This window comes from Bacteroides sp. Phil13, assembly GCF_001940965.1.
Classification (GTDB): Bacteria; Bacteroidota; Bacteroidia; order Bacteroidales; family Bacteroidaceae; genus Bacteroides; species Bacteroides intestinalis.
Window position 1 is genome coordinate 1 of sequence record NZ_MSHA01000072.1, and the last position, 199,693, is coordinate 199,693.

Here is a 199,693-nt window from a genome sequence, read left to right on the forward strand (position 1 = left end):
CATCAGACAAAACGGGAGTTAAAATGAAAACGGTTTCGTATTGATTCATACTTGTTTAATTAATGAATTAATAATTCGTTTAAAAATTTGCGGTGCAAAGGTAGGGATTTTATTTTGATCTACAAACATTTAATGTTTTTTTGTGCCGCGAGGATAGGATTTATCATGGAAGTGACTTACCTTTGCAAAGTTGTTTAAACAATAATTTCATGATCGAGCAATTTAACTTTGACATCCGGCTTATCTTTGCCATACTGAATGGTAAAGTTTCCGCCGCAATCAACCGAAAACTGTCCCGTAACTTCCGCCAGAACGGTTTGGAGATTACTCCGGAGCAGTGGACCGTCCTTATCTTTTTGTGGGAAAAAGATGGAGTGACGCAACAAGAGTTGTGTAATGCAACTTTTAAGGACAAACCCAGTATGACGCGCCTGATAGATAATATGGAACGCCAACATTTAGTGGTTCGTATCTCTGACAAGAAAGATCGCCGCACCAATCTGATCCACCTCACCAAAGATGGAAAGGAACTGGAAGAACAAGCACGAGTGATTGCCAACCAAACTCTGAAAGAGGCATTGCATAGTATCACTGTGGAAGAACTGCGCGTAAGTCAGGAAGTATTAAGAAAAATATTTTTTAATACGAAAGATTAGTGCAAAATACAGCGAAAGAATTAGTATAAACGGCTTATGGAAAGCCTGCAAAACCAACTATTTACCCTCAATAATAGTTTTTTTGCAAAAATAATTTCGCTTGTTAAAGAATTATGCTTTTCTTTGTGACAAGAATATAATAATCTATTAAAATACACACACATGAAAGGTTTATTAAAAAATCTGGGCTTGATATTAGTCTTGGTAGGAGCTGTAATTTTAGTTTCATGCTCTTTTACCGGTAATGTTAACAACAATACCCTTTTAGGTACTTCAGCAGTTTTGATGGTACTGGGTTTGATTTCATACATTATTATCAATAAGAAATTGGCAGACTAATCATCGGAAAAGAATAAAAAAGGCGGTTACTTTTTTAAAGTAACCGCCTTTTTTGTTTCGTGAAGAGCAGAAGTTTATTAAGCTTCCGGCTCCGGTGTAATCAGTTTGTATCCTTTTCCGTGGATATTGATGATTTCAATAGAAGGATCTTCTTTCAGATGTTTACGCAACTTCGTGATGTACACGTCCATACTACGGGCATTGAAATAGTTGTCATCAATCCAGATCGTCTTCAAAGCAAAGTCACGCTGCAGGATTTCATTAGCATGAGCGCAAAGCAAGCCCAAGAGTTCAGACTCTTTAGTAGTCAGCTTCGTTTGCTTTTCAGGTGTCGACAAAATCTGTTTCTGTGTATCGAAAGTGAACATACCAATCTTGTAGATATTGCTCTCTTTGTTCTTCTTTCCACGTACACGTCTCAGGATAGCTTCAATTCTGAATGTCAACTCTTCCATACTGAATGGCTTGGTGATATAATCATCCGCACCGATCTTAAAGCCTTCCAGAATATCTTCTTTCAGTGTCTTTGCAGTCAGGAAGATGATAGGAATTTCGGCATTTGCAGCACGTACTTCCTGAGCCAGTGTGAAACCATCTTTCTTTGGCATCATTACGTCAAACACACACAAGTCATATTTATTCTTCAGAAAAGCTTTGTATCCAGCTTCGCCGTCGGGATATAACTCGGCAGAATAACCTTTCGCCTGTAAATATTCTCTTAAAAGCATGCCAAGATTTTCATCATCTTCGCACAATAAAATACGCAGTTTCTCGTCCATATCATTAATTTTTAAGTAAAGGTAATGCAATAATAAATTTAGTTCCAACGTTTAGTTCACTCTCTGCCCGGATGGTTCCCTTGTGATCTGTTATGATCTTCTTCACATAAGAAAGTCCTAATCCGAAGCCCTTCACATCGTGCAGATTACCTGTATGCACGCGGTAGAACTTTTCAAATATCTTTTTCAAATTCTCTTTTTTAATACCTATACCGTTATCCTGGATAGAAATCATCAGCTTACCCGGTTCATTCCAGGTCTTCACTTTCAATTCCAAATCCGCATCCGGTCTCTTATACTTCACCGCATTATCCATCAGATTGAAAATCACATTCGTAAGATGCATTTCATCTGCAAATATATCCGGGTCTGTTGCGTTCAGTTCCGACTCTATATTACCGTTATAACGCTCCACCTTTAAGGTGAATGTGTTGATAACACCTGTAATCAACTCATTGGCATCCAGTTCCTTCATTTTCAAGGTAGCCTTCTGCTTGTCGAACATCGACATTTGAAGAACCTTTTCTACCTGGAACCTCAATCGTTTCGTCTCATCATTGATGACCGTCGATATATGCTGGAACATAGCAGGTGATTTCCCCACTGCGGGGTCTTTCAACATCTGTGCTGCCAGTGATATCGTTGATATCGGTGTTTTGAATTCATGCGTCATATTGTTGATAAAGTCATTCTTCATCTCCGTCAGTTTCTTTTGGCGGAACACGATATAAATCGTGAAGATGAATGTTATCAGCAGTACAAAGGTGAATATCATCGACGGTATCATAAAGTTGACTGAGTCGAAAATATAATCCCTTTTACCCGGGAAATGTATCTTTACGATGCTCATACGGGCAGGTGGATCGTTCAGGAACAAAGGTTGGGAATAAGAATACTCATTACCTTCATCCACATAGTCCGAACAGCGATATACTTCCCGCCCATCCCGATCAATCACCTTAAAGTGATAAGCCAGATCAATTCCGTTATCTACCAAACCCGACTTTAAGTACTGATCCAGATTCTTAAAGTTGATGCGCTCCTCTATTGGTTTGTCACTTGCCGTATACACCATCTGCCAAGCCACTTCATCCAACAGGTTACGCTGGTATACATAACGATTCTTCACGAAATCGACATACGAGCGAGCTGTTTTAGGTATCGTTTTAGCGCCATGTTTACGCGAAATCATCGCTCTCGGCAACTCCGACGGATTATTCGTTATCGTCTGCAGTTCTATAGCTGAATACTGAGAACCATCCGGCGATGTAGCCGTAAACCGCTGTGTCTGCACCACTGATTTACCCTGCGCAGTCAATTCCCACGCTCTCTTTTCCGCCTCGGTGATGTCCTCCCGCAACCAGCGGGCAACCTCATCGGACTCCACTTCTTTGGAAGCAGCCATCAGTCCACGCTTCACCGATTCATCAAATTGCTCGTTACGCATCTTTACCATCTTCTCTATGTAGCTGATTTGCAGGTACAAGAGACTGAGGAAAGACAACCCCATAACGACGCCTAATATCCATATTGTTGACTTCTTCATAGTCACAAAATTAACACTCCCTAATTAACACTCCTAACACATTAACCTGATTTAACCGCAAGTTCTCGTAAATTAACCGAAAAGTGTTTTTTAAGTTGCATTACGAGCATTATAACAAATAGGAGTCTCTTTGGTTTGCAAATTTAATAAAAAATTAATTATTCACATTCACATTTGCACATGTTCTTAATCAGTGTTAATAAAAAAGCCATTACCCCTCGTTCTGAGGGAGTAACGGCTTTAACAAATTATAAAAACAGACGAAGTGAAGTCTTTTATTCTTCAGCTTGCTTAGCTTCGAACTCCTTAACCAACTTATCTTGTACATCACTTGGAACAAGTTCGTAGCTGGCAAATTTCATGATAAATGAAGCACGTCCTCCTGTCAAAGAACTCAAAGCTGTAGAGTAAGATGACATTTCTTTCAAAGGTACTTTAGCACTCAGCTTTTCATAACCAGCCTCACTACTCATACCCATAATCATGGCACGGCGTCCCTGTAAGTCACCCATTACATCACCCATTCTATCCGACGGAACAAATACTTCCACATCATAGATAGGTTCAAGAATCTTCGGACCTGCATTCTTGAATGCTTCACTAAATGCATTACGACCAGCCAGCATGAAGGAAATTTCATTGGAATCTACCGGATGCATCTTACCATCATACACGATTACACGCACATCACGAGCATATGAGCCTGTCAACGGTCCTTGTTCCATGCGAGCCATGATACCTTTCAGGATAGCCGGCAAGAAACGTGCATCGATAGAACCACCCACGATACTATTAACAAATACCAGTTTACCACCCCATTCCAATGGAACTTCTTCAGTACCTTTCACATTGATCTTGAATTCCTGTCCACCGAACTTATAAGTATCGGGCACCGGCATACCTTCGTAGTAAGGCTCTACAATCAAATGTACTTCACCAAACTGGCCTGCACCACCCGATTGTTTTTTATGGCGATAGTCTGCACGAGCCGCCTTCGTAATAGTTTCACGATACGGGATTCTCGGCTCTTCATACTTGATTTGCAATTTTTCGTTATTTTCCAAACGCCACTTCAACGTACGCAAGTGGAACTCACCTTGTCCGTGAACAATAGTCTGGCGCAACTCTTTGGACTGCTCTATCACCCAAGTCGGATCTTCCTCGCGCATACGGTTCAAGATAGCCATCATTTTCTCCGTATCGGATTCATTCAGAGGTTTGATAGCACGGGAGTATTTAGAATTCGGATACTTAACAAAATTGAAACGATTTTCAGAGCCTTTACCATTCAATGTATTTCCGGTATGCACGTCCTTCAATTTCACAGTACAACCGATATCACCAGCCACCATTTCTTCCACCTTAATACGGTTGGCACCTGCACAAGCATAAATCTGGGCGATACGTTCTTTTGAACCACGGTCAGCATTCGTAAAGTCTTCACCTTCGTGCACTTTACCGCTCATAACCTTGAAATACTGAACATCACCGATATGAGGTTCAACAGCGGTCTTAAAGAAATAAAGGGATGTAGGTCCATTCGGATCCGGTTTCACAACTTCACCGCGTGTATTATGTACAGGAGGCATTTCGTCTACAAACGGAACCACATTACCCAGGAATTCCATCAAACGACGCACACCCATATCTTTACCTGCACAAACACAGAATACGGGGAACATGCCACGTGAAGCCAGTCCCTTACGGATACCTTCACGCATTTCATCTTCCGTCAGAGACTCTTGTTCAAAGAATTTCTCCATCAGGCTTTCATCGTGTTCTGCAGCTGCTTCCACCAATGCTTTATGCAATTCGGTTGCTTTTTCCATTTCCTCTGCAGGAACATCTTCAATAGTAGGTGCACCACCTTCGGGACCCCACGAATATTTTTTCATCAAAAGTACATCAATCAACGAATTGAAGTTCGGTCCGGTAGCCAACGGATATTGTACGGGAACTACCTTCGAACCATAAGCAGACCTCAACTGCTCAAGTACCATATCATAATCACACTTCTCATGGTCAAGCTGGTTCACCAGGAAAATCACCGGTTTACCTAACTTTTCTGTATATCGGAAATGATTTTGGGTACCTACTTCAGGACCATATTGGCCATTCAGAAGCAATATTGCAGTATCGGTAACATTGAGTGCTGTCATGGCAGCTCCAACAAAGTCATCACTTCCCGGACAATCTATAATATTAAGTTTTTTACCGTTCCACTCCACATGGAAAACGGTGGAAAACACTGAATAGCCATATTCTTGCTCCACCGGGAAGTAATCGCTGACTGTATTCTTGGCAGTAATTCTGCCGCGACGTTTTATAATACCACTCTCAAAGAGCAGCGCTTCTGTGAGAGTGGTTTTACCCGAGCCATCATTGCCAAGCAGGGCAATGTTCTTAATTTCATTCGTCTGATATACTTTCATGATATATAAGATTTAAAATGAATAACTCAGTATGCCTTCGCATACCCTTAACTTTTAGTGAGGCGCAAATTATGAATTTATCAAAAGAAAAGCAATAAATCGATAGTGTTACTAAACTATGTTATGTAACACATCACTACTAACAGAAAGATTTTCTTAACTTTACAGCAAAATCATTAACCCCCAAACTTACAATGAAAGAACTACTATCATCTATTGTACTGCTCATCCTCCTAGCATTTACCGGATGTCAATCCGGAAATTCATCCCACAAACAACGACCTCTTATCGGCCTATCTTGTTCACATCCCAGCGACTATTCGTCTGCACGAACGACTTATACCGAATCAGTCATACAAGCCGGAGGCACTCCAATGCTTATACCCGTCACAACAGACAGTATAGTTCTGGCAGACATCATCAGTCGGCTGGACGGGATTATTTTAATTGGAGGAGCGGATATACATCCTTCTTATTATAATGAAGAACCTATCGAACAACTGGGAGAGGTAGATTCACTGCGTGATGTTTATGATATTTCCCTTATCCGCCTTGCAGCGCAACGTGGTGTACCCATGTTGGGAATCTGCCGGGGCGAACAATTAATCAATGTAGCATTCGGTGGCACACTCTATCAGGATATTCCAGCCCAACATCCGGATACTACCGTGCGACATAATCAGGAAGAACCGAGTAGTGTACCCACTCATGCAGTCAACTTGCTTCCCGATTCTGAAATGGCACGGATAACAGGAGAGACACAACTATTTACCAACACCCACCATCATCAGGCCGTCAAGCAAGTGGCACCCGGTTTCCGGATTACGGCATGGGCTACGGACAGTATTCCCGAAGCCATTGAAAACATTGAAGGAAAAACTATCTGGGGAGTGCAATTCCACCCGGAAGCATTAACGGTAGCTGGTGATAGCATATCTGCCAGATTCTTCTATTTTCTGGTTGATCAAGCAATCGCATTCCGGCAAAGCAAATAATAGTCTTATCCATTATCGGACATATTCAATTCCCTACCAAGTCCGTACCAACTCCGTATCTATACGCTTGGACTTGGTACGGAGTTGGTACGGACTTGACAGGGAGTTGGTAGGGAGCAGGTCATACTCCGGTAATTCTTTAGTGATTTCTTATATACCATATATATAGGTACGCGCGTATATCACATATAATCCAACTTAATCACGATCACCCTTATATCCTGATCTTCCTTATCCGTAGCTATCTTTGCAATATGCCAGTCGGACGGGAAGAACAAGAAAAACTCACCGGGAACAGAGTCGATAAAGGTAGTTTTTTCCGGATCAAAATCATAGTGAATAACATCTTTTTTCTCACTATATTCGCAATTAGCCTTTGAAGATTCATGGTCCAGCAATGCAAAACGTTCCGTTCCTTTCACCACATACTGCAAATCTATATGTTTCCGGTGTGATTCGGATGTCCGCTTCTCTAACGGTTCATTCTTACTATCTTCAACAGAAACCACAAGTGATGTTCCTTCTATCGGATGTTTTCCCTTCTCGATAGTAGTCAGGTCGTGCGACGCCAACCAGCGAAAAGCCGCCTTCCATTGTTCCGGATTCGCTTCGTACTGCGCTTTGAATTCCGCTAAATTCGTAGAAGAATGGGGCTTCGCCTTCAAACCTTCACTCCAGACTTTCGATTTTACCCATTTTTCAGGCGAGATACTTTTTACTTTCTTGCCACTTTGAGCAGAGACAGACAGACAAACCGCAAGCATACAGGCAGTTGCCAATAACCATTGTAAGTGTTTCATGTTAATGTTTTCTATAATTTCGTTTACTGACTACAAAGATATAAATTATAAATCGTATTAAATTGAAACATCTGTCTACCTATATTGAATTATTTGTGGAACATTAAATGAGAAGTCGTTCTTATCTTTGCAACAGAAATTAATTCGTAAACTAACAATAAACCATTCAAATCATGAGAAACATTTTCTGGAGTATGACATTAGTTGTTGCCTGTTTATTTGGAGCCGCTACAGCGCAAGCCCAAAAACAAGTAACCGCCAACAATGCCATCGTGCCGGGTGAAGTATGGAACGACACCGACGGTAACCCCATCAATGCACATGGTGGCGGTATCCTCTACCATGAAGGAACGTACTACTGGTACGGTGAGTACAAAAAAGGTAAAACCATCCTGCCCGAATGGGCCACATGGGAGTGTTACCGCACAGATGTAACCGGTGTGAGCTGCTATTCATCCAAAGACCTGCTGAACTGGAAGTTCGAAGGCATCGTGCTTCCCGCAGTGAAGGATGACCAAGGCCACGACCTGCACACCAGCAAGGTACTGGAACGTCCGAAGGTGATTTATAACCCAAAAACCAAGAAATTCGTGATGTGGGCACACGTGGAAAGTGCCGACTACAGCAAGGCATGCGCCGGAGTAGCCATCAGTGACTCCCCTATCGGAGAATTCACCTATCTGGGCAGTTTCCGTCCCAACGGTGCCATGAGCCGCGACCAAACCGTATTCGTAGACGATGATGGCCGTGCCTACCACTTTTATTCATCAGAAAACAATGCAACGCTGTACATCAGCGAATTGACTGACGATTATCAAAGACCGAGCGGACGCTATACCCGTAACTTCGTCAAGGAAAGCCGCGAAGCTCCCGCCGTCTTCAAACGTAACGGAAAATACTACATGCTCTCTTCCGGCTGTACCGGTTGGGATCCCAATCAGGCAGAACTGGCAGTAGCAGACTCCATCATGGGTGAATGGAAAACAATCGGCAACCCTTGTACCGGAACAGATGCCGACAAGACTTTCTATGCTCAAAGCACTTACGTGCAGAAAGTAATGGGTAAGAAAGATATGTATATCGCCTTGTTCGACCGCTGGAACAAGAAAGATTTGGAAAATTCACGTTATGTATGGCTTCCTTTCTCCTTCGAAGGTGATAAAATCACCATCCCCTGGCGTGATAAATGGAACTTCGACAATTTCGAAAATCAAGGCCGTTTTGAAGCCGGCAAAGGAACTTTCCTGTTAAACGGCAAACCGTTTGTGGTAAAAGCTGCTGAACTGCACTACCCGCGTATCCCGAAACCTTATTGGGATCAGCGCATCAAATTGTGCAAAGCACTGGGTATGAACACTGTCTGCCTCTATGTATTCTGGAACTCTCACGAACCGCAACCCGGTGTATACGACTTTACGGAGCAAAACGACCTGGCTGAGTTCTGCCGTCTGTGCCAGCAAAATGATATGTATGTCATCCTCCGCCCCGGACCGTATGTTTGTGCCGAGTGGGAAATGGGTGGTCTGCCGTGGTGGCTGCTTAAGAAAAAGGATGTGCGTCTGCGCGAATCCGATCCTTACTTCATTGAACGTGTAGCTCTGTTCGAAGAAGCCGTTGCCAAGCAAGTGAAAGACCTGACGATTGCCAATGGCGGCCCCATCATCATGGTACAGGTAGAAAACGAATATGGATCTTACGGAGAAGATAAAGGGTATGTATCCCAAATCAGAGACATCGTACGTGCCAACTTCGGAAATGACATCGCTCTGTTCCAATGCGACTGGGCTTCTAACTTCACCCTGAACGGACTCGATGACCTGATCTGGACCATGAACTTCGGTACAGGCGCCAACGTCGACCAGCAATTTGCCAAACTGAAACAGCTTCGTCCCAACAGTCCGCTGATGTGTTCTGAATTCTGGAGCGGTTGGTTCGACAAATGGGGTGCCAACCACGAAACGCGTCCTGCTGCTGATATGATCAAAGGTATCGACGATATGTTATCAAGAGGTATTTCATTCAGCCTGTATATGACACATGGAGGTACGAACTGGGGACACTGGGCAGGCGCCAACTCTCCCGGCTTTGCACCCGATGTGACGTCTTACGATTACGATGCGCCTATCAGTGAATCCGGTCAGACAACTCCTAAGTATTGGGCGTTGAGAGAAGCCATGGCGAAATATATGGATGGTGAGAAACAGGCGAAAGTACCTGCACTGATCAAACCTATCAGCATCCCTGCTTTCAGATTCACAGAAATGGCACCACTGTTCGAGAACCTGCCCGCAGCAAAGAAGGATGAAAACATCCGCACCATGGAAGAATATAACCAAGGCTTCGGAAGCATCCTCTACCGCACTACCCTGCCTGAATTGAAATCACCCGCTACCCTCACAGTAAACGATGCGCACGACTATGCTCAAGTATTCGTAGACGGGAAATACATCGGCAAGCTCGACAGAAGAAACGGTGAAAAGCAATTGGTACTCCCCGCCTGCGTCAAAGGCTCCAGACTTGATATTCTGGTAGAAGCCATGGGCCGCATTAACTTCGGTCGTGCCATCAAAGACTTCAAAGGAATCACGAAAAACGTAGAACTTTCTATGGACATCAACGGATATCCTTTCGTTTGTGACCTGAAGAACTGGGAAGTTTTCAACATTGAAGATACTTATGAATTCTATCAGGGCATGAAGTTCCAGCCGATAGAGTCATTGACAGACCGCCTCGGACAACGTATTCCGGGTGTTTACCGTGCTAAATTCCAGGTGAAGAAACCGAGCGACACTTTCCTGAACTTCGAAACATGGGGCAAAGGACTGGTTTATGTGAACGGTTATGCATTAGGCCGTATCTGGGAGATCGGTCCTCAGCAGACTCTTTATGTACCGGGATGCTGGTTGAAGAAAGGTGAGAATGAAATCGTAGTTTTCGACATCGTAGGCCCTAAAGAAGCTAAGTCCGAAGGTTTAAGTGAACCGCTCCTTGACCAGCTGCTTGTACAGAAACCCTTGACACATCGCAATGAAGGCGAAAACCTGAACTTGTCAGGTGAAAAGCCTGTATTCACGGGAAGTTTCAAACCGGGTAACGGCTGGCAGGAAGTTAAATTCAACAAACCGGTTACCGGACGCTATGTTTGCATTGAAGCATTAAACTCACAGGATGGAAAAGACCTGGCTTGTATTGCCGAAATGTATTTCTTGGACAAGGATGGTAGCCGTTTGTCCCGCGAGCCTTGGATTGTGAAGTATGCCGACAGCGAAGACGTGGCTCACGTCAACCGCTCTGCCGACAAGACTTTCGACCTTCAGGAATCCACCTATTGGAGCACAGAGAAAGGTAGTCCTTATCCGCATACGATTGTAATCGATCTGGGCGCCAGTCATGCCGTGACTGGTTTCCAATGCTTACCCCGAATGGAAAGCGAAGTACCGGGAAGCATTAAGGATTTCAAGATTTATGTGAAGGGGGAAAACTTCAAATACTAATCTGATTTATACAGGCAATAAAAAGCGGCTGTCGTTATGAAATGACAGCCGCTCTTCTTTATATAGAAGTCTGACTCATTATCGTACGATTGTAGTTTCAGGGCCAAGATAAGAGCGCTTCATTCCTCCCATATCTATCACCACCTTTTGAATAATCATACCCGGGTCAGAGCATATCAATTTCAAAGTATGCTTGCCCGGCTTATCAATGTTTAGGGTTACAGCATTTATCGTACTATTGCGGTATACATTTTCCCTCCATTCACCAGAATATTCTTTTGCATTATTCGAGGCATATTTCAACAAGCCATCATCTATCATTATGCCGAAGCAAGTGCCACGTTCCGAATTCACCGGAAAAACAGGTAATGCATACGTATAAACCGTTACTGAACCGGCATTAAAAGTATAAAAATCATATTCCACTTTGGCAGCCTGTCTGGAACGACGTGGATTTTGAACAGATTTTGTAGCCTCTCCTAATTGTATACACTGGTTCTCATATCCCAATCCCTCTATTACTTTCATTTTTATATCTTCATTCTCCACTTTTCTATGAAATTTTCCCGGATTGATAGATACACAACCATTATCCTCCACATACCATCCTTTCAACTCGCCGACTGTAGGATAAGCAGGATTGAAAACAGGCAAGTAAATCTTTTCCTGATTGCTGCCGGATATAATATCAATTTCACCCGTTACCCTTTCTCCTACCGGAACTTTCGACCAGTCAACAGATACAATAATCCGTTCTTGCAGAAGAGTGGTTCCGCTCTGCCTGCTGAGTTTGATCCACGAATCCGAAACTTTAGCATTCCACGTAAATGCTTGTTCTCCCATATTATACAATTCAATAAAAGATTCTTTCCGGGTATAAGGATTTACGCAAGGAAGTACATTCAATGTAATCTTTCCCAAAGGAGAGTCCTGTCCCGGAAGAAAAACACGCATTTCTGCTTTCTGCGGTACATCGATGGTCGTTACCGGCGGCATCTTCTGATAAGTAGCAGTCCATCCGGGTGCCAGAGCCATCATATGGTTCCATTTACCATTAAGCAGGGAGTTATACTTACCGGTATAATAATCGATACTATCATGATAAGCCTTTGTTCTATCAGCCAAATAGTTGGTTGCTGCACGTCCTTGACGCGCGTACCATCTGTTTTGCTGCGCAGTCAGCATTTTCTTATTCATAAGCGCTGCTCCCTTCACAGGATAGAAAACCAGCTCATAAAAAGCAGCCTTATAAGATTCCGGCAACGTGTTCCATATCTTTTCGCTCTTATCAGAAATACGGTCGTACTCTTGCATTCTGCCTTCTGCTTCATTATAATTTACGAAAGAAAAGTCTGTATCCGTCATTCTCTCCTGAGCATGTTCGTTATTCCATTCATATCCCCATCCCATTGCCTCCGGTTTGTGCTGGAAACCTAAATGATAATAACTGTTCATTATATCGTCAATATCTTCCCTATACTTTTCACCAAATATGGAAGCCAGAAAGTCCACCTGATGATTGTTTATATTATCAAAATTGAATTTATCAATGTCCCAGGCCATATCCAGAAATGTTTTCATACCCAATTCACCCGGTTTGATGTCTCCCACATTCAATAACCAATAGCGTTTTGCTCCGGTATCATAAGCCTTGCGCATTTCTTCGAACATCAATGCCGGAGGAGTTGTATTCAACCACAAATAGTCATGCGGCTCGCCTAAATATGAAATATGATAATATACGCCCGATCCGCCTTTACGGTTTCTTTCCTCCTTATTATTCAATCGTTTGATATAACCGAAATTATCATCCGGCCAAACCAACATAATGTCTTCCGGAAGCCTCAACCCTCTTTCATAGATATCAAGCACTTCTTTATAGGGAACAAAAATCTGAGGGATAGAGTCAAGAGGAGAATCTACATGTTGCTTCAAAATACCTCTTTGGTCAGCAATGACCTCCTCTACCAAGCTGACTTCTTTATCTTTGGGAACACCTACGAGTCCGGCGTCATGAATACCACGCATAGCAATCGTATAAATGTTTTCATACGGGGCATTCTCGGAAACCCGTCGGTCGAGTATCTTATTGATTCCTCCTTTGTTAGTTATATAATTCCATTCTCCCATTGTTTTTTTATCCCACTCCGTTACATTATTAAAGAGTAACGGTTCGCAATGAGAAGAACTCATTATAATTCCATAACTATCAGCAACTAATTTGTTTTCAGGATACTTATTAAAAGCACCCGAAGAAGGATGCATCGCAGGTGCCAGCATATTACCTTTCATCCGGAGAATCAGTTCACACACCTTAGCATAAGTTTTCGGTCCGATGTCGCCCAGTTCTTTATCAAACGTTTTTCCGGCCCACGGAGTTATTCCCCAACCTTCATCATTAATAAAGATACCCCTGTACTGAACAGACGGGGCCTGAGAAACATAGTTTATGTTCTCAATATATAATTGAGACTTTCTTTTTGTTGGCACATCGGCCCACCAGTACAAAGGAGACACTCCTATAGCCTCTGACAGTGTGAATACGCCATAGGCTGTACCACGCCTGTCGCATCCGGCAATGACAAGCACTTTTTTCACTCCTTTGGCAGGATCATCTATCGTTTTAACAACAAACTGTTCCCAACCACCACGAATAGCCGACACATCTAATTGTCCCTCTGCCACCAATCGGTCAATAAAAGTATTATGTCCCACTGTTCCCACAACAACAGCATACTCCGAAGAAACCTTTTTCGAAGAAACAGACACCTTCTTATCAGTCACCCGCTTTATATCTTCAGCCAGAAGACAAGCTGTTTTTTCTACTACACCATAATCTCCGGCATCATAATAAATCACTGTCTTATGGGAAGACACTAACGGAAAGGCCGTCATGCCTCCGGTTTCTTTAATAATAATCTGTCCCCAGCATATTACCGGAAGAAACATAGACATGAATACAAACCAAAATCTCATCATAACATAAACTATATTTTAATTACTACTTATCATCTTTATTCATATCCGGGGTTCTGTTCTAACACAGCTCCTCTGTTAGCTTCAATTTCCTTATAAGGTATTGGCCATAATTCATAATGTTTTTCCATCTCCTTAGCATAATAGGGATTGCATTTCATCACGCGGTCGTAAAGCTTTCCCATTCTCATCAACGTTATTCTACGTCTTTCTTCTACGCCTAACTCTCTCATTCTCTCATCCAGAATATAATCCACTGTTACCTGAGATGCTAATACAGGTTTAGCATGAGCTCTATTGCGAATCACATTGATATCAGCCGCTGCCTTATCCTTATCATTTAAAGCCAGATAAGCCTCAGCACGCAACAAATAAGTTTCGGCAAGCCTGAACATATATTGATCCGTATATGTAGCACCGGCTCCACTGTTAAGCGCAAAAGTTTTGGAATTGGAATACAAACCATCCGGATGATTGTACGGAGTAGTACACTTTGATTGATAAGCATAGAGCGGACGGGATGGAACCGTAACCCCTGCTGGCGGATTCTGAGTGTCAATACTGTCCCCATAAAGTCTGGCATACTCTTTATTATGAACTGCAAACTTTCTCACAAAATTATGATTTGCGTTTCTCATGTCTCCATAGAAATCATCTTTCCATATCTCATCACTGAAATATCGGGTCGAAATGGCCCAACCAATGCCACGACCTCCGGTATAGTCACCAATCGGCCAACTAAAAGGATTCATGCCATGTGCTTTCACGTCACGAACCATCGGAGCGTGATGCCTTTCCAAAGTGTATGTCTGGTCTTTGGCTGTCAAGGAACCACTGCCGCCGGGAATGTCAGTTTCAATCTGAATTACCCAGATTCCTTCTGTGTTTCCGGAACCTCTGTTCTGATTGTTTTTTCGGAATAAATCCCAATATACATCTCCCGGAACTTCATTAGCTCTGGAACCAAAGCGATTGTACATCAGTCCGGTAGCCGGATCATCGATGACTGTTGTGGCAGCATCCACCGCTTTCTGATATTGAGCTGTTGCCAGGTAAAGTTCTGAAAGCAAATGATATGCAGCCGCATTAGAAACTTCTCCATCCTGCACACTGGACAAACTGGGTAAATGAGCAGCCGCAAACTCTACATCCGTAAGTGCCTGCTTCAACACCTCTTCTTTTGATGCCCTGACATAATCAAACTTGGGTTCAACGACTTCCGTCAATAAAAGAGGTACCCCACCGTAAAGATAAGCCAAGGTCCTATATGCAAATCCTCTAAAAAAACGGGCTTTGGCTTCAGCAATCGTCTTTTGTTCTTCTGATACTTCAGAAACAGGCAGACGGTCGATAATAGTATTAGCAGTTGAAATGGTATGATAAAGCAATGACCAGTGTACCGATGCAATATTACCGGTTGAATGATAAGCTGAAATCATATTGGAATGTCGCTCCGTACCATTCGGTTCACCATCATAAACAATATCCGTACCATAAAGGTAATCCATCGGACGATTTTCGTCCCTGCTATAGAATTCTCTTCTTATCAGGTAATAGAGATTATTTACAGAACAATCAATGTCCTCTTGGGTAAGAAAGGAATTGGTTGCACTCATAAAATCCAAAGGCTTCTCATCTAAAAAAGAACTGCTGCACGAACCCAGCACTGCTGAAAGTAACAAGCTAATAGTATATATTTTTATTTTCATAATAAATCAGATTAATAAGTAAGACTAACACCAAAAGAAAAACTTCTCATTACCGGTCTGCCTGAATAAGTACTTCCGGCTTCCGGGTCCCAACCATGCCATTTTGTAAAAGTCAGCAAGTTTTTCCCACTGAAAAACAGATCAATTTCACTCAAACCGACCTTATTCGTAACAGACTTCGGAAAAGCATAAGACAATGAAACATCCTGCAAACGTACAAAGCTCCGGTCTTCATATACCGTAGGAGTTATTTTCGGGGTACTAATGGAACGTGCATAGACTGCATCCGGATTACGCGGTGACCAGTAATCCCATGCACTTATACGATTCCAGCGCAGATTATTCTGATCTCTAACTAACGAAGAAGAGTTGGCTGCCAGATATCCATCCTTTCCTCCTTGAACAGAATTGATAAAGAAACTAAGCGTGAAGTTCTTATACTCCAACGTATTCATAATACCAAACCGGTAAGCCGGATCTCCTTTACCTAAAATGACACGGTCTTCAGGAGTTATTTCTCCCTCTCCGGTCATATCTACAATACGATAATTGCCCGGATGGAAACCGGCAGGTATATCATCACCCAACTGATAAATGCCATCCACTACATACCCATATACCGCAGAAATGGGCTGGCCTATAAACAGATTACTGGATATGTTATCATCCTCTATGCCATCTCCGTCATTATCTTCTCCTGTCAAAGTTACGATCTTATTGGAGTTTGTCGAGAAATTGAGTGAAGTAGTCCATTTAAAATCAGAAGTCTGTATATTCTTCGAAGTGAGAATAAATTCGAAACCCTTGTTTTTGATTTTTCCAAGATTAGAAGCAATCTTTGAAAATCCCGTAATATCGGGCAAAGCCACATCATACAATAAGTCTTTCGTAGTTGTCGAATAATATTCAACGGAACCAGTGAGTCTCTGACCCAGAATTGTGAAATCAAGCCCCAAGTTTATCCCTGCTGTTTTTTCCCATTTCAGATTATTATTTCCCAAAGCCGAAATCTCCTGTCCTATTACAGGCTTTCCACCATCACCAAAAATATATCTGATCTCAGAAGCCACTGTAGACAAAGATTTATATCTGCTGGTCTGATTTCCGCTGATACCATATCCCCCACGCAGTTTCAGATAATCAATCCAGGGTATTTTAAAGAAAGACTCTTCTGAGATAATCCATCCCAAAGCTATGGAAGGGAAAGTGGCATATTTATTATTCGCCGCAAATCCCGAAAAACCATCTCTACGCACTGTACCCGTTATCAAGTACCGGTCCATCAAACGATAACTGACCCTGGCCATCTGATAACAAAGAGCCTCTCTCCAAGCATCCGAATATACATAGCGCGTTGTTGCCTGTTCCAGACTATTATAGCCCAAAGTCATACGTGTAAATCCCTGTCCCAAAGCCTTTGTATAATCGTATTTACGCTCTGAAGCCCCATATAATAATGTGGCATCAATATGATGTTCGCCAAATGTAGCATTGTAAGCCAGAATATTGTCTATAGTATAATCATAGTAGCCGGTATGCTCTTTATAAGCCTCTCCTTGCAGATTGTACCCATACTGGCTGGCCTGAAAATGATTGTCTATCCTATAGTTATTACCAAAATTCAACCGATACACTAACCCTTTAAGAGGCAATTTTATTTCGGACGATATATTACCGAAAAAGTAATTATGACGCTCGTAATCATCAATATCCGATCCCATAAAAGGATTGGTATCCAATGTATTAAAAGGATATGGCTTTATCTTACCATCTGCGTCATAAGGTTCAATCAATGGAGATTGGGTTATCAGATTCCACAAACCAGGCTCCGCACCATCCTGATTCACAAATGCACCAAAAGTCTGAATTCCTATCTTCCACCAGGGAGCTACTTCCGCATTCAGATTCAGACGAACACTGTTTCTTTTAAAATCATCATTCACTATAAATCCACGTTGATCCGTATTGGAGTACGAAAGCATATAATTGATGGATTTACTGCCACCGGATATATTAAAACGGTTTTCAAACAGATGTCCGCTTTGTGTTCCTTCGTCCCACCAGTTATAATTATAAGGACTGACATTTCCATTTTCATCCCTCAACGGAGCATCCGGCAATTTAGACGCGAGATCAAAATCTGGATTAGGGGTAGTATAATCAGGTCCAAGGAAAGCCTCCGTATAATAGAAGTCTCTGACATTATCCAGATACTCTTCACGATTCATCGGACGATAATTGTGGGTCGGGTTAGAAAATGTATAACTGCTGGAGAAAGTGATTTTCGGTTTCCCTTCCACACCTTTCTTAGTGGTAATCATAACTACTCCATTGGCTGCCTGTGCACCATATACAGCAGTAGAACTTGCATCTTTCAGGATATCAATAGATTCAATGTCATCAGGATTTATAGAAGATAACGAACTTGTATAAATGATTCCGTCCAGAATGACCAAAACATCCTTGTTTCCTCCCAAAGTATTCGTACCGCGGATAGACATCGACGGAGTACCTCCCGAATTAGTCACCTGCCCAATATTAAGTCCCGGAACATTTCCTTGCAAAGATTGTAATACATTTGAATTGGGAGACCTTTTCAACGTTTTAATATCTGCACGTATAACGGCACCCGTCAAGTCAGCCTTACGTTGTGTTCCATATCCCACTACTACCACTTCATCCAATGCTTTCACATCTTCTATCAAACGTATATCAACAACCGTTCTATTTTTCACAGGCACTTCCTGAGTAATAAAACCGATATAAGAGACAACCAAAATATCATTCGGAGCAGCCTGAAGGTGATAGTTTCCGTCTATATCCGTTATAGTCCCGGTATCCTTACCTTTCACCTTTACATTCACACCAATAATCGATTCACCGGATGTATCCGTAATTTGCCCTTTGATATTCAAATTTTGCGCAAGACCGGACATAGCGAAAAAAAACAAGAAAATCCAAATAAGAAAATGTTTCATAAAATAATAGTGATTTAAAATTAACTACTTAAACTCATTCATTATGTTTTTCAGCTAATGAAATAAAAAAGAACTGTAACTCTTATGTGCTTCTCATAGGCAATCATTTTAAGGTTTCACATAGCATGGAGAATTAGCTCTCCAAAAGATTTCACCGGACAAAGGTAAATTCGAGCCAAGACTTCAGGCATCTGTATCATTCAGAATACCGCCGCTATTTTTTCAATGACAGAATTGTGGGTGATTTTTGGAAGGATTGCGACCATCATTGTGCTTATTAATGCTGATTTTTGTATTTGTTTGAGATTAAGCAGTAATTTTGAAGATGAAAATAGTAGAAAGATGAAACAGAGCGGCCCATTTAAGTTAATCTTATTACTCTCGTTAGTAGTTTACTCCATAGAAGGTTTCTGCCAGCAGATTCCGACTATTAATTTAGTCATGAAAGATGGACTATCCAGTAACTATGTAACAGATATTGCCCAAGACAAATATGGCTTCACATGGTTTGCAACCAAATATGGACTTAATAGATTCGACGGAGACAAATTTACTGTCTATCTAAAAGAACCCAATAAAGAATTGCTTAATAGCAATGATATTAATAAAATTGCTACAGACACTATTAATAATAAGGTATGGATTGCCAACAGATGGATGGGCGTGAACGTATTTGATTGTGCAACACAGCAATTCTCATCTTTTTTGCATGATAAAAATAGCCCGGAGACACTGATATCCAATGAAATTAAAGATATTCTGGTCACTTCCAACGGGAATGTATGGATTGCAACGAATCAAGGATTAGATTTATATAATCCCGACAATTCACAGTTCATACATTATAATACATCGACAGTTCCTGATTTTCCCTCAAATGATATCATGACACTGGCTGAAAGCAGTAATGGTGATTTATACCTCGGACATACCTATAGCGGATTCACTATTTTCTCTCCGGATAACAACAGTTTTAAGAATTTCACTCATTCACCTCAAAACAAAAATTCACTTCCGGATAATACTATCCATTCTATATTTGTTGATACCAATTCTAAAATCTGGATTGCAACCAACTGCGGACTATCGCTTTTTGATCCCTTCAGAGAAACATTCCGCAATTTCAAAGATGTCAGTGGAATTCACTATACGATGCAAGGAGCTGTCTATAATGTCTATAGTACCAGTGATGGCCGAATATGGGTAGGTACAGTCTCTGATCTTTGTTATTTTGACTCCAAAGACACAGACCTGATTTTATCCGGGAAAAAGAATGTTAATCATATGTTTATTCAAGATATTTATTGGGGAATATCAAATCCAACCGTTTATTGTGTCTTTGAAGACTCCTTCAAAAACGTTTGGATAGGTTCAAACGGCGGAGGAGCTAGCTTTATCAGCAGCACTTCATCCTTCTTTCATAGTTGGAGAATTAATAAGATACCGGGAGTCACTAACGGGCTCAATGACAAAGAAGTATTAACAATATGTGTTGCTGACAATGGCAATGTATGGATGGGAACCGACGGGGGAGGTATCAATGTCAACATTGATGGTAAGAATTGTATGTTTTATTCCCATGATACAGGAGATATCTCATCAAATGCTTATCATTCTTCTCTAAAAGATTCTAACGGAGATTTATGGTTTGGAAATATGTATAATGAAATGGGGATCGATGTTTTTATAAGCAAAGAAGACAGATTCATCCATTACACTCCGCAGGGAAACGGTTCGGTTATCTATTGTCTCTTTGAAGACAACCAGAGAAATGTATGGATTGGCAGCAGCAACGGGTTGGAAATTTACAACCTGATAACTAAGAAAAAAGATTTTCTAAATAAAGAGAACAGCCAACTATTAACTAATGAAATCAGAGCTATTTCACAAGATAAAAACGGGAATATATGGATCGGCACTCTCAATAAAGGAATTAGTATATATAATCCGGAGAGTAAGACCATGAAACATATAAATGAGCACACTATATTCGAAAATTGTGTAATCAACCAGATATTCAGGGATTCTAAAAACAGAATTTGGATTGCAACAACAGAAGGATTAGTCTTATTCCCCAATGAGCAGTCAGATACTTACCAATTGTTTAATACCCAAAACGGATTAGCCTGTAATTTGGTATGTTCCATTGAAGAAGATTCGGAAGGTAATATCTGGCTGAGCACCCATTCAGGTATCAGTTGTTTCATCGAGTCAGAGCAAAGATTCCTAAATTATGACCATAAGGACGGTACCCTATTTGGTACATATATGAACAACTCAGTTGGTAAGGCACAAGACGGAACTATTTATTTCGGCAGTATCAATGGCGTGTGCTACTTTAATCCCAAAGACAAACCTTCAAATATAATTCTTCCTCCGGTAATATTTACCGATTTCAAAGTCTATGGCAGAAACCCTCACGAAGATGCAATTGACACATCCATACCTATGACAGACGGAAAAATCATGCTTAACCATAATCAAAATATATTCAGCATAACGTTCAACGTCATGAACAAATCCCTGCAAGGTAAAGTTGAATATGCCTATAAACTGGAAGGATTGGAGGAAAATTGGATTAATATAGGAGGAGATAATCAAGTCACATTTCGCAATATTCCTTATCGTAACTATAAATTGCATATTAAGGCGCGTTATAAAAATCAGGAATGGCAAACTAACTACTCAACACTGTTCATCAGCATCAATCCTCCGTTTTGGCTCAGTTGGTGGGCTAAATTGATATATATAGTAAGTATAGCCACCATTGTATTCTTCATTATCAGATCTTATAAAAAACGTTTGCAGTTACATAGTTCTTTATCACTCGAAAAAGAAAAAGCCCAGAAACAGCAGGAATTAAATGAGGAACGATTGAGATTTTATACCAATATCACTCACGAACTGAAAACTCCATTAACATTAATACTCGGCCCACTTGAGGATTTACAATGCGATTCAAGAATACAAAAAGAACACATGAAAAAGATTTCTCTTATTCATAAAAGCACAATCCGCTTGCTAAATCTGGTCACTCAAATATTGGAGTTCCGTAAAACAGAAACTCAAAATAAGAAGTTATGTGTAATTGAAGGAAACATTGCCGAAAAGATTCAGGAAATCGGTTTCAAATATAAAGAACTGAACAGAAATACCGATATCACATTTGATATAATTACTGATGCAGACAAGACACAGCTCTATTTTGATCAGGAAGTAATATCCATGATTGTTGATAATCTTTTATCCAACGCATTCAAATATACCTATAAAGGAAATATCACGCTTGCTTTGCGGTCAGTAATAGCTAATGATATAGAATACACCGAAATTGAGATAGCTGACACAGGAATCGGAATCCCCCAAGAAGATATCTCACGTATATTCGAACGGTATTATCAAACTAATATAAGAAAAAACATACCCGGATTCGGTATAGGACTCGCTTTAGTGAAAAACCTGGTAGATTTGCATGAGGGCACTATCCTGGTGGATAGTGAACCCAATGTAGGTTCTTCCTTCCGTGTCCGGTTAATAACCAATAATTCCTATCCCGATGCCATACATATCAATACTAATCTCAAAGAATCCATAGATGAAGAGAAATCAAGCAAACCCATCGTTTTAGTAGTAGAAGACGAGGGCGACATCCGTGATTATATTGCTGAAGCACTGATGGGTGCTTACGATGTTATTGTTGCAGAGAATGGAGAACAAGGATGCCAGGTTGCCTTCACAAGTATTCCCGATATAGTTATCAGTGATATCATGATGCCCGTGAAGGATGGGATCGAGTTATGCAAGGAAATTAAAAATAACATTGCAACCAGCCATATTCCTGTAATACTACTGACAGCGAAAGACACATTACAAGATAAAACAGAAGGATATGATGCCGGTGCCGATTCCTACGTCACCAAACCTTTCAGCGCATCTTTACTTAAAAGCAGAGTGGCCAATCTATTAGAAGGAAGGAGAAAAATAGCTTCCTTAATATCTTCAAGCACCCATCTTAAGCAATCTATCATCAAAGAATCATTAAACAAAATAGATAATGAATTCATTGAGAGAATAACAAGGATCATAGAAGAAAACTTGATGGATGAAAAAATAGATGTACCCACAATAGCCCAGGAGTTATCAATGAGTTATTCTTCTCTTTACAGAAAAATAAAAGCCCTGACTGGGATGTCAACAGGAGAATTTATCCGTAAACTGAGGCTCAGGAAGGCAGAGCAACTATTGCTCTCAGGAAAGTATAATATTTCAGAAATAGCCCATCAGGTTGGGCTGAACTCCGTATCTTATTTCAGAGAATGTTTCAAAGAGGAATACGGGATGTCTCCATCAGAGTATATAAAACAGTTGAAGTAAACGAGAATCTCCCCTAAGTCCATTCCTTCTTAAGGGAGATTCTACTTAAACTATTTTGTAACAATTGGAATTATCTATAAAGCATGATCTGATCCAAAACAACACCCTCGTCCAATGCCTTAATCACCAGTTTATGCGATTTTCGTTTGCCGACAGGCAATTTCACTTTTCGTATCGCTTGATTGCGCAACACATTTTCTTTCCATTCTTCGCTACGCCCTTTGATTTCATAAGAAACGGTTTGCGGAGCCGATTTATCAACTGACAGTGTGAAACGCAGTTGTTTTTCATCCATAGGATGATTGGGTAACAAGCGTATTTCAACTTCCACAGAATCGGTCTTCCAGTCATCAAAAGCAAAAGTAAGAGAAGTGTTTTTGCCAATACCTGCCGCTTTGCCCTCATATCCCAACCCTTCGCACTGTAAAGGATTTCCGGCTGTACAATCCATAGCATTCCATTTATAGGCAGGAGTTTTCTCATTTACCATAGGCGTAACGGCAGTTTCATGTGCCACACGTTTAAAGACAGGGAGTTTGCGGGGTTGAAAATCCATCATGTGAATCCACTTTCCGTTTTGCAAAGCGTTATACCGACGCGTCAGTGAAGCAATGCTATCGAAAGCTGCATAACTTTGTTCCCAATCGACCTTTCCGTGACGGGCAAGTTGCGCATTCAGGAACTTCCGGTTCATTTGGTCGGCGGCTTGTACGGGATATTTTACCAATTGCATATAGGCATCCTTCCGGTGGGCAGGAAGCTTGGCCTCAACTTCTTCGACTACGGAAGACAAAGCGGCATAATCTTTCAAGCGTCCACGAATGGTCTGTTCACTCCAAGGCAGGTCTTTTACTTTCTTATAAATAGGGTCACGTTCTTCTTCACGCGTATTTCCCATGAACTCGGGCTTGCGGATATAGGCCAAGCGGTAATGTTCTTGCATAACCGGAAGCAGAGTCTTTGCGTATTCCGTACCAAACTCTCTGCCCAACCAGTTCTTCAAATGGGTTGTAACACCTTCTTCAGCCACCTGTTCTATATTCCACGCCATATCGAGGAATAGCTCAATCTGATATTCGGAAGGTTTGATATCACCCACATTCAGTACCCACATTTTCTGGATGCCGCGGTCATAAGCCAGTTTCATCTGCTGATAGAGCAGATACGGGCTAAAAGTACCCAGCCAGAGATAATCGTGCGGACGTCCCCAATAGGATACGTGATAATAGATGCCGTTTCCACCTTTGCGGGCTTGTTCTTCCGGCGTAGGGAAGTGACGAATATAGCCATAGTTATCATCACACCAGATCAGCGTTACATCATCGGGCACCTTCAATCCGGCATTATAAATGTCGAGTACTTCCTTGTAAGGTATGAAAGCCTGCGGAATGGCGGTGACATCTTTATTCACATACTTCTCCAGCAAACCACGCTGGTCTTTAAGCACGCGTTCCAACACAGCTTTCTGTTCTTCAACTGTTTTAGCTCCTTGCATTTGTCCGTCGTGCACGCCACGCATACCCAAAGTATAGATATTTTCTTGTCCTGCCACTTCTTTCACGCGGTCTTTCCAGAACTTGTAAACGGAGGCACTGTTATTCACATAGTCATAATCGCCCTCTCCCCTTCTTCTCCATTCGCCGGCAGCATTGCACACCATTGGTTCACAATGGGAAGAGCCGATAAAGATACCGAATTCGGCTGCCACTTCCCGATTACCTTTTGTCAGGAAAAAGGGCAAGGTACACTCGTGCATGGCAGGCCAATAAGTGTTAGCCCGCAGGCGGAGCAATAACTCAAAGATGCGACGGTTCGTCTTAGGACCGATTTGTTGCTGATCGGCAGGCTCGTAATTCTTACTGCTCCAAGGCATCAATCCCCAGTCTTCATCATTGATGAAGATGCCACGGTATTCTACGGAAGGAGAATGTGTCGTTTGGTAATCTGCGGGTAAAGTAAAAGATGTCTTTTTTTCCGGCACCACATCCGCCCACCATTCCCACGGCGATACTCCTATCAGGCGGGAAAGCTCCATAATACCATAAGCTGTACCATGTGCATCGCTTCCGGCTACCAGTAGTTTTCCATCCGGTAAAACAGTCAGTAGAAAGGCTTGCTTTTTATCTTTCAGACAAGAAAGATACACACCAGTTGCCTCTACCAATGAAGTTTTTCCTACAGTTCCCACTATGATATCCCCTTTCCGGACATTCATAACGGCAGGAGCTGAAAATACTGATTGATAGTCACGCATAAACAATTTCAAAGCAGTTTGCACCACTTGTGCTTCTGTTTTATCACAGGCCAATGTAACCGATTGCCCGGAACGTAAATTAAACTGTGCCCAGCCAAGCTGCGCAATAAAAAGCAAAATTAAACTGATAACCCCTTTTTTCATATATTCCAAGTTATTTTTCAAAGATACATTCTATCATTCGGTTAGAAAGCTTATTTTTATAGCTCCCCCATACGGACTGAAATCAAAGACCAGCTTATCATCCCGCTCTTTTAGCAACAGACTCTTTCCATTTTGAGACACCTTCACTTTTTCCCTTCCTTTCTTATCCAACACCATTGTCAAAGGTTCGTCGAATAATTCTTTGTCCAGCGACAAACAAGGTGTAACCACCCACTGCGATTTCTTTTTCACAATATCCAGTAGTACATTCTTCCGTTCTTTCACATAAGCCGCTACTTCACGGAAAGTACCTACCCAAATATTGTCTTCCTGATTCTTTACTCTACGAAAATGTTCCCATAATATATTCGGGGAAGTGAAAGCATCATAACCGGTAGAGATACCATGTATCATAGCCACTCCCCAATCACCGGCAATCATAAGCTCCTTCACCCATTTATCCAGTGATTCAACTGTAGATTTCGATTTATCACCACCCACCCCATATTGCCTTGTACGGGTAGCCACTCTACCTTCCGAAGCTTTCCGCAATATCACTTCATCAAAGGCATTGAACGGATAACAGAATGTTAGAGGTTTCTTACCTATCATTGCTCTAATAATGCTATCATTCTTCTCTATTTCCATTTTCACTCCATCTGAGTTAAGATGCTTCAAATTCGCGTGCGACCAGCTATGATTGGAGATTTCATGTCCTTTGTCAGACATTTCTTTCATCTGCGGCCAAGTCATACGTGACTTACCTTGCCGGGCAGCCTCATTCTCTATAATGTTCCCGCATACCCAGAAAGTACCTTTGAATCCAACCTTCTCCATTTCGGGGAAAACAAGCGTATAGTGCTCCTGTAGACCATCATCAAAAGTATAACTGACAGCACATTCCTTATTGTCCTTATAGTCGGCTACATATACTTCCGGATCACGGTAGCGAATATATGGCACCAGTTCCGGCACTACTTTGGCTACAGCCTCAATAGCAATCCCTGCCACCACTTTTCCACCATATATATTCAGGTGGGTATTATCTACCTTTCCTTTCGGACAGAAGTCATACTTACCCGCGGGCACCCACATAAAGAGTTCCTTTGATTTTTCCACTCCCATCCTGACTACCAGATCGTAGGTTAATCCGTTCAAATCGACAAAAGGTACCCCCATTTCTTCAGCTACCTTGCGGGGAGAAATCAAATATTCGCCATGTGTATCTACCAGTACATTTCCTTCTTTCTCATAACTACCTTTATTTTCCGTTGCCCCTTCCGGTGGGAAATTCCTGCGCACAATTGAATTAAACAACACCGGATAAGCTCCTTTCTCACGTGTCTCCGTTACAAAACGGCGCAGATTATTATCAAAAGTACTTCCCGGGTCAGTGTGCAGCTTCTCCGATGGTTTCTCGTCATTATGACCAAACTGGATAAATACATAATCACCTTTCTTCAGCCTTGAAACAACCGTATCCCAACGTCCTTCATTGATAAAACTAAGCGAACTCCTTCCATTCCGAGCATGGTTATCAACCACAACATCATCAGTCAAGAAGTTAGGAAGCATTTGCCCCCAACCACGCTCAATATTACCATTCCTCAGACTTTTGTTGGCCATGGTGGAGTCACCAATCATAAAGATGGTAATAACGTCTTTCTTTTCCGTTATAAAGGCTGAAAAGAGTAATATCGCACAGAGCGCAAACAGTAGTTTTATTTTCAGATTTTTCATACTAAGAAATTTTCAGTAAAAATAAGTAAGTTCATAGATACGGCGTATGGAGCTACGTACAATTAGATGTATTATCGTACATAAAGAAGTACAATTTTTCTATAATCCCTTATTGACCAACAGATAATAGACTAACGCCCAATCTTGATCATTCGCATAAGAATCGTAAAATTCCGCCTTCACACCGTCAATCTTATAGGGGTACATATAGGCACAAGAAGCCCTTCCATCTTCGAAGAAAAGACAGAGATTATTCCTCACTACATTTTCCGCACGCTTCTGATAAGAGCTATCACCGGTACATAACGCATAGTAATAATACACCGCACCGGTTATCGTACTCCAATAATGAGGAAAAGTATCGCCAAACAGTTCACGTTTACCAAACCAATGACCATCCCAATGACGAATCGCAACTTCATTCAGATGGTAGCTGGGTTGGAAACCATTGAATGCTTCCAGTACAGGCATTTGCCGTTTCACTTCATCCAGATATTTCTGACTGCCTGTCTCCAGATAGAGTTGTGCAAGGAATTGAATGGCAGGAGCCACAATGCTTTGCTCATAATTTACCTCATGCGCAGGGTAATTCAAACCATTTTTTACAAACACATCACCTGTCTTTATAAAATCGTTCCGCAAATCCGTATATTCTTTCTTCATTCCGGCTTCTTTCAAGCTTTGTAGCCCCAACCGAACAGGAATGCCTATTGCATAAAAGCCATAACCAAACTGCTGGAACATAGATTTCAGAGTCTTATAGCCATCAGTCACAAATTGTTTATCGCCAGTTACTTTATACATCTGAAAATAGAGTTCTGCCACCCACATATAATTATACCCACGGTTGCGATTCTTCTGGTCTACACTCGAATAGGTTATGTAGCTATCCGTTTGTAGTTTCCGGCGTACAAAATTAGCATACCTCAAAAGAGATTGCTTTAACTCCGGGTCTTTAGTCAGCAAATACTGTTTTGCCAGTAATACCCCCATGCCCAAACGTTCCGCTCCTTCATCGCGATCCACCGGATTACAGTTTGGCGTATCATTCAGATAAATGCTATCACCTTCATTATCATAAACCATATAAGCACCATCACGCAAGTCAGACGAATTGTTCATCTGTTGACGGATACGAATAAAATCAACACGCTTTCGGATTAAATCAGCCGTATTGCTGATGACCAGACAGTCTGCATGAGTTTGCTTATTTCCATTGTAATAGAAATCAAAACGTACCTCTCCAGCCTGTTCCATCGGTACTTCTACAAAACAAAGACTCCCTTCCTGCTTTATGGGGACAGGTACTCCATTCATTTTAGCAGTACACGCTTCTAAAGGTTCCATACTCCGGCATTCCACACGGGCTTTCTCTCCTTTCTCAAACACATATTTATTGCAAGATACAAGTACACTCCCTTTTTCCAGAAGCTTATGGCGGAAATCATCATTCCCGTTGTGAGCAAAGATATGCCATTCCAGTGAATAACTTTCTCCCGGCTTCAACAATAAATCCGGTAGATCCAATGCAATGACCCCTCTTGTCTGTGAGTTTGCCTTTTTACGTCCACGTTCCCAGATTTCATAGTTTCTGATAGCTCCGTTCGTCACCACCAGTCCCAGATGGGGAGTAAAAGCTCCCATACGGATAGCATTGACATAGGCAGCACTTCCACCTTTCCAAATATGCGTATGAGCACGGGAATTCATGCATTGTTGTGCATCCGGATAATTATCATTGAAAGGAGTATAAATAGCCACATCATATAAAGACACGGGGTCTTTCCCTTCATTGGTAAAAGAATATTCTTCTACCAAATCACCCTGTTTTATTTCTCTTTTTACCAGAATACGTATATCACTTTCACGATATAAAACCTTCATTCCGTCAGGACTGATTTCCACAGGCATTCTCCATTCCCGCTTTACAGTTTCTCTTCCTTTAGCCATCGTAAAGTATCCCAATCCCCAACCATAGTTATCCTTAACCCAAGGATATTGAGTCCCATCAGTTTTCACTACCCAGTTCATACTACGATTATCCCCCTTCAAGGTCAGTTCACTAATGGCACCGGTAGAGGGATTAATACGTATCTCCACAGGAAAATTCCCGGCAGATAAACAATTGACTGCAATCAACAGACAAACAAAAATCCCGATTCTTTTTATCAGTTTGTTCTTCATGACATAGCTCTGGTTTTTAATAACTTCGATCTTTGTTTTTTAACTCCTCAAAAATAATAAATACTATCAATAGTCACAAAACTATTATCACTTCCATAAATAGTTTTCGTCTTATCCGTCCATATTGGCATTATACCTGTCACTTCTATCAATAAAGTATAACTATCTTCCGGCATCTCTGGAGTCATAATGCGAATCGCTTTTTCCGGATATTTGCTATAAAAATCTACTAAAGAAACATACACCGTATCCTTCTTGGCATCCAGCAAACTCACTCTTGCGTATCCGCTATGAGGATTCGATTCCCCAATCACCGCAGCATGAGTCCCTTTAAAAGGAATACTCAGAACACTGCCCCGAACATTCGAAGATACCCCCTCGTTATCTTGCTTCCAATCCGGCGTAAATTCCATCTTTGAAACAGGAACCAACTTTCCTTCACGCAATACATCTACTGGTTTCAGTTGGTCAATATCCCAGCATTGCCAATACTCTGGAATGGAAATATGCGTTCCATTTACTTGCAAAGGCATCCACACATAAGTAGCGGCCGAGGCCTGATGAGGATATGACCAGCGATCACCCATAAACATCGGAATTGTGTCATTGCCCCGTTTCAACGGAAAGACAAATGTACTTTGTGAATTATAAGTTAACTTTCCTTCCGGACAAAACAACCCTTGTTTTGTCCAAGGACCTTCAATTTTCGGTGCCGTAAAATAGAAATTATCATTTTTCTCCCAACTGGTCAAATTGGAGTAGAGCATATAATATATACCGTTTTTCTTAAACATGGCAGGCGATTCTCCTGAGCCTTTCACATGAGCTACTTCTGCCTCTATGGAACGGTAATCATCGCTCAGCCGATAAATAGGCCCGTGATGGATAAGCAAGTAACCTTTACCATCCGTATCCTGAAAGGTTCCCATATCCCAACGTTTAACAGGTTTTCCATCGTGAAGTAAAGGGCCTTGTAATTTATATTCTCCATTTATTGTGCTACATGTAGCATAACCTATATAAGGATCCTTATATCCCATATCATCCGCATGCATATACATGACGTATTCTCCTGTAGAGGGACATTTCATCACCTTTACCCGCTCACCTACACGATTTGGGCCCAATATACCGTCAAGTTGTACCGGCAGCACTATCCTTTCAAATTTCCAGTTCACCAAATCATCTGAGGAATAGCAACTAAAACCCGGAAAAGCATTGCTTTTATCCGATTTATATTCACCGAAAAGATAATATCTACCGTTATCCTCTACTATGCAGGCACCGTGTGCATTTACTATATTTCCTTGATTGTCAAACCAAGGGATTCCATTATAAACAATCTTTCCGGAGCCCTCATTTGAGATTCCTGCACACCCTACACAAAAAAAAGCTACTAATAAAAGCAATTTAATCATATCTATTATCTATTAGAAAACAAATTTATTTATCACCTGTACGGTTCAATACGGAATAGGAAACATTCTTTTCTACCACATTTTCAGTGTAATTTACCTTCTTAACAAAATCTTTTACCTCACCCACATATACATCTTCAATCACTATATTCCTGGCAGGAAATCTGGCATCTCCTTTCAGTTCGTAAATGGCATCAGCCGAAGTACATGTCACATTTTTCATATAAATGCCATCAATACGCGTAATGCGTTCCTCATACGTAGGAACAATATCTTTCCATTGATAAAGCACATCTGTATCTATTTCAAGTACCCGTTGTACATGCCCAGCTTTGATATTCTCCATGTGAATGTTCTCCACAAATGCTCCACGCCGATGATTGGTCTTGACAAAAAATAGCCTTCTGACGGATTGCGGCACCTTACAATCATGCATATACACATTACGGATACCCCCTGAAATTTCACTGCCAATGCCCAATAAAGTATGCCCCTCTACAATGTCGCAATTACGGATTACAATATTCTCCGTTGGTGTATTCAGACGCCATGCATCGCGATTACGTCCCGCCTTGATTACCACCGCATCATCTCCCTGATCGAAAGTACAATCTTCCACCAAAAAGTTACGGGTCATCTCAAGGTCAATCCCATCGTTATTGTGTCCATGAGCTTTTACATCCAGATTACGGACAATGCCGCCATCACACATATACATATGCACAGTCCAGAATGGGCTTTCCCTGATTTTGAATCCATCAAGTAAGATATTCCTACAACGGTTGAATTGTATCAGATGCGGACGCAAATGGTTCTCGTCTACAGCCATCTCCCGTTTTTCTACAGGAACATCTGTAGATGCCATTGTATAAAGTTCTTTCAATGCATTCATGTGAGCCTCGGGACGGGCAAACCAGACTTTCCAAGTATCCATTTTAGGCTTCAGCATTCCTTTGCCTGTTATAGCAATATTCTCACATTCAAAAGCATAAATTAATGGAGAATAATTATAACACTCCATACCTTCCCATGAAGTCATTACAGATGGTAAATAATCAGACGGATTATCAGTAAAGCGTAACACTGCATTCTCTGCCAGATAAAGATTTACGTTACTTTTCAAATGTATTGGTCCTGTAAGCCATTCCCCTTCAGGCACTAACACTCTACCACCTCCTGCTTTACTGCAAGCATTTATCGCTTGGGCAATGGCATCCGTATTATCCACCTGTCCTCCCTTTATAGCACCATACTCCTCTATAGAAAAACTCCTTGAAGGATAAATAAATTCTTTAATTACCTCCATACGGAAAGGAGCATCTACCTTTATTTCTCGATATTGTCCCCACAAAGGCAGCAATGAAAATGTAGAAATACAGAATACCAGTAACCATCTCATTAATAAAGTATTTTTCATAACGTTTTCACCTATTTTATTTTTAATAATCCTACAGTTCTTCCTCATTTTTTCCGCAGGGTAATCATTGTATAAGAATATTTAGGAAATGTATAAGTTACAATATCATCCATACTTAATTCTGAAAATTGAGGAACCACATTATCTTGTTTATCTATAGTATTGTATTCTGTGAGTTCACAATTTCCCATAGATATGACTTTTGCCTTGCTTCTCACCTTTCCAAAGCCCTTCACATTTATCACGCTCTCTTGGGGTTGATCAGTCATGTTTACAATATAAAGTGTCAGTTCATTACCTTTATCATCTATCTTTGCTGTAAGATCAATCTTCTGCTCATCACTGCTAACTGTCTTCACCACATTCGGTTTCCACGACTTCATCATTAATTCATCTATATAAGCCGACGGCTGAAACCATACTTTATCTGATGTATAGTGAATTCGTCCCTGATCCCACATATAATGCAATCCGTGTGGTTGAAACGTATTAGCTGTCCCCATCATCTTGAAACAATCACCATAACGTTGCAACACAATCCAATTATGGGCATGAGCCAAACCACGATCCCAATCACAACGAGACCCATTTTCTTCCATAGGGCATAAATTCAATTTAAAACCGGGATAATCTTTAGCCAACTCACGCTGCAAGTCTATTCCCATCTCACTCTCAAGCCACTCTTTATCACCAGCAAAGCTACGACTGCCACTATAATGTGAATCCCATGCAAACTTATCGCCTTTACCTTGAGCTATAAACCATCCCACCAATTCCGAAGCTAACGCATAATTCTGATTTCCACGTATATATCTGTTTCTACTAATATTCAATGAAACCATAATAGACATATCAGGATCCACCGACCAAGCTGCTTTAGCAAACTTCTTTACACATTCCACATATCCGCGGGAAATACGCCGTTCATTATCCACTTGAATATACTTTAAATTATATGGTATCGGATGGCCATCTGCTGCACGACGTGCTCCCCACTCTGAAGTAACCTCTCCATTAACATATTCTACAAAATCCCGGATATCCTCAGCTGTTTCATCCATACTCATACCGATAATTGCTACAGCATTAATGCACTCAGCGGCTTGAAGCATTTCGATGATACCAAAACTGTGAGTAGCATAAACGTTAAAACCTGAGCGAAACAATACTCGACGTTCATCAACAGGTCCAAGCATTTTTTTCCAACGATAAAGGAATTTATCGGCTCCTACGTCCACCATGGAACCATTATAACGGAAAGCAGTGATACCCTGCTTTTTCAATGCATCTATGAAAGATTTGCGTAAAGGATATCCGTTCGAACGCCCCCAATCGCCCGGCTGCAAAAAAGCAAAGCCCAAATTAAGTGTACCCGGTTGCTTTAAAGTTATGCAAAAATTGCCATTAGCCGTATAAGCAGAAGGAGTCAGATTGAACTGTACTTTTTCATAATTACCATTACCTTCCAATATATAAGATTTCTCATCCAGTATCTGTCCATTTTCATCTCTTAGGGAAATATAAACATTGGTAGGTTTTTCAGCCATTATACGCAGTACACCGTCATAAGGCTTTCCTTTCTCATAACAAATCCCCATACGATAAAGACCAAAATTGCTGATACCCACTTCGCCTGTACCACTGATAAAATTTATCTGCTGTGTTTGCCTACCTATATAAGCCTTACCATCACGTATCAGTTTATAACTGTATTCGGGTTGTCCGCTTACTATTTTACTCCAATATTTAGTTATCTGTTCATTACCGTTAATCCGTTCCAACATTATCTGTTGAATATTAGCCGGAAGTGAATCAAAAGGTAAGAAACGTCCAGTGAATTTCAGTCCTGAAATGATTTTGGGCTTCTCGAACGGAGTAGCATCATAAATATCTTTGGAATAAAAATCATATTTCTCTGACAAGTTATTCCAATTAACCCGATGATAAATATCACTTTGAGTAATAAGATGCGGAATACGTCTTTCATCAAGCACTACATAGAGTTTTGAGTAATCAGCACGTTTCACGTTCAGAAAATCAATATCGATATTCTCTTCAAAGGCCTCACCATGTAACAGCTGGCTAAAAACACCTCCATTGGTTTGGTTGTTCAAGTCTTCAATATTGGTTCCATTGAACAATTTACTTACAGTAGCGATTTTCTTACTTGCATCCACCTCTAATCGTACCTGCGCATACCCAGTTGTCACCATTAGTGGCAAACAGATACTTAATAACAAAATATATCCGATTTTCATTTTGATTTTCTTCCTTTCTTATTTTTAGGATTATTCATATCATTATCCGTTCAAAATAGTTGTAACTCATCAATATTTCCTGCAGATAATGGATAGACCACACGATTCACCCGTTTATAATTTCCTGTGGATTCTAATTTTATCAGATTGTCCATAGCAGCATTAAGAGTTACCATAGTTTCTACTGTACGATAATTAGTCCAAGAACCGGTATCTTCCAATTGAATCATCTGCATCTTTCCATTCACAAAAAGCAGGCATTTGACCGTTTTTCCACTCCCATTAGAATATCTTATTTTTAAAGTTTTCTTACCACCAATTTTTCCATCAACTCTCTTCCAAATGATACACGCACCTTCAGAAGAAGGTAGTTGTGCATATCCATTCCCGGCAAAGCCAACGCCTTCAATTGCAGCATCTGATTTCGCCCCAGCACAAAGGATAGCATTCTCTGCTTGATAAATGACATAAGGAATAGTAAGTCCTAAGTCTTTACAAATAAGCAGTACCGTTGTACCAGCTTCCACAGACAAAGACCTGCTAGTGGAAGGAGATGCATCGAAGAGTACTGATGAAGACAAAAGAACTTCCCCCTCATTTACCCAACAATTATTATCATCAAAATAACCTTTGCTGGCAGAAAGTATATCAATACCGTCTGGAAGTGTAAAACGCCCTCCTTTGGAACTCATTAACACAAGTTCGGTATTACTCCTCAAAATACTTATGCCTTGAGATGTCGGATAATTAGGCTCAAACACAATTCCTGCATTACTGACACTTGGAGTAGAATTTCCTCCTTCCCAATTGTGTACAAACAGACCATAACCGTGGGCATTTATAGCAAGATCAACCCTGTCACTGCTCAATATCTTATTAACCAAACGGATATCCTCAAGATAGGCAACTAAGGGCTTTACTAGCTCTCCATCCCTTCCATACAAACTTTCAATACTATAAAAGTCAAAAGCAGCATTTCCAGACAAAGCTGCCAAATGCATCTGCGCAGCATAAGGCACATTCGTATTAGTCTCCATTATCATACGAAAATTCTTACCCACATAAGGCATATTGCACCTCATACTCGCCACAAACGAGGTGTCTGATGAGAAATGATGCCGATAAGTATCGATACCCATAAAATCAAGGTTTGTACCTTCTTTCGAAATACGACGTTCCTCATTCCCATACACACGAGCCATGACATTCCAATACACGCAATTGGCCCGTGTCCACACAACATAGTCAGATTGCTTCACAGCACTTGCCACTTTACTTAAATAAGAAATGACTTCGGAGTTTGCGAATAGTCCCTTCTGTCCAATTGCTTCATTGTTTATCTGCACGCCGATAATCGGATGTTTGTTCCCATTAGCTTTATCCCATTCACTTATATGCTTCATCACCACTCCTAACACATATGTTTCTCTTGCACATAAACGTTCATCTGTCATATCCATGCTATAATCCGACATATCACGACGGATGCGGTAATCACTTGTCGTTTCTTTTGAATCTGGCGCAGGAGAGTAAAGTACATAGTCAGGAGTACGCAGATGGTTCGGCATCTCTTTCGAACGACTCAGCCATTGCACATGACCTCCACTATTGGCACCAAACCACAGTATTTCCATCTTCAGCCCATATTTATTCACCAATGTCAGGTATTCATCCAAAATCTTCCAATCAAAGTTATCTTTTTCCGGTTCTACTTCATACCAATGTACGGGAATGGAAACTGTATTAAATCCATCGGCCGCAGCCTGTGCAACCAAGGCTTCACAAGCGGCATCACTCCATTTCTCGGAATAACGCAACAAATCAAGCCGTATCTGGATATTAATCATATAATAAGGAGTTCCACCTACCCGCAATACGTATTTCTGTGCTCCTTCCAAACTCGTATCAACCCATGATACCACATTCACGTTCTTCTTACTTTCAGAAATACGATTTTTAGCATCCAGTAATAAAGAGACATTTAACAGCAAGACACAAACTAAAATCCATCTATATTTTGGCTTCACAATCATCCTTTTATAGTTAAAGATTATCCGCATATTTGAGCAAAGTATGCGGATAACCTGTTTTTATTCTAATATTTATTTCTCAGCAGGCATATCGGCTGTAACAGGCCAATATGGATTTTGATAAATAGGAGAAGTTTCAACCGAACGTCCATCAGTCGATGTTATGAGGAATTGATCTATTCGGATAGGTTCCAAATAATGAGCCATTTTCCAGACAAAACCATCATGACAAATCTGATTACTTCTTTTTCTATAAGGACGGAGATATTCACTGTCATCCGGTGAAGAAACATTGGCTTTGCTATCATTTCCATATATCAACATAGTATTTCCTGCATTATCATTATACCAGTTTTGCATAGGTGTATTCCATAAATGAAAACCTTCGGGGATATAAGGTTCAGTAAGCATCTGATCCATAGCTCTCCAACGACATAAATCCATCCAACGGAAACCTTCGGAAAGAAGTTCACAACGACGTTCCCGACGAATGTTATATAGTGTTTTGTCAGTCAATATCTGTCCCGCAGAATAGGCTCCCCAGTCGTTTTCAGCCTCTTTATTCATATCAGTTGCCACTATAGTAGCATCAATATCTGTACTAACTAAAGCCCTGCTACGAAGTTTTTGCCAATATTCACGCGCCAAAGCATCAAGGGTTCCCTTTCTCTCATAACTGGCTTCCATATAGTTCAACAACGCCTCTACCGACCGATATATGACAAGTCCTAAATAACCCTTATTCTGAACCAGATACTTACTATCCCAAGCACCTCCCTTACGTAATGCATATCCTGTTGTATAGGCATATTGCAAAGAACCTGTCGTTATATCAGGATAGGGTTCATTCAACCAAATATTAGTAAGCCCGGTTACACTCTCCACTAAAACATTCTTTTGCCCCGGTTCTTTCAGAAAAAGACTCAGACGACTGTCCCGATTCTGACGTACATCATTAATCGTTTTGTCTCCTTTATAATAACCGTCACCATCAGCATAAGTACCATGAGCATAAACAGGAAGTCCATCAGCCATCAAGAAGTTTTGTACATATCCACGCGTCATACCAACTCCCCAGTTTCCCTCATCTGCCGCCAAAGCTACATCTTGTCCACTGCCTAAACCCGATACATATTGGCGCCACATCAAAACTTCGTCTACACCAGACAAATCCTCTGAACCAAACATTGCAAAGAAAGGATTCTCCGGAGTATTCACATCTTGTTTCAATATACCCGTATTCTCAGTTAACCGATCTTTATATTTCTCCGCTACTTCTTTTGAAGCAGCCATAGCCTCATCCAGGAACCAATTAATTTCATTGTCTATACTTCCGCTGGGGTATTGATAATTAGCATTGTATTCTTTGCTCTTTCCCGGCCATCCTTCGTCGTTAGGTACAAAAGCCGTACCTTTAAAATACTTCAACCATGTACCTTCATAGAGAGCCACACGCGATTTAAGTAATAAAACTACATCCCTATTAATACGGGTTTTCTGCATATCTTTTCCAGCCAGCAATACAGCTGCCTTATCCAAGTCTGACAGAATGAACCTTGCTACTTCATTACGTGGAGAACGCTTGGCCGCTTCAGTCAAAACCAACATATCATCAGCCAAAGGCTCGGTTATAATAGGAAAATCCCCAAATTGCTGATAACGGTTGAAGTATTCGAGTGCACGTAAAAAATACATTTCTCCGATATAGTGTCTCACATTCTGTAAATCACCGGCAATGGTATTTTGGCTTCCCGATAAATCTTCGCCAAACTTAGGCAATACATAGGAAAAAAAGAAGTTCAGATTATAAATCGTTTTAAAGCTCCAATTTCCACTACTATTAGGTACTTTCCATTCACCCGGAAAAAAATAAGAAGGAGCACTTTCTGCAATCTGATTATCCGTACCCTGATCGTTGGCATAAATGCCATAAGAGTTACCAGGACAAGAAGGAAGAACACTTGTATACCATTTATCGGCATAAGCCTGCAATTGTGAGGCATCCGTAAAGTAAGTCTCGGGAGCAAGGTCGGACCTGGGCTCCATATCAAGGAAATCATCGCATGCTGTAAACATGCCGCCCAGCATGAGGGCTGTTAATGCTATATATTTAGTCGTTTTCATTTTTCATGTAGATTAAAAAGTTAAACTTAAACCGAAAGACCATGTAGAAGAAAGTGGATAAGCATTACCACCCCAACCACCTGTACAAGTTTCAGGATCAAACAAAGAATTCAAAGATGTAAAAGTCAATAAATTTTCACCGGAAACAAAAATACGGCAATTGGATACGCCTACCTTTTGTAATAGAGATGCAGGTAAAGAATAGCCCAATTGCAAATTTTTCAAGCGCATATAACCCGCATTTTGCATATAACGGCTTTGTACCTTTTGATTCTTTGCCCCGAAACTCGTACCATCAGACGATTGAGAGAAAATAGGTCTCGGATAATAAGAATCCAAATTAACAGATAATTCATGTCCTTCCAATCCGAGAGGTTCATCACGGAAGTAATCACCATGCTCCTTTAAACCAATGGTATACCATTTACTATATCCTCCACGAACTCCCCAGAAATAAGATGAACTACCTGGCCAAAAGTCATGTTTGACAACTCCTTGCAAAAAACAACGGAAATCAAATCCTTTCCAACTGGCGGTAAGGTCAATACCATAAAAATAATGCGGATTAGCGTCGCCCAACAATTTCAAATCACCATGATCATCCAATGTAGACGCTCCGGAACTGATTTTTCCATCATTATTCAAATCTTTATACATCATATCTCCGGCAGCCCATTGAGAGCCAACAGCACTCTGTCCGCCATTAGGTAAAGAAGCTATATGAGCATCCATCTCTTCCTGAGATTTTGCTATACCAATAGTTTCATATCCCCATATTTCATTGATTTTATGTCCCGATATATAACTTGAAAGAGACCCGGTCTTATTACCCGGATAGTTGTCTATATAGGTTATTTGATCGGACAACGATACGCTGATTCCATAATTCAGACCGTTATTCAGTCGATCTTTCCACGAAAGTGAAATCTCCCATCCCTTGGTTTTCAAATCACAATTATTTTTTTTCGGAACTTCTATTCCCAATGTATTAGGAAGCTGTTCAGCCTGTCCTACCATATTCTTGGTATAACGGATAAAATAATCAAATGAACCGGACAAACGATTATTGAACAAACCATAATCCAAACCTATATCCCATGTGCGCACCTTTTCCCAAGTCAATGATGTACTGATCAAACTTCCCACTCCGGCAGTATTAGGACGCGCGCCATTCTGAATCCAGTCACCATTCAATGCTCCCAAATCCATCACACGATAAGTAGGATACCATGAGTTTGTATTCTGATTACCTAATTCTCCATACGAAAATCTCAGTTTCAATTGATCAATAATAGGATTGACAGGAGCAAAAAATTCCTCTTGGGCAATATTCCATCCCGCAGAGAAAGAAGGAGACAATTGCCAACGACTACCACGACGAAAACGAGAAGTTCCATCATAACGCATATTCACCTCAAACAAATAGCGTCCTAAATAATCATAGTTCAATCGGCCAAAGAAACCAGCGGTTGCCCATTCATTAGTATAACCGGTCACTCCCGTATCCTTTGGACTGCCTTTACCATCCAGACCATTAGTCAGATCAAACTCCCAAAAGTCCTCTGATTCCGTTATTAAACCATATTTAGTAACAGAGAAATAATGTTGTTTCATCTTCTCTGCCTGGAATCCAGCCATGACCTTAAAATTATGTTTATCTGCAAAACTATGGGAATAGGAGCTATATACATTCAGATTCAAATAATTCTCCTTAAGTTGTGACTCAAACAAACTGGTACTTTGACTACCATTATTAATTTCATTGCCTTGCGGATCATAATTATAATAAGTAAGTGTAGCTTCCTTCACATGATCATTTTTGATACGATAATTGAACTCAACATTAGTAATCCAATTCTTGACAGGTTCCAGAATAAAAGCACCCTGATAATATTGACGGTCAATTTGCTGATTTCTCTGACCGCCTTCGGCCAACTGGCGAGGACCATCCTGATTGATATGTCCGTTACGATCGTAGACAGGCAAATTGGGCCAGTTCCCTCTTCCCAAACCATCATAATAACTATCTGTAAATGCTCTTGGTCTCCAACCGTCAGTACGTGTAAAACGAGTGCTCCAATTAAATTTCAACCAGTCCGTAAGAGTAGCATTAATTTTACCGGTGGCATTGTAGCGTTTCTGTCCTTCTTCACCAAACCGTATCAAACCATCCTGATCCAAATAATTGAAAGAAGCATAATAGGACATCTTCTCACTACCTCCCGTCACACTCATATTATGTTCGTGCGAGAATACGGAACTTTTATAAGTTTCCTTCCAAATATCAGTATTGGCATATCCTTTCGTCCAACGGTCTTCCCATGCTGAACTATTCTTTTCATCAAGTCCATACTGTAGTTTTCCAGCTTGGAAATCAAGCATTTTTTGCAACACATCATTAGTATAGTCTTGCCCTACTCCCTGGTTGACACCTGCATAATTCATCATGACTGCAAACGAATAAGAATCCATCGCTTCAGGCATATTGATTGGGCTGGAAACCCGGAAACTATTGTTATAATTGACAGATATTTTACCTTCCTTACCTTTTTTTGTAGTTACAAGAATCACGCCAAAAGGAGCACGTGAACCATAAATAGAAGAAGCGGCAGCATCTTTCAAGACTGATATATTCTCAATATCCTGGGGATTCACCGTATTAATATCTCCTTCCATTCCATCAATCAGAATAAGGGGTGCACCACTCGATCCATCACCAATCGTACCCGTGCCACGCACTGATATATCCATATTTTTCCCCAACTGCCCTGTATTTGTCGTAATTTTCAGACCCGGAACCAAGCCTTGCAAAGCCTGTGTTGCCGATGATACCGGACGTGATTCCAACTCTTTCGCTGTAGCAATTCCCACCGAACCGGTCAGGTTCACCTTCTTCTGAGTACCAAAACCTACCACCACAACTTCATCAAGCATTTCAGTATCTTCTTTCAAAGTCACATCAATAACTCTGCCTGCCACTGCCTGTACTTCCTGCGCTTTATATCCTATATAGGAAATGAGAAGCGTTGCACCGGAAGGTACTGAAAGAGAAAAGTTACCGTTGACATCAGTAATAGTGCCATTAGATGTATTCCCTTTTTCTACAACACTGGCACCGATAACCGGCCCCATCGCGTCACTTACAGTTCCGGAAACTTTGATTTGTTGTTGAACCGTTTGCACACTTTGTTCATTGCCCGTAGCCCTCACCGTGAGGGGTTGTCCGGCAATGAAACCAGTGCAAAGCAATAAGGCCGCAAGCGCCTTCCGATTGTTTCTAAAAGAATCTGATTTCATTGTTTTCCTTTTAAATTAGATAATAATAATAAGGTTAATAGAATCTCAAAAACTGGTCCCGTTATGGGATATGCAAAGATATCGAAGTAATAAAGAAAGCATAGGGGACAAATTCACTTTCAAGAAAGGACAAATTCGTCATGACTGTTTTCTCCCACTCTTTGACCAATCTCTCCGGGGAGCTTTACTGAACCGATATGGATTATCTTACATTACTCCAAATGATAACTTGGTTCACCCCACACGGTAACTCCATTTACATGCCGAGGTAAAGGTCGTTACATACCGAGGTAAAGACCGTTACAATAAGGGGTAAAGGTCGTTACATACGGCGGTAAATGCTTTTACATTATGGCGTAAATAGAATGTAAATGTGATTCATTGATTATCAACAAACTAACTAAGAGTGTCAGCCTACTTTTATTTATTTCTGCACAACAAGCCAACGAAATGAGAAAAAGGACAAGAGTGCTCATTACAGCAATACAAAGGCAAGGCAAATTCGTCAAATCACAAGGGCAAATTGGGCAAAACCAAAGCAACAAGTACATCAAATACAGATTTATCGTATATTTGTTGCAAAGACAACCCTAAAATAGGAACAATCATGCGAAGCTACAAACTTCTTCTATTCTTGCTGTGCCGGCTGCTATTCTGTATCGATGGCATGGCACAACCTTATACCTTGCGACATCTGGGCGTAGAAGACGGATTGTCGAACAATTATGTCCGCGACATTGCACAAGATAAACAAGGTTGCATCTGGGTGGCAACAGAACTTGGACTGAACCGGTTTGACGGATGCAACTTCACCACCTATAAAAGTAACAACTCACAATTAATCAATGATGCACTAAATGTACTACTATATGACGAAACAGAAAATGTGGTATGGATAGGTGGAAAATTCGACGGTATAAGCGCATTGGACTGTTCCACTTATCAATTCTACTCTTACACATCCAGAGACGAGGTAAGGGCGGATAATATCGTGCACTTGTCTCATGCCTCCGATGGGGGAATCTGGCTGACTCCACATTACGGGAACATTGTTCATTACGATAAACATAGCCACACATTCACATCGCTCGCTGATATGGGTATAGAGAACCTGAATAAATCCAACTGGTGTTGTTTCGATGATGGAGAAGGGCATCTTTACATCGGACACGCCCAAAGCGGAATGAGTATTATAAACCTGAAAAACAAAACAGTACGTAAACTCAGTCATACAAACAATAATCCGCAAAGTTTGCCCGGAAACAGTATTTATTCCATTTATAAAGATCATTTGCAAAACATTTGGGTAGGTACCAACAGGGGATTGGGTTTATTTAACCCGAAAACAGAAGAGTTTACCGTATTCAGGCATGAATCCGATAACCCTCATTCTCTGATTGCCGACCATATTTACGATATCAAAGAAATGAATGACGGCACGCTATGGATTGCCAGTGATATCGGCGGAATCAGTATACTCGATTTACACAGTATAACTTTTAAGAGTCCTGAAAAGGTGCAGTTCTATAATATCACCGCCGACAATAGCAAGCACGGGGTTACATCAGGAAATATACGCACCTTGTTACAGGATTCTTTCGGAAATATCTGGATAGGCAATTACAGTAGCGGTATAGATTTTATCAGCCACAGCCAACCGGAATTCCACATATTGCCCTATATGACCGAAAAAGGGAATATCACCAAGCACAAGCCTGTATGGGGACTCTGCAAGGATGAGAACAATCAAATCTGGCTGGGCGGTGAGAATGAAATAACATTATTCAAAGACAATAAACTCCTGAAAAGTATAGATATAACCAAACAACTTTCAAGACCATACGGACAAGTGTTTTCCATCATTAGCACCCAACAAGGCGCATTATTACTTGGAGTATACGACGACGGTCTTCTAAAATTCAATATCCGTAACGAACGTATCGAACGTATTCCATTGGATATGGCGGATGTAGATATCATCACCTTTTTCAAAGAAAATGATGAAAAAATATGGATAGGCGCCGAATATGGAATATACAGCTACAGCAACGGTACTCTCCGCAAAGAAGACGAAATCAACCGGTTATTGCCAGACCGATCAGTATATGGCATTCTCCGCGACAGGCAAGGTAAGTTGTGGATAGGTACTTATGGCGGAGGAATAGCTGTCCTTGACAAAAAAAACAAGCTGGTAGCCAAACTGAACAAAGGCACTCGCTTCTGCTCTAATGCCATCAATAGTCTTTACATGGATTCTCAGGGGGGCGTATGGGCTGCCACACGCAACGGAATAGGATACATTAAAGATACAGCCCGTCCGGAAGAGTTTGAAGCATACGGTTATGAGCAAGGACTTGAAGACACCTTCGTACGTGCCATTCAGGAAGATGCATCCGGAAATATCTGGCTCAGTACCAACGATGGAATATCCTTTTGGAATAAGCAAAAGAAGAAATTCGACAGTTACGACTATCGTGACGGCATACCTATGGGAAACTTTATTGAAGGTTCGGCCTGCCGGGCAGAAGATGGCACACTCTATTTCGGTTCGCTAAACGGTGTCTGCTATTTCAATCCGGAAAATCTGATCGCAGAACGCCAAGTGGCTCCTGTACAGATTATCGAATGCAGAAGTCTGAACAACCAGATAGAAAGTCGTAATGAAGGAACTATCATTCCGACCTCTGAGGGAAGCATCAACCTGCCCTATAACCGGAATTCTTTCCGCATCTCATTCACCGTACCGGACTATTCGCAAAGCGGACAGGTGGAATATGCATATATGATTGACGGACTGGAAAATACATGGACCAATACTTTAGGAGAAAACATGATTACTTTCCGCAATATTTCCCCGGGAGAATATACATTCAAAGTAAAAGCAAGGTTAAGAAATCAGGAGTGGGACGATAGTCATATAGCCACATTACAAGTACACATCCATCCGCCTTTATGGCTGACATGGTATGCGAAAGTATTGTATATTCTGCTGGTATTATTATGTGTGTATATCTGGTTCCGTTTTTACAAACGTAAACTCATGCTGGAAAACTCCCTTGAACTGGAAAAAAAGAAAAGCCAAAACGAACAGGAACTTAACAACGAACGTCTGCGCTTCTACACCAATATTACACACGAACTGCGCACACCATTAACGTTGATACTCGGTCCACTGGAAGATTTAGTCAATGATTCTAACGTACCTGCTTTTTATAGTAATAAAATCAAGATGATTCACAGCAGTGCTATCCGGTTATTGAACCTTATCAACCAAATACTGGAATTCCGCAAAACGGAAACACAAAACCGAAAACTAACAGTAACCAAAGGAGATTTAAGTAGTCTGATTACAGAAATAGGTTTGCGTTACAAAGAATTGAACCGGAATGATAAAGTAAAATTCCACATCCGTGTTCAGCCCTCAAAGACTAAACTTTATTTTGATACTGATATCATCTCTACCATACTGGATAATTTGTTATCAAATGCCATAAAATACACCCCGGAAGGAGAAATCAACCTGATTATGCATCCGATAAATCAGGAAGGCAAACAATATACAGAAATAGTGGTCAGCGATACCGGATACGGAATAGATGCTGACGCACTGCCACATATCTTCGACCGTTATTATCAGGCGAAAGGAAAACATCAGGCGTCAGGCACAGGCATCGGCCTTGCATTAGTCAAATCACTGGCCGACCTTCACAAAGGCAGTCTGCATGTAGAAAGTGAAACGGGTAAAGGAACGACTTTCACTTTCCGGATTCTTACTGAGAATACTTATCCCGATGCCTTGCATAAAGAAGACAGAACGGAAAGTATTCCAGAAAAAACGGAAAGCTTAAAAGAGGAAGACAATGATACTTGTCCGGTAATACTGGTTGTAGAAGATAATGATGATATTCGCGAATACATCGCTACTTCTTTCAGCAACAACTACCACATAATGACTGCAACTAACGGAAAAGAAGGAGTAGAACAAGCACTGAAATATATCCCTGACATCATTATCAGCGACATTATGATGCCTGTAATGGATGGTATTGAATTATGCAAACTGATAAAAGAAGATGTTCGCACCAGCCATATCCCCGTCATTCTATTGACGGCCAAAGACTCCATTCAAGACAAGGAGGAGGGTTATGAAAGCGGTGCCGACTCATATCTTACGAAACCATTCAGCGCCAAGTTGCTGCACAGCCGTGTTCACAATTTGCTGGAATCACGAAAGAAGTTAGCCCTGCTGATAACCAACCGTACCAAAGAGTTGAAACCGGAACAAGTTCAGGAAACAATGCAACTAAGCCGGTTGGACGAAGAATTCCTGAACAGGTTTACTGCAATAGTGGAAGAAAATATCGACACACCCCAATTGGACATGCCTTTCATGATAGGCAAGATGAACATGAGCCACTCCACCCTTTACCGGAAGATAAAGGGGCTAACAGGCATATCAGGAAATGAGTTCATCCGGAAAATAAGACTGAAAAACAGCTTGCGCTTATTGATGGAAGAAGGACTCAATGTTTCGGAAGCGGCTTATGCAAGCGGTTTCAATGACTTGGGATATTTCCGGAATTGCTTCAAGGAAGAATATGGAATGGCACCGTCGGAGTATATAAAACAGAAGAAATAGAAAATGGACGTGTCTTCCACTAAAGAGAAACACGTCCATCCCTCCTATAGCTATCAACGTATTTCTATGTCTAAAGTACTACCTTCGACATCAATACGGAGTTCCTGCTTTTCAGCATTATACTTCCAAGAGGCAACATTCTTCACTTTCTTCACAGACGGCATATTCTTTAAAATAAAAGTATATTTCTGAGATGTACCACTGCTAACTTTCAGTTTACCCGTCTTCTCATCATAAGTCACCAGACAATCTTCATACTCAATGCCATCTCCACACGGAAGATGCAGCTGACGAGTAGCGGTCCCATTAGGATATATCATGATAGTTTTGCGTCCCACCATCGAAGCATCACCCAGTCCGGTTAGCCCACTAGTTACATTCAGCGGCAGAATGGCTCCTGCCTTCACAAATAAGGGAAAACGCTCTAACGCATACACTTCCTCTATCAAACTGCCGGGAGCATACTTAGTCCCATCATAGAAATTAATCCATTCTCCTTCGGAAGGAAGATGAAACGATACACGGTTATCAGCCGACGTGATAGCTTTGGTAAATAAATAATCTCCCACCTGATGGCTTTCTTCCTCATAAGATGCATTTTTTATCAAAGACCCACCATGCAAATGTGCATCCACAACTGTTGAAAATAAATAGGGAATCAGTTCATCATGCAAAACAACACAATAACGATAGATATTCTCTACGTCTGTGCCATGCCACCAAGGCAGATGATTACTGAAAGCGCCATTCTCACCGCCATTAATCATACAGGCGGTCATACATCCAAATTGTGCATAGCGCACAAACTGCTCTTTATTGGAACGCTTCATGAAAAAACCAGCAACTTCGCATCCCGGTGAACCATAGCCACGCTTTGCCGACTGATAAATATTCTGAATTTGCAGTTTCAAACCCTTCCAGTCACCGGAAAAGTCTCCACACCATCCCATATTCATCTTTTCCACACTGGCTGCATAACCTCCCTGATGTGAATAGGGACGAGCGATAATGATGCCTTGCGGGTTCTTTTTTACCGTATAATCGTACATAGCATCGTAGTAATAAGGGCGGAACTGCTCATTACTCATCTGACCAATAGACGTATCGAGAATATCTCCAAACCAGAATTCTCCCTGATCGACCTTCCAGCCATAGACACCATCGATAAAGACTTTATCCAGTTGCTTATACCACCAAGCTACTGCTTCTTTATTTGTAAAGTCGATATGTACCCCTTCTCCTTTCCACCAGACATGCGGCTTACCCTGATTTATGCCATACCCTTTAGAAACGACCTCATCATACGTATCGCTTTTTTGAAAACGGGTATCCTTACACTTTATATTGACTGCTCCTGTAAGCCATAGAAGCACCTTCACATCTTTACTCTTAAAATAATTAATCATATCCTTCGGGTCCGAATAGCGTTGCGTGTCCCAGTTAAAGTCATTATAGGTCGTACTCCAAGGACTATCAATGATAACAGCACCTACCGGAATATTACGTTCTAAATACCCGTCGACGAGTGCTTTTGCCCCATCCGCCGTATTAATACTATCTTCCCACGCTACATGTTCAAAAGCCCACGCCGGAGTAATCGGTGGATTTTGGGCACTCATGGACACACATATCAGAATTGAAATTGTAAGTAATAAAAGCTTCTTCATATTGTTTTGTTTTCTAATTATTGTGCATAACCTTCGTTTTGCTTAAACTCTATATTCAGAACCTTGTAACTATTAATAGTGGACAAGGGTACCGGACGATTAATGTGGTAGGGTTTAATCCCTATTCCATTTACTCCATTTTCCGGATTTGTATCGGGATTTTTCTCTTTAATCCATTGGCAGAATGCATCTTTGTCCAGCGCACGTTTCAGCATTTGCCATCTGAAGAGTTCCCCTCCCAGTTCACGGGCTCCTTCATCCAGAATAAATGAAATATCAATATCTTCCGGATTTACAGTCAATGCTTCTTCGTGTCCTGGCATCAAAGCCCGTTGACGGAGTTCCATTATCACCTGTGCCGCTTCATCTTTCCTGCCTAGACGGGTATACGCTTCTGCCAACGTCACATAGACTTCTCCCAACCGAATCAAGATTGCATCCTTATAGGCATATTCCTGTTTTGCAGTTGACCGACTGCTATCCAGCCATTTAGTCACATTATTGGCACAACTACGAACATTGGAATTATTAAGGACTGCTCCCGTTTCTATATCGTAAATATCGGCTACATCATCACAGATAATACCTCTATCCTCATAAGCCGACTTAACTTCTTGAGGAAGAACATCGAGTGCACGGATCAATAAAGTGTCCGAAAAATCTGGTAGTTCATTCCAATCGTCAGTACGGCAGTAACCTGATATAAAAGTTGCATCACGACGCTTATCATACTTATTAAATACATGAATAAAATAATAAGTAGGCATCACAGCACGATATTCACGACCATAGAAGACACTATGCGCTTGCAGACCATTGATTGTCTTAGAATAAGAACGCACCGAACGGTTTACCTGTGAAACCCAATAACGATGGATGAAATTATTCTGAGCATCAAATGTCGTGTTGCCATATTGTATGGACCAGATAATCTCACTATTTTCAGTATTATCCGGTGAAAAGATGCGACTGAAATCACTTTCTAATTTATATCCATAGTCATTCTTTAATTCGGTAGCCACTCTCACCGCTTCTTCATAACAGTGCTTTTTGTTCTGCATCCCAACCTCACCGATCAATGTTTCATCATAAGCTGCCAGAGACATCAAGACACGCATCCGAATGGCCTTGGCAATACCCTGATCCATACGCCCGAAATTTGATGAACGTACTTCGGAAGGTGCTTTCAGACTTTGGTCTGCAATCTCCAGGTCTGCAAGAATACGCTTATAAAAAGCAGCAATCCCCGGTTGAGTTCCTCCTATCTCTTCCGGACTGGTAATAGGCATCTCAGCATAATATGCGGCAGGTCCATAGATTTCAACAATCTGATGTAAATAAAAGGCACGCAAAGCGTGAGCTTCCGAAAGAAGTTCACTGCGCTTACTTTCCGAATGAAAATCTGCGGCATTAATCGAGTTGATACTTGTATTGATGGTGGAAAGTGCTACATACAACCATTTCCAGAGGCCTTCGTTGCTACTATTATCAATCATGTATGTATCGGTATAGGTAATCAGTCCTTTCCAGTAGTCACGTACATTACCTCCATAAGCCATCAGGTCATTTCCTAATTCCCCTACCATAAACCACTGTTCCAGAAGTTCGGTATTGATCTGATACAATGACAGCAACTCAGCTTCAGCACCTTTTTCCGTCTGTGCATACGTATCGTTAATAGACCCTTTCGGAGTTTCTTCCAGAAAACTGTCACAACCACAGAATGTCATTAATAAAAACAGACAAACTGAATATAATTTATAATTGAGTTTCATATCGTTCTATTTTAAAAAGTTAGATTTACACCAAAATTAATACTCTTCGGTACTGTCAGTTCTATAGAAGGAGATTCGGGAATCACATCTTCTTTAGCTGCCCTATACAAATAGAAGGCATTGCGCAACTGCACATAAAAACGTGCTTTGCTCACCGGAATATATCGTTTAAGTAATGAATGAAAATCATATCCCAATGTCATATCCTGCATTTTGATATAATCGCCTTTCATATATCCGCACAACTCACGATGATCGGCCCAAGTTGCATCCGCTCTCGGATAATCGTTTGAAGGATTATCCGGTGTCCAGTAATTAACATCGGGCACCCATCGGGTACCGGTCAGAATCACGTGCCAGCCGTAAGCATCATCATAGAAAACATAATCCCATCTACTTGAAATATTAAAGGAGAAATCCAAATTCTTCCACTTGAACGAGCTGCCTAATGAAACAATATACTTCGGATCGGTAGAACCAAGGATCTTTTTATCATCAGCCGTAATCTGTCCATCCGATTTCAAGTCTCTGATTTTCACATCTCCCGGTTTGCAACCATATTTAGCTGCTTCTGCTGCTTCACTAGTCTGCCAGATACCGATTTTTTCATAATCATAAATCACATTGATAGGCTTACCAATAAACCATTTATTTGAAATATCATCCTGATCGTTTGTCAGGCTTATGATTTTATTTTCATTGACTGACATATTCAGGTTCATATCCCACTGTATATCTTTTGTATCTACTAATATACCGCTTAAAGAAAACTCGATACCTCTATTCTGTGTTTTACCGATATTTTGCCAAATACGCGAAAAACCGGTAGTTAGAGGTATGCTACGCTGCATCAGCAGGTCTTTTGTTCGGGTATCATAGAATTCAATATAACCGGAAAGACGGTTATTGAACAATCCAAAGTCCAAACCTATATTATTGGTGTGAGTTATTTCCCAACTCAACTTTTTGTTTACCAATTTATCGGGTCGGTAAGCATAAATGCCTTTTCCGCCTTCTCCAAACTGATAACCATAACTTCCCAAACCTGCCAAAGTAGAATACGGATCGATAGCCTGATTACCTACTGTTCCATAAGCATAACGCAACTTCAGATTAGAAATCCACCTTATATCTTTCATGAACGGTTCTTCTGAAATTCTCCATGCCAAACCTCCTGAGAAGAATGTAGCCCACTGGTTACCTTTGGCCAAACGAGATGAACCGTCCGAACGTACCGAGATATTGGCCAGATACTTTCCCTGATAGTCGTAGCGCACACGTCCCATAAATGAAGCTAATGCCCAGTTGCTGTAACCGCTTCCTATTTTCTGATTCTCAGTATTAGTACCCAGATTATGATAAAGTAACTGCTCTACATCCAGATTCTTGCCTTCGGCCGACATATCGTCATACTGGTAATTTTGTATTTCGGTGATAGCATCCAACGTGATATGATGCTCATTAAAAGTATTATCATAGGTCAACGTGTTATTCCAGGTCATCATATATGAATTCTGGCCGCTCTTACCTGAACGATTTAACCCGCCGTTTGCCTGAAAAGACTCACTTCCATAAAAGAACCCTTTTTTCGTATCACTATATGTATAGCCGAAATTACTATGTAAAGACAAATTACGTAACGGATGTACATTTGCAGAGAAAACCATATTCACACTTGTATTCTCCGTATCATTGGCATACTGCCCGTCCACATAGTCTGCAAGGATACTTACGCTGGACTCCTGCGGATTAGGATACATGATCAGATCTCCACTCTCATCATAGGGCTTTGATAAAGGTGTTCCATAAAACAGTGCTTGTCCATAAGTAGCAAATCCACTGCTGTTCCGCTTACGCAAACGCATTGTTGCCCCCAAATCAAGCCAAGAAGTAAGTTTATGATCAACAGTAGATGTGAAATAGAACTTCTTTGCTTCACTGTTCTGATTGTAACCTTTATCCTTTTCGTATGCAAAACTCAAACTGAATTTTGTTTTCTCGTTACCTGAAGATACAGACAGGTTATGCTTTTGTGTGGAACCATCACGGAATACCAAATCCTGCCAATCATAGTATTCTCCATTACGAATCATCTGAAGTTCCTCATTCGAAAATATTTTTTCATCACTCACTTCCTGTCCCCATAAATCATTAGCAATTTTGTATGAATCCCTGCGCATTTGCACGAACTTCTCTCCCTGCATCATATCCATAAAATGCGGTTTGCTGATTCCATAGAAAGCGTCATAGCTAACGGTTGTTTTACCCGTCTTTCCACGTTTAGTTGTAATTATAATCACGCCGTTGGCACCACGGGAACCGTAAATCGCTGCACTTGACGCATCCTTTAAGATCTCGATAGATGCAACTTCATTCATGTTCACCACATCCAATGAGGCCGGTACTCCGTCCACTATTATCAACGGAGTGTTGCTGGCATTCAATGAACGTGAACCACGGATGCGGATACCGCGATCATCACCTTCATAACGTGATGCCTGAATATCCATGCCCGGCACCTTACCTTGCAAAGCATCGGTAATGCTGGTAGATGCCGAAGCGGCAATTACATCTCCTTTTACAGAAGCTACGGAAGCTGTCAGGTCACTTTTCTTTGTCGTACCATAACCTATCACCACCACATCATCAAGCGTTGTGGCATCTTCTACTAATATAATATTTATATGTTTGTTTCCACCTATTGAAACTTCTTGTTTTACATAACCGATAAAAGAAACTTCCAAGACTCCTCTGGTCGGTGCTTCCAAAGAAAAATTGCCATCTATATCAGTAATCGTACCATTATTAGTGGTGCCTTTCACCAATATATTGGCACCTATAACCGGTTCACCAGCTACATCCTTTACCGTACCTGTGACAACATGCTGGGCATGTACGCAGAAAATGGTAATACATAACATCATACAAGTTACCCAAAGCCTTCTGAGTAAACATAACATTTGACTGTGTCGTTTCATAAATATTAATTTAAATTGTACCTAAAAAAGAGGAGCTGATATGCCGGCTTATATCAACTACCGACAACAAAATTAAGCATGAAAAGACTTAGAACCATATAAAATACGGGTTCTTATATTCCTTTTATTCGTATGAAACACAATTAAATTTAAAGTTCTATATTACAATGAATTGGCAATTAATTCCCACGATTGCAAATAATCGTATGCAATACAAATACGATATTGCAAAGCCCCAAAAGAGAATACATCACAATTATTTTCCAGCAGATTCAACCTGCTGCATATATTCATTGGGAGTAATACCGGTAGTATCTTTAAATGCGCGGAAAAAAGTAGTATACGAACTAAAACCACACAGCCCCGCCAATGCTTTCAGAGTATAACGATCTTTTTCATTAGAATTGACTAATCGCTTAAACTCATCAATACGATACTCATTGATAAAATCATAATAGCGTATCTTAAGGTTTACATTGAAAATTTGCGAAAGTGTTTGAGCAGAAGTGCCTACTGCTTCCGCTACATGGGCTAGTTTTAGGTCCGGATTCAGGAAAGCTCGTTCTTGTTCCATATAATTTTTCAACTTACTAATTAAGGCTTGAGCTTCTTCTTCACTTATCTTTTTATTATAACGGTATTTTTCTTCCTCATTATGGAGTGGTTTCATCAGAACAGTACTTTTCCCGGAATGCTTTTTCCAAATAACATAAATGACACCAGCTGCCACAACCACACCGAAAACAACTCCCAGCCACAACCATGCAGATAAAGAAGAACGGATTCTTATCCGAAAACTCTGCATACTGTTCTCATCCATTTGCTTACGCACTTTAAAGGTATACTCTCCGGAAGGTAAATTAGAGAATTTGATCGAGTTTATACCTCTCAATATTTTCCACTCTTTATCATATCCCTCTAATTGATATTCATATATCATCAGATCCGGAGCATCATAAGTAAGTGTAGCAAAAGTGATGTCCAAAGTATTTTGATCGTCAGGCAAAACTATAACACCTCTTTCTTCTATCAGTTCCTCATATTTACCCAGCATAGACACACCATTTACCAAAAAGTCAGAAATAACAGTAGGAGCAGACTGGGGAATAGAATGAATATCAGCAAATACAATACCTTTAGCAGTAGCCAGCCAAATTGTATCTCCACATAACTGACCATCATTAGAAAAAGGTTCCGGTAGCCCTTCAGTAGAAGAAAACAGAGTAAAATGACTGAAAGTGCTATCTCCCCTTACGACGCCACGTGATCCGACAAACCAATAGTTATCAGTCTTATCTTGCAAAACCTCCCGTATAGAATACCCCAAATAACCAGCATCTTCGGGAGTACACACATAACGTAAATGACTAAAAATACTATCACAGATAAATGCCCTGTTTTTATTAAAACAGAATAAGAAGTTACCTTGACGATCTTCCGTCATATAAGTCACCGGTGGCAATTCATGAAGTCCGGCTGGCAAGCTCTCGCTTGAAAAAGAATCATCTTTAATATTCAGAAATTGCAATCCCTTATCAGTAGCTACCCAATATCTCTTCTTAGCATCTATATACAAGTAATTAACTTTATCATCGACCAACGTTGAATTCAGGCTTGTATATACTTTTTCAACCTTCAACTGTTCATTATAACAATGAAGTCCATCTAATGTCGTCATCCATAAACGTCCTTGATTGTCTATTGTAAAAGAATTCACAGTCAAATTAATATCAGTGAACCTCGAAATCTGCAAGGTTTGTCTATTCAGTTTATAAGCTCCTCCTCCTCTTGTTCCAATCAAAATATCATCATTAAACTTAATGAAAGTCGAAATCGCTCCGAAACTAAATCTTTCCGGAGAAGAAGGGAAGTACTCAATCTGCGACTTTGAATCGCAAATATAATAGAAGCCATTGGGAGTTCCTAAAAGTTTTACATCATCAACCAAATACAGGCAATCAAATGTTATATTACGTAGTTCCTGGTTCCTAATCCTATAAGAATGAAAAGCTTTATTACGAAATTGCAGATAATCTATTCCCGTATAGCGAGTACCTCCTATCCACAATACATTCAAATCATCCAACAACAGGCAAGATACCATATCTGAAGTCAGATATTCATCATTATCATTAGGCATGGTAGATATAGAATGAACAATTTCCTGTTCGGGAAGAGAAATAAAAGAAACGCCACTGCCTAAAGTTCCGCAGCATAATATTCCATCATGCAAAGAAAGAGCTGAAATACGATTATTCCCTACCATAGGGAGAAAAGATGAATATTTTCCCGAAAGCATATCAAACGCTACTACTCCGTGAGTAGTGGTACCTATATAAAGTAGTTTTTCGTCGCCAACTATGCATGAGAATTTTGATGTGAGCTTAGCTTCCTTACCATAAACACGAATACTTCCGGTAGATAATGTGTAAGCAATAACTCCCTCAGGGGAAAGAAACCAAATATCTTTAGCAGTAGCATACGCACCTATAATTTGATTATACGCCGAAACTTCATCGGTGACCCGAAGATGTTCCATCTTTTGTTTTTCATTAATAATGTATATGCCGTTGGAAGTTCCCACATAAACCTTACCATTTATATAACACAAAGAACGAACCGGAAAATTAATTTCAGCATATATGCGAAGAAAAGTTCCTGATCTAACTTCGTACTTCCATAGTCCTTTATTCGTTCCTACCCAAAAATCATTATTCTCTATTTCTTTTATTACAAAGACTTTTTCTACCCATTCCGGAAAGTTAAAACATTTAAATCGCACACCATCAAAACGTTGAATTGTATTTAGAGTACCAAACCAGATAAATCCTTTTGAATCCTTCGTAATACAATTTACTTGCGGGTCCTGCAACCCACTTCCATTATCCAGATTCCGCACAACTGCTACATTTGCCTGTAAAGGAAAAACATGACATACCAAAAGTATCACAAAAACTATAAATTCTGCGATTTGCATTTCTCCTCTTTTATGTATCTTCATATTTTCAGGTCACTTAGATTCTTCATGGCAAAATTAAGAATAAATCTGCTATTTCCACGATTTCATGAATCCTTTTAAAAGAAAAAGCGAAGCAATAAAAAAATAAAGCGGACATCTTTTCTACCTGAAAGAATGTCCGCCTCTTATAACAACTACCTACTGAAAACTGTGACTTAAAAACTACCCTTTGTTTATTAATACCAATCTTATGTTAATCTATAACCTATTGTTGATGTTGCAAAGATAGAGTGAAATTTTTATTCAGTAGTAGCACAATTGTTTCATAAAAGGTGATAAATCAGTCAATTTTCAGTTTATCCCCCGATAAATCGACTTTAAACAGGTGCGGAATACGAATATACCGCCCGTTCACATCTTTATGACTATGAACAGACATCATCCACTCACCATCCAAAGTACGGAACAACATTCCATGTCCGAAGTTAGGCGGAGTGATCGGTTCTTTCTCTTGTATCCAGGGTCCATCCAGAGTTCCGCTTTCGGAATAGGCAACTCCTTGTGTATAGTCCTGGAATACCCAGCTTGTCCATATCATACCTAACCGACCCGTACCTGTACGAAAAAGCCATGGCCCATCAGTTACACGGTTGGGCAATACTTTGTCTCCCATCTTCTCGCGGCTCCAAGGAGAGTCACTGGCACGGAAAAGAATCTTTCCTTTGCCGATGGAACCGCTTAAATCGGGCTTTAATTCAATCTTTTCCATCGTACCGTTCCAGTTTTGCAGCCATTCGTGGCAATAAACCATATAAGGTTTCCCATCACTGTCCACCCAGAATGTGCCATCAAGGGTAGGCATATTCTCAGGCAGGTAAGTGGGGTCTTTCATAGGTTTATAAGGACCCTCCGGCTTATCACTGACCAGGATGTGGCTGGCACGACGGGGGATGACGTTTCCTTTTACGGTATCAATCTTGATGGCGTTGTTCGTAAAAGTGGCGAAATAGTAATATTTTCCGTTGTATTCGTGCAGTTCGGCTGCCCAAATTTCGGGTTTAGAGCCCATCCAGGAGTCAGGATCAGTTTCTGCTACACGATAAGGACCTTCCCAACGGGCAAGGTCTTTGCTTTTCCAAAGGAGGCCGCCGGTACCGGTCATATAATAAGTAGAAGTTTTCTTATCAGCCAGTATGCAGGGGTCACTCAGGTGGATAGAATCGAGAGGGATGTTGGTACGAAAACGGTTCGGAACCTTCTGCTGGGCAGATGCAAGGACAGAACACAAGGTAAATATAAACACCAATAATTCTTTTCTCATATTAGTTCTTTTAATATAATGAGAATAGTACGCGGACGATGCGGATGAAGCGGACAAACACGGAATAATCACAAATCCGCGTTTGCCCGCTTCATCCGCGTCGTCCGCGTATCTATAACTTATTCAATTTCTATACCGTGTTGTACCGGAGTAAGAATGAACGTAAATTCATAGTCACCATAAGGCAACTGATATTGTGGCAACGGCCATGCACCCCAACTGTTCACACATCCTAAGCCCATCTGAGCCTTGTCGATGCAGAGATTTGTCAGATTAGCTTCTTTCACTTCGGGAGAGTGGCTCTGACCTTTGTCCCAACCATCATCCAGAGACTCGATAGTATAGTGCAGGGCTGATGCGGAGAACGGAACGTCAGCTACAATTTGCAAACCGCGTCCGGCATCGTTCAGTTGCTTCCACCAGCGGATATCGGTCTTCGTACCTGTTTCCTGCGGACGGATATAAGAATAGAATTGTTCATCTACACTTTGGCGATACAATCCCAGATCTGTACAATGATTACGGTCACTGTAGTTCTCTACCGGGCCACGGCCATAGTATTCTACAGTTTCAAAAGTCTTGGGCATCTGCATCTGCATACCGAAACGGAACATATGAGATATTTTAGCCTGCGGATCGGCAGTCATCTTCTGAGTCACCTTTACAGCACCCTTGTTGTTGATTACATAAGTAAGATCCAGTTTGGCAGAAACATTCTTCATTTCGTATTCTGCACGTACCACTGTCTGATTGTCTACTGTCTCCCATTTGAAGGAAGTCAGCTTCAGACCCGGGTTCTTCCAGGCAGCGAATTTCTGTTGCAAACCTGCACCGAAATCATTGTCCGTAGGTGCACGCCAGAAGTTAGGTGCCAGTTCGGCATCTTCGTTCATCAATTCCGTGCCTGCTACGTTGTAGCGATTCAGGTAACCGGTATGTTTGTTGAATTCCAGACGGAAGTTATCACCGTTGATGATCAGATAACGCCAGTCGTTTTCCTGGATTTGAGGAGCAACGGTAGGAGTATTCACAACTTCTACATTCTTCAGGTCCATAGCAGGAGCCTTGTAGGGGTTCAGTACAAGCTGGTCTTTGGCTACGGCATATCCGGCGGGAAGCAGACCTTCGCGGTTCTTCAGGCGATAAGTTACATTCAACAACCATTCTTTACATTCGCAGGTTTTGCCGATGTTCAGTTTCACTTTGGCAGTCTGCTGCGGAGCTACGTTGAGGTCTTCTACACGACCGGTACGAATTACTTTACCGTTAGCAAGCAATTGCCAATCCAGATAGTAAGCGGAAAGGTCACGGAAGAAGTTTTCGTTGTACACGTTCACTTCGCCGTTCTTCAGGTCAGCAGGAGTTGTCCAGATGTTCTGATAATAGTAACCCACTTCGTACATGTGCGGATTGGGAACACGGTCGGGACTGATCAGGCCATTATCACAGAAGTTCTTGTCGGAACCGTCGTAACGGTTGAAGTCACCGCCATAAGCGTAGATAGTCACACCGTCTTTACCTTTCCAACGAACGGACTGGTCTACGAAGTCCCAGATGAAACCGCCCTGCAGGTTGGGGTATTTACGGATCAGATCCCAATATTCTTTGAAACCGCCCTGTGAGTTACCCATAGCGTGGGCATATTCACACTGGATAAGAGGCTTCTTGGCATCTGTACGCTGGCCATATCTTTCCATGTGCTTGTAATCGGCATACATGGGGCAGTCGATGTCGGTAAACTCGTTTCCATGTGCCTGTTCGTATTGTACGGCACGGCTGGAATCTTCATTCTTGATCCAACGGTAACAGGCTTCAAAGTTAGGTCCGAAGCCGGCTTCGTTACCCAATGACCAGAAAATAATGCTGGGATGATTGAAGCCGCGTTGTACGTTGCGCTGGTTACGTTCCATGTGAGCCTTGGCATAGTCGGTGCGTTTAGCCAGTGTCTTTTCACGATAACCCATACCGTGTGATTCGATATTAGCCTCAGCCACTACATACAGACCATATTGATCGCAAAGGTCGTACCACAGGTTGTCATCAGGATAGTGACAGGTGCGCACAGCGTTGATATTGAATTTCTTCATGATCTGGATATCCTGAATCATACGTTCGGGAGATACGACATAACCACCATCCGGATCAATTTCATGACGGTCGGCACCTTTGAAGAGAACGGCCTGGCCGTTTACTAAGATCTGGTCACCTTTCAATTCGATCTTACGGAAGCCTACCTTTACGGGGATCACTTCGTTACTGCCTTGCAAAGTGGCACGCAGTGTATAGAGGTAAGGAGTTTCGGCGGTCCATTTATGCGGATTTTCCACATTCATCAGAATGGTACCGCTGCCTTTGGCTGTTTCCGTAGCTACTGCCTTGCCGGCAGCATCAAGTAATTCCAGATTTACGTTACCGCTGCCTTTCAGGTCGAGCGTCACACGCAGAGAACCATTTTTGTATGTCTCGTCCAGATCGGGAGTAATACGGATGTCCTGGATACGTTTCTTGTTGCGGGCATAGAGGTAGCAATCACGTCCCACACCACTGTAACGGAAAAAGTCCTGGTCTTCCAAGTAGGTTCCATCACACCAACGGAATACCTGGAAAGCGATGAGATTCGTTTGTCCGGGCTTCAAATAAGGAGTCAGGTCGAATTCGGCTTCGAGCTTACTGTCTTCGCTATAACCTACATAACGGCCATTCACCCAGAGATACATGTTGGAGGTTACAGAACCGAAATGAGCGATAATGTCTTTTCCTTTCCAGTCGGCAGGAACAATGATCTCACGACGGTAAGAACCTACATGATTGTTCTCTGTAGGAACTTCAGGAGGATTGTTCTGGAACTGGTTACGCCAAGCATAGCCGGTGTTTACGTAAATAGGATCGCCATAACCGTTCAATTCCCACACAGCGGGAACTTGCAGATTATTCCAGCCTTTGTCATTGAAACCTACTTTCCAGAAGTCGGTGGGACGCTGGTCGGCATTGCGTACCCAAGAGAATTTCCAGGTACCGTTCAAAGTCATGTAATTAGTAGATTGGGTTTTCTTGCCTTGCATGGCGGCATCTGCCGATTCGTATGCAAAGTAATTAGTGTGCATGGGAGCACGGTTCACGGCATTGATTTCCGGATCAAGCCACTCTTTAAAGGACTGTGCATTTGCAGTCAGAGCCAGGGCTGCAAAGAGTCCGGTAATAAGATGTTTCTTCATGGATATAAAATTAGTATGTTTATAGCGGTATGAAGAATATTTTCTGCATACCGCTACAAAGATAGGGTGAATGAACTTTTTTTAGGGTGAATAATAGTTCAAAAAAGGGGGAATAGAGTTCAAAGAGCTACTGTATCCGGTACACTCCAAACGAACGTGGTTCAAGTTTCAGCTTCAGAGATTGTCCTTCTACCTGTACCGGACGTACACGAGGAACAATCGCTTCCTGGTCCAGCGTATTTACCGCGCGCCAATTGTCGTTCTGTAAGTAAGTGCAGGAACCGGCCACCAACTGACGTTTCTTCAAACCATTGAAATCGATCTGAACATCGGCAGGCTTACTGCTTGCATTCACCAGTTTCAGGATGATTTCTCCGGTAGGCGCATTCAGTGCAGCTGTTGCATAGAGGCTGTCCTGCCCCGCTACTGCTTTGCCATCCATCTTCAGGCTGAGTACATCGGTACCGGCATTCATACCGTACATCTGCTGAACGTAATAATTCGGTGTACGCATCATGCGCAAGTTATCGAACCAGATCAGGTCCGGATTCCACTGCCAAGCGTCTACGTGAGCAAACAACGGCGCATAAGTAGCCAGATGAACGACATCCGCATTCCGTTCCAGTCCCGTCATAAAGGCAGCTTCGGAAAGGGCAGCGAGGAAGTTGTTATCCTTCTTCGTGGAATGATCGTGTGAAGCATATTCTCCGGCGAAAACCTTCGGACCTTTGCGGTCGTAATTGTCATAGCGTGACGCATTGCCAAAGAACCAATCAGGATTCATGTAGTAGTGTTCGTCCACCAGGTCTACACCGATACGCTTCATTTCGGGCCAGAGATAATCAAATTTATCACCGCTGGCACTCGGACCGGAACTACCTACAACCTTCACATCAGGATATTTCGCACGGATAGCTTTTGTGAAAGCTTCCAAACGTTCTACATAAACCTTGTCCCACTGTTCATTACCGATACCGATCATCTTCAGATTGAAGGGTTCGGGATGTCCCATATCGGCACGCACTTTTCCCCACTTGGAAGTAACAGGACCGTTGGCAAATTCAATCAGGTCGAGTGCATCCTGTATGTACGGATCGAGTGCATCCATCGGAACCACTTCGTTACTTTCGTACTGGCAGGAGAGCCCGCAGCTGATTACCGGAAGAGGTTCTGCACCGAGGTCCTCGCTCAACAGGAAGTATTCGAAGTAACCAAGTCCCAAAGTCTGGAAATAATCAGGGAAGGCTTTATGTTTGAAGGTGTAGTTCCAGCGGTTTTCATTCAGAGGGCGGTTTTCAACAGGGCCTACGGAATTCTTCCACTGGTAACGGGTTTCAAGACTGTTACCCTCGATGATACAACCACCGGGGAAACGGAATACGCCCGGGTTAAGGTCATAAAGGGCTTGTGCGAGGTCGGCACGCAGACCATTCTCACGTCCTTTCCAAGTATTCACAGGGAACAGGGAGATATGATCCATATCCACCGTACCACGTGTTTCGAGGACGATACGCAGGCGGGCATGAGCATCTGTGAAAGGAGATTTCAGCACCGCCGTCAGCTTTTGCCAGTTATTGCCGCTGACTTCGATTTCTTTCTTCAACAGATTCTGTGCATTGGAGTTGACAAGCTCGATGGAGAGCTTCATCGGCTTCGCATCCGGCGTGCGGGCATAAACGGAGAAACGATATTCTTCACCTTGCTTCACACCGATGCCGCGGTAACCTTCATTATCCAGTCCGGCGCGCAGCAGGCGGCCGTCATTCACTACGCGTACATAGTGAGGATTGCGGTCAAAACAAGGATTTGCATCCTGAACGGTTACATTACCGAAAGGCACCCAACCCACGAAAGGTTGTGGGAATTCAAACGAACGGTTCTTTACCAGTTCGGCATACAGACCGCCATCGGCACCGAAGTTGATATCTTCGAAAAAGATGCCATACATTTCAGGTTGTATCTTTGCCGTCGGTTTAGAAACGTCGACGGTCATTACATGTTGTTGTGCCTGCATGCTCAAAGCAAGAGACAAAGCAAAAAGGGCAGTTAACTTTCTCATTATTATATCTTATTTTTTCTTTTCAATATTCTGATGGATACGTATCACTGTAAACGAATAAGCAGGCATAGAGTAAGAAAAGTCATTTCCTTCTACCTTGAAATCAGAAGAAGCGGGTTTAGCTCCTCTGTCTTTCGGATCACCTGTCAATATCGTTTTTGTAGCCGAAGGATTTACCAAAGTAACCCCGTCCAACTTCACCTGGGAAGAAACTTCTACCGGAAGCATATTCACTAACTTCACGATATAATCTCCGGTATTAGCGTCTTTCACAACTGATACTCCGACACGTTTCTTCACGGCATCCCAGCCATTATTCAGTTTTACCGTAGAAGACAGGTATTCGGTACCGGCGTTCTGACCATACATCTGTTGGGTATAGTAGCCTACTGTGGGTTTTACTTCCGCATTATTAAAGTAGATTAAATCCGGATTCCATTGTGTATGGCCTTCTTTAGCCAATAGAGGAGCATAAGAAGTCATTTCTACTACATCACCGTTACGTTCTACGGCCGTCAGGTAAAGAGCTTCGGCAAGCGCAGTTTCTACATTATTGGGGCGTCCCGGCAGGTGAGCGGCGTATTCGCCCAAATAAACTTTCGCTTTGCTACGGTCGTAATGGTCGTAATATTCCTGATTGTGAATCATCCAGCCCGGTTCTACATAGTAGTGTTCATCTACCATCGGTACACCCAGTTCGGTAGCAAGATCCCAACCTACTTCATAATCCGTACCTTCGTAGAACGGACCGGTAGTACCAATCACGGTAACTTCAGGATACTTTGCTTTTACGGCTTCAAATATCATCTTAAAACGTTCCACGAAGACAGGTGTAATCATGTCCTCATTACCAATACCGATGAACTTCAGGTTGAATGGTTTCGGATGTCCGGCTTCCGCACGCTTCTTACCCCACACGGTTTTGCGGGCATCTCCGTTGGCATATTCTATCAGGTCGAGAACATCTTGGATGTACTGATCCATTTCTTCCATCGGAATACCACCCTGCTGTCCCATGCAAGTCAGTTCATCCTTGGAATGGTGGGCACAGGTACCGGAGTTCTGACAAGGTACACCGGCTGCAAGCACAGGTACGGGCTCCGCACCCATATCTTCACAGAACAAGAAGTATTCGTGGTATCCCAGACCGCGTGTCTGATGGTATCCCCAAAGATTGCGGAGCGGCTTACGGGCTTCCAACGGACCTATAGAGCCTTTCCAATCATAAATATTATCTATTCCATCGCCATGAGCCACACAACCACCGGGGAAACGTACGAAACGGGGATGCAAGTCGGCAAGCGTTTGTGCCAGATCTGCACGAAGTCCGTTCTTACGACCTTTGAAGGTCTTTTGCGGAAAGAGGGAAATCATATCCAGCGCATACTTACTGACAGCCTGGGGAACAATGGACAGAGATGCAGCAGCCGCATCACTTGTGGCTGTCAGGACTGCTTTCTGTTGTTTCCACTCTTTAGATGTTACGTTTACGGCAGTTTGTGCTATAATTGTTCCATCTTTATCAACCAAGTTCACAAGTACCTTGCCTCCTTTACCCTCAAGTACTTTACCAAAGAGTGAGAAGTCATATTTCTCGCCTTTCTTCAAGGCTATGCCGTCGAAACCGGCATTCACCAATGCTGTTTGTTCAGCTGCATTCACATCGAAAACAGCATAATGGGAGTTATTAGGATGAATAGGATTTTCCGTTGCAATGCTCAATGTAGCATCACTGCCCTGAACACTCCAGGAGTGAGTACTATTCCAGTTCTGATCGTTACCACGATCGGTCGGGGTATACTCAAAGTCGCGGTTCTGAACCAGTTCGGCATACAAGCCGCCGTCCGCTCCATAGTTGATATCCTCAAAAAAGATACCAATCAGATGCTTGCTGATCTCTTTCGCCTGATCTGCATTCACCTGGATAGTAGCCTCTACAGGCTTGAGGTTGGCAAAACGTACAGGGTCTTGCTCGGTACGTTCAGCGTTCAGGGACTGGCGGTATTTCTTATGTTCGGCATAGCGGATGATCTGCTGCACGGTAGTATAAGGAACTTCCTGCACCCAGCCTTCTTCTTCCGAACCATTCACCAATACCTTCTTCTGAGTGGTGGGATACACATCTTTGGGTTCATACTTGCTACGTTCTTCGGGAGAGAAATAACTCTGTGCTTCCCACTTCTGCAAGTCGGGAGAGGTTACATAGGCAAGTGCCTTACCGGTATTCGTAGCTTCCCAGATGCAATGCCATTTGCCATCGGCACGGGTTTGCATCAAATGGGGCTTGAACATAGTCTTCGCCCGTCCCCACGGACCGAAGTCGGAATTCACATAGGCAAATCCATCGGCCACGCTAAACCACTTCTCTCCGTCGGGACTCCAGGCAAACTTCAGGCCGCTGCGTCCGTCACGGTTCGAATAGGAAAAGAGGTACACCTGATTCGGTTCATTCGTCACGTCCTCCACCTTTGCCTGCACAGGGAAGACAAAAGACAGAAGTAAACATACACTTAAAAATCTAATCAATCTGTTCATGGTATTATTTATCGGGTTATTTGTTTTTCCAATACTTTCTCAGCTTCTCAGCCTCTTTCTTTGTGATGTGGATTACTGCTCCATGTTTCGGTGAAGAAAAGTTAGTCGCCTTCATCACACCCTCGTTGAAGTGTCCCAGATCTTTGAAGTTCACAAAGTCAGTGGTTTCACTGAAACCGAAATTATGAGGATTGATACCATAGATGTCATACATTACCACCCATTTGTCTTCGCCAATGCGCTTCCACATGTTAGGAGCTTCGCAGGCTTTCGGTTCCGGGTCTACCCATTCCGGCAGATAAGTATATCCACGGTTGATATATTTCGATACAGCTTGTTTGATACCCGGTGTTCCGTCGTGAGCTACGTAGAACATGTGATACTTATCACCTACTTTCGTGATATCGGCATCGATAGCTGATTTGGTAGCATCAGGATATTGGAACAATAAGCGGGGTTCTGTTTCCAGACCGTCGAAGTCTTCGTTTACATAAGCATAGTACAGCATATTCCGTGCATTGCCCATACGCATGGTGAAGTAGATCATTATTCTGCCTGCATGTTCATCGTAGACCAGTTCAGGTGCCCAGGCACAACCGATCTCATCATATCCGGGGAAAGTCTTGTCAATACGAACCACATGGTGTGTCCAGTTTACAAGGTCTTTTGATTTCATCAGGACAAAACCACGGTTGTTGCCCCAGCCATATTTTGCTCCATCACGCTCCCACTCGGTGTTGCGCAGACCTTTCTGTTGGGCAAAGATATGCAGGTCGGTCATGGCAATGTAGAAAGTACCATCCGGTGCACGATAGATATGCGGGTCACGGATACCTTTCTGTTCGGCAATCGTATCACCGGCGATAATGGGCTGACCGTTATTTACATCCGTAAATGTATATCCGTCATCACTGACTGCGAAATATAAACTATGTGTATCATCTTTGAAATAGGTAAACAGATAGGCTCCCATTTCCTTTTCATTCGTTTTCCAATCCTGAACCAGTATGGCACCACCTTGCGGTTGGAGGGTCAGTTGGAATTTGCCGTCAGCTTTCAGTTTCAGAGTTTGCAACTGAGGTTGCAGTTCTTTATCATCATTATAGAATGAAAGAGTCTGTCCTGCCAGCATAGGCAATTCGAGTTTCAGTTTCAGCACTTCTTTTGTACCGTTAACAGCCGCTACATACCATTGCTTACCGTGACGACGTGCAACGACTGCATATTTTCCAGGATAACCATCAATAAAGCGTGTTTCATCCCATGTAGTAGGCACCTGTTTCATAAAGTCCAGGCAAACTTGCGGGGCATCTGTCAGATTGTTGGGTGCCAAAGCATAATTCTGAACAGGGTTCTGGAACAATACAGCTGTTGCTAACTGGAATACATCCGTCGTGCGACGGGTAGTTCCGCCATTGTTTCCCCGGTTCAAACGCTTGTTCAGGAAAGTACCGCCAAATTCCATGCAGCCTACCGCATTACGGATAAAGGGATGCAGGCAGGCATTGAAAGCTTCTTCATCACAGAAATGTTGATTGAAAATCAGATTCTCGGAAGCCAGTACCGCTTCGCTGCCTACATAGTTGGGATACATCCGCTCCCATCCGCGAGGCACTGTACAGCCGTGGAAGATTACCATCAGACCATGATCGTCAGCATCACTCAGAATACCTTCGTACAAACGCATGGTTTCCTGTTTGTCTCCACCGAAGAAATCGACTTTGATACCTTTCACACCCTGCTCCTGAAGCCATTTCATTTCACGCTTACGGATAATCGGATCATCCATCATATTCACAGGACCTTGCTCGATATCATTCCAATAACCGCTTGAACTGTACCACAGGAATACATCTACTCCCTTGCCTTGTGCATAGTCGATGAGGGATTCCATACGCTTATGGCCGATTTTCGTATCCCACCAGTTGTCAATCAACACGTATTCATACCCCATTGCAGCAGCCAGATCAACATAACGCACCTGGTCATCATAATTAATACTGCCGTCCTGCCAGAGTATCCAGCTCCAGGTACCACGCCCCATCTGATAATCATGTTCCGTCTCATACAGCGGTTCCACTACATCCCAGATAACAGTGGTTTCTACAATAGGCTTCAATGTCTCACCTACCGTAATCGTACGCCAAGGGGTAGAACCCGGTAAAGCGAAAGCGGGGGCAACTGTTCCGTTACCATTATTCTCTTCAGCCATCGGAAAAGCTACCGTATACAGATTTCCTTCTGTTACATCGCTCAGGCGCGAACCGCAATAGCGACTGTCTACTCCTGTCTCACTGACAAGCACCCAGCCATTATCTCCTACGCGGAACAGGCAGGGGAAAGTATATCCGTGTCCGTATTGCGAACGGACATCCATCGGGGCATCCGCCTTATATTCTTCTTCATAACTCGGTTTTGTCCGCTTCCAGCCTATCATGGCGTCACTTTGCGGACACATGAAGGTAGTAGTCTGTTCAGGAAAACGGAAACCGGTTGCTTCGCTGTTCACAACAAGGCTTCCCCGTTCGCCCTGGCGGGACAACGTATAGCGGAAAGCAACGTCATTATTGCTCACACGGAAGATTACGTCCATCTTCTGCCCTTTTGCATTGACAAAGGCACATACCAGTTCATTGGCCTGATAATGTATCTTGGAAGCTTTGATACGCGATTGCGTGTAAACGGTATCAATTTTCCTTTCTTCATGCCCGGTCAGTTTCATTGCTTTCGCGAAATCTCCCACATTGGTCTCCAGACCCAACGGAGATGATTCCAACATCTGTTTTCCGTTATAGGTGAGAGAATACGATGCTTCCTTCCCTTCCGGGCACGAAACTGTTAGTTGTAATTTACCGTCAGGTCCGCTGACGGTTACATTCTGTGCTGTCAACGGCAAGGCTACCGCCATACATAAAAAAGCTAATCCCTTCAGTTTGTTTCTCATGATCAAATAATTATTTCAATTGTCAACTGTCAATTGTTTGTTATTACCCGTTTAATCGTTCCGTCTTCATTGAATTCCATACGGTCAATGCATACTTCCCGATGCGTACCCGGACCATCTTTCAGGAAGTTCTTATTAATACGATGGTAAACGATATACCACTCATCCGTACCCGGAATTTGTAACACCGCATTGTGTGCAGGACCGTAGATTTGTTTCTCCGGATTCTGAATCAGTACAATCGGATCTTTAGCTACCTCGATAGGTCCCAGCGGCGATTTAGATGTACCGTAAGCCACATGATAGTTGGGTGAACCGGTGTCATCTACCGACCACATAAAATAATAAAGTCCGTTACGGTAAAATACATAAGGAGCTTCACGGAATGCATAATCCTGCAAGGTTCCTCCTTCGGGAGTCATTACCGTAAGTGTTTTCTTCTTGATGGAAATCATGTCTTTGTTCAGTTCGGCGCCGGCCATGTAGCCATTTCCCCAATACAGATAAGATTTACCGGATACGGGGTCGGTGAATACATCCACGTCTATCTGCTGTCCGTGTCCTACGGGAGAGTCTGTAATGATGGGCTGTCCCAGATCGGTAAACGGCCCGGTAGGTGAGTCGGCCATTGCTACGCCGATTTGCTTTCCTCCGCCTTTGGCGGGATTGCCGCTATAATAAAAGAAGTACTTGTATTCTCCCTTGATGAGTTTTTCCTCAATACACGGTGCCCAGGCATTTCCATTTGCCCAAGGTACCTGTTCGGATTTCAAATCCAGCATAACGCCTTCATAGTTCCAGTTCTTCAGGTCGGTTGAAGAAAAAACAGTGAAGTACCATCCACCCCAACCTGGTTGTCCGTCAGTTGTGGAATAGATATAATATTTCTTTGTCTTGTTTGAGTATAAGATTTCAGGGTCAGCATGAAATCCGGGCAATACAGGGTTATTCGGTATTGCACCCAATTCGGCAGGCTTGCCCCATTTATCTGTGATACGGGTCAATTCATCGCGCGTGATAGGAATAATCGTTCCGTGGCGGGGATGGAAGTTCATCTTCACTTCACTGTCTATCACTTTGAAGTTCTTCAGGTCGGTAGTTTCCGTAAACTGATATTTGCCTTTCATGTATACATCATACATTAATATATACTTATCCTGATTTATCAGTTTAAATGTGCCGGCACCTTCCACAGCATCCTTTGTTTGCTGCTTGTAATCCGGTTCTTCTTTCCACTGGCCGGAAGTCAGTGAACGGGTGGTTGCCACTTTAATGCCGTTTCCATGTCCTTCTGTCTTATAGAACAGGTGGAAAACACCGTCTTTATAGACAATATCCCCGTCGATACATGATTTCTTATTCTCCGGAATGAAGAGTGGCTTCGGTTCACCAATCAGATCTGTAAAGTCGTCATTGGCATACGCATAGTAGATGATATCGGCTCCACCGGCATACTGCATAGACCAGTACACCATATATTTTCCGGCTTCAGGGTCGAAAACCGTCTGCGGTGCCCAAACACGTTTCAGCTTTTCCTGTCCTTTATAGCGTTTCTGCATGTTGATGATGGAATGCGTCCAGTTTACAAGGTCATTGGACTTCAGCAGCACCATCGCACGGTTTGAATCCCAACCATTGTCAGATACCATATCTGTCACCACCATATAAAAGGTATGACCATCCTGACTTCTCAGAATATGCGGGTCGCGCACACCACCGGTCGAACTGATCACTTTCGAATCAAGAACGGGCTTGCCGTCATTCAGTGCCCAATATGTATATCCATCCATACTTACGGCATAACATACAGCTTCTTCACTGATGTGGTTACCTGTAAAGTAGGTGAACAAATAAGCCACATAATCTTTTTCAACGATAGGATGTTGTTGGGAAAAAGAAGGCAATGTCATTGCCAACATTAAACTAATAGCAACTGCAAAATGTCTCATAGTATTCCTCATAAAATTCACGTTAGTTATTGGGTGTCAAAAATACACATAAAAAAGGAAATATACTACTACGATTCATGCAAAAAGGGAGTAATTTTGTGTCATTTCATTAAAAAACAAAGATTTACCCACTTATCTATAAAAAAATGGAGTTTGCCGGTAAAACAAACTCCATTTCGTATTTCAATTAAAAACGAATGTTCAATCCAAAAAACGTACCATTTCACAAGCAGCCAATAAGAATGCTCCCACTCCAAAGTTAGCTGTTGAATTGGCATCTACCACCTGCCCCGGAATTGCCTTTTCTCCGATAGGCTGCACATAACCGATACGTCCATCCGGCTGTAAAGCAACAGTCGTTAGATATTTCCAGGCTTTTTCTACTACAGGCTGATAAGTAGCCTTATCCAAAAGGCCGTTATTCATACCCCACAGCAGACCATAGGTAAAGAAAGCAGTGCCACTGGTTTCCGGTCCGGGTGCATGTTCCGGATCAAGCAAACTCCGTGTCCAGTATCCTTCCGGTTGTTGACAGGCAGCCACAGCTTTTGCCATTGTCTGAAAACGATCTATATATTCCTGACGGTATTTATCTGTTTCAGGTAAATCCTTTAATACTTTAGCCAGTGCTGCAAGCACCCAGCCGTCTCCGCGTGCCCAAAAGTCTTTCTTGCCGTTCGCACTCTTATGTTTGGGATAGATATATTTCCCGTCACGGTAATATAGAGCATCTTCGGGATCATACATCAAGCTATCGGCAAATACCCAATATTCATGCAGTTTTTCCAGATAAAGCGGATTACCGGTTATCTTATATAGTTTAGTCATAACGGGCATCACCATATAGAGTCCATCGGCCCACCACCAATAATCGTTCTTATCCGTACTCATCTGATATTCCATCACTTCGCGGGCACGAGCTATTTTCTGCGAATCCGGCTTCAGGTTATATAAGTCGGCATAGGTCTGAAAGCAAGTCTGATAGTCACCAAAAAGTACGTAATCATCACTTTCACCGTAACTATACTTCCACTCAGCCTTATTGTCCGATTTGGCTCCTTTCCATTCATTATGTTCGGCCCATGCTTTGGAATAGTCCATGAACTTCGAATCACCGGTAAGGAAGAACGCCTCCATATTACCTGTATGATAGGCGGCATTGTCCCAGAATGAACGTCCATGCTTCGGATTCTGTTCCTGCCAATAGTTATTCACTTTATAAATGATATCCACAACTTCTTTAGCCTCATCTTTCGGAGCGGCACAAGCAGACAGTCCACTCAAACAGAAAGTTAAAAGTATCACATTTCCCAAAAACGTTTTCATATATTTTTCTTTTTTTACTTAATTACTATACCATTCGTTATTATTCATAAAGGAGGACAAATTCATATCTACTGAGTACCTCCTTGGAATTGTGTCCCGGAGTGAACCCTATTCAGTCTTATACTCATTATCCCCCTCCCAGAAGGTATTCTGAGCGAGGATTAAAGGGAGTCTGTCACTATAGTAAATTATATGTATACAAAATCAATTATTCATCTCCAGCACATATACCGGTTGAGGAGCAAATTCAACCATACGTTCACCATCACCTTGTTTAGTATGCTGCACAAAAAGATGGAGCCGACGTTTCCGCTTCCAGAGTTCCGTATCATGAGACGGCTCCCAGGCGTCTACCGCAAAGTCTGTCAGATCCGTAAAGGTCCACTTACCGGTTCCCACAGCCGAAGTATGCGCCATCGACACTCTACTTCCCCGTTCTTCATCACGGAAGATGTAGAATATCTCGCCACCATCCACCACGATACGCGGGCGGGCAATTGGAATCATCTTTGTACCACCACCTTTCAGAGAGAAAGGAGTATGACGATCGGAAACCTGGCGGTTCTGCCACATTTGTCCATCGTACCACACAATACGGTATTGCGGAACATCACTATCAGGATCGCGCCAGTACGTGGCAATATAAGGATTACCACTTGCATCCGCACTCATACTGGTCTGGTTGATGAGTTCTGAGTTTTGTGGAATGCGGCAGGCATACTCTGCATTGTTGTAACGAATAGGCAAATCATATTTCTTGCCATTCGCTTTATACCACGTCACACCGTTATCATAGGAGCGGGCATAACAAAGATCATGATTAGTCTCCACATGCCATGTTTCGCGCCATACCCACGACAGGTGTATGGTTCCCTGCTCATCTACATAAAGTTGCCAGTAGGCATTCCGCTGGTCTTCACCATCTATCAGGACATCTTGTACACGATACCACTTTTTCTCTTTCACAGAATAGCGGTTCATCACCAGATTTCCCCTGCCGGAAGAACCGGAACGATAAACAAACAACAGATCGCCTCCATTCAACGGATAAAACTCCGGATAAGTCACATTTCCCTCATCCACTCCGGTCATAGGCTCTTTATCACCCAGTTCCAGAGTATACGGAGCAGTGCTGCGACAATAATTCAGTTTATGTCCGTGATGGTCAAATGACAGATGCAAATAACCATCTCCGTCCAGCATCATGCTGATTATATTATGGGCATCCTTTACATTTCCCTTGTATTGTGTCCGTTGTAACGTCCATTGGTCAGAATTCAACTTCCGTTTGCCGAGCACCAGATAACCGTCCCCGTCATAATAACTTATATACTGTTCATCTCCTTGCGTCACAAGCGAGTTGTTCCTGAATACAGTCGTATTGACCGACGTTTGGCTATATCCGTTCCCCACTTCCACAAGACGGGACTGTTGTGCCCGGAGAGTGGAAAATATCAGGAGAATCAGAAAGAAAAAAAGAATGCGTTTATTCATAATTATTATTCGTAATATGCGTGATCTTTCGGGAAATCTTCTCCTCCCCATGCTTTCTTTGATGTCCAGGGCTGTGGTACATCTGTCCAGAAAGGATCATCAGCAGCCAAACCTAATGGCAAGAAAGCAAGCGAAGCCAAATAAAGACTACCATTATTGGTATACCAGTCTGAAATATTGGGTTGAGAACCATTAAAGCCTAATGTCAGATAACCTTCCGCATTGAAATTGCGGTTATCACCGAACATGCGTTGAATAACAGCCGTCATTGCCGCACGTACCTGTCCGGCAGGCAACTCTTTCGGTAGCCAGCCACGTAATGACAACAAGGCAAGCGGCTGTAGTACGCCGGTACGATAAGTAATTGAACGACCAAATACAGGGAAAGCACCTTCGGGAGAAACAAAACGTTCCAATATCATACCGAAACGCTGCATACGCTTCAAAGCTTTCGGGAAGTTTCCGCCTTTCACATTCCAGATGTTTCTTTTTCCTCCATCCGTCATCACGTCAAGGCATTCCACATACATGGGGTGAAGCACAAAACTGTTATAATAGTCAAATGCAAAATCTTCTCCGTCACTGTACCAACCATCGCCCACATACCACTCGTCTACTTTACGTAAAGCAGAAGTTATACGATAGTAATCGGTTTGGGCACCTGCCTTTTTCAGGAAGCATTCAACAGTTGAAGAGAATAACAACCAATTCGTATAAGGGGGATCTACCCGGCGCAATTGTTGGAATTCAGCAATATATCGCTGTTTCGTCAAATCATCCAATGGAACCCATAAGGCATCATATCCACGCAAAAAGCTTTCAGCTATATAGGCAGCATCTACGAGAGGCTGTCCTTCCTTGCGCCATAGCAGGTAATCTTTACTTTCCGGGTCCACTGATTGGGCATAACTCTTCAATGCCCACTCACGCAATTGTTTGCGCTGCTGACCTTCTGCCGTGTCATCATCAGGCAATGACAACCACGGAGCCAGTCCGGCCATCAACCTGCCGAAGCATTCCATATAAGTCACTCGTTTATCACGGCCATCCCATGTAGGACTTAACTCTACCAGCATATTTTCCTGCAATTTACCTTCGCTCATATTGCTCAGTACAGGTGCAGCCATCTGATAGAGAATGCCTGTCCATAATTCACGATCAGTCTTTACTTTTTCAGGTTTCTTTTTGGCCGATACATTAAGAGGTATCAGCAATGCTACGGTCAATAGTAGCCAAAGATATTTTCTTGTTTTCATGATATTCTATATAAGTTGTTTTTCATTGTTGCAAATATATCCGTTTCATAAGAAAACGAACTACTACAAATATTGCAAAAGAGGATATTTATCGGTCATTTCCGTTATAAAATCCATAGTTTTCAGGGAAATCAGGTCTTTTTCACCTTTTCTATTGCTTCTGATATACCCGTACATAGTCTATTTCATAGCGCATGGGAATTCCTTTATCATCAATCTCTCCACCGTTTATGCCACCAAGAGCCAAGTTCAACAAAAGATATTGAGGCTTGCGGAAAGGATTCGTCCCCAGCCCAATCGTTCCGTTTATAGTTTCGCTCAAAGGAATTTCATTCAGCAACTCATCATCCAGATAGAGTTTAATAGCAGTTTCATCCCAATCCATACGCCAAACATGAAATTTATCTGCCCATTGGGGATCTTTATCCGTAAAATGAGTAAAAGGGATTGCTTTACTTTTCCATTTTGCACTCCATTGCCGGTCAGTTCCCCAGGCAGCATTTGCCAGAATATGCGGTTCACCTTTAATACGATAATATTCCATGATGTCGATTTCGCCACACGAAGGCCACTCCATACCGCTGCCCAATGTCCAGATAGCAGGCCATGCCCCTCCACTTACAGGAATCTTGGCACGAACTTCAAATCTGCCATAAAGAAATTCTTTCTTACCGGACGTAGTGATGCACGAGGAAGTGTACTCAACGAACTCCCGCTTCTTCCGCCAGTCGTTGCTTCCGGCCTCATACCAGGGATTTTTACGTCCTTTTTCTTTTCGCGCTTCAATAATCAGCTTTCCACCCTTGCAGTAAGCGTTGCCTTCCTGATACCACTGGGCTTCTTCATTGCGTGCAAAACCATTATCATAACTCCACACAGCCGTATCCGGAAGACCGTCTGCGTTGAACTCATCACTCCACACTAATTGCCACTCCGTTTGGCCGGACAGCCCTACCGGAATAAGCAAAAATAGCAGGAACAGACTTCTTGTTACTATTTTCATTCAAGTTCACATTTTACAGATTTATACTACCGATTCTTTTAGAAGATACGAATATAAGAAATTTACCACTTATCCAACCATTCAATAAACGGAATTCCTTTTTCATCAAATCGGATAGGTAACCAGATGTAACGTGAATCTTCCAGACTGCTTGGGCACCACATGTCTGCCATAAACATGTATCCACCATCTTTTAATGGCAATATATAAGTACTTTGTCCACCAAAAGTAATTTTCGCATTTTTCCCTACACAAGGATTGGGCAACTGAGACCACTCTCCTAAAATGGAAGAAGCAGTCATAAGTCTGGCTTCGTTAGGCTTCCAACCAGTACATCCTGACGCTACCATCCAGTAAATCCCATCTTTCTTGAATATAGCCGGCGCTTCATTGTGTCCACCCGGAAATATACGGATATATTTTCCTGTATGGCTAAGATAGTCATCGGACAATTCTGCAATTTGAAGCGTTAGATTCTCCTCAGAAGAATAAATATGATAAGCTTTACCGTCCTCATCAACAAACAAAGTCATATCACGAGACATCTGCCCACTTTCCAAATCACGTTTCACAAACATTCCTTTGTTTATTGCTTCACGCCACTCCGGAGTCCACCATTCATACTCATTCGGGTTCCAGGTGAGCTTCTGTTCCTCCGGCGTCATGTTCATCGGATAAATTCCCGGATTTATACGTCCGGAACGGATAAACGTGTAAGGCCCTACTGGGGTATCACTTATGGCAACTCCTGCACGTGCAGGTCCATATCCCTTTCCTTTCAGTTCCAGATGAAACCACATGACGAATTTTCCGGTCTTTTGATTATAGATTACTTTGGGCCGCTCAATGATACATCCTTTTTCTATATCACTTCCAACCTCATCAGATACAGCTAAAGCCACACCTTCATACTTCCAGTTACGTAAATCCGCAGATGAGTAACATGTTACCCCTACTTGAGTTGTAAAACCAGAGGAAGGCCGATGTTCTCCATACCAGTAATATTTTCCCTTATAGAAAATAATACCACCACCATGGGCATTAATTACATTTCCATCCGTATCTTTCCACAGTTCACCGGAAACAATATCTTTGTTACCTATTGAACTTATCTGTCCCCAAAGAACTGCCTGGAAAAACAAGCAAAGAAATAAATAAAGCCCTATTACTTTTATTTTCTTACTCATACTTTTTACCTTTAAAGAAAAGACGAGGCTAACCTTTCACGAGGAAAGGTTGCCTCGCCTAACTAAGAACAAAACCTATTGAAAAGAGTGATAAAATAAAACCTTTATCATTCTATTTTGAATACTAAATAATTAATATGCATCTCCCCAGCCACTTTTACATTGGTACGTTCTCGTTGCACAATATTCATTCACAACACCATTTATAGTAATATCAGCATGATATGTAAATTGCATAAAAACATCCATTCGTTCATGAGGATCAAGTTCTCTAATAACGTAGGGAATTTTAGTACCTGCCAATTCAAAAGAATAAGGAAGATTCTCGCTTGTTGGACAATCAATTACGCAGATACGAACACGTAAGCAAGGATCTGGAAGTTCTATTACACTAGGTCCAGAAAGACCTTCCTTATATAATATTTTCTGTCCGGATTTTGAACGGATCGCACTACTACCATATTTCATTTCCCCTTCAATTTTATATGAGTAGTTCAAATATCTCACAAATTTTGTAGTTAAAGAGGAATAATACATAGTCAATTTAGGGTTACCCTTTATATTATATACGGTACCCATCAATAAAGCACTACCCGGAGTTTCATAAAAATATTGTCTATCTGTAACATTTTTATTCGCTTCAAAGTCATTGCATACAGTTGTACACCAAGTTAAGTAGGGCTCCTGCGTAAGATTCCATGCACCGAGCTTCCCATCGATCAAACCAAGATTTACATTGACTGCTGCTATAGGTGCAGCAGTTGGAGTAATGGCAGTACCGCGAACTCTTACAGAACCCTTTGTCGTAAGATTCACATCCATGATTTCTGTTGTCTTTTTATCAAACAATCCCGAGAAAGAACCAAAAATAGAAGAAATACCACCTTTTACTAGTGATAATAAGCCACTACCTACAATTGGTATATTGCTTACACCAGGCAACAGTGTTTTCACATAGCTTTCAGCTCCTTCTCCTGCAACTTTACCAACACCGGATATAAGGTCTGAAACAACAGTTGAAGACGATGAATTATTAACAATAGAGCCAACAATCATTGAACTATTTTCGCCCTCCATACTAATTTCAGTTGTATTCACATTCATAGGTTCAAATTTCATGATGCCAGAAGCTTCCGGATCATAAGATAGTTCCAATTGAAAACCATTCCATCCCAAAGCAAACCCTTTCCCATCTTGAGTTGTAGTATTGGAAACTACAATCTCTTTTCTATACCTTTCATCTATCGGCGAAGTTATAGTTCCAAAGTTCAATAATGCAGTTGGCTCTGAAAAAGTAATTTTCCAAAATCCATTATTATTGGTAGCAAATGTGCTCATATAACAGAAAACACGCAATGTTCCTGTAATATAATTATGAAATATGAGATAAGACCTATCACTTTGAGTATCCGGTGCCATGGTATGTGCCACGAGTTCCCAACCATTATCCGGGCTTAATTTCTTTTGCATGAAAAATGGCAAACTTCCTCCATCTACCCATGGAAGATCTACTTCTTCTCCATTCGGTAATGTTACTTTAGTACCATTCACCCAATCGACACTACCATTATAACTAATGCGAGTCATAGCATCCATATTCGTCGAAGGATAAACTACTCCATCTTCTTCTACATTATAGGATGTTTCTACTGTTTCACTATTATCAAAAGAAAGTTCCTTTTGAGTACATGAAAACATAAACAATAAGATAATAATATATAGGATGTTTTTCATAACATAGAATGTTTATTTCGACCAATTCCCAATCGAGTGATAAGGAATTGGTCGAATAGATTTATCTAACTAATTTGTTTTCTCTTCATCAGCTACTGCTTCCTCCCAATTAGTAAACATTGGAACAGAATCATCATAACCGTCATATCCATAGTTCTGACGAAGTTGAGCACCAATATTGGCTGTGATTGCTGAGTTAGGCACAGGCCAGAACATATTATGCTTAGCGACCTGATAGTTCAACATTACTTTTGAAAAAACCGGACCACGATTATAGAGGCTATAACGCGTACAACGCTTATACCAATAACTTCCACCATTCAAATCGGTACCTGTCTGTTTATCCCAAGTTGCCAAGTCATAAGTATCCTCCCATTCATCGGGTTGACCACTACGAGCTAAACACCACGAAATACGAGTCAATTCGGGTTGACGCCATTCTTCCAAATAGAGTTCACGAGCACGTTCGTCAGCGATATCTCCAATGGTTACCGTAGTAAACATCTTCTTGGCATTAGCGCGACGACGAACTGCATTTACATCCTCGGCTGCACCGCTTGTATTACCTTGATAAAATTTAGCTTCCGCACGAAGCAAATAAGTCTCAGCAAGACGGAACAAATAGAGATCGCCATTAGAACATTTCGTACCTTTTGTAGCACCATTGAACTGATTAGCGCCCATGTTTTCTGACGCAGCCTCATCTACAATATAAACTTTATACAAAGGAATAGGGAACCAACTACGAATTGTATCCTTGCAAAGCAAAGTTCCTGCCAAAACCGTATCATTTCCCGCTATATAATCTTCTGTTGCATACAATTGCATATTCTTTCCATAATAATCAGAATTGGGACGATTATACTTAATATCCGTCATCTCTACCCAGTTACCCACATTACGGTTATGGCGCAAATCCTGTGTATCCTCTTCACCATCATAATTCCAGATAGTCTTATTGTAGTGATGAGAAGTGCGGAAACAGCCAATACCACGTCCCAAAGCACGTACCCAGTCCAACTCTTTGCTATATGATCCATCGTTGCGTGACCAGTTATAAGCTGGAGAAGCTAGATTATGAGGATCTGAAATATCACCGTTAGACCAATGCACACACATAGCACGCATTAATGGATAACTAATAAAGCTCTGACTGTCAAAGTTCAGAATAGGCATAATGGTTTCCTTATTAGCAACAGCAGCAACATTATCACCACGATGCAAATCCCAAATCACATTACGTTCCACGTTCCATGTCTCAGGACTTCCGGAAGGTACAAAGGTACCAAAAGGTTGCTCCATCAAAGCTAATCCATGATTATTAATCAAATCAGTAGCCATCTCTTCAGCCTTCTTATATTCACCTATCACCAAGTAGCATTTGATAAGCAATTGCATACAAGCTTCCTGATTCACAGTACCCATATAAGGCATATCTTTCTGAGCCGGTACATTTTGAACAGCAAACTCCAAATCATGCACCAACATCTGGAAAATAGCTTCCTTGCTTGTAGACTTATAGTTCTGTTTAGGCACTTCGATAATTTTCGTCACCAAAGGAATATCACCGAATAACAGTGCCTGATGATAGTAAGCATAAGCACGATGGAAGTAGGCACGTCCCTTATATTCGTTACGCGTCTTCTCATCCAAACTCTCCACTTTGTCTACATACGAAAGCACTGTATTGGCAAATTTGATACTGACCCATCCACGATCCCAAAAGCGGCTCATAGCGTTTTCATCACCACCACCCTTCATTCCGCTGGTAGGTGTAATCTTGTTGGCAAAATCATCCTGACGATTGCCAGCATCTGTTTTTGCATACAAACCTATATCGCTCATAAAATAAACTGAAGCAATAGGAAGCAGATTTCCATTGCCGTCCATCAACATTTCCTTGAGTCCCAAGTCGCACATGGCCATTGCCGAGCGCAAACCCGATTCTGTAGTATACGTATTTGCCGGATTATAGAATGATAAGGGATCTTGCTCCAAGAAGCTGTCCGTACAGCTTGCCAACATGGCTACTGAAACCAGCACCATACATCCCTTTGCTAATTTATTTATCTTTTTCATACTGTTCTTCTGTTATTAGAGTGTTATATTCAAACCAAAATTAAAGCTACGGGTAGATAAGCCTCCTGTTTCAGGGTCACCATATTCCCAACCGGAGATGGTGCAAACATTTTTGACGGTTGCAGTTACACGAATCTTGTCAATCATATATTTCTTCGTCCATCTCTGAGGCAGCGTATAGCCAACGGAAATGTCGTCTAAGCGAACAAAATTGCGGTTGTAGAGTTTGTCTACACCACCGGCCAACCCCGTATTAGGACCTGCAGCATTCAGGCGACAATAATCATTGGTCGGATTGTCAGGTGTCCAATATTCTTTCTCCGCCATATTGAAGGCGTTAGCAACCTGTGAGCCTCCATTGTCTTGATTTAACCAATAACCATTTGTGCTCTTATGTCCCATATATGAATAGAGCGAGAATGAGAAAGTCAGATCTTTCCACAAAGTGAACTCATTGCGCAAATTCCAATAAATGGGAGGGGCTGTGGTTCCAAGGTAAGTTTTATCGTTATCGTTGTAAACCGGCACACGAGTGCCATCTTCTAAAATTTTATCGTCTTCCGTATAGCGATTCACCACTCTCGGATCACCTGGTTTCTGGCCTACCAAAGTAGCAGCAGCAATATCCTCAGGTGTGTTCTGCCAAACGCCATCAGTTTCGTAATACCAAATGGTACCCATAGGTTGTCCGATGAACCAACCGTTAGAAGTATCGTCACGCTCTACACCGTTTTCGTCATAGTCGTAATAGATGTGGTTAATACGGTTTTTATTGATAGAGAAACCGGCGGAAGTATTCCATGTAAAGTCTCTAGTCTCGATATTAGTAGAATTCAAAGCTATTTCAAAGCCCTTATTCTGCACTTCACCCAAGTTGGCAGTAATACTACCGAAACCGGAGAAACTCGGCAGACGCTGCGACATAATCATATCGGTAGTCTTCTTGAAATAGTAATCCACCGTACCGCTCAAGCGGCCATCCAATACAGAAAAATCTACTCCAACATTCCAGGATTTCGTCTTTTCCCATTGCAGGTTAGGAGCTGCCAAACGATCCATATACAAGGGATTAACCACTGTTGATGTGCCGTTGTTGACATAAACCATGCCGGTGCCCCCCAAGTTCAGGTTAGCTAATGTTTTGTACACATCACCAAATTCACGGTTACCGTTGGTACCCCAAGACGCACGTAGCTTAAGCATATCCAACCAGTTCTGAGTGCTCTCCATGAATTTCTCGTTCGAAACAGTCCAACCTAAACCTACAGAACCAAAGTTACCCCAAGGATTCTTGGCTCCGAAACCTGCATAGCCGTCTCGACGGAACGTACCGGTAAACATATAACGGTCGCCGTAGCTATAGAACAAACGTCCCAGATAAGAAGCGGCAGTGTAGTGCGTATCGTTGGTAGAGAAAGAACTCTGCTCCTTGTTGGCACCATTGGTATAGTGGAGACCAAGCGCATCACTCGGTGTAATGTTACGGGCCTGGATATTATCGCTCCAATAACGATGTTCTTCAGCTTCTTGCACCAATGTCACTGTAAAGTGATGGGTATCAGCAAAAGTGCGATCCCAAGTAATGGTATTATTCAGGTTCCAGTCAAAGTTCTTGGACCATCCGCGATTCACACCACGGTCAGCTGCCGAAGAGTTGGGCAGGTCGGCCGACATGAAATAGCGGTCGTAGAACCATTGCAAACGCGGAGCAGCGTTGAACTGATAAGTGAAGCCCAAAGGCAACGTGAGCTTGGCATTGAAAATGGTATTCAATACGGTATATCCTTTTTCCAAATCGTAGTATTGACGGTCGAAGTAGTAATTGTAACCACCGTTCGTAGGCGTACCCGACATAGGGTATTGCTCGTATCCGCCATCTTCACTATACATGGAAGCGTAAGGAGAGTTACGCAACATATTGTTATCCCAATAGTTGCTGCCCAATGATACCTGAATATCACCGTCAGAACGATCCTGGAAGTTCACATTTGCACCCACCTCCAGCCAGTCGGTAATCTTGGCGTTAATCTTCATGTTCGAACGGAATGCATGATATTCATTACCTTGTACGGCACCTTCATTATCCATGTATCCCGCAGACAAATAGTAGTTGATTTTATCGGTAGCGCCTGAAATGCTGGCGTTGTAATCTTGATTTATGCCGGTACGGAAAGTAGAATCGTACCAATCAAAGGTATTACCTGCCAGAAAATTATTAAATACCAACGGAGAGTTGTTCATTTCCAAACGACGAGCAAACAAACTTAACATAGACTCACCCTCGGCAGCACCCAAGCCACTTGCCCCTAAGTTAGAAGCCCAAGCGTCCTGTTCCTGTTGATTCATATTTCTCGGATCATCATAATACCCCTCTGGATAAGCCAACTTTCCTTTATCATTAGTTGCCCTATAATAGCCATATAATCCATCATCTCCTTGAGCATACGTATAATACATCTTATACCAATCCTGACGGTAACGTATATAACCGGAAGCATTGTAATAGTCGCGATAAGCTGCTTTCTGGTTGATAGCCAAGTTAGCACTTACGTTGATGACAGGCTTTCCTTGTTTACCTTTCTTTGTGGTGATGATGATAACACCAGCAGCAGCCTTGGCACCATAGATAGCAGCAGAAGAAGCGTCTTTCAATACGTCAATCTGGCCGATATCGTCCGGATTGATTTCTGAGAGTTCACCGTAGAAAGCCATACCGTCCAATACGATCAACGGACTGGCATCAGTACCCAACGAGTTCTTACCACGCAACTGTATGGAAGCACCGCTACCTTTGGCAGAAGCATCGTAACCAATCTGCAAGCCCGGAGTACCACGCAACACATCTTGTACAGAGGTCGGGTTGGAGTCAGCGATCTTACCGGGATTAATCTGTACGACTGCTCCTGTAAGATCTTTCTTACGCATCGTACCGTAACCAACTACCACTACCTCATCCAGCATCTCAGTGTCCTCTTGCAACGTCACTTTCACTGTTCTCTGTCCCTTCAAAGGAATTTCTACTGTTTTGTAGCCCACAAAACTTATTACCAGCGTAGCATTCTGTTTTACTTTCAAAGAGAAATTACCGTCAATATCGGTAATACATCCATTGGAAGGTACGCCTTTTTCAACCACACTGGCACCAATTACAGGACCCATTACGTCCTCCACTGTACCGGTTACCGTAACATTAGGATTTTGAGCGCTCAGATACGAGACGTTCATCATAAGAGCCATACAGATTATTAAGGTAGAGAGTACCTTATTCAACCTTGCCCCAGAGGAAATCTTTAGTTTTTCCATCGTATGAATTTTAAGATTAAAAAATAACTTAACACACTATGTGATAATAGAGCTGCATGCTTAGCTCCAGAATCACATTGCAAATCTATGGACATTCACAGAGCAAAGCCCTTACAAATGTTCCATTCATGTTTAGTTTTGGTGCATGAAACAAAATCCTACATAAGTTGGAACATTCTTCAACATATTATGTAGGATATAAAAAACATTAACAGGATAATTTTTATTCTCCCTCAATAGTTCCACCCGAAGTGAAACGTTCCATATACTCGGAGGGCTGCATACCGATTTCTTTTTTGAAACTACTACTGAAGTAACGCGGGTCATTATATCCCACCGCATACGCCAATTCTGAAATGCGGATGTGTTTCTTTTCTTCCATGATCCGGCAAGCTGCTTTCATACGTATATTACGAATGAATGAAACATAAGTCAATCCGGTTAGCGACTTCAACTTGCGGAAGAAAGTGGATTTGGTGGTATGCATCTCTTCCAAAAAACGGGTCTGATCAAAGTTCGGATCATCCAGATGACGATTCACACAGTCAATGGCACGTTGCAGGAAATCTTCGTCAATGCTGGTATAATTCAATTCCTTGGCTTCGAACACCAGCTGCTTCTTGAAGTCTTTCATCACACGCTCACGAGATTTGAGTAAGTTACCAATACGTGCATGGAGTATGCTCAGGTTAAACGGCTTTGCAATAAATGCGTCTGCACCCGATTCATAGGCTTCTACACGATCTTCTTCTTTACTTTTCGCAGTGAGTAAAATTAGAGGTATATGGGAAGTATCAAAATTACCTTTTACTGCCTTACAAAACTCAATGCCGTCCATTACCGGCATCATTACATCCGAAACTATCAAGTCAATATCAGCAGATTCTACCACTTCAAGAGCTTCTTTGCCATCAGTTGCGGTACATATATCATATTCAGCACCGAGCAATTTCACCATCAATGCCAATAGATCTTCATTATCTTCTACTAATAATAAAGTATGCTTTTTCTCCGACATATTATCCTTGCCTGATACATTTTCTTCTGATGCAGTATCCAAAATTAGAGCTTCTTCCTGAGTAGATATAACTTCATCCAACGTCGAAACAGTAACACTCGTTTCATCTATTTCTTCTTCAGAATAAGCCGAACGCTGAATAGGAAACTCTACTTTGAAAGCTGTCCCTTTACCTTCTTCACTTTCTACAGTAATCGTACCATGATGGAGAGCAATCAAGTCGCGTACCAGTGACAAACCTATTCCTGTCCCTATCGTATTGAATTTCCGGTAATCTCCTTCATAAAAACGCTTGAATAAGTTTTTCTGTGATTCTTCCGGAATGCCGGGCCCATTATCTTTAACCACCAGACAAGCCAACCCGTTCGTTCCATCATGACTCAATTTAATCGCCACTTTACCACCGGGCTTATTGTATTTAGAAGCATTAGAAAACAAATTATACAGAATCTTATCCAGTTTATCCGAATCGAAGAAAGCCAGATACCGTTCCGAATCATTCTGAATCGTAAAATGAATGTCTTTTTTCTTCATTAAAGGGCGGAAACTGTCAAGGCTCCGGCGTACAAACTGTACCAGATCTCCCTGAGATACTTTCAACTTCAGGTTACCTGTCTCCGCTTTCCTGAATTCCAGAATTTGCTGCAGCAAGCGTATCAAACGATTTATATTATGCGTCATCACAGTATACTGTTCCTTATAAACCGGAGCTGTTTGCTTCAATTCATCAACAGAAGCAGAAATAATAGTTAACGGAGTCAGAAGTTCATGTGTAATATTCGTAAAGAACTGCAATTTAGCATGATTAATTTCCTCAGCCTTCGCTTGTTCCATCTCACGCAAATGAAGTGCATTACGTAAACGGATACGGTTGCGAACAATCCGGAAAATATAACAGGAAATACCAATAAATACTAATATATATAAGGTATAAGCCCACCAGGTTTTCCAAGGTGGAGGAAGAATGGTAACTTTCACTGTTTGTACATTCTCGTCCCAGATACCATTGGAATTTGAAGACTTTACATGGAAAGTGTAAGTACCGGGCATCAGGTTATTATAATAAGCAAAACGTTTGGAAGCATCCGTGTACTGCCATCCCACATCGAATCCGTCCAGTCTATAGGCATACTGGTTTCTTTCCGGATTGGCATACTCCATGGCAGAGAACTCAAAGCTAAAGTTATTTTGTTTGTAATCCAAAACAATCTCATCTGTAAACCCGGGCGATAAATCAGAGATTTCCGCACGCTCTTCATCAGACAAGGAAGTCCACGACTGATTAAACACTTTAATATTAGTAATCACGACCGGAGAAGAAAAGACCTGTTCATCCTGTTCATCCGGATAAAAGCTATTGTATCCCCGATGTCCGCCAAAAAATAATTCACCATCCGGGGCTTCACATGACGCCCCTCTATTAAACAGATTATCCTGCAAACCATCTGAAGTGGTATAAAGACGGTATGTTACATTCTGCAAATCCTTTGGCACAGTAAGCTTCAATAATCCTGCATTTGTTCCCAACCAAAGATCCCCTTTCTTATCACTCTGAATACTGGTTACTGCATCTCCCGGCAGATTCCACAACTTATGTACTGGTAAGAATCGATCTTCTACGGCGTCATACAAACTTAAGCCACTTCCCCCGGTTCCAACCCAGATACGCCCCTCAATATCCTTATATATGCAATCTGCATAATTACTGTTCAGTTTCCCATTAACTACAGAATAAGCCGAAAGCGTATATCCATTTAACGAGTGTCCACTACCCTGAATACGAACCACTCCATGCGTATTAGACGCCATCCACATTTCACCATTACCCCCCTCGGTTAGTTGCATAGCAACCATATCCTGTATGGCAACTCCTCCTACTTTCAAAGAATCAATCCGTACCGGGGTACCATCCGCTGCACGCATCGACACTCCTCCCCTCGTAGCAAACCAAAGGTTTTGCTTAGAGTCTTCATAAATATCATAAATACAAGAATTACACATCCACGGAGCATTTCCCGAATTATGTGCCTTCACACGCTTGCCGACAGGGGCTTGCTTATCAAGTTCGTAGGCTCCTCCATTGTACACACCAATCCAAATATGACCGGTAGTAGGAGATTGCATAATAGACATTACCGTTGAAATTCCCTCATATGACATAAAATCAGGCATCTGATTATAGTGAATAAATTTTCCAGTCTGGCGGTCCTTCACCCCAAAACCGTAAGTACTGATCCCCATCCAAAGCTGTCCATCATCATCCAACAAAAGACTACGTACTGAATTGCTTTTCAACATCCGTCTGGTTTCAGTTAGACGGTCCAGACTAAATTTTGCTCTACGAGTATTCACCATATTCACCCCACCTCCAATCATGCCAATCCACATGATACCTTGTCGATCACGCAACAACGAAGCAACTTCACTGCTGGTTATCGTATTTTCCGATTCACCGGAATAACAATTCTCAAATCCCGAAAAAACAATCGGCCCATTCTGTAGAGGAAGAATACTCAAACCACTACGCGTTCCTACCCATAAAGAATGGGTATTCACATCTTCTGAAATGGCATAGATAAGATTATCTGAAATTGTATAAGGCTGCTTTTCATTATGGGTAAATGTAGTCCAAGTAGTTCTCTCCGGATCATAAGCATTGTGTAGTAAATGCAAACCCGATCCCCATGTACCGACCCATATATTCTTGTAACTATCCTGAAACACTACATGAGCGGAATTTCCAGAGTTCATCTTCGGATACTTCCAATATTTACCGGTTTTCTTCTCATAACGATACAGACCACTATTCCAGGTGCCAATCCAAATATCTCCTCTATCATCCTCAAATAAAGACTTTATAGTGGCTCTTGGGAATCCCCCTCCGGTATTACTTGTGTCATAAGCTAAAAAGCTGTTATCAATTTCCTTATACTCATAAAGTCCTATTTCCGTGGCAAACAGAATACGTTGATCACTCGTTACCAATATTTGTGATATACCTGTACTTGACAATTCTGCATTTTCTATCTTACGAACTTCTCCAGTGCGTTTATCCAATACATTCAATCCACTATAAGTTCCAATCCATAATCTATGGCAAGAATCCTCCGCTACACAAAATATGTTGTTACTGGACAACAGATCCGGGCAATAAAGATTCGATTTATAAGTAGTGATAGAATAACCATCATACTGAAAAAGTCCGTTACGGGTAGATATCCAGATATAGCCGTCCCGGTCTTGATAGACCGATTGCACATCTTTACTGGACAAGGTATTCAATATAGATGAAGACCTAAATGCCAAAGAATTATGTTGGGGCATTATCACTGCCTGACACATCAAAGGGAAAAATATTCCAAAGCAAAAAATGAAACTCCAGATTTTATCTTTCATAGTTAGCATTAGATTCCAATATAATTAATAACCGCAGACAAATATACGTAAATATATATAAAAATATCTTATCCATTGGTAATTTTTTATTTCAATCATTCTATAATGAGCCATACCTAAGATATACTTGCTCCGCACCAACCCCGTACTTTCTCCGTCCAGAGGTACTTCTGAGTGGAGAATGTACGGAGCAAGTACGCTTTGGATAAGGCTCAAGTAAGGAGTGGATAGGAACAAAAGAAATAGGTTTGGTCTAAAATTCACCCTTTTTGAGCTCAAAATGGTCATTAAAATAGCATGGAAAGTATTTTCTTTGCAGAGAGAAATAAATAAGAATATTCTTACCATATAATACACACGCTATGATGAAAATTGCCTTTTCTAAAATGACCAAGGGATTATTACTGTTTGTTTTTTTAGTATCTCTAAACGCAAACGCATCCTTATCACAAGCCAAAAATGATTCCGTATTTCATTTAGTTAAACCGGATTATCAGCTGAGTCCACTGACGGGCATGACTCGCCAACATTGGATGGATGCAGCAACCTATTTATTGGACGGAGCATTCAGCTACATCCACACATTGGATGATCCGATGCGTTTCCCCAAACAACCGGGAAAGAGCTATCCAACGGATGGAAAGTTCAACAAGACAGAAAATCTGGAAGGACTTTGCCGCACTATGTTTATAGCAATTCCTCTATTAAAAGAAAATCCGGATTTGGTATTGAATGGAATCAAGGTCGGAGATTATTACCGGCAACAGTTGCGCAATATGAGTGATCCGTCGAAATCCGGATACATTCAACATCTCAAAGGTGGGCCAAGCCAGACACTTGTAGAATTCGGAGCACTTGCCCTGTCGCTTACCGTAATGCCTGAGATTATCTGGGAACCACTGACTCAAAAGGAGAAAGATGATCTTGCCGCATTAATGCTTAGTTATGGCAACGGACCGACAATCGGTTCTAACTGGCGCTTCTTCAATATATTCGTCATGTCTTTCTTCAAAGATCAGGGTTATGAAGTAAAAGACGGGTATATGGATGAATTGCTGCAAAAATCACTGGCACAATATCGTGGGTACGGATGGTATAATGACAGCCCGGCCTATGACTATTATAGTATGTGGGCTTTCCAGATGTATGGTATGATTTGGGCACATTATTACGGTGAGAAGTTTAATCCTGAAGCCGGACGTCAGTTTGTCAGCAACTTCCGTGATTTGGTTCCTAACTATCCTTATATGTTTGCTGAGGATGGTAAAATGAATATGTATGGACGCAGTATTACGTACCGCATAGCTGCTGCTGTGCCTTTCCCGCTGATGGGATGGCTCAATGATCCGTCTATCAACTATGGCTGGATGCGCCGCATTGCTTCTTCTACCCTGCTTCAATTCCTTGAGAATCCAGCATTGATGGAAGACCGGGTACCCACACTGGGATTCTACGGAGCTTTTGAGCCTGCCGTACAGATTTATAGTTGTCGTGGCAGCGTTTACTGGATGGGAAAAGCATTTCTTGGATTATTATTGCCTGCTGATAATCCGTTTTGGACAGCTGTCGAGAATAACGGAGCTTGGGAAAAAGAGTTTCAACCCGGCAAGGTGTACAATAAGTTCATGGAAGGCTCTAATACCTTGGTGACTAACTATCCCAATAGCGGCACTTCGGAAATACGTGCATGGTGTCATGAAACAGTTGCTAAAGACTGGCAGAAATTCCGTTCTACCGAGAATTACAATAAACTGTCTTACAACACGGCATTTCCCTGGATGGCAGACAGTCCGGATGGCAAAGTGTCCATGAACTATGCTGTGCTAAATGCCAAACAAGAATGGGAAGTACTGCGCCTCTACACCTTCAAGAAGTTTGAAGATGGAATTTATTACCGGGATGCAGAACTTGAAACAAACCCGGAAATCAAATTCCGCCTGGCAGAAATTCCACTTCCTAACGGCATTCTGCGCGTAGACAAAGTTTCTTTCCCGATTACGACAGAATTACGTTATGGACACTATTCATTACCGGAATTAGATAGTCCCATTGTTACAAAGAAGCAAAAGGCCGGAGGATATACCGCCTACTGCATGGATAATGGAGCCTATCAAACAGCGCTTATCAATCTTCAAGGTTGGTCGGAAGTGGAATGCGTACAGACTGAAGGACTGCATCCGGTAAGTAACAGATGCTCAGTAATCAATGCTACCGCTACTCATTCCGGTGATAAAGTCTTCATCACACTGCAATTATGGAAAAAGAGTGGCAAGCCATTTACTAAAAAGGAACTGACACCTGTAAAGACCTTCAAACAGACCGGAGACACTATAACCATTTATTTCTCTGACGGAACGGTGAAGACGGTTTTGCAACACCAGATAAAAAAGTAAACTTATTCAAATAAGAACTTTTTTGGATGAACAGATGAAATTAGGGTAACATCTTGGCTGTAATAAAATCAATCACTAACTTTGCACAAATATGGAAAATAAGAATAACCCAATGACTAATTATGGTGAGGCTGTAGAAACCATTAAAGTCGCCATATTGCAAAGTCAATACATGGCGGCTAAAGCTGTAAATTCCAGCCAATTATCCTTATATTATGGTGTCGGACAATATGTATCGCAAAACTCTCGAAAAGGTTTTTGGGGAACGAGTGCTATAGAAAATATCAGTAGACAGCTTCAAAAAGAGTTGCCGGGACTTAGGGGCTTCTCTGCTGCAAATATCAAATTCATGCGCCAATTTTATGAAGCATGGTGTAATGATATTAAATCGCTAACCGTAGTTAGCGAAACAGATAAATACGATTCGCTAACTACGGTTAGCGAAATTGATGCAAACCAACTAAAGAATACAAATGCAATACACGAAGGAGTCTTGTTTTCTGATTTTCTTTCATTGGGATTTACTCACCACATGATTATAGCTCGTGAAATAAAATCAACAGAAGAACGTTTTTTCTATATTCATCAAGCAGTAGCTAACAAATGGAACAAGTTTCTTCTACATGAATATATTAAAGAGGACCTATTTCACCACCAAGGCATATTACCTAATAATTTTCCTAATACGATTTCCGATACTCGTTCAGCATTGAAGGCCATAGAAATGTTCAAGGATGAATATTTATTGGATTATATCAATGTAGAAGAATTGATGGAGCGGGACAAAGAAGATATTGATGAGAAAATTGTAGAGCAAGCTATTGTTCATAATGTTAAGAAATTCATTATGACTTTTGGGCGTGATTTTACTTTTGTAGGCAACCAGTACCATCTTGAAGCTTTCGGCATAGAACATTTTCCCGATCTCTTATTCTTCAATCGAGAACTGAATGCTCTTGTTTGCGTGGAATTAAAAAAAGGAGAGTTCAAACCAGCATATTTGGGCCAGCTTACCACTTATTTACGTTTGTTGGATGACCAGATACGTAAACCGCATGAAAATCCATCTATTGGTATTGTACTCTGTAAAAGTGCCAATCGGGAATATGTAGAGTATGTCATTCAAGACTATAACAAACCTATGGGAGTTGCGACTTATAAGACCTCAAGTGATATGCCGGAGAAGCTACGTAATGCTCTTCCAGACACTGAAGAACTAAAAAAAATATTATAATATATTTCGTTTTTCAATGACAAAAAAGGATACTAACAGATTATGGCAGGCATCTACATACATATCCCCTTCTGCAAGACACGTTGCATTTATTGCGATTTCTATTCCACCACACGTTCGGAATTGAAATCGCAATATATCCGTGCCCTTTGCCGGGAGTTGACGGAACGCAAGGAATATCTGAAAGGAGAAGCTGTTGAAACCATTTATTTCGGCGGAGGTACGCCGTCACAGTTATCGGAGGAAGACTTTAAAGAGGTTTTCAAAACGGTTGAGCAGGTTTACGGAACGAGGGAAGTAACAGAAATAACTCTTGAAGCAAATCCCGATGACCTTACGGAAGAATATACCCAAATGCTACGTATCCTACCGTTCAACCGCATCAGCATGGGAATACAAACTTTCGATGATGCAACACTACGATTATTGAACAGGCGGCATAACGCCGCACAAGCAATAGAAGCAGTACAACGCTGTCGGCAAGCAGGTTTTCAAAACATCAGCATCGATCTGATTTATGGTTTGCCCGGAGAGTCGGACCAACGCTGGGCACAGGATTTACAGCAAGCAGTCAGTCTTAACGTGGAGCATATTTCCGCTTATCATCTGATTTACGAAGAAGGTACCCTTCTTTACAAAATGCTGCAACAACACTCTGTATCTCAAGTGGACGAGGACAGTAGTCTGAACTTCTTCTCCACATTGATAGACACTCTTTCTGCTGCCGGATACGAGCATTATGAGATTTCTAACTTCTGCAAACCTGAAATGTATTCCCGACACAATACTTCTTATTGGCAAGGTATCCCTTATCTGGGATGCGGTCCGTCCGCACATTCCTTTGATGGAGACTCGCGCGAATGGAATGTAGCTTCACTAAATCAGTACCTTTCATCTGTAGAACAGGGGCAACGTCTACACGAAACAGAACAACTGGACACACGAACCCGCTACAATGAACACATCATCACAGGTCTGCGCACAATGTGGGGAATATCTACTGAAGAACTGAAAAGCAAGTTCGGCGACCGGCTCTGGAAATATTGTTCGGAGCAAGCCAGACCTTATCTGGAAAATGGGAAACTAGAGTTGCATAACGATCGGTTAAAGCTAACCAGGGAGGGCATTTTCGTCTCAGACGGTATCATGAGTGACCTCTTGAAGATAGATTAACTACATATTTTAGAAAGACAATATGACAGAACAGGAAGTCAGAAGACATCTACGGAAAATGAGCGAGCAGGACTCCCAGTCTGCTTTCCGAGAATTCTATGATATGACGTACGACCGCCTGTTCCGCATTGCTTACTACTATACCCATCACGAAGAATGGTCACAAGAGATCGTACTCGATGTTTTCATGAAACTTTGGGAACATCGTAAACAGCTATTAGATGTAACTAATATCGAAGATTACTGTTTCATACTCGTGAAAAATGCTTCTCTCAATTATATAGAAAAAGAGGAACGCCGTCCTACCCTATCAGCTGAAGTTTTACAAGAACCAGCAGACCAGGATGTATCTCCCGAAGATACTCTTATCAGCGAAGAACTGTTTGCCCGTTACGTAAAAGCCCTCGACCGATTACCGGAGCGTTGCCGGGAAGTTTTTATCCTGATTCGCGAAGAAAAACAGACATACGCACAGGTAGCAGAAAAGCTCGATATCAGTACAAAAACGGTGGACGCGCAATTGCAGAAGGCAACGAGCAGGCTAAAAGAGATGTTATTGAAATAGTTCATTATACAGGATATCCCCTTCTGTATGCTATTCTACAGCTATAAATGACAGATTTTACAGGTATATGTACGATTATTCATGGTACTTTATTTCTTGTTGGCTACTTTTGCTACCCAATAAAAGTGAATTCATATAAATCAATTCATTTTTTTATTCTAATATTCTAATTACTTTTGTTTGCCATTTATTAATAATCTTGGAATCTATATGAAACACATAATTTTATTAGCCCTCATATCCCTGGTTACTCTTAATCCCAACGCCTATGGTGAAATTGAACTTCGGGCCAAACAAATGAGAACCACCGATGGACTTCCCAGTAATTCCATTCGTAATATATACCAAGACAGTAAAGGATTCCTATGGTTAGGTACCTTGAACGGGCTTAGTCGCTACGATGGTAATTCTTTTCTTAACTTCCAACCGGAAATTAACACCAACGGACGTATTTCGTTGATAGACAACCGAATCAACAAAGTAATAGAGGATCAGAACGGCTTCCTTTGGATAGGTACAGGACCTGAATTATATAGCTGTTATGACTTACAAAAAAGCCGTTTTGTGGATTTCACCGGAAGCGGAGAATATGAGCAAAATTATGCATATTCATTATTTGCCTCTAACGGAGACATATGGCTATACCACAAAGCAAATGGTGCACGACACATTAAAACTAAAAGTGACCGGACCATGACTTCCGTAGAATTTAAAACCGAACGTGGAAATCTGCCGGATAATAGAGTTCAATTTATAAAAGAAGATGAAGCCGGTCGTATATGGATTGGTACGATGCGTGGGCTTGCATTCATTTCTAAAGGAGATTTTAATATAATAGACAGGAAGAACAATTTTATAGCTGCCATTACACACGAACGGGATATGTTCTTCCTGACGGATGACGGCTATATATATTGGTATAATACCACCTCTGGAAAACTATCCAAATCGGCAGAACTTCCTGCCGGAAAAATACGTTCCAACTGTAAATTTGCATTTAAAAATCAATGGATTATTTTCACTTCCACGGGTACATACAATTATGATTTCAACTCTCATAAGGTGACAACTGATCCCAAACTGAACATCAAAGAAGGTATTGTACTCAGTGATAACCGTGATAACTATTGGGTATTCAATCATACAGGGAAAATCTACTATATTCTTTCAGAAACAGGAGAAACAAAAGAACTACAACTAATACCCAAAGATAAATTAAGCTATATTGATAATGAACGTTATCATATAGTACATGACTCCCGAGGAATAATTTGGATTTCAACTTACGGCAATGGTTTATTCGCCTACAAGCCATCTGAAGATAAATTAGAACACTTCGTTTCTAATACAAAAGATTCTCCCATCGGTTCGGACTTCCTATTGGCCATTATGGAGGACAAGGCGGGAGCTATTTGGGTAAGTTCCGAACATTCCGGATTATCACGCATCACAATATCCAATGAAGGGATAACCCGCATCTATCCGGAGTCTCCGGATCTCTTCGACCGTTCGAATACCATTCGAATGTTGAGTCGGACGGACGATGGAAATATATGGATAGGAACTCGAAGAGGAGGATTATATAATTATGATATTCATTTAAAACCTCAATATAATAATCAGTACCTCCATTCCAATGTTTATTTTATTACTGAGGATGATCGTGGAAAACTTTGGATGGGAACCCGAGGAGAAGGATTAAAAATAGGAGATACATGGTATAAAAATATTCCTTCCGATCCATCATCATTAGCAAACGATCATATTTTCTCTATTTATCGTGATAAAAAGGACCGTATGTGGATAGGTACATTTGGAGGAGGCTTGGATCTGGCCGAACCGACAGCCGATGGCAAGTATAAATTCCGCCATTTTTTCCAGCAAAAGTATGGATTAAAAATGGTAAGAGACCTGTTAGAAGATGAAAACGGTATGATATGGATGGGTACCAGCGAAGGATTTTGCATTTTCCATCCAGACTCACTGATTGCCAATAGTGACAATTATCATTTATTCAATAACGTAAATGGTAAATTCTGTTCTAATGAAATCAGATGTCTGTTCCGTGATAGTAAAGGAAGGATGTGGGTAGGAACTTCCGGGGCTGGAATCAATCAATGTACTCCTACAGATAACTATAACTCTCTGGAATATGAACACTACGGAATACCGGAAGGGCTGGTAAATAATGTGGTAATGTCTATCGAAGAAGACAACCAGGGAAAACTATGGATAGCAACAGAATATGGTATTTCCAAATTCACTCCCGAAAACCATTCGTTTGAGAATTACTTCTTCTCCTCCTATACACTGGGAAATGTTTATACGGATAATTGTTCATGTAAAGGAGCAGATGGGAAACTTCTTTTCGGAACAAATTATGGCTTAACAGTTATCGACCCGAAGAAGATGCTGGGAAATGAAGCTTTCTCCCCCATTGTCTTTACCAATTTAAAAATCAATGGAATCCAAATGAATCCCGAAATGAAAGATTCTCCCTTGGCAGAACAATCTTTGGCGTATTCCGATAAAATCACTTTAAAATATTTTCAAAACTCCTTTATTCTAGACTTCTCCACTTTCGATTATTCGGACAATGGACAGACTAAATATCGATATTGGTTAGAGAACTACGATAAAGGATGGAGTGACCCTTCTTCATCAAGTTCTGCGGCTTTCAAATATCTCAATCCCGGCACTTATACTCTCCATGTGAAATCTTGCAATGGAGCCGGTATCTGGAATAACGACGAAACTATTTTAAAGATAGTTATTGTCCCTCCATTCTGGAAAAGTAGCTGGGCCATGTTAGGATATGTCATTCTAATCATAGTAGTCTTGTTTTTTGCCTATCGCATTGCCAGCAATTTCAATCAATTACGCAACCGCATCCATGTAGAGGAGCAATTGACAGAATACAAATTAGTATTCTTCACTAATATTTCCCACGAATTCCGTACTCCTCTCACATTGATTCAAGGCGCATTGGAGAAGATACAGCGCATTAGCAATATTCCGAATGAGCTGACCTCTCCATTGCATATAATGAATAAAAACACCCAGCGTATGCTGAGACTTATCAACCAGTTACTGGAATTCCGAAAAATGCAGAATAATAAGTTAGCATTGTCACTGGAAGAAACAGATGTTATCGGCTTCCTTTATGAGATATTCCTCAGTTTCGGTGATGTAGCAGAACAGAAAAATATGAAATTCCTTTTCAAGTCATCCCTGCCATCTTATAAGATGTTCATCGATAAAGGAAACCTGGATAAAGTGACTTACAATTTATTATCGAATGCTTTCAAATACACCCCTGCCAATGGTACCATCATTTTTTCTATACAGGTAGATGAGGCAAAGAAAACTATACACATTCAAGTCTCTGATACAGGAGTAGGCATTCCTAAAGAAAAACAACATGAGCTATTCAAACGCTTTATGCAAAGCAGTTTCTCAGGTGATAGCATCGGAGTTGGATTACATCTTACGCATGAATTGGTACAAGTGCATAAAGGCACCATCGAATATAATGATAATGAAGGGGGAGGCTCTATTTTCACAGTTTGTCTTCCTACCGACAAGACAGTTTATACAGAGAAAGATTTCCTTATTCCCAGCAATGTGTTATTAAAAGAAATAAATGAACAAACACCCGCTTTGAGTGAACGTGCTCCAGCCACTTTAGAATCTCCTCAACCAGCAATTCCTCTGAATAAACGAAAGGTGCTGATTATTGAAGATGATAATGACATTCGTGAACTGTTGAAAGAAGAAATTGGCACTTACTTTGAAGTAGAGGTGGCAGTAGATGGAACATCCGGCTTTGAAAAAGCCCGTACTTATGATGCCGACTTAATCATTTGTGATGTTCTGATGCCTGGAATGAGTGGGTTTGAAGTTACTAAAAGATTGAAATCAGACTTTGCAACCAGTCATATTCCTATCATTTTATTAACTGCACTCAGTTCTCCGGAAAAACAATTGGAAGGAATTGAATCCGGTGCAGATGCTTATATATCCAAACCATTCAGCATTAAATTCCTGCTGGCACGGGCATTCCGCCTTATAGAACAACGGGAAAAACTCCGCGAGAAGTTCTCCAACGAACCGGGTATTATACATGCAGCCATGTATTCCACCGATCGTGATAAAGAATTTACCGACCGTCTGGACATCATATTAAAAGCCAACATTTCGCGTTCTGATTTCTCAGTAGAAGAGTTTGCCCAACTTATGAAACTGGGACGTACGGTATTCTATAAAAAGATACGAGGTATAACCGGATACTCACCCAACGAATATTTACGTATCATGCGTATGAAAAAAGCAGCGGAATTATTGTTATCGGAAGAGCACCTTACGGTAGCAGAAGTGGCTTACAAAGTCGGCATAAACGATCCGTTCTATTTTAGTAAATGCTTTAAAGGCCAGTTTGGCATATCACCTTCTGTATATCAAAAGGGAGGTACCCCCCGGGAAGAATAGGAATAAATTACAATATTACATATATCCGGTTGCGGGATCTGTAGATCTGACACGTCAGCCATATAGATCCTGTAATAGAACACTTAGGAACAATAAGAAGGATGGGAGGAAAGCCGTATGAAAACTTGGCCTTGCTTTATTATTTTTGTTCTTTTGCCCATAGCAAAACTTCGCCCCGCAATTGCGGGCTACACATTTTCCGGTTGGGGGCTCTGCAGCCCGCAACTGCGGAACGGACGGCCCCCAACCGGAAAACGAGGTTTTGCTTCCGGCATAACGGCATTAACCTTAAAGCTTTAGGGGAAAAAGATAAGAGCATATCAGGTTTTACATCTGTCATTCAGCTCTTTATACAATGAGAGTATGAGGGGCGACTCCTCAACTCCCAATGAAGTGATGCCCTTTTTAACTCCTGAAATGAATAATTCAGGCTAAAAAACATTCTTCTTCATCTGTTTTACGGTGTAGGATAAAAGTTTCCTACACCGTCCTACACCACTGCCTACACCGGCTATATATCTGATAATCAAAAGAGAACGATAGCGAGTGTAGGATGTAGGGAATATGGATGAAAACCATTTTCATCAGTTTATTTTCGGCTTCAATTCATCCGGAGATCCTTTTGTATATGATTTCACATCACCTGCCACTTTTTTAAATAAATCATTGATCCGTTCCGGCTCTATTGTATACATCGGACGGAAATGATCAGAATTCATATAATCCAGAATCGCTTTATGCATCTGTCTGGCAACAATACGTTCGTCAGTATTTGTAGTAAGGTCCATGGTAGACATTATCAATTTACCATTGAGCACTTTAGCTTCAAACAACATACCAATCTTCCGGCTCAGAAACCAAGTGTCTATGCTCTGGATTGTAGGTTGAAAATCGGCAGGAAAGTCAGTGAACTGCATCACTTGGGCACGATTCAAAAGTTCCCACCACTGCAAATTACTATGATATTCCGTTGGAAACTCACGGAACAAAGGGTGCTTGGGATTTACCAGAATGCCTGTAGTATGCGGAGGACGCATTTTAAACCAAGATGTATTCCAAAAAACAGGTGTGAACATCTGAGACACCTCTTTCCCATAACTGACTTTACCGGCAGCAAGTATTAAGACTTTTCCTCCATTTTGCAAGATATCTAAAGCCTCAGTATCTAACGTATCCGTAGTATAAACATCTTTCTGTACCAGTTCCACCTCTTTGGGATATACCCAGAAATTCCAATCATTTACAGCTTCAGTACCCTCAATACGAACTTCCAGATTTAATTCCGTCGGTTTCTTTATCTCCCCAAGAGGAAATTCGATATGCCCCAAAGCATGAAGATTACCGATAGGAATGTCCTTATTCCCTAACGTATTGCGAGTATAAACTTTACCGTACACATCCTTTATGGTATACGTCACTGGAGCATGTTTTAAAGCTTTCTCACCGAAATGAGCAATTTCAATATCAGCAACGAATGCCTCATCATTCGTATATACAAACTTGTCCGTACGCATCAATGGTACAGTGGGTGAGCAGAACCGCCTCCATTCTTGTGCATTAATATATCCTTTCTCTTCAAAGAAAACATCAAGTACTCCTACAAGTGCCGTCCCCTGTCCTGAATAATCATTCAAAGCCAATAGTTGGAATCCTGCATAGTCAGGAGTACGCAGTGTCTTTTCTATCTCATACTTATAACATAACGCTTGCAATTTACCCGATGCCATCATAAAACAATGCGCTTGTTCTCCCATCTGGTTATCGTTCAGAATATCACGGAATATTTCAAAATTCCTGGCTTTGTTCACTCCGGTATATTTCCGTATCTCGTTAAAGTTAGGGAATACACACCACTGCCCTGTCTCATGTGATACATACGGCTGACTCACTGTATCAATGCGGCTCTGCATGTGATAGTCATCGTTAGTTTGCGGACGCTTCTGCCTCCAGGTAAGTCCACGAGCACCAGCCTTCACATGATATTGATTACGGGGTTGCCATTGCCATCCGCCACCAACTGATGCTCCTGTATATACTCTACGCGGATCTGTATTCTCCCAATAATCCACGAATTTGGTAACCCAGTCCACCCAACGTCCGCTCGGCTCATTTCCACATGCCAACATACAATAAGAAGCATAATTACCATAAGCTTTGGTCAGTGCTATGGTTTCATCCATTAAATATTTATCGATTGGTTGACCTAATCCCAGTTTCGGACCATGATTAGGCCAACTCGGACCTTCAGGCTGCAAATAGAATCCCACAAGGTCGGCAGCTATGAAAGCTGCTTCAGGAGGACAGAAAGAATGAAACCGCATATGATTCAGTCCATAACTACGACAAATGCGAAAAACCCTTTCCCAACTTTCCACATCCATAGGTGCATAACCAGTTAAAGGGAAATCGCAGTTTTCCACTGTTCCGCGTAACATAGTCTTACGACCGTTTACATAGAACCATTTACCTTTAATTTCGAAGCGACGCATACCAAACTGAATCTCTTTTACTTCTTTCTCTTTCCCTTTGTCGGTACTGATTTCAGCCGTCAGTTTATACAATGCCGGATTAAATTCATCCCAAAGCAACATATCATCTCCCATAGATAAAACAATCTCTTGCTCCGCGATGCCATTCATCACTTTTACATCGTGGGTAACAGTCGGAAGTACATGACGCCGTTCCGTATTAAAGCTCCTGGCTGACAGCTTCACCTGAGCAATTGCAGTATTTTTATCCGAGGATTTTATCAGAAGTTTCACTCTTGCCACCTTTTGCTCCGGTTCCGGATATACCTGAATATCTTCTAAATAAACCTTTGGAGTAGTCTGCAAACAGATACGTCCTACTATTCCATTCCAGTTTCCCTGCGTTTGATCGGTGATACTGTGTGAATCTGGTCCTACATTTATATCTTTGATACGATTATCTATCCGAATAGCTATCTTGCATTTACCAGGGCTCATAAACTGTGTAACATCATATACATGCGCCACACATAAACTATTCTGCATTCCTACTTTATGACCATTCACCCAAACAGTAGACTCAATATGCGGACGTTCCAGAAACAGCACAATACGGTCTTTCTTCCAATCTTTAGGAAGATTAATTTCTTTTTGGTACCACGCTACTCCTACATAATGTTTATCAGGAGTTAAGAAGAAGGGTAGCTTCACATTTCCTTCTCTGCGATACTTCTCCATATACGGATTGTAGTAATAAGAACTATCATAAAGACTCCCAGTCCACTGAGTACGAATCGTTACATCATCTCCCTTTAATCTTTCGGGCATTGAACCGGGTAACTCAATCACATCTTTTAGTGCTTGATTAAACCACTTTTCTTTCTCTCCTATATCCTGCCTGTCTATTTCAAAATTCCAGTCTCCGGATAAATCAATTGTCTTCTGCGCTCCCATCTGAAGAACGGATAGAAGCGACAGCATAATTAATAGTATTTTTCTCATAATTAGTATATTATTATTTATACGAAAAGAGAGCGGCTTCACAGTCGCTCTTCTTTCTTGATTGAATTCAATCTCTACCTTACATAACTTTTGTTTAAAATATATCTTTTATTCCCAACCCGGATTCTGTGTCAAATTTGGATTTTTCGATCTTTCTGACTGAGGAATCGGAAACAAATACATCTTGTCATCCCATTGGCGTGATACATTCTTGCGCATGTAAGTAATGTTTCCATCGGCTTCCTTAACCAGCTTCATTTCAACAATATTCTTGAAATATTTGTCAGCCTCTTTCCAACGACGAACATCCCAGAAACGATGGCCTTCGAAAGCCAGTTCAACAAAGCGTTCGTTACACAACTTAGTCCAGAATGTATTGGCATCCATTCCTTGTTCAAAGTCCGGCATACCGGCACGTTGGCGTGTCTTGCTGGCAGCAGCACGGGCCGACATCGGGAATTCCATGCTGGTAATATCTGCGCCACCCAGATACTTGAATACAGCTTCTGCATAATTCAAATAAACTTCGCCCAGACGGAAAGTCAGCCAAGTATGGCGAGACTCCTTAAACTTGCTGTTGCTGGCCAATGAGATGGCACCGTTACAAAGTTTTTTGAGGTAATATCCTGTCGGTGTAGCGCCAGTCAAAGGCTCACCATTGATGCCTCCCTGGAATGTTTCAATCTTAGCGGCACCGGAATAAGTAGGCCATTGATCACCGTTTACAGCTACCGTAGCTGCCAGACGCGGATCGCGATCCTGATAAGGATTTTTTTCATCATATCCCGAGCCGTCTTCACCGATCGATTTACCATTGAGCATATCGTAAGCATCGACTAAATTCTGAGTAGGACAGTTTCCCCCCTTACCACCCTCAATGCCCACAGGGTAATTGTTGGTTTCCACTAAGTTGTCACCGGATGAACTTTTATAATAACGGCGACCGTAGAGGATTTCCTTCATAATGCCGGGCGTATTGAAACTTCCGGCATCCCACAAATCCGCATAGTTAGCAGTAAGGCCTTTGCCACGTTTATCAGCAGCATCGAGCAACTCTTTAGCATACAAAGCTGCCATATGATAGCGTTCCTTGTCACCACTTGGATTGAACAGCGGGCTGGCCCAATACAAGGCAGCACGGGCTTTCAATGCGAGCACGGCAAGTCGGTCCGCGCGACCGGTCTCTTCCGTACCTGTGGAAAATTCTCCCAGATTACTGTAATCTTCGATAATCAATGATTGAATTTCCGCACATTCATCTATGATAAACTTAAAGACTTCATCCGCCGAAGTCCGTTCTAACGAATTGACTTCTTCTGCCGTGATTTGTTTGGTCACCAAAGGCACATCACCATATTGGCGAACCAAGCAGAAATAGAAGTAAGCACGCATAAAACGGCTTTCATACTTGTAGTTCTCATAACGGTGAAGTTGGGCGGCATAGTCGCTGTTCAGCTTCAGTTCATCGAATGACAAGCCCTGCAATTCGTAAATCACGTGGTTGCAAGTACTGATGCCTTTATACATGCTACTCCAGACTGACGCTTTCGCATTGGTAGGACTCCAAGCTCCATTGTAGAAGTGCTCGATACCATTGCCCCCAAGACTGTACTCACTTTCGTCTGTAGCAGACGCCTGCATGGCGCCCGATGAGTAGTTACCGAAGTCATAGTCCACGGTATTGTAGATGTCGGTCATGAATCCACCTACATTACCGAAGTTCTGTGTTATATAGTCCTTGTCGAAGATGTTGTACTCATTGTAATTCATCTGATCAGAACATGAAGCCAAGCATCCGGCTGCACACACGACAAAGACAGATTTCCATATTTTATTGATCATAATTCTAATGTATTAATTCGTTCATAAAATTAAAACGTAACACTCAGACCCAACGCAACGCTTTTCGTCATAGGATTAATTCCATATGCTTCGGGGTCGTTCTCATCTATATGGTCGAAACAGAAGAGGTCAATGCCACGTACATACAATTTAGCGGCGTTTACAATTTTCGTCTTTTTCAGCCAAGAAGCGGGCAACTTGTAGTACACTTCCAGATTGCGCAACTTGAGAAATGAGCGGTCGGCCAACCACAGAGTCGATGTCTGGTAGTTGTTGGCATTGCTTTGGCTGCTCAGACGCGGGAACTTGGCATTCTGATTCTGCGGTGTCCAACGATTGTCGTAAGCATATTGCGAGATATTAGTGTTGTTTATCAACGGCCAATACATGCTCTTGGTGTCGAGAACGGCACTGTAATTGCCTGTCCCCTGGAACATGGCATAGAATCCGATTCCTTTCCACTCCGCACCCAAATGCAGGCTGTAGTATATTTCCGGGCAAGTGGTGCTGTAGCCGATAGCCACTTTATCGTTGGCATCGATGATGTTGTCGCCATTCACGTCGCGATACTTTATATCACCGGGCTTCACCGTAGAGAAATTCTGTGTGGGACTTGCAGCGATGTCTGCTTCATCCTTGAAGAAACCGATAGCTTCCAATCCGTAGAGTTGTCCGTAAGGATTTCCTGTCTGGACAAGATTCGCATATTGACGGGGTTCTTCCAGCATTTCCTTGATTTCGTTTTTGTTCAACGAGAAGTTACCGCCGACATTAAATTCCACTTGGCCGAGCTTTTTGCTATAATCAAGACCAACTTCTATACCCTTACTATCCACGATACCTGCATTTTCATACGGAGGATCCATACCGAAAACTTCCGAGTACTTGCCTTCCGAAGTCACCCAAATGTTTGTACGGTGTTCTTTCCAAAGGTCAAGAGTCACATCCAAACATCCGAAAAGTTTCGCATCCACACCTACATTGTATTTATAGGCCTTTTCATGGCTCGGATTGGTTGTAGCCACCCGTGCGAGGTAGGAACGTCCAAAACTAGAGTTCCAACCGCTGTCGAAAGGATAAGTACCTCCCGAAGTGCTATACTGCTGAGCATAGTATGACCAAACTTCATCACCCGGTAAGTTGTCCACATTGATGATACCTGCCGATGCACGCAATTTCAAGAAGTTCACCCATTTCACATTTTCCATGAACTTTTCCTTGGAGATGACCCATGCAGCCGACAAAGTGGGCGAAAAAGCCCATTTGGTACCGGGAGCCAAACGGCTGCTGCCACTTTCTACCAAAGCGAGATCAACGAAATAACGGTTCATGTAACCATAGTGCGACCACCAGGTAATGTTCTGACGATTCACCGTGTTATTGACGCCATTCGGGTCGTTATTCTCGTAATCCCACTTCAACTGGCTGTAGATGCTGTGGTCGCCGAATGTTCGCTGATAGTTAAATCCCACATCGAAATGGAGTAGACGGTCAAATTCATTAGTTTTCGCATCTGTTCCCATTTCACTATCCTTTCCATAAATTTCACTCTTTACAGTAGGCTCGGAAGCACCGTCCGCCCATGTAGGCGCATTGACACTATAGACATACTCTTTGCTATGGTCTTCATAGATATTGGCTATATTGTCATAACTGATGCGTACGAACGCATTCAATCCTTTTGTCAGGCCGGAAAGGTCCTGAGTCAGCTTCATGTCGGCAAAAAGCGAACGGGTATGATTTTTGTAATAAGCGGCACCGACACTCTGTGCTACAGGATTTTGTGTACCTGCCCATGTGTCGCTACCTCCCCAAACACCGTTCTTATCCCTGATGGGGAATGCAGCAGAGGGCACTGTGTAAACCAGGTCCCAAAGGTCAGCCTGCGCACCCGGTCTTGACGTTTCCTGCAATACACCCAACAAATTCACCTGCAGATCGGTTGTCTTGGTCAGGTTGATGTCCATGTTCATGCGTAAGTTGCCTTTTACGTATTTGTCTTGTGTAGAATAGCCTTCATTTGCACCCGGTTCTTTCACAAATCCCTTGTTGGAAATCAAATCCAGCATGGTATAGTAACGGAATTTTTCGCCGCCACCACGGAATTCGATGTTATACTTATTGGTCATCGCATTGTCGCGGAACGTTTCATCCACCCAGTTCACGTTCGGATAGAGATAAGGCATGGTTCCATCGCGCAAAGCATTGAGCTCTTGATTGCTGTAACGCCCTGTCAGACCATCGTTGATACGGGCTTCGTTGACGGCCAATCCATACGTATAGGCATCTACGAATTTGGGTTTGTTGGCAAGCGAAGTAAACAAATGATCGTATGTCACCTTGACACTGCGCGAGTTGTACTTACCGCGCTTAGTCACGATATTGATTGCTCCATTGATTCCCTTATATCCATAGAGGGCGACTGCTGCCGCATCTTTCAGGACGATGACGCTTTCCACTTCTTCGGGAGCGATGCTTACAATGTCTCGCTGTATACCGTCGATCATGACCAACGGCGAGTTCTTGCCGTTCAATGTTTGCAGCCCGCGTATATAGAAAGTAGGATTCACATCTGCATAACGACCACCGCTCTGCAACGATATCAGGCCATTGCCCTGACCAATAATGGAGTTGCCGATATTCTTGGCACTACGACGGTCGGTAGTTTCGGAACTAATGACCGACACGGAACCGGTAGCCTCCTCACGGGTCAGCAATCGCTCGGCACCTACATCTATGGTCTGGCCTACAAACTTGTCGGTCTGCTCTTCGTTTGATTCCTGTGCCGTCGCCGGCAGGCACAAACCAGCAAAGAGCGACAACACAATTATATATTTTTTATTCATAACGTATTATTTTACTTTATACCTTTTGATTGTTCATTATTAAAGGGGTTACCATCCGGCATTCTGTACCAAACCGTAATTCTTGTTCACTTCCGTAATAGGGAACGGTTGTAAGTACCACTTCGGATCAAAACCATCTTTCCACCAAATACGGGTGTCAGTGATTTGGAAGCGTTCGAAGTCGAAGTGTGACGGTTCGTAGAAGTTAGGATCGTCTTCCTCCAAGCCTTTGTTGAAAGACTTATTGTACCACTGTTCTTCGGAACGTACCCAATCATTACCATTCTTCACCAAACGATAAATACGCAAGCCGTGAAGCGGACGTTCCAACAAGTCGGCACGCTTATAACGGATCAAGTCGAAGTAGCGTTCGTTTTGGAAAGCCAATTCGCAAGCACGTTCACGCATGATTTCCGCCAGCAGATTTTCTTTGTTAGATGTCAGGTCCTTATCGGGATTGCATTCCACCAGTCCTTTCAGACCCACGCGAGCACGTACGGCATCCACGTAATCGATGGCTTCCGTGAAACTACCTCTGGTCTGCACGATGGCCTCCGCGTATGTCAAGTAGATGTCGCTCAACATGATGGCATTCCACTGCGGGAACTTCCTGTTCATGACACTACCTACCAGATATTTCAGCATACGGTAACCGGTGGCATATACCCCTGAATTGGTTTTCGGATCTTGTTTGGCATTAGTACCACCTACCCAAGTTTCCCAGTTATTACCGCTGGCACGTCCGTCACCCCAGTTCACGGCTTGGCGTGCACCGTTTACCACTGCGGTTTCATACAGACGAGGGTCGCGGGTATAGCGGATATTCTGCAACTGTTGTTTGCCTTTCACGGTATCGCCTTGAATGAACATATTGTCCAATCGGCCTTCTTTCTCCGCTTTTTCCCAATCGAACGGAGTACCGTCTGCCCAAGGGAACATCTCGACGTATTCTTGCGTAGGACAATAGGCGTAGCGACCATTGGTTTTGCTACCATCTACCGCAGAGCCAAATCCCAAATTGAACCAGCCATAATCATTACCACTGGCATTTTTACTACGGCGGACACTATGCAGAATTTCAGTACTGTTTTCCAGAATGTAGCCGCTACGGTAGGCATAACGGTAATCCTCCTGCGTATTTCCGGCCGGTTTTATCAACTGATAATGCCCCTGGCTTCTCATTTGTGTAAAGAAATCATCGCATGCGCCTTTCAGTTTCGTCCACAGTTCGGGTTTGCTGCCACCATACCAAGCGCAGGTATCAGCTTCATTTTCCAGCGTATATTTGCCTTGATAATAAGGTTGCAAATCATTGAACAAAGGAGACGCGGCGAAAGCCAGCACCTTACACTTCAACGCCATAGCACCCGCCAAAGTCCAGTGGCCTGTTTCCGACTGTGCTTCCGCACCGGTGTAAGCCCACGGCAATGCTTTGTTGGCGATTGCTGTATCCAGCAGTTCCAGCATGAAGTTCACGGTAGATTCCACACTGCGCCGGGGCAGGTCGTAACTGCTTTCGGAGCCGATAAACGACTGGCGGATAATAGGCAGACCGCCATACCAACGGAAAGCGATAAAATAAGTATAAGCCAGCAGGCATCGTGCTTCGTCTGCTATACGGGCTTTCTCGGCATCGCTCATGTCGGGCACTTCATTAATGCGTTCAATCAGCATCCAGCTGTGACGCACATTCTCCCAGATAAATTCGTTCGTATAAGGATAAATATTGCCGTTCTTTTTGTCATCAATAGCCGAACTCAGCGCACCGGCATAGTATTTGGAAAACACTGTGGTATTGTTGAAGAAAAGATGGAAGTCATCCCCCAACGCATCGGGCATTCCTTTCCAATAGTTCTGGCACTGCGGAGCAGCGTTCGTGGAATTAGTGGGCAGATTGTAATACTGTGTAGAGTAAATACTCGCCAAGAAGTTACGGGTATATTCCGGATTGGAAAACACCTCATCGGCAGTCACCGTGCCGCCCGGAGCCTTTTCCAGAAATGCGTTTCCGAACTTTATCTCATCCGTACAAGAAACCATTCCGAGAGTAGCCACAGCTGCCACACCTATGATATATTTGATATTCAGTTTCATTTTTGCTTAAAAATTAAGTTTCAGACTAATGGTATAAGTACGTTGAAGCGGGTATGAGGGCGAAGCGCTGGCACGTGTTTCGGGGTCACCCCAAATGAAAGGAGTAAAGGTCAGCAGATTGTAACCGCTCAATGCCACTTGGGCACGATCCAATCCAATCTTCTTGAAGAAAGGAAGTTTCATGTTATAAGCAAGCATAATCGTCTTCAAACGCAGATATTTCGCATCTTTTTCATAAAGAGCGCAATCCTGATAGTTGTTGTTAGCTCCGTTGGACCAAGTGGCGCGCGGATATTCATAATCCTGCCCCGGTCTGTCGGGATTCCATGTATTCTCAACATGATATTTCAGCAAGCCGCCGCGGTCTTTCGTCGTACGGTCCAGGAACGGATAGCGGAACACGTCGCTGATGACACGCGATACGTCCCAAGAACCCGTCCACTGCATGTTGAATTCGAAATCTTTCCATGCAAAACCGGCATTCAGACCGGCAATGTATTGCGGGTCGTCGGTATAGCCCAACTCACGGGTCTTATCGTCTTCATTGATCATGCCGTTACCGTCCAAGTCCACAAACACGGCATCACCGTCTTTCAAGTCAACGAGCTGTTTCGGGAAAGGCTGGCCGAATTTTTCTTCGTACAAACGGGGCGTGTCTTCGTCATAGAAACGGAAGAATTTGTACATATAGCGCGCGCCGATCCGGTGTCCCTTCTCATACTGGTAAGCATTGGTATAGGGAGATTCCTTTTTCTCGATAATCTCATTCTGGTTGTGAGAGAGGTTCAGCGTAGCCCAATAGCGGAAGTTATCGTTCACCTTGTGATTCCAGTTCAAGGAAACTTCCCATCCCCAGCTGTCTACCACACCCAGATTGGCGTAAGGCGGCTGGAAGCCTACGATGGCGGGTGCAGTGTAGTCTTTCAGCAGGATGTCCGTACGGTGTTCCTTATAGTAGTCGAAAGTAGCACGCAGACGGTCGTTCCATAAGTTGACATCGATACCGTAGTTTTGTTTGAACGCCTTTTCCCAAGTCACCTCTGGGTTGTTCTTGTTGTTCACATCCTCATAATAAGCCGGGAGCAGCACTGAGTTTTCTACACCGAAGTTGTAGGCATAACCGCCACGGGTACCCATCTTATCACTATACAGAAAGGGATCGGCCAGATACATGAAGCGCGAGCCACCCACTTTGTCGTTACCTACCAAACCCCATGAGGCACGGAGCTTCAAGAAAGGGATGGCTTTTTTCAAGGGCTTGAAAAAGCTTTCCTCGCTGACCACCCAACCGATAGAGCCTGCCGGAAACACACCGAAACGGCGGTCGGGGTGGAAGTTTTCGGAACCATTGTAACCTACGTTGAATTCGGTTATATAACGGCTCTTGTAGTCGTAAGTGACACGGCCCACCAAACCTACATATCCGCGCGGAATGTCCGAATAAGTGCCGGGATAGTAATTCTTGCTCTGGTTATAGAGCACCAATGCGCCTACGGAATGATCACCGAAAGTGCGATTGTAGTTCAACTGTGCCTCAAAATACCAGTCGCGCGCCTTTCCGGTATCTTCACTGTAACTGACGGGAGTATTTTCGCCTTCTTTACGATAAAGAATACTGCCATCCTCTTGAATAACAGGAAAATATGAAGCACGTCCCACAGTACCTCCTTTGGTTACGTTGAACATATTGTTATACGAACCTTTGAGCTTAAATGCAAGGCCTTTGGTGATGAAGTCCAACTTCTGATCCAATGCAAGATCTAACTGCAACTTGTTGTTATTGTAATGGTAATAACCGCCGGTACCTCCACTGCTGTAATAATTCATGGCACCGCCTCCTGTAAAAGGCAAGGTCAGTCCATCGCTATAATCGGTGGTAGTGGCGATATTCTTTCCGTCAACGATACCCGGACTGCTGAAAGGAGTGGCCTGCAGCATACTCATAATCATGCCGGAAGCGCCCTGACTGGTACGGGGCTTCTGTGCATTGTCTACCGAACCGGCCAGGTTGAACGACAAAGTGGTAGTCTTGCTCACATCCAAGTCGAGGTTAGCACGATAGTTGAAACGCTGATAGCGGTAGTCATAATGAAAATCATCAAATTCGGTAAACAGACCACCTTGTGTCATGAGACCGGCAGAAACAAAGTAGCGCATGGTCTTGGTACCACCGCTGATGTTGACATTATGCTTGGATTGCATGGTAACATCTTTCATGATGTAATCGACCCAACGCATACTCGGAAAGCGGATGGGGTCGCTGCCGTCCTGGAATTTCTCAAGCACTCCATCCGAGAACATCGGAGTGAACGTCTCACCGCTAGAGAAGTCAAAGTCATTCCGCTGCATCTGGTTGAAGAAAGTCCCGTATTCATAACTGTTTGCCTGCTCTAAGAGACTAGTCGGAGTCAACGCAGAGAAAGAGGTGTTGATGTCAATTTTGGCCTGTCCTTCCTTACCGCGCTTGGTGGTAATCAATACTACACCGTTGGCACCGCGCACACCGAATACGGCCGTCGCCGAGGCATCTTTCAGCACAGTGATGCTTTCGATGTCTTCGGGGTCAATGTCCGCCATGGAACGTTCCACGCCATCCACCTGAATCAACGGTTCAGAATCTGCCCAAGTACCCTGACCACGTACGAAAATCTTGGCAGCATCCGAACCCGGCTCACCCGAATACTGTACGGTAGTCACACCGGAAAGCTGACCTGCCAACACGTTGTTTACGGAAGACACCGGTGTACGAACCAAATCATCCGTTTTCACACTCGAAAGCGCACCGGTCACCGTCACTTTCTTTTGCACGCCATAGGCTACCACTTCCACTTCGGCGAGCATTTCGGAATCTTCCAATAAAACAATCCTCATATTCCCGGCAGTCGCTTTCAATACCTTGGTCTTATAACCAATGTATGAAATCTTAATGTTAGTACCCACCGGGACATCCAATTTGAAATTACCATCCAGGTCGGTAATCACTCCAGCCTTGCCGTCTTCCGACAAAACATTAGCTCCAATGATAGTTTCTCCATTACCATCTACCACAACACCTTGAATACCTCTCTGCTGCGCATAGAGATTCACGGAAAGCACTGATAGCAATGTAATGAAGAAAAATTGCCTGAACTCATGCAGGCAACCAAACAGATTGCTTTTTCTTCTGTTTTTCATGCATTCTTTTTTTTTAGTTAACATTATAGTTTTAATTCTCAATTTAATTTTGATAAATCAAAAACGTTACTTGAAACAGATTGCAAATGTAACCACATAGATTATGTGATTGAATGTAAAATAGTACAAAAGCATGTAAAAACAAACGCACGGTTAAAAAGGTATCCTACCCATCGCTTTCCGGCACTATTCTCCATACTTTTACATGATTTTCCATGAAAAAACGGACCCTTAAAACAGGCCTTCTGAAGAACGATAATTAAAAATCAACTTATGCACAATAACCATTCTTTTCCAAGGTACACCCTTTACCTCAGATGGCTACATCCTTTTGCGCAGATGGCTACACCATCCGGGAACAAAGGGGTATTGACAAGCAAATTACACAAATAAAGGGCTGCGCTGTTATCAGCTATTACTAAACTATTTTTCTCCTATTGGGAAAAAATATCTTTCCAGTTAGAAAAATAAAACACCCATTATACCATTTGTATTTTTTCACCTTCCTGACAAAGAAACCCTTGAAAAAGGAATCGCAGGCAAACCTTCCGAATTTACAAGATTTGGCATTGCCGTTTCATGCCAACCGAAACGCACCTGTACCGGTTGCACGATCTCAGGATGATAAACGACTACTTTATTCCGTCCTCTTATATCTGCCAACGCCGGGCGGAACACTCCATCCTTCCCTGCAATCTCAAACCAATCCAAGCGGCCTTTATTGTTTGTTTTCAGCCCATCAGCAACATGCCCGAAAGATACGACTATGGAATCAGCCACAACTTCCGCCTTATCGGCACAAGGACCCGACCAAACCACTTCCGCCAAGCCATAATCTTTAGCTAAAGCTACACGTGCCAGACGCTCTCCCACTTTCCATTTATAAGAAGGATGAATATCCCTCAGCTTATCTACAAGATCCGATACCACAACAAAATCAGTATTCGGAATCATGCTCCTCGCCTTTATCTGCTGCTGATGGAATATCGGCAACTCTTCAGCAGTAACCGGTGGCCTATCCTTAGACATCCTATTAGAATAGAGATGCGGAGCCAATAATACAGAATAGAACGGTGCACCCGGAACATTAAAAGCCTCCCTCCAACTATCTACCAATACCTGATACTTTTCAGCATATTGCCTGTCACGTATCATGCAATTACTCTCTCCCTGATACCAAAGACAGCCTTTAATGGCAAAGGGAATCAAAGGAAGAACCATTGTCTCATACCGGCCACCCGGAATCATGCCATCCATTTTACCTTCACCTTCTTTAAGTTGCGGACCGAAAACCGGAGAATGTTCATACGCTTCCTTCGATGTCCAAGTCTCTATGCGCGATCCATTTACGGCAGCTGTTATAATACCTACGGGTACATCAAGCTGTTCTTGAAGGGCTTTTCCGAAAAAGTAACCAACTGCTGAAACTTCTGCAAGACTTTCGCCGTCTGCCACCTTCCACGATACCGGTTTATCGTCGCGCCTGACCACAAAGACACGAATCATCTCATTAGCCGGTTTCCGGAGCTCCAAAGCAGCCAGATTCTCTCCTTTTGCCGGAAGGGTATAATTACCCGGTAGTTTCATTTTATATACCATATTCGACTGTCCGGAACATAACCAAACTTCACCTACAACAATATTATCATAAACAATACTTGTTCTTTTCCCTTTTATCGACATTTGCTGAGGATTTTTATTGGCAGCCATCGGCTTCAACTCGGCCATCCAGCGTCCTGAAGCATTTGCACGTACTTTCACCCGCTGTTTACCGAAAGAAATTAAAATAGACTCATTAGGTTCGGCCGTTCCCCATACAGGAATCTTCTGTCCCTGCTGCAAGACCATGTTTGATGAAAGCACTTGGGGTGTCGACAACTGCGCATGTGCAATCATATTGGAAAGCAACACTCCGAGAATACACAATAAAGTCCGTAAAATCAATTTCATACCCACTAATTTATATTATCAATACGTTTCCGGAATTCCTTTAAAACATTATTTCAGCCAAACGCTTATACATTTCCCGACCCAAATGCTCTGCCGATTTCTTATTAAAATGAAGTCGGTCATTCAATAACTCTGCATCAGACATATCTATCAGATAAGCATTTGAATCTTCCTCTGCCAAGCGGCGCATACCTGCTTCCACCTCACTGCTATAGGATTTATTACTTCTGGCAACTGTGCCGAATATAAAGGGAAGCTTCGAATAATCCTTGCCTGTTTTCTGACTTAAATGTGTGCGTACATAAGTGACTACAGCTTTCAGATTGTCATAATAATCTTTTCCCTTACGCTGATCACTCTCCCCCTGATGCCAAAGAAAAGCATCAATTTGATACCCTTCTTCCAACTTCGAAAGAGTTTGATCAATACAAATATCTATTTCCTGAATGAATGACAATAAAAGTGATCTTCCTCCCTTAGATGTCGATTCTGTTTGAGATAGCCATTCAGGATCTGCCGACCAATATCTTCCTTTTGCAGAATCATAATTAGGAGCAATAGAGGTTCCACCAACTGCCCATTTGATCACATAAAATTTATCTTTTAATAACTGTTCCAGCCAATAATAGGTCACAGCATCATAGGCCCACAAGTTATTTCGCTCACTTCGCGCAGCCCGAGGCCAAAAAGGGATGAATTTTCCGTCCGGATCATTCTGTGCAATCCGGCAATAAGGATATGCCCCTTCGGAATACTCTACAGTATCTTTTGCCAATGCTTTAATATAATCTGGTAAGTCCTTATTTGAAGTTCGCCCGTCAGTGTTCGACTGGCCGGCTGTAATAATTACATGAACCGGTTTGGAAGTTGTCACACAAGAACTACTTGCAATAAGGATAAACAACAAAATAAAATACATCACCACTTTTCTCATAAGACTTTCATTTTTAATAAAGTTTCATGTTTGCCGATCCTTACATATCATAACAGACATGTTTTTTTATAGTTTTACTTATTTAAGATTTACTTCTATCACCCCTCCATAAGGATTAAAGTCAAAAACGGCTTTATCTGTATGAAGTAGCACAGGCAGTTTCTTCCCATCTTGTCTGACGGAAATCTTTTTTATCTGCTTTCCTTTAATAACCAGCGTCAACGGTTCTATAAATAACTTCTTATCCAAAGTCAATTCCGGAGTTATTCTTAAATGATTTTTTTCACATACAATATCCAACTGAGTCGCTCCCTTTTCTTCAACATAAGCTGCCACTTCACGAAATGTCCCAACCCAGATTTTATCCTCCTTCGCTTTTACTTGATCCAAATGATCCCAGAAGCGTTGTGGATCACGAAAAGCATCATAACCATAGGTCAGGCCATGCGTCATCCCTACCCCCCAATCATTAGTTTCTATTAAAGTATTTACCCAAGCTTCCAGGTTCTGAGGAGTAGATTTACTACCGATAGAACGTTGTTTGGTTCTTGTACCTACCCGGTTCTGAACAGCAATCTTCTTAGCCTCTTCTTTCTTATTGTTATTAGGATACACAAAAGTGCGGGGCATGACTCCTGTATTGGCAAAGATGGCACTATCGTTCTTATAAATATCCTCTCTGATTTCCTCTAACGGAAATCGGGCAAAATTCTTATGTTTCCAACCATGATTCGATATCTCATGTCCTCTGTCCGATAAGTCTTTCACTTGCTCCCAGCTCATCCTCGTGGTATCCGTAGTTAGTCCACCATCGCTATTAATCTTAGAACCATTAATAGCAAATGTACCCCGGAATCCCCTTTTCTCAAACTGAGGAGCAACCAATGAATATTGTTCTGCCAAACCGTCATCGAATGTATAACTGATAGCACAAGCCTTATCACCTTTGTACGGAGCAATAGACAAAGTATAGTGTTTTTTTAAAGCAGTCTGAACAATAAGAGTGTCTTGTCCACTCATGCAGTAATGAATTACCCCCTTCTTTGTGAAAGTTATCAGTTTGGCATTTACCGGCATCCCAATACCCAGTGCAAGCAAAATCACGAATAGCTGTCTCATATCCTCTATTTTTCAATAATATTAAAATGTATCGCAAACTTAGCACCATATAAGAAAAGAGGCAATGTAAAAACAGACAAAAACATAGAAAATCGTGCTTTTCATCAGATTCCAGTACTCCCAGCCTTTCTTGAAACGCACTTGCTCCGTACCAACACCGTACTTTCTCCGTGTAGAGGTACCTCTGAGTGGAGAATGTACGGAGCAAGTACTGTTCGGATACAACTCAGGTATGGACAGGGTATGAATAGCGCACAAAAACAAATATTACATGCATCTGTACATACCTCTATATAACAAATGATGTAAATGCCCTACTTTAGCGGTGATTTTTTCAGTAGGATTCATAGAGATCGGATGACAATTAATAATCAATACTTTAATTATATGAAAAGAAGATATACCTTTTCCCTGCTCTTGTCAGGAGCACTTCTTTTTTCGTGTGTACACCCCCGACTTGATACTAATAACTTTGAATGGGGAAAAATCCCTCAACAACCGGACTTCTCTTGGACAGAGAATGTAGGTAGCCGGCAATTACCGGATAGTAGTACAGTGGTATCCGCTAACTCCTTCGGTGCTGTTGCCGATAGTACAGTTCTTAGTACAGATGCCATTCAAAAAGCAATAGACAGTTGCGCACTCTCCGGAGGAGGAACCGTTACGCTGCAACCGGGTTATTATCTGACAGGAGCACTCTTTGTTAAAAGCGGGGTTAATCTGCAAATAAGCAAAGGCGTGACCCTGATAGCCTGTTCTGATATTCATTGTTATCCGGAATTCCGCTCGCGCATTGCAGGTATTGAGATGGTATGGCCCGCAGCAGTAATCAACATCATCGGCGAAGAGAAAGCATCTGTCAGCGGTGAAGGGACTCTGGATTGCCGGGGTAAGATATATTGGGATAAATACTGGGCTATGCGAAAAGAATACGAAGCCAAAGGTTTACGCTGGATCGTGGATTACGACTGTAAGCGTGTCCGCGGTATCCTTGTTGAAAATAGTTCGGACGTCACTCTAAGTAATTTCACATTGATGCGTACCGGTTTTTGGGGATGCCAGATTTTATACTCTGACCACTGTACAGTAGACGGATTAATTATTAATAACAATATTGGCGGACGTGGTCCCAGTACGGATGGCATCGATATAGATTCATCCACAAATATCTTGATAGAGAACTGTGAAATAGACTGTAACGATGATAATATATGCCTGAAGGCAGGCAGAGATGCCGACGGTTTACGCGTGAACCGCCCTACAGAAAATGTAGTGATACGCAATTGTATCGCTCACAAAGGTGGAGGATTGATTACATGCGGCAGCGAAACTTCCGGCAGCATACGCAATGTACTGGCTCACGACCTCAAAGCCATGGGGACTTCGGTTATATTGCAACTAAAGAGCACCACAACCCGTGGCGGAACCATCGAGAATATTTATGTAACCCGGGTAGAAGCCGAAAATAACCGCAGAGTTCTTGGAACCGAGCCTAACTGGAATCCTAAATACAGCTATAGCACACTGCCTGAAGAGTATAAAGGCAAAGAAATACCGGAACATTGGCAAACAATGCTCACCCCGGTAGATCCTCCGGAGAAAGGCTACCCTCATTTCCGTAACATATACTTATCTCACGTCAAAACAACCAATGTAAGGGAATTCATTTCCGCCTCCGGTGAAAATGACTCATTACGTCTGGAGAATTTCTATCTGCATGCTATTGAAGCACAAGCTCAGAAGGCAGGAATGATCCGCTTTACACGGAATTTCAACGCGACAGAAATAAAGCTTGCAGTACTGGAACCTCGTTCTATGCTGTTAGAGGAGAATGAACAGAGCAATATCCGGATAGAATATGTAAAGACTGTCAGCAATCAAAATATTGTTGAGAATCAAGCTAATTAAAGTATAGCCCCTTTATATCGTATGGCTCTTGTTGGATCATGTATTATCCGGCAAGAGCCATAATCACATATTCCCCCCTCTTCCACACATTAACACATTTTAGTTTTATTCCTATAGGGAGTTCTTTCACCGCCCCTGTCTTTAACTATGAACTATAAACTAGACTAAATTAAAACAGTATGAAACAACTTTGTAAACAAATGGCGGGAACCGTAGCTATTCTCTTCATCCTTGCCGCATGCAGTGAGAACAATTCCAATTATCCCGAAGAGTATGTAGGCTTTAACAAGACTACCAAGAATTATTCATTCGACAAAAGTAAAGATGTTGAAGAGTTCGACATTAAAATTATCGCCGCAGAGAAGAAAAAAGAAGACCGAGAAGTCCTTATCAACGGAGTAAGTATGCCAGGACAAACTGTCGTATTCAGCATCGAGGATAAAAAGGTTATTATTCCTGCAAAAAAGAAATCTGCCAATCTGCGTGTGAAGATCTATCCGAAGAAAATAAAAAATAAGGCAGAGTTTCGTATCGTCTGTATCCCGCAGGACAAGGAAGCGAAAAGAACACAAATCACGGTCTACCTGCAACCCAAATAACCTTAACCTGACTTTCACTATAATAAATAATGAGAATGAATCAGCAAAAGATGCAATTTCCCAAATAAAAAAAGGATTTAGCGTAGGGAGTTTTTTCATTTCACCTGTCTTTATAGAAAAGAAAGATGAAGAACATGGAACAAGATTTTGAAAAAATACTCAATAAACTCGTAGCCTCCACCCGTTCGCCGAGAGGAAAATTTTCCAAAACTAACAGTTGGATACTTCTAGAAAAACGGTTACCACGTCTGCAACACCGCATTCTTCCATTGCGCACTATGGCGAATGCAGCCGCCGTTGCCGTGCTTTGCGTACTGGGATGGTGGGCATACTATATGTTCGCCCCGGTACCATTGCAAACCGTATCCACGCTGGCAGAAACACGTAGTATAACGCTACCCGACCAAACAGAAATAGTACTGAACCGCTACTCTACTCTGACTTACCCCGAACGGTTCAGAGGAAAAGACCGGAAAGTACAGTTGCAGGGTGAAGCTTACTTCGAAGTCAGTAAGGATGCGGCACACCCTTTCAAGGTGAAGGCCGAAGCGGTTATAGTACAAGTTTTGGGTACTCATTTCAATATCGAAGCCTATCCCGAAGATGCGCAAGTTAAAACAACGTTACTGGAAGGTTCTGTTGCTGTCAGCCTCATCGGTAAAGAAGAAGAACGCCTGGTACTCTCACCTAACGAAAGTGCCATTTACAATAAGGATAAAAAGAGCTTAACTTTACATACCGAAAAGGATGCATCGGAAGAGATTGCCTGGAGAAACGGAACACTGCTCTTTAAAAGTATTCCTCTGCAGGAGATTGTCCGGCAACTTTCCAATGCATTTCATACGGACATTCGTATAGAAGATGCTGATTTGCAGAACTACCACATGACGGCTACTTTTTCCGATGGTGAAACATTGGAAGAAATCCTTTCTTTGCTTTGTCGCAACCAAAAGTTTGGATACACAAAAACGAATGACATTATAACGATCACACAAAAATTAAACTAGAATGAAATCCTCTATCTGCTCACCCCGCACCATCAGGAAATTATTCCTGGTGGGAGCGGTTCTCCTCTCGACCTGTACTCTACAAAGTACGCTCGTATTTGCCACTTGTATTTTACAGGCCAACCCTTCACAAACGCGTTTTAGTATTAAACTACAAAATGCCACACTGGAAGAGTTTGTGAAACAAATGGAACAAAAAACCGGTTACAGCTTCATCTATGGAGAAGAAGTATGCCTGAATAGCCGCATCACATTGGCTGTCCGCGATCTCACTATCAATGAAATCCTGCGGAAGGTTTTCGAAATGCAGCCTATAGGCTTCGAAATATCAGGAAAACATATTTTATTACATAAGCGGCCCATGCCGCAGAAAACCGTAAGCCGACGGTTCACGATCAGCGGATACGTAACGGACGGAGCGTCTTCCGAGACGCTGATTGGTGCCAATGTTCTCGATAGTCGTCAGCGTGTGGGCACTGCCACCAATCCTTTCGGTTTCTATACCCTCACCTTACCGGAGGGGGACGCTGAATTAAGTTTTTCGTATTTAGGGTACGAAACACGGCACAGTTCGTTCCCGCTAAACAAAGACACTGTGCTCAATATTCGCCTGAACACTAATAACGAACTGGCGGAAGTGATCATACTTTCGGATAAAAAGGAAGCCGGCATCCAAGCCACCGCCATGGGTGCACATGAGATTCCCATGGCACAAATACAACATACACCCGCTGTACTGGGGGAGGCTGATATATTGAAAACCATCCAGCTAATGCCAGGCGTACAGGCAGGAACCGAAGGCTTCTCCGGTTTATATGTACGTGGTGGAGGACCGGATCAGAACCTGATATTGCTGGACGGTATTCCGGTATATAATGCTGATCACCTATTAGGTGTCTTCTCTATCTTCACACCCGAAGCTGTGAAAAAGGTTACACTGTTCAAGAGTTCTTTTCCGGCACGCTACGGCGGACGTCTTTCGTCTATTGTAGACGTGCGTACCAACGACGGGGATATGAAACGTTATCATGGTGCACTGAGCATAGGTACACTCACTGATAAAATACATCTGGAAGGACCTATTATCAAAGATCGCACTTCTTTTTCGCTTAGCGGACGTACTACACACACTGCTTTTATGGGAAAAGCTTTCAGTAGTGACGGTGATGAGTTCAATTATTACTTCTATGACCTCAATGCCAAAGTAAACCATAAGTTTAATGATCGTAGCCGGCTTTTCCTGAGTTTTTATCATGGGAAGGATCACTATCACTATAACTTCAAAGAGAGTTACGGTACCAGCGATTGTTATGAAAGCAAAAATGGGCTGAACTGGGGAAATACAATCGTTGCTGGACGCTGGAATTACGTATTTACCAACAAACTGTTTAGCAATACAACCGTAGCTTTCAACAGTTATCGCATGATCTTAAAAGGCAGAGCAAAAGAAGAAAATATCTACTCTTCATCACAGTCCTACTTCTATCAATACGATTCTGAGTATCGTTCGGGAATCCGTGACTGGAGTTTCCGGACTGACTTCGACTATACACCTATTCCTTCACACCACATTAAGTTTGGTGTAGAATACCTATACCATACCTTCCGTCCGGAAACCAATACTTCGAAAATGAAAGAAGAGGAGAATGGTGTAACTGAACAAGATACCCTGTATAATAGTATTTCGAACAGTTACCTGCATGGACATGAGGCTTCCGTTTATGCAGAAGATAATTTTGATATAGGTAGCCGCACCAGCTTGAATGCAGGAGTACACATTTCTCTGTTCAATACACAGGGGAAGAATTATTTCTCTATACAACCGCGACTTTCCGTTCATTATCGCTTCGATCATGATTTCTCAGTAAAGGCATCTTTCTCTCAGATGGCTCAATATGTACACCAACTCTCCTCCACTCCACTCGCCATGCCCACAGACTTATGGGTACCTATTACCAAAAACATACGTCCTATGCGTGCTAACCAATACTCTTTAGGCGGATATTATACCGGAATCCGGGGTTGGGAGTTCTCCATTGAAGGATATTACAAACAGATGCGAAACGTACTGGAATACCAGAACGGGGTTTCTTTCTTTGGGAGTTCAACCAATTGGGAAGAGAAAGTGGAAATGGGTAAAGGACGTTCAATGGGCATAGAGTTCATGGCGCAAAAGACCATAGGCAAAACCACCGGTTGGTTGGCATATACTCTGGCTAAAGCAGATCGCCAATTCAAAGACGGCAGTATCAACGACGGTGAGCGTTTTCCCTATAAATACGACCGCCGGCACAGTATTAGCCTCTGCCTAAACCATAAATTCAGTGAACGCATTGACATTGGAGCTTCCTGGATATACAATAGTGGCGGAACAGTTACCTTACCGGAACAGCAAACGGTCATTCTCAAACCTGATGGCAGCATAGAGCAAACTGACTACATCTCCAAACGTAATAACTACCGCCTACCTGCCAGCCATAGATTGAACATTGGGGTGAACTTTAACAAGAAAACCAAGCATGGCGTGCGAACCTGGAATATCAGCCTCTACAATGCTTATAATTCAATGAACCCAACACTCGTTTATGGCAAACGGCGCGATTATGATTACCTCGCCTATAAAGATGAACACGGTAAATACACAGGTGGTTATAATACATCAAAGCTATTCATAAAGAAAATAACTTTACTACCGATCATTCCGTCTGTCACCTATACATACAAGTTCTAAGATATGACAACAAATAACCATAGAATCGGAAACAAAAAAATGAAAACAAGAATTTGCTCTTTACACCTTATCATATATATAGGTATCATCCTTTTCTCCACCTCCTGCGAGAATGAAATCCCCTATACCCCGGCTCACAGTGAGCCACAACTCATTATGAACGCCCTCCTTGATGCTGGAGAAGCGGAAAACTACGTATATCTCAACCTAAGTGGCACACACGGCCTCTCACACGTAGAAGAAGCTACTGTAAACCTATATGTCAACGGGAAGCTTGTCGAAAAGGCGGAAGAACTTCCCCCACTCAAACCTATTGGCAGTCTGGATATGGTCTATGATCCCAATGCACCTCTCAATAATCTCCCGGAAATAGCAAAACGCAAAAAATTCCGCATCACTACCCCTTTGAAAGCCGGTGAGCAAATCTGCCTGGAAGCCATAGCTGAAAATGGCAAATATCATACAACAGCCGAAGTTAGCGTTCCTCATCCGGTAAGCTCCATCCAAATAGATACATGTCTCATCCCCATCAGAGTGTACAGTGGATGGGAACCTCATCGCCAGTTTAAGATTACCCTGCAAGACCGCCCTAATGAGAAAAATTACTACCGCTTGGACATTTGGAATGACATTGCCGTTCACGGACAATACGACAGCCGCATAGATACCGTCCTCTATGCCAGAGAAACAAGTATCATCAATCGAGAAGATGTGATACTGACAGATGGAAATCCCAGCAGTAGTGAAGATGATGAAGATGATTTTTTCGGTAGTTACATTGAAAATAAATATAATGTCTTCACCGATGACCGCTTTTCTGATGCTACCTGTACTTTGAAGGTTTATACTCAACTTTATCATAATTACAATTTATGGCTTTATAACGTCACTCGCCGTTCCAAAAGTATCACTGTCCGTCTGCTCAGCATCAGTGAAGCTGAATTCCGCTACTTAAAAGCCCTAAACACTCTGGAATCGGGTAATTATGAAGAAGCACTTATGGAACCGGTCATGATACCAAGTAATGTAAAAGGCGGGCTCGGATTTGTAGGAATCAGTTCGGAAACAAGAATGACAATGCAACTGCCCGATGAGATTATTGACAATGAAAACTTACCACCATATACTCAATAAGATTATACCATGAAGCATTATATTCTTCTCTTGTTAATAGCCGTGTCTTTCTGTTCCTGCCGAAGTTCGCGCAGCATGCAGAAAGAATTGAATGGCATACGTAGCAATCTTTTCTATGAGCTTATTTCGCAAGAATATACCGGCAAAGTCAAAGACAGCATCTATCTGGATTTTATAGATTACTCCAACACTGATTATTACAGCACTATCAAGCGGAAAGGTGGTTTCTTCATTCCACTGATTATCTTTAATAGGCAACAGGATCGCTTCCGCACACGGCTGGGTGAGCATTCTCTCAGCCAACTTTATCGTGAATTCCTCACGGATGCATTATTAACTGAATGTAATAGTAGTACCTGCTTCCAGTTAATAGATAACAAAGACAATCAAGTTCCCGCTGACTCTGTTTACCGCCTGGAGGTAAAAGTCAGGCAGAATGAAACAACTGGTGGCGTTGTTTTAAATGAAAGCGGATTTATTTGGTTCGAAGGTGGTTACATTACCTTGCAAAGTGCTCGTTACCGCCCGGCACAAACTCAACTTTCCATTTCTATACGTTTTTCACATCATGGCGATTGCTTGTTAGACAAAACCTACAATGTCAAGCGTAAGCAGTCTCGCAGAGATCGGAACTATGAAGATTCCTATGCCGCCAATCAAGGCTGTCTGGATGATATGACCGAATGTCTGTCACTTGCTACCCGGGAAATTGTTGAAGAAATCAGCCAGGAGCTGAATTTACTCATGTCCGCCCGATAACCCATTATACATTCCACGCAAAGTATCCACTATCATTCTGATCAACCGTGTACGATAACCATATTACATTCATATTACAAAAAAGACCTCAAACAATCAAAATAACATCATATAATTGATCTACATCAAGAAATAGTCATCAAAACAGCACTTTCTTTCTTTTTCATTTTTGTGTTATAAAACATATTTCTATATTTGCACAGGTAAAAAGAAAAAGCTAAGCGCTTAGAGCTGTTTTCAATAGGTATTAGATTTTTAGAGTTAGAATTGTTTTTAGGTATAACAAATTAAAAGTAGGTATTATGAAACGTTTAGGATTAACATTAATGGCAGCAGTCTGCCTGACTGCTACGACATTTGCAGCAGGAAATCAACCTACAACTGCAAAATGGGATGGTAACATCAACGTAACCAAGTTGAGTAAATATTTGAATTTATCCGCTGACCAGCATGAAGAAGTAGCAAACATTTGCGATTACTTCTCTACACAGATGGAACGTGCTACAACTGCCAAGAAGGATCAGAAAAAGAAACTTCACAATGCAGTTTATGGAAACTTGAAGTTGATGAGAAAAGCACTGACTGACAAACAATATGCTGAATATGCAAGAGTATTGAATGTCACTTTGCAGAACAAGGGTATCGAAATGAAATAATTTCACATCGATAATTAGGAATATCCTTTTTGATTAATAAATAAATTGTAAAAGAGGGCGCTGAATATTACGTTTAGCGCCCTCTTTCCTTTGTCAACACTATCTAAGTGCCGACTCCCTAACCAATGTGTATTTCATTTACAAACAATATCTGTCTTGTAACTCTTTCTTATATTTTCTTGAAACTAAAAGTTCTGTTATCTTATCAAAAGGAGGATACAATAAACATTTGCTGTCCTTAATAATCATCAGATAATCAATATTAATAATATAAGACTGATGTATCTGGACAAAACAAGGCGAGTACTGGGTTATCTGCTCGGCAGTCATTCCACGGCGCAAGGCCAATGGCGGCTGACCATTAAGCACCACTTCCCACTGCCTGCGATCGGAACAGTACCGGAAAAAGCCAACCTCAGCAGAACGCAATGCACGCATATCATTTGTCGGGGTAAATACAATGAACGTCTGTCCACTACGCAGTGGCATTCCCATGGGCAATGTCGCTTTTTGTCCCGCCTCAGCCTGTTCCACAAAACGTGCAAGTATATCTTTCAGTTCCTGTTCCTCAAAAGGTTTCAGCAGATAGTCGAATGCGGATTCACGAATAGCCTGTATCATATATTTGTCGTAAGCAGTATAAAAGACGACTTTCATATTCCACGAAATATCATCCCAAATCTCCTGCAATAACTCCATTCCGGTTATATCCGGCATTTCAACATCCAGAAAAAGCAGATCCGGCCGTGTCTTGAGAATCACTTTCTTCCCCTGTTTACCATTCTTGGCTACTTTTTCCAGAGAAAAGCGCGCATCCTTGCCCAACTCGAAACTTAAGTTCTCAAGTGCTACATCATCATCATCAACTATTATAACTTTGTATCTATCCATGTTTATTTCATGTATTCTTTGGCGAATATAGACATTATTCAATCCTGCGCAAAACCATCCAAGCCGTTTTATGAACTATTCGTCAATATTCCGTACTATCCGTACAAAAAACGAGATTATATATCATATTTTATAATCATACTTATCGGGTAACAAAAAGGTAACTTCGCATCCGGCCTCACCACCGGGCAAACGAACATTATGTACAGCAACATCTATCGCCTCCTTATTCTTCATGTTCAGAATCTGAATAGTCTGCATAATAACTCTCATGCCTGTACCGGTCCCTTTGTTCCGACTGTTCATACGGTAACCACCCCCATTATCCCTTATTCTAATGCAGGTTCCATTCGCCTGACTACTGATAATAATCCACAAGTTCCTTTCTCCCTCTTTTTCCCTTAAAGCATGTTTTACGGCATTCTCTACAGGAATTTGTATCAGCATAGAAGGAAGTTGAACTTGTCCGGGGCACACATCATCCCCTATCTCTATCACCGGATGGAAAGTTGTTCCCAAAGAACGGCGTTCCAGATCAATATAGGTTTTCACAAAGTCCAGCTCTTCCTCTAAAGTAACACACAGTTGCTCTGCCAATTCCAGATTACGTCGCATCAGTTTGACTAAGGAAGATAGTTCCTGATGTTCTTCCGCTTTCCTTTCCGCCATCTCCTGATTAAGCACATTGAAAATGAAGTGGGGAGACAAGCGGTTACGAATATTTTCCAGACGGAGAGTGGAAACAGTACGGCGATTTTGGGCAAGCAATAAAGCACGCTTTTTCTTATTGTACGTATAGATAAAGCCCACCGCCATTAAAGTTATAATGCAAAGAGCAATCCAAAATGTCCTTGTCTGCCGCAGTTCAAGCACTTCGTTTTCCTTTTCCCGGATAAAGACTTTTTGCGCCATCACGGTAGAGTCCTGTTGATAGCGCAAGGCCAAATCCGCCGTACGCATCCTTACACGTTCGTTACGGACAGAGTCATCCATCCGGTTATTCTCTTTCAGATAGAAATAAGCTTTCCGATAATTTTCTGTTTCTTCGTAGTATTGTTGCAGATATTTGTTGCGTATATGTATCATATCCGGATCAATGTCCGGAGGGGCGACGCTTCCCGTCAATATGCGTTGTGCCTGGGGTAAGTCTTTACGGATCAGAGCTAATTCTATATTCTGTGTATCAATATAGTAGAGAGCAGTCGGTATACCTGTTTTCTTGAAAAACGGTTGGCATTTACTGATATATTTTGCAGCGGAATCAGCTTCATTCACTTGCAGGAAACAATCACCCAAATTCAGCCAGCCCAGATTTTGTTCAAAAAGCATGTCCGGATAATCTTTCGCAAGATCGATAACCCTTCTGAAGTAACTGATGGCAGTTTCGTAATCTCCCCGATAGTAATAAGAAGTACCCCGGTTGTTCAGATAGAAATGCTTTTCAAAAGGCAACATGCTTTCATAGCTCCCGGCTGCAAGATTATAATAATAATCACATTGATCAAAATCGCGCAAAGCTACATAGATCTGTGCCAATCCATAATAAATAGGCGGTTTCTTGGTAGAGACGATATCTAACGAATCACACAATATCAATGCCCTTCTGTACCAGGCAGCTCCTGCATCCAATTTGCCCAAACGGTTACTGGCATCAGCAAGATTCATCAGGATATCCGGCACCACCTCTATTTTTGTACCTTGCATCCGTTGTTCATAAGCTTTTCGGAAATACACTTCCGCGGAGTCCATGTATCCTGTACGGGCATACACATTTCCCTTCATATTATAGCACTCGGACTTTAAGTCTGCCAGTTGCTCAGAAAAGGGCTGTTTTATTGTAAAATCTTCAATCTGTCGTGCCAAGAGTCGGGCAGAATCGATATCAGAAGACATCAAACAAGTTTTAGATGCCACCGCCAGATAATTATAGCACACCAGGCTGTCCTTAGCTTCCTGCATCTTCTGCAATGCTTGTGTACGTACTTTCCGGGGAGTAATGGATACAGAATCCCCATCCACAGCAAAAAAAGCTTCGAATGCCTGCATCTCACTTTGTTCCATTTTTTGTTTGTGAGGTGTACAAGCAGTCAAGGCAATAAATGCTATTATAACAATGCATAGTAGTCTTTCAGTCCACGCTATTTTCCACATAGTATGAAAATTAAGCAATTTATCCCGCAAACATACTGTTTTTCGGTGATATATGATAATAGTTTTATTAAATTTTCCGGAAAAATTATTGCGGTTATAACTTGAACTCAAGAACTGTCGCATTTATAACTTGAACTCAGGGTGTACTATGAGTTTATGCTCGTTTTTACCTACATGCTTGCACTCATGTTCCGCATCGCCCTATTCATCGGCATTGAGAGGCGGTGTAGGTAAATAAAAAAACAGAGTGTAGGCAAATTTACCTACACTCCATATTTCATTCTGTTTGCCACTTGCTTTCACCGGTTCGGAAACAGTGTTTATAGGTATCACCGCTTATGTTTGTTAGATTAACACTGCATATTTATTTCACTAACAATCAATATTTTGCATTGACCACAATTGTGAATCACTTGCTTCACGATTGTGAATATCCTGCTTCACGGTAATGAATCTCGTGCTTCACGTCTGTGGTCAATACAAAATAAAGAATGCGAAAGCAAAGAAAAAGGTATATGAATACAAAGAGGAAGGCATGCTATACGGTATCAAACGCCTTTACCGGGTAAAGTTGATGCATGGTTTTATTTTGGCAGACCGGATTTCAATAGTGCAAGTTCTTTCGTGTGCACTCCATCCCTCAAGAACCGGCCTAATCTGCATTATACAATCCGTCCCAAATAAAACAGTCCGAATAATCCTTTTTTTAATCATAATAGGACATGCTTTCGACAAAATAAACCCATTCAAACAAATCGCAGTTTGTGTATAGAATATTATTATTCTATTTTTGGACAAATATTATATAGCTCTTATATCTTTATACAAAAGAAGTTAAATACCAGGTGACAGCTAAATTATTGAAGCCGTACTACCTTCTAATTTAACAAAGAAGGAAAGGAATATGGAAACACAATTAATAATAGGCCCCCTTGTAGGAGCAATTATCGGACTCATCACAAATGGCATTGCCATTAAGATGATATTCAGACCATTATATGCCAAATATTCATGGGGATGGAAATTGCCATTTACACCCGGCTTAATTCCTAAAGAAAAAGGCAGGATAGCAAAATCTATAATCTCTTCATAAGAAAGTCATCATTCGATAAACGAACTCATATATTGAAGGAGCTTCTTACAGAGTAGTTCGACCGGATTACTTAGGCTGCGCTAAGATGAGAATTAAGAACGAGAATGCAGAAATCATAGCTTAAAATCCAATATTTAATGATGACAGTTAAACAGATATATACTGAAGATTTGCAACTTGCTAAAGCTTTAATAAAGAGAGACGAGCTAACGACTCGTAAGTTCTTTTACCAGCAATGCTATCCTCTCTTTAAATCAATCTTCGACAATTATTACACCGACTGTGAAAATTGCAAGGAGTTTATTGATGAGATTTATTTACTAGTGCTATCACCAAGTAAAACTACCGGCAAATGTCAAATGGAGAACTTCCGAGGAGAAAGTACATTGACTAGTTGGTTGAAATCGTCTTGCCTCTTTTATTGTTACAAAAAGTTTGAAATCAAGGAAAGAATGCCCAAATATGAAAAAATTACGCATCAAAATGGAAATAATTCAGATAATGATGATAGGAATGACTCAATTTACGGCTCTTTAGAATTAGACTTTTCAAAACTCAATCGCAATGATGCTATATCATTATTGAAGCAAATGCCGAACAAGCGTTATAGTGAATTAATTCGCTTGCGTTATTTGGAGCAGAATACGAATGAGGAAACAGCAAAAGCATTAGGAATGACAATGGAGAATTATTATAGTAAACATAAGCTGGCAAAAGAACAATACCAGATAATTCAAAGAAAGGAGGCAAACAATGGATAATGAATTCATGCTACCTGTAAGTGTTGAAGAATTTGCAGCTTTTCTTGATGGGAATCTTTCTCAAGAGCATATGAATAAAGTAGAAACGATCATTGCTACTGATGATGCAATGCATGATATTGCTTTGAATTGTCAAGCTATCGATGATTCGATGACCAATAGCGAATCTATAGAGTTAATGCTTCCAGATGAGTTATCATCTCTTGATTTTGAATTACCAATTATAGAAGACAATTACTTCGACGACAATAATTTTGATTATCCTGAAGTTGCAGCATGCGCAGCAGAACCAATTGATGACACAACAGATGCTGAAGGCACCGATGTGGATTCACCGATTAACGAGGATTTAGATGTATTAAACCATCCTGGATTCTCAGAGGATGTAACAGAGAATATTGACAATCATTTAACAAACCAAGATGGTGTTGAAAATTTAGACACACTTGAATTTAACGACTTATAGAATATGAGTAGAGAAGCATGTTTTAGCCCTTATATGCTGATTACGTCAGCTCTTCAAACAGTCTTTGGTTTTGAGAGACGCAGTGAACAAGATAAGCAGGCAGATATCTCACAACGACATCAAATAGAACTACGCAATGCAAGAGAGGAGTTTCAAGATGAACTTGAAGCTGAAAAAGTTGCTAGTATGAGAGCAAAGATGGCTGTTGCTCGTAAATATCGTGCCGAAGAAAGATTTGACCAAACAATATTACAACACCGCACAGAGGAATTGAAGACTTTTTTTGTCAAAAGTCTTCCAATCCAGCAACAAGCGATTCCAATACTCTTGGATATTGCGCAGAATTATAAACAACAGGAATATAGTAATTGTCCATTAAATGTTGTGCTGTTACATACTAAACAGGCTGCATTAAATTACAATGATATATGCAATGAACTTGATAAAAACAGCCTGTTGATAGGCAATGTTGAATACCGTAGATGGTGTAACAAAGATATTGCTCACAATTCAGCAATATTAAATCTACATGCTATTATGAGCAATATACCGACATTGGTTATTTCTCCTAATTTTCAAGGAGGGTCTATACATTTCACAGCATCAATGTGGGACGCACAATCAGATGCAAAGCCTTTGATTCGTCCATTATTTTCCATACCCTGTCCTGCTAACTATTTGGCATCACCACAGAGTTTTACCGGGGAAGGAAAGAAAGCAATAGAAAGTCGTATGGCGTTAATATCAACAATTGTATCTGGATGCGCACGAGACAGTTATATGCTTATGTCACAAGGACGAACGCCAACATTGCCTCAATTCTTAAAAAACAACCAAGATGTTTTAAACAATTTGTTAAAGGATGAAAATAAGGAATTGCGTTCATTTATACTTAATGAATATAAAGCAATGGAACAATTGCTGGACAAGGCAGATTGTCCAACCCACCTGTTTAATCCTGAAGAAATAAAGAAGTTGGGACTAATTGCAAATAAAGCATCAAAAGAGCTTCAATGTTTGACACATAACGATTACTTTTTAAGCAGATAATAATATGGATCCAGTAACAATGATGGTGGCAAGTATTGGAATGCAGTTTTTCACCCAGCATGCCACAAGTAAAAAAAACGCTGAGATTCAAGAGAAACAACGCGAATTTCAGAAAGCTGCAGCAGAACATGATTTTGAGAGAATGCGTAAATTACAAGCAGAGTCCGCTCGGCTTGCTCTAGAACTTGAAGCTGAAGTTCATAAAGAACGTGTTGAGGATATAAATAATAATTATGATGCATTGCTGGAAAATTTCGCTCACAGTTTTGCCATACAAAATTGGCCACTTAATGTTTTACCTTTTGTAATGAAAGGCGAATCTTTTGGAAGTTTATTCAATGGAACAACACAATCAGTAAATATGCATTGTATACTCACCCCGTCGAACTGTGAGTGGTTTAATGCAATGTTCTATGATGATATTGATCTACGATTAGAAGCTGAATTGAATAACAATTGGAATGCTCAAACAACGCATCCTGTGGTTTATTATGGTGGTGGATGGAATCGTAGAACTATGCGCCATGGAATATCTGTTCCTGACGAGATAAATCTTGTTGATATAGATCTTCTTAAAGTAAAGCTTAAGAATATTCCCGTTGTTGTTATTACACCTTATTTTGATTATGATTATGATTCTGATCCTGATTCTGGTTCATGGCTTCAATTTAGAGTACAATTATGGGGCATGGGAAAAGACTCCGACGAACCATTCAGAATATATATACCTCATGGAAACGGCCTTAAATATTCAAAAAGAATTTTTTCTTATGATTACAATAAAGATATAAAAGATGGAATATCAAGCGATTTCATCAATACAACCATTGAGGAATTCGTTCCATATCTTGAAAGTCTGATTGGCTTTATTGCTGATAAATATTTTTGGGGAGTATATTCTTTGCCCCCAAGACTTCCAGAACTTCTTGAAAAGGCAACAAGTAATATTAACATATATAATAATCAATATATAGCTTTTGCTCAAGATAAATTATGTTTAAACAAGATACCCACACTTAAAGATTTCCATAGTTATATCGAATACATTAAGTCAATTAAAAATTATGTGGATCAAAAGCAAATAGAAGATATAAAAAAACAGTTGCTAAAAGTCTTTCATGAAACATATATTCCATCACAAAATGAAACCGTCAATACTAGATCATATGAAGATGTCGTAACATATGTTAATGCAGAACAGCAAAAAGAGGAGTTGTATGAGTGGAGTGATCAAAAAATAATAAATAATGAATATGTTGATTTTATCAATATTGACAGACTAGATATTTCAACATATATAGATGAATTTCGAAACTATATAGATGGTCATGGTGATAGATTCAATCTCAATAGCATATCTTTATATATAAAGCATGAGGGCTATAAACTATTTGAATTGCTTGTTTATGATGCAGATGGGAAAAAGTATTTAAACACAAAGGATGGTTTTAGTTATAAAATAACAACTAATCGACCTCTTCATTTTAGGAAGATAAAATACATTTTCAAGAATAATGACCCAGGGGTTATTATATGTAGGTATGATCGACTAGATAAATTACAGAATGAATTAACAGAAGAAGAAACTTTAATATTTTGATTATGAATTGGAATTATCTGATAATCGGATCAATCATTGCAGCAGGAGGTGCGGCTATTGCTATTTATCGGAAAAGCAAAATTGGCAAAATGACTTTTACAGACTATTGTTCTAGTTGTGAAAATGCCGCCACATCTGAAATCGTCAATTCTGACGATGTAGTTAAAACAATTTTGGTTTTGGCCAAAGTGGATGAAAACAGAATTGCGCCATTTCTTTACCGTAGTTATAAAGATGGTAAAATAAGAAAGAAACGTATAGGCTATAAGACCTACCTATTCAGTTTATGTCCAGAAGATGTTCAAGAGTCTATCAATAAAGGTGAATACATTATAAAACGTTATTAACATGGGATATACATTCATTGAAAAAGACAAGCCAGAGGATTCTACTAAAAAAGGTGGATCAAAGACTTCATTTGTAGCAATTGAACCAGAATGGACTTTGGATCAAATAGTTTTCCAAGATTCTTTAAAAGAACAACTTGCCGATATTGTATCGTTTTGTAAAAACAAAGACCAAATCATAAACGATTGGGAATTGTATAGATTTATGAAAGGGAAAGGTTGTATAGGAATTAACCTATGGGGAATTCCAGGAACTGGTAAAAGTATTGCGGCAGAAGCGATAGCAGCATCATTAGGGATGAAGCTAATTCAAGCATCATATTCTTCATTAATGGATAGTTTACAAGGTAATACAGAAAAGAATATATCTGCACTTTTTGAAACAGCTGTTAATGAAAACTGTGTAATACTATTTGACGAAGCAGATGGACTTCTTAGTGCTCGCAAAACAGGAGGAGCTAATTCTGAGACATCCAATATGATAAAATCTCATCTACTCAACATATTAGATCGAAGTACAGCAATAGTTGTGTTTACTACTAATTTTTTCAAAAGTTATGATCGGGCTTTCGTAAGAAGAATACTTTGGAATATTGAAGTTCCTGCACCAGGCCTTCATGAAATGACGAAAATATGGCAATTACATCTAGGGAAAAATGTTCCTAAAGAGATATCATACAGGGAACTTTCAGAATTAGCAATTGACCTTTCAAAAGAAAAATCTTTAAATATAACTGGTGGTGATATAAGAAAATTGACCCTTATGTTCTGTACTCAATTAACATCTGGAAGATACCCTGCTATCACGAAGGAAGTAGCGAATATGGTACTAACTAAGTATTTGAATGACTTACAAGAGGCTAATCCTGTAAAAAAACAAGAGGAAGAAGTCAATCCTAAAGATATTTCGGAAAAGGTTAAAAACGAATTAAATAAAAATTAAAGATTATGGGCGTTTTTATTATTGTTGCAGCCATACTTGCGCTTGCTGCATATATCTTTCAACAAATTTGGAAGTTTGCATTAAAATTTTTCTATTATGCCTTATTAGGAGCAATTGAAATCGTAAAAAAGATTATAGTTGCTACCAGGAGACTTGGAAAGGTAATGTTTATACTTTACAAACGTCACCAAAATGGTAAAGTTTACAAGGTTAAATACGAAGAAGAAGAGGTTAACGAGGATGATATTCCAGAAGGACTTAAGAATGAATTGGAATATCACGAAGAAGTTATTGTAAAAAAAGGAGATATTGACCCATCAGAATTTTAGAAGAGTATGTTAGATTTACTATATTATTTAGGAGCAGCTGCAATAGGTGGCGTTGCAGGATATTTCATCGGTAAAGCACTGTCTAAATATTGGGAAAGTGCTAAAAGCTGGTTTGAACAAGTCTGGAAAGGAATCAAACGTGCAACAAGAGCTGTAGGTATCTTAATTAGGCAAGGCAATCGACTATTTAAAAGATTTGTTACTCTACTGAAAAATGATGAAGTTGAAGAGTATTATGACGAGTCTGATGAAGGCGTTGAAATTGAATGGGATAGTCTTACCGACGAGGCAAAAAAAGCATTGGAAGAAGATGAATACATTCTTGTTGCATGTTATCAGTAAACGAATTAATTACATTAATATCAAATAATTATGAGCGAATTATTTTCATTTATAAAAGAAATATTTGAAGTAGTGGCTGATTGTTATAAATATGCAGAGCTAGACTTCTACAAGTTAAAATCTGAAGTGGTATCCCAACTTGATAAGGCCAAGAATAGAGGTTATGGGATGCCTGATTATGGTTCTCTTTCTATTAAGGTTAAGAGTAGAATAGAAACGAGTGTTTTGATTGAAACCTATTATAATAAGGGCAATGGGAAATATCAAAAATTTAAAAAGACTCTTGATCTCGGAGAATTGACGAATATTCCAAGCGTTGTTAAGAGTAGATTAGATAGAACAGGTGAGGTTGATATTAAACTATCCGACTTTAACAATCTTTATTCTTTGAATGAAAGAGATATAATTAATACAGTTGACTTCAAGAATCTCTACAATTTTACACTTAAGAATGCTAAAGGGATTCCTGTAAAAAAGGAACTTCACATTACTGATGAGCTCTTCTATTATAAAGTCGTTCTTGTTTATGTCTATGAAAATGAACCCAAAGAAATTCGTATCAAATATTTCGGGAACATTAAAGACATCCCCGTAGAGGTTATTGAGAAGATAGCTTCAAATGAAGACAAATCATGTTTTCTTGATGTTACAAATACCAATATTTAAATTTGACTAATATGAAACGATTTAAAAATTTACTATCTACAATGTTCGTCGCATTAGTGTGATTTTCAAGTCAACCTATAATGGCTCAAAGTTGGGTGAAAGTTGGTAAAGTTGTTAGCAAACAAGCAGCAAAAGCAATAAAGCATAACGGCTCAAAACAACAAAATTAACTCGCCCTATTCAAAATCAGCTACTACAACTAGAGGTGTTAGTAAATCAGCAGTAGCTGGATCTCAAGATATCAAAATACAATACAGTTCTTGTCTGGGTATGATTATAAAATTATAAGACGATACTAATTGAAACACCGTTTTTATTCTTAATCATATGCCACTTATACTAAAGAAATGCAAAGAGTATTAAGATAGAATACTTTGAGCTTGAATATCCTAAGTCTATTAAAAAAGAAGTTGGGGAAAAGTTGTCTTCACATGCTAAAAAAATCATAAAAGAATAACGCATTCTATTACCTATCTATGGGTAATAAAGAAGATTTTTAATATGCTAACATTCGGACCAAAAGTAACGCAGACAGATTTCGACTATAATATCTTCCAAGGTCAGGAGCCAATTTGTGCTATTCGTAGCCAAGAGATGATATTACGAGATTTCGGAATTCAGATTCCCAAGGAGGAATTAACTGCATATGCAACAGAGCAAGGCTGGTATCATGGTAATGGTACCAAACCAAGCGATGTTGGAAACCTATTAGAGACATGTAATATCGGAACACATTCTCAGCATTGTGATTCAGTATATGACCTTATCAATGAACTAAAGGATGGTCATAGAGTTATTGTCGGTGTTGATGCACATGAACTTTGGGCCGAACCAGGCTCAGCAGAATATGAGTATTATCGTAATCTGACTAATGCTGACCATGCCTTAATCGTTACAAGTGTCAATATTGACCCTCTAAACCCTGAGAATTCTACAGTTGTATTAACAGATCCAGGTAATGGTTCTATTATGGAATATGACTTTGAAAAGTTTGCTCACTCATGGAAGGATTCTAAATATTTCATGATGGCAACAGATGAAGCTGCACCTTATCAGTATGATGCAGAAAATCATTGTATGCAAATATCAAATTTTGCAACAGATTTCTCGGTTCAAGAATTCCCATTTCACAATGAGTTTACCGATATCTGGCAAGTAGATGATTTAGGGTATGTCCCCTACTATTCAAATGGGCATCTGCTAAGCATAACAGATGATTTATCATACGATGATTTCAATTATGCATTCAATAGTGATAGTTTTGAGACATTAGATGATTCTTTTAATATAGACGATATAGATGACAGTTGGTCTCATGTAGAATTCACTGATAATAAAATCGTTACAGACATACAACCTATGGATAATCTTTTTGATTATAGCTCAGAAAGCATGATTGACGATATGTCCTTAAGTTGTGATAGTTAAAACAATTGTTTAATAAAAGAACTATTTAATATGAACATGGATGAAATGATACCATTAGAGGACGGCATGGAAAATCCAATCTATGAAGATACAACTGATGTTTTGGGTTCTAGTAGCCACAGTCCTTTCAGTTCCGGATTTGATGATGAACATCCAATTCCATCATACGAAGAGCTACGAAATGCCGGATTTAGTGATTACTTAGCTCATAATATATCAGAAGGGGGATGTCATTCTTACTCTGAACGCGAACTTTTTCATGTATTATATGAGTCAGACGACCCTGTATCAGCTTACAATGACATGATGAACGGAAAAGCCCAAGCTGTCATAATTAAAGCCGACATGATTGCTGATAATATTGAGAACAGTGGATTATTAGGAACATCTATTGAGGAAGAGATGAGTAACGTTGACGATCCTTATAATAACCCTAGTTCACAAACGACAGAAGAAGCCCCCCAATTAGGCCTATCTGATTGTTGGCCCGCTTGCAAGGCCATAACCGGAGATGTTTCCAATAATGCAAATTTTGGATTCCATGCTTAATGAGCAGACAATGGTTAAAGTAGAATCGTATGCATACATTCTCCACTACATCGGGTAAACTTCTATGGTACGAGGTTAAAGACAATAGGATATATCTTTGGTCTTTAGATAAAGAACAACAGGTATTTCCTATTGTTCATTTTACTGCTCCTTTGACCCTTGATTCTTCTAAGATAGCAAAATTCACCATCGAGATGACTCAGCAATGTAATCTAAGATGTTCATATTGTTGTTTTTCGGGAGATTACCGAAATCTGAGAGCTCATAATGAAAAAGAAATATCTTACGAGACATTAAGAAGTGTAGTAGAATTTATAAAAAAACATGCAGACAAGGAAGCATCAGAAATTACTGTTTGCTTCTATGGTGGCGAAGCTTTATTGGCAAGAAAGAAAATAAATTGGATTATTTCAGAGCTTAAAAAAGAGTTTGCTGAAAAAATAAGATTCTCGCTTTCAACAAATGGTTTAGCCCTAACTGAAACTGTCGTTGATTGGATATGTACATTCAATAAATTTCTTGTCAATGTTACGCTAGATGGGAATAAGTTTATGCACGATAAGCATAGGAGAACAACATCAGGAAATGGATCTTATGATGTTATCATAAAGAATTTAGAACTTTTCAAGACAAAATATCCAGAAATTTACCAGAATCAAGTGCGGTTTCTGTCCACGATATATTCGTGGAATGATGTCATACATCTTGATGAAGTGTGGGATAATGAACCTGGATTAAAAGGCCATTACCCAATACACATATCTCATATTATCCCTAATTTTTCTGACCAATCGCGTACATACGATACATGGGAAATAAAAGATAAATTCTATCAAAAGGCTTTCTATGCATACCAAACAGGCAAAAAGGGAATCCTTGCCGGATGCTTTCAGGAATTGATAGATATAGTTGATAATCGGAACTATCTGAAGCTACCTAATGAATTGAAAATAGAGACTTGCTTTCAAAAGCTTTTCTCTTGTTTTATAAACGTTGACGGAGATTTATATGCCTGTGAAAAGTTCAGTGGTAACTTAAAGATGGGTAACATAAAAGATGGCATCAATTCAGAGCTCTCATACACTCTACTGAATCAATTTACGAATAGAAAGAATAGGCTTTGTTCTTCTTGTTGGGCTCAACGTTTCTGCCGGATGTGTATAACTAATCTGAATTACACTGATGAAGAAATTAAAGCTATGTGTAAGATGGAAAGAGACACCATTGACTTGGCCTTAAAATACTCTTGTGAGCTAAAAGATTGGGAACAAGGTAATATAACATTAAAAACAAATATTTATGGCACTATTGGAAATTAGCGAAACCGACCCTCTTTATATAATAATAGCAGTAGTAGTAATATTGCTATTTTGGGGGCTTTTTAAAATGATTGGCAAAAAGAATAAGTAGCACTTCCCTTAGAACAATGATAGCCATCGTCCTGCAACAAATATCCGTTCCGAACAAATGGAGGCAAGCTTGTTTGGCTATCAACTCAACGGTTACATTGCTATAAACGAATCAATGTTTGAACTGCCTGGTACGAATCCTGCGATATTGGATAAAATACTTGAAACTTTAATTCACGAAGGCCTTCACGCATATCAACACTATAATGTTGAGGAACACATAGTTCACCAATCAGAAGCACAAGTGCATGAACTATCTTGCTGCACTATTGACAATGGATTGGTTGATAAAAGAACCGGAAATAGCAAAGCCAATAGTGGAAGGATTCTTAATAATATAAGAAAAATAATCAAGAAAGATTAGAATAAACCGACTCTTTTAGTTCATCATTACCAAATGATTTAGTTACTATACAAGCCTATAATAGTTAAATTTCGTTTTATCTGCAAGAAAAATAAAAATTCAGCCTCTATATAAGAAACAGTTAAAATGAAATTATTATGAAAAAGCAAAGCCTCATCAACTACCCTCTATTATGGGAAAAGCTTGGCGACTATGCCAGAAAAGCAGGAAGAGTAAGTGCACGCCCTTTACTCCTATTGTATTATGTAATGAAAAGCCCAGATACTCCCAAATCAGACAAGCTACTCATTGCATCTGCAATCTCCTATTTAGTGTTCCCCATTGATTTAATTTCGGCTAAACGCCTACCCATCATCGGCTGGATAGACGAAGTAGTATCACTAACCATTGCCTATCAAAAGGTGTGCAAATACATTACCCCTGAAATTGAATCGGAAGTAAATAACATTTTGGAACGATGGTTCCCCGAATGTAAATATGAACTAATATCGTAGGACTCTATAATAGAAAGGAAACAATCATGGAAACAACAGCACTAAAACCCTTAAGAATGCACCTACAAGAATTCCTGGAAAGCGTTGGTGCAGATTTTCAATGTGACGAAGAAAACCACTTCTATACATTTGGCATGACAAGCAACGGCATGAACATAAGAGCCTTCATTCTGTACAACGAAGAAAACGACTGGATGAGATGCCACATGCCTATGCCGATCAAAGTTCCGGAAGAGAAAAGAACCGCCGCCATACTTCTTCTGAACAAGATGAACAATGAAGCTCCCGGAATATGCCTCAACATGGACGAAGAAGACGGAGAAATCGTATCTACGATGATGGTCAATACAGACAACGGTGCTATCAACTACTCGATTCTGAATGCAATGATACACACTTGTTATAACGCAATCGATGCTTGCATACCCCGTATAATGCGGCTAATATATCAACAACCGGAGGATATGTTATTACAAATCTCAAGCAAACAAATCAATAACAGCATAGCAAACTGACAATAAAAAGATATAATAGTATGGACGAGAAAATACAAAAAGACAGAATACGCGGCTCATTGATAGGTGGAGCCATAGGTGATGCTTTAGGCTATCCTGTAGAGTTTATAGACTCGTATGCAGGTATTCAAAGGAAATATGGGAACGCAGGAATTACCCGTCTGGATACCGGACAATGGTGGAAGGGCGAAGACTGTTCCACCGGAAAGGCTTGGGTTTCTGATGATACACAAATGACACTGTTTACAGCCTGTGGCATTCTGAATGCAAAAGAAAAAGAAAATGCTCTCATTCCTAATATTTGTGAAGCTTATATAGAGTGGTATTATACGCAATCAGGCAGGAGAAACAAGCGTTTTAAGGAATGTTGGATCGGGGATATTCCGGAACTGAATCAACGCAGAGCCCCCGGTAATACCTGCCTCACTGCCCTTTCTGAGATTATTGCCGGGAGGGATTCTCATAATAACAGTAAAGGGTGTGGTGGCGTTATGCGTATCGCCCCTATCCCTTTATACGGTGTAGCCCAAGGACGAATATCAGATATAGATGCTCTTGACCGCCTTGCCGCAGATGCAGCAAGACTTACTCACCAGCATCCGTTAGGTTTTATTCCGGCAGCCTTTACCGCCCATATCATTTATCGTCTGGCTACCGACGAGCATCCGGAGAAGGAGACATTCAGAAACTACATTCAGGAAGGGTTGGAATCCACGCAACGAATGTTCGCCAACCATGCCGAAGAAGTAGAGAAATTTGTTTCCTTGATAAAGAAAGCGGTCCTTTTGTCGGATATCCCGACAGATGATGTACGTGCCATCGAAGATGAGTTGGGTGGCGGATGGGTAGCTGAAGAAACCGTCGCCATAGCCATCTACTGTGCTTTGACCTATTTTGAGAACTTCGAAAGAGCTATGATTGCGGCTGTAAATCATGCAGGTGACAGTGATTCTACAGGTGCTGTGACCGGTAACTTGTTAGGTGCTGCCATCGGTTACGATGCAATACCACAATTCTACAAAGACGACTTGGAATTGCATGATGTGATATTGCATATCGCTGATGACCTGTATCTCGGTAAAACAACATCCTACCGGAAGTAAGATAAATATCGATAGCTATTTTAGGATGGTTGAATTTAAACATATAAACTTATGACAAATACATGGAATGCTGAAATATGGAAAAAAGAATTCCTACTTGCTTCACAAAACAAGGATAGGAACCAACTACGCAAGCTACGTGCGGAAGTATTTCAAGATACAGTCACACGCATAAGTAACAGTGGATATATTTCAGCAGGCAAAACCATACAGATTGCAGGCGAAGCTTCGATGATACACCACACTAAATTCTATTGTGAGCAGATATCATCAGCCAATACTCAGGCGGAAATGCAAACCATCGTTCATACCATAAATGGCGATACATTGGTTGTTGCCAAGTCACTATTGGATGAAGGTCTTCATCCCGCTGTACTGAATATGGCAAGCCGACAAAATCCGGGTGGTGGCGTATATAGCGGTGCAGGAGCCCAAGAAGAAAACCTGTTCCGTCGTACTAATCTTTTTCGTTCGCTATTTCAGTTTGCACCTTATGCCGAGGAGTATGGGTTGGACAAATCAACCGACCAATATCCTCTCGACCGTAATTGGGGCGGCATTTATACTCCTCAAGCCTGCGTGTTTCGTGGAACGGAAACTGATGGTTATCCTTTGCTTGAAGAACCGTATTACCTTGACTTCATAGCCGTCCCCGCCATCAATCGTCCGGAACTGGGTACGGACGGATTGATTGTACCGTATCTTGTGGATGCCACGAAGAACAAGATGCGTACTATCTTCCGCATTGCACTTGCCAACAATAATGATTCCCTCGTGCTTGGAGCTATGGGATGTGGAGCATTCCGTAATCCACCTGCCCACGTCGCCCGAATATTCCACGAAGTAATGGATGAAGCGGAGTTCAAGAATCGGTTCAAGAAAATAGTTTTTGCAATTCTTGACGATCACAATACCGGGCATAAGCATAATCCAAACGGGAATCTCCAACCCTTTGAAAAAGAATTTCAAAATTACAATAAGAATGAAGAAGAGGCACAAGAAAAATACTTTTATGGCAGAATATAGAATTATTGATGGAAAATACTTTTTCAGTTATGATGCCAGTGGCGGTTCATGTTTTGGTAGCTATCCGGATCCGACGTATATCATTAAAGATATTGATGCTAAGATTCTACTTACCGCTCTTGGTATTAAGAATGAAAACGGTCTGAAATGGGCTCTTGACAGATTGCCTCATGCGGATAATGATATTATCCGATTAAAAGAATTCTGCGATAAAAATAATATTTCCTATCACTATGAAATGGAGGATTAAAAATGAAACGAGCAATTATTTTGTTTTGGCATGGACTGACCGGTATTCTGACCGGCATTGCCAATTGGATTACAGAAGTCTTGGGAATGAAAGATGACTCAAGGTATGGAAAACTCTTGCGTCGCATCGTCGGCACCTGCTTCACCTTATTCGTTATTTTATGCACTGTTGCTGCAAGCTGCAGCTTTTTTGAAACATTATGTAGCCGCTACGACATTACATTTACCGACACTACGGAAGATGTCTATACACAATATCTTTCACGCAACGCAACTTTTTGCCGTTCAGGCTACCATGGAAAGGGATATGTCATCGACCGAGATGGTAACAAGACACTGAAAGATATTCTGTGGATAGCAAAACCTTTGGGAGACGATTCGTTAATATGCTACAGCGATGGCAAACGGCGTGGATACTTCAACAAGTTCACCGGCAAAACAGTCATAAAGCCTCAATACAACCACGCATGGATATTCTCTGATGGTTTGGCTTCAGTTGATGATAATGGTTGGATAAAATTTATCGATCCGACCGGTAAAGTGATTATCGACAATCATCAACCCTATATTCCGGGTATGGAGGGATATGTGTTCCATAATGGATTTTGTGTGGTACATAATGAATGTAGAAACAGGGTAGGGCTGATAGATCCAACCGGCAAGTGGATTTTAGAACCGCAATATTTTTCTATCCGGCAATATGACACACTGCTGGTAATAAATAACGGCATAGAAGAAACAGTGATGGACACTAAGTTAAATACTATCATTCCTTACACCAAAGCAAGTTATTGGATTTATGACGGTATTATCTTCGGCACGATGCAAGATCACACTATGCGTCAATATGATCTGCAAGGCAATCTCATCGATGACTTCTACATCAGCAATGTAGAGAAAATCACCTATCCGACAAATGAATTACGCTATAGCACCACAAAAAACTACGATGATAATGGCAAAGTAATAAGTGAAACGGAAGATAATGAACCAACCCATGTGCAGGCAATCACCGGATGTATGTGCTATCAGGCAGAACAGGGGTGGTACGGCCTGATGTCACCGGATGGTCAAATCATCACACCGCCTTCATATAGCGTCATCACCGCTGTAAGTGCAGATCTATATCTCTGCGAATCTCAGGATGGTTACGGTGTGCTACTGAATGGCAAAGGAGAGCGGGTAAAATAACAATATCATTCATAAAGACTATGGAACAAGATTACGAAAAACTGATAAAAGAACGTGTGGAAAATCTTTTCCACACGATGGAGCAACGAGTCACTCCAAAAGAGATGGAACAAATCAAGGCAGCTTATCAACTGGCTTATGAAGCTCACAAGGGGCAGACGCGCAAAACAGGAGAACCGTATATCATTCATCCGATTGCAGTAGCCCGTATCGTTGCAGAAGAACTTATGCTGGGAGCAAACCCCGTGATTGCCGCCTTTCTGCACGATGTGGTAGAAGACACACCACATACTGTAGAAGACATAGAAAAACTATTCGGTGAAGATGTCGCTTTCTTAGTGCGTGTGGTAACCAAACAGAAGAAAGAACACTACGAGATGTCCAAACAACTGGATAATTTCAAACAGATGCTCGATTCTGTACATTATGACATACGTGCCATCCTGATAAAGTTAGCGGACCGCCTGCATAATATGCGCACGCTCAACAGCATGAAACCTGACAAGCAAATGAAGATAGCAGGTGAAACAGATTATTTCTATGCCCCTTTAGCCAATCGCTTAGGCTTGTACGAGATAAAAACAGAACTGGAGAATCTCAGTTTCCGCTTCCGTTGTCCACATGAATATGCACAGTTCGTGGAGCTGCTTCAACAAGACAAAACTGATAATTATTCCGATCTGAAAGCTTTCACAGATAAGATAGGAAATATTCTTCAAAAGCATAATATTCAAGCAAAGATAGAAGTACAATATAGAATGCCCTACAGCCTGTGGCGTAAAATAAATCTATCCCATAAGGATTTCAAGCATCTGGACCACAGGCATTTCATCCAGATCGTTTTTCCCGATGACATAGAAGCATCAGAAAAGAACGTATGCCTGAGAATCTACTCGCTATTGACAGATACATTCAAAGAAAAGCCGGGCAGTATTGCCAATTATGTGGATTCTCCTAAAGAAAACGGCTATCAAAGTTTCCATGTAAAGTTACTGTCCGAATACGGTGCGTGGGAAGAAATACATATCAGCAGCGAACGAATGATCTATAATTCGCAGTTCGGTTGTGTAGCCAGCCGTTCAGAAAATAATGTCAAAAAGTGGATAGAAAAGTTCAAATTCGTCTTACAAGATATTGCTTATCACAGTCAAGATGGTTGGTTCATTGAAAATGTCGTTTCATCTTTTTATAATGATGATATTATGGTCTTTACTCCCAAGGGGCAAGCGGTAATTCTACCACAACATGCCACGGCTTTGGACTTCGCCTTTGAAATACACAGCCGGTTAGGAGAACATGCCCAGTACGCCCGCATCAATGGAAAATTATGCTCTATCAAAACCGTACTTCATCGTGGGGATTGTATCGAAATCGGAGCTAATGAACAGACACATCCACAGCCGGATTGGATTAATCACGTCTTAACATACAAGGCCAAACGCTATTTGCGCACTTATCTGTATCGGATGAAAAAAATACCATATCAACGTTGCCCCTACTGTCATCCACTTCCGGGAGATGAAGTTATCGGATTTACAGAAAATGACAAATCAGTAACCATTCATAAACGTGATTGTCCCACAGCTATCCGTTTGGCTTCACAGAAGGGTGATTCTATTGTATCTATCGAATTCAAAGAAGACAGTGATATCCTGTATCCGGTACGAATTCATATCAGGGCAATAGACCGCTATCATCTGTTAAGTGACCTGATCGACTGTATCACCAATAAACTAAAACTTTCCATTGAAAGTTTGCACACCACTACAACAGACGAAATAGTAGACTGCTTCATAAATTTTTCTGTCCACTCATTCAATGAGTTACAGATCGTTATCAGCCACGTCAACCGCATAGAGGGAGTGGATGAAGTACAAAGAGAAGAGCTGAAATAGGTTATGCATTTAAATAAGTATCAAAAACATCATTAAAAGTAAAAAACATGAAAACAAAAATCTTTAATCTTATCATTCTGGACGAAAGTGGCTCCATGGAAAGCATCAAACAACAAGCCATCACCGGAGTAAATGAAACCATACAGACAATTCGTAATGCGCAAAAACAGCATGAAGAACAAGAACATTATGTATCACTCGTTTCGTTCAACAGTAGTTCCGTGAAAAACATCTACGACTGCAAGCAGGCAAACCAAGTGGAAGAGTTGACGGACAAACTGTATATACCTGACTGTTGCACCCCTCTCTATGACGCTATGGGCTTATCACTGAATAAACTTCGCAAAAGTATTACAGAAGAGGATAAAGTATTAGTTACCATTATTACAGACGGTTATGAGAACGCCTCTCAAGAATACAGTGGAGAAGCTATCAAAGCTTTAGTTGATAGTTTGAGAAGCAAAGGCTGGGTATTTACCTATATCGGAGCCAATCAAGATGTAGAAAAGGTAGCTGCTACTATCTCCGTGACCAATGTAATGAGTTTTCAAACTTCAGTAGAGGGAACGAAAGAAATGTTTGAAAAAGAAAAGAAATCACGTAAACGCTGGTTTGAAAAAGTTGCAAATGGATGCACGAATCTGGCAGAGAACTTTTTTGATGATGAAGAAAATAAATAAGTCTTCCTCTCATTAAGAGCCTGTTTAAATTTTCCTCATAAAAGTTTAATCAGCTCTTTTTGAGTCCCTCTTGCAATCACTCCAAAATCAGAAGGACAACGAAGAATAAAGTGGCGCAAAGAAAATAGTTTTCCCCTATTAATCCTGTCTTCGAACCACATATTTCCGTATTATATTCATTTAACCTGCTTTTCTGCAACTTAATATTTGCATATAGCAAATAAGTATTTTAACTTTGCAACAACAAATATAAGTAATCATTAACAGTAACCCACAATTTACGAAGCACAATGAGAAAGCTTTTACTTCTGGGGATTTGCATCTCTTTTCTTCTCCCCACAGCCATGCAAGCGCAGTACATGCGCTCATCTTACTTTATGGACGGTAGCAGTACCCGTATGCAACTAAACCCCGCAGCGCAGCCCAAGCGTGGCTATATCAATCTACCCGTTATCGGGTCATTGACCGCCGAAGTATCATCCAATGCATTGGGCATCCAGGATGTTATCGACGTCTTCGACTCCGACGGAGAGTTTTATAACAATGACAAGTTCTACAACCGCCTGAAGGGAATGAATGAGCTGAACATCAATCTTAATACGGATGTCATCTCTTTCGGATTCTATAGAGGCAAAGGATTCTGGTCATTCAATGTAGGAGCACGTGTAGATGTGGATGCAACTATTCCTAAAACCATGTTCGAATATCTGCGTGCCATAGATACAGAAGATTTTACTTGGGGAAGTAGCAGAACCTTTAATATCCAGAATGAGAAATTGCGTCTGAACTCTTATATAGAGGTGGGGGCAGGTTATTCACGTGCCATAAACGACCGTCTGACCATAGGTGGTAAAGCCAAACTATTGTTAGGTGCCGGAAACCTGAATTTAAAAATCAACCAACTTTATATATCAGGCAAAGAGGCAGGATTAGACTCCGAATTCCAGCTAAAATCAGATGCCTATCTGGAAGCCTCTGCTAAAGGTCTGGACTTGGAAGAAGAAAATGGATACATCACAGATCTGGACTACAATAATTTCGGTATCAGTGGATACGGAGCAGGCTTAGATCTGGGAGCAAGCTATCAAGTGATGAAGAACCTTACGTTCTCTGCTGCCATCCTCGACTTAGGTTTTATCTCTTGGGGTAAATCAAGCACCCAGATAGCCGAATCAAACAAAGATATCGCTATTGATAAAGATAATTACAGTGAATCTACTGATGTACTGGACTTTGAATTGTACGGTTTGCAGAAGAAGGAGAATAAATCCCGCACCACTTCCTTATCCCCGACCATGGTTTTAGGAGGAGAATACGGATTCCTGAATAATAAACTGGGAGTAGGATTATTATCAACTACCCGCCTCGGTCAGTTAAAGACATATTCCGAATTGACTTTATCCGCCAATTATCGTCCGAACACTTTAATCAACGCTACATTAAGTTACTCCATGCTTCAAGGTGGTGAGACATTCGGCTTTGCCTTCAAGGTAGGTCCTTTGATGCTGGGTACTGACTATATGTTCTTCGGAAATAACTCCAAACATGTAAATGCTTTCATCGGACTTTCTATTCCTTTGGGAAAGAAGAAGATATAAGAGCTACGAAGCTACGAGCTACAAGTTACGAGTGCCTTTCGGAATGAAAGCCAGCCACTTGTAGCTCGTAGCTTGTAGCTTTGTAACTATTTTATCGTCACCATCGTCGCTCCGAAACCATATTCCTGGAAAGAAGCATCCTGATGCCGGAAATTCGGATATTTACGTTTCAGTTCTTCCAGTAATGCTTTGCGCAACACACCATCACCCTTACCGTGAATAAAAACAATGCGCTGTTCACGTTTATTCTTATATTGCTCCAGAACTTCTCGGAATTTGTCCAACTGGTAATTCAATATTTCACTGTTACTCATTCCTTTAGTATCGTCCAGCAATTCTCCGATATGTAAATCAATCTCGATGATACCATTTTGTCCACCGCGCTTCACAATTGGCTGAGACTTTGGTTTATCTTCAGTTTTCTTTTGCAGCAAAGCAGATTGTAATTCTTCAGCTGATACATACACTTGTTTGGTGGGAACATCATCTTTCACTATATCATAAATCAAGGCAGGTGTCTCAAAGAATTCTGATTCCTGGAATGTGTGTAATTTATAGAACTTCACCGTATCTATGCGAAGTTCTACACTGACTGCCGGCTTCAAAGCAAAAGAACGATCCTCTTTAAAAGCAATGAACTGTACTGCAACATGTTCACGATCATTCAGTTCCACCTTCTCAAATTCTTCCAGCAGCAACTTCGTATTCGGCTCCACTATTCCATTGGAACGGACATTCCATGCTTTTCCTTCTGCACAGAGGTAAGTGTAATATAGATAGTAATTGCTATCATTCACCAGATAAGATTCGAAAGGAGTAGTACTGACAGCCTTAATATCTTCCGGTACAAAAGCCAGAAAAACATTCAGAATATCTCCACCACGCATTTCCGGCTGACGGTAAACAGAAACCTGCGGTTTGGACAAACGCTGCACTTCACTATTTTCCTGAACCGGGTGAGAAATAGAAGAACGTACCTGCTTCTCCTCCGCTTTCTTCGGAGCTGCCTTCGGCACCGGCCGGGTCATATTATAATCATCCGTATCAATTACTACGCACTCACGCATGGGCATCGGAATATCAAAGCCATCGGCATCTTCCACCAATACAATATCTTTCCCCCTGAATCCTTTCACGATTCCTCCGCCGATTTCATTGAGGAAACGTACTTTATCACCAATTTTCATCATATCATTTACAATTTAGCTATTTACAATTTATGATTGGAGTTGCTTAAACAAACAATCGTTCTACAAAGATACGGTAACTCAATAAAAAAAGATAGAAAAAAGACGATAAATATCCGTACCTTTGCAGCCCGTAAAGAAGTTTATCATGAAAGAAGATCCAAAACATATCCGTATCAGCGAATTCAATTATCCATTACCGGATGAGCGCATTGCCAAATTTCCTCTGCCGATGCGCGATCAGTCCAAACTCCTAGTCTACCGTCACGGCGAAGTTTCCGAAGATCGCTTCACTTCACTTCCATCCTACCTGCCGGCCGGAAGTCTGATGATATTCAATAATACGAAAGTGATACAGGCACGACTGCACTTCCGCAAAGATACCGGTGCTCTGATTGAAGTATTTTGCCTGGAACCCATTGAGCCAAACGACTATGTTCTCAATTTCCAGCAAACCGAACACGCTGCCTGGCTCTGCATGATCGGTAATCTGAAGAAATGGAAAGAAGGCACGCTAAAACGGGAAATGACCGTAAAAGGGCAACCGATAACTCTGACTGCCACTCGTGGTGAATGTCATGGCACCAGCCATTGGGTTGATTTCCGTTGGGATAATCCGGAGATTACTTTTGCTGATATTCTTGAAGTATTCGGAGAACTCCCCATTCCGCCATACCTGAACCGGGATACTCAGGAAAGTGACAAGGAAACCTATCAGACTGTTTATTCTAAAATAAAAGGCTCCGTAGCTGCTCCTACTGCCGGACTACACTTTACCCCCCGTATACTGGATACTCTGAAAGAAAAAGGTATTGATCTCGAAGAACTGACATTGCACGTAGGTGCAGGTACTTTCAAACCCGTTAAAAGTGAAGAGATTGAAGGGCACGAAATGCATACGGAATATATTTCCGTGTCACGCGGAACCATTGAAAAGCTGATAGCACACGATGGAAAAGCAATTGCAGTAGGTACTACTTCGGTAAGAACACTGGAAAGCCTTTACCATATCGGCGTTACTCTACTGAAAAATCCGGATGCCACAGAAGAAGAACTTCACGTCCGCCAATGGCAACCTTATGAAACAGCTGAAGAAGCTGCAAATATCACATCTGTAAAAGCCCTGCAAGCTATACTCGACTATCTGAACCATCACAAGATGGAAACCCTGCACACCAGCACGCAGATCATTATCGCACCGGGATACGACTACAAGATTGTAAGCGCCATGGTCACCAATTTCCATCAACCGCAAAGTACATTGCTATTGCTTGTCTCGGCTTTTGTAAAAGGTAACTGGCGAAAGATATATGACTTCGCATTAGGCCATGACTTCCGTTTTCTGAGTTATGGAGATTCTTCATTATTAATACCGTAAAATTATGAACAGCGATAATAACCAAGAAATGTTTCCTATCGTCGACGAACAGGGAAATATCACAGGTGCCGCTACACGTGGCGAATGCCATAATGGTAGCAAACTCTTGCACCCGGTCATTCACCTTCACGTTTTTAATTCCAAAGGCGAGCTGTATATGCAGAAACGTCCCGAATGGAAAGATATCCAGCCGGGAAAGTGGGATACTTCCGTAGGAGGACATGTAGACCTGGGTGAAAGTGTAGAAATGGCTCTAAAGCGCGAAGTACGCGAAGAACTGGGTATTACTGACTTTACTCCTGAAACCGTCACTCATTATGTCTTTGAATCCGCACGTGAGAAGGAACTCGTCTTTGTACACAAAACCGTATACGACGGTGAGATCACTCCCAGTGACGAACTGGACGGCGGACGATTCTGGGCCATAGAAGAAATTAAAGAGAACCTGGGGAAAGGCATATTCACCCCTAACTTTGAAGGAGAGATTGAAAAAGTACTTTCACTAAAATAAAAGTACCGAAACACTTGACATCGCTTTCTTGATGTTGTATATTTGTATTGTGTTTTTAAATCTACTTCAATTTTAAATTAGCATAAACGGAGAAGCATTGTTTCTCCGTTTTTTTATTTGCCTGCCCATCATTCCGCCCCCAATGCCACAGGTCAACTCCCCTAATACCACAGGTCAGCAACCTCGACGCCACACTTCAACAAGTAAAATGGCTGGCATTTACCCCAGAGACATGTGGCATTTCAGTTACTCACCCCAGCGAAACAGATGATCCATCTGAGGCAGACAGACCGTCTGTCCAAGGCAAACAAACCATGCGTTTGAAGTAAACAGACCGTCTGTTTCGAAAACAGAAATGGGAAGCCGAGGCCTCCCATTTACTAAATATTTATAAATCTGCTCTTGACAACTTTTACTTTGCCAGATCTTCAATCACCTTCATTATCTTCTGACCAATTTCTTCTGCCGCTTCTGCTGTAGACGCTTCACTATACACGCGGATAATCGGCTCGGTGTTACTTTTACGCAAGTGTACCCACTTATCGGCAAAGTCTATTTTCACACCATCGATGTCATTGATTTCTTCATCCTTATAAAGTTCTTTCACCTTAGCCAGAATAGCATCCACATCTGTTTCAGGAGTCAGATCTACGCGATTCTTTGCCATGAAATAAGCAGGATAAGTTGCACGAAGCTCGCTCACCTTCTTGCCCTCATGTGCCAGATGGCTCAGGAACAAGGCAATACCAACCAGCGCATCACGTCCGTAGTGACTTTCCGGATAAATAACTCCACCATTGCCTTCACCACCGATCACGGCACCCACTTCTTTCATTTTAGTAGTAACGTTTACTTCGCCTACGGCAGAAGCAAAATATTCCTTGCCATACTTACGGGTTACATCACGCAAAGCACGTGTAGAACTCAGGTTAGAAACTGTATTACCCGGAGTATGTTTCAACACATAATCGGCTACGCTCACCAGCGTATATTCTTCGCCATACATTTTTCCATCTTCGCAAATCATTGCCAAGCGGTCTACGTCAGGGTCAACTACGAAAGCTACATCAGCCTTGCCACCTTTCATCAGATTCATAATGTCCCCCAGATTCTTTTCAAGCGGTTCGGGATTATGTTGGAAATCACCGGTCGGTTCACAGTAAAGCTTCTCTACATGTTGTACACCCAGTTGTTCCAGTAACTCAGGCAGAATAATACCACCCACAGAGTTCACACAATCAATAGCCACGCAGAAGTTCGCCTTTCTGATAGCTTCTACATCCACCAGACTAAGCGCCAACACACTGTCTATATGTTTTTGATTGTAAGTCAGATCCTTGCGATATGATCCCAGATGATCTACATCAGCAAAGTCAAATTCTTCAGCCTCGGCAATGCGAAGTACTTCGTTACCTTCGGCAGCATTCAGAAATTCGCCGCGTTCATTCAGCAATTTCAGGGCATTCCATTGTTTCGGATTGTGCGAAGCAGTCAGGATAATACCACCACTGGCGCCTTCCATAGTTACGGCCAATTCGGTGGTCGGTGTAGAAGCCAGATCGATGTCCACTACATCCCATCCCATGCCCATCAGGGTACCTACTACTACATTCTTTACCATTTCACCCGAAATACGGGCGTCGCGTCCTACTACAATTTTGTTGCTTTTTACCGTGCACGTTTTGCGAATAAGTGTGGCATACGCTGATGTGAATTTCACAATGTCAAGCGGATTCAAGCCCACACCCGCTCCTCCGCCAATAGTTCCGCGGATTCCAGAGATAGATTTGATTAGAGTCATTAGGTTAATGATTTAAAGATTGTTGGTTATATACTATAATTACCTATAGATTTGGTATTTACGGATATCATAGTAATAAGGGTATACGGACTGCATAGCTGTATTGTGTCCCATCTTTGAAGGAACGATCAGTCTGACGTGTGCCATGTCGCGTACATAAGCCAGTGGTACTAACCAACCGGCAGGAACAGCAGTCGTTTGGTAATAAGAAAGCATCAATCCTTGCGTAAACTGACCGGCAATGGAAGAACTCGTTACCCGATAATTAAATTCATCTACAACTTCCGCAAATCCTAAGTTAGACATTGTCGTATCTCCTTGAATAAGGCCATATTCCATGAAACGTACCAATATTTGGTCGTTCGCTTTTACTGTATCGGCAGGATTTTTAGAGCCTTTATCACGTATTTGCATATATACGCCGCTGGCAAGTTGCACATATTCATTCTTAAGCGTATCCGTAGTCGAGTCGTTTCTGTAAAACTCCGTTTGGGATATAACCTTAATATTATTGTCTTTTATAAATGCTTTGATGGCATCTTTTTCCTCCTCCAGCATTTCTGCATAAGTCTTGGTGTTATCGCAAGCCTGAAAAGCCAGACCACATACCAGCAAAGACAAAAAGAATAATGTAAGTTTCTTCATTATCTGTTATTTAGTAATTCCGTACAAAAGTATTCGATTTCGTTGAAAGTTGAAAGCTCTACGAGGAAAGTTCGTATCTTTTAACCTTTGTGCCCCTCTTTTTTTATCCTTTCGCATTCAATAAAGGCTTAAATTTCTCTAAAGCACGTTCCAGGACTTTCTTTGCTTCCTCCAGCGTACCATAAAATTCACCACCGGAAGCATTCAGATGTCCGCCTCCATTGAAGAATTCAGCAGCTAATTGATTGCAAGGAAATGTACCCACAGAACGCAATGAAACCTTAATCATCGGCTTTTCCGTGTCTTCACGCAGGAAGCAAGAAAAAACCACGTCTTTTATACTCAAAGGAATATTTACAAATCCCTCGCTGTCTCCCCGGATATAATTGAAACGTCCCTGCTCATTTTTTGTCAACGAGATCAAGGCAGAATGATAATCGGGATAAACCTGCATATTTGAAAGCACATATCCCATCAGTCGCAAGCGACTTTCAGAGTAAGTATTATAAACTTTCCGGTAAATATCATCCTTATCGATACCCTTGGAAAGTAATTCACTGATGATAAAATAAATCTCCCGATTATTGGAGTTATAAGTAAATCCACCTGTATCGGTCATCATACCGGTATAGATGCACTCTGCTCCTTCTTTGGTTATTTCATTAAAATACCCCATGCGGCATATCAAGCGGAATACAAGCTCCGAAGTAGAAGAAATATTAGGATGTGAGATTGTGATATCACAAAAATCTTCGGGATACAGATGATGGTCTACCAAAATCTTCTTCCCTTTTGCTGCCTTTATTGCATCCGCCATTGCATCAATACGACTCAAAGCATTGAAATCCAAACAACAGATTATTTCAGCCTCAGCGATCAGTTTATCGGCAAATTCTTTGTAGCGGTCATAGAGTAATACATCTTTGCTACCCGGCATCCATCGCAGAAAGTCGGGAAAAGCATTCGGCACAATGACATTCGCAACTTTATCTTGTGAATTCAGAAAATGCCATAACCCCAATGAAGAGCCTATAGCATCGCCATCCGGCGCTACATGGGCTACAATTACAATTCTTTCTGCATGCCCCATCCATCTAGCAAAACGATCTATTTTGGCCTGCTCTATTACTTTTGTCAACATTTGATTATTTACAGTTAAACGATTTACAACTGAATGATCGGAATGACTTCCAACCTCTATAATTTGAACGGGCAAAAGTACGAAAAAGTTTGGGAGTTGGCAGAAAGTAGCAAAGGTTTTATTTAGTCTTCGTATTCTACTATCATTCAGAGCCCCCTATTTCTCTGAGTTTTTTCACATTCTTCATAACCAGCCAAATTATAAGCAACTGGAATAGTACTATTTCCAACACGGTATATACCAAATTTAAAGTAATATCCTTCTTCGTCATTGCGTCCGATTAGAATCTCTTCGTTATTCACAATATGTTTCTTTCGTTCTTTACCTTCTTGCTGGTAAGACATAGTCACATCCAAAAGCCCAGGTCTAAGAATAGTTTCTTGTTCCTTTCCATATAGAGTCCAGTCTATATTCACTCGGAAAGTTACCCAACACTCTTTCGGGAAAGAGCCGAACGGCATCTTATAAGCTATTGTGGAAGCCTTATAAGTGGAAGTCACGGGACGCATAATCTCTGCCTTGTCCGGATTTGCATTGCAACGGTCGGTTTTGTCCGTCAACCATTTACGGTCCGAATTAGCCTTAATGTAGAAATAACCTTGTGAAAAGCCGAAAGCAAGAGGAGGATATCCGCCTTGTTCAATCAGCCAACCATTAGGATTTCCGGCTTTGTAGACAGTATCTCCTTTAGCATTGATTCTGGCTATTTTATCATGGGCTATATTCTTCTTGAAAATCATCTTTTTTTCCAGTTCAAGAAACTCTTCAACACTAAGTTTCATCACTTTACCGTTAGGATCGGAAACGAGTGTACGGCTCGGCATACCATGCCATTGTGCAAAAATAGTGGATACATCTTTGTCCAAAGCCCGCGGAATATAAACGGAAAATGTATAGCCCATGGATGAACCTTGCGGGCAACTTCCTTTACCGTAATGATATACAGTCTTCATCTTTTGTGCATTGGAGTATTCATTGGCCGGATAATTACGAAAGTCATTGGCCACAGCATAGCAATAGCAAAGTTCAGCACGACCTTTGGTTTCTCCTTTGGCGTAGCCTTCCAAAGTATTGTCTTCCTGTTTCAATTCGAAACGGTAAGAAGGCTTGTTCCCGAAAGGCCGGGAGTAATCCAATTGAATGGTATGGGGTTTATTGGTACCGACGGCTACCCAACGGTTATCAATGACCTGATTTATACGGGCCGAATCGGCCTGTACGTTTACACGTTCTTTTAGGGGTATTAAGTTTTCTGACTGTGCACGGACCGGACTTACAGCAATTAAAGGGAGTAGACAAAGGGGAATTAATACGTGTGTTTTCATTCTCTATTGATATTTAGTTAATTGGCTTGATGATATTATGCATAAATTCACTTTTAGTTTGGCAAAGGTATCATGGGCCTGCGACCATAATTCAGCTTCAAACCCTTCTTATACGCTTCAGAGCCATGCAAATCTTTAATATCCATTTCACCCAGATTTACAAGGATACCGCGCGCCATAAGCCCTGCATCTTCGTTTTCAAGACGCGGCAAGGTTTCAGCGGCTTTTTTCAATTCGGTCAGAAACGGCCAGATATAGTCACGCATTTCGGGATCTAAAGATAGACATTCCAAAGAAGAATACCCTATTTTTCTATCTTTTTCTTGAACCGGAGTAACAAGGCGTGCAATACCTTCTTGAGCTTTGTCCATATAAGCAACAGCATAAGCTGCTTCGGAAGCTATATAAGGATTATCATCTTGCAAAAGTTTCAGCAAAGTTTGTGGAGCAGTCTTGATTTGTTTTTCTCTAGCGAGTTTTGCATACCCCACCACTCCCCAAAATCTTATCTCAGACAAGGGACTGGAAAGTGCTTCCTCCAGCATAGGGAGGGAAGTTACAGTTGCCGTTCCCGCAGTTTCCACAAGTGTATAAAGTTCGTCCAAAGGATATTTCTCCTTGCGCACTTTTTCATAAAGTATGTGTCCAGTGCGTGAATCTGGAAGGAAAAATCCCAAGTCGCCAGTAGTACGGATATGCTCGGATAGTGCTTGACGCATTTTGAACAAGGTTTCCACATATTCGGGAGATGTGGATAAGTCATGCAATTCATCCGGATCTTTTTCAAGATCGAACAACATTTCCGCTGGATGAGCCTCGAAAGTCTGTTTCCAATCCGGATTGGTATTGTGTCCCCCCAACACCAGTTTGTCCCATGCTTTATTGGAAGGCATTCCCCATTGGTAATAATTGCGCAAAGCAAACTGACGATAAGGAATATAACTGCGAATGTACTTGAAGTGTCCATCGGTAACAGCACGTACCGGCATAAAGTGATGTAATTGGTTAGCTGCCAATGCAAACTGCATTGTTCGCTTTTCTCTGCTTGCGAATTTACCGTACAGGGCTCTTCCTTGCATATGTTTGGGAGGTTTTATATCTGAAAGACTAAGTACGGTAGGGCCTAAATCCGTAAAGTTGACTAAACTGTATTCCTTGCCTGTGGCATTGTTGGCCAAATGCTGCCATTTGGGCGGGAAGTACACAATCAGAGGTACTCTCAACCCACTTTCATACAAATATCCCTTTCCGCGTGGAATGCAACCACCATGATCACTGAAAAAGAATATAATCGTATTTTCATCCAGTCCTTTCTCTTTCAGATCTTTCATGAAAAATCCTAGCCAGGTATCCACGTCCTGCACCGCTTCGAGATGACCAGCATAATCGGAACGCACTTCTGGAAGATCGGGAACGTAAGAGGGTAATGAAAGCAATGCCGGGTAAATACCCTCTTGAGTATAATCTCTCCGCCCGTCAGTATGAAAAGTGCGGATACGTCCCATATGCGAAGTTACAGTATTGAATACAGCAAAAAAAGGCTGGTCTTTCCGGCGCTTAGGACTGTTGTAAGAGGCTTTGTTATTACACTCGTCCCAGCAACTTTTGTTGTCAGTGGTAGAATTGTAATGTGTTTTGCTATTGTTTGTGCAATAATAGCCAGCTTCGCGCAACCGTTGTGGAAAGAATATATCAGCAGGTGTATCGTAAGGAACAGGATGAATATCCATTCCGTAAGTGCTTGAATAGCATCCAGTAATGAGCGATGAACGGGCTGCCGAACTTTGAGGAGCAACAGACCAGGCATTCATAAATTGTATACCACGAGCAGCAAGACTGTCTGCATTGGGAGTATGTACTTCCTTATTACCGTAACAACCGAACTCATAAGCACTGGTATCTTCAAAAGTGAGCCAAAGAATATTGGGTCTTTCACCTTTTTTGTCTGCTGCTTCTGTCTGCATGGAGTACAATCCACAAAAAGTGGTATACATTAATAAGGGTAAGTGTTTCATATACTACTAAAGTTTAAGGAATATTTATTTTCTGCTGCTAAAGTAGGGCGTTCGAACTTGACAGACGTATTTTTATGTTTAAAAGTCTGCTAATATTGTTTCAGAAAACAACTTTTCAACAATATTAATACCAATTCAACAATATTATGGGCACCCATAAACATCTATATACAAATATTAGAGAAAAAAGCAATAGTTATTAGCCATAAAGCTGTATTTTTGAGTTTTAAAATCTAATATGAAGAAAATGAAAAACTTGTTTATTATTATGATGTTGTTATATGCATCATTCTTATCAGGACAAATACGGAATATAAATGAAAATCCATTTGATGATGCTTTGCGTAGTGAAGCAGACAAATTATTGACGGAATGGATGGATACCTTTTTGACATATCAATGTAATAATCCGAACCCTGCGCTTAACGGTGGTATTCTGTGCCCTGCATGTGCCCGTATGCATGGACGTATAGGTGATGCCGTACTTCCTCTAATGTATCTGGCAGAAAAAACCGGAAATAATAAATACTTGCACGGTGCCAAACGCCTGATGGCCTGGATGGAGAACGTGCATCGTCCAGACGGTTCTTGGATGAACGATGTACATGTTTCGGATTGGAACGGTACGACAGTCTTTGCTTCCATAGCTCTTTATGAGGCTTTACATTATCATGGTCATTTATTGGATGACTCAACCCGCAATCACTGGAAACAACAATTACTGCAAGCTGGTGAATTCATGATAAATAATCCATTTATTTATAGCCGTAAACGCGAAGGTATGCGAAATATGAATATAAACTATTCTGCGTCGGCAACCTACGCCTTGTATGCTATTGGCGAATTATGTAACCGTCCCGACTTTAAGAAAGAAGCCCAAGAAATAGCAGCCGATCTAAAAAGTTACTTTACGAAAAATGAATGTTTTCTATACGGCGAAGGACCGAATATTAACTCCGCAACCAGAAACGGCTGTTTCCCGACTGACTTACTTTACAATGTGGAAGAATCCTTGCCGAACATGGCATATTATGCTGCGATGGCCAATGATAAGGAACTGTTATCACTCGTAGAGTGCTCCATGAATACCCATTTGGAATTTATGCTACCCGATGGGGCCTGGGACAATAGTTGGGGAACAAGGAACTTTAAATGGACCTATTGGGGAGGACGTACCAGCGACGGTTTTATGGGAGGTTACTATAAATTAGCAGCCCGTCATCCGGAATATTTAGAGGCTATTCAACGGAATATCCAACTATTGAAAAAAGCCACTCATAACGGGCTTCTTTATGGTGGCATGCATTACTTTGCTTCCGGCATTCCCCCTTGTATCCATCACACCTTCGGGCATGCCAAAGCATTGGCATCCTTTCTCGAATTGCCTCCCGTGAAAACTGCCGCTTCCGGAAAACTGCCGCGAGATATTACTTACGGCACAAAGTATTTTAAAGATATCCATACATGGCTTCTATCCTACGGTTCGTGGCGTTCTACGTTCACCGGATATGATGCAGAATATAAGGTAAAAGGAACACATCCTATGGGAGGTGCTCTCTCGTTGTTGTGGCATGCGCAAGCTGGACCCGTTTTTGCCGCAACTATGAATCAATATAAACTGATTGAGGCTCCCAATATGCAGAGCAATACCCGCAAGTATCTGACAGGCGGTACTCCTCGAATCGAATTAATACAAAATGGAGTTGCATATAGCAATCTAGATGATTTAAATACAAGCATTACCTGCCATGAAAGAGAGGAAGCTTGCACATTTACCGTACATACCCATCTGGTTGATATCAACCAACAAGCTCCGCTGCAGGGAGAAGTAGCTATGACAATGAATTATACATATTCAGAACAAGGGGTCAGCATACATCTGGAGCATTGTAATGAACCGATCCGACTTATGTTACCCGTCATTGCCTCACCTGAGGAAAATATTGAATTCTCTTCCCATGAAGTATACATAAGAAAAAATAAAGGAGTAGTATGTATCACTTGTGAATCGGGAGATATGGAGATTGCTTTTACGGACGATGATCAAAGAATTTTTAATCCGGTTCCGGGATTCTCTTTTATACCTTTACAGGTACTACCAGATAAAATGGATAAGAAAATCCATATCAATATCAGTTTTCGCTAGTATTTTATTCGTTTGCTCTGTAACAGACTATAATTATGACTATGAAAATACAATATTTTTTGTTAGCGCTTATAGGAAGCTTATTACCTTATATATTGAACGCCAGCATTATCGAGAATATCCATTTCACCCATATCGGTTTAGTAGATGGATTATCACATAGTACAATTTTTGCAATTAATCAGGATAAAGGCGGAAACTTATGGTTTGCAACATATGATGGTGTAAATAAGTACGATGGCTACAATTTTACAGTTTATCGCCATCAATATATGAATCCTAACAGCATTGCCAGTGATATATCCCGTTGCATTGCCGTTGATGATTCCGACAGGATATGGGTGGGAACCCGTGAGGGTTTGTCGCTTTACAACCGTTACAAGGATGCTTTCTCCAATTATTATTATAAGAAAAGAGGTATGAATGTAGCCGTCACCAGCATAGCTCCAATAAAAGAAGACTGGCTGATGCTGGGCACTGCGGAAGGAGTTCTGCTCTTTGACGCCAAAAGAGGATGCTTTCTAAATGACACTTTGCCCGCTACCCTGCATATGTTAAGACCTACAGTTCTGGTACGTCAGGGAGACCTTATCTATATTGGTGCCGAAAATGGAGTTTATACCTATACCTTGTCAAACGGCATTTTGGATAAATTAGTAGATATGCCTAATTATGTACGAGTACATGCCATCTTATGCCAGATGTTCAACCAAGTATGGATGGCAACTGAGGGAGATGGTTTGTACATGTATGATACTAAATCGAAAGTTCTGAAGAACTATCGTTATGAAGATGGAAAATCCGGTCTGAATTCAAACTATGTACGTTCTCTGGCACTGGATACTGAAAATCGCCTATGGGTGGGAACCTATAGCGGATTGAACATTTATAAAGAAGGAACGGACAGTTTTTCTTCACTTAAAAGCTCGGAGATACAGGAAGGCAGCCTATCTCAGAACTCAGTCCGGAGTATTTTTAAAGATTCGCAAGGCGGTATGTGGTTGGGTACTTATTGGGGCGGACTGAATTACTACCATCCTTTATGCAATCGTTTTCAGTGTATCAAGCATATTCCCTTCTTAAATTCGCTCAGTGATAACGTTGTCAGTTGTATCGTAGAAGATAATGAACATAATTTATGGATTGGAACGAGCGATGGTGGTCTGAATTTCTATGATAACAAATCACAAATATATAAAAGCTATTTGTTCAATTCAGGCACACTCGATGTCCCTTTTAAGGATATCAAAACTGTATATGTAGACGAACTGCACGATAAAGTATATGTAGGAGCCCATGCAGGAGGAATGATGGTGCTGGATAGAAAGTCCGGAAATGTAGAGTACTATAATCGCCAGAACAGCAATATACCAAGTAATAATATTTACTCCATTATCTCTGACGAGAACGGAGGTCTTTGGGTCGTTTCACTGGAATATCTACTGCATTTTGATATAAAGACTCGCCGTTTTAGGATTATTGATAAAAATAAAGACAGACATGAAGTACAGCAATACAATCGCCTGCTGTTTCGTGACTCCAAAAAGCGTTTATGGATAGGAGGTGAAATGGGTATCTCGGTATTTAATCAGATTGGTAACTCCTTACAAAGTAATACGGATTTTCACATATCACCTATACTGAAACAGGCGTTTGCAAATTGTTTTTATGAATCTACTTCAGGCTATGTGTGGGTCGGCACACGTAACGGACTTTTCGCTTTAAAAGAAGGAGATGAAAAGTTGTTGCAATATACAACAGCAGATGGCCTGCCAAGTAATGTTATCTATGGAATTCTGGAAGATGCCTATGGACGCTTATGGATAAGCACCAATCAAGGTTTGAGTTGTATGAACCCGGAAAACGGAAAATTCCGTAATTTTACAATCATGGATGGATTACAAGGGAATCAATTTAATGCAGGTTCTTATTGCCGAAAAGAGAATGGTTACATGCTGTTTGGTGGTGTCAGTGGCATTACGTCATTCCGTCCAGAGACATTGATAGATAACCCTTATGCTCCTAAGCCAGTCATAAATAAACTGTTTGTTTTCAACAAGGAGGTATTGCCGGACGATGAGACCGGCATTTTAAATGAAAGCATTGAATATACGGACCATATAATTCTATCATCTTCCCAGAATTCATTTGCGATCTCCTTTGTCGTATCCAATTATATTGCCGGAAAACATAATACTTTCGCCTACAAATTAGAGGGATATAATGATGAGTGGTATAAACAAAATGACATCAGTCCTGTTTCATATTCCAACCTGCCAGCGGGTAATTATACTTTCCATATAAAAGCAGCGAATAATGACGGCAAGTGGAATGAAGAACCTGCCACACTTCATATCCGTATATTGCCAGTCTGGTATTGCACCTGGTGGGCACTTACTCTATTTGCGCTGTCTTTCATTTTGCTAGTAGCAGGCATTGTCCGTTTTTTCTGGTTACGTAAAAGTATGCAGGCTGAAATCCAGATGGAAAGATTGGACAAAGAGAAGCAGGAAGAAATCAGCCAAATGAAAATCCGCTTTTATGTCAACATCTCACATGAATTGCGCACTCCGCTCACATTAATCGTTGCCCCCTTACAAGAACTTATCAATCACATCAATGGACATTGGGAACAGGCACAACTACAATATATCCAGCGAAATACCAACCGACTGCTCCATCTGGTTAATCAACTGATGGACTACAGGCGGGCGGAATTAGGTATTTTTGAACTCAGGCCTACATACTCCAACGCCTATAAAAGGGTACTGAACTGTTTTATCAATTATGAAAGCCTTGCAAAAAGGAAGGATATAGACTATAATTTCTATACGGAACTACAAGATGAGAAAATGTTGTTTGATGAAAATTATCTAGATCTGATAGTCAATAATCTGCTCTCAAATGCTTTCAAATATACCGAAGTAGGTGAAAGTATAACAGTAAAACTTTGTAAAGAGGACAATAACCTAATATTGCAGGTGGTTGATACCGGTATTGGTATTCCGAAAGAAAAGCAAAAAAAGATTTTCGAGCGTTTCTATCAAGTGGAAAACGGATGCGAAGGCAGCGGCATTGGTCTTTCGTTGGTCCAAAGATTGGTTGAGTTACATCACGGGCGGATTGTCTTACAAAGCGAAGTAGGTAAAGGTTCTACATTTTCCATTTATCTTCCCCAAGATGAATCGGTTTATAAACAGGAAGAATTACAAGGTGGAAAAGGAGATACAGAGGAGCAGCGTGTATATTCTACCAATGCACACGATATCTACATCGGCGACGAAGAAAAAGAAAACGAAGAAGATATCATAGATGCAGAAAAGAGTAAGCGCGGAACCATTCTGATAGTAGAGGATAACAAAGAATTAAGACAATACCTAGTAAATGGGTTGTCTCCCTTATTCTGCCTGCTGGAAGCAGAAAATGGGAAAAAGGCATTAAACATATTGAAAGAACAGGAGGTTGACATTATTATCACAGACGTAATGATGCCTGTCATGGATGGCGTTAAATTGTGTAAACAGGTCAAACAGAATTTACGTACTTGCCATATACCGGTTTATATGTTATCGGCAAAAGTAGACGTGAAATACCAATTGGAAGGTTTACATGTAGGTGCTGATGATTATATCGCTAAACCATTTTCCATAGAAATATTGAAAGCCAAAATACTGAATATGCTGCGTACACGTTACCGCATTTTTGAACATTATTCCAATATGACGGAAGTGGAACCTGAAAAGCTTACAAACAACACTATGGATGAGGAGCTACTACGGAAAGCCATTGCCATCGTTGAGAAGAATATGGATAATGTAGAATTCTCAACAGAACAGTTTGCACGTGAAATGAACATGAGCCGTTCCAACCTCCATCTAAAACTGAAAGCGATAACTGGAAAGTCTGCTATTGATTTTATTCATAAAATACGATTCAACCGGGCATGCCAGTTGCTGAAGGAAGGGAAATATACCGTTGCTGAAATCAGCTTCATGGTAGGTTACAATACGCCTTCTTATTTTGCAGCGCGCTTTAAGAAGTATATAGGTTGCCTACCGACCGAATATGGAAAGAAATGATATTTATAGCTATGAAAGTGCATATTACCATACTTTGGATAACAATCTTATTATTATCTGTATCATGCATGCAGACAGATTTATGTCAATTATCAATATCCAAGGAGAATAGTATTTCGAATGGAGATAAGACTATAGAATTTTTCAAATTGATAAATGAAAATGGGATGTCTGTCAAAGTAACGAATTATGCGGCTTCTTTGACCGATGTGTCTGTCCCTGATAAGCAGGGCAACTTTGAACATGTTGTTTTAGGCTTTGATAGTCTAAAAAATTATCTAGGAAAGCATCCCAAATTCGGCGCTACAATCGGAAGATTTGCCAATAGAATTAGAAATGCCGAATTCAGTCTGAATGGACAGACATATCATTTGGAAAAAAATAATAAAGGTCATTCTATTCATGGGGGAACACATGGATTCAATCGTCAGATATTTGATACAGATACATTCTATACAGTAAAAGATACGGCAATTGTAATATTCAAATATAGAAGTACTCACCAAGAAGGAGGTTTTCCTGGAAATCTGGATATTTCGATAGCTTATAAACTGACTAATCATAATGAAATTATCTTAGAATATACAGCTGTGACCGACAAACCAACAGTGGTAAATTTCACAAATCACAGCTACTTCAATCTGACCGGATGCAAAGCTCCTGTATTGAGCCATATATATATGATTCGGGCAGATTCCATAACTTTGGTAGATTCCATAGGTATCCCTACCGGTGAACTAATGTCCGTAACCGGAACCGAATATGATTATACTTCTGCTCTATCGGCAGAAATGCGGATAAAGAAAATGGGCAAAGGATATGATATCAATTATAAACTGAATAAATCCTCCGACTCTCCGGAATTGGCGGCAATCGTGGTAGAACCTATATCCGGTAGAGTTTTAAAAGCATACACCACAGAACCGGGTATGCAGTTTTATATTCCCAGCTCAAACATGGACTATCTTACCGGACATGGCGGAAGAATATATGGGGAATATTATGGTTTTTGCCTTGAGATGCAACATTTTCCAAATTCTCCCAATATTCCTCAATTTCCGACTACAAGTTTGTTTCCGGGAAATACTTACCGGCAAACCACAGTCTATAAATTTGAAACATTATCAGAATAATATATCCAACCTCAAAAACTTACTGATCATTAAAATAAAAACCTGTGAGAAGGGACATTTTTATCTATGATAAGAGCAAGATATAGAAACTTACTGATTAAACAGCACATCGTCTCAGGATACTTGTGAGGCTGTTTTTACACAAAAATGCTGTGTGGTGAACAATATTAATATAGAAAAAGAGTAAAAGTGGGAGAATCAAAAACAATGCTTTTACACCTTTTCTATCACATGTCGTATGTTTGCCTCGTAAAATTCTAAAATTAAACCTTAGATTTATTTATTATGTATAAATTAAAAGAATTATTTTTAATGTTTATCCTCGCTTTCGTTAGTATGATCACATACGCGCAAAGTCTGACAGTAACCGGTAAAGTACTTGATAGCGAAGGATATGAAGTGATTGGAGGCAGTGTCATCGTTAAAGGTGCTGCTGGTGTTGGAACTGTTACCGATCTAGACGGTAAGTATACTCTAAAGGTAAATGATGCATCTAAAGATGTATTAGTTTTCTCTTACGTAGGTATGACTTCGCAAGAAGTGAAAGTCAATAATCAAAGTGTAATAAACGTGACCCTGCAAGCTGACGCCGTATTATTGGAAGACGTTGTAGTAATTGGATATGCCGCTGTTCCTCGTAGAGATTTGACCGGATCGGTAACCTCAGTTAGCAGCAAAGAACTTTCTAAAGTACCTGTAAGTGATGTTACACAGGCTTTGGCTGGACGTATGGCAGGTGTGATGGTACAACAGAGTGAAGGTACTCCGGGTGCTTCCATTTCTGTACGTGTACGTGGAGGTATCTCTATCACTCAAAGCAACGAGCCCCTTTACATCATTGATGGCTTCCCTAGTGAAGACGGTATGTCAACCCTTGACCCCGCTGAAATTGAAACCATCGACGTATTAAAGGATGCTTCAGCCACTGCCATCTATGGTGCTCGTGGTGCCAATGGTGTAGTTGTAATCACAACCAAGAATGGTAGCAAATCAGGTGGCAAAGCTACGGTAACTTTCGACAGCTATGTGGGTGTTAAAAAGATTGCGAACAAGCTGGATGTGCTTAATGCCGGTGAATTTGTCAGATTAGATTACGAACGTACATTGTGGAGAATGGGTACAGGAGATTCCGGTGCCGATGGTATGACCAAATGGGAAGAAAGATATGGCAAGTTCAGTGATCTTGCTTCCATATATAATGGTCGGAAGGGTATCGATTGGCAAGATGAGACCTTGGGACGTAACGCTATTACACAGAACTATCGTGTAGGCGTATCCGGAAAGACGGAGAAGATGAATTACAGCCTGGCTTATTCATACTATAACGAAGAAGGTGCTATGGTGTACAGCGGTAGCAAAAAGCATAACATCTCATTCAACATGAACCATGAGATAAACAAATGGTTGACTGTAAATTCACGTATCAGTTACGACCAAATGCGCGTGGAAGGTATGGGCACATCGGAAGGTGGCGACCGCTTCAACAAGATGCAACACATCTTACAGTATCGTCCTACAGTAGGTATTATGGGGGTAGATGAAGATTTATTATACGGTGAAGATCCTCTATTAGCCGATGATAATGGCAACGTTATGCAGAATCCGTTAATTTCAGCGGCAGAAGAACTTAACGACAGGGAATGGCGTACTTTCCAGGCCAATGGTGGTGCTACTATCAAGTTGCTGAAAGGACTGTCTTTCCGTAGTACAGTAGGTATGCGTTATCAGACCCGTCGTAACGATGTATTCTATGGTGATGAGTCTATTACAGGTAAGCGTTCTAGTATTCAAGGTTCGATTACTAATTTAGAAAACAGCAGTTTCCAGACTTCTAATGTATTGACCTATTCTTGGAAAAACAAAATTCATGACTTTACAGCCATTGCCGGACATGAATATGTGGAAAGATGGTCACGCAGCTTTTCTGCAAGTGCCAGCCAGTTCCCAAATGATGAAATCGGTTTAGGTGACCTCTCACTGGGTGTTCCGGGAGTTCCCACTTCCAGTGAAAACTACGATGATAAACTGCTCTCATTCTTCGGACGTATCAACTACAATTTGATGGATAAATATCTTTTTACCGCTTCGGTTCGTGCTGACGGCTCTTCCAAGTTCGGTAAGAACAATAAGTGGGGTTACTTCCCGGCTTTCTCGGCCGCGTGGCGTTTAGGCGAAGAGGCATTTATCAAAGACTTAGGAGTCTTTTCTGATTTAAAATTCCGTATCGGTTACGGTCTTGCAGGTAACAATCGTATTGGCAGTTACCAAAGTCTTGCTCTCATGAGTTCCGTTACTGCTGCCAATGGCAACGGTGCACAAGCCGGCTATGCTTCCCGCCAAGTGCCTAATCCCGATCTGAAATGGGAGGCAAACAAGACATTCAACATAGGTATGGATTTTGGTTTCTTGAACCAGCGTATCACATTCTCTCCGGAATTCTACATTAATCGCAGTAGCAACTTGCTACTGAATGCCAAGTTACCTAACTCTTCCGGTTACACCAGTATGGTTATCAACGCAGGTGAAACTCAAAATACGGGTGTGGATTTGACTATCAATACGGCAAACATCGTATCCAAAGATTTTACTTGGAACACTTCAGTTACTTTCTCCCACAACAAAAATAAGGTAAAGAAACTGACAGGCGAAGATGTACAGTTGTATCTGGCTAACTTCGGTTATAGCGGTGCAGGGGCGTCCCATCAAATTGGGGTAAACCAACCGTTGGGACAATTCTACGGTTACGTAACTGACGGGTTGTATCAGGTGGAAGACTTCAATTACGATGCTACAACCAAAACTTATACATTGAAGGATGGTGTACCTTATCATGGCGACAAGAAGAATATCCAACCAGGTTACTGGAAGTTCAAGAACGTGGATGGTAGCGAAGACAACCAAATTACCGAAAGCGATAAAACCATCATCGGTAATGCCCTTCCTGATTTCTATGGAGGTATTAACAATACTTTCAGTTGGAAGGATTTCGACTTGAGTATTTTCTTTACTTATAGTTATGGCGCCGAAGTACTGAATGCTACCAAGCTAACCAACACTAAGACTGCCCTTACTAATAAAAACGTTTTATCGGTAGCTGATGATGCTCATCGCTGGGTGACCATTAATGCCAGCGGCGAGCTGATTACAAATCCTGAAGAACTGGCAGCAGTGAACCAAGGCAAAACAGTAGCTCATTTCGGTGATAATGGTTCAAACAACACCTACATTCATTCCTGGGCTATTGAAGATGCTTCTTATTTGAAGTTGAGTAATATCACTTTAGGGTATACCTTCCCCAAAAAAGTAATAAACAAGATCGGTCTGACCAAACTACGTTTGTATGCAACAGGCAATAATCTGTTTACATGGACTCCTTATACCGGTTTCGATCCGGAAGTATCTACTATGAGTAGCGCATTGACTCCCGGTGTTGATTTCGGTGCTTACCCTAGAAGCCGCTCTTTCGTATTTGGTGTGAACGTAGCATTTTAATTAGAATTTAAAAAGGGAATAATAAAATGAAAAACAAAATGATATATGCGCTTGGCGCAATGATGCTTGTAGGGGTTACTTCCTGTGACCTAACTGAAAAGCCCAGCTCATTCTACGAGAAAGATACTTATTTCGTAACAGAAGGAAAAGCCCAGATGGCCGTAGTCGGAATCTACGACTGTCTTGAAACTACAGACTATTATGGACAAAATATCATGCCGTTCTTTGGTTCGGACGATATGTTCATGGTACGTGGAACCGGTTCGGACGGAACCCGTCGTGATATATCTCACTATCTGTACAACGCTTCCAATACATGGATTGCCAGTGTGTGGAGATGTGCTTATCAGGCTCTCGACCGTGCCAATGTAGCTATTGCCAGCATTGAGGCAATGCCGGGTTTTGCAGAAAACAAAAATCTACAGGAAATTAACGGACAAGCTCGATTCCTCCGTGCCTACATAGCTTTTGACCTAGTGAAATTCTTTGGTGATGTACCGTTCAGCACGGAATATACGAATGGTTTTGGTAATACATCCAAGCCTCGTACCGACCGTGAGCTGATTTATGACCAGATCATCGAAGATTTGAACTATGCAAAAACGCATTTGAAATCCGGTCGTGAAGTGGCATCTTCTGAAATACCTTGTAACGGCGCTGCCCGTACTTTACTGATGCGTGTCTATTTGCAACGTGCCGGCTATAGCTTGAACCGTTCATCACGTCAGTTGACCCGTCCGGACGATACTGCCCGAAAGGGATATTTTGAAGCAGTGATTAAGGAATGGGAAGCTTTGAAGGCCGAAGGCTATCATAATTTTTATGCAAACGGTTATGAACAACTGTTCAAAAACTATTCTCAACTGACATTGGACAATCAGGAGTCTCTTTGGGAAATTGCTTTTGAACCCAACCAAGGTTTGAAGGATAATGCTGGTGTATGGGCAACTTACAACGGACCACTGGTAGATGCTCCAGGAAGTTACCCCGGCACAAGCAGTTATATGGGACGTGCCAATGCCTTCTTTGTAGTACTACCATATTGGAAGTCTTTCTATGAGTCAAATGAGGATGGAAGCATAAAAGATATACGCCGTGACGTAAATTTCGTGGACTATGCTATTAAGTGGAACAAAAATAAAGAAATTCAGGAAAAATCGCATACTTCTGCCGATATCAACAAAAATCTAAATAGATATCCGGGTAAATGGCGCAGAGAATGGATGGCTCCGGGCTTCGTAGATCCCAATAACACGGGTGTCAATTATGCTCCGTTGCGTTATGCCGATGCAGTTCTGATGGCAGCCGAAGCTTATAACGAAACCGGTAACACAACCGAAGCATGGAAATTATTGAATGATGTTCGTGTCCGTGCCGGTGCTACTCCTATAAGTACAGCTAATTATTCAAGCTTGTTAAAGGCTCCGAAGTTGTACGATTTACCATTCATTCCGGATGGTGACGATGCCGGCAAATTCCGTACAGCCTTGTATTGGGAACGTGCTTTTGAACTTTGCTACGAAGGTCAACGCAAATATGACTTACTGCGCTGGGGCATTCTGGAAGCATCTTTAAAAGCCGCCCAAAACTATATGGAATCATGGACCCCAGGACCTGATGAATATATAACGGATGCTGCACGTAAAGATTGGAATGCGGTGAAATGGGCTAAATCCAACTACGTAGCAGGCCACAATTTTACCACGGGAAAGCATGAACTTTATCCGATTCCATTGGCTGAAATTCAGTCGAATGCAGCTTTGAACGGTGAAAATAATCCGGGATTTGAGTAATTCCATTTCCTGAGTATGAACTGACAATGGATGGAGAAATGGAGGAACTGTAATTATGTTTATACTTTCTCCATCCTTGTACACAAGAACGATAATTTGAGCAGATATAACCTATAGAATATACATTATTTATGAAGAAATTTTTATTATTTTGTTACGCAGTTGTTACACTACAAGGATTCTCCAGCTGTTCATCCAGTCAACCTAAGGAAAATTATGGCTGGTTGAAAAATGCAATAGATACTTCTGTGCAACAACTGGAAAAAACAGTGGCCGATGTAGGGGATTCAGTCCTGTTACCCCGCTCCATCTGGACGGGATACGATATGGATTTTCTCTGTAGTCAATTACAAAGAGATCCTGCAACTTTCAAAGACTCCTTACGGGTAAAGCCTGTGAAAGATGCTCTGGGAAGCCGCAGATATTGCAGTTCCATCTATGATTGGACAAGTGGTTTTTTCCCCGGAAACTTGTGGTACGCGTATCAACTGACCGGCATTGAAGACTTGAAAAAGAGTGCTGCAAAATTTACGAATTATCTACATCCGGTGAAAGATTATAAAGGTACACACGACATAGGCTTCATGATGAATTGCAGTTATGGTAATGCATATCGTCTAGCCCCTGCTGACAGTATCCGTCAGATACTGGTGCAAACTGCTGATAATTTATGCGGCCGTTTTGATTCGAACATAGGTTGTATTCGTTCCTGGGATTTCGGAAAGTGGAACTTCCCTGTGATTATTGATAATATGATGAATCTGGATCTATTATTTTATGTCAATCATCTTACCAATGATCCCAAATATAAAGAAATCGCATTGAAACATGCTGAAACAACATTGAAGAACCACTTCAGAAACGATCATTCATCCTACCACGTAGTAAGCTACAATAACGATGGCAGTGTAGAAATGAAATGTACACATCAGGGGAAAAATGATGATTCTTCATGGGCACGCGGACAAGCCTGGGGAATATATGGATATACATCCTGCTATCGCGAGTCAAAAGATGCGGCTTTCTTGCAGCAAGCCAAAGATATTGCAGCATTAATCATGACACGTGTAAAGACTGACGATGCGATTCCTTTGTGGGACTATGATGCCCCGGATACACCGGAGACACCTCGTGATGCATCCGCCGCTTCTGTCACAGCTTCTGCCTTGATAGAACTCAGTACTCTTGTAGAGGATGGACAAGTCTATTTTGATTATGCAGAGAAACTACTCAAGTCTCTCTCTTCCGATGCTTACCTGGCAAAGGTCGGCACTAACCAGGGATTTATCCTGATGCACTCTACAGGTTCACTGCCTAATGGGTCTGAAATTGACACACCTATCAATTATGCCGATTATTATTATCTGGAAGCTTTAGCCCGATATATGCAGGTAAAAGGACTTGATTATAAATCGCTTTAAATGAATTTAAGATACCATGAAAATAACAAACTATATACTTAGTTTCACTTTTCTACTGGTTTCCCTATGTGCAGAAGCACAGCAGTTGCGAAAGGAAACTTTTGATTTACTGAATCTGGATTATCCGGGATTGGAAAAAGTAAAAGCTGCATGTGCTCAACAACAATGGGACGAAGCAGCCCAAGCTTTATTGGATTATTACCGCCAGCGTACCGGTATAGGGCATCCCGATATCGATATGAAGAATATCAAAATATCCAAGGAAGAACAAAAATGGGCTGATGATGCCTTGGAACATACATTTTTTGTACACAAAGGATATCAGCCTTCCTATAATTATGGCAAAGATATCAACTGGCAATATTGGCCGATACAAGACAATGAGTTGCGCTGGCAGTTACACCGTCACAAATGGTTCACCCCAATGGGAAAAGCATATAGAATCTCAGGGGATGAGAAATATGCCAAGGAATGGGCATATCAATATATGGACTGGATTAAGAAGAATCCTCTGACCACCGTAGAAAAAGAAGAATACGAACTTGTCAGTGCAGGTGAAGTAAAAGGGAATGCTGAAAATGTACGTTTTGCATGGCGTCCTTTGGAGGTGAGTAACCGTTTACAGGATCAAACTCTGCAATTTTTGTTATTTATTCCCTCAAAGGCTTTCACCCCGGAATTCCTGACTGAATTCCTGATTAATTATCACCGGCATGCACTACACATTCTGGGTAATTACTCAGATCAAGGCAACCACCTGTTGTTCGAAGCACAACGTATGGTATATGCAGGTGCATTTTTCCCCGAGTTTAAAGAGGCAGCCGGATGGAGAGAAAGTGGAATAAACATTTTAAACCGTGAAATAAAAAAACAAGTTTATCCGGATGGTGGCCAATATGAACTGGACCCCCATTATCATTTAGCGGCAATCAATATTTTTTGCAAGGCCCTACGTATGGCAGACGTCAATGGTTTCCGTCAGGAGTTTCCTGCTGAATACGTGAATACAGTTAAAAATATGATTGAGTTCTACGCTAATATCTGTTTCCCAGATTACAGTAATCCTTGTTTCAGTGATGCAAAATTAGGAGACCGCCCAGCAGAAATCCGCAATTATCAGGAATGGCTCAAACTGTTTCCGGATTGCGACTGGATCCGTTATTATGCTACTGAAGGTCGTGAAGGTTCTCCCCTACCCAATCTTTCTCATGGAGCCCTGACTTCCGGCTTCTTTACTTTCAGAAACGGCTGGAAACAAGATGCTACTGTAATGGTGGTAAAGGCCGGTCCCAAAGGTGAGTGGCACTGTCAACCGGATAACGGAACTTTTGAGCTCTGGTTCAATGGTCGGAATCTCTTTCCGGATAGCGGCTCATACGTCTATGCCGGTGACGATGAAGTGATGAAACTTCGCAACTGGTTCCGTCGGACAAGTTCTCATAATACCCTGACACTGAATGAGAAAAATTTACAGACCACACAATCTGTTACTAAGCTTTGGAACCCCGAAGGTAATGAACAAATCCTAGTAACAGAGAACCCTCATTATGAAGGCTTAAAGCACAGACGTTCTGTCTTCTTTGTAGACCAATCTTATTTTGTCATTGTCGATGAGGCCGTGGGAGATGCAAAAGGAACAGTGAATCTTAACTATCATTTATGTGAAGGCACTGTAAATGTAGACGATAAAAGTCATATTCTGACCACCGCTTACGACGGGTCAAGCAATATGAAGTTACAATGTTTTGCCGAAAAGAAAGCTTCGATGAGAGAAAAGGAGGGATGGCGTTCCACTGCTTATCGCGTACGTGTACCCCGTACTTCGGTTTCCTTTGATGTGGACAAAAAGGATTCGGAAGCTGTACGTTACATCACCATTATCTATCCTTCGAAAAATGCAGCTTCTTTTCCTGCATTCAAGGCTAAATTCCTGAATAAGAAGTTTGATGAGAATGGAGTGAAAATAGAAATATCTGTTGATGGAAAGAAACGTCAATTGGAGTATAAACTATAAGAAGACTTTTATTATGAATCGCTTATCATATTTATTGTTGCCTCTCACTGCCATCGGAGTCTCCGCTTGCAGCTCCAATAAGACCAAAGAGGAGGTAAAACGTCCGAACATTATCTTTATGATGACAGACGACCATACAACGCAAGCCATGTCATGTTACGGTGGACGTCTCCTTCAGACTCCCAATATGGATCGGATTGCCAGTGAAGGTGTTCGTATGGATAATTGTTATGCGGTCAATGCTTTATCCGGTCCGTCAAGAGCTTGTATCTTGACGGGCAAATTCAGCCACATCAACGGATTCACAGACAATGCCAGCACTTTCGATGGCAACCAACAGACTTTTCCCAAATTGTTACAAGCTGCCGGTTACCAAACTTCAATTGTCGGCAAATGGCATTTGATTACCGAGCCTCAGGGGTTTGACTATTGGTGTATCCTGACCGGACAACATGAACAAGGGGACTATTATAATCCAGACTTCAACGAGAATGGAAAGCAGATTGTAGAGCAGGGATACACCACTGACATTATCACAGACAAAGCTATCGAATATCTGGAACATAGAGATAAAAGCAAGCCTTTCTGTATGATGTATCATCAGAAAGCCCCACACCGTAACTGGATGCCCGCTCCCCGCCACTTGGGGATGTTTAACAATACCGTGTTCCCCGAACCCGCCACACTTTTCGATACATACGAAGGTAGAGGCTCTGCTGCCAGGGAACAAGATATGTCCATTGAACACACATTGACCAATGACTGGGATCTGAAACTGCTGACCCGTGAAGAAATGCTAAAGGATACAACGAATCGCCTCTATCAGGTCTACAAGCGTATGCCGACTGATGTACAGGATAAGTGGGACTCGGCATATGCACAACGTATTTCAGAATATCGTAATGGCAATTTAAAGGGAAAAGAACTGATCAGCTGGAAGTACCAGCAATATATGCGCGATTATCTGGCAACTATCGTAGCCGTAGACGAGAATATAGGAAGACTGATCAGCTATTTGGAGAAAACCGGTGAACTGGACAATACAATCATTATCTATACTTCGGATCAAGGTTTCTTTTTGGGCGAACATGGCTGGTTTGACAAACGCTTTATGTATGAAGAATGCCAGCGTATGCCACTAATCATCCGCTATCCGAAAACAATCAAGGCAGGCAGTGTATCAAGTGCCATTGCCATGAATGTGGATTTTGCTCCCACATTGCTGGATTTTGCCGGGGTAGATATACCGGCGGATATTCAGGGACAGTCTCTCAAACCTATTCTGGATAATGAAGGGAAAACTCCGACAGACTGGAGAAAAGCTGCCTATTACCACTATTATGAGTATCCAGCAGAGCATTCAGTAAAAAGACATTATGGCATTCGTACTGCTGATTTTAAACTGATTCACTTCTATAATGATGTGGACGAGTGGGAAATGTACGATTTGAAGAATGATCCGAATGAATTAAATAATGTATTTAACAAATCGGAGTATGCCGACAAACGGACAGAACTGATGTCACTACTGAAAGAAACCCAAAAGCAGTATAAGGATGATGATCCAGATGAAAAAGTAAATGAGCTGTTCAAAGGCGACAGACGATTAATGAAAAACAGATAATCTATAAAAAATACCATGAATAGAAGAAATTTTTTAAAAAATACAGGCTGGTCCCTTATCGGATTGGCAGCTTCCGGCAGTTTATTATCTGCATGTCAGCAGGGAACTGTTGCAGGAAAGAAAATTATGCCCTCTGCCAGTAATCTGAAATATTTCTGGGGAGATCTACATAACCACTGTAACATAACCTACGGCCATGGCGACATGCGTTCTGCGTTCGAAGCCGCCAAGGAACAATTGGATTTTGTATCTGTCACCCCACATGCCATGTGGCCTGACATTCCCGGAGCAGATGATCCTCGCCTGAAGTGGGTGATTGATTATCATACCGGTGCTTTCAAGCGCTTGCGCGAGGGAGGTTATGAGAAATACGTGGCCATGACCAATGAGTACAATAAGGAAGGGGAATTTCTAGCCTTTGTAGGTTATGAGGCACATAGCATGGAACATGGCGACCATGTAGCCCTGAATTATGACTTGGATGCACCGTTGGTGGAATGTACCTCCATTGAAGACTGGAAACAAAAAGCCCGCGGACATAAAGTATTTATAACTCCACATCACATGGGTTACCAGACGGGCTACCGCGGATATAACTGGAACTTCTTTACGGAAGGAGACCAGACTCCGTTCGTAGAGATGTATTCCCGCCATGGATTGGCAGAGAGCGATCAGGGCGATTATAATTATCTGCATGATATGGGGCCTCGCCAATGGGAAGGTACAATTCAATGTGGATTGGAGCAAGGCAAGAAATTCGGTATTATGGGCTCGACAGACCAGCACGCCGGATATCCGGGCAGTTATGGTGATGGGCGTATAGGCATACTGGCAGAGTCATTGACCCGTGATAAGATCTGGGATGCCATGAAGAACCGTCACGTTTGTTGTGCTACCGGTGATAAGATCAATATAGATTTTCGTCTGAACGACGCTTTTCCAGGCGACGTGGTACGGGGTAACAGTCGCCGTATTTATTTGAATGTGGAAGGCGGCAGTTGCATTGATTATATAGACATTGTCAAGAATCGAAGATGCATAGCCCGTTTAAGTGGTCCGTTATTGCCCGAAATGCCGGAAGGAGACATGGTACGTTGTAAGGTAAAGATTGAATTTGGATGGAATCGTGAAGAGCAGTACGTACACTGGCAAGGAAAACTATCTATCAGCAAAGGAACTATCAATGCTGTGGAACCTTGCTTCCGTGGCGCTGCCTTCACCTCTCCGCAACCGGGAGAATCCGAGTTTGAAACAAAGGTCAACCGTATTGTGTCCGTTACGGACAAGGATACGGAGTTGGATATGTACAGTTCCAAGAATCCGAATACCACCACTCCCGCCATGCAGGCTGTCATTCTGGATGTCACTATGCCTATAGACGGTATGATTACGGCAGAATTCAACGGCAAGAAGTTTGAACATTCATTGGGCGAACTTCTGGAAGGTTCCCGCTCCCATTTTATGATCGGATGGCTTAGTGAAGCTATTCTATTCAACCGTGCAATGCCGGAAAGTTGCTTTATGGTTGAACATTATATGGAAGATACTGAACCTGAAAGAGATACGGACTATTACTATGTCAGAGTTCGCCAGCGTGACCAGCAATGGGCGTGGAGCTCTCCTATATGGGTAGAAAGAATATAATGTTTCCTTATTTGATACAATAAATTATGGAATACGCAATTGGCATTGATTTAGGTGGTACATCTATAAAATATGCTTTGGTAGATAAAGCGGGTAATTCTTTCTTTGAGGGAAAATTACCCTCTTTTGCTTCTGTTTCGGCTGCGAAAGTGATGGAACAACTGATAAAGGCTGCCACTTTGCTGAAAGATGAAGCTGCCAAACAGGACTGGAACGTACTGGGCATAGGACTTGGCACGCCGGGAATTGTAGATGAAACAAACCGTATCGTACTGGGAGGTGCGGAAAATATTATCGGCTGGGAAAATATAGATGTAGCCTCCCTTATGGAGAAACAGATGAGTCTACCGGTAGTTGTTGGAAATGATGCCAACCTGATGGGACTGGGAGAAACGAAATACGGTGCAGGAAGAGGTTGTACCCATGTGGTGTTTCTGACTGTGGGAACCGGTATCGGCGGAGCTGTCATCATTGATGGCAAGTTGTTCAATGGATATGCTAACCGAGGTACGGAATTGGGGCATGTACCGTTGATTGCCAACGGTGAGCATTGTGCCTGCGGGGCAATCGGCTGCCTGGAGCATTATGCTTCGACTTCCGCCTTAACAAGACGTTTTAGCATATTGGCAAAAGAGCAAAATTTGAGTTTTGATACGGAGATAAACGGGGAATTGATTGTTCGCCTCTATCATGAAGATTTCCCGCTGGCTGTCGAGTGCATGAACGAACACTTTTACTATTTGGGAAGAGGAATTGCCGGCTTCGTCAATATCTTCAGTCCCCAACGGATTGTGATAGGAGGAGGTGTTGCAGAATCTGGCAGTTTCTATTTAGAGAAAATAAGGGCGGTAGTCAAAAAGCACGTAATAGCAGACTGTGCCCTGAATACCAAGATTGTGGCTGCCGGATTGGGCAATAAAGCCGGTCTTATAGGTGCAGCATCACTAATTCTATAAACAAACGAATTATTATGAAAAATAACAAGAAATGGGGTATGCTGGCATTGATAATGATGTTCTGGTTTACCATTTCCTTCATTACAAACATTCTCGGACCGTTAATTCCTGACATTATCCATAACTTTGAGCTGAAGGATTTGGCAATGGCGGGATTTATCCCGACTTCCTTCTTCCTGGCTTATGCCATCATGTCGATACCGGCAGGCATACTGATAGATAAATATGGAGAAAAGCCGGTGCTGTTTACCGGTTTCCTTATGCCATTTATCGGAACCGTCTTGTTTGCGTGTTTACCGTTTTATTCGATATTACTGGTGTCTTCCTTTATCATCGGCTTGGGAATGGCCATGTTGCAGACCGTAATTAATCCTTTGCAGCGTGTTGTCGGTGGAGAGGAGAACTACGCATTCATAGCCGAATTGGCACAATTTGTGTTTGGAGTAGCATCGTTTATCAGTCCCTTGGTTTACACTTGGTTAATACATGCGCTGGCACCGGGAGTCTATCAGCCGGGAAAGAATTTCCTGCTTGATATTCTGGCAGACATCACTCCAGTCACTCTTCCCTGGGTTTCCCTTTATTGGGTATTCACAGTGTTATTGCTGATTATGCTGCTCGTTGTGTCATTGGTTCACTTCCCGCACATTAAACTGAAAGATGATGAACGTAGCGGTTCTTCGGCTTCCTACAAGAAACTGTTCCGTCAAAGATACGTATGGCTTTTCTTCCTAGGAATCTTTTGTTATGTCAGTACGGAGCAGGGAGTTTCTATTTTTATGAGTACTTTTCTGGAGCAGTATCATGGTATTGATCCGAAGACCGTGGGTGCGCAAAGTATCAGTTATTTCTGGGGTTCAATGACCGTCGGATGCTTATTTGGCATGTTCCTGCTGAAGTTGATAGACAGCAAGCGTTTGCTGCAAATATCGGGCATACTTTCCATGGGGTTACTGTTAATCGCATTATTCGGTTCTGCGGAAATGGCGGTATGGGCCTTTCCGGCAATAGGCTTTTGTATCTCCATGATGTACTCCATAGTGTTTTCACTTGCCCTGAATACAGTAACCCAGAATCACGGTTCTTTTGCAGGTATCCTCTGTTCCGGAATAGTGGGAGGTGCAGGTGGCCCGCTGCTCGTCAGCCTGGTATCCGACGCTACTTCGTTGCGAACAGGAATGTTGCTTATTCTGATTTTCATGGGATACATTACGTTTATCGGCTTCTGGGCACACCCTTTGGTTAATAATAAGACAGTTAGCTTGAAAGAGCTGGTCACCTTCAAAAAACAAAAATAAGATTCTGAGATGAAAAAGATAGTCTTGGGCTTATCAGCCCTCTGCCTGTTAATGGCATGTGGCAGTTCCGAGCAACCTGCCGTGATAAAGGTTTCCGAAGAAACATTGATGCATGAAGTTCGTGCAACTCCCTCTCCTGCCGATGGCACATACGTCAAGGTGAATCCACCGCGTTTCATGTGGCCGGACAAATTCCCTCATTTAGGTCCAGTGCTGGATGGAGTTCCGGGACAAGTAGATGAAAAGCCCAAAGTAGTTTACCGGATTCGTATCTCCCAAGACAAGAATTTCCGGAAAGATGTCCTTACCGGTGAACGTGCCTGGGCTTTCTTCAATCCTTTCCAGTGTCTGGCACAAGGGAAATGGTATTGGCAATATGCTTATGTTACCCCCGAAGGTACTGAAGAATGGTCGCCGGTTTACCAATTCTATATAGATAAAGATACACCGGAATTCAATCCGCCGACTTTGGAAAAAGTCTTGGCAGAATATCCTTCCCATCACCCGCGTGTGTTGCTGGATGCAGCTGACTGGGAAAAGATTATAGCGAAAAATAAAAATAATCCGGAAGCCCGGGCTTATATGGACAAGGCTTCCCAATGCATTTCCCGTCCGTTGAAGCATCTTCAGGAAGAGATCGATACCACGAATGTAGTTACGTTGACCAACATTGTGCAGCGTGAATCGGCCCTCATCCGCGAGAGCCGTAAGATTGTAGACAGAGAAGAGGCCAACGTGGAAGCATTGGTTCGTGCTTATTTGCTGACAAAAGACGAGAAGTATTACCAGGAAGGCATTAACCGCCTGAGTGAAATTCTTTCCTGGCAAAAAAGCAAATACTTTGCAGGTGACTTTAACCTGTCCACCCTATTATCTATGAGTACATCCGCGTATGACGGATTTTATAATTTACTGTCACCGGAAGAGAAACAACTGCTGTTGGATAACATCCGCAGAATTGGAGACAAGTTCTATAATGAATACGTGAACCATCTGGAGAACCGTATTGCAGACAACCACGTATGGCAGATGACTTTCCGTATCCTGACGATGGCGGCATTCGCTACGGTCGGTGAAATACCGGAAGCGTCCGTATGGACAGATTATTGTTATAATGAATGGATTTCACGCCTTCCGGGCCTGCATAAAGATGGTGGCTGGCACAATGGGGATGCTTATTTCCATGTAAATATACGTACCTTGATAGAGGTACCGGCCTTTTTCTCACGTATATCCGGCTTCAACTTCTTTGCAGATCCGTGGTATAATAACAATGCCTTATATGTTATCTATCAGCAGCCTCCCTTCTCTAAGTCCGGAGGTCATGGCAATTCACATGAAGGACAACGCAGTCCGAACGGAGGGCGCGTAGGATATGCCGATGCCCTGGCACGCGAATGTAACAATCCGTGGGCAGCTGCTTATGTACACGAAATTATGCAGGAAGACCCTGACATCCTGTCGAAAGCTTTCGAAGCCAAACCAGCAGATTTGACCTGGTATCGCTGCATAACCCCGAAGGAAAGGCCTGCTTATAGTAAACATCTGTCGGAACTACCGGAATCCAAAGTCTTCAAACAAACAGGTACTGCCCTGATGAATACCGACATAGGGCATCATGCCAACAATGCCATGCTTTCTTTCCGAAGCAGTCCTTATGGTTCCACATCCCATGCCTTGGCCAATCAAAACGCTTTCAACACCTTCTTTGGGGGTAAAGCTATCTTTTATAGCAGCGGACATCGTACCGGATTTACAGATGATCATTGTATGTATGCCTACCGGAATACCCGTGCCCATAATTCCATATTAGTAAACGGTATGGGTCAAAAGATAGGGACAGAAGGCTATGGTTGGATTCCCCGCTACTATGAAGGTGAAGAAATCTCTTACGTTGTAGGCGATGCCTCCAACGCCTATGGGAAAGTAGTTTCTCCGTTGTGGCTGGAACGCGGACGTTTGTCCGGCACTCAATTTACACCGGAGAAAGGTTGGGATGAAAATAAGCTGGAATTCTTCCGAAGGCATATCGTTCAGCTCGGACGTTCGGGTTTGTTTGTTGTTTACGATGAACTGGCCGGCAAAGAACCGGTAGAATGGAACTATCTGCTACATACGGTGGAACTACCTATGAAGGTGGTTAAGGAAGAAGGAGGATTGCGCATCTTGGGTAAGAATAAAGCGGATGGAATATCGATAGCTCATTTATATTCTTCACAGGAGATGACTTATGCACAAACGGATACATTCTTTGTAGCCGCCCTTGACTGGAAAAAGCGTCTTGGCAAGGCTCTTCCTAATCATTATCATTTCATGGCAACGACAACTCCTTGCAATAAAGTGTTTTTTCTCAATATAATCGATGTACATGGAAACAACCGTATCGATGCCGTGATAAATCATCAGGGAAATCGCATTACAGTAGAAGGATGGGACATTGAATGTAATCTGGATAGTGAAGGTAAAGCGTTCCTGCACATAGAGAACAAGCAGAATGGCGCTTCACTGGACTTCAATTATAATTCGAATAAGGGTGCTACGACTATCGTCGATCAGGTAGACGGAAAGAGAATAGAGAAAAGACTGGTTGATTCCTTACCGGAACCTGAAATATAAAACCGAGTATTAAATCATGAAAGTTAATAATATGGTAAAACAAATTCCAATGAAGCATCTGGCATTTTTTTCTTTGCTATGCTCTTCTGCGGCCTCCGCTGCCGAACGTCCCAATATCATCTATATATTCACGGATCAACAGACAGCCAGCGCCATGAGTTGTGCCGGAAATCCGGATCTGCACACTCCCAATCTCGACCGATTGGCAGCGGCTGGCATAATGTTCAATAATGCTTATTGCACTGCTCCGCTTAGTGGTCCTTCACGTGGAGCCATGTTTACAGGGCATTATCCGGATGCAGTAGGACTGTCAGTCAATGGCTCACCGATGCCCGACTCTCTCAGGACACAGACATTAGGCACCTTAATAAAGAATGCCGGATATGATTGTGCTTATGGCGGTAAATGGCATCTCCCTCTTCTTGATGTCCCCGACAAAGAATACGGCTTCGACAACATATACAAACATAGTGACGACGGACTGGCGGAAGCCTGCGCCGAATACCTCTCACGCAAACATAAAAAGCCGTTTTTTCTAGTAGCTTCTTATGACAATCCGCATAATATCTGCGAATACGCGCGGAGCCAAAACTTCCCTTATGGAAATATCGATACGCCTGATATACGGGACTGCCCGGGAGTACCTGCCAATTTCGCCAAGAATCCTTACGATGCCGATGTCATTGAAAGCGAAAGAGCAAACAATTATAATGTATATCCAACTGCTGGTTTTACTCCCGAAGACTGGCGTATGTACCGTTATACCTATTATCGTCTGGTAGAAAAAGTAGATAAGGAGATCGGAAAAATTATTGATGCCATTGATAAGAATGATCTTTGGAAGAATACAGTAGTGATCTTCTCCAGTGACCACGGAGATGGTATAGGGGCTCACCATTGGAACCAGAAATCCGCTTTATATGAAGAAGTTATCAACATTCCTCTTATCGTAACCCTACCCGGCAAGAAGAATGCAGGCAAAGTATTACCTCAGCTTATCAGTAACGGTATAGATTTCTTCGCTTCCGTATGCGACTGGGCAGGTGCCAAAATGCCGGAGGGGGCAGCCGGAAAGTCTTTCCGGAAAATTGTGGAAGAAGGTAACCCACAAGCCTTGCATCAAGAATATATCATCACCGAAACACGGTTTGACGGTAGCAAGACAAGGGGCTGGGTGGTACGCAGTGAACGTTATAAATATGTGCTTTATGATAAAGGAAGACATCGTGAACAACTGTTTGATATGCAGAATGATAGAGGGGAAATGAGAAATCTGGTTATGGAAAATGCATATAATCAGGAACTACAAAGACTTCGTGATGTCCTTGAAAAGTGGATGAACGCCTATGACATACGTCCAAGCCGCCCAAAACTGCACGATGTTCCCGGGAAAAAGCTGAAAAGTACAACTCGATATCAGACAGCTTATAAATAGATAAGAAATCCTGGCATATAATATGGGGGAAGATTTTCCTCATATTATTGCCGGAATTATACTGCTGAAGAATTAGTCTTCGTATTCTACTATCTTCCTTAACGGGGCTAATAAACGTTCCAATACATTTCTGTCTGCCAATATAATGTCTGCCGTACCTTTCAATTCACGTAAAGTCGGAAGGGTTTTACCATAATTCGTATGCAAACCTTCCGGCAATACTATTTCCACAACATAAAGTCCATCTTCCGTCGGAGCCGGAGAGATACTTTCCACCTTCCCTCTCACATAACCAAATTCCTGATCGGGGTAATTATCCATACGGATATGCACTTTCTGTCCCACCTGCACCTTTCCCGAACCTTGTAAAGGGAGTTTGGCTTTACCAACCACATTCGAATCTTCGGAAGACTGAACCACAAAAACAGTCTCACCCGACTGTACATTCTGATTGCGGCTCCAAACTGTCATAAAAGTTATCTTACCGCAGATAGGACTACTAAACAGATAATTCTGTGCCCACGAACTCAGCTGTGCCTGAAGCTGCTCAATTGCATTTTTCAATTCAAGCCTGCGGTTCTGTTCCTCATCATAAGCCTGTTTACCCAAGTCCAGCAAGTTTTCCTCCTGTTGTTTTAATTGCATTTCAGCCTGCAACAAACTCATGCCGGAAGTTTCTCTGGTACGTAAACTCTGCAAATAACGGCTGCCCGACTCTTCAAATTCTGCCACAATCATTGCATTCCTCGCATACAAAATGGAATCCCGGTCGTACATACTCTGCGCCAGTTCCATTTCTTTTTCGGTCAGTGTATGTTCACGCTCCACCAAGTTAAGATAAGAACGCTGCCCGGCCAGTTGTATCTTTCCTGCATCCATCTTCTTTGCATAATAATCTTGCTCGATAAAGCGAACGTAATCTGAAAGAGCAATCATAAATGAAGCATATTCAGACTGCAATTCTCCTAATTGCAAACGCTTACCTATAAAATACTCGGCCCCTTTCACCGGTTCATAACCTGCTATTTCCCAGTCTTTCATACGGTCCGTCAGCCATAGTACATCTTCCGTAACAGAAGCATTCTGAATGACTCCCAAATGTTCGCCTGCCTTCACCGTATCGCCATTGTGTACATATAAAGTATCTATTTTACCCATAGAACGCGCCAATATAAAAGCGGGAGGTTCCTCAGTAGTCAGTGTCACTTCCGCCTGCAAGACATCCGGATATTTAAAAATCCAGCACCCTGCCAGCAAAGCCAACAGAATAATGAACAGCACAGTTATCCCCCATCTCACCACCCAAGGGGAAATGTGATTCATCACTTCCTGCACTTCCTCGCTACGCAGCTCTATCTCTTTATATTTCTTTTCCTCTTCCACTGTCTTAAATTACCAATTTTTAATTACCCAACTCCAATTGATTCTTTACCAACCGGTAATATAACCCCTTCCGTTCTGCCAGTTCCTTGTGGGTTCCCTCTTCGGCTATTTTACCTTTATCCAGTACTATAATATTATCTGCATCCCTCACCGTACTCAGCCGGTGAGCCACTACTACAACTGTTTTCCCTTTATAAAATTCATGCAAATGCTCCATTATCTCGCGTTCATTATTCGCATCCAGTGCATTGGTGGCTTCATCAAAAAACAGGTAATCCGGATTCTTATACACCGCACGGGCTATCAAAATACGCTGTCTCTGTCCTTGGCTGATGCCATTTCCTTCCATACCGATTTTAGTATTGTATCCCAACGGTAAGGAATCTATAAAATCACGGATATTGGCAATGGTCACCGCATGTCTCAAACGTTCAATATCAATCTGCTCCTCACCTACCGCAATATTCTGTGCAATTGTCTCGGAGAATATAAAACCATCCTGCATCACAGATCCGGTTCGGGCACGCCATAAATGTGGATTAATGTTCTCTAACGGAGTATCCTGTATCTTGATCGCTCCTTTATTGGGAGTATAAAAACCAAGCATCAATTTTATCAAAGTAGTTTTGCCACTACCGCTCGCCCCTACAATTGCGGTCACTTTATGCTGAGGAATGTGTAAAGAAACATCATCCAATACATAATCCCTGTTTGCACCGTCATAACTGAATGAAACATTCTCTATCCGTATATCCCCTTTTTCCGGCAACACTGTAAGTTTTGAAGAAATATCCTGTTCCTCGTCTTTCCGTCCATGTATCTCGTTCAGACGCTCCAAACTAATTTTGGCATCCTGAAATTGCTGTGCAAAACCAATAAAAGAAGATACCGGAGAACTCAACTGACCGATAATATAGGTCAGAGACATCATCATACCCAACGTCATCTGTCCATCTATTACGGCTTTTGCCGCAATAAAGGAAATCACAATATTGGTAGTTTGATTAAAGAATATGGAACCCACTTGCTGAATCTGTCCCAGTGCCAAACCTTTTATACTAATTTTGAACAGTTTCACCTGTATACGTTCCCACTGCCAGCGTTTCTGAGTCTCACAGTTGTTTAGTTTGATTTCCTGCATAGCGGTTACAATTTGTATCAGGTTGCTTTGTTCGCCTGCCGCTTGTGCAAAACGGCGTATATCCAATTCCCGCCGATACTTCATAAAAACGAGTATCCAACACACATACAAAGTGTTACCCAATAAGAAGATACCTAACACTGTCAAATTATAATAAGCAAGAACAAAGCCAAAAATAAAGAAATTGACAAAGGAAAAGAGTGTGGTAATGGATGACCCTGTCAGGAACGTTTTAATACGCTCATGATCACCGATACGTTGCATAATGTCACCTACCATTTTTGAGTCAAAGAAGTGCAATGGCAATTTCATTAACTTAGCCAGAAAATCAGATATTAAAGAGATAGTAATACGTGTGTTAACATGTAATAGTATCCAACTACGAATAAACTCTACCGAAAGTTGCGATACAGATATTATGATTTGTGCTATCAGTACCAGAATGATAAAATTCAAATTACTATCACGGATACCTACGTCCACCAATGATTGCGTCAGAAAAGGGAGAATCAATTGCAACAAACTGACTGTTAGCATCCCCAGTATCAACTGTATCAATTGTTTTTTATAAGGAGTGAGATATCTCAGAAAAAAAAGCAATCCTCGTTCTCTAATCTCCGGTTCATCCTCACGATGATAAAAGTCCGGTCCGGGTTCCAATACCAATGCTGTACCGACATCTTCCCTCTCTGTCCTTGTCGACAGCCAGCACTTCTTAAATTCCTGTTCATTATAAGTCACCATCTGTTTTCCGGGATCAGCAATCTGAAACCAATATTCCCCTTTTCTTTTTTTAATGCCATAGCAAACGACAAAATGATTTTGGTTCCAATGTAAGATGCAAGGTAACGGTACATCTGTAATAAATTGCTCAAATGATACATAAACTCCTGACGTCCGAAAACCGATAGCCTCTCCCGCATCACTAATCCCCAATAATGATACTCCTTCACGGGATATAAATGAGCGTGCACGCAATGTCTGTAATGAATAGCTTTTACCATAGTATTTAGCAATCATCCGCAAACAGGTAGGACCACAATCCATTGCATCCGCCTGATGATAATATGGGAATGAGTGTTTCATTGATTCAGCCTTATTAATACCAGAATAGGATTATCCTCATCCTCAAACGATAGATTCCCCAAAGAATCTTTCATATCATCCGGTAACTCATTTACCTTTGCCCCCATTAAAAGATATTCGCGCCTATCTATTCGTTCATAAGCAAAAAAGTGATTCAAAAGCGACAACTTACTTTTCGGCACTACATGTGAATCATCCAATTTATAAGCTTTCTTTTCCTTTTTATCATAATAAGATAAAAAAACTTGTGCACCGACATGCCTCATTGTATTCCAGCGAAGTAATAAAAAATGATCTGCATCAACGAAAGCCGTACATATTCTCCGGTCATCATCAGGAACTTCAAAATTGTCTGTATCCAACAAACGGAACTTTCCTTTTTCCCATAGATAAGCTGTTTCTGCTTCCATGCCATTAACATGAAAAACAGTATCATTAAAAAGATCCCAATATACAAATGAATCTGCATTTTTTACATTAACACCAAACAACCCATACAAAGCTGCATAATCAGCTCCAAGTTGAATTTCATTACTACGCCGATATGTCTTCATCTGTCCCTTAGTATCCGTAATTATCCAAAATAAAGACTTACGCGTCTCACCTCCCAAACAATTTCGATAAAAAAAATATATCAATCCATTTCTATAGTACATTTGTATAGGATATAGACCATCATCGGGAAGTTCTACTGAAAAGGAATTCAGAAACTCTCCATCAAAATTATAAACTATGAGCTTTCTTGGTAAACTGTAAACATATATTCTTTCATTCTCTTTATCCATTGCTATAGCTCTATAATTGGTATACTCTTGGGGAGCACCTCCGACGCGACCTATTTTCTGTAGAAAAGTTCCTTGTCTACTATATTTTAAAATTCCTTCACTAGTATCAAAAAACATACAGTCATCATCAATCAAAAAATGTCTTCCTATTCCCTTAATCAGCATGGACGTATCTAAAGGAATATACATAACTGTATCTACAAATTCAGAAATACTGATGAACTCAGAAACATGTTCTTTCGGATCAAGAATCAAATACGGGCTTTTCTCACTCTTAAAACAAGATAAAAGGAGAAGACTTAAAAACAAGCTGTATATACATACTTTCATAATGTCAGTGATTTATCAGTGGTAAGATTTATCCTACCACTGATATTATATTAATTAGTGACAAGAAGCCAAAGCTTCAGTTCCTTCCATTACCGTTACTGCCCTACGATATTCCACAATAACATTTATATATCAATTGATATTTAAATCTCCAAAATGTCTCATGTCTTCAATTTTATAACTATCCGGTAATTGATAACCATTTATTAAAACAGTAGGAGTTGCTGTCAATCTGTTTTCAAATTGCCATTCTTTATGTTTACTCAGCTCGCGATTAACTTCCACAGACTCCAAGTCATAATCAAACGTTAGTATATAAGTCTCTCCCAGATATTTCTTTCCAGCGAACCAATCATTATAAATTGCTTCAGCTCTCTCTTGATTTTCTTGTTGATAAACGGCAAGAAGAAATCGGGCACTCTTTTCAAGTTCCTTATTAAAGGAAGAAAAGATATACTGAACACAAACCTTATCTCCCATTTCCTTCAACAACGCACCAATGCGCTTATGCATCTGCGCACATGGATTACAATGAGGATTAGTCAAGACCGTAATACGCAACTTTGCTTGCGGGCATCCCCAAACGATTTGAGAAGTAGCTGGATTTACGTCATAATGAGGTTGTAACTCCAATTGAGAAAGAAAAACACTATCTGACGCTTTCAGATTATTCAATTCATACTTCACATTCTCCAACTGTTCCGAACGGAACCAACGTTCTGATAATAGATGTAAAGACAAGAAAGGAAGTAAATAAAGTATTGCCACAGACAGCATATCTTGCATCTCAAAAGTTGGTAATCTCCATTGCCCGAATACATTCACAATAGCCGTCATCCACAAAAGCAGTAACACAGACAAGCACAACGGGCACCATTGTTTAGCAACCTTATATTGATACCATACACTCCAACCTGTATAAGGCAAAGATAATAAGTTGGCAAGCATTAAATAGGGCATCCATTGAGGGTAAAATACCACCAAAATAAGACTTGAAATAAAATACCCAAGCCCTATTTCACTCCAACTAAACGTCCCTCCTAATTTTGCAGCATCAGATTCTAACACACTGTTACAATCACCTTGTTTAAACAGTGAACAAATCTTATCTGTATACTCACTCTGTACTTTACCTTGTTTCAATAACAACAGAAAACTCACACCAACACCTGCCAGATTAATAAACAATAAGAAACCACCTGTTACAGAAGAGAATAAATGATGCTCCCAACTCCCCAAGACCAATAAAACAACCAAAATCATAATTATTCCTATTTTCTGAACAGAATTAACAAGTGCAGTCTCCCGGTGCTTCTCATATTCCGGTTCTCTTGAAGATTCTCCCGGTTCAGCAACAAGTGCGATACCCGACCATAGCTTTTTAAATTCATCTACAGACACAGATATCTCTTTCTCACGCCAAACATAATCGACAGCCTGGTCAGACATTTGCTTTACTACCACAAAATCATTACTGACATGCGCCACAAAAGGAGAAGCTAATTCTCTTAAGTCTTTATCCTCCACCTGTATTCCGGCATTTTCTATCTTATATACAGATAGCATATCCGATAAACCATATAAGTTATAACGATGTGGATGCTCTGCAAAAAGCTTATCGGCATAGCTTCTGGTAAAAGGAATATGTAACTCATGCAAATAGGTTGATAATAGTGTTTTCATGTATTCAATGATTTATAGATTTTTATTCATCTTTCAATCGAATCAAGACTAATACCGGATTACCTTCCAAATCATCCGGATCAATTCCCCATGGAAGTAATTCCGATATATTCATTAAATCAACAGTTTGCACTTGTGTCAACAAATACTCACGCCTATCTATGACATCATATTGTAGTTCACGCCCCCATAAAGACAAACCAGTCTTTTTATCAAAAATAAGTTCTTCTTCCCCTAATCTATAAAAAAGTTTCTCTTGTTTATCATAAAAGCCATAAAACATGACTTTTGAGTCTCCCGAACCATAATTAGTCAAAAGAAATAAAGAAAATAAATTTGTATCTGCGAACATTGTACAGATCCTTCTTTCTATTGGAATAGACATACCGTCTGTTTCCAGCAAACGAAAGTTTCCTTTTCCCCATAGATAAACAGGAGTTGCCCTATGTGCACCCACACTAAACACTGTATCATTCAACAAATCCCAATATACAACTGTATTATCACACGCATTCATCGGAAACAAAAAGAAGCCGGCACCATTTGTATTTTTCAATTTATCATCATATCCTTTACGGAAATGTACCAAGCGCCCATCTTTATCTACAGACAACCAATATAATGGCTTTGTTTTATCAAGCCCCTGATTTGTATTATAATAAAAGAACAATAAATCATCTTGCACAAAAAAAGCATTTGGCTCCGGATATACTATTTTCTTTAAATTGGCTGGTATCTGTACTGGTACACGATTCAAGAACTTACCAGAGAAAGAATAACTTAGTAATTCCTCCTGAAATATCAGATAAACATATACCACCTGTTCTACTTTGTCGACAGTTACATAATATAAATTACGGGGATATTCTTCCGGTCCTTCTCCCACATCACCTATTTTATACATAAAGCGGCCTTTCTCATCATATCTCAATATCCCTTCATAACTATGCACTATAATACAACTATCTAACCAAAAAGACTTTATAATCTTAGGTATAAGAATAGAATTATCCAATTGTACATACATCACTGTATCGACACAATCCAATATATTCTTAGATTTTGCCGAAAATTCATCAGGTATAATAACTGGCAAACTGTTTCCTGCTTTTTTATGTAAACAAGAAGATAGTAATAAAAGCAATATGATGCAGATTAATCTCATAATAATATTTTTAAAGAACTGAATGAAAGCTGGTTTTATTCCACTATCATTCAGTTCTCATTTAAGTTACATTAACTACATGAAACTCTTACACCGCCATCAAGAGCCAAACTTGCATCTTGTGCATATAAGTTTAGCTTGACGTGAAGTTCAGCTGTACTCTGACTTGAACCACATATAGCCCCAGAGCTTGTAGAATTGCCAACAGTCGTTCTACAAGTGTACAGTTTTTCACCTTCACCACACATGCTGGAAACTTGTGCCCCTCCACGCACCTGCTTCATTTCCGAGACATTCAAAATCTTTTTCATAAGTATTCAATTTTAAGTAAAACAATAGAGAAAAGACTTCGCCCTATCCATCATAACAGCCAGCTACTCCATTATGATCAAAGCCTTACGGTATCAGCATCAAAGTTGAAATGCAGCTAACATCCCGACTTGGAATGTAGCAAAGTTAGGCAGGATACTACACTTAAACAAGAAAAGATACCGGACAAAAAACGAATAGATTATAATACTAAAAATCAATATATTAACCCAAAAATTTAAGTAAAAAGAAGAGCATCAACCGGACAAAACATTCTCCTTATTCTCTACAATTTCCGTTGGTAAATATTTCTTTCTCACACCAAACGTAAATAAAAGAGTTTTCATGTATTCAATGATTCATTGATTTTCATTCATCTTTCAATCGAATCATTATCATGACTAAATTACCTTCCGGATCAAGATTCTCTCTTTGCAGAATTTCTTCCGGTAATTCATATGGTTCAATCTTTCCTATCATATAATCTTTATTATCTTTTTGAGAGTATGAAAATACCCAGTTTAGAGGAATACTGATTTGAGTATTTAAATCATCCCTAAGTTTCTTTGTTCCCATAGATATTTGCATTTTTTTATCGTAGAAACCAAAAGAAGAGAAAGACTTAAAACCAGCATCAATCCACTTAAAAAATAAGAATCTTTTCGTCTCAGCAAACATCGTAAAAACCATCATATCATTACTTATATCTTCAGTTGATACAGATATACGATGCTTCCCTTGCTCCCATAAAAAGGCAGGCATAACCCCCTGTTCTGTAAAACGAAAAATAGTATCATTGAATAAATTATAATATAGCAAAGAATTATCAGAAGAAGATGTACAGTAAGTTCCACAAGCATATCCTCTCTTTAAAACGGGTTGTCCATGTTTCTGTTTTATCTCCAAACTTTGTCCACAAGTATCTGTAATCACCCAATAATAAGGATCGGATAAACCGGACATTGATGTATAGAAGAAATAACACTTATTGGCAAGAACACGCATCGTAGTTGGATAGCCAAAGGTGTCATCCGGCAGATCAAAATGAACACGATTCAAAAAAGCCCCATCATAAGAATATTCAATCATCACTTTTTCCGGTATACTATATACACGAATTCGCTTATTACGAATGTCAATAGTCATCAGATTATTTCTATTATATTCCATTGGCCCCTGCCCTATTCCTCCTACCTTCATAAGCAACTCTCCTGTATATGAATACTTCAAGACACCATCTGCTACTGTAACCAGAAAAAAACTATCAGTAAAACAGGGATTCCCATAACTTGCCAATAGAAATCTATTATCAAGTTGTATCAAAGAAACACTATCCGCAAACTCTGATACAGGTATCTCAGTTAGCAATTCATCTATCGGCTTTATTTTCAAAAGTTCCGTACTCTGCCGATGATTACAGCTAAAGAACAGAAAAACTTCTAACAATATGAAAACTATCTTCATAATATATCATTTATTCATAGCATCAAAGTTGAAATGCATCCAACATTCAACTTGGAATGCAACAAAGTTAGGCAGGATATATCAGTTAAACAAGAAAACATACCGGACAAAAAAGACATCAGATATAACGCTACAAATCAAAAGATTACATACAATACAAAGGCAAAAAGAAGGGCATCAACCGGACAATTTCTCCTTCCTTTTTTTACAAATTCCGTATAAAATCATCAAAAGTATCACCGCCAGGCAGCAAAAACTTACCCTTCATCTGTTGCTTCGACTTCGCAACAGCATCAACAGTCACATTAGAAATCAATATTATTATTTCTTCAACCGAATCCTTATCAATACGTTATTACCTTCTTCATCTATACTCTCAGCTTGCTTTCGTATCTTAGGATCATCAGAAGTCAGCCAAGCATCCAATAATTCATAAGGTTGATAATGAGCTTCTAAATATTCACGCCCATCTATTACAAAATAATTATAGGGAAAAAAGAAAGGAAGCCCCCATAAATCATCAGTAATTCCTTCCGAATTAAACAACTTCCCAGATGCTTTATCATAAAAACAATAATTCCATCGCCCCTTCATTATGTCATAGGGACGCCATATACACAAATAATAATTAGTTGTTTCTATGATAGTATATATCATCATAGACTGATAGTATTCTTCCTTTTCTACCTTAGCAGGAGTCAACCGCTTACTCCATTTACCCCATACAGCAAAAGCTTCTTCTCCTTTTTCTGAGATACGGTAAATAGTATCACTATATTGATTCCATACCAACATGGTATCACCAAACAATCCCATATGATGAGACGGAAAACTTGGATAGTTCCCTGGAGCAAAATGTAAACCTTCATCCTGTTTGGAATATAATAAATTCCCTATTGTATCTGTTATTGCATACATATAAGGTGCTGATTCGCTATCAGCGTTTACAAGATAATAAAAATAGAATTTATCTTCCAGATAGTAAAACTTCCATGCCCATTCTTTAGGAAGTTGAAGAGAATGTTTATTAAGAAAGGTTCCTTCATAAGAAAAAGACAATAACGCAGAGGTGTCCATACAGTAAACATAAATAATCCTGTCTGTTTCATTTATCGCCATATTATAAAATCTTCTGTATTCACCCGGTCCTTGCCCTATAGCCCCTATCCTGTTCATAAAATGCCCTTCTTTATCATACCTCAATATTCCTTGTTCCGTTCCAGCCAAGAAAAAGGATGAAGCATGTACTATTTCGGCTCCCTTATAGTCAATAGAATCCGGCTGAATGATCGTCATTTCATCGGCGATATCAGACATTCGCACATTCGCACTAATGAAATCATCATAATTCCAAACCACAGTTTTAGACTTCGTATAGTTATGACAAGAACACAAAGCAAACAGAACAAGAAATACAAATATATCTTTCATAGGAAAAAATACAAATATTTGAGAGAATAGATATTCTATTCTCTCAAATATCAATTTTAATTAGTAACAAACAACAGCCACTTCATCTCTAATAACATCTTGATTCATGTGAACTTTAGAAACCGCAGTTTGGGCGGCACTTGCACTTGTTGCACATGCTGAACCCTGAGTTACCGTTCCACTCATCCAAGAAGTAGAACAAGTTACAGTTTTTCACCTTCACGACAATAACTTGAAGGAACTGCCCCTCCACGCACCTGCTTCATTTCCGAGACATTCAAAATCTTTTTCATAAGCATTCAATTTTAAGTAAAACAATAGAGAAAAGACTTCGCCCTATCCATCATAACAGCCAGCTACTCCATTACGATTAATACTATACGGTATCAGCATCAAAGTTGAAATGCAGCTAACATCCCGACTTGGAATGTAGCAAAGTTAGGCAGGAAACTACACTTAAACAAGAAAAGATACCGGACAAAAAACAAATAGGTTACAATACTTAAAATCAATACATTACTCCAAGAATTAAAGCAAAAATAAGAGTCTCAACCGGACAATTCTTTCTTCCCTTTTTTACAATTTCCGTATAAAGTCATCAAAAGTATCGCCAACAGACAACAATAATTTGCCCTTCATACATTGCTTCGACTTCGCAATAGCATCAACAGTCACATTAAAAATCAATATTATTATTTCTTCAACCGAATCCTTATCAACACGTCATTCCCTTCTTCATCTATACTCTCAGCTTGCTTTCGTATCTTAGGATCATCAGAAGTCAGCCAAGCATCCAACAGTTTATAAGCCACATTCCAAATATTCACGACCATCCATCACATAATAATTATAAGGAAAAACAGAAAGAAGCCCCCATAAGTCATCGGTGATTCCTTCCGAGTTAAACAATTTCCCGGATGCTTTGAAGCAAAAACCGGAATATCAAACCGGACACTCTACCTATTTTACTAAATGACAAATTGATTTTTATTCATTGACATCTTAATCAAATTAATGCTATTCCTTTGTTTTATGTGATTATTCCCATTTGCCAATCTTGCATTATAGGATATTTAGTGAATAAATAAGGAATGCAAATTCGTTATTTCTGCATATTCTTGCATCTTTTCGGGCTTCTTATGCAAAAAAGGGTTACTACTTACGGGGCATAAGGTTACTACTTATAGGTAATATCATTACTACTTACGGCCAAAAGAGTTACTACTTATGAATAATGCACTTATTTGCGTCGGCAAATTCTCTTATATCTGTGTTTTTTTGGGGGTATTTTACTCTAAAAGAAGTGTAAACATTTCGATATATCATTAATTATCTGCAGCTTGCTGAATTTCGTTTCTTTCTTTTCGCCTTCATGGTCAGTTGCCCGAAAATAATGCATTCTCAGGCAATTGGAAATACAAAGTGTCAAAATGATAATGAGATGGTATGCTTTGCTGCTTACGCAGGCAAAGTATAAGAATTATGTGTCGCTGGTAGAGAATGATTCTCCATGCAAGCGGTTTTACATTCAAAAATGTGAGCTGATTTTAGAACACGGAACTGAGCACCCTACAAAATAATTATAGGGGAAAAAGGAAGATCCCATAAATCATTGGTGAGACCTTGTTTTTTCTGAGAAAGGATGCATATAGGCTATCTTCTTCATAAGCATTCAATTTTAAGTGAGCAGTAAATTCATTCTTTAAGCCGAATCAAGACTAACACCGGATTACCTTCCAAATCATCCGCATCCAATTTCCGATGAAGAGCACCGGAAATATTCTCTACCCTATATGCTTTTGTTTGTATTACAAGATATTCACGTCCTCTCAGCTTGGCATAAGACATCCGCAGATAGCGTGCTGACAAATTTCCACGCTCATCATATATCATGTCATCCCTAAGTTTATATGTAATGCCTGTATCTTTGCAATACAAATTATAAGATAATCCTTCTCCTTTATTTTTAGAATTCCAAACTAGCAACAGATTTTTTTTGGTATCAATTATTTGCGAACATCGAATACGCTTTTCTGGAAGTGAAGAGAGATCATCTGTTTCCTGTAAGCGAAAGTCCCCTTTATCAAAAAAATAAGCAACTCTTTCACAAGAAGGGGTTACATGAAAAATCGTATCATTAAAATTATCCCAATAAATCATTGTACTATCATTTACAGATATATAATTATTAATCAGCAAAACTCCCGAATAAAAAAAGGTCCTGGCTTTTTGTCCCCGACGACACCTCACAAGAGTACCATCCTTATTCATAGCCATCCAATACAATGGCTTTTCACCAATAGCTCCCGCATTCATATAATAAAAATATAACAAGCCATTCTGAACCTGAAAAATCTCCGGATATTGCACTCCACTCACACCTTCCGGCATTTGTACATGTACACGCTGCAAAAATTCACCAGTCAAAGAATAACTCAACAAAATATCTGGGCTAATAAAAGCGTAAACAACTCCATTTTGAGCATCTACAGCCATATTGTAAGCACCACTTGGGTATTCCTCCGGACCTTGGCCTACACCCCCTATGATATTTAGGAAATGTCCTTCTATATCGAACTTCAAAATACCATATTTATTAGTAGTACCTATAATAAAGCTATCTGTTAAAACCAAATTACCAATTCCGGAGAGCAGGACGCTATCGTCAAACTGTACATACATCACCGTATCTATTATATCCATCAAATCTATGGTAGAAGATACGCTATGAGGAGAGAGAATAACCAATCCACCTTTCTTATCTATTGAAGAACAAGAAAAAACAAAGAGTACAAGAAAAAGAAAAGGTATCCCTATTCTACTATATTTTACAGATATTTTCATTGCTTTCATATCACTTAGTTATAAACAAGAAGTTTCTTCGCACATATACGAGCGAAGAAACCTTGTAAAATAGCACTAGCTAATGATAATGCAACAGCATATTATCATTACTCACATCAAGAACATTGTATATCATCAATGCCTGGATCTGCTTGCATTTGATCAGTTTTAGCCATGATAATAGCCCTTCTAGCCATAAAAATAGTAGCAGCACAAACTGCTCCAGTACTTTTAAAACCACTATTATAAGTAGTTGTACAAGTATACAACTTTTCACCTTCACCACACATGCTGGAGATTTGTGCCCCTCCACGCACCTGCTTCATTTCCGAGACATTTAAAATCTTTTTCATAAGCATTCAATTTTAAGTAAAACAATAGAGAAAAGACTCCGCCCTATCCATCATAACAGCCAGCTACTCCATTATGATTAAAGCCTTACGGTATCAGCATCAAAGTTGAAATGCAGCTAACATCCCGACTTGGAATGTAGCAAAGTTAGGCAGGAAACTACACTTAAACAAGAAAAGATACCGGACAAAGGACAAACAGGCTATAATACTAAAAATCAATATATTACCCCAAGAATTAAAGCAAAAAATAAGAGTCTCAACCGGACAATTCTTTCTTCCTTTTTTTACAATTTCCGTATAAAGTCATCAAAAGTATCGCCAACAGACAACAATAATTTGCCCTTCATACGTTGCTTCGACTTCGCAATAGCATCGGCAGTCACATTAGAAATCAATATTATTTTTTCTTCAGCCGAATCCTTATCAACACGTTATTACCTTCTTCATCTATACTCTCAGCTTGCTTTCGTATCTTAGGATCATCAGAAATCAGCCAAGCATCCAACAGTTTATAAGTAGGATAGCCACATTCCAAATATTCACGACCATCCATCACATAATAATTATAAGGAAAAACAGAAGGAAGCCCCCATAAGTCATCGGTGATTCCTTCCGAGTTAAACAACTTCCCGGATGCTTTATCATAAAAACAATAATTCCATCGACCTTTCATTATATCATAGGGGCGCCATATACATATATAATAATTAACAGTTTCAAAAATAGTATATATTATCATACATTGATAGTGTTCATCCTTTTCCACCTTAGCAGGAGTCAATCGTTTATCCCACTTACCCCATACCGCAAAAGTTTCTTCTCCTTTTTCCGAGACCCGATAGATGGTATCACTATATTGATTCCAAACTAACATAGTATTACCGAATAATCCCACATGATTAGACGAAAAAGCAGGATAGTTGCCCGGAGCAAAATGCAAACTGTTATCCAACTTAGAATATAATAAATTCCCGATTGTGTCTGTCAATGCATACATATAGGGCAGTGATTCGTTGTCAACGTCCACATTATAATAAAAACAGAGTCTATCTTTCAAATAATAGAACTTCCACGCCCATTCTTTAGGAAGTTGAAGAGAATGTTTATTAAGAAAAGTCCCTTCATAAGAAAAAGACAAAAGTTCAGAGGTATTCATACGGTAAACATAAATAATCCGCTCAGTTTCATTTATTGCCATTTGATAAAATCTACTATATTCACCCGGCCCTTGCCCTATAGCCCCTATCCTATTCATAAAATGTCCTTCTTTATCATACCTCAATATTCCTTGTTCCGTTCCAGCCAGGAAAAAAGATGAAGCATGTACAATTCTGGCACCCTTATAATCAATAGAATCCGGCTGAATAATTGTTATTTCATCGGCTATATCAGACATCTTCACATTTCGCTTTATGAAATCATCATAATTCCAAACTTTCAGATAAGTATCTGGTTGGCTATAGCATGAGCACAAAAAAAGGTATATAATATAAACTATCTTCTTCATAAAACCCATTCTCCACTCCACTGAAATCTCCAATCTTTTTATCATAAATATTATATAGTCTCTTTCAAGGGAACTATTACTAATACAAAATTCCCCTCTTCATCTATTTTATCCCCCTCATTTCTTAGTTCTTCATTATCACTTTTACTCAAGAAAGTGCTTAATGCCAAAGGTTCACAAACATAAATCAAGAAGTGTTCACCATTTCTTGAAGAACAAAAATTTGCATTCATTACTGGATAAGTTTCTCTGAATGTGCGATTTTCACCTCCTCCTTTATCACAAACCGTCAAGAAGTGTTCCAACGGCTTATCATGATAGAAAGTATACCAACGAACAAAAAACTTATCTGTTGTTTCATCTATAGATTGAAAAATCACCTTACCATAATGCCCAAATTTAAGTTCCGCATCTGCACTGGTTAAACGAAAATCACCTTTAGCCCATACCGCAACCGGAACATTTTTTGTTTCATTTATGGAATAAATAGTGTCGCAAAAATGATTACCATATACAATGCCCTTAGCAGAAACTGAGCAATAGTCTCCAGTAAACATAGTACCATTTTCAGGTATTTTCAGTTCTGATAACGACAATGCTTTTCGTTCCACGATTTGTCCCAATGTATCCACTTTCAACCACAGTATTTCATCCTCTCTCCCTTGTTCCGCCAATCCCACAAAATTCATTAAATAAAAGAAATTGTGATGATAAACATAAGTTTTAACCACTAATTCACCAGGTAAATCTAACCTGATCCGCTTTAAGCATTCCCCTTCCAATGAATAGGTTAGCAAAATATTCGGTTTACTGAAAACATAAATTAGATTACGTTCCATATCCCATGCCAAAAAACGGGCATTACTATATTCCTGCGGTCCCTGACCGATACTACCTATCTTCCGTAGAAACTGTCCTGCCATATCATAGAGAAAAACTCCATCTTTAAACGAATTAATCATTATCATGCTATCAAGTAAAATAGGTTCACCAAACAGTACAATTTGTTGGTTGTCCAATTGAACAATCTTCACATCGCCAAAATATAGTTTTTCACCCTCCCGACTATCAATCAAATGTTCCATTGGATTGATAACCGGATAAAGAGATTCTTTTTTTTCGGAGCAAGCCTCTAACAAAAAGAATACAATAAACACGTAAAACAATTGTTTCATTATAGCGATTATTTATATAGAAACAGCTACTATTCCTACCTAAGTAGAAGTAATAGCCATTTCCACTTTACATTTCTATTAAGAAAATTAGCTACATACAACATCCATGCTTCCAACTGCTGTATGAGCAATCATTACAGCAACACCAGCAGCATTTTTATCCTTTGCACAGACCACCCCTGTACTTGTCTGTCCATTTCCATAGTCACTGGTGCAAGTGTATAAAAGTTCACCTTCACCACAATAACTTGAAGGAACCGCCCCTCCACGCACCTGCTTCATTTCCGAGACATTTAAAATCTTTTTCATAAGCATTCAATTTTAAGTAAAACAATAGAGAAAAGACTCCGCCCTATCCATCGTAACAGCCAGCTACTCCATTACGA

At 41.1% G+C, this 199,693-nt stretch carries 122 protein-coding genes; 56 read left to right on the forward strand and 66 right to left on the reverse strand.

Annotated features, from left to right (window positions below; genetic code table 11):
- Positions 1–209: 209 nt before the first annotated feature.
- Both BWI44_RS13210 and BWI44_RS13215 read left to right on the forward strand, forming a co-directional pair.
- Positions 210–656: a MarR family winged helix-turn-helix transcriptional regulator gene (locus tag BWI44_RS13210; RefSeq protein ID WP_007660037.1), complete on the forward strand. Its 447-nt coding sequence runs from the start codon at positions 210–212 to the stop codon at positions 654–656.
- Between the two features lie 162 nt (positions 657–818).
- Positions 819–995, forward strand: coding sequence for a hypothetical protein (locus BWI44_RS13215; protein ID WP_007660038.1), 177 nt, complete (start codon positions 819–821; stop codon positions 993–995).
- A 77-nt stretch (positions 996–1,072) separates the two neighbouring features.
- Here BWI44_RS13215 and rprY read toward each other — a convergent pair whose 3' ends face one another.
- The 3 genes from rprY to fusA2 all read right to left on the reverse strand — a co-directional run bounded on the left by rprY (position 1,073) and on the right by fusA2 (position 5,752).
- Positions 1,073–1,774, reverse strand: coding sequence for a response regulator transcription factor RprY (gene rprY / locus BWI44_RS13220; protein ID WP_007660039.1), 702 nt, complete (start codon positions 1,772–1,774; stop codon positions 1,073–1,075).
- Between the two features lie 4 nt (positions 1,775–1,778).
- Positions 1,779–3,320, reverse strand: a complete 1,542-nt coding sequence (locus tag BWI44_RS13225) for a sensor histidine kinase (RefSeq protein WP_138291886.1) — start codon at positions 3,318–3,320, stop codon at positions 1,779–1,781.
- 275 nt (positions 3,321–3,595) lie between these two features.
- Complete coding sequence (fusA2, locus tag BWI44_RS13230; protein WP_138291885.1) at positions 3,596–5,752, reverse strand: elongation factor G2; 2,157 nt, start codon at positions 5,750–5,752, stop codon at positions 3,596–3,598.
- 194 nt (positions 5,753–5,946) lie between these two features.
- Here fusA2 and BWI44_RS13235 point away from each other — a divergent pair, with 194 nt between their 5' ends.
- Entirely contained in the window at positions 5,947–6,747 is an 801-nt protein-coding gene (locus BWI44_RS13235; protein WP_195208377.1) for a gamma-glutamyl-gamma-aminobutyrate hydrolase family protein, read from the forward strand.
- 182 nt (positions 6,748–6,929) lie between these two features.
- On the opposite strand, the gene BWI44_RS13240 is transcribed toward BWI44_RS13235, so the two are convergent.
- Positions 6,930–7,547, reverse strand: coding sequence for a NanQ anomerase/TabA/YiaL family protein (locus BWI44_RS13240; RefSeq protein ID WP_044266363.1), 618 nt, complete (start codon positions 7,545–7,547; stop codon positions 6,930–6,932).
- A 173-nt stretch (positions 7,548–7,720) separates the two neighbouring features.
- On the opposite strand from BWI44_RS13240, the gene BWI44_RS13245 reads away from it, so the two are divergent.
- Positions 7,721–11,041: a beta-galactosidase gene (locus BWI44_RS13245; protein ID WP_117692209.1), complete on the forward strand. Its 3,321-nt coding sequence runs from the start codon at positions 7,721–7,723 to the stop codon at positions 11,039–11,041.
- Between the two features lie 78 nt (positions 11,042–11,119).
- Here BWI44_RS13245 and BWI44_RS13250 read toward each other — a convergent pair whose 3' ends face one another.
- From BWI44_RS13250 to BWI44_RS13260, 3 genes are read right to left on the reverse strand one after another with little or no spacing between them, the layout of a single operon-like run.
- Entirely contained in the window at positions 11,120–14,020 is a 2,901-nt protein-coding gene (locus BWI44_RS13250) for a glycosyl hydrolase 115 family protein (protein WP_195208378.1), read from the reverse strand.
- 35 nt (positions 14,021–14,055) lie between these two features.
- Positions 14,056–15,726: a RagB/SusD family nutrient uptake outer membrane protein gene (locus BWI44_RS13255; protein ID WP_195208379.1), complete on the reverse strand. Its 1,671-nt coding sequence runs from the start codon at positions 15,724–15,726 to the stop codon at positions 14,056–14,058.
- 11 nt (positions 15,727–15,737) lie between these two features.
- Positions 15,738–18,704 (reverse strand): SusC/RagA family TonB-linked outer membrane protein, encoded by a 2,967-nt coding sequence (locus BWI44_RS13260; RefSeq protein WP_195208380.1) that lies wholly within the window; start codon positions 18,702–18,704, stop codon positions 15,738–15,740.
- A 342-nt stretch (positions 18,705–19,046) separates the two neighbouring features.
- On the opposite strand from BWI44_RS13260, the gene BWI44_RS13265 reads away from it, so the two are divergent.
- Positions 19,047–23,078, forward strand: coding sequence for a hybrid sensor histidine kinase/response regulator transcription factor (locus BWI44_RS13265; RefSeq protein WP_286814533.1), 4,032 nt, complete (start codon positions 19,047–19,049; stop codon positions 23,076–23,078).
- A 70-nt stretch (positions 23,079–23,148) separates the two neighbouring features.
- Here the strand turns inward: BWI44_RS13265 and BWI44_RS13270 are convergent, their stop codons facing one another.
- From BWI44_RS13270 to BWI44_RS13310, 9 genes are all read right to left on the reverse strand, one after another.
- Positions 23,149–25,476: a glycosyl hydrolase 115 family protein gene (locus tag BWI44_RS13270; protein WP_195208382.1), complete on the reverse strand. Its 2,328-nt coding sequence runs from the start codon at positions 25,474–25,476 to the stop codon at positions 23,149–23,151.
- A gap of 33 nt (positions 25,477–25,509) precedes the next feature.
- Positions 25,510–27,216: a polysaccharide deacetylase family protein gene (locus BWI44_RS13275; RefSeq protein ID WP_195208383.1), complete on the reverse strand. Its 1,707-nt coding sequence runs from the start codon at positions 27,214–27,216 to the stop codon at positions 25,510–25,512.
- A 99-nt stretch (positions 27,217–27,315) separates the two neighbouring features.
- The gene (locus BWI44_RS13280; RefSeq protein WP_195208384.1) at positions 27,316–29,400 is read right to left on the reverse strand and encodes a six-hairpin glycosidase; all 2,085 of its coding nucleotides are present in this window, start codon (positions 29,398–29,400) and stop codon (positions 27,316–27,318) included.
- Positions 29,401–29,447: 47 nt separating this feature from the next.
- Entirely contained in the window at positions 29,448–30,818 is a 1,371-nt protein-coding gene (locus BWI44_RS13285; RefSeq protein ID WP_286814534.1) for a family 43 glycosylhydrolase, read from the reverse strand.
- A gap of 25 nt (positions 30,819–30,843) precedes the next feature.
- The gene (locus BWI44_RS13290; protein ID WP_394368893.1) at positions 30,844–32,217 is read right to left on the reverse strand and encodes an alpha-d-galacturonidase; all 1,374 of its coding nucleotides are present in this window, start codon (positions 32,215–32,217) and stop codon (positions 30,844–30,846) included.
- A 62-nt stretch (positions 32,218–32,279) separates the two neighbouring features.
- Positions 32,280–34,493 carry an alpha-L-arabinofuranosidase family protein gene (locus tag BWI44_RS13295; protein ID WP_195208386.1) on the reverse strand — a complete coding sequence of 738 codons (2,214 nt, stop codon included), beginning with the start codon at positions 34,491–34,493 and terminating at the stop codon, positions 32,280–32,282.
- A gap of 50 nt (positions 34,494–34,543) precedes the next feature.
- On the reverse strand, positions 34,544–36,520 hold the full coding sequence (locus BWI44_RS13300; RefSeq protein WP_286814536.1) for a carbohydrate-binding protein: 1,977 nt from the start codon (positions 36,518–36,520) through the stop codon (positions 34,544–34,546).
- A gap of 75 nt (positions 36,521–36,595) precedes the next feature.
- Complete coding sequence (locus BWI44_RS13305) at positions 36,596–38,647, reverse strand: RagB/SusD family nutrient uptake outer membrane protein (protein WP_195208388.1); 2,052 nt, start codon at positions 38,645–38,647, stop codon at positions 36,596–36,598.
- 12 nt (positions 38,648–38,659) lie between these two features.
- Positions 38,660–41,944: a SusC/RagA family TonB-linked outer membrane protein gene (locus BWI44_RS13310; protein WP_195208389.1), complete on the reverse strand. Its 3,285-nt coding sequence runs from the start codon at positions 41,942–41,944 to the stop codon at positions 38,660–38,662.
- A 607-nt stretch (positions 41,945–42,551) separates the two neighbouring features.
- On the opposite strand from BWI44_RS13310, the gene BWI44_RS13315 reads away from it, so the two are divergent.
- Positions 42,552–46,583: a hybrid sensor histidine kinase/response regulator transcription factor gene (locus tag BWI44_RS13315; RefSeq protein WP_195208390.1), complete on the forward strand. Its 4,032-nt coding sequence runs from the start codon at positions 42,552–42,554 to the stop codon at positions 46,581–46,583.
- Between the two features lie 53 nt (positions 46,584–46,636).
- On the opposite strand, the gene BWI44_RS13320 is transcribed toward BWI44_RS13315, so the two are convergent.
- The 19 genes from BWI44_RS13320 to BWI44_RS13410 form a co-directional block, all read right to left on the reverse strand.
- Complete coding sequence (locus BWI44_RS13320) at positions 46,637–48,250, reverse strand: TIM-barrel domain-containing protein (RefSeq protein ID WP_138291870.1); 1,614 nt, start codon at positions 48,248–48,250, stop codon at positions 46,637–46,639.
- Between the two features lie 17 nt (positions 48,251–48,267).
- Complete coding sequence (locus tag BWI44_RS13325; RefSeq protein WP_229036068.1) at positions 48,268–50,025, reverse strand: RagB/SusD family nutrient uptake outer membrane protein; 1,758 nt, start codon at positions 50,023–50,025, stop codon at positions 48,268–48,270.
- 11 nt (positions 50,026–50,036) lie between these two features.
- Positions 50,037–53,003, reverse strand: a complete 2,967-nt coding sequence (locus BWI44_RS13330; protein WP_286814540.1) for a SusC/RagA family TonB-linked outer membrane protein — start codon at positions 53,001–53,003, stop codon at positions 50,037–50,039.
- Positions 53,004–53,259: 256 nt separating this feature from the next.
- Positions 53,260–56,004, reverse strand: coding sequence for a two-component regulator propeller domain-containing protein (locus BWI44_RS13335; protein WP_195208391.1), 2,745 nt, complete (start codon positions 56,002–56,004; stop codon positions 53,260–53,262).
- Between the two features lie 298 nt (positions 56,005–56,302).
- A complete protein-coding gene (locus tag BWI44_RS13340; protein WP_195208392.1) occupies positions 56,303–57,283 on the reverse strand; it encodes a glycoside hydrolase family 43 protein in 981 nt (326 codons plus the stop codon).
- Positions 57,284–57,402: 119 nt separating this feature from the next.
- On the reverse strand, positions 57,403–60,498 hold the full coding sequence (gene lacZ, locus BWI44_RS13345; protein WP_195208393.1) for a beta-galactosidase, LacZ type: 3,096 nt from the start codon (positions 60,496–60,498) through the stop codon (positions 57,403–57,405).
- Positions 60,499–60,625: 127 nt separating this feature from the next.
- Positions 60,626–62,557, reverse strand: a complete 1,932-nt coding sequence (locus BWI44_RS13350; RefSeq protein WP_138291865.1) for an alpha-L-arabinofuranosidase family protein — start codon at positions 62,555–62,557, stop codon at positions 60,626–60,628.
- A 9-nt stretch (positions 62,558–62,566) separates the two neighbouring features.
- Entirely contained in the window at positions 62,567–65,092 is a 2,526-nt protein-coding gene (locus BWI44_RS13355; protein WP_195208394.1) for an alpha-L-arabinofuranosidase family protein, read from the reverse strand.
- 16 nt (positions 65,093–65,108) lie between these two features.
- Positions 65,109–68,036, reverse strand: a complete 2,928-nt coding sequence (locus tag BWI44_RS13360) for a glycoside hydrolase family 97 protein (protein WP_195208395.1) — start codon at positions 68,034–68,036, stop codon at positions 65,109–65,111.
- Between the two features lie 29 nt (positions 68,037–68,065).
- Entirely contained in the window at positions 68,066–69,955 is a 1,890-nt protein-coding gene (locus tag BWI44_RS13365) for a glycoside hydrolase family 43 protein (protein ID WP_229036077.1), read from the reverse strand.
- A gap of 231 nt (positions 69,956–70,186) precedes the next feature.
- On the reverse strand, positions 70,187–71,311 hold the full coding sequence (locus tag BWI44_RS13370) for a glycoside hydrolase family 88/105 protein (protein WP_195208396.1): 1,125 nt from the start codon (positions 71,309–71,311) through the stop codon (positions 70,187–70,189).
- 204 nt (positions 71,312–71,515) lie between these two features.
- Entirely contained in the window at positions 71,516–72,805 is a 1,290-nt protein-coding gene (locus BWI44_RS13375) for an alpha-l-rhamnosidase (RefSeq protein ID WP_195208397.1), read from the reverse strand.
- 5 nt (positions 72,806–72,810) lie between these two features.
- Positions 72,811–74,061: a DUF2264 domain-containing protein gene (locus BWI44_RS13380; RefSeq protein ID WP_195208398.1), complete on the reverse strand. Its 1,251-nt coding sequence runs from the start codon at positions 74,059–74,061 to the stop codon at positions 72,811–72,813.
- Positions 74,062–74,212: 151 nt separating this feature from the next.
- Positions 74,213–75,064, reverse strand: coding sequence for a glycoside hydrolase family 16 protein (locus BWI44_RS13385; protein WP_195208399.1), 852 nt, complete (start codon positions 75,062–75,064; stop codon positions 74,213–74,215).
- A 62-nt stretch (positions 75,065–75,126) separates the two neighbouring features.
- Complete coding sequence (locus BWI44_RS13390) at positions 75,127–76,251, reverse strand: glycoside hydrolase family 43 protein (protein ID WP_195208400.1); 1,125 nt, start codon at positions 76,249–76,251, stop codon at positions 75,127–75,129.
- A 132-nt stretch (positions 76,252–76,383) separates the two neighbouring features.
- Positions 76,384–77,985, reverse strand: a complete 1,602-nt coding sequence (locus tag BWI44_RS13395; protein ID WP_195208401.1) for a hypothetical protein — start codon at positions 77,983–77,985, stop codon at positions 76,384–76,386.
- A 69-nt stretch (positions 77,986–78,054) separates the two neighbouring features.
- Positions 78,055–80,064: a RagB/SusD family nutrient uptake outer membrane protein gene (locus tag BWI44_RS13400; protein ID WP_195208402.1), complete on the reverse strand. Its 2,010-nt coding sequence runs from the start codon at positions 80,062–80,064 to the stop codon at positions 78,055–78,057.
- Between the two features lie 15 nt (positions 80,065–80,079).
- Complete coding sequence (locus BWI44_RS13405) at positions 80,080–83,367, reverse strand: SusC/RagA family TonB-linked outer membrane protein (protein WP_195208403.1); 3,288 nt, start codon at positions 83,365–83,367, stop codon at positions 80,080–80,082.
- Positions 83,368–83,590: 223 nt separating this feature from the next.
- Entirely contained in the window at positions 83,591–87,790 is a 4,200-nt protein-coding gene (locus BWI44_RS13410; RefSeq protein ID WP_286814546.1) for a hybrid sensor histidine kinase/response regulator transcription factor, read from the reverse strand.
- Positions 87,791–88,143: 353 nt separating this feature from the next.
- Between BWI44_RS13410 and BWI44_RS13415 the strand changes: the two genes are divergently transcribed.
- From BWI44_RS13415 to BWI44_RS13435, 5 genes are all read left to right on the forward strand, one after another.
- Entirely contained in the window at positions 88,144–90,174 is a 2,031-nt protein-coding gene (locus BWI44_RS13415) for a DUF2264 domain-containing protein (protein ID WP_195208405.1), read from the forward strand.
- Positions 90,175–90,265: 91 nt separating this feature from the next.
- Positions 90,266–91,408 carry a PDDEXK nuclease domain-containing protein gene (locus tag BWI44_RS13420; RefSeq protein WP_229036069.1) on the forward strand — a complete coding sequence of 381 codons (1,143 nt, stop codon included), beginning with the start codon at positions 90,266–90,268 and terminating at the stop codon, positions 91,406–91,408.
- Between the two features lie 42 nt (positions 91,409–91,450).
- A complete protein-coding gene (gene hemW / locus BWI44_RS13425; protein WP_195208406.1) occupies positions 91,451–92,581 on the forward strand; it encodes a radical SAM family heme chaperone HemW in 1,131 nt (376 codons plus the stop codon).
- Between the two features lie 22 nt (positions 92,582–92,603).
- Positions 92,604–93,146 carry an RNA polymerase sigma-70 factor gene (locus tag BWI44_RS13430; protein WP_195208407.1) on the forward strand — a complete coding sequence of 181 codons (543 nt, stop codon included), beginning with the start codon at positions 92,604–92,606 and terminating at the stop codon, positions 93,144–93,146.
- A 210-nt stretch (positions 93,147–93,356) separates the two neighbouring features.
- Entirely contained in the window at positions 93,357–97,634 is a 4,278-nt protein-coding gene (locus BWI44_RS13435; protein WP_195208408.1) for a hybrid sensor histidine kinase/response regulator transcription factor, read from the forward strand.
- 584 nt (positions 97,635–98,218) lie between these two features.
- Here the strand turns inward: BWI44_RS13435 and BWI44_RS13440 are convergent.
- The 8 genes from BWI44_RS13440 to BWI44_RS13475 form a co-directional block, all read right to left on the reverse strand.
- Positions 98,219–101,083 (reverse strand): exo-beta-1,4-galactosidase, encoded by a 2,865-nt coding sequence (locus BWI44_RS13440; RefSeq protein ID WP_394368894.1) that lies wholly within the window; start codon positions 101,081–101,083, stop codon positions 98,219–98,221.
- A gap of 129 nt (positions 101,084–101,212) precedes the next feature.
- Positions 101,213–102,946 (reverse strand): RagB/SusD family nutrient uptake outer membrane protein, encoded by a 1,734-nt coding sequence (locus BWI44_RS13445; protein ID WP_195208410.1) that lies wholly within the window; start codon positions 102,944–102,946, stop codon positions 101,213–101,215.
- A 29-nt stretch (positions 102,947–102,975) separates the two neighbouring features.
- Positions 102,976–105,792: a SusC/RagA family TonB-linked outer membrane protein gene (locus BWI44_RS13450; RefSeq protein WP_195208411.1), complete on the reverse strand. Its 2,817-nt coding sequence runs from the start codon at positions 105,790–105,792 to the stop codon at positions 102,976–102,978.
- Between the two features lie 48 nt (positions 105,793–105,840).
- Positions 105,841–107,886 carry a RagB/SusD family nutrient uptake outer membrane protein gene (locus tag BWI44_RS13455; protein WP_195208412.1) on the reverse strand — a complete coding sequence of 682 codons (2,046 nt, stop codon included), beginning with the start codon at positions 107,884–107,886 and terminating at the stop codon, positions 105,841–105,843.
- Between the two features lie 6 nt (positions 107,887–107,892).
- On the reverse strand, positions 107,893–111,060 hold the full coding sequence (locus tag BWI44_RS13460) for a SusC/RagA family TonB-linked outer membrane protein (RefSeq protein ID WP_195208413.1): 3,168 nt from the start codon (positions 111,058–111,060) through the stop codon (positions 107,893–107,895).
- Between the two features lie 498 nt (positions 111,061–111,558).
- Positions 111,559–113,010 carry a sialate O-acetylesterase gene (locus tag BWI44_RS13465; protein WP_195208414.1) on the reverse strand — a complete coding sequence of 484 codons (1,452 nt, stop codon included), beginning with the start codon at positions 113,008–113,010 and terminating at the stop codon, positions 111,559–111,561.
- A 40-nt stretch (positions 113,011–113,050) separates the two neighbouring features.
- Positions 113,051–113,944 carry a sialate O-acetylesterase gene (locus BWI44_RS13470; RefSeq protein WP_044533402.1) on the reverse strand — a complete coding sequence of 298 codons (894 nt, stop codon included), beginning with the start codon at positions 113,942–113,944 and terminating at the stop codon, positions 113,051–113,053.
- Positions 113,945–114,022: 78 nt separating this feature from the next.
- Entirely contained in the window at positions 114,023–115,063 is a 1,041-nt protein-coding gene (locus BWI44_RS13475) for a polysaccharide deacetylase family protein (protein WP_195208415.1), read from the reverse strand.
- A gap of 387 nt (positions 115,064–115,450) precedes the next feature.
- Here BWI44_RS13475 and BWI44_RS13480 point away from each other — a divergent pair, with 387 nt between their 5' ends.
- The 7 genes from BWI44_RS13480 (at position 115,451) to BWI44_RS13510 (ending at position 123,857) form a co-directional block, all read left to right on the forward strand.
- On the forward strand, positions 115,451–116,971 hold the full coding sequence (locus BWI44_RS13480) for a glycoside hydrolase family 28 protein (RefSeq protein ID WP_195208416.1): 1,521 nt from the start codon (positions 115,451–115,453) through the stop codon (positions 116,969–116,971).
- A gap of 179 nt (positions 116,972–117,150) precedes the next feature.
- The gene (locus tag BWI44_RS13485) at positions 117,151–117,570 is read left to right on the forward strand and encodes a hypothetical protein (protein WP_195208417.1); all 420 of its coding nucleotides are present in this window, start codon (positions 117,151–117,153) and stop codon (positions 117,568–117,570) included.
- A 125-nt stretch (positions 117,571–117,695) separates the two neighbouring features.
- Complete coding sequence (locus tag BWI44_RS13490) at positions 117,696–118,577, forward strand: FecR family protein (RefSeq protein WP_171032127.1); 882 nt, start codon at positions 117,696–117,698, stop codon at positions 118,575–118,577.
- 1 nt (position 118,578) lies between these two features.
- Positions 118,579–121,308: a carboxypeptidase-like regulatory domain-containing protein gene (locus tag BWI44_RS13495; protein WP_195208418.1), complete on the forward strand. Its 2,730-nt coding sequence runs from the start codon at positions 118,579–118,581 to the stop codon at positions 121,306–121,308.
- 39 nt (positions 121,309–121,347) lie between these two features.
- Complete coding sequence (locus tag BWI44_RS13500; protein ID WP_195208419.1) at positions 121,348–122,442, forward strand: DUF4249 domain-containing protein; 1,095 nt, start codon at positions 121,348–121,350, stop codon at positions 122,440–122,442.
- A gap of 9 nt (positions 122,443–122,451) precedes the next feature.
- Entirely contained in the window at positions 122,452–123,201 is a 750-nt protein-coding gene (locus tag BWI44_RS13505) for a hypothetical protein (RefSeq protein ID WP_195208420.1), read from the forward strand.
- Between the two features lie 302 nt (positions 123,202–123,503).
- Entirely contained in the window at positions 123,504–123,857 is a 354-nt protein-coding gene (locus BWI44_RS13510) for a hypothetical protein (RefSeq protein ID WP_007660134.1), read from the forward strand.
- Between the two features lie 138 nt (positions 123,858–123,995).
- Here BWI44_RS13510 and BWI44_RS13515 read toward each other — a convergent pair whose 3' ends face one another.
- The 3 genes from BWI44_RS13515 to BWI44_RS13525 form a co-directional block, all read right to left on the reverse strand.
- The gene (locus BWI44_RS13515; protein ID WP_195208421.1) at positions 123,996–124,748 is read right to left on the reverse strand and encodes a LytR/AlgR family response regulator transcription factor; all 753 of its coding nucleotides are present in this window, start codon (positions 124,746–124,748) and stop codon (positions 123,996–123,998) included.
- A 123-nt stretch (positions 124,749–124,871) separates the two neighbouring features.
- Positions 124,872–126,899 (reverse strand): tetratricopeptide repeat-containing sensor histidine kinase, encoded by a 2,028-nt coding sequence (locus BWI44_RS13520; RefSeq protein ID WP_195208422.1) that lies wholly within the window; start codon positions 126,897–126,899, stop codon positions 124,872–124,874.
- A 201-nt stretch (positions 126,900–127,100) separates the two neighbouring features.
- On the reverse strand, positions 127,101–127,232 hold the full coding sequence (locus BWI44_RS13525) for a hypothetical protein (RefSeq protein WP_262893713.1): 132 nt from the start codon (positions 127,230–127,232) through the stop codon (positions 127,101–127,103).
- 571 nt (positions 127,233–127,803) lie between these two features.
- Here BWI44_RS13525 and BWI44_RS13530 point away from each other — a divergent pair.
- The 23 genes from BWI44_RS13530 (at position 127,804) to BWI44_RS13640 (ending at position 146,997) form a co-directional block, all read left to right on the forward strand.
- Positions 127,804–127,992, forward strand: a complete 189-nt coding sequence (locus BWI44_RS13530; RefSeq protein WP_195208423.1) for a DUF445 family protein — start codon at positions 127,804–127,806, stop codon at positions 127,990–127,992.
- Between the two features lie 137 nt (positions 127,993–128,129).
- On the forward strand, positions 128,130–128,753 hold the full coding sequence (locus BWI44_RS13535) for a sigma-70 RNA polymerase sigma factor region 4 domain-containing protein (protein WP_195208424.1): 624 nt from the start codon (positions 128,130–128,132) through the stop codon (positions 128,751–128,753).
- Positions 128,746–129,219, forward strand: a complete 474-nt coding sequence (locus BWI44_RS13540; protein WP_195208425.1) for a hypothetical protein — start codon at positions 128,746–128,748, stop codon at positions 129,217–129,219. The genes BWI44_RS13535 and BWI44_RS13540 overlap by 8 nt, the downstream gene beginning before the upstream one ends.
- 3 nt (positions 129,220–129,222) lie before the next feature.
- On the forward strand, positions 129,223–130,269 hold the full coding sequence (locus tag BWI44_RS13545) for a hypothetical protein (protein WP_195208426.1): 1,047 nt from the start codon (positions 129,223–129,225) through the stop codon (positions 130,267–130,269).
- A gap of 4 nt (positions 130,270–130,273) precedes the next feature.
- On the forward strand, positions 130,274–131,869 hold the full coding sequence (locus tag BWI44_RS13550; protein ID WP_195208427.1) for a hypothetical protein: 1,596 nt from the start codon (positions 130,274–130,276) through the stop codon (positions 131,867–131,869).
- Between the two features lie 2 nt (positions 131,870–131,871).
- Complete coding sequence (locus tag BWI44_RS13555) at positions 131,872–132,216, forward strand: hypothetical protein (protein ID WP_195208428.1); 345 nt, start codon at positions 131,872–131,874, stop codon at positions 132,214–132,216.
- Between the two features lies 1 nt (position 132,217).
- A complete protein-coding gene (locus BWI44_RS13560) occupies positions 132,218–133,159 on the forward strand; it encodes an ATP-binding protein (RefSeq protein ID WP_195208429.1) in 942 nt (313 codons plus the stop codon).
- A gap of 5 nt (positions 133,160–133,164) precedes the next feature.
- Positions 133,165–133,488, forward strand: coding sequence for a hypothetical protein (locus BWI44_RS13565; RefSeq protein ID WP_195208430.1), 324 nt, complete (start codon positions 133,165–133,167; stop codon positions 133,486–133,488).
- Between the two features lie 6 nt (positions 133,489–133,494).
- Positions 133,495–133,830: a hypothetical protein gene (locus BWI44_RS13570; protein WP_195208431.1), complete on the forward strand. Its 336-nt coding sequence runs from the start codon at positions 133,495–133,497 to the stop codon at positions 133,828–133,830.
- 30 nt (positions 133,831–133,860) lie between these two features.
- Entirely contained in the window at positions 133,861–134,496 is a 636-nt protein-coding gene (locus BWI44_RS13575) for a hypothetical protein (RefSeq protein ID WP_195208432.1), read from the forward strand.
- Between the two features lie 501 nt (positions 134,497–134,997).
- Positions 134,998–135,924, forward strand: a complete 927-nt coding sequence (locus tag BWI44_RS13580) for a C39 family peptidase (RefSeq protein WP_195208433.1) — start codon at positions 134,998–135,000, stop codon at positions 135,922–135,924.
- Positions 135,925–135,954: 30 nt separating this feature from the next.
- Entirely contained in the window at positions 135,955–136,473 is a 519-nt protein-coding gene (locus BWI44_RS13585; RefSeq protein WP_195208434.1) for a hypothetical protein, read from the forward strand.
- 29 nt (positions 136,474–136,502) lie between these two features.
- Entirely contained in the window at positions 136,503–137,792 is a 1,290-nt protein-coding gene (locus BWI44_RS13590; protein ID WP_195208435.1) for a radical SAM/SPASM domain-containing protein, read from the forward strand.
- A gap of 148 nt (positions 137,793–137,940) precedes the next feature.
- Complete coding sequence (locus BWI44_RS13595) at positions 137,941–138,246, forward strand: hypothetical protein (RefSeq protein WP_195208436.1); 306 nt, start codon at positions 137,941–137,943, stop codon at positions 138,244–138,246.
- Between the two features lie 137 nt (positions 138,247–138,383).
- Positions 138,384–138,740: a YkvA family protein gene (locus tag BWI44_RS13600; RefSeq protein WP_229036070.1), complete on the forward strand. Its 357-nt coding sequence runs from the start codon at positions 138,384–138,386 to the stop codon at positions 138,738–138,740.
- A 56-nt stretch (positions 138,741–138,796) separates the two neighbouring features.
- Positions 138,797–139,255, forward strand: a complete 459-nt coding sequence (locus BWI44_RS13605) for a type III secretion system chaperone family protein (RefSeq protein WP_195208437.1) — start codon at positions 138,797–138,799, stop codon at positions 139,253–139,255.
- Positions 139,256–139,275: 20 nt separating this feature from the next.
- Positions 139,276–140,358, forward strand: coding sequence for an ADP-ribosylglycohydrolase family protein (locus BWI44_RS13610; protein WP_195208438.1), 1,083 nt, complete (start codon positions 139,276–139,278; stop codon positions 140,356–140,358).
- 51 nt (positions 140,359–140,409) lie between these two features.
- On the forward strand, positions 140,410–141,384 hold the full coding sequence (locus BWI44_RS13615; RefSeq protein WP_195208439.1) for a TIGR02452 family protein: 975 nt from the start codon (positions 140,410–140,412) through the stop codon (positions 141,382–141,384).
- Positions 141,371–141,634 carry a hypothetical protein gene (locus tag BWI44_RS13620; protein WP_138291834.1) on the forward strand — a complete coding sequence of 88 codons (264 nt, stop codon included), beginning with the start codon at positions 141,371–141,373 and terminating at the stop codon, positions 141,632–141,634. Before BWI44_RS13615 ends, BWI44_RS13620 begins: the two co-directional genes overlap by 14 nt.
- Before the next feature lie 2 nt (positions 141,635–141,636).
- The gene (locus BWI44_RS13625; RefSeq protein WP_138291833.1) at positions 141,637–142,824 is read left to right on the forward strand and encodes a WG repeat-containing protein; all 1,188 of its coding nucleotides are present in this window, start codon (positions 141,637–141,639) and stop codon (positions 142,822–142,824) included.
- A 20-nt stretch (positions 142,825–142,844) separates the two neighbouring features.
- Positions 142,845–144,719: a RelA/SpoT family protein gene (locus tag BWI44_RS13630; protein ID WP_195208482.1), complete on the forward strand. Its 1,875-nt coding sequence runs from the start codon at positions 142,845–142,847 to the stop codon at positions 144,717–144,719.
- A gap of 47 nt (positions 144,720–144,766) precedes the next feature.
- Positions 144,767–145,399 carry a vWA domain-containing protein gene (locus BWI44_RS13635; protein ID WP_195208440.1) on the forward strand — a complete coding sequence of 211 codons (633 nt, stop codon included), beginning with the start codon at positions 144,767–144,769 and terminating at the stop codon, positions 145,397–145,399.
- Between the two features lie 290 nt (positions 145,400–145,689).
- Complete coding sequence (locus tag BWI44_RS13640) at positions 145,690–146,997, forward strand: DUF5723 family protein (RefSeq protein ID WP_195208441.1); 1,308 nt, start codon at positions 145,690–145,692, stop codon at positions 146,995–146,997.
- Between the two features lie 86 nt (positions 146,998–147,083).
- Here the strand turns inward: BWI44_RS13640 and BWI44_RS13645 are convergent, their stop codons facing one another.
- Positions 147,084–148,184, reverse strand: a complete 1,101-nt coding sequence (locus tag BWI44_RS13645; protein ID WP_195208483.1) for a DUF2027 domain-containing protein — start codon at positions 148,182–148,184, stop codon at positions 147,084–147,086.
- Positions 148,185–148,332: 148 nt separating this feature from the next.
- Here BWI44_RS13645 and BWI44_RS13650 point away from each other — a divergent pair, with 148 nt between their 5' ends.
- A complete protein-coding gene (locus tag BWI44_RS13650; RefSeq protein ID WP_195208442.1) occupies positions 148,333–149,562 on the forward strand; it encodes an S-adenosylmethionine:tRNA ribosyltransferase-isomerase in 1,230 nt (409 codons plus the stop codon).
- A gap of 4 nt (positions 149,563–149,566) precedes the next feature.
- Positions 149,567–150,073 (forward strand): NUDIX hydrolase, encoded by a 507-nt coding sequence (locus BWI44_RS13655; protein WP_115503522.1) that lies wholly within the window; start codon positions 149,567–149,569, stop codon positions 150,071–150,073.
- A gap of 412 nt (positions 150,074–150,485) precedes the next feature.
- Here BWI44_RS13655 and glmM read toward each other — a convergent pair whose 3' ends face one another.
- From glmM to BWI44_RS13680, 5 genes are all read right to left on the reverse strand, one after another.
- The gene (gene glmM / locus BWI44_RS13660; RefSeq protein WP_044533367.1) at positions 150,486–151,874 is read right to left on the reverse strand and encodes a phosphoglucosamine mutase; all 1,389 of its coding nucleotides are present in this window, start codon (positions 151,872–151,874) and stop codon (positions 150,486–150,488) included.
- 39 nt (positions 151,875–151,913) lie between these two features.
- A complete protein-coding gene (bamK, locus tag BWI44_RS13665; protein WP_195208443.1) occupies positions 151,914–152,519 on the reverse strand; it encodes a BamK family beta-barrel-assembly machinery protein in 606 nt (201 codons plus the stop codon).
- A gap of 103 nt (positions 152,520–152,622) precedes the next feature.
- A complete protein-coding gene (locus BWI44_RS13670) occupies positions 152,623–153,660 on the reverse strand; it encodes a DHH family phosphoesterase (protein ID WP_007659841.1) in 1,038 nt (345 codons plus the stop codon).
- Between the two features lie 146 nt (positions 153,661–153,806).
- Positions 153,807–154,985, reverse strand: coding sequence for a heparin lyase I family protein (locus tag BWI44_RS13675; RefSeq protein ID WP_195208444.1), 1,179 nt, complete (start codon positions 154,983–154,985; stop codon positions 153,807–153,809).
- A gap of 53 nt (positions 154,986–155,038) precedes the next feature.
- Entirely contained in the window at positions 155,039–157,000 is a 1,962-nt protein-coding gene (locus tag BWI44_RS13680) for a sulfatase family protein (RefSeq protein ID WP_195208445.1), read from the reverse strand.
- Between the two features lie 247 nt (positions 157,001–157,247).
- Here BWI44_RS13680 and BWI44_RS13685 point away from each other — a divergent pair, with 247 nt between their 5' ends.
- The 13 genes from BWI44_RS13685 to BWI44_RS13745 all read left to right on the forward strand — a co-directional run bounded on the left by BWI44_RS13685 (position 157,248) and on the right by BWI44_RS13745 (position 182,651).
- The gene (locus BWI44_RS13685) at positions 157,248–159,146 is read left to right on the forward strand and encodes an ulvan lysase-like protein (RefSeq protein ID WP_118216532.1); all 1,899 of its coding nucleotides are present in this window, start codon (positions 157,248–157,250) and stop codon (positions 159,144–159,146) included.
- Positions 159,147–159,187: 41 nt separating this feature from the next.
- Complete coding sequence (locus tag BWI44_RS13690) at positions 159,188–163,225, forward strand: two-component regulator propeller domain-containing protein (RefSeq protein ID WP_044154569.1); 4,038 nt, start codon at positions 159,188–159,190, stop codon at positions 163,223–163,225.
- Positions 163,222–164,358 carry an aldose epimerase family protein gene (locus tag BWI44_RS13695; RefSeq protein ID WP_007659831.1) on the forward strand — a complete coding sequence of 379 codons (1,137 nt, stop codon included), beginning with the start codon at positions 163,222–163,224 and terminating at the stop codon, positions 164,356–164,358. Before BWI44_RS13690 ends, BWI44_RS13695 begins: the two co-directional genes overlap by 4 nt.
- Before the next feature lie 285 nt (positions 164,359–164,643).
- Positions 164,644–167,850 carry a SusC/RagA family TonB-linked outer membrane protein gene (locus tag BWI44_RS13700; RefSeq protein WP_138291827.1) on the forward strand — a complete coding sequence of 1,069 codons (3,207 nt, stop codon included), beginning with the start codon at positions 164,644–164,646 and terminating at the stop codon, positions 167,848–167,850.
- Positions 167,851–167,876: 26 nt separating this feature from the next.
- On the forward strand, positions 167,877–169,643 hold the full coding sequence (locus BWI44_RS13705) for a RagB/SusD family nutrient uptake outer membrane protein (protein ID WP_286814573.1): 1,767 nt from the start codon (positions 167,877–167,879) through the stop codon (positions 169,641–169,643).
- Between the two features lie 131 nt (positions 169,644–169,774).
- Complete coding sequence (locus tag BWI44_RS13710) at positions 169,775–171,064, forward strand: DUF4995 domain-containing protein (RefSeq protein ID WP_117693265.1); 1,290 nt, start codon at positions 169,775–169,777, stop codon at positions 171,062–171,064.
- Positions 171,065–171,080: 16 nt separating this feature from the next.
- Complete coding sequence (hepC, locus tag BWI44_RS13715) at positions 171,081–173,078, forward strand: heparin-sulfate lyase HepC (RefSeq protein WP_195208447.1); 1,998 nt, start codon at positions 171,081–171,083, stop codon at positions 173,076–173,078.
- A 13-nt stretch (positions 173,079–173,091) separates the two neighbouring features.
- Positions 173,092–174,702, forward strand: a complete 1,611-nt coding sequence (locus BWI44_RS13720) for a sulfatase family protein (RefSeq protein WP_021967665.1) — start codon at positions 173,092–173,094, stop codon at positions 174,700–174,702.
- A gap of 15 nt (positions 174,703–174,717) precedes the next feature.
- Positions 174,718–176,346 (forward strand): Tat pathway signal sequence, encoded by a 1,629-nt coding sequence (locus BWI44_RS13725; RefSeq protein ID WP_195208448.1) that lies wholly within the window; start codon positions 174,718–174,720, stop codon positions 176,344–176,346.
- Positions 176,347–176,372: 26 nt separating this feature from the next.
- Positions 176,373–177,302, forward strand: a complete 930-nt coding sequence (locus BWI44_RS13730) for an ROK family protein (protein ID WP_195208449.1) — start codon at positions 176,373–176,375, stop codon at positions 177,300–177,302.
- A gap of 14 nt (positions 177,303–177,316) precedes the next feature.
- Entirely contained in the window at positions 177,317–178,600 is a 1,284-nt protein-coding gene (locus tag BWI44_RS13735; RefSeq protein WP_195208450.1) for a sugar MFS transporter, read from the forward strand.
- A 9-nt stretch (positions 178,601–178,609) separates the two neighbouring features.
- Positions 178,610–181,216, forward strand: coding sequence for a DUF4962 domain-containing protein (locus tag BWI44_RS13740; RefSeq protein ID WP_502688837.1), 2,607 nt, complete (start codon positions 178,610–178,612; stop codon positions 181,214–181,216).
- A gap of 16 nt (positions 181,217–181,232) precedes the next feature.
- Positions 181,233–182,651 carry a sulfatase family protein gene (locus BWI44_RS13745; RefSeq protein ID WP_278703971.1) on the forward strand — a complete coding sequence of 473 codons (1,419 nt, stop codon included), beginning with the start codon at positions 181,233–181,235 and terminating at the stop codon, positions 182,649–182,651.
- 72 nt (positions 182,652–182,723) lie between these two features.
- On the opposite strand, the gene BWI44_RS13750 is transcribed toward BWI44_RS13745, so the two are convergent.
- The 14 genes from BWI44_RS13750 to BWI44_RS13815 all read right to left on the reverse strand — a co-directional run bounded on the left by BWI44_RS13750 (position 182,724) and on the right by BWI44_RS13815 (position 199,616).
- A complete protein-coding gene (locus BWI44_RS13750; protein WP_286814579.1) occupies positions 182,724–184,034 on the reverse strand; it encodes an HlyD family secretion protein in 1,311 nt (436 codons plus the stop codon).
- 19 nt (positions 184,035–184,053) lie between these two features.
- The gene (locus tag BWI44_RS13755; RefSeq protein ID WP_195208454.1) at positions 184,054–186,261 is read right to left on the reverse strand and encodes a peptidase domain-containing ABC transporter; all 2,208 of its coding nucleotides are present in this window, start codon (positions 186,259–186,261) and stop codon (positions 184,054–184,056) included.
- On the reverse strand, positions 186,258–187,376 hold the full coding sequence (locus BWI44_RS13760) for a DUF4934 domain-containing protein (protein WP_286814581.1): 1,119 nt from the start codon (positions 187,374–187,376) through the stop codon (positions 186,258–186,260). The genes BWI44_RS13755 and BWI44_RS13760 overlap by 4 nt, the downstream gene beginning before the upstream one ends.
- Before the next feature lie 132 nt (positions 187,377–187,508).
- A complete protein-coding gene (locus BWI44_RS13765) occupies positions 187,509–189,059 on the reverse strand; it encodes a vitamin K epoxide reductase family protein (protein ID WP_286814583.1) in 1,551 nt (516 codons plus the stop codon).
- 22 nt (positions 189,060–189,081) lie between these two features.
- A complete protein-coding gene (locus BWI44_RS13770; protein ID WP_286814585.1) occupies positions 189,082–190,203 on the reverse strand; it encodes a DUF4934 domain-containing protein in 1,122 nt (373 codons plus the stop codon).
- A 92-nt stretch (positions 190,204–190,295) separates the two neighbouring features.
- Positions 190,296–190,535, reverse strand: a complete 240-nt coding sequence (locus BWI44_RS13775) for a hypothetical protein (RefSeq protein ID WP_195208457.1) — start codon at positions 190,533–190,535, stop codon at positions 190,296–190,298.
- A gap of 367 nt (positions 190,536–190,902) precedes the next feature.
- On the reverse strand, positions 190,903–191,997 hold the full coding sequence (locus BWI44_RS13780; RefSeq protein ID WP_286814587.1) for a DUF4934 domain-containing protein: 1,095 nt from the start codon (positions 191,995–191,997) through the stop codon (positions 190,903–190,905).
- A gap of 321 nt (positions 191,998–192,318) precedes the next feature.
- Positions 192,319–193,428, reverse strand: a complete 1,110-nt coding sequence (locus BWI44_RS13785; protein WP_007659800.1) for a DUF4934 domain-containing protein — start codon at positions 193,426–193,428, stop codon at positions 192,319–192,321.
- 692 nt (positions 193,429–194,120) lie between these two features.
- Positions 194,121–194,261: a hypothetical protein gene (locus BWI44_RS13790; protein WP_231582551.1), complete on the reverse strand. Its 141-nt coding sequence runs from the start codon at positions 194,259–194,261 to the stop codon at positions 194,121–194,123.
- A gap of 862 nt (positions 194,262–195,123) precedes the next feature.
- Positions 195,124–196,281, reverse strand: coding sequence for a DUF4934 domain-containing protein (locus BWI44_RS13795; protein WP_286814590.1), 1,158 nt, complete (start codon positions 196,279–196,281; stop codon positions 195,124–195,126).
- 107 nt (positions 196,282–196,388) lie between these two features.
- Positions 196,389–196,625, reverse strand: a complete 237-nt coding sequence (locus tag BWI44_RS13800; protein WP_117706906.1) for a hypothetical protein — start codon at positions 196,623–196,625, stop codon at positions 196,389–196,391.
- Positions 196,626–197,022: 397 nt separating this feature from the next.
- Positions 197,023–198,177 (reverse strand): DUF4934 domain-containing protein, encoded by a 1,155-nt coding sequence (locus tag BWI44_RS13805; RefSeq protein ID WP_286814591.1) that lies wholly within the window; start codon positions 198,175–198,177, stop codon positions 197,023–197,025.
- Positions 198,178–198,182: 5 nt separating this feature from the next.
- Complete coding sequence (locus BWI44_RS13810) at positions 198,183–199,307, reverse strand: DUF4934 domain-containing protein (RefSeq protein ID WP_286814593.1); 1,125 nt, start codon at positions 199,305–199,307, stop codon at positions 198,183–198,185.
- Between the two features lie 87 nt (positions 199,308–199,394).
- A complete protein-coding gene (locus tag BWI44_RS13815) occupies positions 199,395–199,616 on the reverse strand; it encodes a hypothetical protein (protein ID WP_118476883.1) in 222 nt (73 codons plus the stop codon).
- Positions 199,617–199,693: the final 77 nt, after the last annotated feature.

Bases quoted from the DNA above. Each gene is read 5' to 3' on its own strand.
- BWI44_RS13685 (WP_118216532.1), top strand. From the start codon at position 157,248: ATGAAAAACTTGTTTATTATTATGATGTTGTTATATGCATCATTCTTA.
- BWI44_RS13235 (WP_195208377.1), top strand. From the start codon at position 5,947: ATGAAAGAACTACTATCATCTATTGTACTGCTCATCCTCCTAGCATTT.
- BWI44_RS13610 (WP_195208438.1), top strand. From the start codon at position 139,276: ATGGACGAGAAAATACAAAAAGACAGAATACGCGGCTCATTGATAGGT.
- BWI44_RS13805 (WP_286814591.1), bottom strand. From the start codon at position 198,177: ATGATAAAAAGATTGGAGATTTCAGTGGAGTGGAGAATGGGTTTTATG.
- BWI44_RS13655 (WP_115503522.1), top strand. From the start codon at position 149,567: ATGAACAGCGATAATAACCAAGAAATGTTTCCTATCGTCGACGAACAG.
- BWI44_RS13735 (WP_195208450.1), top strand. From the start codon at position 177,317: ATGAAAAATAACAAGAAATGGGGTATGCTGGCATTGATAATGATGTTC.
- BWI44_RS13555 (WP_195208428.1), top strand. From the start codon at position 131,872: ATGAATTGGAATTATCTGATAATCGGATCAATCATTGCAGCAGGAGGT.
- BWI44_RS13435 (WP_195208408.1), top strand. From the start codon at position 93,357: ATGAAACACATAATTTTATTAGCCCTCATATCCCTGGTTACTCTTAAT.
- BWI44_RS13295 (WP_195208386.1), bottom strand. From the start codon at position 34,493: ATGAAAATCGGATATATTTTGTTATTAAGTATCTGTTTGCCACTAATG.
- BWI44_RS13570 (WP_195208431.1), top strand. From the start codon at position 133,495: ATGTTAGATTTACTATATTATTTAGGAGCAGCTGCAATAGGTGGCGTT.
- BWI44_RS13420 (WP_229036069.1), top strand. From the start codon at position 90,266: ATGGAAAATAAGAATAACCCAATGACTAATTATGGTGAGGCTGTAGAA.
- BWI44_RS13575 (WP_195208432.1), top strand. From the start codon at position 133,861: ATGAGCGAATTATTTTCATTTATAAAAGAAATATTTGAAGTAGTGGCT.
- BWI44_RS13725 (WP_195208448.1), top strand. From the start codon at position 174,718: ATGAATAGAAGAAATTTTTTAAAAAATACAGGCTGGTCCCTTATCGGA.
- BWI44_RS13620 (WP_138291834.1), top strand. From the start codon at position 141,371: ATGGCAGAATATAGAATTATTGATGGAAAATACTTTTTCAGTTATGAT.
- BWI44_RS13385 (WP_195208399.1), bottom strand. From the start codon at position 75,064: ATGAAAATAGTAACAAGAAGTCTGTTCCTGCTATTTTTGCTTATTCCG.
- BWI44_RS13395 (WP_195208401.1), bottom strand. From the start codon at position 77,985: ATGAAAAACATCCTATATATTATTATCTTATTGTTTATGTTTTCATGT.
- BWI44_RS13710 (WP_117693265.1), top strand. From the start codon at position 169,775: ATGAAGAAATTTTTATTATTTTGTTACGCAGTTGTTACACTACAAGGA.
- BWI44_RS13790 (WP_231582551.1), bottom strand. From the start codon at position 194,261: ATGGTCGTGAATATTTGGAATGTGGCTTATAAACTGTTGGATGCTTGG.
- BWI44_RS13215 (WP_007660038.1), top strand. From the start codon at position 819: ATGAAAGGTTTATTAAAAAATCTGGGCTTGATATTAGTCTTGGTAGGA.
- BWI44_RS13380 (WP_195208398.1), bottom strand. From the start codon at position 74,061: ATGAAAACAAGAAAATATCTTTGGCTACTATTGACCGTAGCATTGCTG.
- BWI44_RS13650 (WP_195208442.1), top strand. From the start codon at position 148,333: ATGAAAGAAGATCCAAAACATATCCGTATCAGCGAATTCAATTATCCA.
- BWI44_RS13315 (WP_195208390.1), top strand. From the start codon at position 42,552: ATGCGAAGCTACAAACTTCTTCTATTCTTGCTGTGCCGGCTGCTATTC.
- BWI44_RS13800 (WP_117706906.1), bottom strand. From the start codon at position 196,625: ATGAAAAAGATTTTAAATGTCTCGGAAATGAAGCAGGTGCGTGGAGGG.
- BWI44_RS13460 (WP_195208413.1), bottom strand. From the start codon at position 111,060: ATGAAAAACAGAAGAAAAAGCAATCTGTTTGGTTGCCTGCATGAGTTC.
- BWI44_RS13400 (WP_195208402.1), bottom strand. From the start codon at position 80,064: ATGAAAAAGATAAATAAATTAGCAAAGGGATGTATGGTGCTGGTTTCA.
- BWI44_RS13670 (WP_007659841.1), bottom strand. From the start codon at position 153,660: ATGTTGACAAAAGTAATAGAGCAGGCCAAAATAGATCGTTTTGCTAGA.
- BWI44_RS13795 (WP_286814590.1), bottom strand. From the start codon at position 196,281: ATGAAAGCAATGAAAATATCTGTAAAATATAGTAGAATAGGGATACCT.
- BWI44_RS13445 (WP_195208410.1), bottom strand. From the start codon at position 102,946: ATGATCAATAAAATATGGAAATCTGTCTTTGTCGTGTGTGCAGCCGGA.
- BWI44_RS13350 (WP_138291865.1), bottom strand. From the start codon at position 62,557: ATGAGAAAGTTAACTGCCCTTTTTGCTTTGTCTCTTGCTTTGAGCATG.
- BWI44_RS13565 (WP_195208430.1), top strand. From the start codon at position 133,165: ATGGGCGTTTTTATTATTGTTGCAGCCATACTTGCGCTTGCTGCATAT.
- BWI44_RS13810 (WP_286814593.1), bottom strand. From the start codon at position 199,307: ATGAAACAATTGTTTTACGTGTTTATTGTATTCTTTTTGTTAGAGGCT.
- BWI44_RS13760 (WP_286814581.1), bottom strand. From the start codon at position 187,376: ATGAAAGTATGTATATACAGCTTGTTTTTAAGTCTTCTCCTTTTATCT.
- BWI44_RS13695 (WP_007659831.1), top strand. From the start codon at position 163,222: ATGATATTTATAGCTATGAAAGTGCATATTACCATACTTTGGATAACA.
- hepC (WP_195208447.1), top strand. From the start codon at position 171,081: ATGAAAATAACAAACTATATACTTAGTTTCACTTTTCTACTGGTTTCC.
- BWI44_RS13365 (WP_229036077.1), bottom strand. From the start codon at position 69,955: ATGTTGGCAATGACATTGCCTTCTTTTTCCCAACAACATCCTATCGTT.
- BWI44_RS13335 (WP_195208391.1), bottom strand. From the start codon at position 56,004: ATGAAGATACATAAAAGAGGAGAAATGCAAATCGCAGAATTTATAGTT.
- BWI44_RS13275 (WP_195208383.1), bottom strand. From the start codon at position 27,216: ATGAAAAATCTGAAAATAAAACTACTGTTTGCGCTCTGTGCGATATTA.
- BWI44_RS13250 (WP_195208378.1), bottom strand. From the start codon at position 14,020: ATGATGAGATTTTGGTTTGTATTCATGTCTATGTTTCTTCCGGTAATA.
- fusA2 (WP_138291885.1), bottom strand. From the start codon at position 5,752: ATGAAAGTATATCAGACGAATGAAATTAAGAACATTGCCCTGCTTGGC.
- BWI44_RS13550 (WP_195208427.1), top strand. From the start codon at position 130,274: ATGGATCCAGTAACAATGATGGTGGCAAGTATTGGAATGCAGTTTTTC.
- BWI44_RS13560 (WP_195208429.1), top strand. From the start codon at position 132,218: ATGGGATATACATTCATTGAAAAAGACAAGCCAGAGGATTCTACTAAA.
- BWI44_RS13765 (WP_286814583.1), bottom strand. From the start codon at position 189,059: ATGAAAACACTATTATCAACCTATTTGCATGAGTTACATATTCCTTTT.
- BWI44_RS13485 (WP_195208417.1), top strand. From the start codon at position 117,151: ATGAAACAACTTTGTAAACAAATGGCGGGAACCGTAGCTATTCTCTTC.
- BWI44_RS13745 (WP_278703971.1), top strand. From the start codon at position 181,233: ATGAAAGTTAATAATATGGTAAAACAAATTCCAATGAAGCATCTGGCA.
- BWI44_RS13240 (WP_044266363.1), bottom strand. From the start codon at position 7,547: ATGAAACACTTACAATGGTTATTGGCAACTGCCTGTATGCTTGCGGTT.
- BWI44_RS13535 (WP_195208424.1), top strand. From the start codon at position 128,130: ATGATGACAGTTAAACAGATATATACTGAAGATTTGCAACTTGCTAAA.
- BWI44_RS13785 (WP_007659800.1), bottom strand. From the start codon at position 193,428: ATGAAAGATATATTTGTATTTCTTGTTCTGTTTGCTTTGTGTTCTTGT.
- BWI44_RS13325 (WP_229036068.1), bottom strand. From the start codon at position 50,025: ATGAAACTCAATTATAAATTATATTCAGTTTGTCTGTTTTTATTAATG.
- BWI44_RS13270 (WP_195208382.1), bottom strand. From the start codon at position 25,476: ATGAAAAAAGGGGTTATCAGTTTAATTTTGCTTTTTATTGCGCAGCTT.
- BWI44_RS13540 (WP_195208425.1), top strand. From the start codon at position 128,746: ATGGATAATGAATTCATGCTACCTGTAAGTGTTGAAGAATTTGCAGCT.
- BWI44_RS13265 (WP_286814533.1), top strand. From the start codon at position 19,047: ATGAAACAGAGCGGCCCATTTAAGTTAATCTTATTACTCTCGTTAGTA.
- BWI44_RS13605 (WP_195208437.1), top strand. From the start codon at position 138,797: ATGCACCTACAAGAATTCCTGGAAAGCGTTGGTGCAGATTTTCAATGT.
- BWI44_RS13720 (WP_021967665.1), top strand. From the start codon at position 173,092: ATGAATCGCTTATCATATTTATTGTTGCCTCTCACTGCCATCGGAGTC.
- BWI44_RS13585 (WP_195208434.1), top strand. From the start codon at position 135,955: ATGAACATGGATGAAATGATACCATTAGAGGACGGCATGGAAAATCCA.
- BWI44_RS13690 (WP_044154569.1), top strand. From the start codon at position 159,188: ATGAAAATACAATATTTTTTGTTAGCGCTTATAGGAAGCTTATTACCT.
- BWI44_RS13495 (WP_195208418.1), top strand. From the start codon at position 118,579: ATGAAATCCTCTATCTGCTCACCCCGCACCATCAGGAAATTATTCCTG.
- BWI44_RS13355 (WP_195208394.1), bottom strand. From the start codon at position 65,092: ATGAACAGATTGATTAGATTTTTAAGTGTATGTTTACTTCTGTCTTTT.
- rprY (WP_007660039.1), bottom strand. From the start codon at position 1,774: ATGGACGAGAAACTGCGTATTTTATTGTGCGAAGATGATGAAAATCTT.
- BWI44_RS13390 (WP_195208400.1), bottom strand. From the start codon at position 76,251: ATGAGTAAGAAAATAAAAGTAATAGGGCTTTATTTATTTCTTTGCTTG.
- BWI44_RS13470 (WP_044533402.1), bottom strand. From the start codon at position 113,944: ATGAGAAAAGTGGTGATGTATTTTATTTTGTTGTTTATCCTTATTGCA.
- BWI44_RS13730 (WP_195208449.1), top strand. From the start codon at position 176,373: ATGGAATACGCAATTGGCATTGATTTAGGTGGTACATCTATAAAATAT.
- BWI44_RS13520 (WP_195208422.1), bottom strand. From the start codon at position 126,899: ATGTGGAAAATAGCGTGGACTGAAAGACTACTATGCATTGTTATAATA.
- BWI44_RS13625 (WP_138291833.1), top strand. From the start codon at position 141,637: ATGAAACGAGCAATTATTTTGTTTTGGCATGGACTGACCGGTATTCTG.
- BWI44_RS13590 (WP_195208435.1), top strand. From the start codon at position 136,503: ATGCATACATTCTCCACTACATCGGGTAAACTTCTATGGTACGAGGTT.
- BWI44_RS13225 (WP_138291886.1), bottom strand. From the start codon at position 3,320: ATGAAGAAGTCAACAATATGGATATTAGGCGTCGTTATGGGGTTGTCT.
- BWI44_RS13515 (WP_195208421.1), bottom strand. From the start codon at position 124,748: ATGGATAGATACAAAGTTATAATAGTTGATGATGATGATGTAGCACTT.
- hemW (WP_195208406.1), top strand. From the start codon at position 91,451: ATGGCAGGCATCTACATACATATCCCCTTCTGCAAGACACGTTGCATT.
- BWI44_RS13740 (WP_502688837.1), top strand. From the start codon at position 178,610: ATGAAAAAGATAGTCTTGGGCTTATCAGCCCTCTGCCTGTTAATGGCA.
- BWI44_RS13455 (WP_195208412.1), bottom strand. From the start codon at position 107,886: ATGAAACTGAATATCAAATATATCATAGGTGTGGCAGCTGTGGCTACT.
- BWI44_RS13465 (WP_195208414.1), bottom strand. From the start codon at position 113,010: ATGAAATTGATTTTACGGACTTTATTGTGTATTCTCGGAGTGTTGCTT.
- BWI44_RS13680 (WP_195208445.1), bottom strand. From the start codon at position 157,000: ATGAAACACTTACCCTTATTAATGTATACCACTTTTTGTGGATTGTAC.
- BWI44_RS13290 (WP_394368893.1), bottom strand. From the start codon at position 32,217: ATGAGATGGTTACTGGTATTCTGTATTTCTACATTTTCATTGCTGCCT.
- BWI44_RS13700 (WP_138291827.1), top strand. From the start codon at position 164,644: ATGTATAAATTAAAAGAATTATTTTTAATGTTTATCCTCGCTTTCGTT.
- BWI44_RS13260 (WP_195208380.1), bottom strand. From the start codon at position 18,704: ATGAAACATTTTCTTATTTGGATTTTCTTGTTTTTTTTCGCTATGTCC.
- BWI44_RS13595 (WP_195208436.1), top strand. From the start codon at position 137,941: ATGGAGGCAAGCTTGTTTGGCTATCAACTCAACGGTTACATTGCTATA.
- BWI44_RS13530 (WP_195208423.1), top strand. From the start codon at position 127,804: ATGGAAACACAATTAATAATAGGCCCCCTTGTAGGAGCAATTATCGGA.
- BWI44_RS13675 (WP_195208444.1), bottom strand. From the start codon at position 154,985: ATGAAAACACACGTATTAATTCCCCTTTGTCTACTCCCTTTAATTGCT.
- BWI44_RS13580 (WP_195208433.1), top strand. From the start codon at position 134,998: ATGCTAACATTCGGACCAAAAGTAACGCAGACAGATTTCGACTATAAT.
- BWI44_RS13285 (WP_286814534.1), bottom strand. From the start codon at position 30,818: ATGATTAAATTGCTTTTATTAGTAGCTTTTTTTTGTGTAGGGTGTGCA.
- BWI44_RS13430 (WP_195208407.1), top strand. From the start codon at position 92,604: ATGACAGAACAGGAAGTCAGAAGACATCTACGGAAAATGAGCGAGCAG.
- BWI44_RS13815 (WP_118476883.1), bottom strand. From the start codon at position 199,616: ATGAAAAAGATTTTAAATGTCTCGGAAATGAAGCAGGTGCGTGGAGGG.
- BWI44_RS13780 (WP_286814587.1), bottom strand. From the start codon at position 191,997: ATGAAGATAGTTTTCATATTGTTAGAAGTTTTTCTGTTCTTTAGCTGT.
- BWI44_RS13440 (WP_394368894.1), bottom strand. From the start codon at position 101,083: ATGCTGTCGCTTCTATCCGTTCTTCAGATGGGAGCGCAGAAGACAATT.
- BWI44_RS13545 (WP_195208426.1), top strand. From the start codon at position 129,223: ATGAGTAGAGAAGCATGTTTTAGCCCTTATATGCTGATTACGTCAGCT.
- BWI44_RS13320 (WP_138291870.1), bottom strand. From the start codon at position 48,250: ATGAAGAAGCTTTTATTACTTACAATTTCAATTCTGATATGTGTGTCC.
- BWI44_RS13645 (WP_195208483.1), bottom strand. From the start codon at position 148,184: ATGAAAATTGGTGATAAAGTACGTTTCCTCAATGAAATCGGCGGAGGA.
- BWI44_RS13755 (WP_195208454.1), bottom strand. From the start codon at position 186,261: ATGAAACACTCATTCCCATATTATCATCAGGCGGATGCAATGGATTGT.
- BWI44_RS13450 (WP_195208411.1), bottom strand. From the start codon at position 105,792: ATGAATAAAAAATATATAATTGTGTTGTCGCTCTTTGCTGGTTTGTGC.
- BWI44_RS13245 (WP_117692209.1), top strand. From the start codon at position 7,721: ATGAGAAACATTTTCTGGAGTATGACATTAGTTGTTGCCTGTTTATTT.
- BWI44_RS13410 (WP_286814546.1), bottom strand. From the start codon at position 87,790: ATGCTAACTATGAAAGATAAAATCTGGAGTTTCATTTTTTGCTTTGGA.
- lacZ (WP_195208393.1), bottom strand. From the start codon at position 60,498: ATGAAGAAACATCTTATTACCGGACTCTTTGCAGCCCTGGCTCTGACT.
- BWI44_RS13370 (WP_195208396.1), bottom strand. From the start codon at position 71,311: ATGAAAACGTTTTTGGGAAATGTGATACTTTTAACTTTCTGTTTGAGT.
- BWI44_RS13305 (WP_195208388.1), bottom strand. From the start codon at position 38,647: ATGAAAACGACTAAATATATAGCATTAACAGCCCTCATGCTGGGCGGC.
- BWI44_RS13490 (WP_171032127.1), top strand. From the start codon at position 117,696: ATGAAGAACATGGAACAAGATTTTGAAAAAATACTCAATAAACTCGTA.
- BWI44_RS13505 (WP_195208420.1), top strand. From the start codon at position 122,452: ATGAAGCATTATATTCTTCTCTTGTTAATAGCCGTGTCTTTCTGTTCC.
- BWI44_RS13310 (WP_195208389.1), bottom strand. From the start codon at position 41,944: ATGAAATCAGATTCTTTTAGAAACAATCGGAAGGCGCTTGCGGCCTTA.
- BWI44_RS13500 (WP_195208419.1), top strand. From the start codon at position 121,348: ATGAAAACAAGAATTTGCTCTTTACACCTTATCATATATATAGGTATC.
- BWI44_RS13635 (WP_195208440.1), top strand. From the start codon at position 144,767: ATGAAAACAAAAATCTTTAATCTTATCATTCTGGACGAAAGTGGCTCC.
- BWI44_RS13340 (WP_195208392.1), bottom strand. From the start codon at position 57,283: ATGAGAAAAGAATTATTGGTGTTTATATTTACCTTGTGTTCTGTCCTT.
- BWI44_RS13705 (WP_286814573.1), top strand. From the start codon at position 167,877: ATGAAAAACAAAATGATATATGCGCTTGGCGCAATGATGCTTGTAGGG.
- BWI44_RS13775 (WP_195208457.1), bottom strand. From the start codon at position 190,535: ATGAAAAAGATTTTGAATGTCTCGGAAATGAAGCAGGTGCGTGGAGGG.
- BWI44_RS13360 (WP_195208395.1), bottom strand. From the start codon at position 68,036: ATGAGAAACAAACTGAAGGGATTAGCTTTTTTATGTATGGCGGTAGCC.
- BWI44_RS13330 (WP_286814540.1), bottom strand. From the start codon at position 53,003: ATGAAACGACACAGTCAAATGTTATGTTTACTCAGAAGGCTTTGGGTA.
- BWI44_RS13510 (WP_007660134.1), top strand. From the start codon at position 123,504: ATGAAACGTTTAGGATTAACATTAATGGCAGCAGTCTGCCTGACTGCT.
- BWI44_RS13280 (WP_195208384.1), bottom strand. From the start codon at position 29,400: ATGAAGAACAAACTGATAAAAAGAATCGGGATTTTTGTTTGTCTGTTG.
- BWI44_RS13615 (WP_195208439.1), top strand. From the start codon at position 140,410: ATGACAAATACATGGAATGCTGAAATATGGAAAAAAGAATTCCTACTT.
- glmM (WP_044533367.1), bottom strand. From the start codon at position 151,874: ATGACTCTAATCAAATCTATCTCTGGAATCCGCGGAACTATTGGCGGA.
- BWI44_RS13600 (WP_229036070.1), top strand. From the start codon at position 138,384: ATGAAAAAGCAAAGCCTCATCAACTACCCTCTATTATGGGAAAAGCTT.
- bamK (WP_195208443.1), bottom strand. From the start codon at position 152,519: ATGAAGAAACTTACATTATTCTTTTTGTCTTTGCTGGTATGTGGTCTG.
- BWI44_RS13415 (WP_195208405.1), top strand. From the start codon at position 88,144: ATGATGAAAATTGCCTTTTCTAAAATGACCAAGGGATTATTACTGTTT.
- BWI44_RS13475 (WP_195208415.1), bottom strand. From the start codon at position 115,063: ATGAGACAGCTATTCGTGATTTTGCTTGCACTGGGTATTGGGATGCCG.
- BWI44_RS13255 (WP_195208379.1), bottom strand. From the start codon at position 15,726: ATGAAAATAAAAATATATACTATTAGCTTGTTACTTTCAGCAGTGCTG.
- BWI44_RS13210 (WP_007660037.1), top strand. From the start codon at position 210: ATGATCGAGCAATTTAACTTTGACATCCGGCTTATCTTTGCCATACTG.
- BWI44_RS13630 (WP_195208482.1), top strand. From the start codon at position 142,845: ATGGAACAAGATTACGAAAAACTGATAAAAGAACGTGTGGAAAATCTT.
- BWI44_RS13640 (WP_195208441.1), top strand. From the start codon at position 145,690: ATGAGAAAGCTTTTACTTCTGGGGATTTGCATCTCTTTTCTTCTCCCC.
- BWI44_RS13375 (WP_195208397.1), bottom strand. From the start codon at position 72,805: ATGAATAAACGCATTCTTTTTTTCTTTCTGATTCTCCTGATATTTTCC.
- BWI44_RS13405 (WP_195208403.1), bottom strand. From the start codon at position 83,367: ATGGAAAAACTAAAGATTTCCTCTGGGGCAAGGTTGAATAAGGTACTC.
- BWI44_RS13480 (WP_195208416.1), top strand. From the start codon at position 115,451: ATGAAAAGAAGATATACCTTTTCCCTGCTCTTGTCAGGAGCACTTCTT.